235 protein-coding genes and 4 tRNA genes (1 of these 239 running past the window's edge) are annotated in these 221,836 nt (G+C 71.2%); 176 read left to right on the forward strand and 63 right to left on the reverse strand.

Going from position 1 to position 221,836, the window contains the following annotated elements; genetic code table 11:
* The 3 genes in view from FJ658_RS09415 to FJ658_RS09425 are tightly spaced (at most 1 nt apart) and all read left to right on the forward strand, a layout consistent with a single transcriptional unit that may run on beyond the window.
* Positions 1-1,286 carry the 3' portion of an MmgE/PrpD family protein gene (locus FJ658_RS09415; RefSeq protein WP_141145131.1) on the forward strand. It extends 235 nt beyond the left edge of the window, so only the last 1,286 of its 1,521 coding nucleotides appear in the window; the start codon falls outside the window, past its left edge; it ends in the stop codon at positions 1,284-1,286.
* Complete coding sequence (prpB, locus tag FJ658_RS09420; protein ID WP_141145132.1) at positions 1,286-2,206, forward strand: methylisocitrate lyase; 921 nt, start codon at positions 1,286-1,288, stop codon at positions 2,204-2,206. Before FJ658_RS09415 ends, prpB begins: the two co-directional genes overlap by 1 nt.
* Position 2,207: 1 nt before the next feature.
* Positions 2,208-3,323 carry a bifunctional 2-methylcitrate synthase/citrate synthase gene (locus FJ658_RS09425; protein ID WP_141145133.1) on the forward strand — a complete coding sequence of 372 codons (1,116 nt, stop codon included), beginning with the start codon at positions 2,208-2,210 and terminating at the stop codon, positions 3,321-3,323.
* Between the two features lie 102 nt (positions 3,324-3,425).
* On the opposite strand, the gene FJ658_RS09430 is transcribed toward FJ658_RS09425, so the two are convergent.
* Positions 3,426-3,704, reverse strand: coding sequence for an HPr family phosphocarrier protein (locus tag FJ658_RS09430; RefSeq protein ID WP_141145134.1), 279 nt, complete (start codon positions 3,702-3,704; stop codon positions 3,426-3,428).
* Positions 3,701-5,767, reverse strand: a complete 2,067-nt coding sequence (gene tkt, locus FJ658_RS09435; RefSeq protein ID WP_141145135.1) for a transketolase — start codon at positions 5,765-5,767, stop codon at positions 3,701-3,703. Before tkt ends, FJ658_RS09430 begins: the two co-directional genes overlap by 4 nt.
* 191 nt (positions 5,768-5,958) lie before the next feature.
* Here tkt and FJ658_RS09440 point away from each other — a divergent pair, with 191 nt between their 5' ends.
* From FJ658_RS09440 to FJ658_RS09465, 6 genes are all read left to right on the forward strand, one after another.
* Positions 5,959-6,687 carry a GntR family transcriptional regulator gene (locus FJ658_RS09440; protein WP_141145136.1) on the forward strand — a complete coding sequence of 243 codons (729 nt, stop codon included), beginning with the start codon at positions 5,959-5,961 and terminating at the stop codon, positions 6,685-6,687.
* 76 nt (positions 6,688-6,763) lie between these two features.
* Positions 6,764-7,216 (forward strand): PTS sugar transporter subunit IIA, encoded by a 453-nt coding sequence (locus FJ658_RS09445; RefSeq protein ID WP_141145137.1) that lies wholly within the window; start codon positions 6,764-6,766, stop codon positions 7,214-7,216.
* The gene (locus tag FJ658_RS09450; protein ID WP_141145138.1) at positions 7,216-7,512 is read left to right on the forward strand and encodes a PTS sugar transporter subunit IIB; all 297 of its coding nucleotides are present in this window, start codon (positions 7,216-7,218) and stop codon (positions 7,510-7,512) included. The genes FJ658_RS09445 and FJ658_RS09450 overlap by 1 nt, the downstream gene beginning before the upstream one ends.
* Positions 7,509-8,957 (forward strand): PTS ascorbate transporter subunit IIC, encoded by a 1,449-nt coding sequence (locus tag FJ658_RS09455; RefSeq protein ID WP_141145139.1) that lies wholly within the window; start codon positions 7,509-7,511, stop codon positions 8,955-8,957. The genes FJ658_RS09450 and FJ658_RS09455 overlap by 4 nt, the downstream gene beginning before the upstream one ends.
* A 190-nt stretch (positions 8,958-9,147) precedes the next feature.
* The gene (locus FJ658_RS09460) at positions 9,148-9,801 is read left to right on the forward strand and encodes an HAD-IA family hydrolase (RefSeq protein WP_141145140.1); all 654 of its coding nucleotides are present in this window, start codon (positions 9,148-9,150) and stop codon (positions 9,799-9,801) included.
* A 641-nt stretch (positions 9,802-10,442) separates the two neighbouring features.
* The gene (locus FJ658_RS09465; RefSeq protein WP_141145141.1) at positions 10,443-10,973 is read left to right on the forward strand and encodes an FBP domain-containing protein; all 531 of its coding nucleotides are present in this window, start codon (positions 10,443-10,445) and stop codon (positions 10,971-10,973) included.
* A 12-nt stretch (positions 10,974-10,985) separates the two neighbouring features.
* Here FJ658_RS09465 and FJ658_RS09470 read toward each other — a convergent pair whose 3' ends face one another.
* Complete coding sequence (locus FJ658_RS09470) at positions 10,986-12,245, reverse strand: MFS transporter (RefSeq protein ID WP_141145142.1); 1,260 nt, start codon at positions 12,243-12,245, stop codon at positions 10,986-10,988.
* Between the two features lie 159 nt (positions 12,246-12,404).
* On the opposite strand from FJ658_RS09470, the gene FJ658_RS09475 reads away from it, so the two are divergent.
* Entirely contained in the window at positions 12,405-12,806 is a 402-nt protein-coding gene (locus FJ658_RS09475; RefSeq protein ID WP_141145143.1) for a helix-turn-helix transcriptional regulator, read from the forward strand.
* A 1-nt stretch (position 12,807) separates the two neighbouring features.
* On the forward strand, positions 12,808-13,341 hold the full coding sequence (locus FJ658_RS09480) for an SRPBCC domain-containing protein (protein WP_181408401.1): 534 nt from the start codon (positions 12,808-12,810) through the stop codon (positions 13,339-13,341).
* A 10-nt stretch (positions 13,342-13,351) separates the two neighbouring features.
* On the opposite strand, the gene FJ658_RS09485 is transcribed toward FJ658_RS09480, so the two are convergent.
* From FJ658_RS09485 to FJ658_RS09495, 3 genes are all read right to left on the reverse strand, one after another.
* A complete protein-coding gene (locus FJ658_RS09485; RefSeq protein WP_255447655.1) occupies positions 13,352-13,795 on the reverse strand; it encodes a DUF3817 domain-containing protein in 444 nt (147 codons plus the stop codon).
* 387 nt (positions 13,796-14,182) lie between these two features.
* Positions 14,183-15,277 (reverse strand): PLP-dependent aspartate aminotransferase family protein, encoded by a 1,095-nt coding sequence (locus FJ658_RS09490; protein ID WP_141145145.1) that lies wholly within the window; start codon positions 15,275-15,277, stop codon positions 14,183-14,185.
* Positions 15,278-15,355: 78 nt separating this feature from the next.
* Positions 15,356-15,964, reverse strand: a complete 609-nt coding sequence (locus FJ658_RS09495) for a hypothetical protein (protein WP_141145146.1) — start codon at positions 15,962-15,964, stop codon at positions 15,356-15,358.
* Between the two features lie 259 nt (positions 15,965-16,223).
* Between FJ658_RS09495 and FJ658_RS09500 the strand changes: the two genes are divergently transcribed.
* The 9 genes from FJ658_RS09500 (at position 16,224) to FJ658_RS09540 (ending at position 27,618) form a co-directional block, all read left to right on the forward strand.
* Complete coding sequence (locus tag FJ658_RS09500; protein ID WP_141145147.1) at positions 16,224-17,534, forward strand: MFS transporter; 1,311 nt, start codon at positions 16,224-16,226, stop codon at positions 17,532-17,534.
* 350 nt (positions 17,535-17,884) lie between these two features.
* Positions 17,885-18,946, forward strand: coding sequence for a sugar ABC transporter substrate-binding protein (locus FJ658_RS09505; RefSeq protein ID WP_181408402.1), 1,062 nt, complete (start codon positions 17,885-17,887; stop codon positions 18,944-18,946).
* Positions 18,947-18,982: 36 nt separating this feature from the next.
* Positions 18,983-20,485, forward strand: coding sequence for a sugar ABC transporter ATP-binding protein (locus tag FJ658_RS09510; protein WP_141145149.1), 1,503 nt, complete (start codon positions 18,983-18,985; stop codon positions 20,483-20,485).
* Positions 20,482-21,510, forward strand: a complete 1,029-nt coding sequence (locus FJ658_RS09515; RefSeq protein WP_219995752.1) for an ABC transporter permease — start codon at positions 20,482-20,484, stop codon at positions 21,508-21,510. The genes FJ658_RS09510 and FJ658_RS09515 overlap by 4 nt, the downstream gene beginning before the upstream one ends.
* A 99-nt stretch (positions 21,511-21,609) precedes the next feature.
* A complete protein-coding gene (locus tag FJ658_RS09520) occupies positions 21,610-22,176 on the forward strand; it encodes an SIS domain-containing protein (protein ID WP_141145150.1) in 567 nt (188 codons plus the stop codon).
* A 190-nt stretch (positions 22,177-22,366) separates the two neighbouring features.
* Positions 22,367-23,206 carry a class II fructose-bisphosphate aldolase gene (locus FJ658_RS09525; RefSeq protein ID WP_141145151.1) on the forward strand — a complete coding sequence of 280 codons (840 nt, stop codon included), beginning with the start codon at positions 22,367-22,369 and terminating at the stop codon, positions 23,204-23,206.
* A gap of 29 nt (positions 23,207-23,235) precedes the next feature.
* A complete protein-coding gene (locus tag FJ658_RS09530) occupies positions 23,236-24,693 on the forward strand; it encodes an L-fuculokinase (protein ID WP_181408403.1) in 1,458 nt (485 codons plus the stop codon).
* A 49-nt stretch (positions 24,694-24,742) separates the two neighbouring features.
* Positions 24,743-26,224, forward strand: a complete 1,482-nt coding sequence (locus FJ658_RS09535; protein ID WP_141145153.1) for an FGGY family carbohydrate kinase — start codon at positions 24,743-24,745, stop codon at positions 26,222-26,224.
* 44 nt (positions 26,225-26,268) lie between these two features.
* Complete coding sequence (locus tag FJ658_RS09540; RefSeq protein ID WP_141145154.1) at positions 26,269-27,618, forward strand: FGGY family carbohydrate kinase; 1,350 nt, start codon at positions 26,269-26,271, stop codon at positions 27,616-27,618.
* 69 nt (positions 27,619-27,687) lie between these two features.
* Here the strand turns inward: FJ658_RS09540 and FJ658_RS09545 are convergent, their stop codons facing one another.
* Positions 27,688-28,434, reverse strand: coding sequence for a GntR family transcriptional regulator (locus FJ658_RS09545; protein WP_141145155.1), 747 nt, complete (start codon positions 28,432-28,434; stop codon positions 27,688-27,690).
* 147 nt (positions 28,435-28,581) lie between these two features.
* On the opposite strand from FJ658_RS09545, the gene FJ658_RS09550 reads away from it, so the two are divergent.
* Positions 28,582-29,172 (forward strand): DUF6328 family protein, encoded by a 591-nt coding sequence (locus FJ658_RS09550; RefSeq protein WP_370454785.1) that lies wholly within the window; start codon positions 28,582-28,584, stop codon positions 29,170-29,172.
* Here the strand turns inward: FJ658_RS09550 and FJ658_RS09555 are convergent.
* Genes FJ658_RS09555 through FJ658_RS09565 form a run of 3 tightly spaced genes read right to left on the reverse strand, consistent with a single transcriptional unit; the run spans position 29,096 to position 31,684 of the window.
* A complete protein-coding gene (locus tag FJ658_RS09555) occupies positions 29,096-29,800 on the reverse strand; it encodes a Pr6Pr family membrane protein (RefSeq protein ID WP_141145156.1) in 705 nt (234 codons plus the stop codon). The genes FJ658_RS09550 and FJ658_RS09555 overlap by 77 nt on opposite strands.
* Positions 29,790-30,602 carry a hypothetical protein gene (locus FJ658_RS09560; protein ID WP_141145157.1) on the reverse strand — a complete coding sequence of 271 codons (813 nt, stop codon included), beginning with the start codon at positions 30,600-30,602 and terminating at the stop codon, positions 29,790-29,792. Before FJ658_RS09560 ends, FJ658_RS09555 begins: the two co-directional genes overlap by 11 nt.
* The gene (locus FJ658_RS09565) at positions 30,599-31,684 is read right to left on the reverse strand and encodes a hypothetical protein (RefSeq protein ID WP_141145158.1); all 1,086 of its coding nucleotides are present in this window, start codon (positions 31,682-31,684) and stop codon (positions 30,599-30,601) included. Before FJ658_RS09565 ends, FJ658_RS09560 begins: the two co-directional genes overlap by 4 nt.
* 213 nt (positions 31,685-31,897) lie before the next feature.
* Here FJ658_RS09565 and FJ658_RS09570 point away from each other — a divergent pair, with 213 nt between their 5' ends.
* The 5 genes from FJ658_RS09570 (at position 31,898) to FJ658_RS09590 (ending at position 35,213) form a co-directional block, all read left to right on the forward strand.
* Positions 31,898-32,260 carry a PadR family transcriptional regulator gene (locus FJ658_RS09570; protein ID WP_141145159.1) on the forward strand — a complete coding sequence of 121 codons (363 nt, stop codon included), beginning with the start codon at positions 31,898-31,900 and terminating at the stop codon, positions 32,258-32,260.
* A gap of 2 nt (positions 32,261-32,262) precedes the next feature.
* Entirely contained in the window at positions 32,263-32,664 is a 402-nt protein-coding gene (locus tag FJ658_RS09575) for a DUF1048 domain-containing protein (RefSeq protein WP_219995753.1), read from the forward strand.
* A 5-nt stretch (positions 32,665-32,669) separates the two neighbouring features.
* On the forward strand, positions 32,670-33,506 hold the full coding sequence (locus FJ658_RS09580; protein ID WP_305004252.1) for an ABC transporter ATP-binding protein: 837 nt from the start codon (positions 32,670-32,672) through the stop codon (positions 33,504-33,506).
* Positions 33,503-34,282, forward strand: a complete 780-nt coding sequence (locus FJ658_RS09585; protein WP_141145162.1) for an ABC transporter permease — start codon at positions 33,503-33,505, stop codon at positions 34,280-34,282. The genes FJ658_RS09580 and FJ658_RS09585 overlap by 4 nt, the downstream gene beginning before the upstream one ends.
* A gap of 190 nt (positions 34,283-34,472) precedes the next feature.
* A complete protein-coding gene (locus FJ658_RS09590) occupies positions 34,473-35,213 on the forward strand; it encodes an SDR family oxidoreductase (protein WP_141145163.1) in 741 nt (246 codons plus the stop codon).
* A gap of 7 nt (positions 35,214-35,220) precedes the next feature.
* Here FJ658_RS09590 and FJ658_RS09595 read toward each other — a convergent pair whose 3' ends face one another.
* The 3 genes from FJ658_RS09595 to FJ658_RS09605 form a co-directional block, all read right to left on the reverse strand.
* Positions 35,221-35,745: a PaaI family thioesterase gene (locus FJ658_RS09595; RefSeq protein ID WP_255447656.1), complete on the reverse strand. Its 525-nt coding sequence runs from the start codon at positions 35,743-35,745 to the stop codon at positions 35,221-35,223.
* 27 nt (positions 35,746-35,772) lie between these two features.
* Positions 35,773-36,219 carry a hypothetical protein gene (locus FJ658_RS09600; protein ID WP_141145164.1) on the reverse strand — a complete coding sequence of 149 codons (447 nt, stop codon included), beginning with the start codon at positions 36,217-36,219 and terminating at the stop codon, positions 35,773-35,775.
* Positions 36,220-36,314: 95 nt separating this feature from the next.
* On the reverse strand, positions 36,315-37,241 hold the full coding sequence (locus tag FJ658_RS09605; protein WP_219995754.1) for a LysR family transcriptional regulator: 927 nt from the start codon (positions 37,239-37,241) through the stop codon (positions 36,315-36,317).
* A 76-nt stretch (positions 37,242-37,317) separates the two neighbouring features.
* Between FJ658_RS09605 and FJ658_RS16140 the strand changes: the two genes are divergently transcribed.
* The 5 genes from FJ658_RS16140 to FJ658_RS09630 all read left to right on the forward strand — a co-directional run bounded on the left by FJ658_RS16140 (position 37,318) and on the right by FJ658_RS09630 (position 42,490).
* Positions 37,318-37,911: a uracil-DNA glycosylase family protein gene (locus FJ658_RS16140; protein ID WP_219995755.1), complete on the forward strand. Its 594-nt coding sequence runs from the start codon at positions 37,318-37,320 to the stop codon at positions 37,909-37,911.
* Positions 37,912-37,973: 62 nt separating this feature from the next.
* Positions 37,974-39,140, forward strand: coding sequence for a TDT family transporter (locus FJ658_RS09615; RefSeq protein WP_141145166.1), 1,167 nt, complete (start codon positions 37,974-37,976; stop codon positions 39,138-39,140).
* Between the two features lie 71 nt (positions 39,141-39,211).
* Positions 39,212-41,284, forward strand: a complete 2,073-nt coding sequence (locus tag FJ658_RS09620; protein WP_141145167.1) for a heavy metal translocating P-type ATPase — start codon at positions 39,212-39,214, stop codon at positions 41,282-41,284.
* A 97-nt stretch (positions 41,285-41,381) separates the two neighbouring features.
* Positions 41,382-41,816, forward strand: a complete 435-nt coding sequence (locus tag FJ658_RS09625) for a DUF6153 family protein (protein ID WP_141145168.1) — start codon at positions 41,382-41,384, stop codon at positions 41,814-41,816.
* Positions 41,817-41,893: 77 nt separating this feature from the next.
* On the forward strand, positions 41,894-42,490 hold the full coding sequence (locus tag FJ658_RS09630; protein ID WP_370454786.1) for a DUF305 domain-containing protein: 597 nt from the start codon (positions 41,894-41,896) through the stop codon (positions 42,488-42,490).
* 81 nt (positions 42,491-42,571) lie between these two features.
* Here the strand turns inward: FJ658_RS09630 and map are convergent, their stop codons facing one another.
* Positions 42,572-43,342 (reverse strand): type I methionyl aminopeptidase, encoded by a 771-nt coding sequence (gene map, locus FJ658_RS09635; protein WP_141145169.1) that lies wholly within the window; start codon positions 43,340-43,342, stop codon positions 42,572-42,574.
* A 45-nt stretch (positions 43,343-43,387) separates the two neighbouring features.
* Here map and FJ658_RS09640 point away from each other — a divergent pair, with 45 nt between their 5' ends.
* On the forward strand, positions 43,388-43,648 hold the full coding sequence (locus tag FJ658_RS09640) for a helix-turn-helix domain-containing protein (RefSeq protein ID WP_141145170.1): 261 nt from the start codon (positions 43,388-43,390) through the stop codon (positions 43,646-43,648).
* 21 nt (positions 43,649-43,669) lie between these two features.
* Here the strand turns inward: FJ658_RS09640 and FJ658_RS09645 are convergent, their stop codons facing one another.
* Positions 43,670-44,713 (reverse strand): hemolysin family protein, encoded by a 1,044-nt coding sequence (locus FJ658_RS09645; RefSeq protein ID WP_141145171.1) that lies wholly within the window; start codon positions 44,711-44,713, stop codon positions 43,670-43,672.
* Positions 44,710-46,083, reverse strand: coding sequence for a hemolysin family protein (locus tag FJ658_RS09650; protein ID WP_141145172.1), 1,374 nt, complete (start codon positions 46,081-46,083; stop codon positions 44,710-44,712). Before FJ658_RS09650 ends, FJ658_RS09645 begins: the two co-directional genes overlap by 4 nt.
* Before the next feature lie 580 nt (positions 46,084-46,663).
* Here FJ658_RS09650 and FJ658_RS09655 point away from each other — a divergent pair.
* Both FJ658_RS09655 and FJ658_RS09660 read left to right on the forward strand, forming a co-directional pair.
* Positions 46,664-47,110, forward strand: coding sequence for a hypothetical protein (locus FJ658_RS09655; RefSeq protein WP_141145173.1), 447 nt, complete (start codon positions 46,664-46,666; stop codon positions 47,108-47,110).
* A 235-nt stretch (positions 47,111-47,345) separates the two neighbouring features.
* Positions 47,346-47,624, forward strand: a complete 279-nt coding sequence (locus tag FJ658_RS09660) for a hypothetical protein (protein ID WP_141145174.1) — start codon at positions 47,346-47,348, stop codon at positions 47,622-47,624.
* A gap of 30 nt (positions 47,625-47,654) precedes the next feature.
* Here FJ658_RS09660 and FJ658_RS09665 read toward each other — a convergent pair whose 3' ends face one another.
* Positions 47,655-47,927, reverse strand: coding sequence for a hypothetical protein (locus tag FJ658_RS09665; RefSeq protein WP_141145175.1), 273 nt, complete (start codon positions 47,925-47,927; stop codon positions 47,655-47,657).
* Between the two features lie 116 nt (positions 47,928-48,043).
* On the opposite strand from FJ658_RS09665, the gene FJ658_RS09670 reads away from it, so the two are divergent.
* Both FJ658_RS09670 and FJ658_RS09675 read left to right on the forward strand, forming a co-directional pair.
* A complete protein-coding gene (locus FJ658_RS09670; protein WP_141145176.1) occupies positions 48,044-48,379 on the forward strand; it encodes a helix-turn-helix transcriptional regulator in 336 nt (111 codons plus the stop codon).
* Positions 48,376-49,053, forward strand: coding sequence for a cation transporter (locus FJ658_RS09675; protein ID WP_141145177.1), 678 nt, complete (start codon positions 48,376-48,378; stop codon positions 49,051-49,053). The genes FJ658_RS09670 and FJ658_RS09675 overlap by 4 nt, the downstream gene beginning before the upstream one ends.
* Position 49,054: 1 nt before the next feature.
* Here FJ658_RS09675 and FJ658_RS09680 read toward each other — a convergent pair whose 3' ends face one another.
* The gene (locus FJ658_RS09680; protein WP_141145178.1) at positions 49,055-49,411 is read right to left on the reverse strand and encodes a helix-turn-helix transcriptional regulator; all 357 of its coding nucleotides are present in this window, start codon (positions 49,409-49,411) and stop codon (positions 49,055-49,057) included.
* A gap of 96 nt (positions 49,412-49,507) precedes the next feature.
* On the opposite strand from FJ658_RS09680, the gene FJ658_RS09685 reads away from it, so the two are divergent.
* From FJ658_RS09685 to FJ658_RS09695, 3 genes are read left to right on the forward strand one after another with little or no spacing between them, the layout of a single operon-like run.
* Positions 49,508-49,927, forward strand: a complete 420-nt coding sequence (locus tag FJ658_RS09685) for an arsenate reductase ArsC (RefSeq protein WP_141145179.1) — start codon at positions 49,508-49,510, stop codon at positions 49,925-49,927.
* Positions 49,924-51,237 (forward strand): NAD(P)-binding domain-containing protein, encoded by a 1,314-nt coding sequence (locus FJ658_RS09690; RefSeq protein ID WP_141145180.1) that lies wholly within the window; start codon positions 49,924-49,926, stop codon positions 51,235-51,237. The genes FJ658_RS09685 and FJ658_RS09690 overlap by 4 nt, the downstream gene beginning before the upstream one ends.
* Positions 51,238-51,251: 14 nt before the next feature.
* Positions 51,252-51,734 carry a GNAT family N-acetyltransferase gene (locus FJ658_RS09695; protein WP_255447657.1) on the forward strand — a complete coding sequence of 161 codons (483 nt, stop codon included), beginning with the start codon at positions 51,252-51,254 and terminating at the stop codon, positions 51,732-51,734.
* A gap of 68 nt (positions 51,735-51,802) precedes the next feature.
* Here the strand turns inward: FJ658_RS09695 and FJ658_RS09700 are convergent.
* From FJ658_RS09700 to FJ658_RS09710, 3 genes are all read right to left on the reverse strand, one after another.
* A tRNA-Phe gene (locus FJ658_RS09700) sits at positions 51,803-51,875 on the reverse strand.
* A gap of 59 nt (positions 51,876-51,934) precedes the next feature.
* Positions 51,935-52,008, reverse strand: a tRNA-Asp gene (locus FJ658_RS09705).
* A 71-nt stretch (positions 52,009-52,079) separates the two neighbouring features.
* A tRNA-Glu gene (locus FJ658_RS09710) sits at positions 52,080-52,152 on the reverse strand.
* A gap of 394 nt (positions 52,153-52,546) precedes the next feature.
* Here FJ658_RS09710 and FJ658_RS09715 point away from each other — a divergent pair.
* Both FJ658_RS09715 and FJ658_RS09720 read left to right on the forward strand, forming a co-directional pair.
* A complete protein-coding gene (locus tag FJ658_RS09715) occupies positions 52,547-53,776 on the forward strand; it encodes a M23 family metallopeptidase (protein WP_141145182.1) in 1,230 nt (409 codons plus the stop codon).
* Positions 53,777-53,807: 31 nt separating this feature from the next.
* The gene (locus FJ658_RS09720; RefSeq protein WP_141145183.1) at positions 53,808-55,055 is read left to right on the forward strand and encodes an NlpC/P60 family protein; all 1,248 of its coding nucleotides are present in this window, start codon (positions 53,808-53,810) and stop codon (positions 55,053-55,055) included.
* Positions 55,056-55,154: 99 nt separating this feature from the next.
* Here the strand turns inward: FJ658_RS09720 and ppa are convergent, their stop codons facing one another.
* Positions 55,155-55,646, reverse strand: a complete 492-nt coding sequence (ppa, locus tag FJ658_RS09725) for an inorganic diphosphatase (protein WP_141145184.1) — start codon at positions 55,644-55,646, stop codon at positions 55,155-55,157.
* Between the two features lie 97 nt (positions 55,647-55,743).
* On the opposite strand from ppa, the gene tilS reads away from it, so the two are divergent.
* The 11 genes from tilS to FJ658_RS09780 all read left to right on the forward strand — a co-directional run bounded on the left by tilS (position 55,744) and on the right by FJ658_RS09780 (position 65,779).
* Positions 55,744-56,793 (forward strand): tRNA lysidine(34) synthetase TilS, encoded by a 1,050-nt coding sequence (gene tilS, locus FJ658_RS09730; RefSeq protein WP_141145185.1) that lies wholly within the window; start codon positions 55,744-55,746, stop codon positions 56,791-56,793.
* A gap of 41 nt (positions 56,794-56,834) precedes the next feature.
* A complete protein-coding gene (hpt, locus tag FJ658_RS09735) occupies positions 56,835-57,386 on the forward strand; it encodes a hypoxanthine phosphoribosyltransferase (RefSeq protein ID WP_141145186.1) in 552 nt (183 codons plus the stop codon).
* A gap of 122 nt (positions 57,387-57,508) precedes the next feature.
* A complete protein-coding gene (gene ftsH, locus FJ658_RS09740; protein WP_141145187.1) occupies positions 57,509-59,527 on the forward strand; it encodes an ATP-dependent zinc metalloprotease FtsH in 2,019 nt (672 codons plus the stop codon).
* 5 nt (positions 59,528-59,532) lie between these two features.
* Positions 59,533-60,180: a GTP cyclohydrolase I FolE gene (folE, locus tag FJ658_RS09745; protein ID WP_141145188.1), complete on the forward strand. Its 648-nt coding sequence runs from the start codon at positions 59,533-59,535 to the stop codon at positions 60,178-60,180.
* Positions 60,177-60,998: a dihydropteroate synthase gene (gene folP, locus FJ658_RS09750; RefSeq protein ID WP_141145189.1), complete on the forward strand. Its 822-nt coding sequence runs from the start codon at positions 60,177-60,179 to the stop codon at positions 60,996-60,998. Before folE ends, folP begins: the two co-directional genes overlap by 4 nt.
* Positions 60,995-61,474 (forward strand): dihydroneopterin aldolase, encoded by a 480-nt coding sequence (gene folB, locus FJ658_RS09755; protein WP_141145190.1) that lies wholly within the window; start codon positions 60,995-60,997, stop codon positions 61,472-61,474. Before folP ends, folB begins: the two co-directional genes overlap by 4 nt.
* Positions 61,471-61,974 carry a 2-amino-4-hydroxy-6-hydroxymethyldihydropteridine diphosphokinase gene (folK, locus tag FJ658_RS09760; RefSeq protein WP_141145191.1) on the forward strand — a complete coding sequence of 168 codons (504 nt, stop codon included), beginning with the start codon at positions 61,471-61,473 and terminating at the stop codon, positions 61,972-61,974. The genes folB and folK overlap by 4 nt, the downstream gene beginning before the upstream one ends.
* Positions 61,975-61,976: 2 nt before the next feature.
* Positions 61,977-62,453, forward strand: a complete 477-nt coding sequence (locus FJ658_RS09765; protein WP_141145192.1) for a DUF3180 family protein — start codon at positions 61,977-61,979, stop codon at positions 62,451-62,453.
* A gap of 49 nt (positions 62,454-62,502) precedes the next feature.
* Entirely contained in the window at positions 62,503-63,087 is a 585-nt protein-coding gene (locus FJ658_RS09770) for a PH domain-containing protein (protein WP_370454787.1), read from the forward strand.
* A complete protein-coding gene (locus FJ658_RS09775; protein ID WP_141145193.1) occupies positions 63,084-65,051 on the forward strand; it encodes a PH domain-containing protein in 1,968 nt (655 codons plus the stop codon). The genes FJ658_RS09770 and FJ658_RS09775 overlap by 4 nt, the downstream gene beginning before the upstream one ends.
* Complete coding sequence (locus tag FJ658_RS09780; RefSeq protein WP_255447658.1) at positions 65,048-65,779, forward strand: Rossmann-like and DUF2520 domain-containing protein; 732 nt, start codon at positions 65,048-65,050, stop codon at positions 65,777-65,779. The genes FJ658_RS09775 and FJ658_RS09780 overlap by 4 nt, the downstream gene beginning before the upstream one ends.
* Before the next feature lie 335 nt (positions 65,780-66,114).
* Here FJ658_RS09780 and FJ658_RS09785 read toward each other — a convergent pair whose 3' ends face one another.
* From FJ658_RS09785 to FJ658_RS09805, 5 genes are all read right to left on the reverse strand, one after another.
* Positions 66,115-69,339: a DEAD/DEAH box helicase gene (locus FJ658_RS09785; RefSeq protein WP_141145194.1), complete on the reverse strand. Its 3,225-nt coding sequence runs from the start codon at positions 69,337-69,339 to the stop codon at positions 66,115-66,117.
* A 193-nt stretch (positions 69,340-69,532) separates the two neighbouring features.
* The gene (locus tag FJ658_RS09790; protein WP_141145195.1) at positions 69,533-69,874 is read right to left on the reverse strand and encodes a hypothetical protein; all 342 of its coding nucleotides are present in this window, start codon (positions 69,872-69,874) and stop codon (positions 69,533-69,535) included.
* Positions 69,875-70,176: 302 nt separating this feature from the next.
* Positions 70,177-70,686, reverse strand: coding sequence for a hypothetical protein (locus FJ658_RS09795; RefSeq protein WP_141145196.1), 510 nt, complete (start codon positions 70,684-70,686; stop codon positions 70,177-70,179).
* A 67-nt stretch (positions 70,687-70,753) separates the two neighbouring features.
* Positions 70,754-71,740 carry a hypothetical protein gene (locus FJ658_RS09800; RefSeq protein ID WP_141145197.1) on the reverse strand — a complete coding sequence of 329 codons (987 nt, stop codon included), beginning with the start codon at positions 71,738-71,740 and terminating at the stop codon, positions 70,754-70,756.
* A 1-nt stretch (position 71,741) separates the two neighbouring features.
* On the reverse strand, positions 71,742-72,797 hold the full coding sequence (locus FJ658_RS09805) for a hypothetical protein (protein ID WP_181408423.1): 1,056 nt from the start codon (positions 72,795-72,797) through the stop codon (positions 71,742-71,744).
* A gap of 103 nt (positions 72,798-72,900) precedes the next feature.
* Here FJ658_RS09805 and panC point away from each other — a divergent pair, with 103 nt between their 5' ends.
* From panC to FJ658_RS16145, 11 genes are all read left to right on the forward strand, one after another.
* The gene (panC, locus tag FJ658_RS09810) at positions 72,901-73,806 is read left to right on the forward strand and encodes a pantoate--beta-alanine ligase (RefSeq protein ID WP_370454788.1); all 906 of its coding nucleotides are present in this window, start codon (positions 72,901-72,903) and stop codon (positions 73,804-73,806) included.
* On the forward strand, positions 73,803-75,383 hold the full coding sequence (gene lysS, locus FJ658_RS09815; protein ID WP_141145200.1) for a lysine--tRNA ligase: 1,581 nt from the start codon (positions 73,803-73,805) through the stop codon (positions 75,381-75,383). Before panC ends, lysS begins: the two co-directional genes overlap by 4 nt.
* 49 nt (positions 75,384-75,432) lie before the next feature.
* Entirely contained in the window at positions 75,433-76,005 is a 573-nt protein-coding gene (locus FJ658_RS09820) for a hypothetical protein (RefSeq protein WP_141145201.1), read from the forward strand.
* Between the two features lie 68 nt (positions 76,006-76,073).
* Positions 76,074-76,388: a hypothetical protein gene (locus FJ658_RS09825; protein WP_141145202.1), complete on the forward strand. Its 315-nt coding sequence runs from the start codon at positions 76,074-76,076 to the stop codon at positions 76,386-76,388.
* Positions 76,388-77,650 carry a hypothetical protein gene (locus tag FJ658_RS09830; protein WP_141145203.1) on the forward strand — a complete coding sequence of 421 codons (1,263 nt, stop codon included), beginning with the start codon at positions 76,388-76,390 and terminating at the stop codon, positions 77,648-77,650. Before FJ658_RS09825 ends, FJ658_RS09830 begins: the two co-directional genes overlap by 1 nt.
* The gene (locus FJ658_RS09835) at positions 77,647-78,273 is read left to right on the forward strand and encodes a hypothetical protein (protein ID WP_141145204.1); all 627 of its coding nucleotides are present in this window, start codon (positions 77,647-77,649) and stop codon (positions 78,271-78,273) included. The genes FJ658_RS09830 and FJ658_RS09835 overlap by 4 nt, the downstream gene beginning before the upstream one ends.
* Positions 78,273-78,890, forward strand: a complete 618-nt coding sequence (locus tag FJ658_RS09840; RefSeq protein ID WP_141145205.1) for a hypothetical protein — start codon at positions 78,273-78,275, stop codon at positions 78,888-78,890. The genes FJ658_RS09835 and FJ658_RS09840 overlap by 1 nt, the downstream gene beginning before the upstream one ends.
* Positions 78,891-78,967: 77 nt before the next feature.
* Positions 78,968-80,065 carry a hypothetical protein gene (locus tag FJ658_RS09845; RefSeq protein ID WP_141145206.1) on the forward strand — a complete coding sequence of 366 codons (1,098 nt, stop codon included), beginning with the start codon at positions 78,968-78,970 and terminating at the stop codon, positions 80,063-80,065.
* Positions 80,062-81,321 carry a hypothetical protein gene (locus FJ658_RS09850; RefSeq protein WP_141145207.1) on the forward strand — a complete coding sequence of 420 codons (1,260 nt, stop codon included), beginning with the start codon at positions 80,062-80,064 and terminating at the stop codon, positions 81,319-81,321. Before FJ658_RS09845 ends, FJ658_RS09850 begins: the two co-directional genes overlap by 4 nt.
* A 9-nt stretch (positions 81,322-81,330) precedes the next feature.
* The gene (locus FJ658_RS16845; protein ID WP_255447659.1) at positions 81,331-81,465 is read left to right on the forward strand and encodes a hypothetical protein; all 135 of its coding nucleotides are present in this window, start codon (positions 81,331-81,333) and stop codon (positions 81,463-81,465) included.
* 310 nt (positions 81,466-81,775) lie between these two features.
* Entirely contained in the window at positions 81,776-81,946 is a 171-nt protein-coding gene (locus tag FJ658_RS16145; RefSeq protein WP_181408407.1) for a hypothetical protein, read from the forward strand.
* Positions 81,947-82,014: 68 nt separating this feature from the next.
* On the opposite strand, the gene FJ658_RS09855 is transcribed toward FJ658_RS16145, so the two are convergent.
* Together FJ658_RS09855 and FJ658_RS09860 are read right to left on the reverse strand one after the other, a co-directional pair.
* On the reverse strand, positions 82,015-82,245 hold the full coding sequence (locus FJ658_RS09855; RefSeq protein WP_141145208.1) for a helix-turn-helix transcriptional regulator: 231 nt from the start codon (positions 82,243-82,245) through the stop codon (positions 82,015-82,017).
* Entirely contained in the window at positions 82,245-82,445 is a 201-nt protein-coding gene (locus tag FJ658_RS09860; protein WP_141145209.1) for a hypothetical protein, read from the reverse strand. The genes FJ658_RS09855 and FJ658_RS09860 overlap by 1 nt, the downstream gene beginning before the upstream one ends.
* A 191-nt stretch (positions 82,446-82,636) precedes the next feature.
* Here FJ658_RS09860 and FJ658_RS09865 point away from each other — a divergent pair, with 191 nt between their 5' ends.
* The 3 genes from FJ658_RS09865 to FJ658_RS09875 all read left to right on the forward strand — a co-directional run bounded on the left by FJ658_RS09865 (position 82,637) and on the right by FJ658_RS09875 (position 86,649).
* Positions 82,637-85,165, forward strand: coding sequence for an ATP-dependent Clp protease ATP-binding subunit (locus FJ658_RS09865; protein ID WP_255447660.1), 2,529 nt, complete (start codon positions 82,637-82,639; stop codon positions 85,163-85,165).
* 248 nt (positions 85,166-85,413) lie between these two features.
* Entirely contained in the window at positions 85,414-85,923 is a 510-nt protein-coding gene (locus tag FJ658_RS09870; protein WP_141145210.1) for an amino-acid N-acetyltransferase, read from the forward strand.
* A gap of 99 nt (positions 85,924-86,022) precedes the next feature.
* A complete protein-coding gene (locus FJ658_RS09875; RefSeq protein WP_141145211.1) occupies positions 86,023-86,649 on the forward strand; it encodes a hypothetical protein in 627 nt (208 codons plus the stop codon).
* A 77-nt stretch (positions 86,650-86,726) separates the two neighbouring features.
* On the opposite strand, the gene radA is transcribed toward FJ658_RS09875, so the two are convergent.
* From radA to FJ658_RS09890, 3 genes are all read right to left on the reverse strand, one after another.
* Positions 86,727-88,079, reverse strand: coding sequence for a DNA repair protein RadA (gene radA / locus FJ658_RS09880; protein WP_141145212.1), 1,353 nt, complete (start codon positions 88,077-88,079; stop codon positions 86,727-86,729).
* 259 nt (positions 88,080-88,338) lie between these two features.
* Positions 88,339-88,938: a hypothetical protein gene (locus FJ658_RS09885; protein ID WP_181408408.1), complete on the reverse strand. Its 600-nt coding sequence runs from the start codon at positions 88,936-88,938 to the stop codon at positions 88,339-88,341.
* A 247-nt stretch (positions 88,939-89,185) separates the two neighbouring features.
* Positions 89,186-90,943, reverse strand: coding sequence for an HAD family acid phosphatase (locus FJ658_RS09890; protein WP_255447661.1), 1,758 nt, complete (start codon positions 90,941-90,943; stop codon positions 89,186-89,188).
* 119 nt (positions 90,944-91,062) lie between these two features.
* Between FJ658_RS09890 and FJ658_RS09895 the strand changes: the two genes are divergently transcribed.
* The 3 genes from FJ658_RS09895 (at position 91,063) to FJ658_RS09910 (ending at position 96,691) form a co-directional block, all read left to right on the forward strand.
* A complete protein-coding gene (locus FJ658_RS09895; protein WP_141145214.1) occupies positions 91,063-91,650 on the forward strand; it encodes a hypothetical protein in 588 nt (195 codons plus the stop codon).
* Positions 91,651-91,721: 71 nt separating this feature from the next.
* A tRNA-Ser gene (locus tag FJ658_RS09900) sits at positions 91,722-91,811 on the forward strand.
* 569 nt (positions 91,812-92,380) lie between these two features.
* The gene (locus FJ658_RS09910; protein ID WP_141145216.1) at positions 92,381-96,691 is read left to right on the forward strand and encodes an ATP-binding protein; all 4,311 of its coding nucleotides are present in this window, start codon (positions 92,381-92,383) and stop codon (positions 96,689-96,691) included.
* 263 nt (positions 96,692-96,954) lie between these two features.
* Here FJ658_RS09910 and FJ658_RS09915 read toward each other — a convergent pair whose 3' ends face one another.
* Complete coding sequence (locus FJ658_RS09915; protein WP_141145217.1) at positions 96,955-97,476, reverse strand: adenine phosphoribosyltransferase; 522 nt, start codon at positions 97,474-97,476, stop codon at positions 96,955-96,957.
* A 58-nt stretch (positions 97,477-97,534) separates the two neighbouring features.
* A complete protein-coding gene (locus FJ658_RS16850; RefSeq protein WP_255447662.1) occupies positions 97,535-97,876 on the reverse strand; it encodes a DUF2510 domain-containing protein in 342 nt (113 codons plus the stop codon).
* A 96-nt stretch (positions 97,877-97,972) separates the two neighbouring features.
* Between FJ658_RS16850 and FJ658_RS09925 the strand changes: the two genes are divergently transcribed.
* The 7 genes from FJ658_RS09925 (at position 97,973) to FJ658_RS09950 (ending at position 102,539) form a co-directional block, all read left to right on the forward strand.
* Positions 97,973-98,269, forward strand: a complete 297-nt coding sequence (locus FJ658_RS09925) for a DUF2277 domain-containing protein (RefSeq protein WP_141145218.1) — start codon at positions 97,973-97,975, stop codon at positions 98,267-98,269.
* Between the two features lie 155 nt (positions 98,270-98,424).
* Positions 98,425-98,817, forward strand: a complete 393-nt coding sequence (locus tag FJ658_RS09930) for a hypothetical protein (RefSeq protein ID WP_141145219.1) — start codon at positions 98,425-98,427, stop codon at positions 98,815-98,817.
* A 108-nt stretch (positions 98,818-98,925) separates the two neighbouring features.
* Entirely contained in the window at positions 98,926-99,384 is a 459-nt protein-coding gene (locus FJ658_RS09935; protein ID WP_141145220.1) for a VOC family protein, read from the forward strand.
* A 61-nt stretch (positions 99,385-99,445) separates the two neighbouring features.
* Positions 99,446-100,096, forward strand: coding sequence for a helix-turn-helix domain-containing protein (locus FJ658_RS09940; protein WP_141145221.1), 651 nt, complete (start codon positions 99,446-99,448; stop codon positions 100,094-100,096).
* Between the two features lie 162 nt (positions 100,097-100,258).
* Positions 100,259-101,473: a DUF2254 domain-containing protein gene (locus FJ658_RS09945; protein WP_181408409.1), complete on the forward strand. Its 1,215-nt coding sequence runs from the start codon at positions 100,259-100,261 to the stop codon at positions 101,471-101,473.
* A 186-nt stretch (positions 101,474-101,659) separates the two neighbouring features.
* Entirely contained in the window at positions 101,660-101,836 is a 177-nt protein-coding gene (locus tag FJ658_RS16150) for a hypothetical protein (RefSeq protein WP_181408410.1), read from the forward strand.
* Positions 101,837-101,906: 70 nt separating this feature from the next.
* Positions 101,907-102,539 (forward strand): dihydrofolate reductase family protein, encoded by a 633-nt coding sequence (locus tag FJ658_RS09950; protein ID WP_141145223.1) that lies wholly within the window; start codon positions 101,907-101,909, stop codon positions 102,537-102,539.
* A gap of 18 nt (positions 102,540-102,557) precedes the next feature.
* Here FJ658_RS09950 and FJ658_RS09955 read toward each other — a convergent pair whose 3' ends face one another.
* Positions 102,558-102,878, reverse strand: a complete 321-nt coding sequence (locus tag FJ658_RS09955; RefSeq protein ID WP_141145224.1) for a biopolymer transporter Tol — start codon at positions 102,876-102,878, stop codon at positions 102,558-102,560.
* Between the two features lie 179 nt (positions 102,879-103,057).
* On the opposite strand from FJ658_RS09955, the gene FJ658_RS09960 reads away from it, so the two are divergent.
* From FJ658_RS09960 to FJ658_RS09970, 3 genes are all read left to right on the forward strand, one after another.
* Positions 103,058-103,645 (forward strand): dihydrofolate reductase family protein, encoded by a 588-nt coding sequence (locus FJ658_RS09960; protein WP_141145225.1) that lies wholly within the window; start codon positions 103,058-103,060, stop codon positions 103,643-103,645.
* 229 nt (positions 103,646-103,874) lie between these two features.
* Positions 103,875-104,042, forward strand: coding sequence for a hypothetical protein (locus FJ658_RS16155; RefSeq protein WP_181408411.1), 168 nt, complete (start codon positions 103,875-103,877; stop codon positions 104,040-104,042).
* Between the two features lie 157 nt (positions 104,043-104,199).
* A complete protein-coding gene (locus tag FJ658_RS09970) occupies positions 104,200-104,868 on the forward strand; it encodes an HAD-IA family hydrolase (protein WP_370454789.1) in 669 nt (222 codons plus the stop codon).
* A 72-nt stretch (positions 104,869-104,940) separates the two neighbouring features.
* Here FJ658_RS09970 and FJ658_RS09975 read toward each other — a convergent pair whose 3' ends face one another.
* On the reverse strand, positions 104,941-105,264 hold the full coding sequence (locus tag FJ658_RS09975) for a hypothetical protein (protein ID WP_141145226.1): 324 nt from the start codon (positions 105,262-105,264) through the stop codon (positions 104,941-104,943).
* A gap of 169 nt (positions 105,265-105,433) precedes the next feature.
* Between FJ658_RS09975 and FJ658_RS09980 the strand changes: the two genes are divergently transcribed.
* Entirely contained in the window at positions 105,434-105,832 is a 399-nt protein-coding gene (locus tag FJ658_RS09980; RefSeq protein ID WP_141145227.1) for a DUF1801 domain-containing protein, read from the forward strand.
* A gap of 295 nt (positions 105,833-106,127) precedes the next feature.
* The gene (locus tag FJ658_RS09985) at positions 106,128-107,063 is read left to right on the forward strand and encodes an isoprenylcysteine carboxylmethyltransferase family protein (RefSeq protein WP_141145228.1); all 936 of its coding nucleotides are present in this window, start codon (positions 106,128-106,130) and stop codon (positions 107,061-107,063) included.
* Positions 107,064-107,073: 10 nt separating this feature from the next.
* Here the strand turns inward: FJ658_RS09985 and FJ658_RS09990 are convergent, their stop codons facing one another.
* Positions 107,074-108,273, reverse strand: a complete 1,200-nt coding sequence (locus FJ658_RS09990; RefSeq protein WP_141145229.1) for a RimK family alpha-L-glutamate ligase — start codon at positions 108,271-108,273, stop codon at positions 107,074-107,076.
* 121 nt (positions 108,274-108,394) lie between these two features.
* Here FJ658_RS09990 and FJ658_RS09995 point away from each other — a divergent pair, with 121 nt between their 5' ends.
* The 5 genes from FJ658_RS09995 to FJ658_RS10015 all read left to right on the forward strand — a co-directional run bounded on the left by FJ658_RS09995 (position 108,395) and on the right by FJ658_RS10015 (position 110,928).
* Positions 108,395-108,880, forward strand: a complete 486-nt coding sequence (locus tag FJ658_RS09995) for a RimK/LysX family protein (RefSeq protein ID WP_255447663.1) — start codon at positions 108,395-108,397, stop codon at positions 108,878-108,880.
* Positions 108,880-109,725, forward strand: coding sequence for a TIGR03620 family F420-dependent LLM class oxidoreductase (locus tag FJ658_RS10000; RefSeq protein ID WP_141145231.1), 846 nt, complete (start codon positions 108,880-108,882; stop codon positions 109,723-109,725). Before FJ658_RS09995 ends, FJ658_RS10000 begins: the two co-directional genes overlap by 1 nt.
* Positions 109,726-109,787: 62 nt before the next feature.
* Positions 109,788-110,186, forward strand: coding sequence for a VOC family protein (locus FJ658_RS10005; RefSeq protein ID WP_141145232.1), 399 nt, complete (start codon positions 109,788-109,790; stop codon positions 110,184-110,186).
* Positions 110,183-110,611, forward strand: coding sequence for a multidrug efflux SMR transporter (locus FJ658_RS10010; protein ID WP_255447664.1), 429 nt, complete (start codon positions 110,183-110,185; stop codon positions 110,609-110,611). Before FJ658_RS10005 ends, FJ658_RS10010 begins: the two co-directional genes overlap by 4 nt.
* On the forward strand, positions 110,608-110,928 hold the full coding sequence (locus FJ658_RS10015; RefSeq protein ID WP_141145233.1) for a multidrug efflux SMR transporter: 321 nt from the start codon (positions 110,608-110,610) through the stop codon (positions 110,926-110,928). Before FJ658_RS10010 ends, FJ658_RS10015 begins: the two co-directional genes overlap by 4 nt.
* A gap of 52 nt (positions 110,929-110,980) precedes the next feature.
* Here the strand turns inward: FJ658_RS10015 and FJ658_RS10020 are convergent, their stop codons facing one another.
* The 4 genes from FJ658_RS10020 to FJ658_RS10035 are packed head-to-tail and all read right to left on the reverse strand — an operon-like array spanning position 110,981 to position 113,073.
* On the reverse strand, positions 110,981-111,541 hold the full coding sequence (locus FJ658_RS10020) for a 2'-5' RNA ligase family protein (RefSeq protein ID WP_141145234.1): 561 nt from the start codon (positions 111,539-111,541) through the stop codon (positions 110,981-110,983).
* 19 nt (positions 111,542-111,560) lie between these two features.
* Positions 111,561-111,881, reverse strand: coding sequence for a hypothetical protein (locus FJ658_RS10025; RefSeq protein WP_141145235.1), 321 nt, complete (start codon positions 111,879-111,881; stop codon positions 111,561-111,563).
* The gene (locus FJ658_RS10030) at positions 111,878-112,525 is read right to left on the reverse strand and encodes an Asp23/Gls24 family envelope stress response protein (protein ID WP_141145236.1); all 648 of its coding nucleotides are present in this window, start codon (positions 112,523-112,525) and stop codon (positions 111,878-111,880) included. The genes FJ658_RS10025 and FJ658_RS10030 overlap by 4 nt, the downstream gene beginning before the upstream one ends.
* Positions 112,522-113,073: an RNA polymerase sigma factor gene (locus tag FJ658_RS10035; RefSeq protein ID WP_141145237.1), complete on the reverse strand. Its 552-nt coding sequence runs from the start codon at positions 113,071-113,073 to the stop codon at positions 112,522-112,524. The genes FJ658_RS10030 and FJ658_RS10035 overlap by 4 nt, the downstream gene beginning before the upstream one ends.
* Positions 113,074-113,255: 182 nt before the next feature.
* Between FJ658_RS10035 and FJ658_RS10040 the strand changes: the two genes are divergently transcribed.
* From FJ658_RS10040 to FJ658_RS10065, 6 genes are all read left to right on the forward strand, one after another.
* Positions 113,256-113,678, forward strand: coding sequence for an Asp23/Gls24 family envelope stress response protein (locus FJ658_RS10040; protein ID WP_141145238.1), 423 nt, complete (start codon positions 113,256-113,258; stop codon positions 113,676-113,678).
* Complete coding sequence (locus FJ658_RS10045) at positions 113,675-113,863, forward strand: hypothetical protein (RefSeq protein WP_141145239.1); 189 nt, start codon at positions 113,675-113,677, stop codon at positions 113,861-113,863. Before FJ658_RS10040 ends, FJ658_RS10045 begins: the two co-directional genes overlap by 4 nt.
* 131 nt (positions 113,864-113,994) lie before the next feature.
* Positions 113,995-114,330 carry a hypothetical protein gene (locus FJ658_RS10050; RefSeq protein WP_141145240.1) on the forward strand — a complete coding sequence of 112 codons (336 nt, stop codon included), beginning with the start codon at positions 113,995-113,997 and terminating at the stop codon, positions 114,328-114,330.
* The gene (locus FJ658_RS10055; RefSeq protein WP_141145241.1) at positions 114,327-114,935 is read left to right on the forward strand and encodes a hypothetical protein; all 609 of its coding nucleotides are present in this window, start codon (positions 114,327-114,329) and stop codon (positions 114,933-114,935) included. Before FJ658_RS10050 ends, FJ658_RS10055 begins: the two co-directional genes overlap by 4 nt.
* Positions 114,932-115,522 carry a hypothetical protein gene (locus FJ658_RS10060; RefSeq protein ID WP_141145242.1) on the forward strand — a complete coding sequence of 197 codons (591 nt, stop codon included), beginning with the start codon at positions 114,932-114,934 and terminating at the stop codon, positions 115,520-115,522. The genes FJ658_RS10055 and FJ658_RS10060 overlap by 4 nt, the downstream gene beginning before the upstream one ends.
* A 244-nt stretch (positions 115,523-115,766) precedes the next feature.
* Positions 115,767-116,618: a family 16 glycosylhydrolase gene (locus FJ658_RS10065; protein WP_141145243.1), complete on the forward strand. Its 852-nt coding sequence runs from the start codon at positions 115,767-115,769 to the stop codon at positions 116,616-116,618.
* 27 nt (positions 116,619-116,645) lie between these two features.
* Here the strand turns inward: FJ658_RS10065 and FJ658_RS10070 are convergent, their stop codons facing one another.
* Positions 116,646-118,397: an amidase gene (locus FJ658_RS10070; protein WP_141145244.1), complete on the reverse strand. Its 1,752-nt coding sequence runs from the start codon at positions 118,395-118,397 to the stop codon at positions 116,646-116,648.
* Positions 118,394-119,485, reverse strand: coding sequence for an agmatine/peptidylarginine deiminase (locus tag FJ658_RS10075; RefSeq protein WP_141145245.1), 1,092 nt, complete (start codon positions 119,483-119,485; stop codon positions 118,394-118,396). Before FJ658_RS10075 ends, FJ658_RS10070 begins: the two co-directional genes overlap by 4 nt.
* Before the next feature lie 100 nt (positions 119,486-119,585).
* Between FJ658_RS10075 and FJ658_RS10080 the strand changes: the two genes are divergently transcribed.
* Positions 119,586-120,233 (forward strand): TetR/AcrR family transcriptional regulator, encoded by a 648-nt coding sequence (locus FJ658_RS10080; protein WP_141145246.1) that lies wholly within the window; start codon positions 119,586-119,588, stop codon positions 120,231-120,233.
* Positions 120,230-121,624, forward strand: coding sequence for an aminotransferase class V-fold PLP-dependent enzyme (locus FJ658_RS10085; protein WP_141145247.1), 1,395 nt, complete (start codon positions 120,230-120,232; stop codon positions 121,622-121,624). The genes FJ658_RS10080 and FJ658_RS10085 overlap by 4 nt, the downstream gene beginning before the upstream one ends.
* An 18-nt stretch (positions 121,625-121,642) precedes the next feature.
* Here FJ658_RS10085 and FJ658_RS10090 read toward each other — a convergent pair whose 3' ends face one another.
* Positions 121,643-123,316, reverse strand: coding sequence for an MFS transporter (locus FJ658_RS10090; RefSeq protein ID WP_219995756.1), 1,674 nt, complete (start codon positions 123,314-123,316; stop codon positions 121,643-121,645).
* Positions 123,313-123,927, reverse strand: coding sequence for an isochorismatase family cysteine hydrolase (locus FJ658_RS10095; RefSeq protein ID WP_141145248.1), 615 nt, complete (start codon positions 123,925-123,927; stop codon positions 123,313-123,315). Before FJ658_RS10095 ends, FJ658_RS10090 begins: the two co-directional genes overlap by 4 nt.
* A 54-nt stretch (positions 123,928-123,981) precedes the next feature.
* Between FJ658_RS10095 and FJ658_RS10100 the strand changes: the two genes are divergently transcribed.
* From FJ658_RS10100 to FJ658_RS16160, 4 genes are all read left to right on the forward strand, one after another.
* On the forward strand, positions 123,982-124,527 hold the full coding sequence (locus FJ658_RS10100) for a MarR family winged helix-turn-helix transcriptional regulator (RefSeq protein ID WP_141145249.1): 546 nt from the start codon (positions 123,982-123,984) through the stop codon (positions 124,525-124,527).
* A gap of 90 nt (positions 124,528-124,617) precedes the next feature.
* Positions 124,618-124,740, forward strand: a complete 123-nt coding sequence (locus tag FJ658_RS16855; RefSeq protein WP_255447666.1) for a hypothetical protein — start codon at positions 124,618-124,620, stop codon at positions 124,738-124,740.
* Positions 124,741-124,786: 46 nt separating this feature from the next.
* Entirely contained in the window at positions 124,787-125,515 is a 729-nt protein-coding gene (locus FJ658_RS10105; protein WP_141145250.1) for a GntR family transcriptional regulator, read from the forward strand.
* An 82-nt stretch (positions 125,516-125,597) separates the two neighbouring features.
* A complete protein-coding gene (locus FJ658_RS16160) occupies positions 125,598-126,362 on the forward strand; it encodes a hypothetical protein (protein WP_181408412.1) in 765 nt (254 codons plus the stop codon).
* Positions 126,363-126,421: 59 nt separating this feature from the next.
* Here the strand turns inward: FJ658_RS16160 and FJ658_RS10115 are convergent, their stop codons facing one another.
* Entirely contained in the window at positions 126,422-126,718 is a 297-nt protein-coding gene (locus FJ658_RS10115; RefSeq protein ID WP_141145251.1) for a DUF1905 domain-containing protein, read from the reverse strand.
* Positions 126,719-126,948: 230 nt separating this feature from the next.
* Between FJ658_RS10115 and FJ658_RS10120 the strand changes: the two genes are divergently transcribed.
* Positions 126,949-127,482 carry a sigma factor-like helix-turn-helix DNA-binding protein gene (locus FJ658_RS10120; protein WP_141145252.1) on the forward strand — a complete coding sequence of 178 codons (534 nt, stop codon included), beginning with the start codon at positions 126,949-126,951 and terminating at the stop codon, positions 127,480-127,482.
* Positions 127,479-128,453, forward strand: a complete 975-nt coding sequence (locus FJ658_RS16165; protein WP_181408413.1) for a hypothetical protein — start codon at positions 127,479-127,481, stop codon at positions 128,451-128,453. Before FJ658_RS10120 ends, FJ658_RS16165 begins: the two co-directional genes overlap by 4 nt.
* Before the next feature lie 33 nt (positions 128,454-128,486).
* Here FJ658_RS16165 and FJ658_RS10130 read toward each other — a convergent pair whose 3' ends face one another.
* The 3 genes from FJ658_RS10130 to FJ658_RS10140 form a co-directional block, all read right to left on the reverse strand.
* Positions 128,487-129,266, reverse strand: coding sequence for a DNA-formamidopyrimidine glycosylase family protein (locus FJ658_RS10130; protein WP_141145253.1), 780 nt, complete (start codon positions 129,264-129,266; stop codon positions 128,487-128,489).
* Between the two features lie 9 nt (positions 129,267-129,275).
* A complete protein-coding gene (locus tag FJ658_RS10135; RefSeq protein WP_141145254.1) occupies positions 129,276-134,321 on the reverse strand; it encodes a DEAD/DEAH box helicase in 5,046 nt (1,681 codons plus the stop codon).
* A 97-nt stretch (positions 134,322-134,418) separates the two neighbouring features.
* Positions 134,419-134,964 carry an alpha/beta hydrolase gene (locus FJ658_RS10140; protein WP_370454790.1) on the reverse strand — a complete coding sequence of 182 codons (546 nt, stop codon included), beginning with the start codon at positions 134,962-134,964 and terminating at the stop codon, positions 134,419-134,421.
* Positions 134,965-135,305: 341 nt separating this feature from the next.
* On the opposite strand from FJ658_RS10140, the gene FJ658_RS10145 reads away from it, so the two are divergent.
* The 3 genes from FJ658_RS10145 (at position 135,306) to FJ658_RS10155 (ending at position 138,832) form a co-directional block, all read left to right on the forward strand.
* Entirely contained in the window at positions 135,306-135,935 is a 630-nt protein-coding gene (locus tag FJ658_RS10145; RefSeq protein WP_141145256.1) for an NUDIX hydrolase family protein, read from the forward strand.
* Between the two features lie 83 nt (positions 135,936-136,018).
* Positions 136,019-138,100 carry an aldo/keto reductase gene (locus tag FJ658_RS10150; protein WP_141145257.1) on the forward strand — a complete coding sequence of 694 codons (2,082 nt, stop codon included), beginning with the start codon at positions 136,019-136,021 and terminating at the stop codon, positions 138,098-138,100.
* 201 nt (positions 138,101-138,301) lie between these two features.
* Complete coding sequence (locus FJ658_RS10155) at positions 138,302-138,832, forward strand: septum formation family protein (RefSeq protein WP_181408414.1); 531 nt, start codon at positions 138,302-138,304, stop codon at positions 138,830-138,832.
* A 290-nt stretch (positions 138,833-139,122) separates the two neighbouring features.
* Here the strand turns inward: FJ658_RS10155 and FJ658_RS10160 are convergent, their stop codons facing one another.
* Both FJ658_RS10160 and FJ658_RS10165 read right to left on the reverse strand, forming a co-directional pair.
* Entirely contained in the window at positions 139,123-140,772 is a 1,650-nt protein-coding gene (locus FJ658_RS10160) for a DEAD/DEAH box helicase (protein ID WP_141145259.1), read from the reverse strand.
* A gap of 246 nt (positions 140,773-141,018) precedes the next feature.
* On the reverse strand, positions 141,019-141,495 hold the full coding sequence (locus FJ658_RS10165) for a hypothetical protein (RefSeq protein ID WP_141145260.1): 477 nt from the start codon (positions 141,493-141,495) through the stop codon (positions 141,019-141,021).
* 58 nt (positions 141,496-141,553) lie between these two features.
* Here FJ658_RS10165 and FJ658_RS10170 point away from each other — a divergent pair, with 58 nt between their 5' ends.
* From FJ658_RS10170 to FJ658_RS10180, 3 genes are all read left to right on the forward strand, one after another.
* A complete protein-coding gene (locus FJ658_RS10170) occupies positions 141,554-142,024 on the forward strand; it encodes an EVE domain-containing protein (RefSeq protein WP_255447667.1) in 471 nt (156 codons plus the stop codon).
* Positions 142,025-142,278: 254 nt separating this feature from the next.
* The gene (locus FJ658_RS10175) at positions 142,279-142,740 is read left to right on the forward strand and encodes a 2-phosphosulfolactate phosphatase (protein WP_141145261.1); all 462 of its coding nucleotides are present in this window, start codon (positions 142,279-142,281) and stop codon (positions 142,738-142,740) included.
* 149 nt (positions 142,741-142,889) lie between these two features.
* The gene (locus tag FJ658_RS10180; RefSeq protein ID WP_141145262.1) at positions 142,890-143,192 is read left to right on the forward strand and encodes a DUF427 domain-containing protein; all 303 of its coding nucleotides are present in this window, start codon (positions 142,890-142,892) and stop codon (positions 143,190-143,192) included.
* Positions 143,193-143,211: 19 nt separating this feature from the next.
* Here the strand turns inward: FJ658_RS10180 and FJ658_RS10185 are convergent, their stop codons facing one another.
* The 3 genes from FJ658_RS10185 to FJ658_RS10195 are packed head-to-tail and all read right to left on the reverse strand — an operon-like array spanning position 143,212 to position 145,759.
* A complete protein-coding gene (locus tag FJ658_RS10185) occupies positions 143,212-143,718 on the reverse strand; it encodes a SprT-like domain-containing protein (protein WP_141145263.1) in 507 nt (168 codons plus the stop codon).
* Complete coding sequence (locus tag FJ658_RS10190) at positions 143,718-144,863, reverse strand: sorbosone dehydrogenase family protein (protein ID WP_141145264.1); 1,146 nt, start codon at positions 144,861-144,863, stop codon at positions 143,718-143,720. The genes FJ658_RS10185 and FJ658_RS10190 overlap by 1 nt, the downstream gene beginning before the upstream one ends.
* A gap of 32 nt (positions 144,864-144,895) precedes the next feature.
* Positions 144,896-145,759, reverse strand: coding sequence for a spermidine synthase (locus FJ658_RS10195; RefSeq protein WP_181408415.1), 864 nt, complete (start codon positions 145,757-145,759; stop codon positions 144,896-144,898).
* 103 nt (positions 145,760-145,862) lie between these two features.
* On the opposite strand from FJ658_RS10195, the gene FJ658_RS10200 reads away from it, so the two are divergent.
* The 27 genes from FJ658_RS10200 to FJ658_RS10335 all read left to right on the forward strand — a co-directional run bounded on the left by FJ658_RS10200 (position 145,863) and on the right by FJ658_RS10335 (position 182,624).
* Positions 145,863-147,479: a glucoamylase family protein gene (locus tag FJ658_RS10200; RefSeq protein ID WP_141145265.1), complete on the forward strand. Its 1,617-nt coding sequence runs from the start codon at positions 145,863-145,865 to the stop codon at positions 147,477-147,479.
* Between the two features lie 164 nt (positions 147,480-147,643).
* On the forward strand, positions 147,644-148,168 hold the full coding sequence (locus tag FJ658_RS10205; protein WP_141145266.1) for a hypothetical protein: 525 nt from the start codon (positions 147,644-147,646) through the stop codon (positions 148,166-148,168).
* A gap of 115 nt (positions 148,169-148,283) precedes the next feature.
* A complete protein-coding gene (locus FJ658_RS10210; protein WP_141145267.1) occupies positions 148,284-149,537 on the forward strand; it encodes a sensor histidine kinase in 1,254 nt (417 codons plus the stop codon).
* On the forward strand, positions 149,534-150,298 hold the full coding sequence (locus tag FJ658_RS10215) for a response regulator transcription factor (protein WP_141145268.1): 765 nt from the start codon (positions 149,534-149,536) through the stop codon (positions 150,296-150,298). Before FJ658_RS10210 ends, FJ658_RS10215 begins: the two co-directional genes overlap by 4 nt.
* A gap of 341 nt (positions 150,299-150,639) precedes the next feature.
* Complete coding sequence (rpoB, locus tag FJ658_RS10220) at positions 150,640-154,134, forward strand: DNA-directed RNA polymerase subunit beta (RefSeq protein ID WP_141145269.1); 3,495 nt, start codon at positions 150,640-150,642, stop codon at positions 154,132-154,134.
* A gap of 47 nt (positions 154,135-154,181) precedes the next feature.
* Positions 154,182-158,066: a DNA-directed RNA polymerase subunit beta' gene (locus FJ658_RS10225; protein WP_141145270.1), complete on the forward strand. Its 3,885-nt coding sequence runs from the start codon at positions 154,182-154,184 to the stop codon at positions 158,064-158,066.
* A 318-nt stretch (positions 158,067-158,384) separates the two neighbouring features.
* Positions 158,385-158,786, forward strand: coding sequence for a prepilin-type N-terminal cleavage/methylation domain-containing protein (locus FJ658_RS10230; RefSeq protein ID WP_255447668.1), 402 nt, complete (start codon positions 158,385-158,387; stop codon positions 158,784-158,786).
* 98 nt (positions 158,787-158,884) lie between these two features.
* Positions 158,885-160,009 (forward strand): hypothetical protein, encoded by a 1,125-nt coding sequence (locus FJ658_RS10235; RefSeq protein ID WP_141145272.1) that lies wholly within the window; start codon positions 158,885-158,887, stop codon positions 160,007-160,009.
* Entirely contained in the window at positions 159,984-160,424 is a 441-nt protein-coding gene (locus FJ658_RS10240; protein WP_141145273.1) for a hypothetical protein, read from the forward strand. The genes FJ658_RS10235 and FJ658_RS10240 overlap by 26 nt, the downstream gene beginning before the upstream one ends.
* 153 nt (positions 160,425-160,577) lie before the next feature.
* A complete protein-coding gene (locus tag FJ658_RS10245) occupies positions 160,578-162,242 on the forward strand; it encodes a GspE/PulE family protein (RefSeq protein ID WP_141145274.1) in 1,665 nt (554 codons plus the stop codon).
* Positions 162,243-162,265: 23 nt separating this feature from the next.
* A complete protein-coding gene (locus FJ658_RS16950) occupies positions 162,266-164,479 on the forward strand; it encodes a type IV pilus twitching motility protein PilT (protein ID WP_305004253.1) in 2,214 nt (737 codons plus the stop codon).
* Positions 164,480-164,601: 122 nt separating this feature from the next.
* Complete coding sequence (locus FJ658_RS10255; protein WP_370454792.1) at positions 164,602-165,723, forward strand: type II secretion system F family protein; 1,122 nt, start codon at positions 164,602-164,604, stop codon at positions 165,721-165,723.
* Positions 165,724-165,906: 183 nt separating this feature from the next.
* Entirely contained in the window at positions 165,907-166,371 is a 465-nt protein-coding gene (locus FJ658_RS16955) for a type IV pilin protein (protein ID WP_305004254.1), read from the forward strand.
* A 111-nt stretch (positions 166,372-166,482) separates the two neighbouring features.
* The gene (locus FJ658_RS10265; protein WP_141145276.1) at positions 166,483-167,856 is read left to right on the forward strand and encodes a carboxypeptidase-like regulatory domain-containing protein; all 1,374 of its coding nucleotides are present in this window, start codon (positions 166,483-166,485) and stop codon (positions 167,854-167,856) included.
* Positions 167,853-168,551 (forward strand): type II secretion system protein J, encoded by a 699-nt coding sequence (locus FJ658_RS10270; RefSeq protein ID WP_141145277.1) that lies wholly within the window; start codon positions 167,853-167,855, stop codon positions 168,549-168,551. The genes FJ658_RS10265 and FJ658_RS10270 overlap by 4 nt, the downstream gene beginning before the upstream one ends.
* A 2-nt stretch (positions 168,552-168,553) precedes the next feature.
* The gene (locus tag FJ658_RS10275; RefSeq protein WP_141145278.1) at positions 168,554-170,491 is read left to right on the forward strand and encodes a hypothetical protein; all 1,938 of its coding nucleotides are present in this window, start codon (positions 168,554-168,556) and stop codon (positions 170,489-170,491) included.
* The gene (locus FJ658_RS10280) at positions 170,488-171,312 is read left to right on the forward strand and encodes an A24 family peptidase (protein ID WP_141145279.1); all 825 of its coding nucleotides are present in this window, start codon (positions 170,488-170,490) and stop codon (positions 171,310-171,312) included. The genes FJ658_RS10275 and FJ658_RS10280 overlap by 4 nt, the downstream gene beginning before the upstream one ends.
* 25 nt (positions 171,313-171,337) lie before the next feature.
* Positions 171,338-172,387 carry a type IV pilus assembly protein PilM gene (gene pilM / locus FJ658_RS10285; protein ID WP_141145280.1) on the forward strand — a complete coding sequence of 350 codons (1,050 nt, stop codon included), beginning with the start codon at positions 171,338-171,340 and terminating at the stop codon, positions 172,385-172,387.
* Positions 172,384-173,163, forward strand: a complete 780-nt coding sequence (locus FJ658_RS10290; RefSeq protein ID WP_141145281.1) for a hypothetical protein — start codon at positions 172,384-172,386, stop codon at positions 173,161-173,163. Before pilM ends, FJ658_RS10290 begins: the two co-directional genes overlap by 4 nt.
* Positions 173,160-173,900, forward strand: coding sequence for a hypothetical protein (locus FJ658_RS10295; protein WP_141145282.1), 741 nt, complete (start codon positions 173,160-173,162; stop codon positions 173,898-173,900). Before FJ658_RS10290 ends, FJ658_RS10295 begins: the two co-directional genes overlap by 4 nt.
* 381 nt (positions 173,901-174,281) lie before the next feature.
* On the forward strand, positions 174,282-174,656 hold the full coding sequence (rpsL, locus tag FJ658_RS10305; protein ID WP_141145283.1) for a 30S ribosomal protein S12: 375 nt from the start codon (positions 174,282-174,284) through the stop codon (positions 174,654-174,656).
* Positions 174,656-175,126: a 30S ribosomal protein S7 gene (rpsG, locus tag FJ658_RS10310; protein ID WP_141145284.1), complete on the forward strand. Its 471-nt coding sequence runs from the start codon at positions 174,656-174,658 to the stop codon at positions 175,124-175,126. The genes rpsL and rpsG overlap by 1 nt, the downstream gene beginning before the upstream one ends.
* Positions 175,127-175,200: 74 nt before the next feature.
* On the forward strand, positions 175,201-177,315 hold the full coding sequence (gene fusA / locus FJ658_RS10315; protein ID WP_141145285.1) for an elongation factor G: 2,115 nt from the start codon (positions 175,201-175,203) through the stop codon (positions 177,313-177,315).
* 118 nt (positions 177,316-177,433) lie between these two features.
* Entirely contained in the window at positions 177,434-178,627 is a 1,194-nt protein-coding gene (gene tuf, locus FJ658_RS10320) for an elongation factor Tu (RefSeq protein WP_141145286.1), read from the forward strand.
* 292 nt (positions 178,628-178,919) lie between these two features.
* A complete protein-coding gene (locus FJ658_RS10325) occupies positions 178,920-180,242 on the forward strand; it encodes an ABC transporter substrate-binding protein (RefSeq protein WP_141145287.1) in 1,323 nt (440 codons plus the stop codon).
* A gap of 217 nt (positions 180,243-180,459) precedes the next feature.
* Positions 180,460-181,659, forward strand: coding sequence for a carbohydrate ABC transporter permease (locus tag FJ658_RS10330; protein ID WP_255447681.1), 1,200 nt, complete (start codon positions 180,460-180,462; stop codon positions 181,657-181,659).
* Complete coding sequence (locus tag FJ658_RS10335) at positions 181,659-182,624, forward strand: carbohydrate ABC transporter permease (RefSeq protein WP_141145289.1); 966 nt, start codon at positions 181,659-181,661, stop codon at positions 182,622-182,624. The genes FJ658_RS10330 and FJ658_RS10335 overlap by 1 nt, the downstream gene beginning before the upstream one ends.
* A gap of 77 nt (positions 182,625-182,701) precedes the next feature.
* On the opposite strand, the gene FJ658_RS10340 is transcribed toward FJ658_RS10335, so the two are convergent.
* Both FJ658_RS10340 and FJ658_RS10345 read right to left on the reverse strand, forming a co-directional pair.
* Complete coding sequence (locus FJ658_RS10340; protein WP_141145290.1) at positions 182,702-183,985, reverse strand: MalY/PatB family protein; 1,284 nt, start codon at positions 183,983-183,985, stop codon at positions 182,702-182,704.
* A 4-nt stretch (positions 183,986-183,989) separates the two neighbouring features.
* A complete protein-coding gene (locus FJ658_RS10345) occupies positions 183,990-184,724 on the reverse strand; it encodes a nucleoside/nucleotide kinase family protein (RefSeq protein WP_141145291.1) in 735 nt (244 codons plus the stop codon).
* A 69-nt stretch (positions 184,725-184,793) separates the two neighbouring features.
* On the opposite strand from FJ658_RS10345, the gene FJ658_RS10350 reads away from it, so the two are divergent.
* From FJ658_RS10350 to FJ658_RS10465, 24 genes are all read left to right on the forward strand, one after another.
* Positions 184,794-185,771 carry a DNA topoisomerase IB gene (locus FJ658_RS10350; protein ID WP_141145292.1) on the forward strand — a complete coding sequence of 326 codons (978 nt, stop codon included), beginning with the start codon at positions 184,794-184,796 and terminating at the stop codon, positions 185,769-185,771.
* A 71-nt stretch (positions 185,772-185,842) separates the two neighbouring features.
* The gene (locus FJ658_RS10355) at positions 185,843-186,529 is read left to right on the forward strand and encodes a YoaK family protein (protein ID WP_141145293.1); all 687 of its coding nucleotides are present in this window, start codon (positions 185,843-185,845) and stop codon (positions 186,527-186,529) included.
* 433 nt (positions 186,530-186,962) lie between these two features.
* Positions 186,963-187,271, forward strand: coding sequence for a 30S ribosomal protein S10 (gene rpsJ, locus FJ658_RS10360; RefSeq protein ID WP_141145294.1), 309 nt, complete (start codon positions 186,963-186,965; stop codon positions 187,269-187,271).
* A 25-nt stretch (positions 187,272-187,296) separates the two neighbouring features.
* Positions 187,297-187,947: a 50S ribosomal protein L3 gene (gene rplC, locus FJ658_RS10365; protein ID WP_141145295.1), complete on the forward strand. Its 651-nt coding sequence runs from the start codon at positions 187,297-187,299 to the stop codon at positions 187,945-187,947.
* A 2-nt stretch (positions 187,948-187,949) separates the two neighbouring features.
* Positions 187,950-188,603, forward strand: a complete 654-nt coding sequence (gene rplD / locus FJ658_RS10370) for a 50S ribosomal protein L4 (RefSeq protein ID WP_141145296.1) — start codon at positions 187,950-187,952, stop codon at positions 188,601-188,603.
* The gene (gene rplW, locus FJ658_RS10375) at positions 188,600-188,899 is read left to right on the forward strand and encodes a 50S ribosomal protein L23 (protein WP_141145297.1); all 300 of its coding nucleotides are present in this window, start codon (positions 188,600-188,602) and stop codon (positions 188,897-188,899) included. The genes rplD and rplW overlap by 4 nt, the downstream gene beginning before the upstream one ends.
* A 19-nt stretch (positions 188,900-188,918) precedes the next feature.
* Positions 188,919-189,755, forward strand: coding sequence for a 50S ribosomal protein L2 (gene rplB / locus FJ658_RS10380; protein WP_141145298.1), 837 nt, complete (start codon positions 188,919-188,921; stop codon positions 189,753-189,755).
* A gap of 18 nt (positions 189,756-189,773) precedes the next feature.
* Positions 189,774-190,055: a 30S ribosomal protein S19 gene (rpsS, locus tag FJ658_RS10385; protein ID WP_141145299.1), complete on the forward strand. Its 282-nt coding sequence runs from the start codon at positions 189,774-189,776 to the stop codon at positions 190,053-190,055.
* Between the two features lie 23 nt (positions 190,056-190,078).
* Entirely contained in the window at positions 190,079-190,483 is a 405-nt protein-coding gene (rplV, locus tag FJ658_RS10390) for a 50S ribosomal protein L22 (RefSeq protein WP_141145300.1), read from the forward strand.
* Positions 190,483-191,238 (forward strand): 30S ribosomal protein S3, encoded by a 756-nt coding sequence (rpsC, locus tag FJ658_RS10395; RefSeq protein ID WP_141145301.1) that lies wholly within the window; start codon positions 190,483-190,485, stop codon positions 191,236-191,238. Before rplV ends, rpsC begins: the two co-directional genes overlap by 1 nt.
* Before the next feature lie 3 nt (positions 191,239-191,241).
* Positions 191,242-191,661 (forward strand): 50S ribosomal protein L16, encoded by a 420-nt coding sequence (rplP, locus tag FJ658_RS10400; protein ID WP_141145302.1) that lies wholly within the window; start codon positions 191,242-191,244, stop codon positions 191,659-191,661.
* The gene (gene rpmC / locus FJ658_RS10405) at positions 191,661-191,984 is read left to right on the forward strand and encodes a 50S ribosomal protein L29 (RefSeq protein WP_141145303.1); all 324 of its coding nucleotides are present in this window, start codon (positions 191,661-191,663) and stop codon (positions 191,982-191,984) included. The genes rplP and rpmC overlap by 1 nt, the downstream gene beginning before the upstream one ends.
* On the forward strand, positions 191,984-192,301 hold the full coding sequence (gene rpsQ / locus FJ658_RS10410; protein ID WP_141145304.1) for a 30S ribosomal protein S17: 318 nt from the start codon (positions 191,984-191,986) through the stop codon (positions 192,299-192,301). The genes rpmC and rpsQ overlap by 1 nt, the downstream gene beginning before the upstream one ends.
* 3 nt (positions 192,302-192,304) lie before the next feature.
* Complete coding sequence (rplN, locus tag FJ658_RS10415; RefSeq protein ID WP_141145305.1) at positions 192,305-192,673, forward strand: 50S ribosomal protein L14; 369 nt, start codon at positions 192,305-192,307, stop codon at positions 192,671-192,673.
* A gap of 3 nt (positions 192,674-192,676) precedes the next feature.
* Complete coding sequence (rplX, locus tag FJ658_RS10420) at positions 192,677-193,036, forward strand: 50S ribosomal protein L24 (protein ID WP_141145306.1); 360 nt, start codon at positions 192,677-192,679, stop codon at positions 193,034-193,036.
* Positions 193,036-193,614 (forward strand): 50S ribosomal protein L5, encoded by a 579-nt coding sequence (gene rplE / locus FJ658_RS10425; protein WP_141145307.1) that lies wholly within the window; start codon positions 193,036-193,038, stop codon positions 193,612-193,614. The genes rplX and rplE overlap by 1 nt, the downstream gene beginning before the upstream one ends.
* A gap of 115 nt (positions 193,615-193,729) precedes the next feature.
* Positions 193,730-194,128, forward strand: coding sequence for a 30S ribosomal protein S8 (gene rpsH, locus FJ658_RS10430; RefSeq protein ID WP_141145308.1), 399 nt, complete (start codon positions 193,730-193,732; stop codon positions 194,126-194,128).
* Positions 194,129-194,134: 6 nt separating this feature from the next.
* A complete protein-coding gene (gene rplF / locus FJ658_RS10435; protein ID WP_141145309.1) occupies positions 194,135-194,671 on the forward strand; it encodes a 50S ribosomal protein L6 in 537 nt (178 codons plus the stop codon).
* A 2-nt stretch (positions 194,672-194,673) separates the two neighbouring features.
* Entirely contained in the window at positions 194,674-195,033 is a 360-nt protein-coding gene (rplR, locus tag FJ658_RS10440) for a 50S ribosomal protein L18 (RefSeq protein ID WP_141145310.1), read from the forward strand.
* Positions 195,030-195,761 carry a 30S ribosomal protein S5 gene (gene rpsE, locus FJ658_RS10445; RefSeq protein WP_141145311.1) on the forward strand — a complete coding sequence of 244 codons (732 nt, stop codon included), beginning with the start codon at positions 195,030-195,032 and terminating at the stop codon, positions 195,759-195,761. The genes rplR and rpsE overlap by 4 nt, the downstream gene beginning before the upstream one ends.
* Positions 195,761-195,946, forward strand: a complete 186-nt coding sequence (gene rpmD, locus FJ658_RS10450; protein ID WP_141145312.1) for a 50S ribosomal protein L30 — start codon at positions 195,761-195,763, stop codon at positions 195,944-195,946. The genes rpsE and rpmD overlap by 1 nt, the downstream gene beginning before the upstream one ends.
* Positions 195,946-196,674, forward strand: coding sequence for a 50S ribosomal protein L15 (gene rplO, locus FJ658_RS10455; protein WP_141145313.1), 729 nt, complete (start codon positions 195,946-195,948; stop codon positions 196,672-196,674). Before rpmD ends, rplO begins: the two co-directional genes overlap by 1 nt.
* Before the next feature lie 90 nt (positions 196,675-196,764).
* A complete protein-coding gene (gene secY, locus FJ658_RS10460; RefSeq protein WP_141145314.1) occupies positions 196,765-198,099 on the forward strand; it encodes a preprotein translocase subunit SecY in 1,335 nt (444 codons plus the stop codon).
* Positions 198,096-198,686 (forward strand): adenylate kinase, encoded by a 591-nt coding sequence (locus FJ658_RS10465; RefSeq protein ID WP_141145315.1) that lies wholly within the window; start codon positions 198,096-198,098, stop codon positions 198,684-198,686. Before secY ends, FJ658_RS10465 begins: the two co-directional genes overlap by 4 nt.
* Positions 198,687-198,718: 32 nt before the next feature.
* Here the strand turns inward: FJ658_RS10465 and FJ658_RS10470 are convergent, their stop codons facing one another.
* Positions 198,719-199,600 (reverse strand): PHB depolymerase family esterase, encoded by an 882-nt coding sequence (locus FJ658_RS10470; RefSeq protein WP_181408416.1) that lies wholly within the window; start codon positions 199,598-199,600, stop codon positions 198,719-198,721.
* 195 nt (positions 199,601-199,795) lie between these two features.
* Here FJ658_RS10470 and infA point away from each other — a divergent pair, with 195 nt between their 5' ends.
* The 7 genes from infA (at position 199,796) to ligD (ending at position 204,177) form a co-directional block, all read left to right on the forward strand.
* Positions 199,796-200,017, forward strand: a complete 222-nt coding sequence (gene infA, locus FJ658_RS10475) for a translation initiation factor IF-1 (RefSeq protein ID WP_100365313.1) — start codon at positions 199,796-199,798, stop codon at positions 200,015-200,017.
* A gap of 66 nt (positions 200,018-200,083) precedes the next feature.
* Positions 200,084-200,200 carry a 50S ribosomal protein L36 gene (gene rpmJ, locus FJ658_RS10480; protein WP_055821300.1) on the forward strand — a complete coding sequence of 39 codons (117 nt, stop codon included), beginning with the start codon at positions 200,084-200,086 and terminating at the stop codon, positions 200,198-200,200.
* Between the two features lie 216 nt (positions 200,201-200,416).
* Positions 200,417-200,797 (forward strand): 30S ribosomal protein S13, encoded by a 381-nt coding sequence (gene rpsM, locus FJ658_RS10485; protein ID WP_141145317.1) that lies wholly within the window; start codon positions 200,417-200,419, stop codon positions 200,795-200,797.
* A complete protein-coding gene (rpsK, locus tag FJ658_RS10490) occupies positions 200,797-201,195 on the forward strand; it encodes a 30S ribosomal protein S11 (protein WP_141145318.1) in 399 nt (132 codons plus the stop codon). Before rpsM ends, rpsK begins: the two co-directional genes overlap by 1 nt.
* 204 nt (positions 201,196-201,399) lie before the next feature.
* Positions 201,400-202,395: a DNA-directed RNA polymerase subunit alpha gene (locus FJ658_RS10495; RefSeq protein WP_141145319.1), complete on the forward strand. Its 996-nt coding sequence runs from the start codon at positions 201,400-201,402 to the stop codon at positions 202,393-202,395.
* A gap of 41 nt (positions 202,396-202,436) precedes the next feature.
* Positions 202,437-203,009 (forward strand): 50S ribosomal protein L17, encoded by a 573-nt coding sequence (rplQ, locus tag FJ658_RS10500; protein ID WP_141145320.1) that lies wholly within the window; start codon positions 202,437-202,439, stop codon positions 203,007-203,009.
* A gap of 142 nt (positions 203,010-203,151) precedes the next feature.
* On the forward strand, positions 203,152-204,177 hold the full coding sequence (ligD, locus tag FJ658_RS10505; protein WP_141145321.1) for a non-homologous end-joining DNA ligase: 1,026 nt from the start codon (positions 203,152-203,154) through the stop codon (positions 204,175-204,177).
* 105 nt (positions 204,178-204,282) lie between these two features.
* Here the strand turns inward: ligD and FJ658_RS10510 are convergent, their stop codons facing one another.
* The 4 genes from FJ658_RS10510 to FJ658_RS10520 all read right to left on the reverse strand — a co-directional run bounded on the left by FJ658_RS10510 (position 204,283) and on the right by FJ658_RS10520 (position 209,308).
* Positions 204,283-205,329: an ATP-dependent DNA ligase gene (locus FJ658_RS10510; RefSeq protein WP_141145322.1), complete on the reverse strand. Its 1,047-nt coding sequence runs from the start codon at positions 205,327-205,329 to the stop codon at positions 204,283-204,285.
* Between the two features lie 56 nt (positions 205,330-205,385).
* The gene (locus FJ658_RS10515) at positions 205,386-206,996 is read right to left on the reverse strand and encodes a cation acetate symporter (protein ID WP_255447669.1); all 1,611 of its coding nucleotides are present in this window, start codon (positions 206,994-206,996) and stop codon (positions 205,386-205,388) included.
* Positions 206,993-207,325, reverse strand: coding sequence for a DUF485 domain-containing protein (locus FJ658_RS16865; protein ID WP_255447670.1), 333 nt, complete (start codon positions 207,323-207,325; stop codon positions 206,993-206,995). The genes FJ658_RS10515 and FJ658_RS16865 overlap by 4 nt, the downstream gene beginning before the upstream one ends.
* A gap of 129 nt (positions 207,326-207,454) precedes the next feature.
* Entirely contained in the window at positions 207,455-209,308 is a 1,854-nt protein-coding gene (locus FJ658_RS10520) for an acyltransferase family protein (protein ID WP_141145324.1), read from the reverse strand.
* Between the two features lie 26 nt (positions 209,309-209,334).
* Between FJ658_RS10520 and FJ658_RS10525 the strand changes: the two genes are divergently transcribed.
* From FJ658_RS10525 to glmM, 4 genes are all read left to right on the forward strand, one after another.
* Complete coding sequence (locus FJ658_RS10525; protein WP_255447671.1) at positions 209,335-210,294, forward strand: tRNA pseudouridine(38-40) synthase TruA; 960 nt, start codon at positions 209,335-209,337, stop codon at positions 210,292-210,294.
* 136 nt (positions 210,295-210,430) lie between these two features.
* Positions 210,431-210,877: a 50S ribosomal protein L13 gene (rplM, locus tag FJ658_RS10530; protein ID WP_141145325.1), complete on the forward strand. Its 447-nt coding sequence runs from the start codon at positions 210,431-210,433 to the stop codon at positions 210,875-210,877.
* Positions 210,878-210,906: 29 nt separating this feature from the next.
* The gene (rpsI, locus tag FJ658_RS10535; RefSeq protein WP_141145326.1) at positions 210,907-211,398 is read left to right on the forward strand and encodes a 30S ribosomal protein S9; all 492 of its coding nucleotides are present in this window, start codon (positions 210,907-210,909) and stop codon (positions 211,396-211,398) included.
* Positions 211,399-211,421: 23 nt separating this feature from the next.
* Entirely contained in the window at positions 211,422-212,786 is a 1,365-nt protein-coding gene (gene glmM / locus FJ658_RS10540; RefSeq protein WP_141145327.1) for a phosphoglucosamine mutase, read from the forward strand.
* 73 nt (positions 212,787-212,859) lie between these two features.
* Here the strand turns inward: glmM and coaA are convergent, their stop codons facing one another.
* On the reverse strand, positions 212,860-213,825 hold the full coding sequence (gene coaA, locus FJ658_RS10545; RefSeq protein ID WP_141145328.1) for a type I pantothenate kinase: 966 nt from the start codon (positions 213,823-213,825) through the stop codon (positions 212,860-212,862).
* Positions 213,826-213,871: 46 nt separating this feature from the next.
* On the opposite strand from coaA, the gene glmS reads away from it, so the two are divergent.
* From glmS to tsaE, 4 genes are all read left to right on the forward strand, one after another.
* A complete protein-coding gene (gene glmS / locus FJ658_RS10550) occupies positions 213,872-215,722 on the forward strand; it encodes a glutamine--fructose-6-phosphate transaminase (isomerizing) (RefSeq protein ID WP_141145329.1) in 1,851 nt (616 codons plus the stop codon).
* 96 nt (positions 215,723-215,818) lie between these two features.
* Positions 215,819-216,181 carry a holo-ACP synthase gene (locus FJ658_RS10555; protein WP_141145330.1) on the forward strand — a complete coding sequence of 121 codons (363 nt, stop codon included), beginning with the start codon at positions 215,819-215,821 and terminating at the stop codon, positions 216,179-216,181.
* Positions 216,178-217,401 carry an alanine racemase gene (gene alr / locus FJ658_RS16650; protein WP_219995757.1) on the forward strand — a complete coding sequence of 408 codons (1,224 nt, stop codon included), beginning with the start codon at positions 216,178-216,180 and terminating at the stop codon, positions 217,399-217,401. Before FJ658_RS10555 ends, alr begins: the two co-directional genes overlap by 4 nt.
* A complete protein-coding gene (gene tsaE / locus FJ658_RS16655) occupies positions 217,398-217,928 on the forward strand; it encodes a tRNA (adenosine(37)-N6)-threonylcarbamoyltransferase complex ATPase subunit type 1 TsaE (RefSeq protein ID WP_370454793.1) in 531 nt (176 codons plus the stop codon). Before alr ends, tsaE begins: the two co-directional genes overlap by 4 nt.
* 43 nt (positions 217,929-217,971) lie before the next feature.
* On the opposite strand, the gene FJ658_RS10565 is transcribed toward tsaE, so the two are convergent.
* On the reverse strand, positions 217,972-218,766 hold the full coding sequence (locus FJ658_RS10565) for a DUF899 family protein (protein ID WP_141145331.1): 795 nt from the start codon (positions 218,764-218,766) through the stop codon (positions 217,972-217,974).
* An 86-nt stretch (positions 218,767-218,852) separates the two neighbouring features.
* Between FJ658_RS10565 and tsaB the strand changes: the two genes are divergently transcribed.
* The 4 genes from tsaB to FJ658_RS10585 all read left to right on the forward strand — a co-directional run bounded on the left by tsaB (position 218,853) and on the right by FJ658_RS10585 (position 221,684).
* On the forward strand, positions 218,853-219,524 hold the full coding sequence (gene tsaB, locus FJ658_RS10570; protein ID WP_141145332.1) for a tRNA (adenosine(37)-N6)-threonylcarbamoyltransferase complex dimerization subunit type 1 TsaB: 672 nt from the start codon (positions 218,853-218,855) through the stop codon (positions 219,522-219,524).
* Positions 219,521-220,174, forward strand: a complete 654-nt coding sequence (gene rimI, locus FJ658_RS10575; RefSeq protein ID WP_255447672.1) for a ribosomal protein S18-alanine N-acetyltransferase — start codon at positions 219,521-219,523, stop codon at positions 220,172-220,174. Before tsaB ends, rimI begins: the two co-directional genes overlap by 4 nt.
* A complete protein-coding gene (gene tsaD, locus FJ658_RS10580) occupies positions 220,171-221,274 on the forward strand; it encodes a tRNA (adenosine(37)-N6)-threonylcarbamoyltransferase complex transferase subunit TsaD (RefSeq protein ID WP_141145333.1) in 1,104 nt (367 codons plus the stop codon). The genes rimI and tsaD overlap by 4 nt, the downstream gene beginning before the upstream one ends.
* Positions 221,275-221,399: 125 nt before the next feature.
* Positions 221,400-221,684: a DUF4190 domain-containing protein gene (locus FJ658_RS10585; protein ID WP_141145334.1), complete on the forward strand. Its 285-nt coding sequence runs from the start codon at positions 221,400-221,402 to the stop codon at positions 221,682-221,684.
* Positions 221,685-221,836 lie beyond the last annotated feature (152 nt).

Here is a 221,836-nt window from a genome sequence, read left to right on the forward strand (position 1 = left end):
CGACGGTGTTCGGCCGCGAGCAGGAAGCCCGCTTCAGCCCCGAGTGGGCCGCCTTCGCGAACGGCGTGGCCGTGCGCGAGCTCGACTTCCACGACACCTTCCTGGCGGCCGACTACTCGCATCCGGGCGACAACATCCCGCCGATCCTGGCCGTCGCCCAGCACACCGGCGCGGACGGCGCGGCGCTCGTGCGCGGCATCGCGACGGGATACGAGATCCAGGTCGATCTGGTGAAGGCGATCTCGCTGCACAAGCACAAGATCGACCACGTCGCGCACCTCGGCCCGAGCGCCGCCGCGGGCATCGGCACGCTGCTCGGCCTCGACCCGGCCGTGATCTACCAGGCGGTCGGCCAGGCGCTGCACACGACGACCGCCACGCGTCAGTCGCGCAAGGGCGAGATCTCGACCTGGAAGGCCTACGCCCCGGCCTTCGCCGGCAAGATGGCGATCGAGGCCGTCGACCGGGCGATCCGCGGGCAGTCGAGCCCGAGCCCGATCTGGGAGGGCGAAGACGGCGTGATCGCGTGGCTGCTCGACGGTCCGGATGCGCGCTACGAGGTTCCGCTGCCCGGTGCCGGCGAGGCCAAGCGCGGCATCCTCGACACCTACACGAAGGAGCACTCGGCCGAATACCAGGCGCAGGCCTGGATCGACCTGGCTCGCAAGCTGGGGTCCGAGCATCCCGAGCTGCGCGACCCCGCGAACGTCGAGCGCATCGTGATCGCGACCAGCCATCACACGCACTACGTGATCGGCTCGGGCGCGAACGACCCGCAGAAGTACGACCCGACCGCGAGCCGCGAGACGCTCGACCACTCGGTGCCGTACATCTTCGCGGTGGCCCTGCAAGACGGCACATGGCACCACGCCGACTCCTACGCTCCCGAGCGCGCGGCCCGCCCCGACACAGTCGCACTGTGGCACAGGATCACCACGACCGAGGATGCGGAGTGGACCCGCCGCTACCACTCGATCGACCCGGACGAGAAGGCCTTCGGCGGTCGCGTCGAGATCGAGCTGACCGACGGTCGCCGCATCGTCGACGAGATCGCGGTGGCGGATGCGCATCCGCTCGGAGCCCGGCCCTTCGCCCGGGCCGACTATGTGCAGAAGTTCCGCGAGCTGGCCGAGCCGGTGCTCGCGGGCACCGAGATCGAGCGCTTCCTCGAGCTGGCCCAGCGCCTGCCCGAGCTGAGCGCCGCCGAGCTCGGCGGCCTGACCGTGTCCGTGACCGAGGGCGCGCCGATCGGCGACCTGCCCGTCTCCCCGAAGGGACTGCTCTGATGCTGCAGTCGACCCTGCCCCCGCACGAGAAGCGCGCCGCCTTCCGCAGGGCGCTCGCGAGCGGGCGCCTGCTACGCCTGCCGGGGGCCTTCAACCCGCTGAGCGCGCAGCTCATCCAGGAGAAGGGCTTCGAGGGCGTCTACGTCTCGGGCGCCGTGCTCAGCGCCGATCTCGGCCTGCCCGACATCGGGCTGACGACGCTGACCGAGGTGTCGCAGCGCGCCGGTCAGATCGCGCGCGTGACCGATCTGCCCACCCTGGTGGATGCCGACACCGGCTTCGGCGAGCCGATGAACGTCGCGCGCACCGTGCAGCTGATGGAGGATGCGGGCGTCGCCGGCATCCACATCGAAGACCAGGTGAATCCGAAGCGCTGCGGCCACCTCGACGGCAAGGAGGTCGTCGACACCTCGACCGCGCTGAAGCGCATCGCCGCCGCGGTCGCCGGACGGCGCGACGAGAACTTCCTGATCATGGCGCGCACCGACATCCGCGGTGTCGCCGGGGGAGAGCAGGGGCTGCGCGATGCGGTCGACCGGGCGAAGCAGCTGGTGGATGCGGGGGCCGACGCGATCTTCCCCGAGGCGATGGCGACGCTCGAGGAGTTCGCCGCCATCCGCGCCGCCGTCGACGTGCCCGTGCTGGCGAACATGACCGAGTTCGGCAAGAGCGAGCTGTTCACGACCGAGCAGCTCGCGGGCGTCGGCGTGAACCTCGTGATCTTCCCGGTGTCGCTGCTGCGCCTCGCGATGGGCGCCGCCGAGCGCGGGCTCGACGCGCTCGCCGCCGAGGGATCGCTGCAGAGCCAGGTGCCCGCGATGCAGACCCGCGCGCGGCTCTACGAGCTCGTGGACTACTCCGGCTACTCGTCGTTCGACGAGGGCATCTTCACCTTCGATCTCTCGAACAACAGGAGCTGAGATGACCGACATCAAGAAGGGGCTCGCGGGCGTCGTCGTCGACACCACCGCGATCTCGAAGGTCAACCCCGACACCAACTCGCTGCTCTACCGCGGCTATCCCGTGCAGGAGCTCGCCGCGGCGCTCTCGTACGAGGAGGTCGCGTGGCTGCTCTGGCACGGCGAGCTGCCGAGCGACGCCGAGCTCGCGGCGTTCGTCGACCGTGAGCGCGCCGGGCGCGCCCTGGCCGACAACGTGAAGGCGGCGATCGATCTGACGCCGCTGAGCGCGCATCCCATGGATGTCGTGCGCACCGCGGTCAGCGTGATCGGCGCGAACGACGCCGAGGCCCACGACTCCAGTCCGGAGGCGAACCTGGCCAAGGCCGAGCGGCTGTTCGCGGCGATCCCGGCGGTCGTCGCCTACGACCAGCGCCGCCGTCGCGGCGAGGACATCGTGCCGCCGCGCGACGACCTCGACTACTCGCGCAACTTCCTCTGGATGACCTTCGGCGAGGAGCCGAGCGACACGGCCGCCGACGTCTTCCGCATCTCGATGGTGCTCTACGCCGAGCACTCCTTCAACGCCTCGACGTTCACGGCCCGCGTCGTCACGTCGACGCTCGCCGACCTGCACTCGGCCGTGGTCGCGGCGATCGGCGCGCTCAAGGGGCCGCTGCACGGCGGAGCGAACGAGGCCGTCATGGACGTCTTCGACGAGATCGGCGACGCCGACGGCGCCGGGGCGTGGCTCGAGAGCGCGCTCGCCGAGAAGCGCAAGATCATGGGCTTCGGCCACCGCGTCTACAAGAACGGCGACTCGCGGGTGCCGACCATGCAGGCGGCCTTCGAGCGCCTCGTGGCCGAGCAGGGCGGGTCGGCGGATGCGCTGCTCGCGCTCTACCACCGCCTGGCCGACGCGATGGATGCCGCGAAGAGCATCAAACCGAACCTCGACTACCCGAGCGGCCCGGCCTACCACCTGCTCGGCTTCGACACGACGACGTTCACGCCGCTGTTCGTGGCGGCGCGCGTCGTCGGCTGGACCGCGCACGTGATGGAGCAGCTCGAAGCCAACGCCCTCATCCGCCCGCTGTCGGAGTACGTCGGACCCGACGAGCGGCACCTCGAGGACTGAGCCGAGCGGCACCTCGAGGACTGAACCGCGCCGTCACGCACGAAGGGCCGCCGATCGCGATGATCGGCGGCCCTTCGTGATCAGAGCGAGTGGATGCGCCCCTCAGGCCGCGTCGAGGTCGCTCGCGAGCAGGTCGACCAGCTCGGCGAGCACCTCGTCCTCGCGTTCGCCCGTGACGGTCAGCTCGACCTCGGCGCCGTGGCCGGCTCCGAGCGTGAGCAGCGCGATGAGGCTGGCGGCGTTGACGGCCGGCTTCTCGCCCGCGGTCAGCCGCAGCGTCACGGTGTGACCCGACTTGGCCGCGGCCTGCGCGAACAGCGAGGCGGGGCGGGCGTGGAGTCCCGAGGCGGAGGCGACGGCGACGGTCGCGGCGGCGGTCACGCGCGGGCTCCGATCGCCTCGCGCACGGTGGCGACGACGTTCTCGACCGTCATGCCGCGCGCGGCCAGGGCGTCGGCGGCGGGCGCCGAGAGGCCGAAGCCGTCGATGCTCACGATGCGGCCGTGCGGTCCGGCCACGTCGTGCCAGCCGAACGAGGTCGCGGCCTCGACGACGACGCGCACATCCATCCCGGCCGGCAGCACCGACGCGCGGTAGGCGGCGTCCTGCTCGGCGAACCATTCCCGCGACGGCATGGAGACGACGCGCAGCTGGGTTCCCTCGGCGGCGAGCTGCTCGGCGGCGGCGAGCGCGAGGCTCACCTCCGAGCCGGTCGCGACGATCACGGCGGCGGGAGCGGCGGCGTCGCGCACGACGTAGGCGCCGCGGCGCACGCCCTCGGCGACGACCTCGGCCGGGGTCGCGGCGACCTCGATCGGCTGGCGGGCCAGCACGAGTCCGGCCGGGCCGCGGCGCTGCAGGATCGCGAGCCAGGCGGCGGCGGTCTCGGCGGCATCCGCGGGGCGCACGACGCTGAAGCCGGGCATCGCGCGCAGGGCGGCGAGGTGCTCGATCGGCTGGTGGGTGGGGCCGTCGGAGCCGAGGGCGACCGAGTCGTGGCTCCACAGGTAGGTGACCGGCAGGCCCATGAGGCTGGCCAGGCGGATCGACGGGCGCTGGTAGTCGCTGAACACCAGGAAGGTGCCGGCGAAGAAGCGGTTGCCCGACACGAGCGAGATGCCGTTCATCGCGGCGGCCATGGCGTGCTCGCGCACGCCCCAGTGCACGTTGCGGCCGGCCGGGGTGGCGGGCAGGAAGGATCCGCCGCCGTGGATGGCGGTGCGGTTCGGCTCGGCCAGGTCGGCCGACCCGCCCCACAGCTCGGGCATGAGCGCGGCGAGCGCCTGGATGACCTTGCCCGAGGCGTCGCGCGTGGCGAGCGCGTCGCCGGGGGCGAAGGTCGGCAGCGCGGCCTCGAGTCCCTCGGGCAGCAGGCCCGACTGGGCGCGGTGCAGCTGCGCGGCGGCCTCGGGATGCGCGGCCGTCCACCCCTCGAACGACTCCTGCCAAGCGGAGCTCAGCTCGGCCCCGCGGGTGAGCGCCCGGCGCGACTCGGCGAGCACCTCGTCGGCGACCTCGAACGGTCCGGTGGTGACGCCGAGCACGTCACGGAGTGCGGCGGCCTCGGTGGCGCCGAGCGGGGCGCCGTGCGAGGCGGCCATGCCGACGGCGTTGGGGGCGGGCCAGGCGATCTGCGACTTCAGCACCACGAGGCGGGGCTTGCCGGCGCGGGGTGCGGAGAGCGCCGCATCCAGGGCCTCGATGTCGACGTCGCCGTCGGCCGCGAGCTCGACGCGCGCGACGTCCCAGCCGTGAGCGGTGAAGCGTCCGGCGACGTCCTCCGAGCTCGACAGCGTGGTCGCGCCCTCGATCTGGATGTCGTTGTCGTCGTAGATGACGACGAGGTTGTCGAGGCGGTGGTGCCCGGCGATAGCGGCGGCCTCGGCCGAGATCCCCTCCTGGATGTCGCCGTCGGAGGCGAGCACCCAGACGGTGCGGTCGAAGGGCGAGGCGCCCGCGGCGGCGTCGGCGTCGTAGACGGCGCGCTCGTGCTTCATGGCCATCGCCATGCCGACGGCCGTCGCGAAGCCCTGGCCGAGCGGACCGGTCGTGGTCTCGACGCCGGGGGTGTGGCCGTACTCCGGGTGGCCGGGCGTGAGCGAGTCGAGCGCGCGGAACGAGCGCAGGTCGTCGAGCTCGAGGCCGTAGCCGGTGAGGAAGAGCTGGGTGTAGAGCAGGATGCTGGCGTGCCCGCACGAGAGCACGAAGCGGTCGCGGCCGGCCCAGTCGGGCTGCGCGGGGTCGTGGCGCAGGTGCTTGCGGAACAGCAGCTCGGCGACCGGCGCGAGTGCGATCGCGGTGCCGGGGTGGCCCGAGCCGGCGGCCTCGACGGCGTCGAGCGCGAGCAGGCGGGCGGTGGTGACGGTGTCGACGGCGGGTGCGGTCGCGGTGCCGGCGGCGTCGCTCGGGGCGACTCCGGGGGCGGCGGGGGCGGCGGTGCTCATGCGTTCTCTCCTGGTGTCGCGTCCGCGCCGGGTCTCGGCGGCGGTGTTGTCGGCAGGGGCGACGATAGTGTAATAATCATGTCGTCATAACGAATCAGGATGATCTGCTCCGGGATGACCGCCAACGTCACCGCGCGGCCTCGGCCCCGCGGCACCCATCGCGAAACGCATCACTCAACGGGGAGGCGCCGATGCCCACCGCCACCGGCACGAGCAAGTACGTCGCCGTGCGCGAGCACCTGCTCACGCGCATCCGCGACCTCGAGGTCGGCACCCGCCTGCCCGCCGAGCCGGTGCTCTGCGACGAGTACGGCGTCAGCCGCATCACCCTGCGCCACGCGGTCGACGGCCTCATCGCCGACGGCGTGCTCGTGCGCGAGCAGGGCCGCGGCACCTTCGTCTCGGCGCCGCGCTACGCCTCGCGCTACCCCGAGCGCTTCGCCGACCAGGTCAGCGGATTCCACACCCAGCAGAGTCGCGAGGGGCACCGGGTGCACACCCGCGTCGTCGGCTTCGAGGATGCGCCGGCCGGCTCGTTCAGCAGCGACCGGCTCGACGTGAGCAGCGCCGACCGCGTCGCCCGCCTCACCCGTCTGCGCTACGTCAACGACGCCCTGCACCACCTCGCGATCACCGACCTGCCGCTCGACCGCTTCCCCGGCATCCTCGAGGTCGACTTCACCGACGGCTCGCTTTTCGACTGGCTGCGCGGGCAGGGCGTCAAGCTCGCCCGCAACGAGGTCGTCGTGTCGATCGACACCGCCGACACGGCGCTCGCCGAGCACCTCGGCGTCGATGTCGGCGAGAAGGTGCTGCGCGTCGACTCCACCGTGTTCGACGCCGACGACCGCGCCGTCAGCTACGGCACCTCGCACTTCACCCCGCAGAACAGCGAGATCGCGTTCGGCCTGCACGGCTGAGCCGAACCCGCCGCCACGCCCCGACCGCATCCCGCCACCCCGACCCGCACCGATCCGACCGAGAGAACCGCACCGCATGCTGAGCGACAACCTCACCCCCGAGCGCATCCAGTTCGCCGAGAACGTGGATGGCTGGCGCACCGCCGTCGAGCAGGTCGCCGCCCCGCTGCTGGCCGACGGCTCGATCGAACCGGGCTACGTCACCGCCATGACCGACTCGATCGCGAACGGCGGCACCTACATCGACCTCGGCTTCGGCATCGCGCTCGCGCACGCCCGCCCCGAGGCCGGCGTGAACCGCACCGGCCTGTCGTACCTGCGCGTCACCCCCGCGGTGCTGCTCAACGACGAGGCCGCGCATCCCATCGACCTCTTCCTGTGCCTCGCCGCGACCGACCCGAGCGGGCACCTGGAGACCATGCAGGAGCTCGCCGGCCTGCTCACCGACGCCGAGCAGCGCGACGCGCTGCTCGCGGCCACCACGCCCGCCGAGGTCTCGGCGGTCATCCACCAGAACGGACACGAATGATGAAGTTCCTCGCGGTCTGCAGCACGGGGCTGGGTTCCAGCTTCATGGTGCACATGAACATCGAGAAGGTGCTCAAGGAGCTCGGGATCACCGGGGTCGACGTCGACCACGCCGACCTCGGATCCGTCGCCAAGGGCGACGCCGATGCGGTCTTCGTCGGAGCCGACCTCGCCGAGGCCGCCGCCGGGCTCGGGGATGTCGTGGTGCTCGACAGCATCATCGACATCAATGAGCTGAAGACCAAGGTCAAGGCCACCGCCGAGCGCAAGGGCCTCATCGCGGGAGGTGCCGAGTGAACCCGGTCGTCGACGGCATCCTCTCCGTCTTCCTCGACATCTTCCGTCAGCCGGCGATCATCGTCGCGCTGATCTCGCTCATCGGCCTCGCCGTGCAGCGCAAGACCTTCAGCGACGTGCTCAAGGGCACCGTGCGCACCCTCGTCGGCTTCCTCGTGCTCGCCGCGGGCGCCGGCGTCGTGGTCGGCTCGCTCGGCTTCTTCGGCGACATGTTCCAGCACGCCTTCGACGTGCAGGGCGTCGTGCCGAACAACGAGGCGATCGTCGGCCAGGTGCTGCTCGAGTACGGCTCGGCCGCCGCGCTGATCTTCTTCTTCGGCATGATCGTCAACATCGCCCTGGCGGCGCTGACGCGCTTCAAGTTCATCTACCTGTCGGGTCACGTGGCGTTCTACATCGCGGCGATGATCGCCGTGATCCTCGGCGTCGCCGGCTTCGACACCTGGGCCGTCGTGCTCTGGGGCTCGCTCGCGCAGGGCGTCTACATGACCCTGTCGCCGGCGCTCATCCAGCCCTTCATGCGCAAGGTCACCGGCAACGACGACGTGGCCCTCGGCCACACCGGCGGCGTCGGCATCGCGCTGAGCGGCCTGGTCGCCACGGTCACCCGCGGCAAGGGCACCTCGAAGTCGACCGAGGAGATCAAGTTCCCGAACGGCCTCGGCTTCCTGCGCGACACGACCGTGATCGTCGCCCTCTCGATGGCCGTGATCTACGTGATCGTCGGACTCTTCGCGGGCGCCGCCTACATCGAGGGCGAGCTCAGCGACGGGCAGAACTTCATCGTCTTCCTGCTCATGCAGGCGGCGACGTTCTCGGCTGGAGTGTTCATCATCCTCGCCGGCGTGCGGGTCGTGCTCGCCGAGATCATCCCGGCGTTCAAGGGCATCTCCGACCGCCTGGTCAAGAACGCCAAGCCCGCCCTGGATGTGCCGATCGTCTTCCCGTTCGCCCCGAACGCGGTGCTCATCGGATTCCTGTCGAGCTTCGTCGGCGGCATCGTCGGCCTGGTCGCGATGGTGTTCATGGGCGGCGCGATCATCGTGCCGGGCGTCGTGGCGCACTTCATGACCGGTGCCGCCTCGGGCGTCATCGGCAACGCCGCCGGCGGACGTCGCGGTGCGATCCTCGGCGCCTTCGCCAACGGCATCGCGATCACCTTCCTGCCGCTGCTGCTCCTGCCGGTGCTGGGCGAGATCGGATTCGCCAACTCGACCTTCTCCGACGCCGACTACGGCATCGTCGGCCTGTTCCTCGGCTGGCTGTCGGTCGGCGGCGGGCAGATCGCCGTCATCGCGGGCATCCTCGTGTCGATCGTCGCGATGTTCGTCGCGACGGTGGCGCTGCGCGGTCGCGACCGCCGCCGCGCCGCGGGCGAGGGCGCGTCGGACGCCGAGTCGGCTGGCGCGTCGGCCGACGCTGCTGAGGCTTCGGCGAGCAAGTGAATCGGCTCTCGGCGCGCTGACACCGGCGGGCTGAGACCATAGGGATGCGGGGCGGCTTCGGTCGCCCCGCATCGTCATGAACGGCGCCGCCCTGCGCCTCGGGCATCGAGCGCGGGCGGCGCGAGCGCGCTGCCGACCGCGGCGCCGAGCGCCCCGCCACCGCGAGCGGGGCGAGCTGAGGAGAGAACCCATGGTGCGCATCCCCGTCGAGGGTCTGCTGTTCGACTGCGACGGCGTGCTCGTCGACTCGATCGAGTCGGCCGGGCGCGCCTGGGGTGTCTGGTCGGAGCGCTGGGCGCCCGAGTTCGACTTCCACCGCGACATCGTGCACGGCGTGCGCGCCGTCGAGACCGTGCGCACCCTCGTCGCCGCCGACGACGTCGAGCGCGCCAACGCCGAGCTCGAGCGCCTCGAGATCGAGCACGTCGAGGGCACCGCCGCGATCCCGGGCGCCGTCGAGCTGACGGATGCGCTGCCCCAGGGAGCCTGGACGGTCGTCACCTCGGGCGCGCGCGAGCTCGCCGCCCGCCGCCTCGCCTCGGCCGGCATCGCCCGCCCCGACGGCATCGTCGCCGCCGAGGACGTGTCGAACGGCAAGCCCGACCCCGAGCCCTACCGCCGCGGCGCCGAGCTGATCGGCATCGATCCCGCCGCCTGCGTCGTCTTCGAAGACGCGCCGGCCGGCATCGCCGCGGCCCGCGCCGCCGGCGTCGGCACGATCGTCGGCGTCGGAGCGGGCGCCGCCGCGGGATCGCCCGACGTGCTCGTCGCCGACCTGCGCGACGTGAGCTGGGACGGCGCGGCGCTCGTCGTCACCCCGGCCGAGCCCGCGCCCGTGGCCTGAGCCGCTGCGGCGGCCGTGCCGCCCGCGGCCCCGCGTTCCGCGCCCGCGCCCCGCGCGCCGTACGCCGTTTCGGATGGAGCGGATCGCCGAGCCCGATGGCGGCTCGGCGGTGCGGTGCATCCGAAACCGCGCACGTCGCGGGGCGGCACCGCGCCAGGTCGTCGCGCCCGGCGCTCGGCGCCCGAGCCTCGGCGTCGCGCGCCGTACGCCGTTTCGGATGAGTGGGGTCGCCGAGCCTGATAGCGGCTCGGAGGGCTCGTGCTTCCGAAACCGCGTACGCGAACGACGCGACGCGACGCGACGCGGCGCGGAGCGGTTGGGCGCTCGGCGCCGCGCGTGCGGTTCGCGTGGAACGGGCGTACCGTGGCCTCTCGTGAACACCGGGATCGCGACGCCCCACGGGCGTGAGGAGGTCGCCGGCGCCGTCTGCGCCGGCACCAGGTAGCCGCGGTCACCCGACCCCGCGCATCCACTGCTCTCCGACACCCGGCCTCGCTGTGCCGGGGTCCCGCTCGAGCCATCGCCCTCGCGTTTGCCGTGAACGCGATCGAGCCGACGCGGGTCGATCAATGGATGCGCGTCCTCACCGACCGTCGCCCGCTCCGCGACCGCGCGCGGGCATCCCGAAAGGCTTCACACCCATGCACTCCTTCGACGAGAAGGCTCTCCGTGCCGCGTTCGTCAACGCGTCGCGCAAGGATCTCAGCGACATGACCCCGCCCGACCTCGGCGTGGTCGACTTCGACCGGCTCGACTACCTGGGCTGGCGCGACCGCAAGCTCGCCCGCCGGGCGTATCTCGTGGTGCCCGTTCCTGAGCTCGATCCGAGCGGCGCACCCGTGCCCGACGGCGCCGAGCGCCTGGTCGGCATCGTGCTGCGCCAGGCCGAGGCCGCGCCGCGCGCGCGGGCCCAGTGCTCCTGGTGCCAGGACGTGCGCCTGCCCAACGACGTCGTGTTCTTCAGCGCCAAGCGCGCCGGTGCGGCCGGCCGCAAGGGCGACACGGTCGGCACCCTGATGTGCTCGGAGTTCGAGTGCTCGGCGAACGTGCGCACTCCGCCGCCGCCGGCCTATCTCGGCTTCGACGTGGATGCGGCGGTGCGAGAGCGCACCGGCCGCCTCCGCGAGCTGGCGGCGAACTTCGGCCGCACGCTGCTCGGCGACGAGGGCTGACGTTCGCCCGGCTCAGGTGGCGCTGCTCCTCAGGCGCAGCGCCACCGCGGTCGCGCACGCCGCGATCACGACGGCCGTGCCGATCAGCACCGCCGGGAACGAGAACAGCGGCGCGAGCACGGCCAGGATCGCGGGCAGGAAGAAGCCGGCGTAGGTCATCGAGTAGTAGACGGCGGTGAGTCCGGCGAGGTCGTGCGGGGTCGCCATGTCCTGCACGGCGCCAAGCCCGAACACCATGCAGGGGCCGTAGCCCGCGCCGAACAGGGGCGCCGCGATGAGCACGGCCGCGATCGCCGTGCCGCCCGAGCCGACGGCTGCCGCGATGAGCAGCAGTGCGCCGCCCGCGATGAACGCGAGTCCGACCACGCCGCTGCGACCGCGGGTGAGTCGCGCGATCGGCGCCGACAGCAGCTGCACGACCGTGCCCGTGCCGAGCGTCACGACGGTCGCGAGCGTCGCGAAGCCGACCCGGAGCGCCCCGGTCTGCTCGGCGACGAGACTCGGCCCGACCGCGAAGGCGAGCGCCGGCGCCGCGAACACCCAGGGGGCGAGCGGCAGCACGACGCGCACGAATCGACGACGGGCGTGGCGCGGGATGCGCAGGTCGCCGAGCAGGGATCGCACGGCCGGGTCGGGCATCCGCGTCTCGGGCGCGCGCAGCAGCACGACGCCGGCGAGCATCGTCGCCGCGATCTGCACCAGGTAGGGCAGCAGGGTCGGCAGGGGAGCGAACTGCGCCAGTACTCCCGCGATGCCGGCGCCGCCGCCGAAGCCGGCCGTGAGCGAGAGCGCCGATCGACGGGCGCCCGACGACGAGCGGCCGGAGGTGACCGACAGCTCCTTGATCCAGCTGCTGCCGACGACCATCCCGACCGCGACGCTGACGCCGCTGACCAGGCGGCCGACGCTCATCCCGATCACGCTGAAGCTGGCGGTCGCCAGGATCACGCTGCCGATCACGCCGATCAGCAGGCCGACGAGCATGACCGGCTTGCGGCCGAAGCGGTCGCTCCAGGCGCCCGCGAGCGCGAATCCAGGCACGAGTCCGATCACGTACGACGCGAGGAACAGGTCGACCTCGACGGTCGAATAGCCGAACACCTGCTCATAGAGCTGCATGAGCGGCACGAAGTGGTTGCCGCCCCAGGCCAGGGCGACGACGATCGGGGCGACCCGCAGCCAGCCGTGCGGTGCGGTGATGCCGGATGCGGGGGAGCCGTTCGATCCGCCGGTTCCGCCGGTTCCGCTCGACGGATCCGGCGTGCTGCTCACCGCTCGACCCTAGCGGCGCGGCGGTTGCGCTCGCGTTGCAGGCGGCGGTCCGCCCGGGCGCGGGTGGACCGGTCGCCGAAGGCCGATCTCGCGCAGAGCTTGACGCGCGCATCCCCGAGGCCGATAGTTAACGCAGTCGTTAAGTGAAACGAGGATGCCATGCCCGCCGACCAGCTCAGCCTCACCTTCGCGGCGCTCGCCGACCCCACGCGACGCGCGATCCTGGGCCGGCTGATCGACGGCGAGGCGACCGTGACCGAGCTCGCCGCCCCGCACGCCATGAGCCTGCCCGCCATCTCGCGCCACCTGAAGGTGCTCGAGCACGCGGGGCTGATCGCGCGGGGGCGCGAGGCGCGCTGGCGTCCGTGTCGGCTCGAGACCGCGGCGCTCGCCGATGCCGACGCGTGGATCGAGCCCTATCGCCGCTTCTTCGGCGCCGCCGTCGGACGACTGGATGCGCAGCTGCGGGCCGAGAACGCGACGGCCGCACATCCCAGGCCCGAGGGCGATACCGCCGCCGTCGAAGAGAACCACCGCCGACTCGACGACGAGGGGAACTGACATGACCGACCACGACAGCAGCAGCGGCACCGCCCGCGGCTTCACCCTCGTCTGGCGGCTGCCGGCATCGCGCGAGCGCGTCTTCCGCGCCTGGACCGATCCCGCCCACCTCGGATGGTTCTTCAACGACGAGCAGCCCGTGCCCTCGGAGCCGATCGAGGTCGATCTGCGCGTCGGCGGAGCGTGGCGGCAGATGATGGTGATCGACGCCGACACCCGCTACGTGACCGGCGGCGTCTACCGCGAGATCGTGCCCGAGGAGCGCCTGGTGTTCGTCTTCGGCGCGGTCGGCGGCTGGCCCGAGCTCGCCGGGCCGGGTATCGACGACGCCCCGCTCACCACGCTGACCTTCGCGGACGCGCGGGTCGACGGCGCCCCCGGCGACGCGTCGCTCGGCACTCTGCTCACGCTCGAGGTCGAGCTGCCCGTGCACGTCGACGAAGAGGTCGCCCGGCGGCTGCTCGGCGGGATGCGGCCCGGATGGATCCAGACCGTCGGCCGCCTCACGGGCGAGATCGGCGGCGCGCCCGCCTAGGCGTCAGGCGTCAGGCCGCGGTCGTCTTCGGCGCGGCCGCGGTCGGCGTGGCGCGGTGCAGCAGGCCGCGGCGGCGCATCCACAGCTCGAGCGGAACGGTCACGAGCGGCGGCACCGCGGCGGCGAGCGCGAGCAGGATGACCCACCAGCGCCAGCGGAACGCGATCGCACACACGATCGCCAGCGCTCCGTAGAGCAGGAACGCGCCGCCGTGCGCCGTGCCGAACACGGTCACGACGTGGTCGGTCGTCTCGGTCACGTACTTGAGGAACATGCCGACCAGCAGCCCGGCCCAGGTCACGGCCTCGAGCGTCGCCACCACGATGAAGACGCGGCCGAGCGGGCTGACCCGCGAGGGCGGCGTCGCCGAGACCAGGCGACGCAGCGGACCCGGCGACGCGGGCGTGGATGCGCGAGCCGATGCGTCGGTCGCGGCGGAAGGGGTGGAGGTCACCGGCGCGGTCCTTTCGTGGAGGGCGTCAGGCGGCGCATCCACGGTATCGACACCGCCTGGGAGCTCCCGGCTCCGCCTCCCGGTCACCACTCGCCGAGATGTCGGGATGTCGAGACGTCGAACTGCCGAGTTGCCCACTTCTGCCGGGTTCTGACGCCGCAACCCGACCGAAGTGGGCAACTCACCCGAATCGGCAGGCGCCGAGATGGTGAGTTGCCCACTTCTGCGGTACTTCGAGCACGACAAGCCGCGGAAGTGGGCAAGTCACATGGATGCGCCGGGCCGATGCCCTCGAGTTGCCCACTTCTGCGGGGTTCGGACGCCGTGACGCGATCGGACTGGGCAACTCGCCTCAGGCGACGGGGGCGGCGTCGAGGCGGCCGGCCCTCAGGCCTCCGCGGCGGCGTCGAGCGCCTGCAGCAGGTCGGCCGCGAGGTCGTCGATGTGCTCGATGCCGACCGAGATGCGCACGAGCCCCTCGGGGATCGTCGCGACCTCGCCGGCCCAACGGCGGCGGCGCTCGAGCGTGGTCTCGACCCCGCCGAGGCTGGTCGCGAAGCGCGCGAGCTGCGCCGCGGCGACGAAGCGCTCCGCGGTCGCGGCGTCGGGGAACACCGGGGCGACGATCGCGCCGAAGCCGGGGTAGCGCAGCTCGGCGAGGGCCGGGTGGCCGCTCATCCGTGCGACGAGCTCGGCCGCGTTCTGGGATGCGCGCTCGACGCGCAGGGCCAGCGTGCGCAGGCCGCGGAGCACGAGGTAGACCTCCATCGGCCCGGGCGTGGCGCCGAGGATGGTGCGGCGGTTCACGAGGCGGGCGTGCAGCTCGGCGTCGCGCACGATCAGGGTGCCGAGCACGGCGTCGCTGTGGCCCGAGAGGAACTTGGTGGCCGAGTGCAGCACGACGTCGGCGCCGACCTCGAGCGGACGCTGCAGGATCGGCGTCGCGAAGGTGTTGTCGACCACCGTGAGAACGCCCTGCGCGTGCGCGGCGGCGATCAGCGTCGGCAGGTCGGCGACCTCGAGGGCGGGGTTGGTGGGCGACTCGATCCACAGCAGGGACGCGCCGTCGAGCTCGGCGAGTACCGCATCCGTGTCGCTGATGTCGACGTAGACCCGGGTGAGCTGGCCGCGCTCCTGCGCCTCGTCGAGCTGGGTGAGCGAGCCGAGGTAGGCGTGGTTCGGCGCGACGACCTTGGCGCCGACGGGCAGCGTCGCGATGAGCGCGTTGGCCGCGGCGAGGCCCGAGGCGTAGACGAGCGCGTCGCCGCCCTCGAGTGCGCCGATGGCGTCTTCGAGCGCCGTCCAGGTGGGGTTGCCGAAGCGGCCGTACTCGAGCTCGCCGCCGCCGATGAAGGTCGAGGCGAACACGACGGGCGTGTTGAGCGGCGCGTCGGGCGTCGGCGCGGGGCGTCCGGCGACGACGGCGGTCGTGGCGGGCTGTAGCGGCGTGCCGGCGTGCGCGGCGGAGTCTGCGGTGCTCATCGGGTCAACCCTGGCAGATGCGGGGGAGTGTGACGTGCACGGCGGCCGGTCCGCCTGCGAGGGCGTGGCCGGATGCGCTCAGTACGCCGGACGCACCCAGTGCAGCGACGTGAGGTCGAGACGACGACGCACGGCCTCGAGCAGCGACTGCACGGGCACGAGGTCGAGGTCGGGCATCCACGAGCGGTCGGTGGATGCGGCACTCGCGGCACCGGGCACGCCCGATGCGCCCGCCGTGGCAGATGCGTCGCCCTCGCCGGCCGCGGTGCGGTCGCTCGAGATGGTGGCGCCGAGGCGCTGGAGCGCCTCCATGATCGGTGCGATCACGTCGCGCCCGTCGTCGTCGGGCTGCCAGCGGTAGCGCTCGATGAGGCCGCGCACGTGCGCGCTGGTGCTGCTGAGGGCCGACGAGAGCTCGACCATGCCGATCGCGAGGAAGCGGGCGCGGGCGCCGGAGGCGTCGATCTCGAAGCGGTGCCCGGGGGCGCCGGCGACGGTCACGGCGGGGGCCGCGGTGACGGTGTCGGGCGCGGCGGCCGCGTCGGCGTCGCGGTTCTCGAAGCGGGCGCCGAGCGCGACCATGTAGTCGACGACGTCGCGCACGATGCGCTGGGCGGTCGTCAGATCGTCGGCGTCGGTGCGGTCGGCGTCGAGACGCGCGACGATCGCGAAGGTGGAGGAGCTCACGTCACCTGCTTCGGGCGGGGATGTTCTGGCCTGATGTGCCGACGCGGTGTCGGCGGGACCTCGTCGAGGTCGCCCCGGTCGGCCGCTGCTCGGTCGGGTCGCCGGCCGGTCATGTCGGGGGATGCGCGGCCGGCGGATCGCGCGCGGCGCACTATCCCGCAGAATACGCCCATCGGAGCTGTGCGCACGCATCCATGTACTCTGTACGTACAGAACGTACAACGGCGTGCGAACATCGTGATCATCAAAGGAGAGACACATGTCCGAGCGTTCGGGCTCCGCGGGAGCACGGCTCCTCGACCGGGTGGGCATCCCCGCCCCGCTGTTCTTCGGCTTCGTCGGAGTGCTGCTGTTCATGATCGGCGACGGCGTCGAGTCGAACTACCTCTCGACGTTCCTCGCCGAGCAGCCGGGCCTCTCCGAGAACGCGGCTGCTATCACGATCAGCCTCTACGGCATCTTCGTCGCGATCGGATCGTGGTTCGCCGGAACCCTGTCGAGCATCCTGGGCCCGCGTCGCGTGATGCTGATCGGCGGCATCGCGTGGATCGTGCTCGAGGTCGTGTTCCTCGTGGTCGGCATCGGCGCGAACGTCACCTGGCTGGCGATCACGAGCTACGCGCTGCGCGGCATCGGCTACCCCTTCTTCGCCTACGCCTTCCTGGTCTGGCTGAACACGGCGACGCCGGCGCACCAGCGCGGCTCGAGCGTCGGATGGTTCTGGTTCGTCTTCGGCGCCGGCCTGCCGACGATCGGCTCGCTCGTCGCGAGCTGGACGATCCCGCACATCGGCGAGATGGGCACGTTCTGGCTCGCGGCGGTCATCGTCGCGGTCGGTCTGCTCGTCGCCTTCTTCGGCGTGCGCGACCTGCGTCACGCCGGCCCGACCCAGCCCGACTCGGCCGGGGCGATGAGCGAGCTCGCGAAGGGCCTGACGATCATCTGGCGTCAGCCGCGCGTGACCGCCGGCGCCTTCGTGCGCCTGGTCAACACGACGCCGAACTTCGCGCTGTTCGTGGTCGCGCCCTTCTTCTTCGTGCAGCAGGTGGGCTTCACGCAGGAGAACTACCTGCTGATCGTCACGATCGTCTACACGGCGAACATCTTCGCCAACCTGTTCTTCGGCATCGTGGGCGACCACTTCGGCTGGAAGCGCACCGTCACCTGGTTCGGCTGCGTCATGTGCGCCGTCGGCGTGCTGGCGCTCTACTACGTGCCTCTGCTGATCGGCCCGAACTTCTGGGTCACGGTGCTCTGCTGGGCCGTGTTCGGCATCGGCCTCGCCGGCTTCGTGCCGCTGACCGCGCTCGTGCCGTCGATGGTCAGGGTCGAGGACCGCGGCAGCGCGCTCGCCGTGTACACCCTCGCCGCGGGACTCTCCGCGTTCCTCGGGCCGGCCCTGGTGGCGCTGCTCGGCGGCGTCGCGCACATCACGACGCTCATCTGGGTCTTCGCGGGCCTCTACGTCGTCGGCGCGATCGTGACCCTGGTGCTCAAGACCGACCAGGATCCGGGCCAGGCGAAGCGCCTCGGCCGCACCGCGCCGGTCGAGGAGACCGCCGCGGCGTGATTCCCGGGCCCGGGCGGCGCATCCGCTGCCCGGGCCCCTCAGATCCGGCGTCGTCCGGTGATCGTGTGGCGCGATCATCGGGCGGCGCCGTCGTCGTTCTCGGGCGCTGGTGCGCGTGACGTCGCCGGCGAATCGGGGCACGCGGCGATGTGGATGCGGGCTCCCGGCCGCGAACACGAGCAGGGCTCCGGGCACGGTTCGATCACGAACGGGGGTAGACGCGGAAGATGATCTTGCGCGGCGCGAGGGATCATGTACCTTCTGTACGGACAAGACGTACAGCCCGCGCGATGATGCCGGATCAACGGAGATCGCGTACACGTCCTGCTACTTCAGAGAGGAAGTCTGCAATGCGCACCACTGCACTGGCTGGAGTCGCCGCCCTCGGCGCCGCCACCCTGCTGCTCGCCGGCTGCTCGACCGGCGGCGCCGCTGCCGGAGACGGCAAGCCCGCCGACACCCAGCTCAGCTACTCGCAGCCCCACACCGACCCGTTCCAGAACGCCGAGAACGTCGGTTCGATGCAGCGGTTCAAGGAGCTCGGCTACGCGACCATCCCGGCCACCAACGCCGACCGCGACCCCGCCCAGCAGATCACCGACATCCAGACCCTCATCAACAAGGGCGCCAAGGGTCTCGTGATCTCGGTCGGCGACGCCGACGCGATCGTGCCGGCCATCGAGTACGCGAACGACCAGAGCGTGCCGATCGTCGCGATCGACGAGGCGCCCGCCTCGGGCAACATCGCCATGATCGTGCGTGCCGACAACGTGCACATGGGCGAGCTCGCCTGCAAGGAGATGGGCGAGCGCGTCGAGGCCGGCACCGCCGTCATCACCCTCGACGGCGACCCGGTCACCTCGAACGGCCGCGACCGCACCAACGGCTTCAACGACTGCATGAAGAAGAACTATCCCGACGTGAAGCTCGTCAACGTCGCCACCGAGTGGGACCCGGCCAAGGCCGCCACCGGCATCGAGACCGCGCTGAACCAGTACGACAACGTCTCGGGCATCTACAACCAGAGCGACGCGACCTTCTTCCCGACCATCCTCGACACCCTCGACTCGCTCGGCCGCCTCAAGGCCGTCGGCGAGGAGGGCCACCTCGTGCAGGTCTCGGTCGACGCCAGCCCGATGGCGATGACCGCCATCCGCGACGGCTACCTGGATGCCGCGGTCGCGCAGCCGATGACCGACTACATCGACTACGGCGCCGACTACCTGATCAAGGCCATCAAGGGCGAGAAGTTCACGGTGGGCAAGACCGACCACGGCAGCGTGATCGAGAAGCGCAACGGCAACCTCGTCGACCTGCTCCCGACCCCGGTCGTGAACAAGGACAACGTCGAGGACCCGGAGCTCTGGGGCAACAAGAAGTTCGCCCTCGAGGCCTTCGGCGCCTCGAAGTAGTCCCCGCTTCCGCACCACCATCGAGACGGAGACGTCATGACAACCGCAACCGCCACCGTGCCCGCGATCGCGATCGATCGCGTCAGCAAGACCTACGGGGCGACGAAGGCGCTGCAGGACGTCTCCGTCTCGATCCTCCCCGGACAGGTTCACGGACTCATCGGCCGCAACGGCGCCGGCAAGTCCACCCTGCTCCGCATGATCACCGGGCTCGAGACGCCCGACACGGGCTCGCTGAGCTTCTTCGGCGAGGAGGCGCCGGCCGCCGCCGACGCCAAGGGCTGGCAGCAGCGCGTCGCCTGCGTCTACCAGCGCCCGTCGGTGTTCACGAACCTCACGATCGCCGAGAACCTCTTCGCCGGTCGCCTTCCGGGCTCGGGCCCGAAGATCTCGTGGCGCACCATGCAGAGCGAGGCCGAGCGCATCCTGTCGGAGTGGCGGATCGACCTCGACCCGCGCTCCCTGCTCTCGGACGCGCCGATCGAAGAGCGTCAGATGCTGACGATCGCGAAGGCGCTCGACGCCGGCACGCGCATCGTGCTGCTCGACGAGCCGACCGTGCAGCTCGAGGGCTCGGCGATCCGCCGGCTCTTCGACAAGGTGCAGGAGCTGCAGGAGGCCGGGGTCACCTTCGTCTTCGTCTCGCACTTCCTGCGCGAAGTCACGGCGATCTGCGACTCGGCCAGCGTGCTGCGGGACGGCAAGCTGCTCTGGTCGCGCACCGGAGACGACGTGCGATCCGACGACCTCGTGGATGCGCTGCTCGCCGGCCAGGAGCAGCGCCGTCACCGCGTCGAGACCGCCGCCGCCTCCGGGGTCACGCCGGCGCTCGAGCTGCGCGGGGCGACCGAGAAGACCGGCGCGTTCACCGACGTGAACCTGCGCGTCGCCCCGGGCGAGCTCGTCGCGATCGGCGGCGTCGGCGGCTCGGGCAAGTACTCGGTCGGCGAGGCGATCGCCGGTCTGCGCCGGCTCGGCTCGGGCGCGGTCGTCGTGAACGGCGACGAGGTCGCGAGCGGCAAGGTCAAGGCCAGCCAGAAGGCGGGCATCGGCTTCGTGCCCGCCGACCGCCACAAGGACGGCTACGTGCCGCAGCTCAGCGTGGCCGAGAACATGACGATGGGCGTGATGGACCGCCTCGCGCCGGCCGGGTTCTTCTCGCCGCGCAAGCAGACCGAGATGTCGGTCAAGCTCATCGACGACGTCGCCCTCGTGCCGCCGAACCCGAAGCTCGCCGTGCAGGGTCTGAGCGGCGGCAACCAGCAGAAGGTCGTGCTGGCGCGCGCTCTCGCCCGCGACCCGCGGGTGCTCGTGCTGATCTCGCCGACGGCCGGCGTCGACATCGCCGCCAAGGACGCGATCTACGCGCTCATCCTGCGCGCCCTCGCCGACGGCGTCGCCGTCGTGCTGATCTCCGACGACGTCGAGGAGCTGCTGGTCAGCTCGCGCGTCCTCATCATGCGCGAGGGCCGTGTCGCGGCCGAGCTCGCCGACCCCACCGAAGAAGACATCGTTCGAGCCATCGAAGGCCTGGAGTGAACACCGTGAACAGCGCCCGCACCACCGTCATCACCGCACCGACGATCAGGAACCCGTTCCTCGGATCGGTCGTGCGCAACGTCCGCGAGCTGAGCGTGCTGCCCGGCCTCGTGATCGTCGCCGTGATCGGCGCGATCGTGAGCCCCGCGTTCCTCACCGCGCCGAACCTGACGCTCATCCTGCGTCAGTCGGCCGAGCTCGGCATCGTCGTGATCGGCCTCACCTTCATCCTGCTGACCGGCAAGCTCGACATCTCGCTCGAGTCGACCGTCGGCCTCGCGCCGATGGTCGCGGCCTGGCTGCTCATCCCGGCCGCCATGGGCGGGCTCGGCACGATGATCAACCCCTTCGTCGCGATCCTGCTCACGCTCGTGATCGGCGCCGCGATCGGCCTCTTCAACGGGCTGCTGGTCGTGAAGGTCAAACTCGATCCCTTCATCGTGAGCCTGGCGATGCTGATCCTGCTGCGCGGCATCACGCTCGGCGTCAGCCAGGGCAAGACCCTCGCCGGCCTGCCCGACGCGTTCCGCTACATCGGCTCGGCCCGCTGGTTCGGCGTCCCCGCCGCCATCTGGGTCACCGGCATCCTGTTCGTGATCGCCGCGCTGGTGCTGCGCTACACCGCCTGGGGCCGCGCGCTCTATGCGATCGGCGGCAACGCCGACGCGGCGCGCGCCGCCGGCATCCGGGTGGATGCGGTGCTCATCACCACCTTCGTCGTCGCCAGCACGCTCGCCTCCTTCGCCGGCCTGATGCTCGCGGGTCGTCTCGCCTCGGTGACGAGCGGCATGGGCCAGAACCTGATCTTCAGCGCCCTCGCGGCGGCCGTGATCGGCGGCGTGCAGCTCACGGGCGGCCAGGGCCGCATCGTCGGCGCCCTGCTCGGCGTGCTGCTGCTGGGCACCCTGACGAACGTGCTGACGCTGGCCGGCGTGCCGACGTTCTGGATCAACGCGGTCTACGGCGGCGTGATCCTGCTGGCGCTCTTCGTCGGCCGCTTCGGCGCTCGCCCGTCGACGACCTGACGGCCGGCGGCCGGCGCGAGCCGGCCGCCGCTCCGCACCGCCTCATCACTCAGCTCGACCAGATCCAGCTCCACCAGATCCCAGATAGGGGAGGACAGCATGTCCGACTTCCGTGAGACCAGCGCCGCCGTCGTCGCCGAGCTCGGCGAGGTGTTCCGTCGCGTTCCGCTCGACCAGATCGACGCCGCGCTCGACGCGCTCGAGAGGCACCAGCGCATCTTCGTGCTCGGCATCGGCCGCGAGGGGCTCGGCTCGAAGGCCTTCGCGATGCGCCTGACCCACTTCGGCAAGACCGTGCACTGGGGCTGGGATGACACCACGCCGGCGGTGACCGCCGACGACCTGTTCATCATGCCGACGGGCCCGTCGAACATCCCGCACCTGCACTACATCGCCGAGCAGGTGAAGAAGACGGGCGCGACGCTGCTGGTCGCGACGGCGGTGCCTGACGGCCCGACCGCGAAGCTCGCCGACATCGTGCTGACGATCCCCGCGCACACCTACGGCGCCGACGACCCGACGGGTCTCGTGCCGACGATCCAGCCGATGGGCAGCCTGTTCGAGCAGTCGCTCTGGATCTTCTGGGACGTGCTCTACTTCCAGCTCGTGCAGCGCACGGGCGCGAAGTTCGAGGACCTCGTCGCGCGGCACCGCAACTTCGAATGAGCCGGATGCGCGGGTGGTCGTGACGGCGCCCGCGCATCCCACTGCATCCATCGCGGCCATTGCTGTCGACCATCTTGTACGTACAGACGGTACGATAAGTACCAGGATCGACGGATGCGGCCTCAGCCGCCCCGATCGCCCCCTCCCGCCGCTGCCGAGCAGCGGCCCCCGAACCGGAAGGACCCCCTCCATGCCTCTCGTCAGCGGACACGACGTCATCAGCGAGTGCGTCTCGCGCGGCCTCGTCGCGGGTGCGTTCAACACCACCAACATCGAGACGACCATGGGCATCGTCGACGCGATCGAGAAGGTCGGCGTGCCGACGTTCATCCAGGTCGCGCCGACCAACGTCGCGCTGTCGGGCTACGAGTACATCTACGACATGGTCGCCCGCCGCCTGGCGACGACGAAGGTGCCCGTCGCCCTGCACCTCGACCACGGCAAGTCGCTCGACGCCGTCGAGAAGGCGCTCGCCGCCGAATTCACGTCGATCATGATCGACGACTCCGAGGCGTCGTTCGACGACAACGTGGCCACCTCGAAGAAGGCCCGCGAGATGTGCGGCACCGCGATCTCGCTCGAGGCGGAGCTCGGCAGCATCGGCGGCAAGGAGGACGACGTCGCCCCCGAGCGCGCCAGCATGACCGACCCGAGCGAGGCGAAGGCCTTCGTGGATGCGGTGGGCAACGACATCCTGGCCGTCTCGGTCGGCAACGTGCACGGCTACGCCCCGAACGCGCACATCGACTTCGACCTGCTCGACGAGGTGCGCCACGCGAGCCCGGTGCCGCTGTGCATCCACGGCGGCTCGGGCCTGCCGGCCGAGGAGTTCGGCCGCCTGCACGAGTTCGGCGTCGTCAAGGTGAACATCGCGAGCGACCTGCGCAACGCGATGATCCGCAGCTTCGGCGAGGCCTACAACGCCAACAACAACGAGAACTCGCTGATCCGGGTCTCGAAGGGCGCGGTCGTGGCGATCTCGGATGTCGTCGAGCGCCGCATCCGCCAGTTCAACCCCTCCGTGGCGTAAGCACCCGGAACGAGAAGGACAGGATCGCCGTGCTCACCACGATCACGGTCGACGTCGGCACCACCAGCGTGAAGCTCGGGCTCTTCGATCCCGAGGGGGTGGCGACGGTCTCGACCTCGCATCCCACCCCGACCGTGCGCGACGCCGACGGCGAGGTCTACGACCTCGACCTGATGGCCGAGCTGATCGGCGGGTTCATCCGCGGCCTCGACGCCGACCGGCGTGCCGCGGTGAAGCGCATCGCGATCACCGGCGTGGGGGAGTCGGGCGGCCTCGTGCTGCCCGACATCTCCCTCGCCTCGCCGATGATCCTGTGGCACGACCAGCGCGGGCTGCCGCTGCTGGCCGGCCTCGACGCGGCCGACCGCAGTCGCGTCTACCGTGCGACGGGGCTGCCGGTCAGCGGCAACTACGGGCTGTCGAAGATCGCCTGGGCGCTGCGGGCCGCCGGCGACGCCGGGCGCGGCGCGCAGTGGCTCAACATCTCCGAGTACATCGCCGCGCGGTTCACCGGCGTGCGCTGGTCGGAGTACTCGCTCGCCAGCCGCACGCTGGCTCTCGACCTGACGACCGCGGGCTGGTCGCAGGATGTGGCGGGCCTGCTCGGCGTGCACGCCGAAGTGCTGCCCGAGCTGCGTCGCGCCGGCGACGGCGTGCCGATGCGCGCCGAGTGCGCGCGCGGCTTCGGCCTGGGCGACGACGTGCTCGTGCACGTCGCCGGCCACGACCACATGGTCGGCGCGGTCGGCGCCGAGCTCGCCCCGGGGGAGCTGCTCAACTCGACCGGCACGACCGAGGGGCTGCTGTTCCTGCACGACGCCCCGAGCCTCGACGGCGACGCCGAGCGCGCGAAGCTCGCCAACGGCATCCACGTCACCGGGCCCGCCGTCGACGACGCCTTCACGCTGTTCGCCTCGATCCCGACCGGCGGCTCGGCGTTCGCGACCCTGCAGTCGATGCTGGGCGTGGATGCGCCGACCCTCGCCGCGCTCTGCGACGAGCTGCACGCCGACTGGGTCGCGGGCCGCGTCGACCTCGACCGCGTGCCGATCGTGCTGCCGCAGTTCCGCGGCAGCCCCAGCCCGGCCAAGAACCCGCGGGCGCGCGGCGCGATCGCCAGGCTCGCGACCGACACGACCCGCAGCGAGCTGGTGTTCGGCGCCTTCGTCGGCATGGCGTGGCAGTTCGCCGACGTGCTCGAGCTGTTCCGCATCCAGCCCGACCGGGTGAAGGTGATCGGCCCGGCCAGCCGCAACGCGCTCTGGCTGCAGCTCAAGGCCGACCTGCTCGGCGTCCCGCTGAGCGTGTCGGGCCACCCCGAGGTCGTGTCGCGCGGGGCGCAGCAGATCGCCTCGGGCGGGTCGGGCGCCTGGACCGACTGCGACCCGGTCGACGTGCTGCCCGATCCGGAGCGCCACGCGGCCCTCGCCGCCTGGGCCGAGACCCAGCGCCCGATCTGGACCCACCTGAAGGCACTTCCCGCATGAGCGTGCAGCCAGCCGCGCGCCTCGGCGTCACACGAACGGAGGTCGGGCGATGACGCTCGTCGCAGGAGTCGACTCGTCGACCCAGAACTGCAAGGTCACGGTGCGCGACCTCGCCACCGGCCGCACCGTGCGTGAGGGCAAAGCCTCGCACCCCTCGGGCACGATCATCGACCCGAACCGGTGGTGGGATGCGCTGCTCACCGCCGTGCGCCGCGCCGGCGGCCTCGACGACGTCGCCGCGATCTCGGTCAGCGGCCAGCAGCACACGCCGATCCTGCTCGACGCGGATGGGGCGATCGTCGCCGATTCGCCGCAGTGGAACGACACCGGCTCGCACCCGCACATGATGGCGCTCAACGCCGAGCTCGGTCGCGACGAGTGGATCCGCCGCACGGGCCTGCCGCTCACCCTGTCGGATACGGCGCCGAAGCTGCGCTACATGCGCGACCTGCACCCCGAGGCCGTGAGCCGCACCGAGGCCGTCGCGATCGTGCACGACTGGCTCACCTGGCGCCTGCGCGGCTTCGGCCCGGGCTCGGGCGTGGCCGGGCTGCACGAGCTCGTGACCGACCGCTCCGAGGCGAGCGGAACCGGCTACTGGTCCCCCGAGACCGACGAGTACACGATGGACCTCTGCGAGCACGCCCTCGGCCGCACGGCGATCCTGCCGCGCGTGCTCGGCCCGCTCGACCGCGCCGGCGTGACCGCCGAGGGCATCCCCGGCATCCCCGCGGGCATCCCGATCGGGGTCGGGGGCGGCGACAACGCGGCGGCCGCGCTCGCGCTCGGGCTGCAGCCCGGGGATGCGGTGCTCTCGCTCGGCACCTCGGGTGTGGTCTACGCCCGCTCGAAGAGCCCGGTGCACGACTACGCGGGCTACGTGTGCAGCTACGCCGACGCGACCGGCGACCACCTGCCGCTCGTGGCGACGCTCAATGCGGCGCGCAACTTCGAGCTCGCCACGGGACTTCTCGGCTGCACCTTCGACGAGCTGTCGAGCCTGGCGCTCGAGGCCGAGCCGGGTGCCGGCGGGCTGACCCTGCTGCCGTACTTCGAGGGCGAGCGCACCCCCGACCTGCCGCACGCGCGCGGGTCGCTGCACGGCGCATCCCTCACCAACTTCACCCGGCCGAACATGGCCCGCGCGATCATCGAGGGCACGCTCGCGAGCCAGGTGGCGATGCTGGATGCGCTGCACGCCTGCGACGTGCCGACCGGCAAGCTGCTGCTGATCGGCGGCGCGGCCGAGAGCCCGGCGGTGCAGCAGGTGCTGACCGAGCTGGTCGACATCCCGGTCGTGGTGCCGGCGCCCGACGAGTACGTGACGATGGGCGCCGCGATGCAGGCCGCGTCGACGCTCGACGGCGCGTTCCCCGAGTGGGGCGTCGAGATGGTCGAGCTGGCGGATGCGCCGCTCGAGCCGGGCGTGCTGCACCAGTACGCGGCGGCGAAGGCGTCGATGGGCTACATCGACGTGCTCGCGGCGGGCGCCGGGGCCGGAGCCGCGGCGCCGCTCACCCCGGCGGGCTGAGCACCGCGGGGATGCCCTCCTGCTCCGCGCGGTAATCTCGCCCTGTGGTGAGCACGACGCGCGGCGCGGTCAGCCTGGGCGTCGACATCGGCACCACCAACGCGAAGGTCGTGGCGATCGACGCCGACGGCGTGGTCGTGTCGCGCGTGATCCGTCCGACGCCGCGCGACCCCGGAACGCTGCTCATCGACGCGGTCGCGCTGATGGATGCGGTCGAGTCGATGGTGCTGGCCGCCTGCGGCGAGGCCTACGCCGTGCACGCGATCGCCTGCGCCGGCGTCGGGGAGGACGGGGTGCTGCTCGACGCCGAGCTGCGCCCTCTGACTCGCGCCCTGGCTTGGTTCGACCCGCGGCGGCAGCGGCTGTTCCGCGAGCTGCCCGAGTCGCTGCGCGGCGACCCCGGCTTCGACGTCGCGAGCGATCCGGTCAGCACGCTCGTCGGCTGGCACTGGGCGCGCACGCAGCCGTCCGCTTCCGACGCCCGCGCGTGGTCGGCGCTCGCCGACCTGCCCGCCGTCACCTGGACCCGTCGGCCCGTGATGAGCGACACCCTCGCCTCGCGCACCTCGGCGTGGCGCGCATCCGACCGCCGCTGGGATGCCGACCGCGTCACGGTCGCGCTCGGCGACCTCGCGCTGCTGCCGTCGATCGTGCACGCCGGCGAGGTCGTCGGTGCACTCGATTCGCCGCGGCTGGCCGCCGCGGGCGTTCTGGCTCCGGATGCGGTGGTCGTCGCCGGCGGCCACGACCACCCGATCGCGGGCTGGGGCGTCGACTGCCTCTCGCCGGGCGTCATCCTCGACTCGATGGGCACGGCCGAGGTCGTCGTGACCCGCGCGGCGGCGTCGGTCGAGCGCGGTGCCGACGACGACCTGGCGCCCGGCGTCGGCGCCGAGGGGCTCACGCTCATGCGCGTCGAGGAGCTGGCGCGCAACGTGCAGTGGGCCTCGCAGGATCCGGCGGTCGCGGCGCGCATCCGCACCCTGCTCGAGGGCAGCGCCGAGATCGCGCCCGTGCTCGGCGCCGACTACTTCCGTCCCGGCGGTCGCGGCGGCGGCCAGCCCAGCTACGCGCTCGACGTGCCCGCCGATCCGCACGCGCGCGCCTCGGCCGTGCTGGTGGCGCTCGCCGCCGCGGGCCGGGATGCGGTGGCGGGCGTGCGCGCCGCGATCGGCCCGTCCGCGGCCGGCGCCGAGGTGCGGCTCGCGGGCGGCTGGACGCACTCGCCCGGCTGGCTCGAGATCAAGGCCGCCGTGAGCGGCTACCGCGCAGCGCCCATCCTCGAGCCGCAGGTCACGGCGGTCGGCGCCGCGATGCTCGCCGCCGAGGCGCGCGGCTGGACGCCCGACCCGGCGACCGCGCTCGGCGGCTTCACCTCGATGATGCTCGGCTGAGCATCCGGAGCTGTCCGGGGTCTCGGGGCGGCGATTGCAAAGAATTGCAATCAAGTGGGAAAACCCAATTCAGCTCGCGCTGACGCTCACCTCGAGCGGGATGATGTCGGTCAGCACCCAGGTCTCGTAGTAGTCGAAGCGGACGCCGCTCTGGTCCCACGAGAGCGACCGCACGCGCAGGACCGGCTGGTCGGCGTCGATGCCGAGGCTCGACGCCACGAGCTCTGTCGGGCGCATCGCGCGGATGACGCGCTTCGCGCCGTGCGTGAAGTGGCCGGCGCGGCGCAGGGTCTCGTTGACCGAGCCGGTGCCGCCGACCACGTCGGCGTCGTCGGCGATCGTCTGGCCGACCGCGCGCGGGAACCAGTTCGTGCTGAACATCGCGACGCGGCCGTCCATCGAGCGAACGCGCTGCAGGGCGAAGACCTCGGTGCCCTCGCCGGTCTCGAGCGCCTCGCTCACGTGCTGGGCGGGCACAAGGAAGCGCGCATCCACGACCTTCGTCGCGATGCCGGTGCGTCCGTGCCGCACCTGCGACTCGAGGAAGCCCTCCTGCACGGTCCAGCCGGTGGGCTGCTCGGGCGACGAGGCGAAGACGCCGCGGCGGGCGACGCGGCGCGCGTAGCCCTCGCTCTCGAGCTTCGACATGGTCTGCCGCACGGTCGCGCGTGAGAGGCCGAACTCGCGGCACAGCTCCATCTCGCTGGGCAGCCGCACGTCGGGCGGGAACTCGCCGGCGACGATGCGCTCGCGCAGGATGCCGAAGAGCTGCTCGTAGTAGGCGACGGGGGAGTCCCGTTCGATCGTCGCGGCCATCGTCGGTCGACCCCCTTCGTGCTTTCGCACGAGCGTACAGCCGGGCCGTCTGGTTGTGTCGGTACGGGGTGTACGGACACGCGGAATCGCCTGCGAGTCGGGTGACACCGGCCCGGATCGAGTGGATGCGCTGGCTACGGTGCGAACGTGCCCCCAGCTGCGAGCGACCCGAGCCCCGACGCCCCTGCCGCCGACCCCCGAGCCGCCGAGCCCGGCGCCGCCGAGCCTCACCCCGCCGGCGACGACTTCACGGATGCGGTGCGCGACGGCCGGCCCGAGACCGAGAACCAGCGCCTCGACCGCAACTGGTCGGAGCTGTTGCAGGAGCTGCGCGTCACCCAGACCGGCACGCAGATCCTCACCGGCTTCCTGCTGACGCTCGCCTTCCAGGCGCGCTTCACCGAGCTCGACGACTACCAGCGCGCCCTCTACCTCGGGCTGGTCGGCCTCGCCGTGCTCGCGACGGTGCTCGCGCTCGCGCCGGTGAGCTTGCACCGGCTGCTGTTCCGCCGGCAGGTGAAGGGGCGCATCGTGCACACGACCGATCGCGTGCTGCAGGTGACGCTCGTGGCGGTCGGGCTCGTGCTGGCCGGAACGGTGTCGTTCATCGTCGATGTCGTCGTAGGCCGCACGCCGGGTCTCGTGGCGGGCGGCGTCGCGCTCATCGTCGTGGTGCTGCTGTGGGCGGCGCTTCCGCGGTTCGCGCGCCGCGGAGCGCCGGCGCGCGACGATCGATGACGAGGAACACGACCGCCAGCACGGCCGCGTAGGCGACCACCGCGAGCGCGCCGAGCACGGCGCCGCCGAGCCCGACCTGGTTCACGTCGAGGAAGGGATACGGATACCAGCCCGTGATCGCGCCGCGCGTGAAGGTGACGGCGAGCCAGACGGCCGGCCAGATGAAAGCGAGCAGCGCGAGGCGCGCATCCCACTGCCGCCGCGGGCCGAACACGAGCCACGCGAGCGCGAACAGCACCGGGCTCACGTTGTGGAACAGCGCCGTGGCGACCACGGCCTCGCCGCGCAGCTGCAGGCCGGGCGCGAGGATGAGTCCGAACACCGAGCCGGTGACGACGATGCTCAGCAGCGCATCCAGGTGGATGAGGCGCCACAGCCACGAGGCGCCGCGCCCGGTCGCCTTCGCGATCGCCACGACCAGCACGAGCACGTTGCTGAGGATCGTGAAGAAGCTGAAGAGCCGCGCGAAGCGCACCGCCAGCGGGATGCTCGACCCGGCCTCGCCCGAGTTCGCATCCGCTCCGCCGGTGAAGAGCAGGTAGAACTGCAGCCCGAACGCGACCAGCAGCACGAGCGCGATGACGGCGTAGGTCGCGCGTTCGGCGAGGCGGATGCGATCAGTCGTCATCGCTCAATGCCTCGAATAGGTCCACCGCGAGCAGATGGGTCGACGCCGCCACTTGGGCTGGGTCTCCGAGCTCAGCTTCGGCCGCGCCAGCCATGGTGTTCCCGGCGCTGGAGACGTCCGCGGCGAAGTACGCGCCTAGATGCTGCAAGGCCACCGTTACAACCTCGGAACAGGTTTCGTCAGCCCGCAGCGCCTCGATCGAACGGGCCAGGACGTCGGTTTCGATCGCGATCAAGATCCGATAGATGTCATGGGCGTCTTTGTTGTCGAGTGCGCGTCGCTGGTCGACCCTCTCGCCAAGCTTGTGCAGCTTTGCGATCAAGAGCGCAGCGGGGCCCGCCACGAGCGTGCTGAAGCTGCGCTGGTCCTCCGGCTCGAAACTGCTGATCCTCCGGAGCTCTCGATCGACGAGGGCGGCCTCGAGTCCTGCGCTCTTGCGCATCGAATGAGGATCGTGGGGTGGCGCGTCGACCGAGCGACGTCCCTTGCCTGCCACGAGCGCCGGAACCATGAGATCTACCTGCACGCCGTCGCGTGAGATCCAGACACCGGGATTCGTCGTTCCTCGTGTGAACCCGGCTGCCGTCATGGCGGCCTCGATCAGAGGATCGTCTTGCAGCGCTCGCGGATCGATAGCCAGATCGGCGTCGGTCGTGAACTCCGCGATCGCCACCTCGGCGGAGCCGGTATGGAGATAGATCGCCTGAGCCCCGACCAGGATGATCGACTCGGCTTGATCGCCCAGGGCTTCCAGGGCGTCGAGCAGCGCGCGACGTGCTGCGATGACCAACTCGTCGGTCATAGCCGCCAGCTCTCTTCGTTGTCGTCCATCCAGGCGATCAGCGCCTCGCCCTCACTCGGATTGCGGCCGGGACCGTTGAGCAGATCGGCCGCGACCTGGGCGGGGGCAGCGACGATGAACCCCGGCGCCGCCAGTGAGGTCCCGACGAGCGCGATCCCATCGGGCACGCTCGGCTCGATCAGGAGAACGTTCGCGGTCCCTTCCGGGGCAGGACGGAGTCCCCAAGCCTCGCTCGTTTCATCCGGCGCCTCGCTGTATGCGAGCGCCGCCCGTGTCGGCGCGAATGGAGCCCACTGCGCAGCCGCGACCGAGCCCGTGAACGCGTAGCGGCTGCTCAGCTCCGCGCTGGCGGCGCGGTCGAGCACGGCCTGAATTCCCCGCGGGTGGATCCAGCGGGTGACGCGATTGACGGCGAAGGTGTCGTAGTCAGCGCTCCACGCCCGAAGGAGGGAGGTCCATTTCGTGACGCGGAAGGTCTTCGACTCGTCGCGCTCGGTCACGAGGCCCTGGGACTCGAGGTACTCGACTGCGCGGTAGGTGGCGCCCACCGAAGCCCCCGATGCCGTCACGAGGTCCTTGATCCGCCAGCTACGGGAGCTGTCGAGCAGCGCGCGCACGATCCGTGCCGCTGGCTCGCCCTTCAAGGTGTTTCGCGGACGTCCGGCGCCCCGCGTGGGATCCGAATCCGCGCCGCGATCGGAGAGGAACAACCCCGGTGTCGCGAGTTCCATGCGGACGTTGCCGGTGAGGTCGAGATAGGAGATCCGGCGATCCTCCAGCTCCGCGCGAAGTGGTGCGCTGAGGTAGCGCGCGACAAGAAGGCCTGCCGTGGGCAGTGGTTCCGACTCGACCGCCCTCTGCAGGGCCCTCGTGATCTGGTCCAGCGATCGACGCTCCACAGTGCCGCGTGTCTCGATCGCGATCCATCCTCGGGATCCGTCGGGGGCGGTGACGACCAATGTCAGATCCGCGGCGCTCCGGCTGGATGTCCAGGTGCGGATCTCCCAGCCCCGGGGCAGTCGTTCCTCGAGCGCTCGAATGACCTGCCGCGGCGTCGGTTCTGCCGCGGTCGTCCGTTTCATGGGCGAGTTCCTTCCCGATTCGGGTAATTATCCCCCTCCGTCGCCAGCGGAATAAACCTATTACCCGAATTCGGTTTCCGAAACCCCCTCGTCGGGATCGGGGGTTGCGCATCCACTATTCGGCGTTACTATCTAGTGGTACTCATCAATGCTGAATACCAGCGACACCGAGTAGCGGAGCCGCGAGGCTGCGCGAACACAGGAGGACGGCTGATGCCGAAGCAGATCACCGAGATGCTCAAGGGGACCCTCGAGGGCATCGTGCTCGCGATCCTCGCCGGGCGCGCCGCCTACGGCTACGAGATCACGGCCTGGCTGCGTGAGCAGGGCTTCACCGAGATCGCCGAGGGCACCGTCTATGCGCTGCTGCTGCGCATCGAGCAGCGCGGCCTCGTCGACGTCGAGAAGGTGCCCAGTGAGAAGGGTCCGCCGCGCAAGGTCTACACGCTCAACGCGGCCGGCCACGAGCAGCTCGACGACTTCTGGAGGAACTGGAGCTTCCTCGCCGAACGACTCGATCAGCTCCGCACGGGCGACGCGCCCACCGCATCCACCACTGCGAACGAAGGGGAATGACCATGGCGAAGAACATCATCGAGCTCGTCGTCGGCGACCTGGCCGATAAGCGCAAGTACCGCGAGTACAAGGCCCGCGCGAAGGCGCTGCCGGCCGGCTATCGCGAGGCTGAAGCCGCCGTCGAGCGCTACGTCATGTACCTCGGGCCGACCGACGACGGCGCCAGCCTCATCGCGATGCTCGGCGACCTCGCCGACCTGTTCGAGCAGGCCGTCGCCGACGGCACGAGCGTGCGCGACCTCGTCGGCGCCGACCCGGTCGAGTTCGCCGAGACGTTCATGGCGAACTACTCCGGCGGCAGCTGGATCACGAAGGAACGCGCACGCCTCGCCGCATCGATCGACGAGGCCGTGGGCGACGCGGGCGGCGGCACTGCGGGCACGGGATCCGGGAGCGCATCGTGAACGCCGTGCTCGACCGTCCGCCCGCGCCCGTCCCGACGGCGGAGCCGGCGATCGCCGTCGCCGGGCTGCAGAAGGCGTTCGCGAAGACCGAGGTGCTGCGCGGCGTCGACCTCACGGTGCAGCCGGGCGAGATCTTCGCCCTGCTCGGCGCGAACGGGGCCGGCAAGACGACGCTCATCCGCATCCTCAGCACCCTGATGCGAGCGGATGCGGGCTCCGCGTCGGTCGCCGGGCACGACGTCGCCTCCCAGCCGGGCGCGGTGCGCGAGTCTATCAGCCTGACCGGGCAGTTCGCCGCCGTCGACGAGAAGCTGACCGGGCGCGAGAACCTGGCTCTGGTCGCGCGGCTGCGGCACCGGCCGACGCCGAACGCGATCGCCGACGAGATGCTGAGCCGCTTCGACCTGGTGGACGCGGGGTCGCGGGCCGCCGCGACCTACTCGGGCGGCATGCGCCGCCGGCTCGACATCGCGATGAGCCTGATCGGATCGCCGGCCGTGATCTTCCTCGACGAGCCGACCACGGGTCTCGACCCCGAGGCGCGTCAGGAGGTCTGGGCGACCGTCAAGCATCTCGCCCGCGGCGGCACGACCGTGCTGCTGACCACGCAGTATCTGGAGGAGGCCGAGCAGCTAGCCGACCGCATCGCGATCCTGCACCGCGGCCGCATCCTCGTCACCGGCACGCTCGCCGAGCTGACCGCGCTGCTGCCGGCCGCGACCGTCGAATACGTCGAGAAGAGGCCCAGCCTCGAGGAGGTGTTCTTCGCACTGACCGGCGAGGAGGGCGCGGGCGAGACGGACGCAGGCCCCGCATCCACCGACAAGGAGACCGGACGATGACCACCGCATCCCACGCCCTCGGCGACACCGCCACGCTGACCCGGCGCTCGCTCACGCACGTGCTGCGCAGCCCCGACACGATCATCACGACGGCGCTCATGCCGATCGCGTTCCTGCTGCTGTTCGTGTTCGTCTTCGGCGGCGCGATCGACACCGGATCGGGGCCGGGCGAGGGCAGCTACGTCAGCTACCTGCTGCCGGGCATCCTGCTCATCACCGTCGCCTCGGGCATCTCGTACACGGCCTACCGGCTGTTCCTCGACATGCAGGCGGGCATCGTCGAGCGCTTCCGCTCGATGCCGATCGCGCGCTCGTCCGTGCTCTGGGCGCACGTGCTCACCTCGATCGTGGCGAACCTCGTGTCGCTCGCGCTCGTCGTCGGGGTCGCCCTGCTCCTGGGTTTCCGCAGCTCGGCGGGCGTGCTCGACTGGCTGGCCGTGGCCGGCATCCTGGTGCTGTTCACGCTCGCGCTGACCTGGCTCGCGGTCATCCCGGGCCTGACGGCGAAGTCGGTGGATGGCGCGAGCGCGTTCTCCTATCCGCTCATCTTCCTGCCGTTCATCAGCTCGGCCTTCGTGCCGACCGACTCGATGCCGGGTCCGGTCGCGTGGTTCGCCGAGCACCAGCCGGTGACGGCGATCGTCGACTCGATCCGGGCGCTGTTCGCCGGGCAGCCGATCGGCGGCGACATCCTCGTCGCGCTCGCCTGGTGCGTCGGCATCCTGCTCGTCGCCTACGTCGCGGCGAACGTCGTCTACCGGCGGCGGGTCGCCTGAGGTCGCGTGCACGGAAACCGGTCACCGGCGGCGCCGAGCTGCATGACAGCTCGAGCGTGCTCGTGACCGGTTTCCGTGCACGCGGCGATCGGGCGCCGAGGGTGTCCCTCGGGGTACCAGGGTCGCGAGGGGTCTGGGCCGGCGGCCCCGACGGGCGTCGAATGGATGCGTCAACAGAAGGAGCGCATCCATGCAACTCGCCAATCGCACCGTCTTCATCGCCGGAGGCACCTCCGGCATCGGCCTGGGCCTCGCCCGCCGGCTGGCCGACCTCGGCAGCACGGTCGTCGTCGGCGGCCGCAGCCCCGAGCGCGTGACCGATCTCGAGGCCGTGCGCATCGACGTGACCGATCCCGCCTCGGTCGCCGAGGCCCGGGATGCGGTGCTCGCCGCGCATCCGGAGCTCGACCTGCTCGTCACGATGTCGGGCGTGATGCTCATGGAGGACCTGCGCGACCCAGCCCACTTCGCCGCCGCGGAGCAGACGATCGACGTCAACCTGCTCGGCACGATCCGGGTGATCGACGCGTTCACGCCGCACCTGCTGGCGCGCGGATCCGGCGACATCGTGACGGTGTCGTCGGGCATCGCCTTCCTGCCGTTCCCGCTCATGGCGAGCTATGCGGCGTCGAAGGCGGGCGTGCACGCCTACAGCGAGGCGCTGCGCGCGCAGCTCGCGGGCGCCGGCGTCGGCGTCACCGAGCTCGTGCCGCCGGCCGTCGCGACCGCCGGGCAGGAGAACGTGAACCCGGCCGCGCTGCCGCTCGACGGCTTCCTCGACGAGGTGCTCGGCCTGCTCGGTCAGCAGCCGACGCCGAACGAGATCGTGGTCGAGAAGGCGCTCGAGCACCGCTGGGCCGAGCGCGACGGCACCTACGCCGAGCTCGTGGCGCGGCGTTCGCAGTCGCTCGCCTCGCTGCCCGGGCGCTGAGCCCGGATCAGCCGGCGGCGGCCGTCGTCGCGGCCGCGCTCGCGTCGAGCGACAGCACGAGCAGCGTGCTCGTCGCCGACGCGACCGCGCGGCCCTCGGCGTCGAGCACCTCGGCCTCGGTGAAGATCACCCGTCGACCCGGCTTCTTGACGGTGCCGATCGCGCGCAGCATCCCGTCGCCGGCGCGCACCGGGCGCAGATAGCTGACCTGGATGTCGATGGACGTGTAGCCCGAGCCAACCGGCAGGATCGACTGGCCCGCGCATCCCGTCGCCGAGTCGAGCAGGGTGCACAGCACGCCGCCGTGCACCGAGCCGAGCGGGTTGTAGAGCGACTCGTCGGGCTCGCAGCGGAACTCGACGCGCCCCGCCTCGACCGAGCCGAGCGTCATGAGCATCGCGCCCATGATCGGCGGCGGCGGCAGTTGCCCGTCGCGCATCGCCTCGAGGTACTCGAGGCCGCTGAGGGTGGGCATGGCCGCGACGCCGGGTCGCGGGTCCTGCCAGGTCACGGTGCGCTGTCGCTCGGTCACCCGCTCATTCTGCGCCGAGCCGCCCGGTCAGTCGTTGCCGATCGTGAAGCGCAGGCGCATCGCCGGGTCGACGATCGACGACGACTCGGTCAGCGCGCTGGTGTGGCTGATCTCGACCGGGTCGAGGTCGCGCACCCAGTCGAGCGGGAACAGCGCGATGATGCGGCGATCGCGCACCCGCGTGCGGGCGCGGCCCGACCGGCGGATGACCTGGTGCTCGAAGTCGACCATGAACGCGCGCGCCGCATCCAGCGTGACCTCGAGACCGAGCTGGATCGGTCCGGCGGCGTTGCGCGGCAGCCACACCGTGAGCAGGGCGGGCGTCGTCGAGGTGTCGAGCGGGCGGGCGAGGTTCCACGTCACGACGAGGGCGTTCTCGCCGACCGCGGCCGTCGCGTCGGTGATCGGCGGCGGCTCGTGCGTCTCGGGGGTGTCGAGCTCGTGCTCGGTCAGCGCGCGGATCCTGCGGGCCATAGCGCCTCCTCGGGTGAGCGGTGCGCAAGCGCACCGTGCGGGTGCGCCCACTGTGCGGCCCCGAGCGCGTCATCGCGCCGAATCGCAGGCAGATGTCAGGTGCGCGGGTCGTGCCGCTCGTCGGTCGCGCGGGCGACTCCGAGCAGCTTCTGCGCGGCCGTGCCCAGCGGCTCGGTCGCCCAGATCGCCGTCAGCGGGCGGCTCAGATCGAGGCCGTCGACGGCGACGCGCTCGAGCCGACCCGCATCGAGGTCGTCGCCGACGAGCCGGGCGCTGACCACCGCGGGCGCGACTCCGGCGATCGCGCTCGCCCGCACCACCCCGCTCGTCGCCAGGACGGCGGCCGGCTCGACGGGACTGAGCCCCGACGCTCCGAGTTGCGACTCGAGGGTGCTTCTCGTGCCGGAGCCGACCTCGCGCACCAGCAGGGGGGTGTGTGCGAGCATGATCGCGTCGACCGATCGGCCGGCCCAGGGGTGGTCGGGTGCGACCACGAGCACCAGCTCGTCTGCGCCGATCTGCCGGGTGAGCAGGTCGCCGGGCAGATCCGGCGTCTCGATGAAGCCGATCGCGGCGCGACCAGAGCGCACGAGGTCGGCGGTCTCGCGCGAGTTGCCGGCGACGATGCGCACGTCGACGTCGGGGGAGTCGGCGCGCAGAGCCTGGATCCAGCCCGGCAGCAGAGCCTCGGCGATCGTCTGCGAGGCGGCGACGACGAGCGGGCGCAGCGCGCCGCCGAGCGCCGGGAGCTCCGCTTCCAGCCTCTGGGATGCGCTCAGCACGGGTGCGGCCAGCTCGCGCAGTCGCGATCCGGCGTCGGTGAGAGCCGAGCCTGCGGCCGTGCGCTCGACGAGCCGGATACCGAGTCGCTGCTCGACCGCCCGGATGCGAGCGGACACGGCCTGCTGGGTGATGCCGAGCTCGATCGCCGCGCGCGAGATCGATCCGGTGTCGCCCACGCGCGCCAGCACCTCGAGGGTGTCGAGGTCGAGCACCCGGTCGGTGAGTCGGCGGGAGGCCACGATCCCCGATTCTGGCACGGCTTGTACCGCTGTGAGGGGCGAGGCATCGGCGGCCGATGTCGTGGATGCTGTGCAGGTGAGCGCTGAAGAGGAGGCCGTCGCCGGCCACGATGCCGGCGTCGCCGGCGCGCTCGACGAGCTGACCCGGCGCTGGCGTCGGCGATGGCCGACCCGGCTCATCCCGGGCTTCGATCCGGGATCGGCTCGCGAGGCGGCGCGCATCCTGGTGCTCACGCAGTCGCCGGCGCGCTCGACCGCCGTGGGCGGCGCCGCGGCGGTGTGCGGCGAGGGCAACGACAACGCGACGGCTCGCGCCATCGTCGATGCGCGACGAGACGCGGGACTGCGGCGCGATCAGTATCTGCGCTGGAACGCCATCCCCTGGCCCACCGAGGGGACCCCGCGAGCGGGGGAAGCCGCGGAGGCTCGGGAGGCGCTCGAGGAGCTCGTCGCCGCACTCCCGCAGCTGCGGGCCATCGTCGCCGTCGGCGCGGTCGCGCGCCGTGCGGTGAGCCAGCTCGCCGCAGGTCGCGGTGACATCCCGATCTTCTTCGCGCCGCATCCGTCGCCCGCGAGTCCGGTCCCGCGCGACGTGAAGCACCGGGAGGCGGTCCTCGCCTTCGCTGCGGCATCCGCCGCCGCGCTCGGTGATGACAAGGGCACAAGCTGAGGTTGTGAGCCTGCAGATCGACCGCTGTTCCGCTGCGCGGTCGCACCGGGAAGCATCGGAGCATGACCTCGACCCTGCTCGACCCGCCGACGCCGACCCCCGCGCCCGAGGGACCGCGCGGCGGTCGGCGGCTGTTCCGCGAGCTCGAGCATCCGGGGCAGATCGTCGCGAACCTGACCCCCAACTGGTTCGCCTCGATCATGGGCACCGGGATCGTGGCGAACGCCGCAGCCTCCCTGCCGCTGCAGTTCCCCGGGCTTCGCACCGCGGCCACCGTCGTCTGGGCGGTCGCGTCGCTGCTGCTGGTGGCTTTGACCGTCGCGACGGTGCTGCACTGGATGCGCTACCGCCACGTCGCCCGCGGACACCACCTGAACCCGGTGATCTCGCACTTCTACGGAGCTCCGCCGATGGCCTTCCTCACCGTCGGCGCCGGGGCGCTGCTGCTGGGTCGTGACTGGATCGGGCTCCCCGCCGCCCTCGGCATCGACTGGGTGCTGTGGACGCTCGGCACTCTCATGGGCCTCGCGACCGCGATCGCGGTTCCGTATCTCGCGTTCACCCGTCATGAGGCGAAGCCCGAGTCGGCGTTCGGCGGGTGGCTCATGCCCATCGTGCCGCCGATGGTGTCGGCGTCGACCGGGGCGCTGCTGCTGCCGTATACGCCGGCCGGTCAGCTGCGGGAGACCCTGATGTGGGCCTGCTACGGCTTCTTCGGGCTCAGTCTGATGTGCTCGGTCGTCGTGATCGCGCTGATCTGGAACCGGCTGGCCCAGCACAAGGTGGGCGCCGCGGCGATGGTGCCGACGCTGTGGATCGTGCTCGGTCCGGTCGGCCAGTCGATCACCGCCGTCAACCTGCTCGGCGGCAACGCCGCTCTCGTCGTCGACGGGGGCACGGCGCGGGCCCTGCAGGCTTTCGGGCTGATCTTCGGCATCCCGATGCTCGGCTTCGCTCTGCTCTGGACCGCGATCGCCCTGCTGCTGACCGTGCGCACCGCGCGCGAGCACCTGCCGTTCTCGCTGACCTGGTGGTCGTTCACGTTCCCGATCGGCACCTGCGTGACGGGCCTCAGCGGCCTCGCGCTGCACTCGGGTCTCGTCGTGCTGCAGATCCTCGCGGTCGTCTACTACGTCGGGCTGGTCGCCGCGTGGGCGGTCGTCGCCGTGCGCACCTTCCACGGCTCGGTCATCCGCGGCGCCCTGCTGGCGCCGCCGAAGCCGGCCTGATCCCGGTCCGGCGCGCGTCATCCTGCGAGTGATACCCTAGATACCCCAGGGGGGTATATGGAGGAGTTCGCATGACCGATCGGCAGACCGAACGCCACGATGCGGAGAGCACCGGGCACGCGCACCACGAGGACCACGGCGGTCACGGCGGCCACGCGGGTCACGGCGACCACGTCGCCCGCTTCCGGCGACTGTTCTGGATCATGCTCGTGCTCGCCGTGCCGGTCGTCGGCGCCTCCGGGATGTTCGCCATGCTGCTCGGCTACTCCGTGCCCTCTGCGGGATGGACGACCTGGATCTCGCCGCTGCTCGGCACCGTGATGTACCTGGTCGGCGGCTGGCCCTTCCTCTCGGGCGCAGTGGCCGAACTGAGGTCCCTCAAGCCGGGCATGATGCTGCTGATCGCACTGGCGATCACGGTCGCCTTCGGCGCTTCGTGGGGTGCTCACCTGGGCGTGCTCGACCACCAGCTCGATTTCTGGTGGGAGCTGGCGCTGCTGATCGTGATCATGCTGCTCGGGCACTGGCTGGAGATGCGGTCGCTGGCGCAGACGAGCTCGGCGCTCGACTCGCTCGCCGCGCTGCTGCCCGATGAGGCGGAAGTCGTCGACGGTGCCGAGACACGGCGCGTCGCGCCGTCGGATCTCGCGGTCGGAGACCTCGTGGTCGTGCGACCCGGCGGGCGCATCCCGGCCGACGGCCGCATCGTCGACGGCGAGGCGAGCGTCGATGAGTCGATGATCACGGGCGAGTCCCGGGCGGTGCGGCGCTCGACCGGCGACGTCGTCGTCGCGGGCACGGTGGCGACCGACTCCGGGCTGCGGGTCGAGATCACGGCGACCGGTGACGACACCACCCTGGCGGGCATCCGCAAGCTCGTCGCCGACGCGCAGGCCTCGTCGACGCGGGCGCAGCGCATCGCCGATCGCGCATCCGCGCTGCTGTTCTGGTTCGCCCTGGTCTCGGGGCTGATCACCATCGTCGTCTGGTCGCTCGTGGGCGGCGTCGACGAGGGGATCGTGCGGGCGATCACCGTGCTCGTGATCGCGTGCCCGCACGCGCTCGGCCTGGCGATCCCGCTGGTCGTCTCGATCGCGACCGAGCGCGCCGCGCGCGCGGGCGTTCTGATCAAGGACCGGCTGGCGCTGGAGAGCATGCGCAACGTGGATGCGGTGGTCTTCGACAAGACGGGCACTCTGACGCGGGGCGAGCCCGCCGTGCTCGAGATCGCCGCGGTCGACGGCGACCGGGATGCGCTGCTCGCTCTCGCGGCGGCGGCCGAGGCGGACAGCGAGCATCCTCTCGCCCGGGCGATCGTCGCCGCGGCACGACAGCAGGGGCTCGACGTGCCTGCCGGCTCGGACTTCCGCTCCGAGCCGGCGGTGGGGGTGACTTCCCGAGTCGACTCGCGTCGCGTGCAGGTCGGCGGGCCGGGCCTGCTCTCGGCCGAGGGTGCGGAGCGCCTGGGCGAGACCCGGTCGTGGAGCGACGGCGGCGCCATCGTGCTCCACGTGCTCGTCGACGGCGTCGTGGCGGGTGCCCTGCGTCTGGCCGACGAGGTGCGGCCGGAGTCGGCCGAGGCCGTCGCCTCGCTGCAGGCGCAGGGCGTGCAGGTGGTGATGATCACCGGCGACGCCGAGGAGGTCGCCGCCTCGATCGCACGGGAGCTCGGCATCGAGCGCTGGTTCGCCGGGGTGCGCCCCGAAGACAAGGCGGCACGGGTTCAGGAGCTGCACGGCGAAGGGCGCTCGGTCGCGATGGTGGGCGACGGCGTCAATGACGCGCCCGCCCTGGCGCAGGCCGATGTCGGCATCGCGATCGGCGCCGGAACGGATGTGGCGATCGCGTCGGCCGGAGTGATCCTGGCGAGCGACGACCCTCGATCGGTGCTGGCGGTGCGGGAGCTCTCGCGCCGCACCTTCGCGAAGATGAAGCAGAACCTGTGGTGGGCGGCCGGCTACAACCTGCTCTCCGTGCCGCTGGCGGCCGGGGTGCTCGCCCCGATCGGCTTCGTGCTGCCGATGTCGGTGGGGGCGCTGCTCATGTCGCTGTCGACGATCGTGGTGGCGCTCAACGCCCAGCTGCTGCGTCGCATCGACCTCCGACCCGAGGTGCTGGCGCGCGACGGTCGCCCAGCTTCGTGACGTAGCGTCGTCGAGAAGTACCCTTGGGGGGTATCGACGAGCGGGGAGGGCGGGTCTGATCGTGATGACTGAGCGCAGTGCGGTCACCGCGTCGGTGATGCGCGTCGCCGTGCTCGTCGCACTCGTGATCGCCGGCATCCTCGGGATGCATGTGCTCGCCGCGGAGGGTTCGCACGCCGTTGCGATGCCCACCGCGGTCTCCGACTCCGACTCCGAGTCCGCATCGTCGACGGCGCAAGCGTCGATGTCGCACGCGGCCACGGTGAACGCGCGTGGCGCGTCGAGCGGCCTCGCCGCCGACGCGTCCGGTGGCGCCTGCGCCGGTGACGGGTGCGGCGATCCGATGGGCGATCACCTGGCGATGGCGATGGTCTGCGTGCTCGCGCTGCTGCTGTCGATCGTCATCGTGGCTGCGCCGACGCGCGGGGCGGCGTCGCATCTGCCGGCGGTCGCGCACGGCGGGCTCGGAGGCTCCGGCGACGACCGTCGTCCCCGCCCTGATCTCGTCTCTCTGGGCATCAGTCGAACGTGAGCCGCAGGGCGATCCTGCCCTGACAGCGGCGCATCGCGCCCCTCACATTCTTCGACGACCCAGAAAGACGAATCACCATGATCAGAATCCGTACCACCGCCCTGCTCGCCGCCGGCGCGCTCTCCACCGCCCTCGTGCTCGCGGGGTGCAGTCAGTCCGGCTCGATGTCGGGAATGGATCACGGCAGCGAGCCGAGCTCGTCGGCCAGCGCATCCGCCTACAACGACGCCGACGTCATGTTCGCCCAGATGATGCTCGCGCATCACGAGCAGGCGATCGAGATGTCGGACATGCTGCTGGCGAAGGACGGCATCGACGAGCGCGTGGTCGCGATGGCGCAGAAGATCAAGAAGGCGCAGGCCCCCGAGATTTCGACCATGAAGAGCTGGCTGACCGCGTGGGGTCAGTCGGTCGACAGCGACATGGCCGGGATGGGCCACGGCGACGGCATGATGTCGGAGCAGGACATGGCCGACCTCGAGGCCGCGTCGGGCTCGGTGGCCGCCAAGCTCTTCCTCGACCAGATGGTCCAGCATCACGAGGGCGCCGTCACGATGGCGAAGTCCGAGGTCTCCGATGGCGAGAACTCGGATGCGGTCGCGCTGGCAAAGTCCATCGTGACCTCGCAGACCGACGAGATCGCGACCATGAAGGCGCTTTCAGCCGAGTTCTGAGCCGGTCGGTGCGGGCGTGCCTCAGGGGCGCGCCCGCATCTCTCGCCGGCACCCGCGGTCGGCCGGGCCGTGCCCGCGGGCTCAAGCCGGCAGCGTCAGGATCTCGGCCCCGTCGTCGGTGATCAGCACCGTGTGCTCGCTGTGGGCGGTGCGGCATCCGGTCGCGCTGCGCAGCGTCCAGCCGTCGGCGTCGGTGACGAGCTCGTCGGTGTCGGTCATGACCCACGGCTCGAGCGCGAGCAGCAGGCCGGGTCGCAGCTTGTAGCCGCGGCCGGGGCGGCCGTCGTTGGCGACGTGCGGGTCCTGGTGCATGGTCGTGCCGATGCCGTGGCCGCCGAACTCGAGGTTGATCGGGTAGCCGGCCTCGCTCAGCACCGTGCCGATCGCGTGCGACAGGTCGCCGATGCGGGCGCCGGGCCCGGCCACGGCGATCGCGGCGGCGAGCGCGCGCTCGGTCGTCTCGATCAGGCGCACGCTCTCGGCCGGGCGGCTCTCGCCGACGACGAAGCTGATCGCCGCGTCGGCGGCGACGCCGTCGAGCACGACGGCCAGGTCGAGGGTGAGCAGGTCGCCGTCGGCGAGGATGCGGTCGTGCGGCAGGCCGTGCAGCACGGCGTCGTTCACGGCGGTGCAGATCCAGTGCCCGAAGGGCCCGCGGCCGAAGGAGGGCGCGTAGTCGACGTAGCAGGACTCCGCGCCCGCCTCGAGGATCATCTGCTTCGCCCAGTCGTCGATCTCGAGTAGGTTCACACCGGGCCGGGCGCGGCCGCGCAGGGTGTTCAGGATGGTGCCCACGAGTCGTCCGGTGGCGCGAGCGCGGGGCAGCTGGCTGGGGGCGAGGATCTCGATCACCGGATGATAATACCGGTCAAAGTATCCCGGTATTAGTATCGGACCATGGTCCGCCTTCCGCTCACCCCCGAGCAGCTCGAGCGCGGTCAGCGGCTCGGCGCGCTGCTGCGCCGGGCCCGGGGCGACCGCTCGATGCTCGGCGTCGCGCTCGACGCCGGCGTCTCGCACGAGACCCTGCGCAAGATCGAGTCGGGCCGCATCGCGACGCCGTCGTTCCCGACCATCGCGGCGCTCGCCGAGGTGCTCGGACTCTCGCTCGACGAGGTCTGGGCCGAGGTGACGCGCCGCGACAGCCTGGTCTCCTGACCCGACTCCCGCGGCGTCCGCTCACACCGCCGCGTGCGCGCTGTCGTCGATCTCGCCGACCAGCTCCTCCAGGATGTCCTCGAGGAACACCGTGCCGTGGATGCGCCCCTCCGCGTCGGCCGTGCGGGCGACATGCACCCCGTCGCGGCGCAGGCGGGCGAGTGCGTCCTCCAGCTCGGCGTCGCGGCCGATCGTGACCAGGCGCCGCATCCGCTTCGCCGGAACCGGCTCCGCGTCGGCGTCGCCGGTCAGATCGAGCACGTCCTTGAGGTGCAGGTAGGCGACCGGCTCGCCCGCGTCGTCGGCGATCACGAAGCGCGACCAGCCGGTCTCGGCGACCGCGCGCCGCACGTCGGCGGGCGTGCTCGCGCGGGTGAGGGTGCGCATCCGCTCGGTCGGCACCTCGATGTCGCTCACCCGCTTGTCGGTGAACTCGAATGCGGCCGCGAGCGCGCCGGTGCGGTCGTCGAGCACGCCCTCGCGGGTCGACACCGCCACGATGCCGGCGACCTCCTCGAGCGTGAACGCGCTCGTCGCCTCGTCCTTGGGCTGCACCCGGAACACCCGCAGGATGCCGTTGGCCACGCCGTTCAGCGCCCAGATCACCGGGTACAGGATGCGCGACACGAGCACGAGCGGCGGCGCCAGGATCAGCGCGGCGCGGTCGGGCACCGAGAACGCGAGGTTCTTCGGGATCATCTCGCCGAACACGACGTGCAGGAACGTCACCGACACGAGCGCGATCACGAAGGCGATCACGCCGATCGCCTCGGCCGACAGCGCGGTGAAGCCGAGCGGGATCTCGAGCAGGTGGTGGATGGCCGGCTCGGAGACGTTGAGTATTACGAGCGAGCACACCGTGATGCCGAGCTGGCTGGTCGCCAGCATGAGCGTCGCGTGCTCCATCGCCCACAGGGTCGTCGTGGCGGCGCGGCCGCCGGCGGCCGCGCGCGGCTCGATCTGCGAGCGCTTCGCCGAGATGACCGCGAACTCCGCGCCGACGAAGAAGCCGTTCAGCACGAGCAGAACGACGAGCCACAGGATGCCGGGCAGGTACTCGCTCATGAGCTCGCCTCCGTCGTGGTGCGGGCCCGGCCGGCATCGGACGCGGCGGCATCGGCGGTCGCGGCGGTCGCGTCGCCCGAAGCCGCCGGCGTCCAGCGCAGGCGCGCCAGGCGCACCCCGTCCATCCGCTCGACCCGGATCACGCCGTGCTCGAGCGCGACCTCGTCGCCGACCTCGGGCACCCGCTCGAGCCGGTCGAGCACGAGCCCGCCGACCGTGTCGTAGTCGTCGCCGGCCGGCACGATCGCGGCGGTGAGACGACGCAGCTCGTCCGGTCGCAGGCCGGGGTCGAACATCCACGTCGCCCCGTCGGCGACGACGGACTGGTGGATGCGGTCGTGCTCGTCGCGCAGTTCGCCCACGATCTCCTCGATCAGGTCCTCGAGCGTGACGAGCCCGGCGGTGCCGCCGTGCTCGTCGAGCACGATCGCCTGCTGCTGGCCCGAGCGTCGCAGCGTCTGCAGAACTCCGTCGACCGCTGCCGTGCCCGGCACGAACAGTGCCGGCACGGCCAGGTCGGCCGCCGTGACGCCGACGCGCTCGGCCGGCTCGAGACGGAACGCCTGCTTCACGTGCACGGTGCCGACGATGTCGTCGCGGTCGACGCCCGTGACCGGGAACCGCGAGTGCCCCGAGCGCAGCGAGGCCGCCACGATCTCGTCGGCGCTCGCCGTCGCGGCGACCGACACCATGCGCACGCGCGGGGTCGTGACGTCGTCGATGTCGCGCTGCGAGAAGCGCAGGGTGCGGTCGAGCAGCGTCGCGTGCTCGGGGTCGAGCGTGCCCTCGAGGGCCGAGCGGCGCACGAGGAAGCCGAGCTCCTCGGCGCTGCGCGCGCCCGAGAGCTCCTCCTTCGGCTCGATGCCCATGCGGCGGATGAGCGCGTTCGCGGTGCCGTTGCACAGCGCGATCACGGGGCGGAACGCGGTCGTGAACACGACCTGCAGCGGAACCACGAGCTTCGCCGTCTGGCGCGGCAGGGCCAGCGCGAAGTTCTTCGGCACGAGCTCGCCGAGGATCATCGAGAACAGGGTCGCGAGCACGATCGCCACGATCGCGCCCACGGCCGGGACCACCGCATCCGGGATGCCGACGGCCGTCAGCGGTCCGGCGAGCAATCGGCTGATGGCGGGCTCGAAGGTGTAGCCGGCCAGCAGGGTCGTGAGCGTGATGCCGAGCTGTGCTCCCGAGAGGTGGGTCGAGGTGATGCGCAGAGCGCCGATCACGGGTGCGAGGCGCTTCTCACCGCGGTCGCGCCGCCCCTCGAGCTCGTGCCGGTCGAGATTGACCAGGGCGAACTCGCTGGCGACGAAGACGCCGGTTCCGACGGTGAGGAGCGTGCCGACGATCAGGCCGAGCCACTCGGGCACGAGTCACCCCCGACAGAGCGGAGGAGCCCGGTGGGGCAGGTGGGCGAGGGTCTATGGCAGTCGTCCATGCGACGACCGTAAGACGGCTTTCTTCGAGAACGCTCGATCGTCGATCTCATCACTGCACACCGAGATGTGAGCGGGCACATGTGGCAGGTCTAGCGTCAGCCGCCTAGCGAAGTGAGGCTCGTCATGAGCGACTCGGCCCGGTTCAGTCCCCAGCACGACGGAAGGCATCGCGCCGAGCGTGGCGAGATCACGCGGCGGGGCCGGGCGCCCGTGCCGCGGCCGGCGCCCCGGCGACTCGCCGCGGCTGATGCGGAGCCCATCGCGCCGCAACCCGACGTCGAGGAGCGCCCCGAACACTGACTCGACGGGAGCCGCGCCGCGGTCCCGGACAACAGCTCACGCCTGCGCAGGCGGCTCCCCGGCCGCCGCCGGTCGTGCGATCGACGGGATGGCGTCCTGTCGGTCGGATGCCGTCGCCGTCAGCCGCCGGCGACGGCATCCTCTTTCCCTCCCCCGCCCGCAGCGACGACCGCCGCGGTGAGCAGAACGGCCCGCGAGGACTCTCATGACCATGACCATCACGACCACCAGTCCCGACACGATCGAGCGCACCGCCCTGGGCCTGCGATCCGTCCTCGTCGGGGCGCTCCCCGTCTCGCTCCTCACGGTCGACGCACCCGAGCGCTACACGGTCGAAGCCGTGTTCTCGCGACGCCCCGAGAGAGAGGAGATCGACGGCATCCTGGCGGCATCGACGCGGCGCCACCTCGGCGACGAGGGGTATCCGACGATCGAGCTGAGCGTCTCCGACCGGCGCCTCGAGATCTCGAACACGAATCTCGAAGAGCTGCGCGACGGACTCGGCACGGTGCTCGCTCAGCGTCTCGCGGCGATCAGCGCCGAGGTCGTCGCCGCCCGGCTCGTCGCTGCAGCGCGCGCGCAGGAGTCGTCGCGGGTGGAGCACCGTCGGGCGGCGGCCGTTATCGCGCTGGCGGAATCGATCTCATTCGTCCGCTGATCGTCGCACCCCGCTCGAGCGGCTCCCGTTGCCGGCCCGTCGCCGATTCCGTGAGGCGCGTGTGGCGGGCCGGCCCATCGATCAGGGAGAGAGATGGGGTGGTGCGACGGTGACCAAACCGTCTCGCGCAGGTTAGCGCGCGCGGGGTAGACCAGTCATTCTCCCCGAACTGGGGGTGGACGCGGCGCGAATTCGATTCATCGACGCGAACGCGAGTGATCTACACTCCATCGCCATGACGATGAAGTGGCTCGGGCGTCCGCGCGAGAAGCTGCTGCGCCGTCTCGTCTTCTCGGCGCGCGAGCGCTGCGACTGCGGCGCGGGCCTCGCCTACGACCGCCGCGCCGGGCATCCCGTCTGGGACTGCAGCGCGATCCTGCTCGGCGACGCGCTCATGGTGGCGGGGGAGCGCGGCGTCGCCGACCACCGCATCCCGTGCTCGTTCTTCGAGGTGCTGTCGGAGCGCAGCCCGGCCGCCGACGGCGCGTCGACGCGGCCTCCCGGGCTGCGCTGAGTCGCTCGCGCGGCTCCGATTCCAGCTCGCTCAGTGCACCGCGGCCGTGACCGCGACCATGAGCCCGGCGATCACGGTGACCACGAGCCCGAGCACGGCTCCGACGATCGCGACGACGACGCGGCGCGTGCGCCCGGTCTCGAAGCGGCGGATGCCGGCGATGCCGAGCCCCAGCGCCGCCACGCCGGCGACGAGTGCGACGACGTCGCCGATCACCGGGATGACGAGGAACGCGAGCGCCAGTACGGCGACGACGGTCGACCAGACGCTCACGGCGTCGTGCGGGGTCGGCTCGTCGGGCATGCTCTCTCGTCGCTCGGGTGGTCGCTCGCTGGTCGCTCGGCACTTCACGCTAGCGGCCGGTCGGCAGTACGCGACGGTCACTTGATTAATACATCGAACGCTGTACTGTCGGGTGCGTGACCGGAACCGTGACGCTCACCCACACCGCGGCCCTGGCGCGTCTGGGCTACGCGCTCTCCGACGAGACGCGCACGCGGGTGCTGCTGGCGCTGCGCGAGGCGCCGGCGTTCCCCTCCGACCTCGCCGACGCGCTCGAGGTCTCGCGCCAGTCGATGTCGAATCATCTCGCGTGCCTCCGCGGCTGCGGGCTGGTCGAGGGCATCCGCGACGGGCGCAACACCTGGTATCGGCTCGCCGACCCGCACCTCGCGCCCGCGCTCGACGACCTGCTGCGCCTGATGCTGGTCGTCGACCCGGGCTGCTGCGCGGGCGAGGAGTGCAGCTGCGCATGACGCCGATCGAGACCCGCACCGCGCTCGACCCTCGGCGGCGCGCGGTGCTGCAGCGTCGCATCCGCTGGATCGTCGCCGCGACCATCGCGTACAACGTGATCGAGGCGATCGTCTCCCTGAGCGCCGGGGCCGCCGCCTCATCGAGTGCGCTCATCGGCTTCGGGCTCGACTCGATCGTCGAGGTGCTCTCGGCGGCTGCTGTCGCCTGGCAGTTCGCCTCACCCGAGCCGCAGCGACGCGAGCGGGTCGCGCTGCGCGTGATCGCGATCTCGTTCTTCGGGCTGGCGCTGTTCGTCGCCGTGGATGCGGTGCGCGCGCTGCTCGGGTTCGCCGAGCCGCAGTATTCGATCGTCGGCATCGCGCTCGCCGCCGTGAGCGTGGCGATCATGCCCGCGTTCTCATGGTTCGAGCGGCGCACGGGGCGGGAGCTCGGCTCGGCCTCGGCGATCGCCGATTCCAAGCAGACGCTGGTCTGCGCCTGGCTGTCAGCGGCGGTGCTGGTGGGTCTTGGCCTCAACCTGCTGCTCGGATGGGCGTGGGCCGATTCGGTCGCTGCCCTCGCGATCGCCGTGTTCGCCGTCAAGGAGGGCGTGGAGGCGTGGCGCGGAGATGCCTGCAAACAGCCCATCTCGGCGCTCACCGATCCCGCCAGTGAGACCTGCGACTGCTGCTGAATCAGACTGTGCGCAGCAGATCGGCGATCTTGTCGAGCGATCCCGGCACGAGCGCGTAGTAGGCCCACGTGCCGCGCTTCGAGCGGGTGAGGAAGCCGGCCTCCATCAGCACTTTGAGGTGATGCGAGACGGTGGGCTGAGACAGACCGAGCGGCTCCTGAAGGTCGCAGACGCACGCTTCCTGGCCGACGTGCGACGCGACGATCGAGACGATCCGCACGCGGGCGGGGTCGGCGAGCGCCTTGAGCGCGCGGGCGACGGTCTCGGCATCGGAGGGGGCGATCGCCTGCTTCGTGAGCGGCGCGCAACAGGCGGCGGCCGAGACGTCGGTGATCGGGAGCAGCTCGGCGACAGGCATGAGGCCATCATGCGCTCATCCATCGACAAATGTCTATATTGACGAACGTCGATGTTCGGGGTCACACTGGCGTTGACCGATCGTCTGGAGGATCCGATGCCCGACAAGCCCACCGTGCTGTTCGTGTGCGTGCACAACGCCGGCCGCTCGCAGATGGCCGCCGGGTGGCTGCGCGAGCTGGCCGGCGACCGCGTCGAGGTGCTGTCGGCCGGCAGTGAACCCGCCGATCAGCTGAACCCGATCGCGGTCGCCGCGATGTCCGAGGTCGGCATCGACATCGCCGACGCCGAGCCCAAGATCCTGACCGTGGATGCCGTCCGCGAGTCCGACGTCGTCATCACGATGGGCTGCGGCGACACCTGCCCGATCTTCCCCGGCAAGCGCTACGAGGACTGGGAGCTCACCGACCCGGCCGGCAAGTCCCTCGACGACGTCCGCCCCATCCGCGACGAGATCCGCGGTCGCATCGAGGCCCTCATCGCCGAGATCGTCCCCGCCCAGGGGGCGACAGCATGACCACCACCGACAGCGCGCCTATCGCGGCGGTCGCGGGCCACCGCGAGACCAGCCTTCCCGTCGTCATCATCGGAGCAGGTCCCGTCGGCCTCGCCGCCGCCGCTCAGCTGCTCGAGCGCGGCATCGAGCCGCTCGTCCTCGAGCAAGGCGACCATGCCGGTGCCGCGATCAGTGAGTGGGGCCACATCCGGCTCTTCTCGCCGTGGCGGCACGTCACGGACGCAGCCTCGGTGCGGCTGCTCGAGGCGCAGGGCTGGACGCCGCAGCATCCCGACGCGCTGCCGACCGGTCACGAGCTCGTGAAGCACTACCTCGCGCCGCTCGCTGCGACCCCGCAGCTGGAGTCGCGCATCCGCTACGGCGTCACCGTCGAGAACGTCTCGCGCGACGGCATGGACCGCACCCGGACCGCCGGCCGCGAGTCGACGCCGTTCCTCGTCCGCATCGACTCCACTGGCGACGAGGACGAGATCCGTGCCCGAGCCGTCATCGACGCCTCCGGCACCTTCTCGACCCCGAACCCGGTGACCACATCCGGACTCGCCGCGCGACACGGCGCCGAGGTCGCCGACCGGCTGACCCACGGCCTGCCCGACGTGCTCGGTCGCGACCGCGCGCAGTTCGCCGGACGCCGCGTCGCTGTCGTCGGCGCCGGGCACTCGGCCGCCAACACGCTCATCGCGCTGCGCCGCCTGGCCGAGCAGGAGCCCGGCACGAGCATCACCTGGGCGATCCGCTCGGCGAACCCGCACCGCGTCTTCGGATCCGACGACGACCAGCTGCCGGGCCGCGCATCACTCGGCGCCGCCACGCGCGAGCTCATCGACGACGGCGCGGTCTCCCTGATCGATCAATTCTTGATCGACGACGTCGAGCCGCGCGACGACGCCGTGGCGCTGGTCGGCAGACGAGACGGAACATCGACGGTCGTCGAAGCCGACGTCGTCGTCGTCGCGACCGGGTTCCGACCCCACCTCGACGGACTCCGCGAGATCCGGCTCCGCCTCGATGACGTCGTCGAGGCGCCGGAGAAGCTGGCGCCGCTCATCGACCCCAACGAGCACTCCTGCGGCTCGGTGCCGCCGCACGGCGTCGACGAGCTCAGCCACCCCGAGAAGGGCTTCTGGCTGGCCGGGATGAAGTCCTACGGCCGTGCGCCGACCTTCCTGCTGCTCACCGGCTACGAGCAGGTGCGCTCGATCGCCGATGAGCTCGCCGGCCGCCACGACGAAGCCCGCCGAATCGAGCTCGTGCTGCCCGAGACCGGCGTGTGCTCGACCGACCTCGCCACCGCCGCCTCCTGTTGCTGATGCGCATTCGCGCCATGGCCGAGGACGACTGGCCCGCCGTCGAGGAGATCTACCGCGCCGGCATCGCCACCGGCAACGCGACCTTCGAGTCCCAGCCGCCCACGTGGGAGCGGTTCGATGCCTCTCGTCGGAGAGAGCTCAGGCTCGTCGCTGCCGACGAGGGCGGCGACGTCGTCGGCTGGGCTGCGGTGTCCGGGGTCTCCGCCAGGCCGGTGTATTCCGGCCTGGTCGAGCACTCCGTCTACGTGCACCCCGGCCACACGGGGCGGGGCATCGGCCGGGCACTCGTCGACGAACTCATCGCGCAGGCGCCGGATGCCGGGGTCTGGACGATCCAGTCGAGCATCTTCCGGGAGAACACCGCGAGCCTCGGGCTCCACGCCAACGCCGGATTCCGAACCGTCGGGACGCGGGAGCGCATCGCGCTCATGACCTACGGGCCGTACGAAGGGCAGTGGCGAGACACGATCCTCATCGAATGGCGCGCTCCGGAATAACGTCGTCGCGACTCTCCGACGCCCCGGGCGGCAACGAAAAAGCCCCCGACTCGCGGGGGCTTTCGCTGTGGCTCCGACCGGCGTCGATCCGGTGACCTTCCGATTTTCAGTCGGACGCTCTACCAACTGAGCTACAGAGCCGAGGGCTCGAGGTGAGCCCGGATGGAGAAGAACCCCTCCAGGAGAGGGGTTCGCTTCCGCGACCCTGACGGGACTTGAACCCGCGACCTCCGCCGTGACAGGGCGGCACGCTAACCAACTGCGCTACAGGGCCTTGCTTGTTGAGTTGTTGCGGTTGCCAACTGTACTGCCTTCTCAGGCTCCGACCGAATCGGCCGGATTCAGTGACCCCAACGGGATTCGAACCCGTGCTGCCGCCGTGAAAGGGCGGTGTCCTAGGCCACTAAACGATGGGGCCGTGCAGTGCGGACGCGATCTGCCGAAGCAGGCGGCGTACCGAACGGCAACCGAGGAGTAAGCATAGGTGGCGCTCGGGCAAAACGCGAATCGAGCGCGAGTCGCCGAATCCGGCGCTCGCGAAGGGCGTCGAGCGCCGGGATGCCGCACCCCAGTTCGGGGGTGGACCGCGCATCCGGGAGCTCGTGCCGATTCCGCGGCGCTCGCGCGGATGTCCCCGGCAACCGCGGCATCCCGGCGTAGTTTCAACCCGACATTGAGGCTTGGCCCCCGACGGGCGTGCCCATCCGTCGTGGAATCCGTGCTGGTCTGATGCCGACACGTGTTGTTACTGTGATTGATGTTGTCAATGTGAATAGCGCGAAGAGGGCGCGATGGCAGCGATTCGGGGACACATGCACGACACGACCGGCCGGGGGAAGGCCGTGACCTGGAGGGGACGCGCACTGCGCGCCCTCGCGGTCGCGACCGCACTGGCGGTTCTGCCCGTCGCGGGGGTCGTCGGCTCGCCGGCTCAGCCGGCGTACGCCGCCGAGTACCCCAGCTGGCAGGACGTGCAGAACGCCGTCGCCAACGTGAACAACGCGCAGGCGCTCGCGAACCAGGTGCAGGCGCAGATCAACGCGCTGAGCGCCGAGGTCACCCGCACTCAGCAGGTCGCCCAGCAGGCCGGCGAGGCCTACGCGAAGGCGCAGGAGGAGTACGACAACCAGGTCGTCGAGACCCAGAAGCTGCAGGGCCAGGCCGACGCCGCCAAGGCCGAGGCCGACAAGGCCAAGGGCGTCGCCGACCGGCTCATCGCCGAGCTCGCGAAGCCCGGCGGCGGCAACCTCACCACGAACCTCATCGCCCGCCCCGGCAAGGCATCCGACCTGCTGAAGAAGTGGGGCACGATGTCGAAGCTGACGGAGAGCTCGAAGAGCATCTTCGATCGCGCCTCCCAGCTGCAGGGCACCGCCCAGTCGCTCACCGACCAGGCGAACACGGCCCAGAAGGAGCTCGACCGCCGCAAGGTCGTCGCTCAGGATGCGTTCACGGCCGCGCAGACGGCCGCCGCGGCCGCTGAGACCGCGCTCGACGCCGAGACCGAGCACAAGGCCCAGCTCGAGGCCCAGCTCGTCGTGCTCAAGGAGCGCCGCGCCGCCACCCAGGCCGACTACCAGAAGGGTCTCGCCGCCCAGTGGGGAGCGGGCGCCGCCGGCGAGGTCTCGCCCTCGGGCTGGGCTCGCCCGGCCGCCGGCCCGATCACCTCGAGCTACGGCCAGCGCTACCACCCGATCTACCACTACTGGCGTCTGCACACCGGAACCGACATCGGCGCCGGCTGCGGAGCCCCGATCTACGCCACGCACGGCGGAACCGTCACCTACTCCGGCTGGAACGGCGACCTGGGCAACTTCATCCAGATCGACCACGGCGACGGCACCTCGAGCGGCTACGGCCACATCGTCAACGGCGGGCTGCTCGTGCGCATCGGCCAGCAGGTCGGTCCCGGTCAGCAGATCGCCAAGGTCGGCACCACCGGCGGCTCGACGGGCTGCCACCTGCACTTCATGATCCGCATCAACGGCAACCTCACCGACCCGGTGCCCTTCATGCGCACGAAGGGGATCTCGCTCGGATGATCCGCACGGGGAAAGGCGGCGAACGGAGCCGATGAATGAACGCAGACGCCCTCGGGGGGCGGCGGCTGCGCTGGTTCTGGCTGCGCTGATCGTCGGACTCCAGGCACCGGTCGCGGCCTCCGCCGATCCCAGCTATCCCAGCTGGGATGACGTGCAGCGCGCCAAGGGCAATGAGGCCGCGAAGGCCGCCGAGATCTCGAAGATCGAGAAGCTCATCCAGAGCCTCGAGACCAAGGATGCCGACCTCGGCAAGCAGGCCTCGGTCGCCGCTGAGAACGTGCTCATCGCGCAGGCGGCGCTCGACGCCGCCCAGCGCAAGGAGGACACCCTCGCCGCGCAGGCGAAGACCGCCGGCGCGACCGCCGACGCCTCGGAGCTGCGCGCGAAGCGCCTGCTCGCCCAGCTCGCCCGTCAGGGCGGCGGCGACGTGACGCTCTCTCTGCTGCAGGGCGACGCGAAGGACACCGAGAAGACGCTCTACAAGCTCGGCATCATGAGCCGGCTCTCCGGCTCGTCGAGCGCCGTGTTCGCGCAGGCCGACTACGACCGCAAGAACGCGGATGCGCTCACCGCCGACGCCGCCAGCGCCAAGAAGGCGCGCGACGCGAAGAAGAAGGCCGCCGCATCCGCCCTCGCCGCCGCGCAGAAGGCGCAGACCGACGTCGAGTCGCGGCTGAAGGTGCAGGACGAGTCGTCGAAGACGCTCTACGCCCAGCTCGCCTCGCTGAAGGACACGACCGCCGAGGTCGAGAAGGCCTACCAGGACGGCCTGGCCTGGGAACGCGCGCAGGAGGCGGCGAAGACCCCGCCGGCCCCGCCCGCATCCGGCAACACCGGCTCGCCGTCGAACCCGCCGGTCACCCCCGACACCCCGCCCGCGCCGCCGGTCACCGGAGTCGTCGACACCGCGATCGCCTACGCCAAGGCGCAGCTCGGCGAGCCCTATGTCATCAACGGCGCCGGCCCCAGCGGCTGGGACTGCTCGGGGCTGACGATGATGTCGTACTCGGCCGCGGGCGTCTCGATCGGCGGCCACGGCTCGAACCTGCAGTACAACTACCTCGCCGCGCGCGGACGCCTCGTGACGCTCGCGAACATGCAGCCGGGCGACTTGCTGTTCTACTCCGACGGCGGCGCCGTGGGCGGCTCGAAGTACCACGTGACGATGTACATCGGCGGCGGCCAGATGATCGAGGCCGCCTACCCGGGCACGAACGTGCGCATCAAGGCCGTGCGCTACGGCGACCTCGTGCCCTACGCCGGCCGCCCCACGGGCTGACCCGCACGGGGCACGACGAAGGGCCTCGGGATGCGCATCCCGAGGCCCTTCGTGTTCGCCGGCGCGACCGGCGCGGGCTCAGTCGCTCAGCAGCTCAGCTCAGTGCGAGCCGGGCACGTAGGCCGCGACGCCGGCCTCGATGATCTTCTCGGCCTCGGCGGCATCGCCCCAGCCCTCGGTCTTGACCCACTTGCCGGGCTCGAGGTCCTTGTAGTGCTCGAAGAAGTGCTCGATCTCCTTGCGGGTGTACTCCGGGATGTCGTTCACGTCCTGGATGTGCGCCCAGCGCGGGTCCTTCGCCGGAACGGCGATGACCTTCGCGTCGCTGCCGCCGTCGTCGGTCATGTTGAACACGCCGACCGGGCGCACCTTGACGCCCACACCCGGGAACAGCGGGTAGTCGAGCAGCACGAGCACGTCGACGGGGTCGCCGTCGAGGCCGAGCGTGTTCTCGAAGAAGCCGTAGTCGGTGGGGTAGACGAAGCCCGTGAAGAGCACGCGGTCGAGGAAGACGCGACCGGTCTCGTGGTCGACCTCGTACTTGTTGCGGCTGCCCTTGGGGATCTCGATGACGGCGTCGTATGCGGCCATGTCGGGGGTTCTCCTCGTTGATCGGAGTCGGTCGGATGCGGGCCCCACCAGCGCGGCACCGGATGCGGCGGCGCGGGAGACGCCCTAACGTTATCCGGTGCCCGATCGACCCCGGCTGACTCCCGCCATCGCCGACACCCGACGGGCGGTGCGGGATGCGCTCGCCGAGCTCCCCGCCGACGCTCTCGTGCTGGTCGCCCTGAGCGGCGGACCCGACTCGCTCGCCCTCGCGGCGGCGACCGCGTTCGAGGCGCCGCGGGCGGGGTTGCGTGCCGGCGCCGTGGTCGTCGATCACGGGCTGCAGCCCGGATCGTCCGCGGTCGCCGAGGACGCCGCGGCCGCGGCGCGCGAGCTCGGACTCGACCCTGTGCTCGTGCAGTCCGTGTCGGTCGCAGGTCGCGGCGACGCCGACCACGACGGGCCCGAGGCGGCGGCCCGGGATGCGCGGTATGCCGCTCTGGCGGAGGCCGCCGCATCCACGGGTGCCGCGGCCGTGCTGCTCGGGCACACGCTCGACGACCAGGCCGAGACCGTGCTGCTCGGGCTCGCCCGGGGATCCGGGGCGACGAGCATCCGGGGCATGGCCGCCGTGAGCGGACCGGCCGGGCTCCACCGGCGCCCGCTGCTCGGCCTGCCGCGCGCGATCACGGTCGCCGCGTGCGCCGACGCCGGCCTCGAGCCCTGGATCGATCCGCACAACGCCGACCCCGCCTACGCCCGCGTGCGCGTGCGGCAGAGCGTGCTGCCCGTGCTTGAGGCCGAGCTCGGCCCGGGCGTCGCCGAGGCGCTCGCCCGCACCGCCGCGCAGGCCGCCGAAGACGCCGACGCCCTGGATGCGATGGCTCGCGAGGTCGCCGAAGACGTCGTCGAGCTCGAGGAGGCCGGCGTCTCGCTCAGCGTCAGCGCGCTCGCGGCGAACCCGGCCGCGCTGCGGCAGCGGCTGATCCGACTCGTCGCGGACTCGGAGTTCCACGTCGCGCTGAGCCGCGCCCAGACGCTCGAGATCGGCCGTCTCGTGACCGACTGGCACGGGCAGGGGCCGCTCGACCTGCCCGGGTTCCAGGCCTCGCGGGCCGGCGGCCGCATCCACCTCATCTCGACCCGCGCGGGCGAGCTCACCGGTCAGAAGCCCCCGCACGACCACTGAAGCCCCGCGCTCGCGCCTCCCGACGCCGTTAGGCTCGGTGCATGGAGACCTCCGACGTCGCGAACGACCTCGCCGAGATCCTCGTCACCGAGGAGCAGATCCACGCCAAGCTCGCCGAGCTGAGCCGGCAGATCGAGGCCGACTACGAGGGTCGCGAGATCCTGCTCGTCGGCGTGCTGCGCGGCGCGGTCATGGTCATGGCCGACCTCGCGCGCGAGCTGAGGGCGCACATCGAGATGGACTGGATGGCCGTGTCGTCCTACGGCTCGGGCACCAAGTCGAGCGGGGTGGTGCGCATCCTGAAAGACCTCGACAGCGACCTGACCGGCCGCCACGTGCTCATCGTCGAGGACATCATCGACTCGGGCCTCACGCTCTCCTGGCTGCTCGAGAACCTGCGCAGCCGCGGCGCCGCGAGCGTCGAGATCTGCGCTCTGCTGCGCAAGCCCGATGCCGCGAAGGTCGAGGTGGATGTGCGCTATATCGGCTTCGACATCCCCAACGACTTCGTCGTCGGCTACGGCCTCGACTACGCCGAGAAGTACCGCAACCTGCGCGCCGTGGCGGTGCTCGCGCCGCACGTCTACAGCTGACCCGCGCGCGCCCAGCAGAAGGCGGGTGCGCCTCCGGCGAACACGCAGGGGTCGCAAAGACGCGGAGCGTTACTCTGACTTCCACGTATTCCTAGGAAGGATGCGGGCACAGCCCGCACAGCATGGACTTCAAGCGCATCTTCCGCGGGCCGCTGATCTACATCGTGCTCGGCCTCGTGGTGCTGCTGATCGGCTTCAATCTGCTGAGCAGCACCGGCTACCGCGACATCCCCACGCAGGACGGCATGAGCCTGCTCGCGGGGAACAACGTCAAAGAGGTGAAGATCACCGACGGCGAGCAGCGCGTCGACCTCACGCTCAAGAAGGCGTACGAGAAGGACGGCACCGACTACGGAACGCAGCTGCGCTTCAACTACGTCGAGGCCCGCGCCACCGATGTGAAGGATGCCGTCGACGACTCCGGCGCCACCTACAGCGACGAGGTGCCGCAGACCAACTGGTTCATGAGCATGCTCAGCATCCTGCTGCCGTTCCTCATCATCGGCGTCATCTTCTGGTTCCTGCTCTCGAGCATGCAGGGCGGCGGCAACCGCGTCATGCAGTTCGGCAAGTCCAAGGCCAAGCTCGTGAGCAAGGAGAGCCCGAAGGTCACCTTCGACGACGTCGCCGGCAGCGACGAGGCCGTCGAGGAGCTGCACGAGATCAAGGACTTCCTCAAGGACCCGGCCAAGTTCCAGGCCGTCGGGGCGCGCATCCCCAAGGGCGTGCTGCTCTACGGGCCTCCCGGAACCGGCAAGACCCTGCTCGCCCGCGCCGTCGCCGGCGAGGCCGGGGTGCCGTTCTACTCGATCTCGGGTTCGGACTTCGTCGAGATGTTCGTCGGGGTCGGCGCGAGCCGGGTGCGCGACCTCTTCGAGCAGGCCAAGCAGAACTCGCCCGCGATCATCTTCGTCGACGAGATCGACGCCGTCGGCCGCCACCGCGGCGCCGGCCTGGGCGGCGGTCACGACGAGCGCGAGCAGACCCTCAACCAGCTGCTCGTCGAGATGGACGGCTTCGACGTGAAGACGAACGTCATCCTCATCGCGGCGACGAACCGTCCCGACATCCTCGACCCGGCGCTGCTGCGCCCGGGCCGCTTCGACCGCCAGATCGGCGTCGACGCCCCCGACCTCAAGGGCCGCGAGAAGATCCTGTCGGTGCACGCCAAGGGCAAGCCGATGGCGAAGGGCGTCGACCTCGAGGTGCTCGCCCGAAAGACGCCCGGCTTCACCGGCGCCGACCTGGCGAACGTGCTCAACGAGGCCGCGCTGCTCACGGCGCGCTCGTCGGCGCAGCTCATCGACAACCGCGCCCTGGATGAGGCGGTCGACCGCGTCATGGCCGGCCCGCAACGTCGCACCCGCGTGATGAACGACAAGGAGAAGCTCATCACCGCGTACCACGAGGGCGGCCACGCTCTCGCGGCGGCGGCGATGCGCCACACCGACCCGGTCACGAAGGTCACGATCCTGCCGCGCGGCCGCGCCCTCGGCTACACGATGGTGCTGCCCCTCGAAGACAAGTACTCGGTCACTCGCAACGAGCTGCTCGACCAGCTGACCTACGCCATGGGCGGTCGCGTCGCCGAGGAGATCGTGTTCCACGACCCGACGACGGGCGCCTCGAACGACATCGAGAAGGCCACCGGCATCGCCCGCAAGATGGTGACCGAATACGGGATGTCCTCGGACATCGGCGCGGTCAAGCTCGGTCAGTCGCAGGGCGAGGTCTTCCTCGGCCGCGACATGGGCCACCAGCGCGACTACTCCGAGGACATCGCCGAAAAGGTCGACGCCGAGGTGCGCACGATCATCGAGGCGGCGCACGACGAGGCCTGGCAGGTGCTCAACGACAACCGCGACATCCTCGACAACCTCGCCCGCGAGCTGCTCGAGAAGGAGACGCTCGACCACGAGCAGCTGGCGGCGATCTTCGCCGACGTGCGCAAGCTGCCCGAGCGCCCGCAGTGGCTCTCGTCGTCGAAGCGCCCGCTGAGCGATCTGCCCCCGATCGAGATGCCCGCCAAGGCCCCGATCGACCAGGGCGCCGTCGACGGCGGCGTGGACAGCGAGGCCGGCGCGACCAAGCCGAAGCGCGCGCCGCGCCCCACCGGCAACCCCGGCCTGTCGCCGGCCTGAGCGACATGGCGATCGACACCGGGCGCATCGAGGCGGCCGTGTCGGAGCTGATCCGCGCGATCGGCGACGACCCGGACCGCCCCGAGCTGGCATCCACGCCCGCCCGGGTGGCGACCGCCTACACGGAGTTCTTCGCCGGCATCGGCGTCGACCCGCTCGAGGTGCTCGGCGACCCGACCGAGATCGACCTCGGCGCGGGCGAGACGGGCGAGATCGTCGCGCTGCGCGACATCGAGTTCCGCTCGGTGTGCGAGCACCACCTGCTGCCGTTCACCGGCGTCGCGCACGTCGCCTACCTGCCCGACCAGCACGTCGTCGGCCTCGGCCGCATCCCGCGCGTCGTCGAGGTGCTGAGCTCGCGGCCGCAGCTGCAGGAGCGGCTGACCGAGCAGATCGCCTCGGCGCTCGACGCGGGCCTCTCGCCGCGCGGCGTGCTCGTCGTGATGGATGCGCGGCACGCCTGCGTCGGAGCCCGCGGGGTGCGCCAGTCGGGCAGCTCGACCGTCACGGTCGCGAGCCGCGGCGAGCTGCGCGATCCGGTCGCGCGCGCCGAGGTGATGGGGATGTTCGCGCTGAGCCGCGGGGTGGATGGCGTCGGTGCCGCGCCGGCCGCGCCCGCTGCGCCCGCCGCGGGTGCCGGGAGCGACTCGTGAGCGTGACCGTTCCGCAGATCCTCGGCATCCTCAACGTCACGCCCGACTCGTTCAGCGACGGCGGCTCCTATGCCGAGACCGCCGCGGCCGTCGAGCACGGCGCGCTGCTGTTCGAGCAGGGCGCCACGATCATCGACGTCGGCGGCGAGTCCACGCGGCCGGGCGCCGACCGGGTCGATCCCGAAGAGGAGCGGCGGCGCATCCTGCCGGTCATCCGCGAGCTGAGCGACCGGCGCATCCCGGTCAGCGTCGACACGGTCAACGCGCGCACCGCCGCCGAGTCGATCACCGCCGGAGCCGTCATCGTCAACGACGTCTCGGGTGGCCTCGCCGACCCGGCCATGGCCGAGGTCGTCGGCGACGCGGGCGTGCACTTCGTCGCCATGCACTGGCGCGGCGGCACCGACGTGGATGCGCGCTACGGCCACGTCGTCGCCGAGGTGCGCGATGAGCTCAAGCGCCGCGTGGCCGAGTTGGCCGTGGCGGGCGTCGACCCCTCGCGCGTGATCCTCGACCCCGGTCTCGGCTTCGCCAAGAACGCGGAGCACAACTGGCAGCTGCTGCGCGGGCTGGGCGACCTCGCCTCGCTCGGCCACGGCATCCTCGTCGGGGCGTCGCGCAAGCGCTTCCTCGGCGGCGTCGTTACCGAGGGCGCGACCGTGCTCGACCGCGACCTGCCGACCGCCGTCGTCAGCGCGCTGTCGGCGCAGGCCGGCGCCTGGGCCGTGCGCGTGCACGACGTGCCGTCGACCCGCGTCGCCCTCGACACCTGGGCCGCGTGGCAGAACGGCGGCGTGGATGCGGAGAACCGGTCGTGAGCGGAGACCCCGGCGCGGCACCGGCGCACGCTCGCCCGGCGGACGCCCCGCTCGACAGCATCCGCGTGACCGGACTGCGTGCCTTCGCTCACCACGGCGTCTTCGAGCACGAGCGCGTCGACGGGCAGGAGTTCGTGATCGACGTCGAGGTGCGACTGCCGCTCGGACCGGCCGCCGGCGGCGACGACCTCGAGCGCACTGTGCACTACGGCGAGCTGAGCGAGGCCGTCGTCGAGGCCGTGCGCCGCGATCCGGTCGACCTGATCGAGACCGTCGCCGAGCGCATCGCCGGCGTCGCCCTCGGCTTCCCGGCCGTGCACGAGACCGTGGTGACCGTGCACAAGCCGAGCGCGCCCATCCCGGTGCCCTTCGACGACGTCGCCGTCACCATCACGCGGCGCCGCGCGCCGGCCGCCCCCGCCGCCGGAGCCGCCGCCCCGACCATCCCTGCCACGACCCCCGGAGGAAGCGAATGACCGAGGTGCCCCGCACCGCTGTGATCGCGCTCGGCGCGAATCTGGGCGAGCGCGAGCAGACGATCCGGCAGGCCGTCGCGCAGATCGAGTCGACCGAGCAGATCGACGTGCTCGCCGTCTCACCGCTCTACGAGACGACCGCGATCACCCTCGACGGGCCCGACCCCGACAAGCCCGGCTACCTCAACGGCGTCGCGCTCGTCACGACGACGCTCGACCCGGAGACCCTGCTCGACGTGCTCGAGGGCATCGAGCGCGCGCACGGGCGCGAGCGCACCGAGCGCTGGGGCGATCGCACCCTCGACCTCGACATCGTCGACTTCGGCGGGCTCACGCGCGACTCCGACCGGCTGACGCTGCCGCATCCCCGCGCCGCCGAGCGCGACTTCGTGCTGCGGCCCTGGCTCGACATCGATCCGGATGCGCAGCTGCCCGGCGAGGGCCGGGTCGCCGAGCTGCTCGCCCGCCTCGACCGCTCCGGCTCCGACCGGGACCGCTGAGGATGGGACGCACCACCGTCGGCGCCCTGATCGCGCTCGGCGTGATCGGCGGAGTCGCCGTCTTCCTGCTGCAGACCGCCGTGGTCGCGGTGGGCGGCGCGCGTTACGAGCCGGCGCTGAGCCTGCCGATCGCGCTGGTCGTGATCGGCGTGATCGTGATCGCGATGGCCGTGCCGATCTTCCGCACCACGCGCGGTCACAGCGAGCGGCGCGTCGAGCCGCTCCTCGCGGCCCGGGTCGCGCTGCTGGCCAAGTCGAGTTCGCTCGCCGGCGCGCTGCTCGTCGGGGGCGGCCTGGGACTTGTGGGATATCTGCTCACGCGCTCGGTCGCCGGGGTAGGGTCGATGGCCATGGCGCTCGCCGCCCTGGGCGGTGCGATCGTGCTGCTCGTCGCGGGACTCGTCGCCGAGTTCCTCTGCACCGTTCCCCCGAACGACGACGACGAGCACGGCTCGCCCTCCGGCGGGGCGCGCGCCTAGAGCCACCCTGCGGGGAGTGCCACGAGCGCCGACCGCCCGAGAGGATGCCGTGAGCGACAGCCCCCAGAACCCCACCCCCGCTGCGTCGTCGGATGCGGCCGGTCCCGCTGCCGCGGATGTCGCCGCTCCGGTCGTCGCCGACGACCCGCGCCGGATCGAGCCGGTGCCGGGGGAGTGGCGGCGGGTCTCGCCGAAGTACCTGCGCTACGACCTGATCTCGATGGCGATCTTCTCGGTCGTGTTCATCTTCGCCATGGCGCTGCCGTGGCTGCTCAGCGGCATGGACATCTGGTTCCTGCTCCTGCTGCCGATCGGCACGTTCGTCGTCATGGCGCTGGTGCTGATCTTCACGCCGCGCCGCGTGCGCGCGATCGGCTACCAGCTGCGGGAGGACGACCTCGTGCTGCGCCGTGGCATCCTCTTCCAGCGCTTCGTGGCTGTGCCCTACGGCCGCATGCAGCTCGTCGACGTGACCCGCGGGCCGATCGAGCGCTCACTCGGCCTCAGCCAGCTCAAGCTCGTCACGGCCGCCGCCGCGAGCAACGTGCAGATCCCCGGGCTGACCGAGGCCGACGCGGATGCGCTGCGCGACCACCTCGTCGAGCTCGCGGAGACGCGGCGGGCGGGGCTGTGACCGACCCGCGCGAGGGCGCGTCGGGGGAGTCGGTCGAGCCCGTCGACGCTGCCGCGCCTGCCGAGCCGATCGCATCCGCAGAGGCGGCTGTGCCGGCCGAGCCGGTGCCCGACGGCGAGCTCGCCGACGACGAGTGGCACCGTCTGCATCCGGCGACCCCGCTGCTGCGCGGCGGCATCGCGCTCATCGCGATCATCGGCTTCCTCATCGCTCAGTTCCGCGAGCGCGCGATCGACTTCGTGATCGCCAACACAAGCGGTCGCGGCGGCGGTCGCGGCCCCGAGGACCCGCTCGACTGGCTGCTGAGCTCCGGCCTGCTGCCCGCGGTGCTGGGCGGCGCCGTGCTCGTGATCGCGCTGGTCGTGGTGCTGTTCTGGCTGTCGTGGCGCATGCACACCTACCGCGTCACGCCCGAGCTGGTGGAGGTGCGCAGCGGCGTGCTGTTCCGCACCCACCGCAAGGCGCGACTCGACCGCATCCAGGGCATCAACATCTCGCGACCCGTGATCGCGCGTATCTTCGGCGCCGCGAAGTTCGAGGTGCAGGTCGCCGGCGACGACGCCAACGTCAAGCTCGACTACCTGCGCAGCGCCGACGCCGACCGGCTGCGCCTCGAGGTGCTGCAGCTCGCGTCGGGTGCGCAGGCGGTCAAGCGGGCGAAGGCGGCCGGTGGCGCCCGGGGTGAGGGTGGCCCGGCCGGCGCGGCGGCGGGTGGGGGCGGCGCTGCCGCCGCGACGGGCGTGAGTGGCGCATCCACGGCCTCGGCGAAGCTGAGCGGCTTCGTCGACGACCGCGTGCAGGAGTTCCTCGCGCCCGAGCTCGACCCGAACGCCGCGCCGCCGGAATCGGTCGTCGAGATGCACGCCGGTCGCCTGGTCGGCTCCACCGTCGTGAACGACAGCACGATCTGGCTGCTCGTGCTCATCGCCGGCAGCGTCGTCGCGGTCGTGCTGAGCGGCGAGCCATGGATCCTGTTCACGACGATCCCGCTCATCCTCGCCTTCGGGTCGTTCCAGATCCGCAAGGTGACCAAGTTCCTGCGCTACACGATCGCGTCGACCGAGCACGGCATCCGCGTCGGCTACGGCGTGCTCTCGACCTCGAACGAGACCATCCCGCCGGGCCGCATCCACTCGATCTCGGTCAACCAGCCGCTGCTGTGGCGTCCGTTCGGCTGGTGGCACATCCGCATCAACCGGGCGTCGCGCTCGGGCTACGGCGGCAACGGGGATGCGCAGCAGCAGCAGAACGCTGTCGTGCTGCCGGTCGGCAGCCAGGACGACGCGCTGCGGGTGCTCGAGCTGCTGCTGCCGGGGCACGACCCGGCCGAGCTGCGTCCGGTCGTCGAGAGCGGCTTCGCGCGCGACCGCGGCTCGTCGGAGTACACCGTCTCGCCGCGGCGGGCGGCCGTGCTGCGCTGGTTCTCGTGGCGTCGCAACGGCTTCGCGATGCTGGGGGATGCGGTGCTGCTGCGCCGCGGTGCGATCTGGCGCGAGCTCGTGATCGTGCCCTTCGCGCGCATGCAGAGCGTGTCGCTGTCGCAGGGCCCGCTCAACCGCTCGCTGAGCCTGTCGGTCGTCAACGTGCACACCGTGCAGGGGCCGATCTCGGCGCGGCTCGGCGCCCTCGACGTGCGGGATGCGGAGGGACTGTTCCGGCAGCTCGCCGTGTCGGGCGTGGCCGCCGCGGCCGGAGATCTGACGCACCGGTGGGGTGCGAGCCGGGTACAGGAGTCGGCGGCGCCGGCGCCGTCGCCGGAGCTCCCGGGCGAGTCAGCGACGTTCGTTTCTCAGGAGAACTCGCGCGATCTGCCGGACGGACAGCGGGAAGCGCCCTCCGATCCTGAGATAGCGCACTCTGATCCCGAATCGCGGCGCGACGACCCGCCCGCGGACCCGCCCGCGGCCCCGCGGACGCCTCCCGCGGCGGACCCGACGGCACTCGGGCCGGGGGACCGCGCGTGAGCGGCATCGGAACCCCGCCCGATCGGCGCTCGGGACGGCTCGGCGTCGGCATCGTGGGCGCCGGACGCGTCGGACCCGTGCTCGGTGCCGCCCTCGGCGGAGCCGGCCACGCGATCGTCGGAATCAGCGCGGTCTCCGAGGCGAGTCGCGAGCGAGCGGATGCGCTGCTGCCGGGCGTGCCGGTGCTGACGGTGCCCGAGGTGGTCGAGCGCAGCGAGCTCGTGATCCTGGCCGTGCCCGAGGACCAGCTGCCCGAGCTCGTGGCGGGCCTCGCCGCGACCGGAAGCTGGCAGCCCGGCCAGCTCGTGCTGCACACCGCGCCCGGTCACGGCACGGCGGTGCTGGCGCCGGCGATGGCAGCGGGTGCGATCCCGCTGGCCGTGCATCCCGCGATGGCGTTCACCGGAACCAGCCTCGACCTCGCGCGACTGCAGGAGAGCTGGGCCGCCGTGACCGCGCCTGCCCCGGTGCTGCCGATCGCGCAGGCGCTCGCGGTCGAGATGGGCGCCGAGCCCGTCGTCGTGCCCGAGCAGCATCGGCCCGCCTACGCCGAGGCGGTCGCCACCGCATCCTCGTTCTCGACCGCGATCGTGCAGCAGTCGATCGCCCTGCTCGCCGGCATCGGCGTCGACGAGCCCGGGCGCCTGCTCGGCCCGCTCGTGCGCTCCGCCGTCGACAACGCCCTGCGCGGGGCCGCGCCGGCGCCGGTCGAGCCGCCGCGCGACTGAGTCGCTCGCGCGCGAGGGCGCGCCGCCCGCCCGACCACGGCCAGCCCTCTCGTCCGCCAACTGGCCGCATCGTGCGCCTCATGGGGTGACGCAACTCAGGAGATTCGTCGCCAGATGGGGCGTCTGCCTCGCCCGGGCACGTTTCTCCTGAGTTGGGTCGACGACGAGCGTGGTCGGGATTCGCAACTCAGCACGGATCGGCCCTCTTGACCGGCGCCGGGCCGGCCGCGCGGATGATGCTGAATTGCGTATCGAGGAACTGCGGGAGGCGCGTGAGGTGCGCCCGGGCAGCCGGCAGCGGGGTAGCGGGCAACGGGCGGCGCGTGCGCGCGGGGTCAGCCGAGCAGGCCGCGGATGTCGTCGGCGGTGAGCGGGGCGGCGAACAGCTCGCCCTCGTCGACGACCTGGTCGAACAGGATGCGCTTGCCCTCGCCGAGCGCCAGCACCTTCTCCTCGATCGTGTCGCGGGCGACCATCCGGTAGACGTTGACGGGCTTGTCCTGCCCGATGCGGTGCGCGCGGTCGACGGCCTGGTCCTCGGCGGCGGGATTCCACCACGGGTCGAGCAGGAACACGTAGTCGGCCTCGGTGAGCGTCAGCCCGAACCCACCGGCGCGCAGGCTGATGAGGAACACCGGCGCGTCGCCCTCGCGGAACCGCCGCACCACCTCGTCGCGCTTCAGCGTCGAGCCGTCGAGGTACTCGGCGGCGATGCCGACCGCGTCGAGCCGTTCGCGCACGAGCGAGAGGTACGACGTGAACTGGCTGAACACCAGGGCGCGATGCCCCTCGGAGCGGAGCTCGTCGAGCTGCTCGAGCAGCGCATCCAGCTTCGCCGAGGTGGATGCTGACCCGCCGCCACCCGCCGGCGCCGCGTCCTCCGGTGCGTCGCCCAGCGGCCTGCTGCTCGAAGTCTCCTCGCGCAGCGTCTCATCGATCAGCCGCGGATCGAGCGCGAGCAGCCGCAACAGCGTCAGCGAGCGGAACACGATGAAGCGGTTGCGATCGAGGTCGTCGACGAGCCCGAGCAGCTTCTGTCGCTCCCGCTGCAGATAGCGGTCGTAGAGCGCGCGATGCTCGGGGCCGAGCTCGATCGACAGCACCTGCTCCTGCTTCGGCGGCAGCTCGGCGGCGACGGCCTCCTTGGTGCGCCGCAGCATGAGGGGGCGGATGCGCCGCCGCAGCTCGGCGATGCGCTCGTCTTTCGCGACCTTGATGTAGCGCTGATCGAAGCGGATGCGCGACGGGAACAGCCCCGGCGCGACGATGCGGAACAGCGCCCACACGTCGAGCAGGGTGTTCTCGAGCGGGGTGCCCGTGATCGCGTACTTCACCGGCACGTCGAGGTCGGCGACGGTCTGGTGGATCTGCGACGCGGGGTTCTTCACGAACTGCGCTTCGTCGAGCCAGAGCGCCGCCCACGGGCGGTTCGTCAGCCGCGGGCGTCGGCGACGGTCGGGGGCGCCGGGATGCACGGCCGACCCCGCATCGAGTCGCAGGATCGCGTAGGAGGTGACCACCACATCCACGTCGTCGGGGATCGGCGCGCGGGCGCTGTCGACGACCGCGACGCGGAGGCTGGGGGCGAAGCGCTCGAGCTCGGCGGCCCAGCTGCCGACGACCGACGACGGCGCGACGACGAGGTGGGGAGGTGCGGCGTCGCTCCCGGCTGCCGCTGCCCCGGCCGCGGCCTTCGCGTGCAGCATCAGAGCGATCGCCTGCACGGTCTTGCCGAGCCCCATGTCGTCGGCGAGCACGCCGCCGAGTCCGTGGTTCCAGAGGTGCGCGAGCCAGCGGAAGCCGTCGAGCTGGTACGGACGCAGCTCGGCCTGCAGCCCCTCCGGAGCATCCAGAGCCGGTGGTGTCGTGCGCAGCGCCGCAGCGGTCGCGCGCCAGTCGAGGGCGGCGGGCAGCTGGTCGGCGAGGTCCTCGAAGGGCTCGAGCAGGCTCGCGCGATAGCGGCTGATGCGCGGTCCGGTCTCCCACTCGTCCAGGTCGACGGCCTCGGCGATGAGGTCGCGCAGCGGATCGAAGACGGGCTGGTCGAGGTCGAGGTAGGAGTTGTCGACGAGCTTGATCTTGGTGCGCCCCTTGCTGAGCGCGGCGAAGAGCTTGGCGAGCGGGATCTGCGCCGTGCCGACCGTGACGACGAAGCCGAGGTCGAGCCAGTCGCGGTGCTCGCTCGGCACGGCCGTCAGCTTCAGCTCGGGCTGCTCGGTGCGCTTGCGGTAGGCGGGCCGACGGCCGGCCTCGACCACGCGGATGCCGTCGGCCTGCAGCCGCGGGATGCTCTCGACCGTGAAGGCGGCGGCATCGACCCCGCGCAGCGCGGCCGGCACGTCGACCGGGGCGCTCGCCGCATCCAGGGGCTCGCGCAGATCGCCGAACCAGCGCTCCCAGCGGGTGGCGAGGCGGTCGCGCGGTCCGTGCTCGACGATCAGCACGGGCTCATCGCGCAGCTCGGGCAGCGCGATGCTCAGGCCGATGACGGGCACGCGGCGCACGAGTCGCGGGAAGTATGCGCGCCAGAACTCGTCGGCGTCGGCGCGCGGGATGCGCACGGTTCCGCCGCGCAGGGCGTCGGCGGCGCCGGCGGGGGTCGCGTGGCGCGGGCCGACGGTGTTGGCGGGGGAGCTCGGCGCAGCGTCGGAGTCGCCCGCGCGGGTGTCGCGGTCGTCGCCGGCGTCGCGGTCGGATCCGCCCGCGACGCGCCCGTGATCCGCGCCCGCCCGCGCCACCGCGAACGGCGCCAGCAGCACGCTCGCCGACACCGGCCCGGCCCCCTTCTTCGCCGCGGTGGGCCCGGCATCCCAGACATAGAGCCCCTGGTCGCCGAGCAGGCCGGTCGCCGCGACTTCCTCGCCGCCGATGCGCGCGACGGGATGCACGATCAGCCCGACCTGTGCCGCCGACCCCGTGGCGTCGGCGGTCGCGGCGGGCCGCGAATCCCGGTCGGGCATGATCTCGACGTGCACCTCGGCCGGCGCGGCCAGCTCGACGTTCTCGGCCCGCGGCGAGCTCGCGAAGCGGATGCCGAGCTCGCGCGCCTCGGTCAGCATCGGCCAGAGCACGGGCCCGGCGAGGTCGTCGAGGTAGAGCCAGTCGGGTTCGTGCGCGCGGTAGCCGTCGGATCCGGCGCGGTGCAGCGCCGCGAACTGCCCGAACCAGCGCACCTGCGCCGGGTCGAGCCGCAGGCGCTCGACCGTGAAGCCGAGCGAGCCCCAGCCGACCGTGCCGGTCGTCCAGTTGCCCGTGGCGCTGCGCAGCGCCGGACGCACGGCGAGCCGGTGCTCGCGTCCGGGCTCGAGCGCCGCGGCCGGCTCGGCCTTCGGGGCGGTCCACTGGCTGCCCGTACGGGTGATCGCGCGCAGCTGGAACAGCAGTGCCAGCTCGGCGTTCGGCGGCGGCGGGATGCTCGGCATCACGCCGCGCGCATCCCCCGCGCGTGCGCCCGCGCGCCCTGCGCCACTGCCCAGCGCCCCGCCAGTGCTTCCCGCGCCCACGCCGCCGGGTCGCCCGAGCCGCACGCGCCACTCGGCGGCGGGCTCGGTGTCGTTCACGCCTTCATGCTGGCACGCCCCGCCGACGTCGCCCACGTTCCCGCCGATACCGTCCCGCATGTGCCGACGTCGCCCGCGATCGTGTGCACGGAAGCAGGTGAGTGAGCACGTCGAGCCGCACTGCGGCTCGACGGCCCTCCTCACCTGCTTCCGTGCACGGGTCTCTCGCGCGTCGACGGCAACACGAGAGCGATCAGGCTTCGGCCGGTTCGACCGGATGAGCCCGCGCGTAGCTGCGCGCTCGGCCGTAGCGCACAGCGAGGAAGACGATGGTGAGCACGGTCAGCACGCCGAGCGCGCCGCCGAAGATGCCGAACACGAGCGCGTCGGCCCGTCGGACGACGGCCTGCACCCCGAGATTCAGCGCGATCCCGCTGAAGGCGAGCGACTGCCCGATCCCGGTAATCAGATCGATTCGGCCGAGCGCTCCGGCCCATATCGACGCGGCGCGGGCCCCTGCCTCGCCGAGGGGCTCGCGGCTCTCGTCGAACACCGCCCGCATGATCCGCCCGCGCAGACGCTCGTCGACGTCCATCGCCGCAGTCAACCGTCGCTGGAGTCGGATTCCGACGACACCCGCGACCGTGCCGACGATCACCCAGACGAGCGCTAGGCACCCCGCGACGCCGAACCCCAGGTTCTCCAGCACGAGAACGCCCAGCACCGATCCGCCGATGAGCGCTGCGATCACCCCGACGGCGGCGACGCGGATCAGGATGCGCGTCCCACGCCGGATCGCGAGGTCGACGTCGTCGCGAGCACGGACGACCGGGGCGTCGGAACCCTCGTCCTCGCCCGGGTGTTCGGCCTCGCCGGGGTCGGTCGGATGGCCCGCCGTCATGACCCGAACCCGGTGACCGCACGTCGCTGCGCTCGTCGCCGTCGTACGGTGGCCGAGGAGACCCCGACGATCACGAGAACGAGGAGCAGCACCGCTGCACCGCCGGCGACCACACTGATCCCGCCGTCGCCGCGGATCGCCTCGCCTGCGAAGACCGCGGACAGCCCCGCGCACAGCAGAACGGCCTGCGCGGCGCGCAACTGGTCGAGCTCGATGACCGCCGGAGCCCAGACCGATGCGGTCGCGGCATCCTGGTGGCCGAGTGGATGCGCGTCGCGGTCGAGAATGCCATCCGCGACCCGTTCGAAGCGGCGCAGGTCGTCACCGACCTCGCGCAGCAAGGGGCGTGTGATCTGTCCCTGCGCCCAGCGGAGGATGGGACTCAGGACCAGCAGCCAGGCGCCGAGGCCCCAGAGCCAGCCGAACAGATCCGAGCCGACGAGCTGGCTCGCCACGGATCCGCCGATCGTCCCGATCGGGAGCGCCACGGCGACGCCGATGCTCACGCGCCGCCGGGCGGCGACGATCGACTCCCGCGCCGCATCGACAGGCGGGATCGAGTCGCGACCCGACTCATCCACCGGCCGACTCCTCCAGCAGGTGCCGGCGGCTCTCGGCGTAGCGCTCGACCCGGCGCAGGCGACGCAGGGTCAGCAGGACCGCCACCACCGCGATCAGGAGCGTCACGACGAACACGAGGAACAAGATCCCGTTCTCCGCGGGATCACGCAGAAAGAACTGCGCCTGGCTGGCGACCAGTCCGAGCCACAACAGCACTGTCCCGAGGATCCGGAGCCGCTCGAGGGTGGGCGAGACGCTGGCCCAGCGGGCGGCGAGCACCCGCTCGTCGTCGTCGAGCTCGCTGTCGTCGCCCGAGGTGATCGCCTTGCCGACCCTGCGCGCGACCACCGTGTCGCGATCGAACCAGCCGCGCAGCACGGCGCCCTCGTTCCAGCCGCGGAACATGATGAGCACCGCCCCGGCGAGCAGCGGGAACGCGGCCAGTGTGAGCGACAGCAGTCCCCGGTCGTCCGCCTCGCGCAGCAGATCGAAGGGCATAGCGATTGCGATCACGAGCCCCAACCCGATTCCGATCAGTATCCCCGTGCGCCGCAGCGTCGTGCGCACGAAGTCGTCGAGCGGCTCGAATGTCGGCATTGCAGTCGCGCTGCCGCGACTCGTGGATGCGCGACCGATGCGCCGCCCGATCGGCTCCGCTGCGACCGCGCCCCCGATCCCGACCACGCAGATCACCGCGATCGCCCACGGGGCCGTGCCGACCAGCACTCCGCCGACGATGACCGCCGCGACACCGACACCCGCGGTCGCGCCGGTGACGATCCTCCAGCGGCGAAGCCCGACCGGATCCTTCGCGACATCCCAGGTCGCGGCGATCGTGCCGCGCACGAGCGGGGCCAGGAGCACGGCGGCGATCCCGATGCCGAGGACCGCCGCGGCGACCTGATTCTGCGTCGACGAGGTCAGCGCCACCAGGAACAGTGCGCCCGTGACGACGGCGGCGATCGCCAGGAGCAGGCCCAGGTAGATCCCGATGCGCATCTCAATCCCCGCTCTCGTTCGACGGCACGGAGTCGGCGAACCCCACGGCGGCCTGCTCCGCGACACGCGCTGCGCGCTGCCGGTTGCGGATCAGGATCGGGAGGCTGCCGCCGAAGAACACCAGCAGGATCGCGGCGCAGACGATCCCGATCGGGGTCGGAGCGTTCAGCGCGGTGACTCCGATCGTCGCCACCCACACGAACATCAGCACCTGGACGAGCAGCTGGGGCCGGACCCAGTCCCCGTAGGCCCGAGCCCAGCGGGTCGCCGCCGCCAGATCTGCGTCGGTGAGGCCCGCCGTGCGCTGACGCAGCACTGCGCGGCTGATGCGCTTCTGGCCTTCGCGGCTGATGTCCGGGCCGAGCGCGGCACCCAGCCCGGGCAGCAGCTTCGCCGACGCCACCATCCCGGGGATCATGACCGGCAGCAGGGTGACGAAGAGCACGACGGCCGTCGAGGTGAGCGGGGTCAGGCCGCCGAAGACAGCGAGCAGGGTCGTGCTGACCAGAGCGACCGGCAGCGCGATCGCGGCGATCCGGAGCGTATGCCGGCGCATCGTCGCGACGACGCTCGATGCGTACTCGGGCCACGTGGGTGCCGCGGGCCGGGCGCGGGAGGCTGGTGCATCAGGTCGCGGCGATCGTGCGATCCAGCCGGCCCACCCTGCGAACGCCCGAACTCCGGCGAGCAGCGCGGCCGCGACAGCGGCGACGACGATCGGCGTCCAGAGCGCCGAACTCACGATCACGGCCGCCACGATCACGAGCGCGACCCCGGCGGCGCTCGTTCCCACTGCAATCCACCACGCTCGACGCGCGCTGGCCAGCAGAGTGGGAACGGCAGAGAGATAACGCAGCTGCACCACCCACGCCGCGGGGCTGAGGAGGATCATCGTCCGGCCGAATCCGATCAGGAGATCGGTGACCGCGGTGACGGAATCGCTCGCGTCGTCGCGTCCGGTCGCGACGATCAGCACCGTCGACAGCGTCGTCGCCGCGAGCCCGACGATCGCGAGCACGACCGTTCCCGCGATGATCCGTCGACGTGTCGCGCGCACACGAGCTCCTCTCCGGGCCGGAGCACGCCCTCGTCATCCCGGGCACGCTACGCGCGGAGCTGACGGGATCTCGGCTCCTCTCAGGCGACTACCATCGTTCCCCGTGCCCGCCGCATCCGACCGCCCCGAGGTGATCACGTCGATCGCCGCCCTCCGCGAGCGCTTCCCGGCGGGAACGGTCGCGCTCGTGCCGACCATGGGCGCGCTGCACGAGGGGCATCTGGCGCTCGTCGACCGGGCCGCCGCGCTCGTCCGCGCTGGCGCCACCCCCGGCAGCACGACCCCGACCCCCGCCCCCTCGGCCGTCGTCGTCTCGATCTTCGTGAACCCGCTGCAGTTCGGCCCGAACGAAGACCTCGCCCGCTACCCGCGCGACCTCGACGCCGACCTCGACCTGCTCGCCGGGCACGGCGTCACGGCCGTGTTCCACCCCGACGTCGACGAGATGTACCCGGGCGGACCGTCGCAGACCCGCGTGACCGCGGGCGACGTCGGCGCGCTCTGGGAGGGACGCAGCCGTCCCGGCCACTTCGACGGCATGCTCACGGTCGTGGCGAAGCTGCTCGGCATCGCGCGCCCGGCGGTCGCGCTGTTCGGGCAGAAGGATGCGCAGCAGCTCTTCCTCGTGCAGCGCATGGTGCGCGAGCTCGACATCGCGACCCGCATCGAGGGCGTGACGACGGTGCGGGCCGGCGACGGCCTCGCGCTCTCGAGCCGCAACCGCTACCTCGACCCGAACGAGCGCATCGCCGCCCGTGCGCTCAGCGCCGCGCTCGAGGCCGCCGGATCGGCGGGCGACCGCGGCATCGACGCTGTGATCGCGGCCGCCCAGTCGGTGCTCATGGGCGAGGAGCTGGTCGAGCTCGACTACCTTGGGATCGTCGACCCGGCCACGTTCCGCCCGGTCGCCGACGACTTCCGGGGCCCCGCCCGCGTGCTCATCGCCGCGAAGGTGGGCCCGGCCCGACTGATCGACAACGCCGACATCTACCTGAACCGAGCAGCATGACCGCCGACCGCGACGCCCAGCCCACCGCATCCACGCCCGCCGGCGCGCCGGCCGCGACCAAGCCGGCCGACACGAAGCCCGCCGACGCCACCAGCGCGCCCGAGACCAGCGCCGAGGAGATCGCCGAGCAGAAGGCCGTGCGTCTCGCCAAGCGCAAGCGCCTGATCGCCGAGGGCGACGAGGCCTACCCGGTCAGCCTGCCGATCACGACCACGATCCCCGAGCTGCGAGCCCGCTTCGGCGACCTCGAACCGGATGCCAGCACGGGCGAGCAGGTCGGCGTCGCCGGCCGCGTCGTGCACCTGCGCAACACCGGCAAGCTGTGCTTCGCCGCGCTGCAGTCCGGCGACGGCAGCCGCATCCAGGCCATGATCTCGCTGGCCGAGGTCGGCGAGGAGTCGCTGCAGCGATGGAAGGAGCTCGTCGACCTGGGCGACCATCTGTTCGTCGCCGGCGAGGTCATCTCGAGCCGTCGCGGCGAGCTGAGCATCATGGCGACGGGTTGGCGCATCGCGTCGAAGGCGATCCTGCCGCTGCCGAACCTGCACTCCGAGCTGAGCGAGGAGACGCGGGTGCGCCAGCGCTACCTCGACCTGATCAGCCGCGAGCAGGCGCGCCAGGTCGTGCAGACCCGCGCGCAGGTCATGAAGAGCCTGCGCCGCACCTTCGACGACCGCGGCTACACCGAGGTCGAGACGCCGATGCTGCAGACGATCCACGGCGGCGCGAGCGCCCGCCCGTTCTCGACGCACTCGAACGCCTTCGACACCGAGCTCTTCCTGCGCATCGCGCCCGAGCTCTACCTCAAGCGCGCGGCGGTCGGCGGCATCGACCACGTGTTCGAGATCAACCGCAACTTCCGCAACGAGGGCGCCGACTCGACCCACAGCCCTGAGTTCGCGATGCTCGAGGCCTACCAGGCCTACGGCGACTACGAGTCGATCGCCGAGCTGACGCAGACGCTGATCCAGGATGCGGCCCGCGCCGTGTTCGGATCGACGACCGTGATCCTGCACGACGGCAGCGAGTTCGACCTCGGCGGCGACTGGCGCCGCATCCGCATGTACGAGTCGCTGAGCGAGAACGCCGGCGTCGAGATCACGCCGCAGACGAGCGTCGCCGAGCTGGCGAAGCTGGCCGAGAAACTGGATGTCGAGGTCAAGACCCCGACGCACGGCAAGTACGTCGAGGAGCTGTGGGAGCACTTCGCCGGCGACGACCTGGTGCAGCCGACGTTCGTCATGGACTTCCCGGTCGACACGAGCCCGCTCGTGCGCGAGCACCGCACCACGCCCGGCGTGGTCGAGAAGTGGGACCTCTACACGCGCGGCTTCGAGCTCGCCACCGGCTACTCCGAGCTCGTCGACCCTGTCATCCAGCGCGAGCGCTTCGTCGAGCAGGCCAAGCAGGCGGCGCGCGGCGACGACGAGGCCATGCGCCTCGACGAGGAGTTCCTGCGGGCGATGGAGCACGGCATGCCCCCGATGGGCGGCATGGGCATGGGCATCGACCGCCTGCTGATGGCGCTCACCGGCCTCGGCATCCGCGAGACGATCCTGTTCCCGCTTGTCAAGTAGTCACCCCTCCCCATCGCGGCGGGTCTGAGGTGTGCTCGATACTGAGCGCATGAGCGATCCCGCCGGTTTCCCGCCTCTCGTCGTCGGAACCGATCGGGCGGCGGTGCTGCGGCTCTTCCGTCCGATCCTCGCGTTCATCGTGGTCGTCTGCGTCGTCGTCACCCTCGCCGCCGTGACGATCGCGGCCCTGCTAGGTTCGCTCTCCGGCTTCGGGCTCGGTCTGGCCGGGGCGGCGTCGCTGCTGATCGTCGGCGGCTACCTGTTCTTCCTCGCCCTGCACACCGCGACCACGATGACCGCGCGCGCGGCGGCCGGCACGGTGCTCACCCTCGACGCGACCGGGATGCGGTGGGTGACCCCGCAAGGTTCGCTCGATCTGCCGTGGGATGCCGTCGATGCGGTGACGCTGCGCGGATCCGCTCGCCGCCGGGTCGCCGTCTACCGGCTCAATGCCGCCGTCAGCCCCACGTCGCCGGGGGTGCGCACCGACATCCGGGCCGACATCCTCGCTCGCGCGACGAAGAGCGGGATGCGGCTCGGATCGGTCGGCCTCGACCAGCCGCTCGACACGATCCTCGCCGCCACGTCAGCGTTCACCGCGGGGCGGCTCGTCGCGCGCTGAGCGATCGTGCGCACGACGTCGTGCGCACTGCTCTCGAAGGATTATCGTGTTCACGGCAAGGGGGATCGATGGCTGACCTGATCGTCGACTACGAGCTGCTGCGCTCCATGAGCGCCCAGCTCGCCACGGTGCGCGCCGAGTTCGAGAACGCGAACGCGCACTCCGATGCGGTCGCCGTCGCCGTGGGGCACGGGAAGCTCGGCGACAAGGTCGAGAACTTCGCGCACAACTGGGATCAGCGCCGCAAGGATCTCGTCGAGCAGATCGAGCAGGTCGAGAAGGATCTGCAGAAGATCGAGGAGAAGTTCAGCGACGCCGACACCGAATTCGCGACGGCGCTCGCCGACGCGGCCGCCGACGGCAGCATGGCGAAGGACGGCTGATGGCGCGCCCGACCTACTGGGCCCCGCTCGGGATCTACGACGATCCGACTCCCGGTGATCCGGGCGTCGTCGAGACGGCCGCCGACGACTACGCCGCGGTGGCGACCGCCATCCACGACGCGAAGGCGAACATCGACGCCGTGTTCAACACCTCCGAGATGCGCAGCGACGCCGTGGATGCGCTGCGCGAGACCGGCCTCGAGGTCGCTCGGCGCATCGGCAAGGCCCATGCGCGGTATCAGGGCGTGTCCACGGCGCTGAGCGGCTACGTCGAGCCGCTGCGCACCGCCCAGCGCGATGCCGACGCCCTGCTGGATCAGGCCACGAACGCGCAGAACGACCAGGCGCACGCTCGCGACAAGGTCGATCACTGGCAGAGCGAATGGCTCAAGGCGAGCGCGGCCGGCGACGACCAGGCGGCGATCGACGAGGCGAAGCGCTGGCACGACTTCTGGCAGCGGGCGCTCGACAGCTCGGTCGCATCGCAGAGCGACGCCGCGAAGAGCCTGGCGGCGATCATGCAGGCGCGCGACGCGGCCGCCGAGACCGCGATCGCGCTCATCGAGCAGGTCGAGAACTCGGGCGGCCTCAACGACGACTTCTGGGACGACCTGGATCAGTTCTTCGACGAGAACCCGTGGATCGACGACGCGCTCGCGATCGCCGGCGCGATCGCCGGGGTGCTGGCGATCATCGCCCTCTTCGTGCCCGGCCTGAATCTCATCGTCGGGATCATCGGCGCGATCGTCGCCGTCGCGACCGTGCTCAATGCGGTCGGCCAGGCCGCGGTCGGTCGCAAGTCGTGGGGCGAGGCGATCTTCGAGATCGTGATGGCCGTCGTGCCGTTCGGCGCCGGCAAGGTGCTCGGCCACTTCTCCGAGGCGGCCGTCGGCGCGGTGAAGTCGACGGCGGTCGTCTCGGTGATGAAGAGCGCGGCCGGCAGCGGCGTCTCGGGGGTCACCCGGGTCGTCGCCGCCGAGAAGGTCGGACAGGTGCTCGAGACGAGCCTGCTCGGCCGGTTCCCGGGCGGCCCCATCGTCGAGATCAACGCGCTGGCCAAGATGGCGATGACGTCGGGCGAGACGTCGCCGGCGATCTTCGCGGCGCAGCAGAATGCCTACCGCTGGATCGCGACCGAGCTGGGCGCCGAGGCGGTCGCCCGCTGGACCGAGACCGGGCACGCGATCGCCGAGAACGCCGCCGAGGGCTCGGGAGAGCCCGAGGAGCGCACCGACTTCGGCGCCCGGAACATGAACTGGTGAGCGCCGACGCCGCGCTCGCGAGCCGGGCCGCGATCGGGATGCACCTGCTGCTGCCGCCCGGATGGGAGCAGCTGATCGTGGCCGCCGATGGCACGAGCCCCGATCTCGAGCGCCTGCTGACCCGCGCCGTCGCGGCGCAGTCCGGCGAGCAGCGTGCGGGCGTCGCCGCGCTGCTGGAGACGCTGCGCTCTCAGCTCGTCGGATCGCTCGCGGCGCAGGGCCAGAGCGTGCTGCTCGTTCCGACCCGCCCGATCGAGGGCATCCCGGTTCCCGCGTCGATCACGGCGCGACCGCTGACGCCGCCCGACGACGGGCGCACCGCCGAGGACGTGCTCGTCGCGTTCGCCGCGCGGCATCGCTCGACCGCGGTCGAGCTCGACGGCGCCCTCGGCCTGCGACGCGAGCAGTCGACCGCCGCGCGGACGGCCGACGATGGATCGATCGTGCCGGCATCCCGGCGCATCTCGTACCTGCTCCACCTCCCGGGCGGCACCCGGTGGGCGCTTCTCGACGCGGTCATCCTGCGTCCGGATGTCGAGGGCGCCGACGACGCACTCGTGGCGGTCGACATGCTCTGCGACGCGATCATGTCGACCGTGTCGTTCGATCGGTCGGCGAGCTGATGGCCTTCCTGATCGAGCATCCGGCCGACTGGATCGGGGTCCCCGAACGCTGGCCCTTCCCGCGGCCCGACGGCGGCGAGATCGCCGACGCCGCGCAGTGGGCCGAGGAGCTGGTCGAGGAGCTCGACATCGAGAACGACCTGCGCCGGGCTGAGCGGGTCGTCGTGCGCGAACTGGCGCGCGCCGCTGCGGAGCTGGCCGAGCGACGCGGCAGTCGCACCTTCATCGCCTTCCACGGTTTCGATGCGGGTTTCGTCGCCGCCGCCGAGGTGCATTCCGGCCCGGAGATCGCCGCCGCCGAGCTCGCCGAACTCGTGGTCGCGGGGTCACCCGCGAGCGTCGGCCGCGACGACGTCGCGCCGTTCACGACGAGCAGCGGCGTGGTCGGGATGCGCGCCTACCGCTACCTCCCGCTCGCCGCGGCGACGGCCGACACCGCCACCTCGTCGGCCGATCTCGCCGGGGCGCCCGCGGACGCCGTCATCGGCCGCGCCGACTACGTGCTGCGCGCCGGCGACACGGCTCTGTGGCTGACCGCCGCCGAGGTCGACTTGGTGTGGTTCGAGCGGGTCAAGCCGCGTCTCGAGGCGCTCGCCGCCTCGGTGACCTGGCGGTGACGACGGCGAAGCGCGCCCCGGTGCGCCGTGCCCGCGTGGATCGCGGGGGCACGGATCCCCTGCGGCAGAATGACGGGATGCCCACCCCGACCCGGCGCAGCCCGGCTGCGCAGCCGAGTCGGCCGGCTCGGATCGGCGCGGCGGTCACGGTCGTCGTGGGTGTGGCCGCGATCCTGCTCGGACCGGCCTGGGGGATCGCCATGCTGGTCACCCGCACGGCGACGCCCCCGTCATGGCCGTGGTTCGCGCTGATCGTCGTCGCCGAGGCCGCTCTGCTCGTCCTGGGCTGGACGCCGCGTCATCGCGTCGCGGGAGCGTGGCAGTCCGGCGGCTACCTGGTCGGCGCGGGCCCTCTTCCGGTGTCGGTGCTCGCCTGGGGATGGGCGGCGACCTCGCTCGCCGCATCCCGGGTCGTGCCATTCGGCGCGGCGACCGCGCCGTACGTCGTGGTCGCGGTCGCCTCGATCGCGGTGGCGGTCTCGGCCGCGGTGGCGATCGGCCGTCGCGCTGCAGCGTCCGGCGGCGCGTCGGACGGCGCGGCCGATGTCGCGCCCGCCGCGGCGCGCCGACGATCGCTGCAGCCGCTGCCGCGTCTCGCGTTCGAGCGGTTCCGCCCCGAGTCGCGGGGATTCGCGCTGCGCCCGTCGGCCGACTGGATCGAGATCCCCCGGCTGGACCGGGAGCAGAGCTGGATCGATCACGTGCTCGGCGAGCTGGACCAGTCGCATCCGCTCGCCGACGCCGAACGCGCTCACGTCGGATCGTCGCTCGCCGCGGCGCTGGAGCTCGCCGACCGCGACCCGCAGGTGCACGTGCTGCTCGGATTCGAGAGCTGGGACCGCCCGGTCGTGGTCACGTGGCGGGTGATCGACGAATCGTTGCTCGACGGGGTTCCGCTCGCGACATGGCTCACCGCCGCAGATCGGGTGCCGGCTCCGGCCGCGGCGCGCGCCATCACGACCCGCAGTGGCCTCGCGGGCGTCGCCGCCTACCGACGCGTCGACTACGCGACTCCGGCGGAGGGGCTCGACGACGGGCCGGCGCGCTCCGACTTCGCGTTCGCGCGCCAGGGCGAGGTCGCCGTGATCTCGCACGAGGCCCGCTCGGTCGCCGATCAGCGCCGCGTGCTCCACGACGTGAAGCTGCTGGCCCGATCGCTCGTGTTCCGCGCATGATCTCCTCCGCCCAGCTCGCGCGCGACCGCGCCGTCGGCCGCGTCGCCGCCGTCGCGATCGTCGTCGTCGCCGGTGTCGCGGTTCTCGTCGGCCCGGTCGGCACCACCGTCGGGGGCGCGATCGGGTTCGGACCGATGCCGTGGTTCGCGTTCCTGCTCGTTCCGGCGGCGCTGCTCGTGCTGACCTTCGTCACCTGGACGCCCGGGCGGCGCAACGTCGGCACCCCGGCGCAGGGGCGGGTGCTGCTCGGCATCACGCCCGGCGGGATCGCGGCCTTCGCCGGCGTCTGGGGCGTGACCTGCTTCGTCACCTCCGGCCAGGTGCCCTTCGGCTCCTCGGGCGGGCCCTATGCGCTGGTCGCCCTGCTGAGCTTCGGCGTCGCCGTGCTCGCCTCCACCCGCACCAAGAAGCCCACGCCCAAGCCGCCGACGCCGAAGCGGCAGCGCGCGCTCATCCGGCTGCCGCGCTTCGCCTTCGACCGCTTCGCTCCCTCAGGGCCGGGCTTCGTGCTGGATGCGCCGCTCGAGTGGATCGAGGTGCCGCGCCTGCCGCAGCCCGAGCCGTGGATCGCGCACGTCGTCGCCGAGATCGAGCGGGCCCCGGCGACGACCGCCCCGTCGGCGTCGGCGTCGGGCTCGGCGTCGCGGCCAGGGGCGTCGTCGACCGCGGCTGCGCGCGCGACCCCGTTCGGCGACCCCGAGCGCGCCGCCGTGACCGCCGCGCTGCACCAGGCGATCGCCTTCGGCGCCGCGAACGACGTCGACTGCTACGTCGCCTTCGCCCGCTGGGACGACCCGTTCATCGCCTACAGCCGCGTCGTGCCGCGCGAGCAGCTGCGCGGCCTCGAGCCCGGCCCGTGGATGGTGTCGGCCGACGAGCGGCCGGCGCCGCGCATCCACTCGTTCACGACGCGCAGCGGGGTGCAGGGCGTCGCGGCCTACCGCCGGGTCGGGCCGCTTCCCACGGCCGAGGCAGGCGAGACGGGCGGGCCGGCGCACCGCGCCCCCGACCTGCAGGCCGACGGTCCGGCGCGCGCCGACTTCGCCTTCGCGGTCGACGACGAGGTCTTCGTGCTCAGCCTCGCCGAAGCCAGCGAGCAGCGGATGCGCCGGGTGCTGCCCGAGCTGCGGGAGCTGGCGCGTCGCATCGACCACCGCGACCCCGACCCGCGCGATCCGGAGCGCGCGTCGGCGAAGCGGGCCGCACGCCGGCGTCGTGCCGCCCGTGCGGCGGAGAGCGACCGCTCCGCCGGTTAGGGTTGCGGTGTGAGCGACCCGAAGGGCGACGGACCCCAGAAGCCCAGCATGACCCGCATCCTCGTCTGGGTGGGTGTCGCGGCCGTCGCGGTCTGGCTCATCATCTCGGGCATCTCGGGCATGATCGCCCGCGGCGACTTCTGAGGTCGGCCGTGGATCGCAAGACCTCGCGCTTCATCGCGATCGCCGGACTCGTGCTGATCGTCGCCGTCATCGCCGTCGCCTGGGCGTTCGGCGTCGGCCGGTGAGCCGCGAGCACCGCGAGCGCCCCGACCTGCGGCGCTCGCCGGGCGGGGACGCGAGCCCGAGCACGGCGTCGTCGGTCGGCGGCGACCTCGTGCGGCGACGAGCCGAGCGTGCAGCGCAGGTGCCCGTCATCCGGCCCGAGGCCGCGACGGCCGCGACGCCGCTCGCTCGCAGATCGGGTGCATCCACGCCGGGATATCCTGTGCGCATGAGCCCCTGGAACACCGCGCTGCTGTCGATCCTGCCGACGCTCGTGGTCGGCGGCATCTTCTGGTTCACGATCCGCGCGATCATCCGCGCCGACCGCACCGAGCGCAAGGTCTACAACCGCATCGAGGCCGAGGAGCGCGCGCGCCTGGGCCTGCCGCCCGTCGAGTAGTCGCCCGGCCGCGCTCGCAGCCTCGTCGCCCAGCGGTCCAGCTCGCCGTCAGGTCGCCGGACTCGCGCTCAGCGCACGACGAGCAGCTCGCCCACCTCGCAGTCGAGCGCGTCGCAGATCGCGGTCAGCGTCGAGAAGCGGATCGCCCGCGCGCGGTCGTTCTTCAGCACGCTGAGGTTCACGAGCGACACCCCGACGAGCTCGCTCAGGCGCGTGAGCGTCATGCCGCGCTCGACCAGCAGCTCGTCGAGTCGGCAGTGGATGCGTCCCGCCTCGTCGTCCGGGTCGGCCGGCGCCATCAGACCAGGCCGTCGCTGTCGCGCTCCGCGCGCTCGGCTCGGGCGCGCTGCTCGGCGGCCTCGCGCTCGAGGCGAAGTCGCTCGGGGTCGGACGGGCGGGCGAGGCGGGCGACCAAGAGCACGACCCCGACCACGGCGGCGGCGAGCACGACGAGCACGGCCAGGATGAGGAGCAGGTGCGCTCCGCTGAATGATTCCATCGTCGGATCTCCTTATCGACTGTCGTTAACTTAACGAGTATCGATAAGTCACGCAACCGTGGACGCCCGCTCGCGTGACCCCGCGCGACCCCGTTCACGCCCACGGCGAACAGGGGCAGGAACCGCCCCGGCCCCTGGTTACTCTCTTTCGTATCGGCGCCGCCTCCGTGTGCGGCGCCGGAGGAGTGGACATGTTCGAGAGATTCACCGACCGGGCCCGACGGGTCGTGGTGCTCGCCCAGGAAGAGGCGAAGCTTCTCAACCACAACTACATCGGCACCGAGCACATCCTGCTGGGCCTCATCCACGAGGGCGAGGGCGTCGCCGCCAAGGCGCTGGAGTCGCTCGGCATCTCCCTGGATGCCGTGCGCGAGCAGGTGCAGGACATCATCGGCCAGGGTCAGCAGCAGCCGACCGGCCACATCCCCTTCACCCCGCGCGCCAAGAAGGTGCTCGAGCTGAGCCTGCGCGAGGCGCTGCAGCTCGGCCACAGCTACATCGGCACCGAGCACATCCTGCTCGGCCTCATCCGCGAGGGCGAGGGCGTCGCCGCCCAGGTGCTGGTCAAGCTCGGCGCCGACCTCAACCGCGTGCGCCAGCAGGTCATCCAGCTGCTCAGCGGCTACCAGGGCAAGGAGCAGGTCGCCGTCGGCGGCAACGACCAGGCCCCCGACAAGGGATCGCAGATCCTCGACCAGTTCGGGCGCAACTACACGCAGCTCGCCCGCGACGGCAAGCTCGACCCGGTCATCGGGCGCGAGAAGGAGATGGAGCGGGTCATGCAGATCCTCTCCCGCCGCTCGAAGAACAACCCCGTGCTGATCGGCGAGCCCGGCGTCGGCAAGACCGCCGTCGTCGAGGGCCTCGCCCAGGCGATCGTGCGCGGCGACGTGCCCGAGACGCTGAAGGACAAGCAGCTCTACACGCTCGACCTCGGCTCGCTCATCGCCGGCTCCCGCTACCGCGGTGACTTCGAGGAGCGCCTCAAGAAGGTCACCAAGGAGATCCGCACCCGCGGCGACATCATCACCTTCATCGACGAGATCCACACGCTCGTCGGCGCGGGTGCCGCCGAGGGCGCGATCGACGCCGCCAGCATCCTGAAGCCGATGCTGGCCCGCGGCGAGCTGCAGACGATCGGCGCGACCACGCTCGACGAGTACCGCAAGCACTTCGAGAAGGATGCGGCCCTCGAGCGCCGCTTCCAGCCGGTGCACGTGCACGAGCCCTCGCTGCCGCACACGATCAACATCCTCAAGGGACTCCGCGACAAGTACGAGGCCTTCCACAAGGTGTCGATCACGGATGGCGCGCTCGTCGCGGCGGCGAACCTCGCCGACCGCTACGTGAGCGACCGCTTCCTGCCCGACAAGGCCATCGACCTGATCGACGAGGCCGGCGCCCGCCTGCGCCTGTCGATCCTGTCGGCGCCGCCGGAGCTGCGCGAGTTCGACGACAAGATCGCCGAGGTTCGCGTCGGCAAGGAGTCGGCGATCGAGGACCAGGACTTCGAGAAGGCCGCGAGCCTGCGTGACGAGGAGAAGAAGCTGCTCGGCGAGCGGCTGCGCCTCGAGAAGCAGTGGCGCTCGGGTGACGTGGCCGCCAGCGGCACCGTCGACGAGGGCGTCATCGCCGAGGTGCTGGCGAACGCCACCGGCATCCCGGTGTTCAAGCTCACCGAGGAGGAGAGCTCGCGCCTCATCTTCATGGAGAAGGCCCTGCACGAGCGGGTCATCGGCCAGGAGGAGGCCATCTCGGTCCTCGCCAAGACGATCCGCCGCACCCGCGCCGGCCTCAAGGACCCGAAGCGCCCCTCGGGCTCGTTCATCTTCGCCGGCCCCACGGGCGTCGGGAAGACCGAGCTCGCCAAGGCGCTCGCCGAGTTCCTGTTCGACGACGAGGGCGCGCTGATCTCGCTCGACATGTCGGAGTACGGCGAGAAGCACACCGTCTCGCGCCTGTTCGGAGCCCCTCCCGGCTTCGTCGGCTTCGAGGAGGGCGGTCAGCTCACCGAGAAGGTGCGCCGCAAGCCGTTCTCGGTCGTGCTCTTCGACGAGATCGAGAAGGCGCACCCCGACATCTTCAACTCGCTCCTCCAGATCCTGGAGGAGGGACGTCTGACGGATGGCCAGGGTCGCGTCGTCGACTTCAAGAACACCGTGATCATCATGACCACGAACCTCGGCACGAAGGACATCACCGGCGGCCCCGTCGGCTTCACGCTCGAGGGCAACGTCGAGAACAGCTACCGGGCCATGCGCGCCAAGGTGGTCGAGGAGCTGAAGAAGCACTTCAAGCCGGAGTTCCTGAACCGCGTCGACGAGACGATCGTGTTCCCGCAGCTCTCGCAGGACGAGCTGAAGCAGATCGTCACGCTGTTCCTCAAGCGCCTCTCGGAGCGTCTGCTCGACCGCGACATGACGATCGAGGTCTCGGATGCCGCGCAGGTGCGCCTGATCGAGATCGGCTGGGAGCCCACGCTGGGCGCCCGACCGCTGCGCCGCGCGGTGCAGCACGAGATCGAGGACCGGCTCTCGGAGGAGATCCTGCACAACCGGCTCGTCGCCGGCGACCACGTGCAGGTCGACCTGAAGGACGGCGAGTTCGTCTTCTCGACGGGCCGTCAGCCGGGTCGTGAGCTGACCGAGGCGGCGGCTCCGGCCGGCGCCGGCGCGGGCGCGGCTCCGTCGGGCTCGGTCGAGGGCTCGGCGTCGGCGTAGTCGACGGATGCGGGGCGCTCGCGCCGCGCATCCACTGATCCGCTCCGGAACGGGGCGGGGACCTTCGGGTTCCCGCCCCGTTCTCGTGTGCGGGCGCGATCTCGAGGGTGGCCGGAGATGCTCGCGCGCGGCGGCGTGTTTCGGGCATTCGTGGCCACCCTCGACCTCGGGGTGGCCAGAAACGTGCGCGTGGGGCGGCGCGTCGCGGGCATTCGTGGCCACCCTCGAGGCGGTCCTAGGCTTGAGCGGTGCCCTCCGAGTTCTCCGTGCGCCGCGCGCGCACGACCGACGTGCCCCGCATCCTCGAGCTGATCGAGCCGCTGGTGCAGTCGCGCATCCTGCTCGGCAAGGAGCGCGTGGTGCTCTACGAGGCGGTGCAGGAGTTCCGGGTCGCCGAGGCGGCCGACGGCGAGCTGCTGGGATGCGGCGCCCTGCACGTCATGTGGGAGGACCTGGGCGAGGTGCGCACCCTCGCCGCCGCCGACTCGTGGCGGGGCGCCGGCATCGGCCACGCCATCCTCGACCGGCTCGAGCAGGACGCCCTGGAGCTCGGGCTGACGCGCCTGTTCTGCCTCACCTTCGAGACCGAGTTCTTCGGCCGACACGGATTCACGCCGATCGGCGAGGGCGTCGTGCCGCCCGACGTCTACGCCGAGCTGGTGCGCTCGACCGACGACGGCGTCGCCGAGTTCCTCGACCTCGCCCGTGTCAAGCAGAACACCCTCGGCAACACCCGGATGCTCAAGACGCTGGTCTGAGCCTGCGAGGCGCGTCGCCGCCGACCGCCGCCGCTGGGCCGTTGCCGAACTCGCGCGCGCCCTCCCGGGTCGCGCCGCGAGCGGGCCTACCCTGTGGCCATGTCGACGCCCGAGAGTCCGCGATCGCAGCCGCCGTCGGTCTACCGCCGTCGCCGTCTCGTGGTCTTCGGCGGGCTCGCCGTCGTCATCATCGTCATCCTGCTGATCGTGTGGCCGCGCGGCGACGCGCGCGACGTCTCCGACGTGTCGCCCTCGCCGTCGCCGAGCACGAGCAAGGGCCTGCAGGACCTCGACCCGAGCGGCGCACCCGCCGACGGCGACGTCGCCGCCTGCGCCCCGTCGACGGTCAAGATCGAGGCCGTGCTGGATGCGTCGAGCTACGGCGGCGAGCAGCAGCCGCAGCTGTCGATGTCGATCACGAACTCCAGCGCCACGGCGTGCAGCGTCGACGTCGGCACCGCGGTGCAGGAGTACATCATCACCTCGGGCGAGGACCGCATCTGGGACTCGAAGGACTGCCAGAGCGACGCCACGAACGACGTGCGCACGATCAAGGCCGGCGAGACGCTCTCGACGACGCCGCTCGCCTGGGACCGGACGCGCTCCGACCCGGCGACCTGCGACCAGACCTCGCGCACCCCGGCGATCGCCGGCGGCGCGACCTACCGCCTGCAGGTGAAGCTGGGCGACCTCGAGTCGGAGACGAAGATCTTCCTGCTCAACTGAGCACCCGCGCCGGAAACCTGCGCCTGAGCGCCGCGTCTCGGCTCCAGGTCGACCAGTGCGACCGGTCGAGCCGAGGCTCAGAACTCCGGGATGTCGGGGCGCGCCTCGGCGACGGCGTTGCGGAAGGCGCGGCCCAGCGCATCTCGCAGCGGCCCGGCCGAGGAGTCGAGCAGGGTCGTGTATCCGAGTCGACGCCCCTCCTGCACGCGCTGCTTCGCCGAGCTGACCGGGCGGATCTCGCCCGCGAGCGAGATCTCGCCCACCGCCGCGAGCTCGTGCGGCAGCGCCTTGTCGCGGTAGGCGCTGGCGATCGCGAGCGCGATCGCCAGGTCGGCGCCGGGCTCGGTGAGGCGGATGCCGCCCACCGTCGAGACGTAGACGTCGGCCGTCGACAGCTTGAGCCCGCAGCGGCGCTCGAGCACCGCGAGCAGCATCGCCACCCGCGAGGCGTCGACCCCGTTGACGACCCGTCTCGGCTGCGGCGCCTGCGAGCCGACGATGAGCGCCTGCACCTCGACCGGGATCGCGCGGCGGCCCTCGACCGCGATCGTGACGCAGGTTCCGCTGACCGGCGTCGCCGCCCGCGACAGGAAGAGGCCCGAGGGGTCGGGCACCTCGGCGATGCCGTCGCCGGTCATCTCGAAGCAGCCGACCTCGTCGGTCGGGCCGAAGCGGTTCTTGAGTGCGCGCACGAAGCGCAGCGCGGTCTGGCGGTCGCCCTCGAAGCTGCACACGACATCCACCAGGTGCTCGAGCAGCCGCGGCCCGGCGATCGAGCCGTCTTTCGTGACGTGGCCGACGAGCAGCACGGGCAGGTCGCGCTCCTTCGCCACACGGATGAGCGTGCCCGCCACCTCGCGCACCTGCGCCGGCTGGCCGGCGGCGCCGTCGCTCAGGGCCGACGACACCGTCTGCACCGAGTCGACGATGAGCAGCTGGGGGCGCACCGCATCCACCTGGCCCAGGATGGTCGCCAGGTCGGTCTCGCTCGCCAGATAGAGCTCGTCGTGCAGCGCGTTCGTGCGCTCGGCGCGCAGCCGCACCTGCGACGCCGACTCCTCGGCGCTGACGTAGAGCACGCGCTGCCCGGCGCGCGCCGCGCGCGACGCGACCTCGAGCAGCAGCGTCGACTTGCCGACGCCGGGCTCGCCGCTCAGCAGGATCGCGGCGCCGGGCACCACGCCCCCGCCGAGCACGCGGTCGAACTCGGCGATGCCGCTGGGGGAGCGCACGACCTCGCTCGTGCCGAGCTGGGTGATGGGGCGGGCGGCGCGCGCCTCGCTGACGCGGGCCGGCGCGACCGCTGCGCGGGGCGCATCCCGCTCGATCACGGTGCCCCAGGCCTGGCACTCGGGGCAGCGGCCCATCCACTTCGCGCCCGCCCAGCCGCACTCGGAGCAGACATACGCGGAGGGTGCGGGGCGGGCCATGCGATCAGGCTAGGCGAGGCCGCCGACGTCGGCTGCGGGGCATCCACGGCTCCGGCGTCGGCGGCCTCGAATGACGGAGCGCCGGCACTGTCTCGGTGTGCCGGCGCTCCGGGTTTCCGCGGTCGAAGGACCCTTCGCGACGCGGGCCATATGGGGGAGATGCCCTGTGTCGCGCGCGATCCGTGACCGCGGAAGCTCTGTTCAGTTCTGGGGTGCGCGGGGTGGTCTCCGACCCTCGCGCGAGTCAGGTGGATGCGCGTCAGGTGTTCGACCCGCTGGAGCTGCCGCTCGAACCCGAGTCGTCGCTCGAGTCGAAGCCGCTGCTGTCGTCGCCCGAGCCGCTGCTCGAGTCGTCCTGGCCGGGAGCGCCGGGCATCTGGCCGGATCCCGGGCCGAAGCCCTGACCCGAGCCGGGGCCGCCCTGCTGCCCGCCGGTCCCGCTCTGGCCGCCGGGCCCGCCGAAGCCGTTCTGGCTGTCGTAGCCGGTCGTCGAGCCGGGACCGAACTGGCCCGTGTTCACCGCATCCACGCCTCGCGGGATGCCGTAGCCGATCGCGCCGCCGACGAAGGCGCCGACGACGAGGGCGATTGCGGAGGCGGCGGCCGGGACCCGATACTTCTTCGCCCTCTGCGAGAGCGTCAGTGTCGGCCCGGCCACCGCCTGCGGGAGGGGCGACGTCGTGTCGGTCGCCGCGGCCCCGGCCGCTGGCTGCTCGCCGGCGATCTGGGGCGCGGTCTCCGACTCGGCTCCGGTCGGCGGCTGCACTCCGCTCTCCGGGGCGGTGTCGCCCACCCGGACCTCGGGCTGCACGGCGGCGTCCTGCGCCGGATCACCACTCCGGCGGTCCTGCTCGTCCATGCTGTCCTCCGAGATCCAAGCCCGTCGTTCGGGCATGTCTCGAAGGTAGGAACCGAGTCTCGGTGAAACCTATGCGCCCGGTGCGCCACCACCCCGAGGCTCGTGAGCGGATGCTCGACGCGGAGATGCGCATCCACCGGCCAGGGGGATGCGTGCGCCACCCGGAATACGTGACTTGCCCACTTCCGCGGTACCTCGTCGACGACAAGCCGCGGAAGTGGGCAACTCACGATCCCGTGTCAGCGGATCACGGCAGGTAGTACGTCGGGTTAGGCAGCTTGACCGCGCTCAGCGACGAGCCGCCGAGCAGGTCGCTGTACTGGTCGCCGAAGTTCGCGACGATCGTGTGCTTGCCGCCGTCCTTCGCCTGCACGTGCGCGCGGGTCTGCGACTTGTACTCGACGGTCGTGCACTTCGCCGCGGCGCAGTGGATGTACGACGGCTGCTGCGACGCCCCGACCCCGGTCCACTTCGTGTAGTAGTTCTCGGCGGTGAATCCGGAGTAGCCGACCTTCGCCAGGTTGGCGATGGTCGCATCCTTCTGGTCGTCGTTGCGCCCGGTGAGGCCGACGATCGTGCAGCCGGCCTTCTTCGCGACCGAGACGAGCGACTGCATGCTCGGCGTGGCGGGGAAGCGCTGGTCCTGCACCCAGACGTCCTGCTCGGCCGGGTCGAAGACGAACTTCATGTCGGCGACCTCCATGTCGTACGTCCACAAAGTGGTGTCGTCGGCATCCAGCACGATGGCCGGGTTCTTGTGCAGCTTCGCGCCCAGGTAGCAGGCGGCCGCGACGCGGGGGATCTGCTTCGACACGATCGAGCGCAGCTCGCGGATGTAGGGCGAGTCGGTCTTGTTCGCGATGCCCGTGCCGGGGTCGCCGTAGTAGGTGTAGATCGTCGACTTGACGCTGTCGATGTTCGGGATGCCCTCGCCGCCCTGCGTCGCCCCGCTCGAGCCGTCGGGCGCCATCGTGAACTGCGTGCGCGGCGCCAGGTTCGGCTCGCTCACGCCCGGCAGGTTCGTCGACGGGAGGTAATAGGTCGGGTTCGGCAGCTTGACGGCGCGCTCGGCGAAGCCGCCCTGCAGGTCGCTGAACTGGTCGCCCAGGTTGACCGTGATCGTGTAGCCGAGGTCCTGCTCGATGTGCTTGCGCGTGCCGGCCTTGTACTCCACGGTCGTGCACTTCGCCGCGGCGCAGCTGATGTAGTCGGGCTGCTGGGAGGCGCCCACGCCGGTCCACTTCGTGAAGAAGTTCTGGGTGCTGAAGCCCTCGTAGCCGAGCTTGTCGAGGTTGCCGACCGTGGCATCCTTCTGGTCGTCGTTGCGGCCGGTGAGGCCGAAGATCGTGAAGCCGAGGTCGTGTGCGGCCTTGACGTAGGCGAGCATGCCGGGCGTGGCCGGGAAGCGCTGATCCTGAACCCACACGTCCTGCTCGGCCGGGTCGAAGACGAACTTCATGTCCGCGACCTCCATGTCGTAGGTCCAGAGCGTGGTGTCGTCGGCATCGAGCACGATCGCCGGCTTCTGGCCCGCGGCGATCGCGGCATCGTAGGCGGGCTTCAGCTTCGCGGTCTCGGCGGCGGTCAGCGCATCCATCTCGCGGATGTAGGGCGAGTCGGTCTTGTTCGCGATGCCGGTGCCGGGGTCGCCGTAGTAGGTCGCGATCGTCTTCTTGACGCTGTCGATGTTCGGGATGCCCTCGCCGCCCTGCGTCGCGCCGCTCGAGCCGTCGGGCGCCATCGTGAAGGTGGTGCGCGGGGTGAGCTTGCTGTCGTCGACGCCCCAGCCGGAGCCGGGCCAGGTGGGGGAGCCGCCCTGCCAGCCGCCGTGGCCGCTGCTGCCGCCCGAGCCGCCTCCGCCGTAGCCGCCCCCGTGGTCGCTGCCGTGCGCCTGCGCGGTCGTCGCGCCGGCGAGGGCGACGCCGAGCCCGAGTGCGAGCGCGATGGCGCTGCGGGCGGCGGTGGATGCGGTGGTGCGGCTGGTGCGAGAACGCAGGAACGACACGGAACTCTCCCTGGGTGTGCAGTCGGGTGGTCGCGTGGCCCCCGAACGGGGGCCGCGACCGAACCTAGACCCGTGCTGCGCCGGAGTCGAGCGGCGGGTGCGACAGCTAGCTTCGAAAGGTGGATGACGACCAGGACGGGCGCGAGTTCGCGCGAGGTCGGCGCCTCGAGGAGGAGGCGGGTCGCGATCGGGCGGCGATGTTCACTCTGCTGGCGATCCTGGCCATCTTGGTGTTCCTCTTCCTGCTGGCATCCGCGTATGTGCGCTATCGGGAGGAACGGGAGAGCGGCGGCGTCGACCCATCGCTCCAGGGCGGGTCGTCGGTCGACGACGCGACCCTGACCCGCATGTTCGCGCTCAACGACGCGATCGACGAGGGGCTGCGCGCCGACCGCGGATATCCGTTCGCGGATGCGGTGGCCGGCCTCCCCGACGCGGGCACGGCTCTCGCCGACCTCGACGTCGACGGCCTCGCCTACGGACCCGCGCAGGTCTCGCCGGACGGCGTCTCGACGCGCTTCGCGACCGTGCTCGCGGTTGGTGGGAAGCATCCTGCTCACGTCTGCTTCGTTCTGCGGCTTGATCGCAAGCCGACTACGGAGGCTCTCGCCGACTGGACGTACGAGAGCCAGGGCTGCTCGCCGTCGCAGACGCGCGCGGTCGGTGACGGGTCTCGGGAGATCGACTTCCACGAGCTCGACGGCTGACGGATGCGCGGCCGGCGTCTCTCGTCGCCCGCGGTCACGAGCACCCTCGCGTCTGGGCTAGACTCGTCGGCGGTACCGTGTCCGAGCGGCCGAAGGAGCATGTCTCGAAAACATGTGATGGTGCAAGCCATCCGTGGGTTCAAATCCCACCGGTACCGCCACCGAAGGCCCCCTAGATCACCGGAATTCCGGGGATCTCAGGGGGTCTTCGCTCTCTAGTAGCCGTCTTATGGCCACACTTTGGACACAGACCGCGCGGCACGCGCAGCGTCGAGGGCCGTAGCGACGGCGTCGAGATGGTCGTCAAACAGATCTGCGTAGATGCGCTCGACGCTGGCACCTGTGCGATTCGAGATTGCCTGCCTCCCACGACTCACCCTGGGCTCGGAGACCGAGAAACGTTCCGTCTTCGATCGCGATTCGCTCAAGTGCAGCGGCTGTGAGGGCACCTGCCCTTGCAATTGCGGCATCGGAGGGCTCGACGTGGGCCGCGGCCTCATCGTTGTCCGGCACGGAGCTTTTATGCATGCGCGGAGTTGCTTGACTCCGATGGGGCCATGATGACGGAGGATCGGACTAGTGCGGCGCCAGACACCGAGCTTCGTCGGATTTCGGCTGCCCGAACTTGAGTCGAACGGCGCGAGAGGGGTGCAGGCGGTTGGCGCCAAGAGCGGGCGGAGAAGCCGACAAGCTCGGAAATCTCTTTGAGGCCAGATGGACAGTCCGTCAGATGTTCTCCGTGCTCTCGGGAGTCGCTGAGTGGATCGAGATCGAGCCGCTAGTCAACGGTGAGGGCGTCGAGTTTCTTGTTGGGGCGGCCGGCGAAGTCGAGGCTCACCAGGTCAAACTTCAGAACGGAATCCAGACGTCATGGACTCTGTCGGCGCTTGAGGCTGAAAGCATTTGGTCCTCGGCTGCCTCGCACGTTGCTGCGCATCGCAAGTTTGTTTTCGTCTCGTCGACTCCCGCGCCGCTCGCTCAGGAGCTAGCCCAACGCGCTCGTCGAAGCGACGACGTGGATCGGTTCGTGCTTGGGCAGCTCACAAGCCAGAAGTTGGTTGAGGGCTTCACTGCCGTGTCCACGGCCCTCGGTTCTTCCACCGTCGCCTGGGAAACCTTGCGCGGGTGTGAGTTTCGGACGATCGATCCAGCACAGCTTGTGACGGACAATTTGACTCTCTCGCGGGTGTTGATCTCCGGTGAAGGCCGGCTGACCAGTGCCGCTCTTCAAGACATCGCTCTTCACGAGTTGGGCGTGCCGCTCGATCGTGGCCGGCTGATTCGCCGTCTGAACAAGTCAGGGCTCAGCGCCGCGGGCGGTCGAACACCGAGTCTCGATGCAGAATCTCATGCGACTTCTTGGTCGCAGGCCGTCGTTGCACAGATGTTCGAGCCTGGTATCGAGCGGACAGAGGCCAATGAGATATTGGCGGCCGTATCCCACTCGAAGATCACATTCTTGGTCGGGGATGCTGGAAGCGGAAAGAGCGTCGTGGCTCAACAAGTCACACGTCGACTCCAAGCGGCCGACGTCGCAGTCCTTCCCCTGCGACTCGATCGAATCGAAGACTGGTCGACGACCTCCTCTGTCGGCGCGGCGCTCGGGCTCACTGAGTCTCCGGTGGCAACGCTCGGAGCAGCGGCCGCGGGGCGCGAGTGCCTGCTGGTCATCGAGCAGGCCGATGCGGTCAGTCTCGTGTCTGGACGTGCACCGGAAGGCTTTGACCGGCTACTCGACCTGCTAGTCGAAGCAGGAGCCTTCCCGCAGATGAGGGTGGTCATTGTCTGCAGGAGCTTCGACCTGGAGAACGACAGCCGACTACGACAGCTAGACAAAGGCGATGCGACTCCCACCGTCGTAATGCGGCAGCTCGAGGAAGAGCAGGTCGCATCTGTCCTCCGCGCGTGCGAGGTCGACCCGGATGCATTGTCGGCGACCCAACGCGAGATCCTGCGCGCACCGATCAACCTGACTATGTATCTGAACGCAAGAATGTCTGGGTTGGGATGGAACTCCGACCATGAGTTGCTCGAGGCGTTCTGGGACGCGAAGCGGCGCGAAGTCGAGGCGCGTCGACGCGGCACGAGGTTCGTCGATGTCGTCGATCTTTTGGCGTCCAAGATCGCAGCCTCCCGACGCCTAGCAGTGCATGCGCACATCTTTGACGAGGGCGCCCTCGCGGCTGATGCAGACGTCTTGGTCTCGGAGCGGGTCTTGGTGCGTGACGGTCCATTGGTCGGGTTTTTCCACGAGTCCTTCTTTGACTATTCGTTTGCTCGACGTTGGGTTCGCCAAGGACGCCCGCTGGAGGAGCTTCTGCGCGCGGACCAGGGACTGTTCGTCCGGGGACAACTGCGACAAGTGCTTACCCATCTTCGTTTCGTAGACCGCGCCGCCTATAACCAAGAAATGCGACTAGTCCTCTTCTCTGGATGGGTGCGATTTCATCTGAAGCAGGCAGCCATATCTGTGCTGATCGACGATCGTCAACCCGGAGACGACGAACTCGGTCTCCTTCTTCTTGCGCTCGCGGACGATGATCTTCAAGTGCGGTGCTCGCCGGCGTGGGGTATGTACAGGTGGGCTGAGCTGCTGGACCGGCGGGGTTTGCTCGACCGGTGGCTCTCGGCTCGTGACCCGAACGGCCAGCGCGCGCTCGTCGCTCATGCGTTTGAGAATCCGGCCCGAGCCGTGCAGCTCATCCGGGCGATGAAGCCCGATGAGCGACTTCACGCGATCCGGAGTGTCTTACACGCCGAACCATTCCTCAAAGAGACCAGGGCGCGTCGACTGGTTCTGACTGCCGCAGAACAGGGAGTCCTCTTTGAGGACACCGCGCAGGCATGGTGGCTGCTGGTTCATCAGGTCGCGGACACCGAGATCGGCCTCGCGGTGCTTCGCGGGTACCTCCTTGGGGCGCTTTCGGACGAGCGAACAGACAGCCTGGGACGCGTGGCAGCGTTGGCCGCTCATGATGACGGCCTGGATGACTTCGCACAGTGGCTGGCGGAACAACGACCTCGAGAGTTCGCCACTCTGACCCTCCCCTTCATCGACGCCCTGGGCCGCGTGGCTGACGACTACGGGTTTTCCCAGTCCCCGGATCCATCGTTCGTCAGTGGGTTTGTGAATGCGCACAGTCGGGACAGTCGAGGCGAGGCCATCTGGGAGTCGACGCTGAGCGCACTGGTGCGGTTGGGACAGCAAGACCCCGCGGAAGTGCTGTCGCTACTGGAACCGTTCGTCGGCACTAGGAACACGGACCTCCTGACTCTGATTGCAAAGGTGTACACGTCGGCCCCGCAACACTTTCACAGCGAGTCGAGCGAGCTCTTGCGAGGAAATGCCCTCGTTCTGACGCTCGGGTACTACGACAGTCCGGTATGGATTTCGCGCGACCTGTTGGCCGCTTCAATTCGTTTTTTCAGCGATAGTGATCTATCGGAGATTGAAGATCTTGTCCGCGATTTGAACCTCCCGGGGCAACGGCGGCCGAACGGTCGATTCGCGTATGACCTGCTTTCCGCCATTCCAGAAGGCCGCCTGTCTCAGACCGGGGCGCGAAGACTCGCCGAATACCAGAGAAAGTTCGGGGCGACGCCTAGGCCTCCGCGCGGAATCTTTAGCTACTCGGTCGAGTCTCCAATCGATGCGGATCGCGCGGACCGCATGAATGACCGTCACTGGCTGAACGCCATGCGTCGCTATAAGGAAGAGGAGCGAGTGGCCCTCGAGCGAGGTGGGCTGCACGAACTAGGGCAGGTTCTACGGGCGCAGACGGTGAAGGATCCCGCCCGCTTCGCGCGACTCGCATTGAGAATTGATGACTCGATCAATCCGGCCTATCTGGCCGATATTCTCCTCGGGCTTGGCGAATCGACAACCATTGACGACCCCAATGAGGTGTTCCGGGCAGTTCGATGGTCAGCGGAACGCAGGGCGCCCGCAGTCGACCGATGGCTTGGGTTTGCGCTGCAGAAGGTCCGAGAAGATGTCCCTGACGATCTCGTCTCGACCCTTGCTGATCGAGCCGTTACGTCGAGCGATCCTGCACCGGGCGACGATGGGATTCGAATCCGCAGCTCGACCGAGGACGGCGCGACGATATCAGATGTTGTGACCTCGGGTTTGAACACGGCGCGCGGTTCGTTGTGCGAGGCGTTGGCAGGGCTTATCTACGCAAACTTGGGATCTCGTCGCGCAGAGCTTTGCCTCGGCGCGATGGCCGAGTTGGCGCGGGATCCTGCTCTACCAGTTCGGGTAATGGCGTCGGAATTGGTCCGTGCGGTGATGCGCACTCACCCGGACGACGCGGCCAAAACTGCAAACGAGATGCTCGACCACCACCCGGAGATGCTCGCCTTTGGCCCAGTCCAGTCCTTGTGCCTCGCCTGGGGATACGTTGATGCGGATCGCGTCATGGAGGTGTGCCTTCGCGCAACCGAGTCGCCGAATCCGAAGACGCGTATCGGCGCGGCGATCGTAGTGGCGTTCGGTGCGCTCGAATGGAACCGCGAAGACGCGCTCCGGTGGTTACTCCTAAACGCAGACGAAGAAACGAGCGAAGCCGTGGCAAGGGTCTGCGCTGCGCGGGTCGTCGTCGCCGACAATCCGCAACTCGCGTCCGAATCGCTCGGTCAGCTATTTCACCATTCCTCCGCTGAAGTGCGGAATGCAGCGGCGTCATTCGTGCGCAGCGTGGACGCAGATTCCTTCCTTCGAGCGTCGGGGTTGATCCGGGATCTGCTCGACTCGCCGGCTGCAAGCTCCGACCTCCATGGGACTATTCGGCTACTGTCCCAGGCTCGCGAACGCGTGGATGATCTCGTTGTTGCACTGACTGTGGCGGTAACCAACCAGGTCGAGGAGGGTCCCTCCCTTCGGGGTTTCGAAGCGGCTGAGCTTGCCGCTGTCATTCTCCGAGGACTCGCTCAACGTGGGTCAGGGGACGACTCGTCGGCCTTGCTGGATGCTCTCGACGAGCTATTGAAGCACCCCTCGTATGGACTCGATGAGGCGCTTGCGCGGTCTGAGAGATAGATCCTCTCCCGCCGGAACTCTCATCGATGGACACACAAGCTGGCCTTGCTCCGCCAGGAACAGATTGGACACAAATCGCCGGGAACGCGCCTCAACGCACGTCATTTCGTGTGACCGTGCGATAGCGAAATCGATGCGAACTTCGCCGAGCAGCGCAACTCGCGTGCGTGGGATTCGGGTTCAAATCCCACCGGTACCGCCAGTCGAAAGGCCCCGATCCTCACGAGGATCGGGGCCTTTCGCATCGTCACGGCCGTGCTGCGCTACACGGTCAGCACGACATGCACAGGCGCGCCGAGCCGAGCTCGTCCGTCGAGGTCGCCGAGCTCGAGCGCGACCGCGGTGCCGGCGACGACCCATCCCGCCGACTGGATGAGACGGTGCGCGGCAGCGAGGGTGCCACCCGTGGCGAGCACGTCGTCGACGAGGAGCACCCGGGTTCCGGGCGGAAGGAGTCCGGCGGACACCTCGATCGTGTCGGTGCCGTACTCGAGCCCGTAGTGCTCGCTGAGCACCGGCGCGGGGAGCTTGCCCGCCTTCCGCACGAGCAGGGTGCCGCGTCCGGTGCGTGCCGCGATCGCCGCCGCCAGCGGGAAGCCGCGCGCTTCCACGCCCGCGACGATGTCGTAGCCGCCGCCGAACGGCGCCGCCAGTTCGTCGGCCAGCGCAGCGAGCGCCGGGCCGTCGGCGAGCACCGGCGTCAGGTCGCGGAACACGATCCCCGGCTCGGGGAAGTCGGGGGTCTCGCGCATCAGGGTGCGAAGCAGGTCAGCGGCGGAGCTCATCCCCGCAGGCTAGGCGAGCATCCCGATGCTCACGAACGGCGCTAGGGCACGCGTCGTCTCAAGTCAGCTTCTCGAACACCATCGTCGCCTGGATGCGGTCGCCGCCGGCGAGCCCCTTGCTGCCCGACGAGGCGGTGCTGATGGTGTGCAGTCGGTAGCCGAGCGAGGCCTGCGCGTTGATGGCCTTCTCGAGCTCGGTGAGGTTGCCCGAGCCGGTGCCCCACAGCTTCTCCTTGAGCACGACGTAGTTCATGCCGTTCGCGGCGGGGCGCGCCTGGCCGCCGGCCACGGCATCCGCCCGGATGTGGTCGATCAGCGCCGACGGGCTGTCGATCGGGGCGGCGGGCTGGCGCTGATCGGTCCACTGCGCGACGCCTCCGCGCCGCCGCGCTGGCGACACGCTAGTCACCGTCGAGCATCCCTCGGCAGTCGCCCGTTCGGGGGCGTGGATGCGCAGGCTTGGATGTCGTCGGAGCCGCGGCGTATCGTCCCGGGCATGTGCCGCAACATCCGCGTGCTCCACAACTTCGAGCCGCCGACGACCGATGACGAGGTGCGCGAGGCCGCGTTGCAGTTCGTGCGCAAGGTCAGCGGATCGACGCATCCCTCCCGCGCGAACACCGAGGCGTTCGAGCGTGCGATCGACGAGATCGCGCACGCCACGCGCCACCTGCTCGACGCCCTGGTGACGAACGCGCCGCCGAAGAACCGCGAGGCCGAGGCGGTCAAGGGGCGCGCCCGTCACGAGGCGCGCATGGAGCGCGAGGTGCGCATCCGCACCGCCGCCGGCTGACCGGCTGCTCGCCCGTCGCGCGACGACGCCCACCTGGGCGCGCACTGGGTGACCCGTGGATGCGCGGCCCCGCGTCGCTAGCGTCGGCTCAGGCCGCGCGAGCCCCGTCGACCCGGCGGGCGCCGCATCGCGTCGCGGTCGGATCGGAGCTCCTCATGTCGCGTCCCGGCACCGTCACCGCCGCCCTCATCCTGTGGGTGCTCGCCGCGATCCTCGGCATCATCGGCGCGATCATCGGGTTCGTCGCCCTCGGAGCGGCCGGCGCCGCGGCGGCGGCCAGCGGCACCTCGGGTGCCCTGCTGCTCGGCGGCGCGATCGTGGCGCTGATCATCGCGGTCGTGCAGATCGCCGTGCTCGTGAAGTTCGCCCAGGGGCGCAACTGGGCGCGCATCCTGCTGACCATCATCGGCATCCTCGCGATCATCGGCGCCGTCAACAGCGGCTCGAACGGGCAGGGCACCTCGTGGTTCACGATCGCGTTCTATGTGCTGGCGATCGTGCTGTCGTTCGTCGGGGGAGCGAACGGCTACTTCCGCCGCCGCGCCTGAGCTCCGCTCCGCCTGAGATTCCCTCTTGACGCACCCACTTGTTTTTTGCAAGTGTGTGTACACCGTCCACATGCCGTCCGGCAGCGGACCCATACGAGGAGTTCAGAGATGACCACGATGTTCGTCAACCTGCCGGTGACCGACCTGGAGCGCGCGAAGGCGTTCTATGAGGCGCTCGGCTTCAGCATCAACCCGCTCTTCACCGACCACAACGCCGCCTGCGTCGTCGTCGAAGAAGACCACAGCTACTTCATGATCCTCGTGCGCGAGTACTTCCAGACCTTCACCGATCTGCCGCTCGGCGACCCGGCGACCAACCCGTCGGTGGCCGTCGCGCTGTTCCAGAACAGCCGCGAGGCCGTGGATGCGGTGGTCGCCGCCGGGCTCGCCGCGGGCGGCAGCGAGGCGCGCGAGGCCTCGGACTACGGCTTCATGTACCAGCGCCAGCTCACCGATCCCGACGGCAACATCCTCGAGTTCGGGTGGATGGACCCGGTCGCCGCCGCGCAGGGACCCGAGGCCGCGATGAGCGACAGCGCGCCGGCCGACGCGGCGCCGCAGGCCTGAGCCGACCGGCGACGGCGGCAGCGGTACCGGCACCGGACAACAGCAGGGAAGGCAGACGGGCATGGCCGCGCGCGAGTACGGGCAGTACTGCGGCGTCACGCGAGCTCTCGAGCTCGTGGGCGAGCGCTGGGCGCTGCTCATCGTGCGCGACCTGCTCGTCGGGCCGCGCCGCTACGGCGAGCTCGCGGCGGGCCTGCCGCGCATCCCGAGCAACATCCTCGCCGCGCGGCTGAAGGAGCTGCAGGAGGCCGGCATCATCCGCCGTGGACCGCGCTCGCGCATCGTCGTCTACGAGCTCACCGACTACGGTCGCGAGCTCGAGCCGGTCGTGCTCGCGCTCGGCACCTGGGGCTTCAAGGCGATGGGCGACCCGCGCGACGAGCAGATCGTCACCCCCGACTCGATGACGATGGCTTTGCGAACGGCCTTCCGGGCCGACGTCGCGGCGCGCCTGCCGGCCACGGACTACGGCGCGCGCTTCGGGGGGGCGGAGCTGCGCATCCATGTCGCCGGGGGATTGCTCGAGGTGACGCGGGATGCGGCGCTCGCCGCGTCGGTCGACCTCTCCTTCGCGGCGGGGCCCGGCATCCGGCGCCTCATCTCGGGCGAGCTCGCCCCCGACCGCGCGATCGACACCGGCGTGATCGAGGTGCTCGGCGGGCGGCGCGAGCTGCTCGACCGCTTCGCGAGCACGTTCCATCTGGCGGCCTGACGGCTCTGTCGGGGCGGGCGGCCTGACGCGCAGCGCGCCGCTCGGCGGGATGCGGGGCGCATCGGGCAGCCGGATGCGTCGGGAGCCCGGCGCGGCCGACAGAATGTTGTCGTACGCGCCGCTCTGAGAACCGCCCTCCGCTTCCTCACCCGACGGGTGTGGGTGCGCGCGCTGATCTTCACGGTCGCGGGAGTCGTGCTGGCCCTCGCCGCCGGACTGCTCGGGCCGCTCATCCACGTCGACGCCGGATTCGACCTCGGCCAGGACTCGGCCGGCTCGATCCTGCAGATCATCGCCACGGCGATGCTGACCGTCACCACCTTCTCGCTGACGACGATGGTCACCGCTTACTCGTCGGCGACGTCGATCGCGACGCCGCGCGCCACCCAGCTGCTCGTGCAGGACCCGACCTCGCAGAACTCGCTCGCCACCTTCCTCGGCGCCTTCGCGTTCTCGCTGGTCGGCATCATCGCGCTGTCGACCGGCTACTACTCGGCGTCGGGTCGCACCATCCTGTTCGGCGGCACGCTGGTCGTCATCGCGATCATCGTCGGAACCCTGGTGCGCTGGATCGGCCACCTCTCCGACTTCGGCCGCATGTCCGACGTGATCGACCGCGTCGAGACCGCCACCCTCGCCGGGCTGCAGCGCTGGGCGAAGGAGCCCGCTCTCGGCGCGCGGATCGCCGCGGCCCCGGCGCGCGGCGCGACCGCCGTGTTCGCCGAGTCGACCGGCTATGTCACCGTCGTCGACCTCGAGACGCTGTCGGACATCGCCGAGGATGCCGGCCTCGACATCCACATCGCCGCCCTCCCCGGCGCGATCGCGGGGCCGTCGTCGCCGGTCGCGTTCGTCGCCCGCGGCACCGATCGCGCTCCGCGCCGCGACGCCGACGGCGACGGGCTCGACGACGATCTGGCGACGCGCATCCGCCACGCGTTCACGATCGAGCGGCACCGCAGCTACGACCAGGACCCGCGCCTCGGAGTCATCGCTCTGGCCGAGATCGCGAGCCGGGCGCTCTCGCCATCGACGAACGACCCCGGCACCGCGATCGAGGTCATCGCCGCGCTGCACCGGGTGTTCGCGCAGGCCCTCGCGGTCGAGCCCGACACCGAGGTGCGGTTCCCGCGCGTGTCGATGCCCGCGCCGGGCGTCGACGAGCTGCTGGTGGATGCCTTCCGCCCGATCGCGCGCGACGGCGCCGGCATGGTCGAGGTGCAGATGCGGCTGCAGAAGACGCTCCGGATGCTGGGCGAGAGCGCACCCGAGCACCGCGCCGAGCTGCGCGATGCCCAGCGCACAGCCCGGCGCTACTCCGACCGCGCCCTCGACGCGGTCGAGCGGCGGCTGGTCGCCGAGGCGGCGCGGGGCTGAGGTCGTGCGGCTGGCGAACTCAGCCGAGTGCGCCCTGCCGACGGCGTCGCGCTGGCTGCCCCGGCATCGTGAGCGGATCATCCTCGCGGCTGATCCGCTGCGCCTGGCATCCGCCTAGGTTCGAGAGCATGAGGGCCGCTCGCCGAGTGCTGCTGTCGGGCGTCGTCGTCGCGGCGATCGGCGGCCGTGTCGCTGGTCTACCTGTTCCAGCCCTGGCGCACGTGCCCCTACGACGACAGCCCCGCGGCGTGCGCGATGCTGCCGATGGATGCGACGGTGCTGGCCGTCGCGATCGCCGTCACGTTCCTCGGGCTCGCGACCGTGCTCGTCGGCGTCGGCCTCGGAGCGCGTCGGGCCCGCTGAGAGCACTGTCGGCCGCGCATCCACCGTCGTACTCTGAGCGCATCTCACCAGACACGAGGATGTGATCGGCATGGGCAGGATCGTGGTGCAGGAGTTCCTCACGCTCGACGGCGTGATGCAGGCGCCGGGCGGCAGCGACGAGGACCTCGAGGGCGGCTTCGCCCACGGCGGCTGGTCGATGGACTGGGATGCCGAGCACGGCGACGACGAGGGCGGCGCCCTGATCGGCGAGTGGGAGTCGCGCACCGAGGCGCTGCTGCTCGGCCGCGTGACCTACCAGATCTGGGAGGGCGCCTGGGGTGTGTGGCCCGAGGACGCACCCGGCTTCGAGGGCGAGCTGACCCGCCGCTACAACCGGGTCACGAAGCACGTCGCGTCGTCGACCCTCACGGATGCCGACCTCAGCTGGAAGAACAGCGAGCTGCTCGGGCCCGACCTCGCGACTGCGGTCGCCGAGCTGAAGGCGCGGCCGCCGCAGCAGCCCGACGGCGAGATCCGCGTGTGGGGCAGCTCGGGTCTCATCCGCTCGCTCGCCGAGCACGATCTCGTCGACGAGTACCGGCTGATGATCTACCCGATCGTGCTCGGCGCCGGCAAGAAGCTGTTCCCCGAGGGCTTTCCGCCGACGACGCTCGAGCGCCTCGAGGTGCGGCCCTTCGCGTCGGGCGTGACGCTGCACGTGCTGCGGCGCGAGCGCGGCTGAGGGCCGCGCTCCGCCGCCTCAGCGGTGCAGCAGGTCGAGCGCGTGCCGCGCCTGCTCGCGCCGCTCGGCCACCGGGCGATCCCACCAGTACGGGCCGCGCTCGCCGAGACCGAGCTTCGCGAGCTGCACGCGTCGGCGCGCCTGCTCGAGAGCGGCATCGTCGTCGGCCGCCTTCGCCGACTTCACGGCCGCGCGCCCGCGCCCGAGTTGCGAGCGCAGGCTCGCGACGGTCTCGGCATCGAGCATCGGGTCGGTGCGCCGCCAACGCCGCCCGTCGACGATCAGCCAGCGCTCGGCAGGATCGAGGTCTCGATCGCGGGCGCTCTGGTGCGGGGTCATGCGGGCATCATCCGCCCGGTTCGGCGCCGCGTCGAGGCATTGACAGGAGGCGCGCGGCGGCGTTGTCTGGAAAGACTGCGCGCGGCGGCCGACCGGCACGGTGGACGACCAGCGCCGGCGGGCACGGCCGACCTGCGCCGCGCATCCCGCGCATCCGGCGACCCGAAGGCGAGGACCCGATGACCGCATCCCTCAGCGTGACCGAGAGCGTCAGTCTCGACGGCGTCATGCAGGGGCTCGGGCGGCTCGATGAGGACACGCGCGGCGGCTTCGACCGCGGCGGATGGGGCGACGGCTACCAGGACGACGTCTCGTTCCGCTTCATGAGCGAGGGCATGAGCCAGGGCGGCGTGATGCTCTTCGGGCACCGCACCTACCGCGACGTGCTCGGGCACTGGACCGCCGTCGACGAGCCGAACCCGTTCACCGACCACCTGGTCGCGGCATCCAAGTACGTCGTCTCGCGGTCGCCCGCGACGACGCTCGCGTTCCCGAGCTCGACCCTGCTGGCGGGGGATGCGGTCGAGACGGTCGGCCGGCTGAAGCAGGAGGTCGACGGCGCGATCTCGATCATCGGCAGCGGCGAGCTCGTGCGCGCGCTGCACGCCGCCGGGCTCGTCGACGAGTACACGCTGCAGATCCACCCGATCGTGCTCGGCGCCGGCACGCGGCTGTTCGGCGAGGGCGACCGCAGCGATCTGCGGCTCGAGCGCTCGGTCGCGACGACGACCGGCGTGATCATCGCGCAGTACTCGGTTCGGCGCTGAGCGCAGGCCTCCGTCGAAGGCCCCGCCGACTTTCTCGGGGCGTGGGGCGCGCATCCACCGACCGTCTCAAGGAGTTGCTGTCACAGATGTGGCTGGTGAGCAACACGAGCCACTCCTGTGACAGCAACTCCTTGAGACGGTTCGGGTTCGCGCGCACTCCCGCTGCGCGCGTCATGAACGCGGCAGCCGCGTTCACCACCTCGGCAACGACAACGCCACCACGGGGTCGATGGACATGAACGCGCACGGCATCGCCGTCTACGGCACGAACGCGAGCGCCGCGATCACGAACCTGACGATCAGCGGCAACGAGGTCGACGACCTCAAGCTCGGCGCCAGCGAGGCCGTCGTCGTGAACGCAGCAGATCCTCGAGACCATCCGCGGCTATCCGGCTGACATGGGCACTTCGATCCTCACCGACCGCGAGGCGGGACGTGCTCTGGAGTGGGACATCCGCAACGGCGTCGTGCGGCGGCTCGGGCCCGCTGCTCGCGGCGACGAGCGACGGACTCGGTTGAGCCGCTTGCCCGACTCGGCCCGGTAGCGTCGGAGCGTGCCGATCGAGATCACCGCCGCCGGATTCCTCTTCGACATGGACGGCACGCTCGTCGACTCGCACGCCGTGGTCGAGCAGGAGTGGGCCCACTTCGCCGCCGCCTACGACCTCGACGCCGCGGAGATCCTCGCGGTGTCGCACGGCGTGCAGGCGATTGACACCGTGCGGCGCTTCCTGCCCGAGCGCAGCGACGACGAGCAGCGCGCGATCGCGGCCGAGCTGGTGCGGCGCGAGACCGCCGATACGGCGGGCATCGTCGAGATCCCCGGCGCGGCGGCCGTGATGGATGCGCTGCTCGCGCTCCACGCCCCGGTCGCCCTCGTCACGAGCGCACCGCGCGACCTCGCGCTCGTGCGCCTCGCCGCCGCGGGCGTCGCCGTGCCGCCGGTCGTGGTGACGGCGGAGGACGTGCAGCGCGGCAAGCCGCATCCCGACGCCTATCTCGCGGCGGCCGCCGCTCTCGGTGTGGACGCCGGCGACTGCGCCGCGTTCGAGGATGCCGAGGCCGGCCTGCTCAGCGCCGTCGCCTCGGGCGCGCGCACGGTGGTGGTCGGCGCGCATGCCTCCGCGACGACCGAGCCGCTCGTTCGCCTCGCCGACTACACCGGGGTGACGGTCGACCGCGCGACCGACGGCGTGTCGCGCTGGCTGCTCTCGCGCCCCTGAGCGACGGTCCGAGACGCGGACCCGCGGACCCGCGGAACCGCGACGCGGACCCGCGACGCCGCAGCTCGGCGGTCATTGCCCGTTGATCCCGCCCGCCCGCGCGTGCCCGGCCAGGAAGACCTGGTGGGCCGCCGCGCACGCCGCCCGCAGCGATCGGTAGTAGCCCACGAGCCGCCGGTCGGCGCTGCGCTCGGCCCAGGTGACGGCGCGGTAGCCGACCTCGTCGCCGATGCGCAGCATCCGGATGATCGCGTAGTCGCGCACCTGCGACCGCATGACCCAGGTGCCCGGCTCGACCTCGTCGGCCGAGAGCACGGGATGCCAGTCGGCGGAGTAGCCGCGGCGGGCGCGGGCCGCCGCATCCACACCGTCTTGCGGGTCGCTGTTGACGGGCACCGGGCTCCTCGTGGTCGGGTCGACGAGCGCCCGGCCGCGCTGATGCGGCGATGCTACGCCCGGCCGGCGACAGCGGCGAGGGCTGATCGGTGCGCGGTGATGCCGTGGCGCCGCGGTGCGGTGCCGGTGCGCGTTGACGCGCGCGCATCCGGCTCGGGATGATCGGCCCATGCCTGCGAAGCACGCCAGCGTCGACGACTTCCTCGCCGCGCTCGACGATGACCGGCGTGCCCGAGCCGAGTGGATGCGCGCCCTGCTGCTCGAGGTCGAACCGCGCCTCACCGAGTCGATCAAGTGGAACGCGCCGAGCTACGCCCGAGGCGACGCCGACCGCGTGACCATGAACGTGCAGAATCGCGAGGGCGTCGTGCAGGTCGTGCTGCACCTCGGCGCCGATCGGCCCGAGACCCGCGGCGCCGCCCCGGTGCTCGACGATCCGACCGGACTCGTGCGCTGGCTGAGCGACATCCGCGGGGTGCTCGTCGTGCCCGACCCGGGCGGCGCCGAGGCCGACGCGCGCCGCGTCGAGCTGGCCGCGTTGCTCTCGCGCTGGGTCAGCATCCCCTGATCTGAGCCCGCGTCGTGATACCGCCGGAGTCGGTTCGCGCGATGCCGAACCATCTCACGGAGTTGCTGTGACTGCTGGGGCGGATGTTGCTCACCAGCCTCGTGAGTCACAGCGACTCCTTGAGATGGTTCGGGTCGAGAGCGCGCACGACGCGCCGGGAGCACCGGGCGGAGGGGTTTCTGCCGACACGCCGTGCCGCGGGCCGCGCCGTGCCTCACGCCGCCCCGCGCGGCGTGTCGGCGAAAAGCCCCCCCCCCCCCGCAGATCCGGCTCGCGCCGCTGGTACCGTGCGGGCATGGGCTGGGGGCGCGCGTACTTCGCCGTGCAGGCCGTCGCCGGGGCCGCGTGGTGGGTGGCCGTGTTCACGATCCCGCTCGTGCGCGAGCTCACCCTCGGCTCCCTGGATGCGCGCCTCGTCGCCGCGGCCGACATCCCGCTGTTCGTGGTCGCGTCGGCGCTCGCCGCGACGCTGCCGATCCGTGCGGCGCGCCCCGCCGCGATCGTCGCGACCGCCTGGACGGCGCTCGTCGCGATCGCCATGGCGCTCTTCGCGACCGTCACGACCGAAGCCGGCTGGGGCGTGCTGATCATGGCCGCGGCGACGGGATGCTCGGCGCTCGCGCTGGCCCTGCTGCTGTGGGGGCGCATCCCGACGCGATGGATCGTCGCCGGGCCGTTCGCGTTCCGCCCGGCGCGCGCCACCGCGACGACGCGAATGCTCGGCGCGCTGATCTCGGCGCAGATCGCCGTGTTCTGGGGCCTGTTCCTCGTGGTCGGCCCGCTCGTCATCCGGGCGCTGGAGCGGCGCTGGCGGCTCGCGCTCGAGCTGTCGGCGAGCGCGGCGCTCGCGATCACGGTGGTCGGCGCGATCGTGTTCGTGCTCGCGGCCGCGCTCGGGCTGTGGTCGTCGGCGAGCATGGCGATCGTCGGGCGCGGCACCCCGCTGCCCTCGGCGATGGCGAACCACCTCGTCGTCGCCGGGCCGTATCGCCTCGTGCGCAATCCAATGGCCGTCGCCGGCATCGTGCAGGGCGCGGCCGTCGGACTCGTGCTCGGCTCGTGGCTCGTCGTCGCCTATGCCGTCGTCGGCTCGGTGATCTGGAACTACGCCGTGCGCCCGCACGAGGAGGCCGATCTCGAGCGGCGCTTCGGCGACGAGTTCCGCGCCTACCGGGATCGGGTGCGGTGCTGGGTGCCGCGCATCCCGGCACGCACCGTGTCGACGACCTGAGCGCGCCCGCTCAGCCCTCGGTCGCCGCGGGCAGCGGCTCGGCGGGCAGCTTGCGCACCTTGGCGCGGCGACGACGGCGCTCGGGCACCATCGAGCGCATCTCCTCGAGCTTGCCGAAGCAGAGCAGCCGGTCGCCGGCCTCGAGCGCGACGCGGTTGCGGGGGTTCGGCACGACCTGGGTTCCGCGGTGCAGGGTCAGCACGGTGATGTCGCGCTCCGACAGGCTCGACTCGCCGATCGTCTTGCCGACGAAGTCGCCGTTGTTGCGCACCAGCAGCTCGGCGACGCCGTAGCCGGTCGAGACGCTGAGGCGCTGGCGCACGTCGATCTCGGGGAAGGCGACCTGGTTGCCGATGTAGTCGACGATCGCGCCGGCCACATCCAGCTGGGTCGCGGTCTCGATGCCCTGCAGACCCGGCGAGGAGTTGACCTCCATCACGAGCGGCCCGTCGGCGCCCTCGAGCATGTCGACGCCGGCGACCTTGAGGCCCATGATCTGCGCCGAGCGCACAGCCGTCTGCTCGTACTCGGGCGAGAGCTCGACCCGCTCGACCGAGCCGCCGCGGTGCACGTTCGAGCGGAACTCGTCGCCCTCGGCCCGGCGCCGCATCGCCGCGACGACGCGGTCGCCGACGACGAGCGCGCGGATGTCGCGGCCCTTGCTCTCGCTCACGAAGCGCTGGATGAGCACGTTCTGGTTGGTCGAGTGCAGCGTCTCGATGATCGCCTCGGCGACCTTCACCTCGGGGGCGAGGATGACGCCGATGCCCTGGGTGCCCTCGAGCAGCTTGATCACGACCGGGGCGCCGCCGACCCGCTCGATCGCGGGGCGCACGTCGGCGCGGTTGCGCACGAAGGTGGTGGCGGGCATCCCGATGCTGTGGCGCGACAGGATCTGGGTGGCCCGCAGCTTGTCGCGCGCGTTCGAGATGCCGTTGGCGGTGTTGGGCGTGTAGACGTCCATCTGCTCGAACTGGCGCACGACGGCGGTGCCGAAGTAGGTGATCGACGAGCCGATGCGCGGCAGCACGGCGTCGTAGTCGCTGAGGCGGCGTCCGCGGAACTGCAGGTCGGGCTCGTCGCCGGAGAGGTCGATCGCGAAGCGCAGGGTGTTGAGCACCTTGACCTCGTGGCCGCGCTGCTCGGCGGCGGCGCGCAGACGCTGGGTCGAGTAGGCGCGGGGTGCGCGCGACAGGATGGCGAGCTTCATCGGTCGATCCCGTTCGAGGTCGGGCGCGCGGTCGGCGCGGAGGCGGCGGTGTGTCGGGGGATCACCCGGCCGACGGCGAGGGCGTCGGCGACGGGCGGGGCGGCGCTGGCAGGATGGGGCTGTGCACGCATCCCCTCATTCAAACACCCTCGCCGGGTGGCGCGAGTGGGTTCAGCTGCCGGATGTCGGCGTTCCCTGGATCAAGGCGAAGCTCGACACCGGCGCCCGCACCTCGGCCATCCACGCCTACGACATCGAGCCCTTCGAGCGCGACGGCGCCGAGTGGGTGCGGTTCACGATCCGTCCCTGGCAGCGCACGACCGACGGCCAGGTCGCGGTCGAGTGCCCGGTCGCCGACCATCGCGCCGTGCGCAGCTCGTCGGGTCACGTGCAGCACCGCTACGTCGTCGAGATGACGCTCGTGCTGGTCGGCCGAACGGTCACGATCGAGGTGACGCTGAGCAATCGCGACCGGATGGGCTTCCGCATGCTGATCGGGCGCGAGGCGCTGCGGCAGGGCTTCCTGGTCGACTCCGACGCCTCGTTCATCGGCGGCAAGGCTCCGCGCGGCGCCCGCCGGCAGAACCGCGGCCTCGAGGAGAAGTGATGACGACCTGGGCCGAGCGCATGGGACCGGTCGGCGTCTGGCGCAGCGTCGGCGACGTGGATGCGGCGCTCGCCGCCGACATCGAGCGGCTCGGCTTCGGCGCGCTCTGGCTGGGCGGCTCGCCCGGCTCCGACCTGCGCGCGGCCGAGGAACTGCTCGACGCCACGTCGACGCTCGTCGTGGCGACGGGCATCGTGAACATCTGGAAGTCGGACGCCGCCGAGCTGGCGGACTCCTGGCACCGCATCGCGGCGCGGCATCCCGGCCGTCTGCTGCTCGGCATCGGCTCGGGGCACCGCGAGGCGACGCCCGAGCGGGTGCGTCCGCTCCACGCGATGGCCGCCTATCTCGACGTGCTCGACGAGCGCGGGGTTCCGGTGGATGCGCGCGTGCTGTCGGCGCTCGGACCCAGGATGCTGGCGCTCGCCGCGGAGCGCAGCGCGGGCACGCATCCCTATCTGACGATCCCGGTGCAGTCGGCCGAGGCGCGCGCCGCGCTCGGCCCCGACCCGCTGATCGCACCGGAGCAGACGCTCGTGCTCGACCCCGATCCGGTGTCGGCGCGGGCGACCGCGCGGGTGTTCCTCGAGCGCTACCTCGCGATGTCGAACTACGCGGGCAACATGGTGCGCGGCGGCTTCGAGGAGTCGGACGTCGCGGGCGCGGGCAGCGACGCCCTGGTCGACGCGATCGTCGTGCACGGCGACGTGGCGACGCTCGCCGAGGCGGTCTACGCGCAGCTCGACGGCGGCGCCGACCACGTGTGCGTGCAGATCCTGCCGGCCGCGCAGAGCCCGGTGCCGGCGCTGACGGCGCTCGCAGCGGAGCTCGGCCTGACCGACTGACGCCGCATCGGGCGTCGCCGTCTGATCACCGCGATGACACCGGGGCGCGCCAGGATGTGCGCATGAGGATCGAGCTGACCAGCATCTTCGTCGACGACCAGCGCGCGGCCGCCGACTTCTACACGCGCATCCTGGGCTTCGAGAAGCACCACGACCTGCCCCTCGGCGACGACTTCTGGCTGACCGTGCGGTCGGCCGAGAGCCCCGACGGCCCCGAGCTGCTGCTCGAGCCCTCCGCCCACCCGGCCGTGAAGCCGTACCGGGATGCGCTCAAGGCCGACGGCATCCCGCTCGCCCAGTTCGCGGTCGACGACCTCGCCGCCGAGCACGAGCGGCTCACCGGTCTCGGCGTCGTGTTCACCCAGCCGCCGATGGATATCGGGATGGCCTGGATCGCCGTGCTCGACGACACCTGCGGCAACCTGATCCAGCTCATCCAGGCGAAGACCGACCCGGCGTGAGCGGCGTTTCGCCGCGCGTCCCATCTCGTGCGCTGCCCTGGCTGCTGCTCGCCGCGGCGGTCGTGTGCGAGGTGTCGGCGACGCTCGCGCTGAGCGCGGCGCAGAGGCATCCCGGCTGGTTCGCGCTCGTCGCGGCCGGCTACGTCGGCGCGTTCACGCTGCTGCCGCAGGTGCTGCGGCGGGGCGTTCCGCTCGGCGTCGCCTACGGGCTCTGGGGCGCCTCGGGCGTCGCGCTGACCGCGGCGCTGAGCGCCGCGCTGTTCGGCGATCCGCTGACTCCGACGATGCTCATCGGCATCGTGCTGATCATCGCGGGCGTGCTCGTCGTCGAACTCGGGTCGCAGCGGGCCGAGCGCGCGCGGGCGGCGCGGGAGCGGGCGGCCGGAACCGCGGAGGCCGCGGGGGTCGCGGAGGTCGCCGAGTGAGCTTCCTGCTGCTCGCCGGCGCGATCCTGTTCGAGGTCAGCGGGACGCTCGCGCTGCGCATGGCCGCGCACCACGGCCGCCGCTGGATCCCGCCCGTCGTCGTGGCCTACCTGCTCGCCTTCGCCCTGCTCTCGCTCACCCTGCAGTCGGGCATGACCGTCGGCGTCGCCTACGGCATCTGGACCGCCGTCGGGGTCGCGCTGACGGCGATCGCCGGCCGCATCCTGTTCAAGGAGCCCTTCACCTGGCTCATGGGACTCGGCGTCGCGCTGATCATCGGCGGCGTGCTGCTCGTGGAGCTCGGCGCCGAGCACTGAGCGCGTCGGCGGATGCGCGGCGCACCGTCCGCGATGCCACTCCGGGTCGGGCTCAGCCGAACGGTGTGACGACGCGGGCGACGCCGTCCCAGTGCCGCAGCGCGTCTGCTGTGCCGCGCAGTTCCGGCGCCGGGTCGATCGCGTCGAGCACCGCCAGCGCCTCGCCCAGACGGGCCAGCGGGATGCGCCGCGCGAGCGTCACATGGGGCGTCCAGTCGCCCGGGCGCGAGTGCGGCGCATCGGCGCCCGCCCCGTCAGCGTCAGCGACGGCGCCGGGGCCGACGCCCGCGTGCAGCTCCGCGTGCAGCGCCAGCAGCTCGGCGCTCGGCACCACGAGTCGCGCGAGCACGCGCCGCTCGCCGGCGCCGAACAGCACGGGCGCCCCGAGTTCGAGCGCCAGGGGCAGACGCGCGGCGGCGATCGAGCTGACCCCCTCGACCGCCGCACCCGCCGACGGCAGCGCATCGCGCACCAGCAGCGTCACGTGCGGCCGGTTGCTGGCACCGGTGTGCTGCGCCTGACTCGGCAGCCCGGCCTCGGCGAGCGCGGCCCACTCGGAGCGCACGGCGGCGTCGAGCCGCGCATCCAGGGTCAGCTCGAGGCTCTGCACCACGGGATCGGTCCGCTCCCGCTCAGACGGCGTCGGCCGCGCCGGCCGCGAGCCGGGCGATGCGGATACGCACCCGCGCGTCCGGGCCGGCGACGGCCCGCACGGCCTCGGTCACGGCGGCGAGCACCTCGCGGGCCGACGCGACCGCATCGACGCCGATGCTCAACTCGACCACGTCGCCGCGCACGGCCGCGTTCGGCAGCGGGGTCTCGCGGTCGGCGACCTGGGCGAGCGCCCGCTGCGCCGCCGAGTCGGCGGGGAACAGGCGCATCACGCCGGGCACGGCGGCCACCGCGTCGTCGATGCGGGCGGCGGTCGCGGCGAGCTGGGCCGGATCGCTCATGCGCGCTCCTCCTCGGCGGCGGGGTCGGCCGCGATGTCGGGAAGGTGGATGTCGTCGATCGTGACGTCGATCGCGCCCGGCTCGAGCGGTGTCGACCGCAGCAGCGCGGCGCTCGCCGCTGCGCGCACGGCGTCGGCCGCCGCCGCGAGCGGGGTGCCGTGCGCGACGCTGATCCTCACGTCGACGTCGGCGCGGTCGAGGGCGGGCGTGGCCTCGGTCGTGCCCGAGCCGTCGTCGCCGGCCCCCGGCGCGGCGGTCACGCGCAGCCCGACCCGTCCGACAAGAACGCCCGGCACCGCATCCCCGGCCTCGCGCAGCAGCTGACGCACGGCGCCCTCGGTCACGACGAAGCGCGCCGTGTCGTCGCTCTCGGGGAAGGGGATGTCGCGGCCGGCGCGCACCTCGCGGGTGATCGACTCCAGCAGCGCGCGGATCCAGTTCTCGTCGGGCGGCGGCATCCGCTCGGCGTCATCGGCGACGAGCTCGCGGGTGAGCGTGCCGAGCCGCTCGATCGAGTCGAGCACCGCGAGGCACTCGGGGTCGGCGTCGATCGCCGCGATCGCCGGCGTGCGCCCGCGGTCGGCGTAGGCCGACAGCGCCTCCAGGTCGTAGCCGGAGTCGCCGATGCCGTTCGTCTCGGTCATGATCGCCTCCACTCCATCATGCGCTCGAGCAGGTGCGCCCGGGCTCGCGCGAGTCGCCCGCGCACGGTCGACACGGGCACGTCGAGCCGCGCGGCGATCTCGTCGTAGCTCGCGCCCGACACCTCGCGCAGCGTCCAGGTGATGCGCACCTCATCGGGCAGCTCGTCGAGCGCGGCGGTCAGCTCGCGCATCTGCTGCGACAGCTCGGCCCGCTCCTCGGGGCCGCTCGCGGTCGCGGCCGGCTCGTGGTCGTCGATGTCGTCCGCGACGCGGCGGGCCCGGATGCGGTCGGTCGCCTTGCGCGCGACGATCGTCGCCAGCCAGCCGCGCACCTGACGGGGGTCGCGCAGCTCGGGCAGCTTGTCCCAGGCGGTGATGAGCGCATCCTGCACCGCGTCGTCGGCGTCGGCTCCCGAGCGGGTCAGCCGCAGCGCGAAGGCCCGCAGGTAGCTCGCGTGCCGGCGCACGAGAACCGCGAAGGCGAGCTCGTCGCCGTCCGCGGCGCGCTGAGCGAGCAGCGCATCAGCGGCGGAGTCGAGGCCGCTCACCGCTCGACTCCCTGCACGGCATCAGATTCTGGCATCCGTCACGCCGTCGGCGTCGCGCTCAGGAATCTGCCAGCAAAGCCCGCGTGACGAATGCGGCTCCCGCCGCGTCTCATCCGTGACGACGCCGACACGGACCCCCGAGCCGGCGCATCCGATGAACCACCCGATGAAGGAGACCCCTCATGGCCCAGGCCGGAACCCCCATCCCCGCTCCCACCGCCCCGCAGGGCAAGAACACGATCGTCGACCCGGTCGTCGCCAAGATCGCCGGCATCGCCGCCCGCGAGGTGCCCGGCGTTCACGCGCTCGGCGGCGGCGCCGCCCGCATCATCGGCAACGTGCGCGATGCGCTCGGCAGCACCGACCTGACGCAGGGCGTCAAGGTCGAGGTGGGCGAGACCGAGGTCGCCGCCGACGTGACGATCGTCGTCGAGTACCCGCAGCCGCTGCAGACCGTCGCCGAGGGCGTGCGCGCGGCCGTCGCGGATGCCATCACCGGACTGATCGGCATGCAGGTCGCCGAGATCAACGTGATCGTGACCGACGTGCACGTGCCCGGCGAGGAGCCCGCCGAGACCGCCGAGTCGCCGGCGCGCGTCCAGTGAACGGCTGGGTCGTCGGCGGTGCGGCGGGGGTGATCGTCGCCTTTGCCGGACTCGCGTTCGGGTTCTGGGGCGTCGTGCTCGTGGTCGTGCTCGGTGCGGTCGGCGCCGTCGTCGGCGCGGCCGTGACCGGACGCCTCGACCTGCGCGCGGCCGTCGATGCGGCGCGCGGGCGCCGGGTCGGATGACGCCGGTGAGCGGCGGCTCCCCGGTTCCCGCCTCGACCACGTCGACGTCGGACCCTGCCGCACCCGATTCCGCAAGGCACGACTCGGCCGCAGTCGGGGTGGTGGGCTCGCGTTCGCCCATCCCCGGCCGCGTGACCGTGGCCGAACGCGCCCTGCGCGGTGTGCTCGCGGCGGTGGCGGCCGAGCAGCTCGGCAGCCGAGCCGGTGACGTGGATGCGCGCATCCACGACGATCGCGGCCGCCTCGCCGTGGCGGTGACCGGTCCCGCGCGCCCCGGCACGTCGGGCGAGACCCTGATCGAGGTCGGGCGCCGCACGCGCGAGGGACTCGCTGCCGAGGGCGCGCGTCTCGCCGGTGTGCAGCTCGGCGCGATCCGCGTGCGCATCAGCGGACTCGCGAGCGGCGCCGCGAGCACCACCCCGATTCCCGCCTCGAACACCATCCCGACCACCCGGAGGGTGCGATGACCCCGCAGCGCTTCCGCGACCTGCTGGCGCGCCGCGAGCTGAACCGCTCGCGCTCGGTCGCCGCGTCGCTCGGCTTGATCGTGCTCGCGCTGGTCGCAGCGTCGATCGGCACCGAGTGCGTGCTCGCCCTGGCCGGGCTACCGCCGCTGCTGCTCTCGCCGGCCGACGCCGTCGACGGCTGGATCGCGGCGGGCGTCACGAGCGGGCTCGCCGTCGACGGCGACGACTTCGCGACGCTCGCCCTCCTCGTCGCCGCCGGTGCGCTCGCCGTGCTGGGCCTGATCGCGCTCATCGCCGCCCTCGTGCCGGCACGTCGCCCGCGGCACCGGCTCCGGGATGCGCGCACCGTCCTCCTCGTCGACGACGACGTGCTGGCGAGCGCCGTGTCACGGCACGTCGCCCGCACGAGCGGTGTCGCCGCCGAGCAGGTGCGTACGGCCGTCGGCCGCCGGGTGCTCGCCACCCGCGTGCGGCCGACGAGCGGGCATCCCCTCGTCGCGGCCGAGCTCGAGGCCGACTCGGCGGACTACGTGCGCGGGCTCGATCTCGCGCCCGCGGCCCGCGCCCGCGTCGCGGTCGCCGCGAGCGGGGTGATCGCGCGATGACCCGCAGCAACCGCACGCTCAACCGCGTGCTGCTCGCGCTGGCGGGGCTCACGCTGCTCGCCCTCGCCGCCGTCGCGGCGTGGCCGGTCGCGGCGCGCCTCGTGCCGGGACTGCTGTCGCCGGCCGACCTCGGGCTCGGCGCGACGACGCTGCGCCGGGGCGCCGAGCAGCCGCTCGTGCTCGGCGCGGTCGCCGCGGTCGCGCTGCTGCTCGTCGTGCTGGCCTTGTCGTGGGCGGTCTCGCGCGGGCGCGGCGGCACGGCCGATGTCGCGCGCGGCGTCGGCGGCGACCCGATCGACGCCGGTGTCGAGATCGACATCCGCACGGTGCGCGAGCTGCTCGGCGCCCAGCTGGATGCGGTCCCCTCGGTGCTCGGCGTCGACGCGAACGCCTATCGCCTGCGCGGACGCACCGCGCTGCGCGTCACGGTGCGCACCCGGCGCCACGCCGACCTGCCGGCGCTCGCGGCGGCGGTGCGCGCATCCATCGCCGACCTGGATGCGGCGCTCGGCATCGAGCTGCCGGTCGTCGTGCGCCTGGTGACCGGCCTGCGCGCGCAGCTCGCGCGCGAGCAGCGCGCTGAGTAGTTGGCTCCGCCGCGGCTCCGTTTCCGCGAGAGCCGCGCGGGACGAACGTTCAGGCTTTTTGCAACAAGCTTCTGAACAGGGATTTCATCGATTCACCCCTGACTGCTCCATCCGCCATGCCCCCCGAAGTGGTTACAGTCGAGAGCACCGGACGATGGCGTCCGGCTCGGCGCCGCGACCCTCGACGGTCGCGGTCGTCGACTCCGATCGCGGCTCTGGGGAGAGCCGCAGACAAGGAATCGACATGATCCGCTCAGCACGACCGACCGCGATTCGGCGCAGTCGGCCAGCCCTGTTCGCCCTCGCGGGAGTCGCCGTGCTCGCCGTCGGGGCGACCTCCGGCATCGCGAACACCGCAGCCGCTCCGGCAGCGAAGGCCGACACCCTCGTCTGGTCTCAGGACTTCGACGGGGCCGCCGGCTCGGCGCCCGACAGCTCGGTGTGGAACCTCGAGACCGGCGGGGGCGGCTGGGGCAACAACGAGCTGCAGAACTACACCGACTCGCGCGCGAACTCGCAGCTCGACGGCAACGGCAACCTCGTCATCACGGCCCGCCAGGAGGGCGACGGCTCGTACACCTCGGCGCGCCTGACGACGGCCGGCAAGTACCAGCCGCAGTACGGCCGGGTCGAGGCGCGCATCCAGATCCCGCGCGGTCAGGGCATCTGGCCGGCCTTCTGGATGCTCGGCGGCGACATCGGCAGCAACCCGTGGCCGGGCTCGGGCGAGATCGACATCATGGAGAACGTCGGCTACGAGCCGCACCGCGTGCACGGCACCATCCACGGCCCCGGCTACTCGGGCGCCGCCGGACCGACCAGCACCTACCAGCACCCGCAGGGCTGGTCGTTCGCCGACGACTTCCACACCTTCGCGGTCGACTGGTCTCCGGGACGCATCGCGTGGTCGGTCGACGGCAACGTCTACTCCGAGCGCACGACCGCCGACACCAACGGCAACCCGTGGGTCTTCGACAAGCCGTTCTTCATCATCCTGAACGTCGCGGTGGGCGGCAACTGGCCCGGCAACCCCGACGGCTCGACGCAGTTCCCGCAGTCGATGAAGGTCGACTACGTGCGGGTGTACTCCAGCTGATCGGCGTCGTTCGCTGATCTGACCGAGTCAGAGGCGCGGGGTCCTGGTGGGTTCGTCCCGCCGGGACCCCGTCGTCGTCTCCCCGGTCGCACCGGCTGTCGCACCGGTCGCCTCGAAGGCGGCGGCGAGACGCAGCAGGCGCGTGTCGTCATAGGCGCGGCCGGCGAAGGTCAATCCCACCGGCATGCCGATGTCGGCCATCGTGCCCATCGGCACCGTGACGGTCGGGATGCCGAGGTGGCGGATCGCCAGGTTGCCGTTCGCGACCCAGACGCCGTTGCGCCAGCCGAGATCGGCCGACGCCGGGTCGACGTCCATGTCGGCCGGGCCGACGTCGCTCACCGCGGGGAACACGATCGCGTCGAGACGCTGCTCGTCGAGCCACGCCTCGAGGTCGTCGCGGCGGGTCTGCTCGAGGCCGCGCATCCCGGCTTCGAGCTCGGGGATGTCGAGGAACGACGTGACCTCGGGATGCGCGCGCACCCACTCGGGGTAGTCGGCGATGTCGTCGTCGAATCCCGTGTACCGGTCGGGCAGGGCGCCCTCGGGATGCGGGAAGACCCGGGCGCCGTCGACCCCGGCGAGCGAGTCGAGCGCCGGGTCGCCGTTGGCCTGCAGGAAGTCCTGCCACCCCCACGCCGAGAGGTCGACGATCTCGCGGCGCAGGTACTCGGGGCTCACGAGGCCGCGCGTCGCGATGGTCGGCGCACCGGGCCGATCGCCCTCGTAGTTCGACACGACCGGGAAGTCGGTGTCGACCACGGTCGCACCGGCCGCCTCGAGGTCGCGGCGGGCCGCCTGCCAGAGCGCGACGATCGACGGCCGGGTCTCGATGCGCTGCCCGGTAGGCCCGCCGATGCCCGGGTTCTCGGCCGTGCCGGCCAGCGGGTCGCTGCCCAGGTACATGCTCGGGATGCCGATGCGGGCGCCGGCGAGCGGGCCCGGGCCGGGCGACGCCACGCCGAGCGCGACGTACGACGGCGGGCGCACGGCGCTCGCCGCGGGGATCTCGATCCACGGCTGCGCGCGCCACAGGTCGCCGCGGGTCTCCGGGTCGTCGGCGACGATCACGTCGAGCACCTCGAGCAGGTCGGCCATGGTGCGGGTGTGCGGCACGACGACGTCCATGGTCGGCACGAGCGGCCAGTTGCCGCGCGTCGAGATGACGCCGCGCGAGGGCGTGTACGCGCAGAGGGCGTTGCTGGATGCGGGACCGCGTCCGCTCGACCAGGTCTCCTCGCCGAGCCCGAAGGCCGCGAAGCTCGCCGCGGTCGCCGTTCCCGAGCCGTTCGACGAGCCCGACCCGAACGGCGCCGTCAGCCAGTCGGCGCTGTACGGGCTCTCGGCCCGGCCGTAGACGCCGCGCTGCATGCCTCCGTTCGCCATCGGGGGCATGTTCGTCAGCCCCAGGCAGATCGCGCCGGCGCCGCGCAGGCGCTCGATCGTGAAGGCGTCGCGCTGGGCCACGAGATCGGCGAAGGCGGGGGAGCCGGCCGCGGCGGTGAGGCCGGCGACGAGGTAGCTGTCCTTCGCCGTGTACGGGATGCCGTCGAGCGGGCCGAGCGCGGCACCCGCGGCGCGCCGCGCATCCGAGGCCTCGGCCTCCGCGCGCGCGGCGGGGTTGCGCACGACGACGGCGTTGAGGGCGGTCGCGGTGTCGGCTCCGTCGTAGGCGTCGATGCGCGCGAGGTACGCCTCCACGAGCTCGACCGACGTGCTCGCCCCGCTCTCGAGCGCGGCGCGCAGCTCGGCGATCGACGCCTCGACGACGTCGATCATCGGGCGCTGCTCCCGGCGCCGGTGGCCTCGGAGCCCGTGGCCTCGGCGGCCGCGTTCGTCGCCGTCAGCGGCTGCTGCTGCGTGATGCAGTGGATGCCGCCGCCGCGCGCGAAGATCGGCCGCGCATCCACGGTCACGACCTCGCGGCCGGGGTAGGCGTCGGCGAGGATCGCGCGCGCGTCGGCGTCGGCCTTCGCCTCGCCGAAGCCGCAGGCGATGACGCCGCCGTTGACCACGTAGTGGTTCACGTAGCTCCAGTCGACGAGGCCGTCGGTGTCGTGCGTGGTGGCCGGCGCGGGCAGGTCGACGATCTCGAAGCGGCGACCCGCGGCATCCCGCTGCTCGCTCAGCAGCGCGCGCAGCACGCCGCTGACCCCGTGGTCGGGATGCGCCGCGTCGCGCTGCTCGTGCAGCAGCAGCCGACCGGGCGAGGGGATCGTCGCGACGATGTCGACGTGCCCGTTGGTGCCGAAGTGGTCGTAGTCGCGGGTGAGCCCGCGCGGCAGCCAGATCGGGGCGGTGGCGCCGATCGTGCGCGCCATCTCGGCCTCGACGCTCGCTCGGGTGGCGTGCGGGTTGCGGCGCGGGTCGAGCTGCACGGTCTCGGTCAGCAGCACCGTGCCCTCGCCGTCGACGTGGATGCCGCCGCCCTCGTTCACGAGGTCGGAGTCGACGAGCTCGGCACTCACGGACTCGGCGATGAACCGCGCGATGCGGTCGGCCTTCTCCCACTCGGCCCACTCGTTCGCACCCCAGCCGTTGAAGACCCAGTCGACCGCGCCGAGCACGCCGGGGCGCTCGGGGTCGAGCACGAAGGTCGGGCCGAAGTCGCGCATCCAGAACTCGTCGAGCGGCGCCTCGACGCGGGTGATCGTGCCGCCCAGCATCCGCTCGGCGCGGGCCGTCTCGGTGGGGTCGACGACCATGGTGAGCGGCTCGAACTCGGCGATCGCACGGCCGACGGCGGTCCAGGCGGCGTAGCACTCCTCGCGCTCGGTGGTCGTCTCGCCCAGGGTCTCGCCCTCGCGGGGGAACGCCATCCAGCTGCGCTCGTGCGGGTGGGTCTCGCTCGGCATGCGCCAGGTCATCGTCGGCTCCTTCGCGGCTGATCCCTCGCGGCTGCTCGAGCGGGGGCTCTCGGCTATTGATCGAATGATCAATATGCGGCAGAGTACGGACAGGACAACGATGACGTCAACACCCACCGCACCCCGCACCCGCAAGTCGCCCGCCGAGCGCCGCGACGAGATCGAGCGCGCCGCCCGAGAGCTCGCGCTCGAGCAGGGCCTCGCCGCGCTGACCCTGCGCGCGGTCGCGGCGCGGGCGGGCGTCGTGCCCGGACTCGTCGCCCACTACGTCACCGGCATGGACGACCTGGTCGCCGCGACCTTCTCCGCGATCGTCGCCGACGAGCTCGCCGAGGTGCACGCCCTCGTGCGCCGCGAGCCGGCGGTCGCCCGACGCATCGGCGCCCTCGTCGACACCGTGCTGCACGGCGGGCGCGACGACGTCACGCTGGTCTGGGTGCAGGGCTGGGCGCTCGGTCCGGCGAACGCGGCGCTCGCCGCCGCCGTGCGCGAGCAGATGGATGCCTGGCACACCATGATCGTCGAGCTCATCTCCGACGGCGTCGACGCCGGCGCCTTCGTCGTCGACGACGCGCACGCCGCCGCCTGGCACCTGCTCGCCATGATCGACGGACTCAACGCCCATTCCCTCGTGCGCTGGCACGACGCCCCCGACCGCCGCGACATGACCCTGCGCGTCGTCGCGGCGCTGCTCGGGGCGGAGACCGCGGCGATCGCATCCCCCATCACCACCGAGGAGACCGCATGACCGACCCCACGACCTCGCGCCCCGAGGCCCGGATGCACGCGGTGCTGCCCGAGACCGCCGATACCGTCGACGAGGTGCTCGACTACGCGCGGCGCCGGGCGCTCGCGACCGACATCCCGCTCGACCAGGCCCTGCGCCCGCGCGACCTCGAGCGGCTCGCGGGCCGCACCGTCACCCCCGGCGGCATCGGCGCGCGGCGCGCCACGGCGGTGTTCGAGAACATCCTCGCCCCCGCCTGTCTCACGACCGACCATCCGGGCTACCTCTCCTTCATCCCCTCCGCCCCGAGCAAGGCGGCGAGCGCCTTCGACGTGATCGTGTCGGCGTCGTCGGTCTACGGCGGCTCGTGGGTCGAGGGCTCGGGCGCCGTCTATGCCGAGAACGAGGTGCTGCACTGGCTGGCCGCCGAGTTCGGCCTGCCGCAGGGCGCCGGCGGCGTGTTCATGCAGGGCGGCACGATCGGCAACCTCTCGGCGCTCGTCACCGCGCGCGACGTCGCGCGACGCCGCTTCGCCGACGAGGGCCGCGAGCGTCCGTCGCGCTGGATCGTCGTGTGCAGCGCCGAGGCGCACTCCTCGATCGCCTCGGCCGCCGACGTGATGGACGTGCAGATCGTCGGCGTGCCCACCGGCGCCGACGGTCGCCTGCACGGCGACGCCGTCGCGGCCGCACTCGACGAGCACGGGGATGCCGTCTTCGCCGTCGTCGCGACCGGCGGCACCACCAACTTCGGCATCGTCGACGACATCGCCTCGATCGCCGCCGTCACCCACGAGCGCGGCGTCTGGCTGCACATCGACGGCGCCTACGGTCTCGCCGCCATGCTCGTCGAGCGGATGCGCCCGACCTTCGCCGGTGTCGAGCTCGCCGACTCGGTCATCGTCGACCCGCACAAGTGGTTGTTCGCGCCCTTCGACGCCTGCGCGCTGATCTACCGCGACCCGACCGTCGCGTTCCGCGCGCACACGCAGCACGCCGAGTACCTCGACACGCTCACCGAGGCCGCCGACTGGAACCCCTCGGACCTCGGCATCCAGCTCACCCGCCGCGCCCGCGGCCTGCCGCTCTGGTTCTCGCTCGCCACCCACGGAACCGAGCGCTACCGCGAGGCCATCGACTACGGCATCCACCTCGCCCGCCGCATCGCCGACGAGATCGCGGCGCGCCCCGGTTTCTCGCTCGTGCGCGACCCGCAGCTGTCGGTCGTCGTGTTCCGCCGCGACGGCTGGACGCTCGCCGACTACGACCGCTGGTCGCAGAAGCTGCTCGACGACCAGATCGGCTTCGTCGTGCCCAGCTCGCACGCGGGCGAGCCGGTCGTGCGCTTCGCGATCATCAACCCGATGACGACCTACGAGCTGCTGGTGGAGATCCTCGACTCGATGGAGTGAGGCGGGTCCGGCTGCGGGTCAGCTCGCGACCGGGGCGCCGGCGACTGCGGGGCGATGCCGCAGCGACCGGTCGACGAGCGAGAGCAGCAGGAACAGCGCGCTCGCCACGAGCGACACGATCGCGACCCGGTGCAGTCCGTCGGTGTCGGCGGCCTCGCCGAACAGCAGGGCTGTGGATGCGCCCGACAGGATCGCTCCGAGGTAGAAGAAGGTGCGCATCAGCCCCGCCGCCGATCCCATCTGCGCGGCCGGGGCGACCGCGATGAGCGCCTGCTGGTTCGTGACATTGCCGAGCCCCTGCGAGACGCCCATGACGACGGCGGCGCCGACCAGCATCCACAGGGGAGTGCGGTCGCCGACCAGCAGCAGGATGACGCAGGTCGCGAGCTGCGCGGCGGCGGCGATCGCGAGCTTCGGGCGCAGCCGCGCGATGCGACCGGTGAGCGCCGAGATGACGATCGCGATCGCGAAGGTCGGCAGCAGCACCAGTCCGGCGGTCGCGGGCGCGAGGCCGCGGGCGTGCTCGAGCCACTGGGTGAAGCCGTAGAGGAAGGTGTAGCTGACGAGCGCCATGAGCGTCGCCCGCACGTAGGTTCCGAGCAGCGCGCGGTTGCCGGCGATCATGCGCAGGTCGATGAAGGGCTCATGCGTGCGCAGCTCGCGCACGGTGAACCCGATCGCGGCCGTGACGGCGATGGCGAGCATCCACGTGAATCCGGCGGCGGGCTCCATGATCACGACGAGCAGCGGCACGAGCGCGAGCGTGAACAACGCGAGGCCGGGCAGGTCGAGGCGCACGCGGCGGCGGGGGGTCGCCGGGCTGACGATCGTCGCTGTGGCGGCCGTGGGCGGCGCGGCGGTCGTGGCGGCGGTGGACGGCGCGGCGGTCGTGGATGTGCGACGCGAGCTCGGCAGGAACAGCCCACCCAGCAACAGGCTCGCCAGCCCGAGCGGCACGTTGATCGCGAAGACCGCGCGCCAGCCGGCGCCGCCGATGAGCAGTCCGCCGAGCGTCGGGCCGATCACGGCGACCGTCTGGGTCGCGACCGCAAGGATCGTCAGCAGACTGCGGGTGCTCTTCGCGGTCGGGTCGGTGGTGCTGCCGCGCACGATCGACATCGAGGCGGGGTAGCCGGCGCAGGTGCCGAGCCCCAGCACGACACGCGCCGCGATGAGCCAGCCGAAGCCGGGAGCGAGCGCGCCGAGCACTCCGGCCGCCATCGTCAGGGCCGCGCCGACGAGGAAGACGGGCTTGGCGCCGAGCGCATCCACGAGGCGTCCGGCGAGCGGCTGGCCGATGCTCGTCGCCAGGTAGAGCCCCGAGACGAGCCAGGCGGCCTGGGATGCGGGCACCCCGAACGCGGCCGCGATCGGCACGAGCGCGACGGCCACGATCGAGGAGTTGATCGGGTTGAGGATCGTGCCGATGATGAGCGGCGCGTACAGTCGGCGGGCGACGCCTTCGGGCTCCGCGGCGGTCATCGCGGTCGGCGTTGCGGGTGCGGGTGCGGGACGCGGGGCGGCGGGCGTCGCAGGGTCGCCGACCGTGGTGTCGGATCGCAACTCAGCAGCATCCGCGACTCCCGACCCGGTCGGGTCGTCGGCCGTGATCGGTGCTGAATTGCGTTCGGAGGTCGCGGGCGTGGATGCGGTGGCGGGTGCCGCGGTCGCGTCGGTGCGGCGGGCGCTCATCGGGCGAGCTCGGGCAGCAGCGCGAGCACCTCGGCGGTCGTGCCGGTCTCCGCGAAGCGGGTCAGGGCGGTCGTGGCGCTGAAGTCGTGCTCGACGGGGGAGCGGTCGCTGCAGGCGTCGGTCGCGACGGTCACGTGGAAGCCGAGGTCGGAGGCGGCGCGGGCGGTCGACTCGACGCCGGCGCTCGTGGCGACGCCGGTCAGCACGATCTGCGTGACGCTGCGCTCACGCAGTCGCGCCTCGAGGCCGGTGCCGGCGAAGGCGCTGACGGCGCGCTTGGTGACGAGGATGTCGGCGTCGCTCGCCCCCAGCTCGGGCAGCAGCTCGGCGAAGTCGGCGGGGAACTCGCGCGGCCCGGCCCCGCCCATGGCGGCCCCGGCGCCGGTGCCGGCCGCGGCGGCCATCGCGGCGCTGCGGTCCGTGCGCACGCCCGGTCCGCCGGCGACGTTCACGAGCACGACCGGCAGCTCCCGCGCCCGGAAGGCGTCGGCCAGCGCGACCGTGTTGCCCACGACCTGCTCGACGGGATGCGCCATCGGCGGTCCGACGATGCCCTTCTGCAGGTCGATGGCGACGAGGGCGGTGACGGGGTCGAGTGCGGTGGCGGGCATCCGGAGCAGATCCTTAGGTATACGAATCAAATTACTTCGTTATGCTAAGCATCCATGGAGCGCGAAGCAAGTCCGGCATCCCCGACCGGCCCCGACGGCGGCGCCGATGAGGCGTTCGCCGGTACGACCGCCGACCCTGCCGACCCCGCCGACCCCGCCGATCGCGCGGACCTCGCCGACCGCGCGGGCCGCGAGCTCGGCCAGGACCTGCGGCGCAGCATCGCCGCGATCTACCGCCGCTTCCGCAGCCTGCGCGCGCAGGGCGAGCTCGGCGAGAGCGCGACCGAGGTGCTCGCGGCGATCACGGCAGCCGGTCCGCTGACGCTGAGCGAGCTCGCCGACCGCGACCGGGTCGCGCTCTCGACCATCAGCCAGACCGTGAACCGGCTCGAGAAACTCGGCTACGTCGTGCGCGAGCCCGACCGGGTCGACCGTCGTCGGGTGCGGATCGTGCCGACGGATGCTGGGGCCGCGATCGCGGCGAGCGACCGCGAGAAGCGGCACGCCTGGTTCGACCGGCTCATCGCCGAGCTCGACCCCGCCGACCGCGCGGCGCTCGAGCGCTCGGCGCGCATCCTGCGCGAGCTCGCCGAGGTCTGAGCCCCTCCCTGCGCTGCGTCGCGCGGTGTGCGCCGTGCGCCTGGCGTCGTGCACGGAGCCGGGCCCGCGATCGGATCGATCGGTCGCCAATTGTCGGCAGGAGGCCCGCAGACGGCGATCTACGTCGGCGTTCCTGCCGCGCTGGAGTCGTTCCGGGTGGCCGAGAAGGTCATCACCGAGATGCGCGGCGACGCTCCCGGTGCGGATGCGTGAGGAGCGTTAGATTGACGCAACCCCCGGAACCCGAAGCGAGCCGTTCATGAGCACCCCCGCCAACTCGATCGCGATCTCCGGCCTGATCGCGCCGGTCGGCCGTGTCGCCGCGCCGCTGCGCGAGCAGGTCATCGGCCGTCTGCGCCAGGCGATCCGCGAGTTCGAGCTGCAGCCCGGGCAGCGCCTGGTCGAGCGCGAGCTGATCGAGTGGCTCGGCGTCTCGCGCACGACCGTGCGCGACGCCATCCGCGAGCTGGCGACCGAGGGCCTCGTCACCGTGGTGCCGCAGAAGGGCGCGGTCGTCGCGACGCCGTCGCTCGCCGAGGCGGAGGACCTCTACGAGGTGCGTGCCGGGCTCGAGTCGCTCATCGTGCGGCGCTTCGTCGAGCGGGCGAGCGACGAGCAGGTCGCACGCCTGACCGCGACGGTCGACGAGCTCGCCGAGGTGACGACCGACCAGACCACGATCCGCGAGCTGCTGATGGCGAAAGACGACTTCTATGTCGTGCTCGTCGAGGGCGCCGGCAGCGCCGCGCTGCAGCAGCTGCTCGAGAGCATCCAGGCGCGGGTGCAGGTGCTGCGCGCGACGTCGCTGTCGGAGAAGGGGCGGCCTATGGAGGTCGTGCGCGAGCTGCGCGGCATCGTGGATGCGATCGGCCGCCGCGACGCGGAGTCGGCGTCGGCGCTGTGCGCCGTGCACGTGCGCACCGCCGCGATCACGGCGCTGTCGCACCTGCGGGCCGAGCAGGCCGCGACGCTGTCGCCCGCATCCTGAGCGCGGCCGCCCTCGACTCGCGCCGAACCTGGGCGTCGGGGGTTCCCGGCCGCCAGGACCCTCTGTTACCCTCGACGGCTGCATGACCCGCGCATCCACTCGACTCACTTCAGGCCGCTCCCGGTCAGCTGAGTCGACCCCGCGGGCCGCCCACCGCGTCGGCGGAACGCCCGACGTGTCGCTGCGTCGCCGGGCCCTCGTCGAGACCCTGATGGGCGCCGCGCTCGTCGCGAGCCTCACCGTCACGCCGGCCGTCGGAGCGCACGCCTCGACCCGCAACGGCGAGCGGCACTTCGCGCCCGGCACGCCCGCGCAGATCCAGAGCGGTGACGTGCGCACGACCGCCGAGCTCGACGCCGCGCTGACCGTCGACGGCGACGTCACCCCGAGCGACGTGACCCGCGACACCGTCATGGCGACCGCCGGAATCGAGACGCTCAAGCAGAGCGGGACGAACGCCGACTGGGCCAAGATGGTGCTCCTCTTCGGCGGCTGGAAGCAGACCGACGCCAACGTGACCGTGATGCTGCGCTGGATGCGCCAGGAGAACGGCGTGGACGACTGGTGGAACCGCAACAACCCGCTCAACAACGGCTACGGCTCGGGCGGCGGATCCGGCCTCGGCAGCTACACGAGTCTGGTGGATGCGGCGCGCTACTGCGCCGAGAACATCCAGAGCGGGCGCTACCCCGGCATCGTCGCCGGCCTCGACGCCGGCACCTCGGCCGACGCGACCGCGCAGGCGATCTGGGCCTCGCCGTGGGCGTCGAGCCACTACGCCAACGGCTCCCACTGGAGCACCCGCGAGGTGACGATCGTCAAGGCGCCCGTCGACGCCTGGGGCTGAGCCCCGCATCCACTCGGGCTTGGCGGCCGGGCTCTGCTCGGGCGCTCGGGCCTCGTGAGTCAGGCGTCGAGCACGCTCAGGTGCACCGTGGTCAGGTCGCCGATCTCGAGAGAGTGCTTGCGGCGCACGGCGCCCTTGATCGGCAGCGAGTAGAGGTCGCCGTTCGGGAAGATCGACGTGCGCCAGCGCGTCGCGCCGATCATGACCTCGACGCGCACCGAGCCGAAGCCGCGAGGCGGCAGCACCTCCGACAGCTCGCGGATCTCGGCCGACGCCTCCTCGGGCACGCTCACGAAACCCCAGTCCTCGCGGCGCACCTCCCACCGCCACAGCTGCGCCTCGAACTCGAACTCCATGCCCCGAGTGTGGCACCCGCGACCGACGTCGGCGGGGGCCGCCGCCGACGCGCGCCCGGCTCGGGATGCGGCTCGGGATGCGGGGGTGAACGAGGCTGTTCTCCGGGCTGACCCGCGATCACGGGCGAGGAGGGGTGATTTTCCCTCGGGCCTCTTGCTCTACCCCCGAAGAGGGGGCACGATTCACACATCCCGGAGGCCACCCGAAAGCCGCCGGGGAGAGGGATCCCGTGCCCGCCTTCACCGAACTCGACTTCGATGACTTCCTCGCCGCCGACTACGGTCGCGCCGTGAGCGCCGTCGGCGTGGTCACGGGAGACCGCGGACTCGCCCGGCAGGCCGTGGAGGACGTGCTCATCGGGCTCGTCGCCCGGCCTCCGGCGCGAGTGATCGAGAACCGCATCGCCTGGGTCGTCGCCGTCGCGAGCGAGCGCGTCGACGAGCTGCGCCGCCGCGAGCGCGACGGCGACCTCGAGGGCGTCGAGAGCGACCCGGTCGCCGTGCATCGCGACCCGACGGCACCCGAGACCGGCAGCATCCCGCTCTCTCCCGACACCGACCCCGGCCACACGATCGAGGTCGCGATGCTGCGGCGGCTGCGCGATCTGCCGATGCGCACGCGCCAGGTGTGCGTGCTCAGCTACCTGCTCGGGCTGTCGATCGAGCGCATCGCCGAGGGTCTCGGCGTCGCCGACACCGTGATCTCGCGCGAGCTGCAGACCGCGCGCGCCGAGCTCTTCCCGCCCCGCGAGGAGGCCGCATGATCGTCAGCAGCGACGAGCGCCTGCGCCGGGCGCTGGCCTCGGCGGCGACCCCCACGGCCGTCGACCTGGATGCGCGGCGCGACGTGCTGCTCGACCGCATCGCGTCGGGCGACCAGGGCGTGACCGGCACGGGCGTGCCCGCATCCTGGCGTCGCCGCCGCTCGCGGCCGATCGTCGCGACGGGGGCGCTCGCCGCAGCTCTCGTGCTGGCCGGCGGCGTCGCCTTCGCGGCGACCGGCGGCGTGGGCGCTCGTCAGCAGACCTCGGCGCTCGACGCGGCGCCCGTGGCGCGTGGCGCGGGCGACTCGGCGATCCAGTCCGACGCCGAGGTGCAGATCGGCTCGACGCCGGCGACGCAGCCCGCGGTGCCGGGCGCGGTCGCTCCGGCTCCGGCTCCCGCGCCGCGCTCCGACTCGGGCACGCGATCCGACTCGGGGCGCATCGCCTCGCGCAAGGGCTCGAGCTCGGGTGGTTCCGCGAGCGGCGGAGCGTCGGGTCGCGGCTCATCGAGCGGAAGCCCCGCCGGCGGGTCGACGCCCACGCCCGGTGGCTCGTCGTCGAGCGGCGGCTCCGGATCGGGCTCGACCGGCGGCTCGGGTTCGACCGGCTCCGGTTCGACGGGGTCCGGATCGTCCGGCTCGGGCTCGACCGGGGGCGGGAGCTCAACCGGCGGGGGTTCGACCGGAGGAGGCTCGACGGGCGGCGGCACCTCGGCGGGCGGCGGGTCGACCGGTGGAGGCTCGACGGGCGGGGGCTCGACCGGCGGGGGCTCGACGGGCGGGGGCTCGACCGGCGGGGGAACCACGCCGACCGATCCGACTACGCCGACGGATCCGACGCCGACCGATCCGAACCCGCCGACGCAGCCCGAGCCGCCGGCCGACCCTCAGCCGCCGGCTCCGGTCATCCCCGTGATCCCGATCGTCGACGACCTGCTGCCGGGCGTGATCCCGAACCGGCCGATCCCCTGATCGCATCCGCGGCTCCGACGCCTCCACGGCCGCTCAGGTCTGGCAGTGCGGGCAGGAGTAGACGACGCGCTCGGTCAGCTCGTCGGCGCCCAGCTCGCCCTGGCGGATTCGCGTGCCGCAGCGCCGGCACGGGCGGCCGCGGCGCCCATAGACCCAGGTGCGGTTGCCCGGCCGGGCGTCGCCGGTCGTGATGCGCTCCATCCGATCGCGGTTGATCGTGATGAGCCGGTGCGCCAGGTCGATCAGGCCCGGGATGTCGTCGACCTCGCCCATCGGGCGATGCGGGTCGATGCCGCGCAGGAACAGCAGCTCGTTGGCGTAGACGTTGCCGAGGCCGGCGAGGTTGCGCTGGTCGAGCACCGCCACGAAGGCGGGGCGCTCGGCGTCGGCGCGCAGGTTCTGCTCGGCGACCACGGCATCCCAGTCGGGGCCGAGCAGATCGGGACCGAGGTAGCCGACGGTCGCCTCCTCCTCGTCGCGGCGGATCAGCTCGACGATGCCGAGCGCGAAGCCCACCGACTGCAGCGCGGACGTCGACAGGATGACGCGGGCCTGGTGCGCCGGGCGCTGCCACTTCTGCCCGGGCGAGTAGACCCGCCAGATGCCCTCCATCTTGAGGTGCGTGTGCAGGGTGAAGTCGCCGATGCGGTGCAGCAGGTGCTTGCCGCGGGCGACGACCTCGTGCACGGTCTCGCCGCTCAGGTCGGCGGTGGCGAAGCGGGGCACCCGGAGATCGGATGCGGTCAGAACCTGGCCGGCCAGCGCACGATTCTGCTCGCGGGCGGCGCGGAAGACGGTGTCGCCCTCGGGCATCCGGATCCCCTAGCCGCGCAGCCGCAGGCCCTGCGGCGTGGTCGCGAAGCCGGCGTCGGTCAGGGCGATGCCGAGCGGGGTGCCGACGGCGAAGTCGCCGTCGATCTTCTCGATGCGCAGGGTGCCGCCCGTCGCGCGGATCGTGTCGGCCAGCGAGTGGGCGGCGACGGTCAGCCGCGCGCGGGCGGCGTCGTCGAGGTCGTCGGCAGCGTCGTCGCGCGCGGCCGGGCTCGGCAGGCCGAAGGTGAGCACGGTCTTGCCGCCGCGCTCGACATAGATCGCGAGCCGCCCATCCACGAGCACGACCAGGGCGCCGGCCTTGCGTCCGGGGCGATGCCCGGTGCGGCCCTCGGGCCAGCCGAGCGCGGCGCCGTAGGCGTTCGCGGGATCGGTCGCCGCGAGCGTGACGGCGCTCGGCGGGGTCTCGTCGTCGGGATCGCGGCTGAAGCTGCGCAGCCGGTCGACCGTGGCCGGGGTCGCGAACTGGGCGGCGCCGAGCTGCTCGACGAAGTAGCCGCGGCGCACCCGGCCGGTCTCCTCGAGGCTCGACAGCACGCGGTACGCCGTCGAGAATCCGCCGCGCACGCCCTCCGCGACGACGGCGCCGCGGGTGACCACACCGTGACGCTCGAGCAGCTGCTCGGCGATCGCCGTGGCCCGCACCGTGCTGTCGGACTCCGCGGCGGGCAGCAGGCTCCAGCGGCCGCTCACGGTCGGCGGCGCGGTCGCGGCGATCGCCGCGGCCGCCGCACGGGCGGCGCCGTAGCGCGACCGGCCGCGATAGCCGCGGGCTCGCGGGGCGGAGCGTGCGCGGGTGGGACTCGACTTCGATCCCAGACGCGCCCGCAGCGGTGCGATCGTGTCGTTGCCGACGATCCCGGCCCAGACCAGATCCCAGAGCGCGGTCGCAAGGTCCTTGTCGTCGACCGGAGCCCCGTCGATCGGTCCGACCGCGGTCGCGAGCTGGCGGAAGAAGTAGGCGCCGCCCATCACCAGGATCTCCTGCAGCCGGTCGTGCAGCGGCGTGCGATCGAACTCGCCGGGCTCGGCGAGCGTCAGCGGCGCCGAATCGGCGAGGTGGAACGACACCCAGCCGTCGCCGCCCGAGAGCTCGCCGGCGCCCGACCAGATGACCTCGCCCGTCGTCGTCAGCTCGTCGAGCCACGCGGGCGTGTAGTCGCGTACCCGCGCCGGCAGCACGAGCGACTCCCACGACGACGCGGGCAGGGCGAGGCCGGCGAGCTGGTCGATCGTCTGCACGAGGCCGTCGACGCCGCGCAGCTGTCCGGTGCCTCGATTCGGGATGCGCGCGGCCGCGCTCGCGGCGGCGGCCGGGTCATCGCGGCCCGCCCCGTCGCGGTTCGCTGCCGCCCCGCGCTGACCGTCGCGCGACGCCCCGCCGCGCCGCCCGATGTGCTGCCACTCGGGCAGGAAGCGGGCCAGCGCATCCTGGGTCACCGGCTCGACCTCCTGTCGCAGCGCGGCGAGCGACCGGCTGCGCAGGCGCCGCAGCACCTCGGAGTCGACCCATTCCGTGCCGCTCGCCCCGGGGCGGAACTCGCCCTCGGCGACGCGGCGATCCGAGCCCAGGCGGCGCAGCGCATCCTGCACGACCGCGACGCCGAGGCCCAGTCGCGCGGCGGCCTCGGCGACCGTGAACGGACCGTGCGTGCGGGCGTAGCGGCTCACCAGATCGCCGACCGGATCGGGCACCGGGTCGAGGAACGCGCTCGGCACCCCGATCGGCAGCGGCACGCCGATCGCATCGCGCAGGCGCGCCGCGTCTTCGACGCCGGCCCAGCGCTCCTCGCCCGCGATGCCCGCGCGGATGACCCGGTTCGCGCGTGCGAAGGCGGTCATGGCCTGCTCGATGCCGTCGGCGTCCAGCCCAGCGGCACCGGCTGACGTGCCGGTGCCCGTTCCCCCGGCCTCGCCTGACTCCGTGCCGTCGCCGGGCGCCCGGGTGCGGGCGGCGAGCTCCGCGGTGGTCAGCGGACCCAGCAGCCGCAGCAGGTCGATGAGTCCCTCCGCGTCTTTCGCCTTGCGCTCATCGACGAGGCGCTGCAGCTCGGCCTCGGTCTGCGCGATGACCTTCTCGTCGAGCAGCTCGCGCAGCTCGGCCCGGCCGAGCAGCTCGGCGAGCAGGCCGGGATCGAGGCTCAGCGCGGCGGCGCGACGCTCGGCGAGCGGACTGTCGCCCTCGTACATGAACGCGGCGACGTAGCCGAAGAGCAGGGTGCGGGCGAAGGGCGAGGGGCTCTCGGTCTGCACCTCGACCAGGCGCACCTTGCGGGCCGCGATGTCGTGGGTGAGGGTCGCGAGCGAGGGCAGGTCGTAGGCGTCCTGCAGCACCTCGCGCACGGTCTCGAGGATGATCGGGAAGCTCGGGTACTTGCGCGCGACCTCGAGCAGCTGCGCGCTGCGCTGCCTCTGCTGCCAGAGCGGCGAGCGACGGCCGGGGTTGTAGCGCGGCAGCAGCAGGGCCCGGGCGGCGCATTCGCGGAAGCGCGCGGCGAACAGCGCCGATCCGCCGACCTCGTCGGTCACGAGCTGCTCGAGCTCGTCGTGCTCGAAGACGAAGAGCTCGGCACCCGGCGGGTCGGCGTCGGTGTCGGGCAGGCGCACGACGATGCCGTCGTCACCGGCCATCGCCGAGCCGTCGACGCCGAGCCGCTCGCGGATGCGCGCCGTCACCGCGAGGGCCCAGGGCGCGTGCACCGGCATGCCGTAGGGCGAGTGCAGCACGAGCCGCCAGTCGCCGAGCTCGTCGCGGAAGCGCTCGACCAGCAGCGTGCGGTCGGTCGGCACGGCGCCGGTCGACTCCTTCTGCTCGGCCACGAAGGAGCGCAGGTTGCCGAGCGCCCACTCGTCGAGTCCGGCCTCCGCGAGTCGCGTCGTGAGCGCGCCGCCGGTCTCAGCCGCGAGCTCGGCCGTGAAGGCGCCGATCGCCCGCCCCAGCTCGGCGGGACGGCCGAGGCCGTCGCCTTTCCAGAACGGCACACGACCCGGCTGACCGAAGGCGGGCGAGACGAGCACGCGGTCGGAGGTGATCTCCTCGATGCGCCAGCTGGTCGCGCCGAGCGCGAAGACGTCGCCGACGCGCGACTCGTAGACCATCTCCTCGTCGAGCTCGCCGACGCGGCGGGCGCCGTCGTCGGAGCCGACGATGAACACGCCGAAGAGCCCGCGGTCGGGGATCGTGCCGCCGCTCGTGACCGCGAGGCGCTGCGCGCCCGGCCGCCCCGTGATCGTGCCGGCCACGCGATCCCAGACGATGCGCGGGCGCAGCTCGGCGAACTCGTCGCTCGGGTACCGGCCGCTCAGCAGGTCGAGCGTCGCGTCGTAGGCGCTGCGCGGCAGCGTGGCGAAGGGGGCGCTGCGCCGCACCGTCTCGAACCAGTCGTCGACGCCGAGCTCGTCGAGCGCGACCGCCGCGACGGTCTGCTGAGCCAGGATGTCGAGCGGGTTCTGCGGAACCTGCAGCGCCTCGATCAGCCCGGTGCGCATCCGCTCGGCCGCGACCGTCGTGTGCAGCAGGTCGGCGCGGTGCTTCGGGAAGAGCACGCCCTTCGAGATCTCGCCGACCTGGTGCCCGGCGCGGCCGATGCGCTGCAGCCCGCTCGCGACGCTCGGCGGCGACTCGACCTGGATCACGAGATCGACCGCGCCCATGTCGATGCCCAGCTCGAGCGAGCTGGTCGCGACCACGCACCGCAGCCGGCCCGACTTGAGGTCGTCTTCGATGACCGCGCGCTGCTCCTTGCTGACCGAGCCGTGATGCGCCCGCGCGAGCACGGGGCCGTCGTCACCGTCGTCGCCGATCGATTGACCCGGGGCGAGCTGCGTGGATGAGCCGGTGATGCCCGAGCCCCCGACGGCCTCGGCCGGGAAGCGCCGGGTGGTCGAGGGCCGGCCGGGCGTCGCTGTCGCAGCGCCGGCCGAGGGCGTCGTCGAGGTGGATGCGCGCCCGGCCACACCCGCGAGCTCGACCTCGTCGTCCCTCGCGTCGGCGTCCCACGCCGCGGCGCCCGCCTGCTCTGCCAGCCGCTCCTCGTAGAGCTCGTTGAGCCGCGCGGTGAGCCGCTCGGCCAGACGACGGGAGTTCGCGAACACGATCGTGGAGCGGTGCCGCAGCACCTCGTCGATGATCGCCGCGTCGACGTGCGGCCAGATCGAGCCGGCGCTCTGCAGACCGGTCTCGTCGGCTTCGCCGAGCGCCGCATCCACCGGCTCGGTGGAGCGCACGCCGAGCTCGGTCATGTCCTCGACCGGAACCACGACGCTCAGGTCGAAGGTCTTCTCGATCGGCGGGGCGACGATCTCGACCGGCGCGGTGCCGCCGAGGAAGCGCGCGACCTCCTCGCGAGGGCGCACCGTGGCCGAGAGGCCGATGCGCTGCGCGGGCTTCTCGAGCAGCGCATCCAGTCGCTCGAGCGAGACGGCGAGATGCGCGCCGCGCTTCGTCGCCGCGACCGCGTGCACCTCGTCGATGATGACGGTGTCGACCCGGGTGAGCGTCTCGCGCGCCGAGCTCGTGAGCATGAGGAACAGCGACTCAGGCGTCGTGATCAGGATGTCGGGGGGCTCGCGCTGCAGCAGCCGCCGGTCGGCGCTCGTCGTGTCGCCCGACCGCACGCCCACCGTGATCGCGGGCGGCTCGGCGCCGAGGCGCTTGGCCGTCTGGGTGATGCCGACGAGCGGAGCGCGCAGGTTGCGCTCGACGTCGACGCCGAGGGCCTTGAGCGGCGAGATGTAGAGCACGCGCGTGCGGTGCCGGCGGTCGTCGGGCGACGGCGTCGTCGCGAGCCGGTCGAGCGACCAGAGGAACGCCGAGAGGGTCTTGCCCGAGCCGGTCGGCGCGACGACCAGGGCGTTCGACCCCGACGAGATCGCCGACCAGGCCCCGGCCTGCGCGGCGGTCGGGGCGCGGAAGGCGCCCTCGAACCAGGCGCGCGTCGCGGGGGAGAAGCGGTCGAGCACCGGGCCGCGGTCGCCGGCGGAATCGTCGCCGGCGCGCGCGTCGTCGCCGGGCGGCGTCGCGCGTTTCGGGGTCATGTGCTCATCCTGGCAAGCGCCGCCGACATGCGTGCAGTGCGCACGGCGGGTGCTCAGGGCCGGTCCGGGACCTCAAGATGCGCCGCGCATCCACGCCTCAGCCCAGGCGCGCCGCCAGGAACGCGGCGATGTCGGTGATCTCCTGCGGCGACACCCCGTGCCCGAGCCCCGGGTACACGCGCTCGGTCAGCGTGGTGTGCGTGGCGAACCACGGGATGCTCCAATCGACCGACGAGATCGGGATCATCGCATCGGCGCTGCCGCGACCCCAGAACACCGGCGGCGGCAGCTCGCGCAGCCGCGCATCCCCGTCGTGCTCCTCGCGCGGTACGTAGCCGCTGAGGGCGACGGCGTAGTCGAAGCGCCGCGGTGCGAGGCGCAGCAGCTGGGCGGCCGTCATCGCCCCCTGGCTGAAGCCGAGCAGCCCGACGCCGGCGCTCGTGTCGACCTCGTCGAGCCAGGCGAGCACCGCCTCGGCCGCGTCATCGGCGACATCGCCGCTGACGTCGCCCGGGGTGTAGCCGCCGCGCGGGAACCACGAGAACCCCGGTCCGTCGGCGATCGGAGCCCGCAGCGAGGCGATCGTCGCGCCGAGCGGCAGGTGCGGGGCGAGGCCGAACAGGTCGCCCTCGTGCGAGCCCATGCCGTGCAGCATCACCAGCAGCGGGCGGCCGGGGGCGCTCGGCCTCGGGGGTGCTCCAGAGCACGGCGTCGCGGTCGATCGTCAGCGGGGTCACGCTCCGACCCTAGGCGGCGCGTCCGACGGCGCGCAGTCCGGCGCGATCGCCAGCGCTCCACCCCGGAGACCCACCGCCCGTGACCGTCTCAAGGAGTTGCTGTGAATGGTGAGGCCGATGAGCAACGTGAGCCACAGGCGTGACAGCAACTCTCTGGGATGGTCACTGCATCCGGTGAACGGCGACCCGGGATGCGCGTTGCCGCGCCCTGCGCGGAACGGAGGCCGCGCATCCGTACGATCGGTGTATGGCGAACGTGGGAACCCCCGACCGACCCGGCACCCCCGACGACGGATCCGGCGACGGCATCGGTGCCGGCCGTGGCGACGGGCTCGGCGGCGGCGCGGGCGACCCGCAGCCGAACTCGGCGTGGCTGAGCGATGTCGAGCTCGCCGACATCCGCCGCCGTCTCCCGCTGCTCTACGTCGAGGCGGTGCCGGTGCGCGTCGATGGGATGGGCGTGGTCACGAGCGTCGGCGTGCTGCTGCGCGCGAACGACGCCGGCCAGATGACGCGCACGCTCGTCAGCGGACGCGTGATGTTCGGCGAGACCCTGCGCGACGCGCTGTTCCGTCACCTGGAGAAGGACCTCGGGCCGATGGCGTTCCCGCAGCTGCCGCCGAGCCCGGTGCCGTTCTCGGTCGCCGAGTACTTCCCGATCCCGGGCCTGTCGGCGTACGTGGACGAGCGGCAGCACGCCGTCTCGCTCGCCTACGTCGTGCCGGTCACCGGCACCTGCGAACCCCGCCAGGATGCGCTCGAGCTGACCTGGATGACGCCCGCCGAGGCCTCGTCGCCCGACATCCACGCCGAGATGGAGGGCGGCCGCGGCACCCTGCTGCGCGCGGCGCTCGCGTCGGTGGGCGTGCTCGGCTGAGCCGCCACGCATTACGCGCCGCGCGCCACGCGCGCCCGGCGCGCCCGTGCGGTGCGGGGTCCCGCATCCCTAGGCTGATCCGCATGACCGACACGCTGGGGTGGGGCATCATCGGCGCCGGCGGCATCGCCCGCGCCTTCGCGCGGCAGCTGCCGCAGAGCGCGACGGGCCGGCTGGTGGCCGTGGCGAGCCGGGAGCTCGCGCGGGCACGTGCCTTCGCCGAGGAGTTCGGCGGCGACGACGGTCCGGTGCCGCACGGCTCCTACGCTGATCTGCTCGCTGACCCGGCGGTGGATGCGGTCTATGTCGCGACGCCGCATCCGCAGCATGCCGAGTGGGCGATCCGGGCGGCCCGGGCCGGCAAGCACGTGCTGGTCGAGAAGCCGATGACCGTCGATCCGGCGCACACGATGGCGGTGCAGCAGGCGGCGCGCGAGAACGGCGTCGTGCTGCTCGAGGCCTTCATGCACCGCGCGCACCCGCAGTGGCGCACGCTCGAGACGATGCTGCGCGACGGCGAGCTGGGGCGCATCCTGTCGGTGTCGGCGCACTTCGCCTTCGCGGGCTCGGACGAGCCCTCGCGCATCACCCTGCCCGAGCTGGCCGGCGGCGGCGTGCTCGACGTCGGCTGCTACACGCTCTCGGCCTTCACCCTGGTGGCGGATGCGACGGGTCACGATCTCTCGGCGGCCGCGCTGGAGCGAGCGCGGATCGCCACCGCGGGGCGGGCCGACGAGAACGGCGTCGACCGCTGGGCGGCGATGACGATCGCGCTCGAGGGTGAGGATGTCGGCGACGGCGCGGGCAGCCCCGGCGGCGCCGCCGACGGCAGCAGCGCCGACAGCGCCCCCGCCCGTCTCCCGCTCACCGCCCAGCTCGAATGCGGGGTCGCGATCGCGCTCGAGCCGCAGGTGCGCGTGGTCGGCGAGGCCGGCATCCTGACCCTGACCGACCCGTGGACGCCCGACCCCGAGCGCCCCGCCCGCGCCCTGCTGCAGCGGCCCGGCGCCCCCGACCAGGAGCTGCTCTTCCCGCCCTTCTCGCAGTACGCGGGCGAGGCGGATGCGCTCGCCGAAGCCGTGGCGGCCGGCGCGACCGAGTCGCCGCTCGTGCCGTGGTCGCACAGCACCGCGATGGCGCTGCTCGAGCGGCGCTGGCGGCACGGCATCGGCGCGGTCTACGCGAGCGAGCGCGACGACGCCCCGACTCCGCCGGTCGCCGGCGAGACGCTGCGCCGCGCGGGCCGGGGCTCGATGCCGATGGGACGCGTCGAGGGAGTCCGCGTGCCGCTGTCACGTCTCGTCATGGGCGCCGACAACCAGAGCAGCCTGCGCCAGGCGGCCGTCATGTTCGACGACTACGTCGAGCGCGGCGGCACCGTCTTCGACACCGCCTGGCTCTACGGCGGCGGACGCCAGGAGCGCCTGCTGGGCGAGTGGATGCGGCAGCGCGGCGTGCGCGACGAGGTCGCCGTGATCGTGAAGGGCGCCCACACCCCGCACTGCGACCCCGAGTCGGTGACCCGTCAGCTGCACGAGAGCCTCGACCGGCTGAAGACCGACCGCGCCGACCTCTACTTCCTGCACCGCGACAACGAGAGCGTTCCCGTGGGCGAGTTCGTCGACGTGCTCGACGAGCACTGGCGCGCGGGGCGCATCGGCGCGTTCGGAGGATCGAACTGGTCGATCGAGCGCATGGATGCGGCGCGCGAGTACGCCGCCGCGAACGGCCGGCAGAGCTTCACCGTGCTGAGCAACCACTTCGGTCTGGCCGAGGCTCTCGACCTGCCGTGGGAGGGTTGCCGGCACGCGACGGACCCGGCCTCGAAGGAGTGGCTGGAGCGCACGCAGACGCCGCTGTTCCCCTGGTCGTCGCAAGCGCGCGGCTTCTTCGCGCGGGCGGATCCGGGCGATCGCACGGATGCCGAGCTGGTGCGCTGCTACTACAGCGACGCCAACTTCGAGCGGCTCGCCCGCGTGCGCGAGCTGGCGTCGCGGCACGGGGTCGCGCCGACCGCGATCGCGCTGGCCTACGTGCTCGCGCAGCCGTTCCCGACGTTCCCGCTGTTCGGCCCGCGCTCGCTCGAAGAGACCCGCAGCTCGCTCGCCGCGCTCTCGGTCGAGCTCGCGCCGCACGAGGTGCTCTGGCTCGACCTGCGGATCTGAGGCGCGGGCGGGGCGCGTCGGGTCTGCGGGCTGTGGTTCCGCGGCCGTGCCTCCGCGGGCGGGCGGTGCCTCGGGCGCGGCGCCGCCGCGTGCCGCGCACTGGGGCCAGAAGGATGCTTCCGCGCTTCTGAGGGATCGCATAGCTTGGCCCGACACCACCCGCGCTCGCCGCGGTCCCGCCCTGCACCGAACGGAGCCGCCGTGCGCCCCGCCCGCATCCTCGCCGCCGCCCTTCTCGCGGCCGCCGTCGCCGTGTCGCTCAGCGGATGCGACGTCGTCACGACCGCCCGCGACCTCGGGCGTCAGCTGGCCGGGGGAGGCGGAGGCTCGGCCGGCGCGCCCGGATCGGCCGGCGGCGCGGCGAGCGGTTACGACGACGCGATCGACGACCTGCAGCCGGGCGACTGCTTCGCCGACCCCGACGACGACTGGTACACCGACGTGGTCGAGTGCACCGAGCTGCACGACAACGAGGTGACCGCCCGCATCGACCTCGGGGATGCCGGATCGGACTTCCCGGGCGACATCCGCGTCGACAAGCTGTCGCGCGCCGCCTGCGAGAAGGCGCTCGTCGACTACGACGGGGCGCCCTTCGCCGAGTCGACGCTCGACTACTCCTACTACCCGCCCGACGAGACGCTCTGGCGCGGCGGCGACCGCTCGGTCATCTGCTACGGCTACTCGTGGAACTACGACCAGCTCGAGAAGAGCTTCCAGGGCGCGAAGATCTGACCGGGATGCGCGGCTCCCGCCTCCCCGTTCGCGAGGGAGCGTCCGGTCCGTCTCCTTCGCAATTCAGCATGAACGTGCGCGGGCGCCCTCCGTCGGTCACCCTGCGCGATCCGTGCTGAGTTGGGATCACACGACCGCGAGGCGCGTTCTCGCAATTCAGCATGAGGAGACGGAAATGCCCCGGGCCGGTCGGCTCGGGGCATTCCTGCTGAGTTGTGGATGCGCATCCACGGCGCGGGAATCGACGCTGCGTCAGACGCTGCGTCAGACGCTGCGTCGGGCGCGGCGGCTCAGCGGCCGGTGCGGCGTCCTCCGCCGTTCTGGCGCACGACCGAGCCGACCATGAGCTTCGGCGCACCGCCGGTCGAGCCCGCGGCGGCGCCGGCGCGACGGCCGGTGCGGCGCTTCGACACGCCGGCGCGGCCGGCCTCCTCGTGACGCGCGTGCTGGTGCTTCGACGGGGCGCTCTCGCCCGAGCGCACGCCCGAGGGGCGACCCGAGCGGTCGCGGCGCTCCTCGCCGACGGCCGCCTTCGCGCCCGTGCCGGCACCGGCTCCGCGGCCACGACCGCGGCCGCCGCCGTTGCCGCGGCCCTCGCCGGGCTGTTCGTCGCGGCCGTCACGTCCGTCACGACCGCCGCGGGGTGCGCCCCCGCGCTGGCCGTCGCGCTCGGCGCGGGCCGCGCGCTTGCGCTGTGCGTTCGCGCCGGTCGAGCGTCCGCCGCCGCCCTGCTGGGAGCGCGCCTGCTTCGGCACGGGCGTCACGTAGTCCGCCACGTCGCCGACCAGCGCATCCACCGCGGGCGAGGCGGCCGTCACCGTCTGCGGCTCGACCTGGATCGCGGCCTTGCGCAGCAGCTTCTTCAGGTCGTCCATCTGCGAGGGCATCGCGATCGTGACGACCGCACCCTCGGCGCCCGCGCGGGCGGTGCGGCCGCTGCGGTGCAGGTAGGCCTTGTGCTCCATGGGCGGGTCGACGTGCACGATCAGCTCGACGTTGTCGACGTGCACGCCGCGCGCGGCGACGTCGGTCGCGACGAGCACGCGCACGTCACCGCCGCCGAAGGCCGCGAGGTTGCGGTCGCGCTGCGGCTGGCTCAGGTTGCCGTGCAGGTCGACGGCCGGGATGCCGGCGGCGGTCAGCTTCTGCGCCAGCTTCTTGGCGGCGTGCTTCGTGCGCAGGAACAGGATGCGCTTGCCGGTGCCCGAGGCGAGCTTCTGCACGAGCTCGGTCTTGCCCTCGGCGCTCTCGACGCGGAAGACGGTGTGGCTCATCGCGGCGACGGGCGAGTGCGCCTCGTCGACCGAGTGCAGCACCTCGTTGGTGAGGAAGCGGCGCACGAGCTTGTCGACGCCGTTGTCGAGGGTGGCGCTGAACAGCATCCGCTGCCCTTCGCTGCCGGTGGCGTCGAGGATGCGGGTGACGCCGGGCAGGAAGCCCAGGTCGGCCATGTGGTCGGCCTCGTCGATGACGGTGACCTCGACGGCGTCGAGCTTCACGAAGCCCTGCTTCATGAGGTCCTCGAGGCGGCCAGGGCAGGCCACGACGATGTCGACGCCGGCGCGCAGCGCCTCGACCTGGCGCTTCTGGTTGATGCCGCCGAAGATCGTGGTCGTGTTGAGGCCGTAGGCGGCGGCGAGCGGCGCGAGGGTCGCGTCGATCTGGGTCGCGAGCTCGCGGGTCGGCGCCAGCACGAGGCCGAGCGGGCGTCCGGGGCGGCGGGCGCCGCCGGCGAGGCGGGTGCCGAGGCGGGCGACCATCGGGATCGAGAAGGCGAGGGTCTTGCCCGAGCCGGTGCGGCCGCGGCCGAGCACGTCGCGGCCGGCGAGCGTGTCGGGCAGGGTGTCGACCTGGATGGGGAAGGCGCTGGTCTTGCCCTGCGCGGTGAGGGCCTCGACGAGCGGGTAGGGCACGCCGAGCGTGCTGAAGTCCGTGGACATAGGTGTATCTGGTCTTTCGATGGGAACGGGCGCCGTCGGGCCGTCGAACCGGGGTTCGCGGGAGCCGGGCGCTGCGCCGTTCTGCGATGTCATCCGAGCGTGCGGGAGGCGGCCGATTCAGTCGGGCTGATCGGCACGAGGATCCCGGTCGGAGAGGGAAGCGTGCGACGACGCGAAAAGCCGCAGTCGGTGCGGCGAGTCGATCAAGGGTAACAGCTTGAAGCGCGCGAGAGCCAGAGGCCCCGCTCAGCGCTCCCGCACGATGCGCGCCGCGAGCCGGCGGATTCCGCGCCCGCGCCACTGCCAGAACACCCACAGCGCGGGCCACACGAGCAGCGTCGCCCAGCCCGCCGAGAAGCTCAGCTGGTCGCGGAACAGCGTGCCGCCGTCGCGCCCCGGAGCCACGGCCATCTGGTGCCGCCAGCGCTTCACGAGGGTGAGCGCACCCGCGGTCGGGCCGCCGGCATCCGTGAAGATGCGCGCCGCGCCGGCCTCGCGGAACGACACGTCGATCGTCTGCTCGCCCACGCGGCCGAGGCCGAACAGGGCGTGCACCTCGACGGGGTAGGCCTGCGCATCCCAGCGGTCGGGCAGGCTGGCCGCCTCGACCGGGTCGAAGCTCAGCCACGGCCGCGACACGGCCGTCAGGGCGCCGGGGGAGCGCACGAGGTCCCAGGCCTCGTCGGGCGTGCACGGCAGCTCGAACTTCAGACGCACCTTCACCCGCTCCATTCCACCGGATGTCGGCGGTGCGCGCCACACTGCCGTCACGGGTCGACGCGTGACCGTGCGATCGGGCGCGTTCGACGCCGGCCGCGACAGGAGAGGACTGGGCATGAAGTTCTGGATGGGCGTGGTGCAGCGCGAGCACGTGCACCGGGGCGTCGCGCTCGGCATCGCGCAGACGAATCACGGGGCGATGACCGGCGTGCGGCGCATGACCGGCGGCGACCGCATCGTCTACTACTCGCCGAAGACGGCCTACCCCGACGGCGACCCGCTGAAGCAGTTCACCGCGATCGGCACGATCGCCGACGGCGAGCCGTGGCAGACCGACGGCATGTGGCGTCGCCGCGTCGACTACATCGAGGGCGTGCGGCCGACGCCGATCGCCGAGCTGAGCGGCGAGCTCGAGCTCACCAGCTCGCCGAACTGGGGCTACGCGCTGCGGCGTGGGCTGCTCGAGCTGAGCGAGCACGACTTCGCGCTGATCGCGACGGCGATGGATGCGCGCGAGCTGATCCCCGCCTGACGCGCCGCGTCCCGCCGCTTCTCCTCCTTATCCGCTCGTCCTTATCCGCTCGCTAACCCGGCGTCGCGCGGCGTGAACCATCTCAAGGAGTTGCTGTCACTGATGTGACGGATGTTGCTCACCGCCCCCAGGAGTCACAGCAACTCCGTGAAACGGTTCAGCCCCGGCACGTGGCCGCTGCGCTCGACGTCTCGTGTGACGTGCTGTTGCGCGCGGGTCCGGAGCGCCCGTGCGCTCTGGCTAGCCTGGCGTGCATGAGCGCGACCGTTCCCTCGCACCCCTCCGCCCAGGCCTCGTACCAGGTGCGTTTCGACTGGGGCACGGCGGGCGCCGCGGCGCTCGCCGACGCCGACCTGCTCGTCTGGGTCGACCAGCTCGGTGCGCAGTCGGCCCCCGCGCATCCCGGTGTCGAGACGGCGCTCGTCGACGACGCCGAGCGCATCGGCGACCTCGTGCTGCGCCGCCAGGAGGAGCGCGGCGACCGGGTGTCGATCGCGGTCGTCGCCGCGGGCGAGCCCGGTGAGTCCGGCGCGCTGCGCTTCGCGGTCGAGGACCTCCTGGCCGCGGGCGCGATCATCGACCGCCTCGCCGATCTCGGCATCGACCACTGCTCGCCCGAGGCCGCCGCCGCGGGCGCCGCCTACGGCGGACTGCGCAACGCGACTCGCCACCTCATCAGCGCCTCGGTCACCTCGCGCCTCGCCCGGCTCGCCTGAGCCCGTCTCGCCTGAGCCCGTCTCTCCTGACCCGGCCGCCGATCCGCTGGGAGCGCCCGCCGCATCCCAGCGCCGCGTCGGTCGCCCGGCGTAGCGTTCCGATCGAGCGGATGCGCCTGCGCCCGCCGATCCCGAGGAACGGAGCGCCCATGCCCACCGCCACCATCGACGGCGTCATCGTCGCCCAGGCCGACGAGGCCGACGTGCTGCACATCGAGGGCAACGTCTACTTCCCGCCGGCGAGCGTGAACCGCGACCTGCTGAAGGACAGCCCGACGCCGTACACCTGCCCCTGGAAGGGCGAGTGCCAGTACTTCTTCGTCAAGAGCGGCGAGGAGTGGCTGCAGGATCGCGCCTGGACCTACCCGCACCCCTTCCCGACCGCCGAGCAGCGCGTCGGCAAGGACATCGCCGGCTACGTCGCCTTCTGGAAGGAGGTCCAGGTCAGCTGACCTGAGACCGACCTCGTGGTCAGGCCGTCGCCGCTCCCGAAACGGATGCGGCGGCGGCCTGCCGCGCATCCAGCTCCTCGCGCCGCACCCAGGTGATCGCGGCGCGCGGGTCGTAGCGGCGCGAGCACTTCGCGCACGAGAGCTCGCGCGTCGGCTTGCGGTAGCGGTAGTGCGTGTGCCCGCTGGGGCAGGTGCCGATCCACGGTGCCAGCTCCTCGGCGACGCCGCCGCCGTGCAGCCGCGAGCCGACGTAGCCCAGGGATGCCGCGGTCTCCTTCCAGCGCGGCCCGTGCCCCGCCTTCGGTCCGGCGAGCGCGTGGGCGACCTCGTGCAGCAGCACCTGGTGGATCTCGTCGTCGTCGAAGCGCGCAGCCAGATGCTTCGACACGCTGATGCGCCGGTGGGTGTAGTCGCAGAGCCCGGCACGGGTCTTGGCCGAGTCGAAGGCGAAGGTCCACGTCGCCGGGTCGAGGTGCAGGCTGATGAGGGCGTCCGCCCAGCGTCGCACCCGCTCGAGATCGGCCATCAGCCCTCCACCAGCGCGGTGAGCGGCACCTGGATGAGCTTGTCGTCGTTCTGCTTCGGGTCGCCGCGGCCGTCGGTGTTGTTCGTCAGGATCCAGAGGGTTCCGTCGGGGCCGGGCACGGCATCCCGGATGCGCCCGTACTGCCCCTCGAAGAACGCGGCGCCGGTGGCGCTGGTGGCCTGCGGCCAGCCGCGGCCGAGGTCGCCGGGCGTGATCGCCCAGAGCCGCTGGCCCTTGAGCGCGGCCAGGTAGAAGGTGCCGCCGACGTAGGCGAGGCCGCTCGGGCTCGCCTCGTCCGTCTTCCACTGCACGAGCGGGTCGACGTAGCCCTTCTTGTCGCCGGCGCCCTCGACGATCGGCCAGCCGTAGTTCTTGCCGGGCTGGATGCGGTTGAACTCGTCCCAGGTGTTCTGCCCGAACTCGGCGGCGTAGAGCTGGCCGGTGGCATCCCAGGCGAGCCCCTGCGGGTTGCGGTGACCGAGTGAGTAGACGAGCGAGCCGTCGAAGGGGTTGTCGTCGGGCGCGCCGCCGGTCGGGGTCATGCGCAGGATCTTGCCGTTGAGCGAGCCGCGGTCCTGCGCGCGCGCCGACTGGCCGGCGTCGCCGACGGTCGCGTAGAGCATCCCGTCGGGACCGAAGGCGATGCGGCCGCCGTTGTGGGTGCTCGACTTGGCGATGCCCTTGAGCACGACCTGCGGCGTGCCCAGGCCGAGCTCGTCGCCGAGCGGCATGCGCACGATGCGGTTGTCGTTGTTGGCGGTGAAGTAGGCGTAGAGCCAGCGCATGCTGCCGTCGTCGAGCTCGGCGAGACCGAGCAGTCCGCCTTCTCCGCCGGAGACGACGCCGGGCACGGTGCCGATCGTGCGCACCTTGCCGGCGTCGGTGATCTGCACGATGTCGCCGCTGTCGCGCTCGCTCACGAGCGTCTCGCCGGTGCTGAGCCGCACGATCGACCAGGGGGCGTCGAGGCCGTTCGCGATGACGGTCGGGTCGCCGCTCGGCGTCGTGTAGCCGACGGGGGCGGCGACGCTGCCGGTCGCGGTCGGCGAGGGGGTCGAGGGCGCCGGGGCGGCGGGGGCGCAGGCGCTCAGCGCGAGTCCGGCGAGGGCCGCGGTCGCGAGGGCGGTCACGGTGCGTCGGGTCATCCCTCGACGGTAGCGCGGTCGGCTGAACCCGCTCACGGCACCTGGAACACGCTGCGCGCGGGCGGCGGCGAGGGGATGGCGGTGGCGTCGGTCACGACCGGGGCGCCGGCGACCCAGTCGCGCAGCTCGCGGCCGTGCACCACCTTGGCCGGATGCGGTCCGCCGGCGAGCAGGCGCGGCACCCACTCGAGCGGCAGCTCGCTCGGCGAGGCGACGAGCACGACGTTGCCGAAGCGGCGGCCCTTGAGCATCTGGGTGTCGGCGAGTGCGGCGACGTCGGCGAACACCGAGCCGAGCGTGGCGGCTTGGCCGCGGGCGAAGGCGAGGCCGGCGCCGTCGGCGATGTTGGCGAGCAGCACGCCGCCCGGCGCGAGCAGCGCGGCGCACTCGCCGTAGAACTCGGCGCTCGTCACGTGCGCGGGGATGCGCGAGCCGCCGAACACGTCGACGACGAGCACGTCGACCGTGCCGTTCAGGGCGGCGGGCAGCTTGGCGAGGGTCTCGCGGGCGTCGCCGTAGCGCACGCGGATCGCGGCGTCCTTGGGCAGCGGCAGCTCGCGGCGCACGAGGTCGACGAGCGGGCGCTCGAGCTCGAGCACCTGCTGGCGCGAGCCGGGGCGGGTCGCGGCGACGTAGCGCGGCAGAGTGAGTGCGCCGGCGCCGAGGTGCACGGCGGTCAGCCGCCCGTCGGGCAGCTGGTCGATCACGTGGCCCATGCGGCGCACGTACTCGAAGAAGAGCTCGTCGGGCCGCTCGAGGTGCACGTGCGACTGCGGGGTGCCGTCGACGACGAGCTCGTAGGCCCCGTCGTTCCAGCGGTCGGGGCGCACCTCGGCCCAGAGTCCGCTGTCGAGCACGATGCCCGGCAGCGATCCGTCGTCGATCAGCTTCGCCACCCGCACAGCCTAGGTCTCGTGCCTCATCTCACCGAAAACCTTGCAATCGATAGGTTTTCGCGGTGAAATGGATGCACGAGATCCGAGAACAAGGGAGTTCCCGATGAGACGCTCGACCCGCACCCTCGCACCACTCGCCGCGATCGCCGCCCTCGGCATCGCGCTCGCCACCCCCGCCGCCGCGAACGCCGGCGGCTCGGGCGGTCCCGGCGGTCCCGGCCACGGCGGCGGACCGGGAGGCCCCGGCCACGGCGGCGGATCCGCCGCCGACGCCACCCTCAAGCAGTACGCCGCCGACACCTGGCGCTCGATGGACGCGATGACCGACGCGGCCACCGGCCTGCCCGCCGACAACATCACCGGCGATCTCGCCACGCCGAGCGGCGAGACCAGCCCCACCAACATCGGCGGCTACCTCTGGTCGACGATCGCGGCGCGCGACCTCGGCCTGATCGACAGGAAGGATGCGCGCACCCGCCTCGCGACGACGCTGACGACCCTCGACGGCCTCGAGCGCCACGACGCGAGCGGCATGTTCTACAACTGGTACTCGCCCACGACCGGCGCCAAGCTCACCACCTGGCCCGAAGACGGCTCGACCGTCTACCCCTTCCTCTCCACCGTCGACAACGGCTGGCTCGCCGCCGCCCTCCGCGTCGTCGGCAACGCCGAGCCCTCGCTGAAGAAGCAGGCCGGCGCCCTCTACGCCTCGATGGATTTCTCGTGGTTCCACGACAAGGCCGCCGCCGCATCCAAGCCCGGCATCGACCCGTCGCTCGGTCTCAACCGCGGCGGCTTCTGGGTCGACCCGCCCGGCGACGGCTGCACCGTGCCCGGTGACTACACCGGCAGCGGCGAGACCGTCTACTACACCTGCCACTGGTACGACACGACCGTGAGCGAGGCGCGCATCGCGACCTACGTCGGCATCGCCAACGGGCAGATCCCCGCGAACGACTATTACGGCACCTACCGCACGATGCCCGATCAGGGCTGCGACTTCGGCTGGCAGGAGCAGAAGCCGACCGGCGAGACCCGCACCTACAACGGGGTCAGCGTCTACGAGGGCACCTACTCCTACGACGGCATGCAGCTCGTGCCGGCCTGGGGCGGCAGCATGTTCGAGGCGCTCATGCCCGACCTGTTCGTGCCCGAGGCGCAGTGGGGCCCGACGTCGTGGGGCGTCAACCACCCCGCGACGGTGAAGGCGCAGATCCACCACGGTCTGGATGAGGCCGGCTACGGCTACTGGGGCTTCTCGCCCGCCTCCGACCCGGCCGGCGGCTACCGCGAATACGGCGTGGATGCGGTGGGCATGCAGAGCGACGGCTACACCTCCGACCAGGAGCGCACCGACGTCGACCTCGGCTACGAGGGCTGCCGCGAGGCGACCAACCCGACGCCGACCTTCGGGGACGGCGTCGTCACCCCGCACGCCGCGTTCCTCGCCTTGCCCTACGACCGGTCCGCGGTGCTGACGAACCTCGACGGCATCAAGAACACCCTCGGCGCCTACGGCCCCGGCGGGTTCTACGACGCCGTCGCGGTGAAGTCCGACACGGTCGCCCAGCGCTACCTGTCGCTCGACCAGTCGATGATCATGGCCGCGATCCTCAACGACCTCGGCCATGACCGGCTCAAGTCGTACTTCGCCGACCGCGCCTTCGAGAAGGCGGTGCGTCCGGTCGTGGCGGCCCAGGTGTTCGGCTCGAAGCTGTAGGAGGCATCTCCTCCGGCGGCGACAGCCGACCGGTGCCGGCGGACTCGTGGTGGTGCCCCGCCGGCATCCCTCACCCGACGCGGGTGGAGACCGTGCAGGATCTCCACCCGCGTCCCCACCCTGCGGGCGATCCGCCGCGGGCGCGGCCTCGCGACAGTGGACTCATGACCACGCAGAACGTCCTCTCGATCGTCCTCGGCCTCGCCCTCGTCGTGTTCATCGGCGTGCGGCAGTCGATGTGGCAGAACCTCACGCCGCGCTCCACCTGGCTGCTGCCGGCGATCCTCGCCGTCGTCGGCTTGGCGCTGCTCGTGAACCAGACGCCCGCCTCCGCGTTCACCGCCGCGGGTCTCGGCCTTCTCCTCGTCGAGGTCGCGCTGAGCGTCGGCATCGGCGTCGTCATGGGCTGGATCACGCGCTTCCGCCGTCTCGACGGCCACGTCGTCGACGGCCGCGGCCGGCGCATCGAGTGGCAGACCCGCACGGGCTGGCTCGGCGCCGTGCTCTGGGTCGCGCTCATCGCGCTGCGCATCGGCGTGGACGTCTGGGCCGGCAACGTCGGACTCGGCGCTCTCGTCGCCTCGACCGGAGCGATCCTGCTCGTCGTCGGCGCCAACCGCCTCACCCGCGCCGGCATCATGCAGCTGCGCCTGACCCGCCACCAGGAGCTCGAGGCGGCGGCCGCGTGACGCTGGGCCTCCGCGCTCGCCGCGGTGCCGCATCCCTCACCGGATGCGGCGCCGCCGCATGCGCAGCTGCACCTGATCGCTCCCGCCGGGGCCGCGACGCGGGCAGGATGGGCTCGTGACCGCCTTCACGACCGCCGCCGACGCGATCTCGCGCGCCGGTCAGCGCGGGGGCGGGCGCAGCTGGCTGTTCAGCGTCGTCTGGGGTGGCGTCTATGCGCTGGGTCTGGTGACGATGCTCTCGGGTGAGCAGCGGCATCCCTGGGTCTGGGCGCTGTGCGCCCTGGGCCTGATCGCGTGGATCGTGCGCTCGGCCCTTCCCGATCGGATGCCGCGCCGCCAGTTCGCCGCCGAGCTGACGATGATCGTGATCGGCGGGCTCGTCGCCTTCGAGGCGAACGTGCTCGGCGGCGTGCCGCTGGCGGTCGGCCTCATGCTCGTGATCGGACGCACGGAGCGGCCGCTCAAGGCCGCTGCGGTCGCGATCCCCGTCGGCATCGCCGCGCTCGGGATCGGCATGCTCGTGGCGGTGCCCGAGCGTCGCGACCTCTCCGGCGTCGTCGTCGGGGCGATCGCGATGCTCGTGATCGCCGTGCTCGTCGGCGTCAGCCGCCGCCAGGGCGCCGCCTCCGCGGCCCGGGCCCGCGAGCTCGACGAGCAGCGCCGCCGCGCCGAGCGCCTCGACGACCACGCCCGCGTGGCCCGCGAGCTGCACGACGTGCTCGCGCACGGACTCGGCGGGCTCGTGGTGCAGCTCGACGCCGTGGATGCGCTGCTCGAGTCGGGCCGCGTCGACGACGCCGCCACGCGGGTGCGTGCCGCCCGCGAGCTGGCCGTGGCCGGGCTCCACGACGCGCGCCGGGCGGTCGACGCCCTGCGCGGCGACGACGCCGAGGCGGCTCCGGTCGCCGGCGCCGAGCTGACGGCGGCGCTCGCCGAGCTCGTCGACGCCCATCGGGGGCTCGGCGGCGAGGTGGATGCGCGACTCGCGACGCCCGTCGCGCCCGTGCCGGCCGCGGTCGCCGCCGCGCTGCGCCGCATCCTGCAGGAGGCCCTGAGCAACGCGCGCAAGCACGCGGCGGGGGAGACGGTGACGGTCGTGCTCGAGACGATGGATGCCGGGGCGGGGTCGGGCGGCGCGGTCGGCGGCTCCGTCGGCGCTCGCCTGGTGCTGACGGTGACCAATCCGCTCGGCGCCGCCGGCGCCGCGGCGGCCACGGGAGGCGGCCGCGGGCTCGCCGGGATGGAGGAGCGCGTGCGCGAGATCGACGGGGCGACGCTGAGCGCGGGCGTCGAGCCGGGCCTCGGGCCGGACCTCGAGCCGGGCGGGGGCGCGGAGCGCTTCGTCGTGCGCGCGGAGGTCCCGGCGTGAGCGGTGCCGCCGCCGACACGATCCGCGTGCTCGTCGCCGACGACCAGGCGATCGTGCGCGACGGCATCGTGACCGTGCTCGGCCTCGAGCCCGACATCGAGATCGTCGGCGAGGCCGCCGACGGCGCGGAGGCGGCCGACCTGGTCGCGCAGCTCGCGCCCGACGTCGTGCTCATGGACCTGCGCATGCCGGTGCTCGACGGGGCGGCGGCGACCGCGCGCATCCACGCCGAACGGCCCGCGACGGCCGTTCTCGTGCTCACGACCTACGCCGACGACGCCTCGATCATGGGCGCCCTGCGCGCCGGCGCCCGCGGGTACCTCACGAAGGACGCCGGCCGCGCAGAGCTGGCCGCCGCCGTGCGGGCCGTGCACCGCGGCCAGACGACGCTCGCCGCCGAGGTCGGCGCGCGTCTGATCGGCGGGCTCGCCGCGTCGACCGGTGCCGATGCGGCATCCGTCTCGTCCGGCGACGCCGCGGAGTCCGCGTCCGCATCCGCATCCGCATCCGCATCCGCGACGTCCGGCGGTGCGGCGTCCGCCGCGGTCCCCGATCCAATCGCCGCGCTGCGCGCCCGCGAGCCCGAGCTCACGGCGCGGGAGGCCGAGGTCGCCGTCCAGCTGGCCGAGGGACTCGCGAACCCCGAGATCGCGGCGGCGCTCTACGTCTCCACGGCGACGGTCAAGACCCACGTGAACGCGATCTTCGCCAAGCTCGCCGTCACGACCCGAGCCCAGGCCGTAGCCCGCCTGCGCCCCTGACCCGCCGGGTGGCCGCGAACGCACGCGACACGCCGCGTGAGGCGGACATACGTGGCCACCCTCGAGCGATCACGGCGGCGATGGCGCGTCCTGAACCCCGAGAAACCGGGGATGTCAAGGGCCTTATACGCGCATCCACGAACCGAGTCAAGGAATAGGTAGACGTGGCGCGTCGTTCCGGGCTATAGTTGCACCTTGCGCTCCCACTCTCCCATGCCGTCATATTGCGGTCGGCTGGTGCGCCCCGAAGATAGCGGCGGGGCCGGACCGTTTTCGGCGAGCTTTCTCTCACACGAACCGACAGACAACTGAGATCGACGGATCTCACGGAGGTTGTTTCCTTGGCTGCTGCGCGCTCCGCATCCAGTAAGAATTCCCCCAAGAACGGCCGCGGAGCCTCGCGGCTCTCGTTCGCCAAGATCTCGGACACGCTGACCGTCCCCGATCTGCTGGCCCTTCAGACCGAGAGCTTCGACTGGCTCGTCGGCAACGACGCCTGGAAGGCGCGTGTCGCGAAGGCCCGCGAGGCCGGCGACGCGGGGGTGCCCGAGACCACGGGCCTCGACGAGATCTTCGAGGAGATCTCCCCGATCGAGGACCTCGGCGAGACCATGCAGCTCAGCTTCTCGCAGCCTGAGCTCGAGCCGGCGAAGTACTCCATCGAGGAGTGCAAGGAGAAGGGCAAGACCTACTCCGCGCCGCTCTACGTGAACGCCGAGTTCATGAACCATCTCACCGGCGAGATCAAGACCCAGACGGTCTTCATGGGCGACTTCCCGCTCATGACCGAGAAGGGCACCTTCGTCATCAACGGAACCGAGCGCGTCGTCGTGTCGCAGCTCGTCCGCTCGCCCGGTGTCAACTTCGAGCGCACCCCCGACAAGACGTCCGACAAGGACATCTACTCGGCCCGCGTCATCCCGAGCCGCGGTGCGTGGCTCGAGTTCGAGATCGACAAGCGCGACCAGGTGGGCGTGCGCATCGACCGCAAGCGCAAGCAGTCGGTCACCGTGTTCCTCAAGGCCCTCGGCCTGACCAGCGAGGACATCCTCGCCGCGTTCCCGGGCTACGAGTCGATCGCCTCGACCCTCGAGAAGGATGCCGTCCTCACCAAGGAGGAGGCCCTCAAGGACATCTACCGCAAGCTGCGCCCGGGCGAGCAGGTCGCCGCCGAGGCCGCGCGTGCGCTGCTCGACAACTACTACTTCAACCCGAAGCGCTACGACCTCGCCAAGGTGGGCCGCTACAAGATCAACCGCAAGCTCGGCCTCGAGGCCGACCTGCGCGACTCGGTCCTGTCGGTCGACGACATCCTGGCCACGATCAAGTACCTGGTCGCGCTGCACGCCGAGCAGACCACGATCGAGGGCACGCGCGACGGCAAGAAGGTCGACATCCGCCTCGACGTGGACGACATCGACCACTTCGGCAACCGCCGCATCCGCGCGGTCGGCGAGCTCATCCAGAACCAGGTCCGCACGGGTCTGTCGCGCATGGAACGCGTCGTGCGCGAGCGCATGACCACGCAGGACATCGAGGCGATCACGCCGCAGACCCTGATCAACGTGCGCCCCGTCGTCGCCGCGATCAAGGAGTTCTTCGGAACCTCGCAGCTGTCGCAGTTCATGGACCAGAACAACCCGCTCGCGGGTCTGACCCACAAGCGCCGCCTCTCGGCGCTGGGCCCCGGCGGTCTGTCGCGTGAGCGCGCCGGCGTCGAGGTGCGCGACGTGCACCCCTCGCACTACGGCCGCATGTGCCCGATCGAGACCCCGGAAGGCCCGAACATCGGCCTGATCGGATCGCTCGCCTCGTTCGCGCGCATCAACTCCTTCGGCTTCATCGAGACGCCGTACCGCAAGGTCGTCAAGGGCAAGGTCACCGACCAGATCGACTACCTCACCGCGAGCGAGGAGGACGAGTTCCTCGTCGCCCAGGCGAACGCCCCGCTGACGAAGGACAACCACTTCGCCGAGGACCGCGTGCTCGTGCGTCCCAAGGGCGGCGAGGTCGAGCTCGTCGAGCGCGACCGCGTCGACTACATGGACGTCTCGCCGCGCCAGATGGTGTCGGTGGCGACCTCGCTCATCCCGTTCCTCGAGCACGACGACGCGAACCGCGCCCTCATGGGTGCGAACATGCAGCGCCAGGCCGTGCCGCTGCTGCGCTCGGACTCGCCCGTGGTCGGAACCGGCATGGAGGGCTTCGCGGCCATCGACGCCGGTGACGTCATCACCGCCGACAAGGCCGGTGTCGTCGCCGAGGTCTCGGCCGACGAGGTCACCATCCAGCTCGACGAGGGCGGCACGCAGAGCTACTTCCTGCGCAAGTTCGACCGCTCGAACCAGGGCACGAGCTACAACAACCGCGTGATCGTCGACGCCGGCGACCGTGTCGAGGTCGGTCAGGTCATCGCCGACGGCCCCGCCACCGAGAACGGCGAGCTCGCGCTCGGCAAGAACCTGCTCGTCGCGTTCATGCCGTGGGAGGGCCACAACTTCGAGGACGCGATCATCCTCAGCCAGCGCCTGGTGTCGGAGGACGTGCTGTCGTCCATCCACATCGAGGAGTACGAGGTGGATGCGCGCGACACGAAGCTCGGCAAGGAGGAGATCACCCGCGACCTCCCCAACGTCAGCCCCGAGCTGCTCGCCGACCTCGACGAGCGCGGCATCATCCGCATCGGAGCCGAGGTGCGCCCCGGCGACATCCTCGTCGGCAAGGTCACGCCGAAGGGCGAGACCGAGCTGAGCGCCGAGGAGCGCCTGCTGCGCGCGATCTTCAACGAGAAGAGCCGCGAGGTGCGCGACACGTCGCTGAAGGTGCCCCACGGAGAAGAGGGCACGATCATCGGCGTCAAGGTGTTCGACGCACAGGACGGCGACGACGAGCTCGGCTCGGGCGTCAACCAGCGCGTGGTCGTCTACATCGCCCAGAAGCGCAAGATCACCGCGGGCGACAAGCTCGCCGGTCGTCACGGCAACAAGGGCGTCATCTCGAAGATCCTGCCGGTCGAGGACATGCCGTTCCTCGCCGACGGCACGCCGGTCGACGTCATCCTGAACCCGCTCGGAATCCCCGGTCGAATGAACTTCGGCCAGGTGCTCGAGCTGCACCTCGGATGGATCGCCAAGCAGGGCTGGAAGGTCGAGGGCACCCCGGAGTGGGCCGCCCGTCTGCCGGAGGCCGCGCGCGAGGCCGAGCCGAACACCAAGGTCGCGACCCCGGTGTTCGACGGCGCGCTCGAGCAGGAGATCGAGGGACTCCTCGACTCCACCCTGCCGACGCGCGACGGCGAGCGGCTCATCGGCGGCTCGGGCAAGACCCGACTGTTCGACGGTCGCTCGGGCGAGCCGTTCCCCGACCCGATCTCGGTCGGCTACATGTACATCCTCAAGCTGCACCACCTCGTGGACGACAAGATCCACGCCCGCAGCACCGGCCCCTACTCGATGATCACCCAGCAGCCGCTCGGTGGTAAGGCGCAGTTCGGCGGCCAGCGCTTCGGTGAGATGGAGGTGTGGGCGCTCGAGGCGTACGGCGCGGCCTACGCGCTGCAGGAGCTCCTGACGATCAAGTCCGACGACATCCTCGGCCGCGTGAAGGTCTACGAGGCGATCGTCAAGGGCGAGAACATCCAGGAGCCCGGCATCCCCGAGAGCTTCAAGGTCCTCATCAAGGAGATGCAGTCGCTCTGCCTGAACGTCGAGGTGCTCTCGGCCGACGGCAGCACGGTGAGCCTGCGCGACACGGACGACGAGGTCTTCCGTGCCGCCGAGGAGCTCGGCATCAACATCTCCAGCCGGTTCGAGTCGTCGTCGATCGACGACATCTGATCCGGGCCTCATCAGGATTCACAGAAGTCAGAAGAAGGAAGAAGTAAGTGCTCGAAGCCACTACTTTCGATGAGCTCCGGATCGGCCTCGCCACCAGCACGGACATCCGTGCCTGGTCGTACGGCGAGGTCAAGAAGCCGGAGACGATCAACTACCGCACCCTGAAGCCCGAGAAGGACGGTCTGTTCGGCGAGCAGATCTTCGGACCGAGCCGCGACTGGGAGTGCGCCTGCGGCAAGTACAAGCGCGTCCGGTTCAAGGGCATCGTCTGCGAGCGCTGCGGCGTCGAGGTGACGAAGTCGTCGGTGCGCCGTGAGCGCATGGGCCACATCGAGCTCGCCGCCCCGGTCACGCACATCTGGTATTTCAAGGGCGTGCCCAGCCGTCTCGGCTACCTGCTCGACATGGCGCCGAAGGACCTCGAGAAGGTCATCTACTTCGCCGCCTACATGGTGATCTCGGTCGACGAGGACGGCCGTCACAACGACGCGCCCGGTCTCGAGAACGAGATCCGCCTCGAGATCAAGCAGCTCGAGCAGGCGCGCGACTCGCGCGTCGCCGCCCGCCTCGCCACGCTGGAGGAGGAGCTCGCCGGTCTCGAGGCCGAGGGCGCCAAGGCCGACCAGAAGCGCAAGGTCAAGGACGCCGCCGAGAAGGAGATGGCTCAGACCCGCAAGGGCGTCGACGAGCAGATCGCCCAGCTCGAGAACGTGTGGGAGGCCTTCCGCACGCTCAAGGTCGGCGACCTCAAGCCCGAGGACTCGGTCTTCCACGAGCTGCAGGACCGCTTCGGCCTGTACTTCGAGGCCTACATGGGCGCCGAGGCGATCCAGAAGCGCCTCGAGAGCTTCGACCTGAACGCCGAGGCCGAGCTGCTCCGCGAGCAGATCGCCACCGGCAAGGGCCAGAAGAAGATCCGCGCGATCAAGCGCCTGCGCGTCGTGTCGTCGTTCCTGGCGACCGGCAACTCGCCGGCCGCGATGGTGCTCGACGTGGTCCCGGTCATCCCGCCGGAGCTGCGCCCGATGGTCCAGCTGGACGGCGGCCGCTTCGCGACCTCCGACCTCAACGACCTCTACCGTCGCGTGATCAACCGCAACAACCGCCTCCGTCGTCTGCTCGACCTCGGCGCGCCCGAGATCATCGTCAACAACGAGAAGCGCATGCTTCAGGAGGCCGTCGACGCGCTGTTCGACAACGGCCGCCGCGGCCGCCCCGTCACGGGAACCGGCAACCGCGCCCTGAAGTCCCTCAGCGACATGCTGAAGGGAAAGCAGGGTCGCTTCCGCCAAAACCTGCTCGGCAAGCGCGTCGACTACTCGGGCCGCTCGGTCATCATCGTCGGACCGCAGCTCAAGCTGCACCAGTGCGGTCTGCCCAAGCAGATGGCGCTCGAGCTGTTCAAGCCGTTCGTCATCAAGCGCCTCATCGACCTGTCGCACGCGCAGAATATCAAGAGCGCCAAGCGCATGGTCGAGCGCTCGCGTCCGCAGGTCTGGGACGTGCTCGAGGAGATCATCCGCGAGCGCCCGGTTCTGCTGAACCGCGCGCCCACGCTGCACCGCCTCGGCATCCAGGCCTTCGAGCCGCAGCTCGTCGAGGGCAAGGCCATCCAGCTGCACCCGCTCGTCTGCGCCGCGTTCAACGCGGACTTCGACGGCGACCAGATGGCCGTGCACCTGCCGCTGTCGGTCGAGGCCCAGGCCGAGGCCCGCATCCTGATGCTGGCGTCGAACAACATCCTGAAGCCCTCGGACGGCCGCCCGGTCACCCTGCCCTCGCAGGACATGATCATCGGCCTGCACCACCTCACCACCCTCAAGGAGGGGGCTGCGGGTGAGGGCCGTGCCTTCGCGTCGGTCGCCGAGGCGATCCTCGCCAAGGACCAGGGCTCGCTCGACCTCAACGCCCAGGTGCGCATCCGTCTCGAGAACGTCTACCTCGGCGAGGCCGAGGCGGCGGAGCGCGACGGCTTCGAGCAGGGTTCGACGACCCTCGTGCAGACCACCCTGGGCCGCGCCCTCTTCAACGAGGCGCTGCCGACGGACTACCCGTTCGTCGAGGCCGTGGCCGACAAGGGCAAGATCTCGGCGATCGTCAACGACCTCGCCGAGCGCTACCCCAAGGTGGAGGTCGCCGCGACCCTCGACCGCATCAAGGACGCCGGTTTCTACTGGGCCACGCGCTCGGGCGTCACCGTCGCCCTCTCGGACATCATCACGCCGGCCGACAAGCCGGAGATCGTGGCGAAGCACGAGAAGCAGGCCGCCAAGGTGCAGGGCGAGTACGACAAGGGACTCATCGACGACGCCTCGCGTCGTAAGGAGCTCGTCGACATCTGGACGGAGGCCACCAACGAGGTCGCCGCCTCGATGCAGAAGTCGTACACGGCCGGCAACAACATCTTCCGGATGGTGTCGTCGGGTGCCCGTGGTAACTGGCTGCAGGTGCGCAACATCTCGGGTATCCGCGGTCTGGTGGCGAACCCGAAGGGTGAGACCATCCCGCGTCCGATCATCTCCTCGTACCGCGAGGGTCTGTCGGTGGCCGAGTACTTCATCGCCACGCACGGCGCCCGCAAGGGTCTGGCGGACACGGCTCTCCGTACCGCCGACTCGGGCTACCTGACCCGTCGTCTCGTCGACGTGTCGCAGGACGTCATCATCCGTGAAGACGACTGCGGCACCACGCGCGGCCTCGAGATCCGCATCGCGTACACGGTCGACGGCAAGCTCGTGCGCGACGAGAACGTCGAGAACTCGGTGTTCGCGCGCTCGCTGGCCGAGGCCGCGGTCGACGCCAAGGGCAACGTGGTCGGCGAGGCCGGCGACGATGTGGGCGACGTGCTGATCGACAAGCTGATCGCCGCCGGCATCGAGAGCATCAAGGTGCGCTCGGTGCTGACCTGCGAGGCCGCCGTCGGCGTCTGCGCGACCTGCTACGGCCGCTCGCTCGCCACCGGCAAGCTCGTCGACATCGGCGAGGCGGTCGGCATCATCGCCGCCCAGTCGATCGGCGAGCCCGGAACCCAGCTGACGATGCGCACCTTCCACCAGGGTGGAACCGCGGGTGCGGATGACATCACGCAGGGTCTGCCGCGCGTCACCGAGCTGTTCGAGGCCCGCACTCCGAAGGGGGCGAGCCCGATCGCGGAGGCCGCCGGTCGCATCCAGATCGAGGACACCGACAAGCAGCGCCGCATCGTGCTCACGCCCGACAACGGCGACGAGGTGCACACCTACCCCGTGCTGAAGCGCGCGACCCTGCTCGTCGAGGACGGCCAGCGCGTCGAGCTCGGCCAGCAGTTCGTGGCCGGAAACCTCGACCCGAAGGAGGTGCTGCGCGTCAAGGGAGTCCGCGCCGTGCAGCAGCACCTGGTCGACGGCGTGCAGGGCGTGTACCGCTCGCAGGGCGTGCCGATCCACGACAAGCACATCGAGGTCATCGTGCGCCAGATGCTGCGCAAGGTCACCGTCGTCGAGCACGGCGACACCGACCTGCTGCCGGGTGAGCTGGTGGACCGCTCGCGGTACACCGAGATCAACCGCGGTGCCATCGTCGACGGCAAGAAGCCGGCGTCGGCCCGTCAGGAGGTCATGGGAATCACCAAGGCGTCGCTGGCGACCGAGTCGTGGCTGTCGGCCGCGTCCTTCCAGGAGACGACCCGCGTTCTGACGCAGGCCGCCATGGAGGGCAAGTCGGACCCGCTGGTCGGCCTCAAGGAGAACGTGATCATCGGAAAGCTGATCCCGGCCGGCACCGGACTCGGCAAGTACCGCAACGTCACGGTCGAGGCCACCGAGGAGGCGAAGGCGGAGCGCTACCCGAACCGCATCTTCACCGACGACGCGGTGTTCTCGGAGTCGGACCTGAGCTTCGTCGACTTCGACAGCTTCAGCTCCGACGACTACTCGCCGGGCACCTACAGCTGAGCTCAGAGCACCAGCTGATCGGCTCCGCGAGCTGATCGCACGACGGCCCTCGCACCTCCGGGTGCGGGGGCCGTCGTCGTGTCCGGGCGTCCTCGTTTGTTCCGGAGGATCGCGGCGCGGACCGGACGCATCCGGGCCCGCCCTGCGCCCCGGAGTGGGGCTGACGCGCGGGTGAGGATGCGACATAGCCTCACAGCACGGCGACGGGACGGGACTCCCGCCGCCGCAGCAGGGGCGCGCCGACTCACCACCGGCATCGCGCCCGGATCAGGGGGAACGATGGATGCGCTGACTCGTGCTCGGCGTCGGATCTCGAGCGTGCTCGGGCGCACGCGCGGCGACGCCGGCTTCACGCTGTTCGAGCTGCTCGTGGTCGTCGTGATCATCGGCGTGCTCGCCGCGATCGCGGTGCCGATCTACGTCTCGGTGCAGAACGGCGCGAAGGACAGCGGCGTGAAGACCGACCTCGCCGCCGCGAAGCAGGCCGCGCTCGCGTACTCGGTGACGACGAACGGCAGATACCCGGCCACACTCTCGACGAACGATCTCCGGTCGTTCGGCTACGGCGCCGCGAGCGTGACCTATCCCGCCGGCGGCGCCCCGCAGTGGCAGGCGACGCCGGCCGACAACGCCGCGACGTTCTGCATCTGGGCGCTCAGCCCGACGGGAGCCATGTTCTCGGTGACCGAGAAGGGCGGGGTCGCGAGCGGCGGCTGCTGAGCGCATCCGGGCACGCGCATCTGCTCGCGTCCGGCCCGCCTCCGCGGGGCGGGGGAGGCGCGTCGCTAGCATGGGGCATCCCCCGCGAAGGAGGCGTCATGAGCGACGCAGCGTCCCCCGAGAACGGCGCCCGCCGGCGCGACGACGAGTCGGCCGAATCGGCCGAGACCGTCGAGTCGACCGGCTCGATCTCGGTGACCGAGCCGGAGACGACCAGCCTCGGCGCCGTGGATGCCGAGCCCGCCGAAGCGGCGTCGAGCGACGAGCCGGTGGCCGAGTCGGATGCCCGCGCGACCCCGCAGTGGACGCAGGAGGTCACCCCGATCGAGCGCGAGAACCCGGACGTGCGTCAGGACACCGCCGAGGCGGCCCCCGTCGCCGCGGCGACCCCGACCCTGGTCGAGCCGGCGGAGCCGGTGCGCTCCGACGCCAGCGCGCCCCTCGCCTCGGCCGCGCACGCCGACCTCGCCGAGGCGGATGGCGCCCAGCGCGCGACCCCGACGGCCGCGACCTCGGCGACGGCTCCCGTATCCGCCGCGCCCGCCGGCGCATCCACGATCCCGGCGGAGTCGGCGCCGACCACCGGCGCGAACGTCTACCCGACCGGAGCGCAGCCGCTTCCGGCGGTCGACCACGAGGCCTTCTCGTCGTTCCTCGCGACCGACGACGTGACGCCGCCGAAGCCGCAGCACAATCGCCTGTTCGGGGCCGGCTTCGCTCTGCTCTCCTCGCTCGTGTTCGGCGCGCTCTACGGCGGCGTCGTGGCCGGACTGCTCGCCCTGCGGGTGCGCCCGGTCGACTGGATGCCGCGGTTCCTCGACTTCGTCACGGGCCAGGCGTTCGTGGTTCCGGTCGTCGCCTACGTGATCGTCGCGGTGATCTTCGCGCTGCTGCTCAACAGAGCGCACTGGTTCGCGCACGTCGTGCTGAGCCTCATCCTCGGCGCGCTGGTCTACGCGGGGTCGGTCGTCACCATCCTGCTGCTCGCCGGCGTGACGGGCATCGATTCGGCGGGGTCGCGCAACCTGCTCGTGCAGGCGCTGACGAATCCGTCGCTGATCGCCGCGGGCCTGGTCGCACGCGAGGTCGCCATGTGGTTCGGCTTCATCGCCGCCGCGCGCGGGCGCAAGGTCGTGGCGCGCAACCGCGAGGCGCGCGAGCGCTTCGACCGCGACCAGCAGGAGAAGAAGGCCCAGCGTGAGCGGGGCTACGTCGCCGTCTGATCCGGACGCTCGCCGTCCCGAGTACGTCGTCGCCCTGTTCGCGACCGTGCTCTGGGCGGCGGTCGACTTCGCGGCGGCCGGCATGCTCGCCGTGCTGCTCGACCGCGAGCCGATCCCGGCGGGCGTGAGCCTGTTCTACGCTCCGCTCGCGACGGCGGTCGCCGGAGTGGCGGTGTGGTTCGTGACGGCGCGCTCGACGGCGGCGCGGCGCCCCTGGCTGTCGGCGGCCGCCGCGGCGGCGGCGGTCTATCTGGTGCTCGTGCTCGGCGCCGGCTTCGCGGGGCTGCGGCTCGTGGTCGCGCAGGCCGTGAGCCCGTTCGTGCTGGTGGCCGTCGCGCTGGCCGCCGCGACTGTGATCGCGACCTGGTTCGGCATCCGCGCCTATCGGCGACCGCGGGGGAGCGGCACCCGCTGACCCATTACCCCCACAAGACGGGTATGGGCTGGCACGACACGCGCCCCTATCGTCGGAGTCGCAGGCAGGACCTCCCGAAGTCCCGCCTGGACAACCGGGGGCCGGCGGGGGGTCGGCCATTCCGGAAGGTGACGTCATTCTGAGGGGGGTGACATGACCTCCCTCGCTGAGATTCTCATCATCCGCGGCCTCATGCCGATCACCAGCATCGATGCGGTGTATCAGCCCGACTACGACGAGGCCGCTGTCGTCAATCGTCTTCTCGAAGAGGGCGTGCTGACGCCCGCCTCGCTCGCGTCGGCGCGCGCCGCCCAGATGGGTCTCGCCTTCGTCGAGCTGCTCGACTACCCGGTCGACTCGGCCGCCGTCGCGCTCGTGCCGGCCGCCGTCTGCCGCCGCTACGAGGTGCTGCCGCTGTCGGTGCAGGGCGACCAGCTGACGCTCGCGATGTCCGACCCGGGCAACGTGCTCGCCCTCGACGACGTGCGCGCTGCGGCGCGTCTGCGCGTGAAGGCGGTCGTCGCCGAGCGCGGCGATCTGCTCACCGCGATCGACAAGTTCCACCGCGCCGACGGTGAGCTGAGCGAGCTCTCCGGCCTCATCCAGGAGGAGAGCGACGCGTCGACCGACGTCGCCGTCGCGGATGCCTTCGAAGACGACGCGCCGATCGTGCGCTTCGTGAACCTGCTGATCAGCCAGGGCATCCAGGACCACGCGTCCGACATCCACATCGAGCCCGGTGAGATGGAGCTGACGGTGCGCTACCGCATCGACGGCGTGCTCCACATCATGCAGAAGGCGCCCAAGAACATCCAGAACGGCGTGATCTCGCGCCTCAAGATCATGAGCGACATCGACATCGCCGAGCGACGCAAGCCGCAGGACGGCCGCCTGTCGGTGCGTCACGGCGGTCGTCAGATCGACCTGCGCGTCGCGACCCTGCCCACCGTGTGGGGCGAGAAGGTCGTCATGCGAATCCTCGACAACTCGAACACGAGCGTGTCGATGGATCAGCTGCAGCTGACCCCGCGCAACGCGGAGATCTACCGCAACAGCTACACGAAGCCCTACGGCATGATCCTCGTCACGGGCCCCACCGGCTCGGGCAAGTCGACGACGCTGTACACGACGCTGAACGCGGTCGTGCGCCCCGAGATCAACGTGATCACGGTCGAGGACCCGGTCGAGTACCGCATGCCCGGCATCAACCAGGTGCAGGTCAACGTCAAGGCGGGCCTGACCTTCGCGAGCGCGCTGCGGTCGATCCTGCGATCCGACCCGGATGTCGTGCTGATCGGTGAGATCCGCGACCATGAGACCGCGCAGATCGCGATCGAGGCGTCGCTCACGGGTCACCTCGTGCTCTCGACGCTGCACACGAACGACGCGCCGAGCGCGATCACGCGACTGACCGAGATGGGCATCGAGCCCTTCCTGGTCGGCTCGGCACTCGACTCCGTGGTGGCGCAGCGTCTCGCGCGCCGTCTGTGCGACCGCTGCCGTCAGCCGTACGCACACGACCCGGAGGACCTGCACCGCCTGGGCTTCACCACCGATCCGACGCAGCCCGCGCCGGAGCTGTGGATGCCCGTCGGATGCTCGACCTGCAGCAACACCGGCTATCGGGGCCGTCTGGCGCTGCACGAGATCATGGCCGTCAGCGAGGACATCGAGCGCATGGCCGTCTCGCGCGCCTCGAGCGCCGAGATCAGCAAGGTCGCGATCAGCCAGGGGATGAGCACCCTGCGCATGGACGGTTGGCAGAAGGCCCAGGCGGGCCTGACGTCGATCGAGGAGATTCTCCGCGTCGTCGCCTGACGAAGCGGATCAGGGGGGGAAACATGGAAAAGCCTGTCTACGACATCCCGTTGTCAGAGGGGAACGGCGTGCCGTTCGCGACCCCGGCGGTCCCGCCGGCGGACAAGAACCTCTTCACGTCGCCGCCGCCGACCATGACCCCCGATGGAGACCCCGTCTCGGGCGCGGCAGAGGGCACCCCCTCCGCCGCGTTCGCCTCCCCCTCCGGGAGCGCCGCGCCGCCCGCGCCCGCGCCCGAGACGGCTTTCCCCCCGCCCATGCCGGCGGCGGGAGCGACGCCGGGCACCTTCCCGGCTCCGGCCGCGGGTGCGGCCTTCGACTTCGACGCGGCGCCGCCGCCCGGCGGGCGGGTCTTCGACCTGATCGACGCGCCGGCGCCGAACGTGCCGGCCACCGACGCGCCCGCGCCGGTCTTCGATCTCTCGGACGTCGCTGCCCCGGCGTCCGAGACCCCCTTCGACGCGCCCGCCCCCACCGCGGGCCCGGTGCTCGATCTCGACGCGCCCGACTTCGGGTTCGAGGCCTTCGCCGCGCCGGCGCCGTCGGGAGCCCACGCGGCGCCCGCCCCGGCCGCCGACGCCTTCGACCTGGATGCGGCCTTCGCCGCGTCGGCTGCGTCGCCGTCGACCTCGTCGAGCCCGGTCGTCGACCTGGATGCGCCGGCTCCGGCGCCCGCTCCGGCGGAGAGCGTGCTCGACCTCGGCGCGCCCGAGTCGCTCGCGCCGACCGCTCCGGCGGTCGACCTCGATGCGGTGCTCAGCGCCGCCGCGCCGACCGGCTCGGCGTTCGCGCCCGAGAAGCCGGCTGCGGCCGCTCCGGCCGCCGCTCCGGCGTTCGACGCGGTCGACCTGACCGCGGCCGACTTCTCGGCCGCCGACTTCGCCGCGCCCGCGGGCCCGTCGTTCGTCGACGAGCCGGCGACCGTGCAGTTCGACTTCCCGACGGCGCCGATCGCGGCATCCACCGCGCCCGCCGACGAGGGGCTCGCCGCCACGCAGCTGCTCGACACGCTCGCGCCGACCGACGACCTGGCCGACATCGCGCCGAGCGGCGCGGAGATCGACGAGATCGCCGCCCTCAACCCGGGTTCGGGTGCTCCGGATGCGCAGCTCATCGCCGCGCTGCAGCAGGTGCTGCTGACCGGCGCATCCGACCTGCACATCGCCTCGGGTGCGACGCCGATGCTGCGCGTCGACGGCGGGCTGAACCCGATCGCCGGCTACGAGGTGTGGGACCGCGCCGAGGTGCGCGAGCGCCTCTACTCGCTGCTGACCGACGACTTCACGAAGCGCTTCGAGGAGAACCTCGAGCTCGACTTCGCCTACACGCTGTCGGCCAACGCGCGCTTCCGCGTGAACTACTACCAGGACCGCGGCTCGATGGGTGCGGCGTTCCGCATCATCCCGACGCACATCAAGAACCTCAAGGAGCTCGGCATCGCCGGCGAGGTCGGGTCGTTCTCGACCCTGCCACGCGGGCTCGTGCTCGTCACGGGCCCCACCGGCTCGGGCAAGTCGACGACGCTCGCCGCGCTGATCGACCTGGTCAACGAGACCCGCCGCGACCACGTCGTGACGGTCGAGGACCCGATCGAGTTCATGCACAAGAACAAGAAATCGCTGATCAACCAGCGCGAGGTCGGCCGCGACACCCACAGCTTCGGCAACGCCCTGAAGCACGTGCTGCGCCAGGACCCCGACGTCATCCTGATCGGCGAGCTGCGCGACCTCGAGACCATCTCGATCGCCCTGACCGCCGCCGAGACCGGCCACCTCGTGTTCGCGACCCTGCACACGCAGAGCGCGCCGACCACGATCGACCGCGTCATCGACGTCTTCCCGCCGCACCAGCAGGACCAGGTGCGCACCCAGCTCGCGGCGACCCTGCAGGGCGTCGTCTGCCAGACCCTGGTGAAGAAGGCCAGCGGATCGGGCCGTGCGGTCGCAACCGAGGTCATGTTCACCACGCCCGCCATCTCGAACCTGGTGCGCGAGGGCAAGACCTACCAGATCACCTCGGCGCTGCAGTCGGGTGGATCGCAGGGCATGCACACGATGGACCAGGCGCTCGCCGAACTCGTCAACGAGGGCACCATCACCCGCGCCGCCGCCATGGAGAAGTCGCAGGACCCCGAGACGCTCGAGCGCCTCATCACCCGCGTCGACATGAACGCCGTGGGCAGCGAGGGCGGGTTCGTCGCCCTCGACTTCGACTACGACCAGAAGGGACGCCACTGATGGCCGCCACCGCAGTCGCGATCCGCAACTTCGACTACAAGAGCCGCAACTCGACAGGAAAGCTCGTCAGCGGCCGCCTCGAGGCGTCCAGCGAAGGTGCCGTCGTCGACAAGCTCCGCTCGATGGGTCTCGCGCCGGTCGAGATCAAGGAGTCGATGGGGGCGACGGGACTGTCGCGCGAGATCTCGCTGGGCAGCTTCTCCAAGGGCGTCGACCTCAAAGCGCTCGCCGTCTTCAGCCGCCAGATGGCGACGATGGTCTCGGCCGGCCTGTCACTGCTGAAGACTCTGAACATCCTCGCCGAGCAGACCGAGAACAAGAAGCTCAAGAGCGTGCTGGCGGTCGTCACCCGCGATGTCGAGTCGGGGGCGTCCCTGTCAGATGCGCTGGGCAAACACCCCGTTGAGTTCCCGCCGATCATGATCAACATGGTGCGCGCCGGTGAGACTGGCGGATTTCTCGAGGACGCACTCACCACGATCGCCGACAACTTCGAGAAGGAGTCGAAGCTCAAGGCCACGATCAAGTCGGCGATGACCTATCCGGTCATGGTGCTCGGCATCGCTGTGCTTGCGGTCATCGTCATGCTGCTCTTCATCGTGCCGATCTTCCAGAAGATGTTCTCGGCGGCGGGCAAGGACCTCCCGGCACCGACCATGGTGCTCGTCGTCCTCTCACAGAACATGTGGTGGATCCTCCCGATCGTCCTGATCATCTCGATCGGCGGCTCTCTCTGGTGGCGTACCAACAAGAACCGCGAAGCGGTGCGGCAGAAGGTCGATCCGATCAAGCTCAAGCTGCCCGTCTTCGGTCAGCTCAACGGCAAGATCGCGATCGCGCGCTTCACTCGCAACCTGTCGAACATGATTGGCGCGGGCGTCCCGATCCTCCAGGCGCTCGTGATCGTCGGAGAGACCTCGGGCAACTGGGTGATCGAGAACGCGTCGAAGAAAGTCGCCGACTCGGTGCGCCAGGGCAAGTCGATCGCCGGCCCGCTGGCCGATGAGTCCGTGTTCCCGTCGATGGTGGTCCAGATGGTTGCGGTCGGTGAGGATTCCGGCGCCCTGGAGACGATGCTGAGCAAAGTGGCCGACTTCTATGACATGGAGGTCGAGGCCACCACGAAGGCGCTCACGAGCCTGATCGAGCCGCTCCTGATCGCCTTCCTCGGCATCGTCATCGGCGGCATGATCGTGGCGCTCTACATGCCGATCTTCAACATGATCCAGGTCGTTCAGCAGTAGCCGGTCTCCGGGCGCCGAGACAAGCTCTCGGCCTGCCCCCGGACTGGGGACGCGGATGCGGAAGATTACCCCCATCCGCGGGATTCCGGCAGCAGGAACACGCCAATAACTTCATAGCTGTGGGTCAGCCCGTTTGGGGGGACGGCTCGCGAATCCAAATCACAAGAAGAAACGGATAAGACAATGACCCGCATTCAGGACATCCTGGCGGCCCGCATGGACCGCGTGAAGAACGGCGACAAGGGCTTCACGCTCATCGAGCTGCTCGTCGTCGTGATCATCATCGGCATCCTCGCCGCGATCGCGATCCCGGTCTACATCGGCGTTCAGAACAACGCGAAGGACTCGGCCGTCAAGTCGGACCTCGGCAACGCCAAGACCGCCGTCGTCGCCAAGTACACCCAGGACGGCAGCTACCCGACCGCCCTCACCGGCCTCGAGGGGCAGGGCTACACGCAGTCCGACGCCAGCAACTACAGCTCGACCTCGGGCAGCACCCCGGTGATCTCGCTCGTCGCCTCCAACGGTGGCTTCTGCATCAAGGCGACCAGCGCCTCGGGTACTCAGTTCGCTGTGTCCGACAAGCAGGCAATCGCTAAGGGCAGCTGCACCACGGCTGGCGTCTACGTCGCGCCGACCGCGCCGTAACTTCTGAGCCCTTTGGGGCGCTTGCCGGTGCCGGGAGCTCTTTCTCCCGGCACCGGTTCACGGCCGGTTGGCCACCAATTTCTTCCATGATCGAAGCCGCGGGGGGCGGAAATGGTCAGGATCTCAGACTTCCGTGCGCGGGCGCGCCGTGCCGTCGCTGACGACACGGGCCTCGGCATCGTCGAGGTCGTCGCTGCCATGGTGGTCTTCGCGATCATCGCGGTCGGGGTCGCCCAGGCGCTCGTGATCTCGTCGAAGATCGCCGGCGACGCGCAGAGTCGCACCGTCGCTCTGAACCTCAACACCGCTCAGCTCGACTACGTGCGCACGCAGTCGCCCTACTCGATCCAGTCGAGCTCGCAGACAGCTCCGTCGTCCTCCGTCACGATCGACGGGATCAAGTACACGACCTTCCAGACGGTCGCCTGGACCGACACCTCCGGCGCCGACCGCAGCTGCGGCGCCGTCGACAGCAGCTTCCAGCTCCTCCGCGTCCGCGTCGAGACCGTGTGGTCCTCGCAGCTGACCACCACGCCCAAGGCGACCTCCGACGCGCTCATCAGCGCCGACAACACGATCAAGGACCCCGGCAACGGCACGATCTTCATCAAGGTCACCAAGGCCGACGGCAGCGGCTACGCGAACCTGCAGCTCTCGGCGAAGAGCACCTCGGGCACCGCGCTGACGGTCCCCAAGACGAACACCGACGGCTGCGCCTTCATCACGGGTGTCGCCCCGGGCAGCTACACGGTCACCGCCGACATCACGGGGAATGTCGACCGGAAGCACCAGAAGACCTCGGTCTCCCAGGTGCTCAACGTCACCGCCGGCTCGGCGGTCCCGGTGTCCTTCGACTATGACGTCGACACCTCGGTCAACCTCTCGTACCCGACCGGTCAGAGCAACGTGAGCTACCCGAGCGACCTGATCACGACGTGGTTCACCTCTGCCGACATCCCGCCGTACTACACGGTCAGCGGGACTCCGTCGAAGGTCGACCTCTTCCCGGCGCCGAAGACCGGCTATTCCGCCGTCGCCGGTACGCTCGTGCCCGCGCAGGGCGTCGCGACCACCTGCCTGTCGCCCGATCCCGGCAACTGGGACGCCGGCAACGTCGGCGGCAAAGCGCTGCTCGACGGCGTTCGCCAGGACCCGGTGACGGCGCTCCCGAACACCTCGCCGAACTACACCGTGCCGATGGGCGTCGTGCAGGCCACCGGCCTGCCGAGCAACGGCACCTACACGGTCGTCGCGTCCAGTGCCGCCGCCGCCTCGGGCGACCCGGGATGCGCCGCGGGGCAGAAGTACACGTTCTCGATCAAGAACAACGGCTCGCCGAAGCTCGCGCTGCCGTACGGCACCTGGTCGGTCAGCTACGGCGGCCTGCTGGGTCTGACCTTCCCGCTGACGGCGCAGGCGCTCACGAACGCCTACTCGACGTCGCCGGGCTCGACGGCGACTCTCGACCCGAGGGCCGCAGCATGATCCGCCTCATTCGCCGTCGCCTCCAGCGCGGCCCTGGTCAGGACGCGGGCATCACGCTCGTCGAGATGATCGTGGCGATGTCGCTGACCGCCCTCGTGCTCTCGCTCGTCGGCACGATGCTCGTGCAGGTCGGCAAGGTCACCACGATCACGAACGACCGCAGCCGCAGCACGGCCGAGGCTCAGAACATCCTCGACGCGATGAGCACCGACATCCGCGCGGGCGTCAACATCCCGGGCAACTCGCCCGTGACCTGGGCTGTCCGGCCCGGATCCGAGGCCACGATCTCCGGTGAGAAGCTCCGCCTGATCACCTACAGCGACGTCGCTCGCCCCAACCCGATCGGCATGCCCCTTCAGGTCGCCTACTCGCTCGAGAGCGGCACGATCGTGCGCAACGTGTGGAACCTGCCGGCGTCGTCCTCGTCGTATCCGCTCGCCACCGCGCCGTCGAGCAAGCGCAACCTCGGCTCCAAGGTGACCGCGTTCACCCTGAGCTACATCCAGGGCACCTGCACGGCTCCGGCTGCGAGCCCCTGCACCGTCTCCGCGGTCACGACCACCAATGTCGGCCTGATCATCGGCGTGAACATCTCACTCACCGTTCAGGCTGCGAACTCGACCGTGCCGGTGTCGATGTCGACCACCGTCTACCTGCCCAACGCGGGCTCGACCCAGAAGTACGCGGGGAGCTGATCATGACCGCACGATCGTCCATCATGCGTCGCCTCGGGCGGCTCCGCTCGCAGCAGGAGGGCGGCTGGGCCCTGGTCTCGGTGCTCGGCATCGGGATGCTCATGCTCGCGCTCGTCGCGGTCTCGCTCAACGTGTCCTCGAGCTCGATGAAGAAGACCGACACCGAGAACAACTGGACCTCGGCCTACGCCGCGGCCGTGGCCGGCCTCAACGACTACAAGTCGCGACTGACCTCGGCGCCGAACTACGTGAAGTACGGCAACCCGAACGCCGAGTTCTCGAAGACGAGCAAGTCGTCGACCGGAGCCATGCTGCTGTCGATGCCGACGGGCGACATGGACAACGCCGCATTCGACGTCGACGCCTCCGGGCGCTGGGCTAGCGTCCCCGGGACGACGAACAGCGCCAAGTTCCGCTACGAGGTCAACACCAAGGACTACGCGAGCGGCGGCATCATCCACGTCCGCGCGACCGGCAAGGTCGGCAGCTCGGTGCGATCGGTGATCGCCGACCTGCGCAAGAAGGGCTTCTACGACTTCGTCTACTACACGAAGTACGAAGTGACCGATTCCCGCGTGACCGGGTCAGACACCCGTTGCTCCCGCTACCCGTGGGACACCCCGGCGCGCCCCACGAACATCAGCTGCGTCGTGCAGTTCGCGGCGAGCGACGACCTGCAGGGCGATGTCTTCTCCGAGGACCAGTTCGTCTCGTGCGGTGCTCGTTTCCGTGGCAACGTGACCTCCGCGGCCCCCGCAGGCTGGGACCCGGTCGTGAAGGCGAGCAGCTCCTGCTCCGACAGCACGTATGACAAGGCGACGAACAGCTCCACCGGCGGCACGAACCCGGCCAACGGCTCGTCGTTCCCGCTTCCCGACTCGTCTTCCGCGCTCGCCGTGGAGGGGACCTCGGACGGCTACACGGGCGACGCACCCGGCTGCACCTACACCGGTCCCACGCAGATCACCTTCAACGCCGACGGCACCATGACCGTGATCTCGCCCTGGACCCAGAAGACGCGGCCGTCGTCCGACGGTCTGACCGGAACGGCTCCGGCCGAGTGCGGCGCCGTCTCGACGACCACGAACACGGTCCAGAACAACACTCTGCAGAGCATCGGCGGCGCCACCGTCACCGTGCCGAAGGACAACGTGATCTGGGTGCAGGACGTGCCGACGAACAAGAAGGACGTCAATTACCCGAGCGTCTCCTCCGACCCGACTCAGCGCAAGTCGTTCACGGCGGCCGGAGCGACCTTCGCCTGCACGCGCGCCACCTCCTGGAACAACGGCACCTACCTCTACGGCTGGTCGCTGACCCGCGGCGGCACCACCGTGCAGTACCCCGCCGACGGCGAGAACTACGCGGCCTCGCCGGGTGGTGCGAACTCGTACACCTGCAACTCCGGCGACGTCTACATCTCGGGCACCCTCAAGGGCCACGTGACCGTCGGCGCGAGCCGCTACGCCTACATCACCGGCGACGTGAAGTACGCCGCCAACAGCTTCATCGACGGCAGCGACTACAACCTGCTCGGTGTCGTCGGGCAGTCGGCCATCATCGTGTGGAACCCCATGGGTGTGACGCGATGCGGCTGGAGCTACTGCATCAACCCGGTCTATGCGGCCCAGGATCGTGAGATCAACGCCGCGCTCCTGGCCGTCGACGGCACGATCATGGTGCAGAACTACGACGCCTTCGGTCCTCGCGGAGAGCTCAAGATCGTGGGCAGCCTCGCTCAGAAGTACCGCGGAACGGTCGCGACCGGCGGACAGTCGATCTCGACCGGCTACAGCAAGAACTACCAGTACGACCCGACGCTGAAGTACAACGCTCCGCCGAAGTACCTGGCGCCGGCGAGCCTCAGCTACGGCGTCTCCCAGATCGCGAGCGTGCCCGCGGCCTTCACCTCCGCGGGCGCGAAGGCGGCCGGGTCATGATCGCCGTGGTGGGTGTGCTGGGCGCGCTCGGGCTGGCGATCGGCTCGTTCCTGAACGTGGTCATCTACCGGGTGCCCAACGGACTCTCGGTCGTCCGGCCCGCCTCCGCGTGCCCCGGATGCGACACCCCGATCCAGGGACGCGACAACGTTCCGCTGCTGTCGTGGCTGCTGCTGGGTGGCCGCTGCCGCTCGTGCCGGATGCGCATCTCGGCGCGCTACCCCGCGATCGAGGCCGTCACGGGCCTCGCGTTCGTCGGCGTCGCACTGGTGTTCGCCCCGGCGATCGTGACCGCCGACTCGCCGGCGAAGGCCGTCGCGGCGGCGCTCGTGCTGGGCGCCCTGCTGTACTTCGCGGCCATCTCGGTCGCGCTGACGATGATCGACGTCGACGTGCACCGTCTGCCGAACGCGATCGTCTATCCGGCCTACCCGGTACTCGCCGTTGCCCTGGTCGCCGCCGCGATCGTCGGCGGCGAGCCCGGCGCCCTGCTTCCTGCGCTCATCGGCGCGGCGGGGAGCCTGCTGTTCTACTTCATCCTGGCGTTCGCCTATCCCGGGGGGATGGGGCTCGGCGACGTGAAGCTCGCCGGGGCGGTCGGGATGCTGCTCGGCTTCTTCGGCTGGCCGCAGCTGGCCGTCGGCGTCGCAGCGGCGTTCGTGCTGGGAGGGATCTTCGGGGTCGTGCTCATCGCGATCCGGCGGGGCGGTCGCAAGACCGGCATCCCGTTCGGACCGTGGATGCTGCTCGGCGCCTGGATCGGGATCTTCGCCGGAGAGCCATTGGCTCAGGCGTATCTGACGCTCGTCGGCATTCGCTGACGCGCACATATAAGAGGGGGAGAAAATGGCTTCGACGATCGTCGGGCTCGACATCGGGAACGGGGTGATCCGGGCCGCGGAACTCGCGGACCCCGGCAAGCCCAAGCCCACGCTGTTGCGCTATCACTCCGTCGCGGTTCCCGCGACGGCCATTCAGAAGGGAGAGGTGCTCGAGGTGGGCACCGTCTCCGCCGTGCTCAAGCAGCTGTGGGCGACCGCCGGCTTCAAGAGCAAGAAGGTCGTGCTCGGCATGGGCAACCAGCGCGTGATGGTGCGCGACGTCTCCGTGCCGCAGATGCCGCTCGCGCAGATCAAGGAGTCCCTGCCCTTCCAGGTGCAGGAGCTGCTGCCGGTGCCGGTCGCCGACGCGATCCTCGACTTCTACCCCGTGTCCGCGGGTCGTTCGGAGAACGCCGACGTCGTGAACGGCCTGCTCATCGCGGCCGTCAAGGAGCCGGTGCTGAAGAACGTCGAGGCCGTGCAGGCCGCGGGGCTCGACCCGGTCGAGGTCGACCTCATCCCGTTCGCGCTCACCCGCGCGCTCGTTCCGACCTCCGACTCGCGCGACACCGTCGCGATCGTGCACATCGGCGCCACCACGACGAGCGTGGTGATCGCCGCGAACGGCGTGCCGCAGTTCGTGCGCATCATCCAGAGCGGCGGCGAGGACATCACGCAGGCGCTCGTGCGCCGGCTCGGACTCGACGCCGCGCAGAGCGACAAGGTCAAGCGCGGCTTCGGCCTCAACTCCGAGAACGTCGCTCCCGACTGGAAGCCGGCCGTCGAGGCGATCGCCGGTGCGACCTCGGAGCTGCTCGACAGCATCCGCAACACGCTGAGCTTCTTCGTCAACACCCACCAGGGCGTGCGGCTCGACCGCGCCTACCTGTCGGGCGGCGGCGCGCAGCTCGCCGGACTGCCGGCCGCGGTCGCCGACGCGATCCGACTGCCGGTCGGCGTGCCCGACCCGCTGAGCCGATTCACCATCGCGAAGTCGGTCGACACCGACCGGCTCCGCGCCGATCTCGCCGGCGTGCCCGTCGCGGCCGGCCTCGCACTGGGGAGCAAGGCATGAGCATCCTCACCCGCCCCATCGGAAAGCCCAAGGTCAAGGCGGAGGCATCGGCTCCCGTCGACGCTTCGACCGAGACCGCGGTCGCGCCGGTCGCGAAGCCGGCGAAGGTCAAGACCGGTCCTGCGCCGGCCCTCGCCCTGTCGCCGCGCGCGAACCTGCTGCCGCCGGAGATCTACGACAACCGCCGCAAGCGCAGCATCCGTCGCAACCTGCGACTGCTCGTCTTCGTCGTCGTGATCGTCGTCGCTGCTGCGGTCGGTGGATCCTGGTACCTCGGATTCGCCGCGCAGAACGCGGTGCAGGACGCCCGCAATGAGGTCGACCAGCTCAACCTCGAGCTCGCGAAATTCAGTGAGATCAGCAAGACGCAGTCGCTGATCGCCACCGGCGACGCCGCACTGCAGGTCGGCGGATCGAGCGACATCGACTGGGCCGGCTACATCACCCAGCTGCAAGGAACTCTTCCGGCCGGCGTGACCATCACCAGCGTCACGGCCGACAGCCAGGGGATCGAGGAGGCCTACACGCAGTCCGACACGCCGCTCGAGGGCTCCCGCATCGGCACGCTCACCTTCAGTGCCGAGTCACAGACCGCTCCGAGCATCCCCGACTGGATCAACAGCCTTTCGGGCCTGCCCGGTTTCGTCGACGCGGCGCCGACCAGCTACTCGCGCGACGAGACCACCGGCGCCTACACCGTGGAGCTCGTAATGCACATCGACAAGAACGCCTACTCGTACAAGTACGCGCCGAAGCCGAAGGGCGACGACCAGTGAAGCTCGATAACCGCATCTGGTACCTGCTGACCGCGCTCGTCTGCATCGCCCTCGTGGCGGGCGGTGTGCTGCTCGGCGTGCAGCCGCAGCTCGGCGTGATCGCCACCGCGGCATCCGACAAGTCCACGATCGACTCGCAACTCACCGACCTGCGCACGAAGATCAGCGACCTCAAGGCCGCGTCGGCCGACAAGAGCGGCCTCGAGTCACAGGCGGCCGAGATCCGCAAGAAGTTGCCGGCGGGAGTCGACGGCGCCGCGTTCATTGCACAGCTAAACAGCATCAGCGCCGCCACCGGCGCCGCGGTTCAGTCGCTCGACGTCTCGCCGGCTGTCGCCTACGCGCCGCCTGCCGCCACGGCGCCCGCCGCCGACCCGGCGGCCGAGGGCGAGAGTGCTTCTCCGTCGGCATCGCCGTCGGAGACGGCGTCCGCTGCCGCTGAGGCCGCCGCGCCGGTCGCGACCGACGGCCCGCTGACGAACGGTGCGGTCACCGCGTCGAACTTCGTCGTCATCAAGCTGTCGATCTCGCTGACGGGCAATCGTGACCAGGTGCTCGAGTTCATCCGTCAGCTCCAGGACGGCGATCGTCTCATCCTGATCACCGGCGTGACGCTCACCCAGGAGGAGGGCGGCGGCACGAGCGCGACGCTCGACGGAAACATCTACGCCCTCAGTGACACCGCAGCCTCAGTCGTCGCGAGCGACGCAGCGGCGGCGACGCCGACGAACGGCTGACCTCACCGATCCATCCAGACCCCGGCGGCCGTCCCGCCGCCGGACCGACTGCAAGCAGCACTCCCTCCGCTGATCTTGCACGCGTGCGCCCCGCCGGGTACCCCGGCGGGGCGTTACGCGTTGACGGGGGAGCGGGCGGGCCGCCGCCTTGCACGGCACCCGTCATGCGGGGTAATCTTGACCGCGTGTGTGCGCTTCGTCGTGCACTCGGGAAGCCGGCTCACCGGGATCCTCGCCAGAGGAGCCCAACAGCCCACCCCCACGGCATATCCGCCGGTCTCCGATCCCACTGCTCGCAGCGGGCGGGTCGAGGCGGATGACGATGGCCGAAATCCAATCCATCACAACGCTGTCACCGTGCAGCGACAAGGAGAATCAGTAGTGCCCACCATTCAGCAGCTGGTGCGCAAGGGCCGCACGCCGAAGGTCGTCAAGACCAAGGCTCCCGCCCTGAAGGCGAACCCCCAGCAGCGCGGCGTCTGCACCCGCGTCTACACCACCACCCCGAAGAAGCCGAACTCCGCGCTCCGCAAGGTCGCCCGTGTGAAGCTCTCGAACGGCACCGAGGTCACCGCCTACATCCCCGGTGAGGGCCACAACCTGCAGGAGCACTCGATGGTGCTCGTGCGCGGTGGTCGTGTGAAGGACCTCCCCGGCGTCCGCTACAAGATCGTGCGCGGCGCGCTCGACACCCAGGCCGTGAAGAACCGTCAGCAGGCCCGCAGCCGCTACGGCGCGAAGAAGGACAAGAAGTAATGCCTCGCAAGGGACCCGCTCCGAAGCGCCCCGTCGTCGCCGATCCGGTGTACGGCGCGCCCGTCGTGAGCCAGCTCGTCAACAAGATCCTGGTCGATGGCAAGAAGGGCCTCGCCGAGCGCATCGTCTACGACGCGCTCTCGGGCGTCGCCTCGAAGTCCGGTCAGGATGCCGTCCAGGTGCTCAAGAAGGCGCTCGACAACGTGCGCCCCACCCTCGAGGTCAAGAGCCGCCGCGTCGGCGGTTCGACCTACCAGGTGCCCGTCGAGGTCAAGCCGCACCGCGCGAACACCCTCGCGCTGCGCTGGTTGACCAGCTACGCGAAGTCGCGTCGCGAGAAGACGATGACCGAGCGTCTCACCAACGAGATCCTCGACGCGTCGAACGGTCTCGGCGCCGCTGTCAAGCGTCGCGAGGACACCCACAAGATGGCCGAGTCGAACAAGGCCTTCGCGCACTACCGCTGGTAACAGCTCCGCGTCGAGCGGGGTCGTGACCCCACGGCCCCGCTCCCCGCATCCACTTTCTCCCGGAAGGAAACCCCGTGGCACAGGACGTGCTCACCGACCTCAACAAGGTCCGCAACTTCGGCATCATGGCGCACATCGATGCCGGCAAGACCACCACGACCGAGCGCATCCTGTTCTACACGGGCATCACCCACAAGATCGGCGAGGTGCACGACGGCGCCGCGACGATGGACTGGATGGCGCAGGAGCAGGAGCGCGGCATCACCATCACGTCCGCCGCGACGACCGCCTTCTGGAAGGGCACCCAGCTCAACATCATCGACACCCCCGGACACGTGGATTTCACCGTCGAGGTGGAGCGCAACCTCCGCGTGCTCGACGGCGCTGTCGCCGTGTTCGACGGCAAGGAGGGCGTCGAGCCCCAGTCGGAGACCGTCTGGCGTCAGGCCGACAAGTACGACGTGCCCCGCATCTGCTTCGTCAACAAGATGGACAAGCTGGGCGCCGACTTCTACTTCACCGTCGACACCATCGTGAAGCGCCTTGGCGCGAAGCCGCTGGTCATGCAGCTCCCGATCGGCTCGGAGTCCTCGTTCGAGGGCGTCGTCGACCTGGTCGAGATGAACGCCAAGACCTGGCGCGGCGACGCCAAGGGCGACGTCAAGATGGGCGCCGAGTACGCGGTCGAGGAGATCCCCGCCGACCTGGTCGAGAAGGCCAATGAGTACCGCCAGCTGCTGCTCGAGACCGTCGCCGAGACCGACGACGCGCTGCTCGAGAAGTTCTTCGGCGGCGAGGAGCTCACGATCCCCGAGATCAAGGGCGCGATCCGCAAGCTCGTGCTCGACTCGGCGATCTACCCCGTGTTCTGCGGCTCGGCCTTCAAGAACCGCGGCGTGCAGCCGATGCTCGACGCGGTGGTGGACTACCTGCCGTCGCCGCTCGACGTGCCGGCCGTCGAGGGTCACGACATCCGCGACGAGGAGAAGGTCATCGAGCGCAAGGCCGACTCGGCCGAGCCGTTCTCGGCGCTGGCCTTCAAGATCATGACGCACCCGTTCTTCGGTCGTCTGACCTACATCCGCGTCTACTCGGGCAAGCTCGACTCGGGCGCGCAGATCATCAACTCGACCAAGGGCAAGAAGGAGCGCATCGGGAAGATCTTCCAGATGCACGCCAACAAGGAGAACCCGGTCGACTCGGTCACCGCCGGTCACATCTACGCGGTCATCGGCCTGAAGGACACCACCACCGGTGACACCCTCAGCGACCCGAACGCGCAGGTCATCCTCGAGTCGATGACGTTCCCCGAGCCCGTCATCGAGGTCGCCATCGAGCCGAAGACCAAGGCCGACCAGGAGAAGCTGGGCACCGCGATCCAGAAGCTGGCCGAAGAGGACCCGACGTTCCGCACCGAGCAGAACCAGGAGACCGGCCAGACCATCATCAAGGGCATGGGCGAGCTCCACCTCGACATCCTCGTCGACCGCATGAAGCGCGAGTTCAACGTCGAGGCCAACGTCGGCAAGCCCCAGGTGGCCTACCGCGAGACGCTGCGTCGCACGGTCGAGAAGTACGACTACACCCACAAGAAGCAGACCGGTGGATCCGGTCAGTTCGCGAAGGTGCAGATCTCGCTCGAGCCGCTGGAGGTCACCCCGGAGACCTCGTACGAGTTCGTGAACGCCGTCACCGGTGGTCGCGTGCCGCGCGAGTACATCCCCTCGGTCGACCACGGCATCCAGGACGCCATGCAGGTCGGCGTTCTGGCCGGCTACCCGACCGTGGGCGTCAAGGCGACCCTCGTCGACGGCGCCTCGCACGACGTCGACTCCTCGGAGATGGCGTTCAAGATCGCCGGCTCGATGGCGTACAAGGAGGCCGCGCGCCGTGCGGACCCCGTGCTGCTCGAGCCGCTGATGGCCGTCGAGGTGCGCACGCCCGAGGAGTACATGGGCGACGTCATCGGCGACCTGAACTCGCGCCGCGGCCAGATCCAGTCGATGGAGGACGCCACCGGCGTCAAGGTCGTCAGCGCGAAGGTGCCGCTCTCGGAGATGTTCGGCTACGTCGGCGACCTGCGCTCGAAGACCTCGGGCCGCGCCGTCTACTCGATGACCTTCGACAGCTACTCCGAGGTGCCGAAGGCCGTCGCCGAGGAGATCGTGCAGAAGAGCAAGGGCGAATAAGCCCTCAGCGCCTCTGCGCCGTGGGCCCTCGCGGGCCTGCGTAGACTAACTACACACACCAACCTGGAGCGTCCGGAATCCATCCGGACGCGCTCAACCGAGTCCTAGGAGGACCCAAGTGGCTAAGGCCAAGTTCGAGCGGACCAAGCCGCACGTCAACATCGGAACGATCGGTCACGTCGACCACGGCAAGACCACGCTCACCGCTGCGATCTCGCAGACCCTGGCGGAGAAGTACCCGTCGGCCGTCAACGTGAAGCGCGACTTCGCCTCGATCGACTCCGCTCCCGAGGAGCGCCAGCGCGGCATCACGATCAACATCTCGCACGTCGAGTACGAGACCCCGAAGCGCCACTACGCGCACGTCGACGCCCCCGGTCACGCCGACTACATCAAGAACATGATCACCGGTGCCGCTCAGATGGACGGCGCGATCCTCGTGGTCGCGGCGACCGACGGCCCGATGGCTCAGACGCGTGAGCACGTGCTCCTCGCCAAGCAGGTTGGTGTGCCGTACCTGCTCGTCGCCCTGAACAAGTCGGACATGGTCGACGACGAGGAGATCCTGGAGCTCGTCGAGCTCGAGGTCCGCGAGCTGCTCAGCAGCCAGGACTTCGATGGCGACAACGCCCCCGTCGTGCGCGTCTCGGGCCTCAAGGCTCTCGAGGGCGACGAGAAGTGGGTCCAGTCGATCGTCGACCTGATGGACGCCGTCGACGAGAACATCCCCGACCCGGTGCGTGACAAGGACAAGCCGTTCCTCATGCCCATCGAGGACGTCTTCACCATCACCGGTCGTGGAACGGTCGTCACGGGTCGCGCCGAGCGCGGCACCCTCGCGATCAACTCCGAGGTCGAGATCGTCGGCATCCGCCCGACGCAGAAGACCACGGTCACGGGTATCGAGATGTTCCACAAGCAGCTCGACGAGGCCTGGGCCGGCGAGAACTGCGGTCTGCTCCTCCGCGGCACCAAGCGCGAGGACGTCGAGCGCGGTCAGGTCGTCGTGAAGCCGGGTTCGGTCACGCCGCACACCAACTTCGAGGGCACGGCGTACATCCTGTCCAAGGACGAGGGCGGCCGTCACAACCCGTTCTACGCGAACTACCGTCCGCAGTTCTACTTCCGCACCACCGACGTCACCGGCGTCATCACGCTGCCCGAGGGCACTGAGATGGTCATGCCCGGCGACACCACCGACATGACCGTTGAGCTGATCCAGCCCATCGCCATGGAGGAGGGCCTCGGCTTCGCCATCCGCGAGGGTGGCCGCACCGTAGGTGCCGGCAAGGTCACCAAGATCGTCAAGTAACTCCGATCTTCTTCTGAAGGGGTCGAGCCGCGAGGCTCGGCCCCTTCGTCGTTCCCGCGGGCGAAGGGGCCGTGGATGCGCGGCGCGCCCGCAGCGGATGCCCGACTCGTGTCGTGCATCCGCCTTCTGTCGTCCTCTGCGCACCCAAAACGTTTTGTTTCTTTATCGATTCGTGATGATCCCCCATTGCGCGCATCCCTCACCTCAACGAGAGTTGATGTCACGCGTTCCCCCGGCGCGACCCGACCCCTCGTCGGCGACCCGGTGGCCGCGCACTCGATGAGGAGGAAAGATGCGCAACTCGACTCGACGTCGGCGTCTGCTCGCGCCCCTGGCGTTCGCCGGGGTGGCCGCGCTCGCGCTGGCCGGATGTGCGGAGACCGGAAGCAGCGGAGGCGCATCCGGCGCCACCGTGCAGATCTCCGGTGGAATCACGGGCGGCGAGGCCGACGCCCTGAACAAGTCGTTCGATCAGTTCACGAAAGACACCGGCATCAAAGTCAAGTACACCGGTGACAAGAGCTTCGAGGGCAACATCGTCACCAAGGTGACCGGTGGCTCGGCCCCCGACATCGCGATCGTGCCCCAGCCCGGTCTGCTGAAGAGCCTGATCGACACCGGCGAGGTGCAGGAGGCCAGCGACACGGTCTCGAAGAACGTCGACAAGTACTGGGGCGAGGACTGGAAGAACTACGGCACCGCCGACGGCAAGTTCTATGCCGCGCCGATGCTCGCCAACCTCAAGGGCTACGTCTGGTACTCGCCCTCGCAGTTCGCCGACTGGGGCGTCGAGGTGCCGAAGACCTGGGATGAGCTGCTCACCCTGACGAAGACGATCCAGGAGAAGACGGGATCGGCACCCTGGTGCGCCGGCTTCGCCTCCGACGCGGCGTCCGGCTGGCCGGGCACCGACTGGATCGAGGACCTCGTGCTGCGCCAGTCCGGACCCGACGTCTACGACGACTGGGTGGCCGGCAAGGTGAAGTTCACCGACCCGGAGATCAAGAAGGCCTTCGACGCGGTGGGCGAGATCCTGCTCAACCCCGACTACGTCAACGCCGGCTACGGCGACGTGAAGAGCATCAACTCGACCGCCTTCGGCGACGTCGCGGCGAAGGTCGCCGACGGCAGCTGCCCGATGACCCACCAGGCGTCGTTCCTCTCGTCGAACTTCCTCGAGACGAAGACGAAGTCGGGTGAGACCCCGAAGATCGCACCCGACGGCGACGTCTACGCCTTCGTGCTCCCCGGCGAGGAGGAGGGCCAGCTCTCGGTCGAGGCCGGCGGCGAGTTCGTCACCGCGTTCAGCGACGACGAGAACGTGCAGAAGGTCGTCGAGTTCATGTCGACGCCGGAGTTCGCCAACGCCCGCGTGAAGCTGGGTGGCGTGGTCTCGGCCAACAAGGGCGCCGACCCGTCGCTCGCCTCCAGCGAGTTCCTGACCGAGACGATGAAGACGCTGCAGAGCGACGACACGACGGTTCGCTTCGACGCCTCGGATCTGATGCCGGCGACCGTCGGCTCGGGCTCGTTCTGGAAGGGCATGGTCAGCTGGATCGACGGCACGCCCACCGACGACGTGCTCGCGGCCATCCAGGCGGGCTACGACAACTAGCCCCGCGACACCCGGCCGGGGAGGATGCCGCATCCTCCCCGGCCGTTCACCCTTCTCAGACCCCGGCGAACCACCTCCACCCGCGCGATGAGGCGCAGGAAGGCAGACCCCCATGGCCGTCGTCAGTCCCGGCGTCTCGAGACGCCGCATCCCCCGCAGCGTGACGGGGGTGATCGTCGCGGTCGCGGCGATCGCGATCGTCGCCCTCTTCGCGGTGATGATCACCCGGCAGCCGGTCGACGGCGCCGTGCCGACCTCGCTCGGCTTCTCGCTCAACAGCTTCTTCGTCTGGATCGGCGGACTGCACCCGCTGCTGCAGATCCCGATCATCGCGATCGTGTTCGCCGCGGTCGTCGGCGTCATCCTCGTGCTGATCGAGTTCGCGCCCCGCCCGGGCCCGGGCTACTTCTGGCTGCGGGTGGCGGCGTGCTTCGTCATCCCGTTCCTCGCCTTCATGCTGCTGCGGCCCTACCAGAACGCGACGATCTACGTGGTCGGCATCGCGCTGCTCGCCGGCGCTCTGCTGTTCTTCGCCGACTACCGGGCGCGCGCGGGATCGGGCTACGTCTTCCAGCTCGTGATCTTCCTGGCGCCGGCGGCGCTGCTCCTGCTGCTCGGCCTCGTCTACCCGGCGCTGTCGACGATCTGGCAGTCGTTCTTCGACAAGACCGGCGACACCTTCGTCGGGCTCGAGAACTACGCCTGGACGTTCACGAACCCCGACGGGTTCTGGTCGGTCATCAACACGCTGATCTGGGCCCTGGTCGCGCCGCTGTTCTCGACCGTGATCGGGCTCGTCTACGCGGTCTTCATCGACCGGGCGCGCGGCGAGAAGTTCCTCAAGGTGCTCGTCTTCATGCCCGTCGCGATCTCGTTCGTCGGCGCCGGCATCATCTGGAAGTTCGTCTACGACTTCCGGCAGGGCGACCAGGTCGGCCTGCTCAACGCGATCGTCACGGGACTCGGCGGCGAGCCGGTGTCATGGCTCGCGGCGCAGCCGCTCATCAACACCTTCTGCCTGCTGATCGTGTTCATCTGGACGCAGACCGGCTTCGCGATGGTGCTGCTCTCGGCCGCGATCAAGGCGGTGCCGGGCGAGCAGATCGAGGCCGCGCGCCTCGATGGGGCGAACGCGTGGGAGGTCTTCCGCAACGTCACGGTGCCGGGCATCCGCTCGTCGATCGTGGTCGTGCTGACGACCATCACGATCGCGTCGCTCAAGGTCTACGACATCGTCGCCGTGATGACCGGCGGCCGGAACAACAGCACCGTGCTCGGCTTCGAGATGGTGAACCAGCAGCAGCGCTTCCAGAGCTACGGGCACTCCTCGGCGCTGGCCGTGGTGCTGTTCCTGTTCGTGCTGCCGCTGATCATCTACAACGTGCGGCAGATGCGCAAGCAGAAGGAGATCCGCTGATGACCGCCATCGACGAGCCCGGCATCCGCGCCGCGACCGCGCTGACGGCGCGCGAGGTGAAGCGCCAGGAGAAGGATGCGCGCAACAAGCTGACCTCGCGGGGCGCGACCCTGGCGGCGATCGTGATCGCCGTCGTCTGGACGATCCCGACCTTCGGCCTGTTCGTCACGTCGTTCCGCCCCGGCGCCGACTCGGCGACCACCGGCTGGTGGACGGTGTTCACGAACCCGTCGTTCACGCTGCAGAACTACGCGGATGCGATGACCTCGGGTGGCACGGCGCTCACGCTGGGCCAGTCGTTCATCAACTCGCTGGCCATCGCGATCCCGGCCACGATCATCCCGATCGCGGTCGCGTCGCTCGCCGCCTACGCCTTCGCCTGGATCCCCTTCAAGGGACGCAGCATCGTGTTCGTCGGCGTGTTCGCGCTGCAGATCGTGCCGATCCAGATGGCGCTGGTGCCGCTGCTCAGCCTGTTCTCGCGCGGTCTGACGATCAACGGCGTCGAGCTGTTCCCGGGCTTCACTCTCCGAGACGTCGACCACAGCTTCGCGACGGTCTGGATCGCCCACGCGATCTTCGCGATGCCGCTGGCGATCTTCATCCTGCACAACTTCATCAGCGAGATCCCGGGCGAGATCATCGAGGCCGCCCGCGTCGACGGCGCCGGGCACGGGCAGATCTTCTTCCGCCTGATCCTGCCGCTGGCGATGCCGGCGATCGCCTCCTTCGCGATCTTCCAGTTCCTCTGGGTCTGGAACGACCTGCTCGTGGCGACGATCTTCGCGCCGTCGTCATCGCTGCCGTTGACGCAGACGCTGAACTCGCTCTCCGGCTCGTGGGGCGCCCAGTGGTACCTGCAGTCGGCGGGCGCGTTCATCTCGATCATCGTGCCGCTGGTCGTGTTCTTCTCGCTGCAGCGGTTCTTCGTGCGCGGCCTGCTGGCCGGCGCGACGAAGGGCTGACGCGGGCGCCGACGCCACGGCGCTCGACCGCGCTCCCTCGCCCGTCTCTCCCGCATCGCCCGGCTCCGGCCGGGCGGTCAGCGGGGGAGGCGGGCGATCCGCGTCAGCGCCTCGACGATCAGCGCGGGATCGCAGGCGATGTTCATGCGCACGAAGCCGGCGCCCTCGCGGCGGTCGCGGCTGAACTCGACGCCCGGGCTGAGCGCCACCTTCGCCTCGGTCAGGATGCGCGGCGCCGGCTCGTCGCCGAACCCGGCTCCGCGCAGGTCGATCCAGGCGACGTACGACGCGTCGGGCGAGTGCAGCACCGCGCCCGGCAGGATGCGCGGCAGCGCCTCGGTGAGCACCGCACGGCTATCCGCGATCGCGGCGACCGTGCCGTCGAGCCAGTCGTCGCCCTCGGCGTAGGCCGCTCGCGTCGCGGCGGCGCCCAGGATGCTCGTGCGCCACAGCACCTCCTCGGGCAGACCCGCGAGCACGGCGCGGCCGCGCGTCGACTGTGCGACGATGAGCGCGCACTTCACCCCGGCGAGGTTGAACGCCTTCGACGCCGATGGCGTCGCGATGCCGATCTCGCGCGCCGCATCCGACACCGACAGGAACGGCGTGAAGTCGACGCAGGCCCGGGTCAGCGGGCCGTGGATCTCGTCGCTGACCACGACGGCGTCGTGGGCGAGCGCGAGCTCGGCCAGGCGCTCGAGCTCGTCCCGCGGATGCACGAGGCCGAGCGGGTTGTGCGGGTTGCAGAGCAGGATCGCGCGGGCGCCGGCGGCCAGGGCGCGCTCGATGCCGGCGAGATCCATCGACCAGTCCGCGGCCGGGATCGTGCTGGATGCCGGGCCCGAGTCCGCCTCGTCGGCATCGGCCGCGATCGCGCCGTCGTCCGTCGCCGTGGCGCCGTCGCCCCCGGCGTCCGGGCCGAGCAGCGGGACCTCGACGACCGTGCCACCGGCCTCCTCGACGAAGCCCCAGAACGGCGGGTACACGGGCGGCATCACGATGACGCCGTCGCCGGGCGCGAGCACGCGGCGCAGCGTCTCGACGACCGCGACGCTGACGTCGGTCGTGGTGGTCACGCCGGCCGGGTCGACCGACCAGCCCCAGCGGCGGGCGGCGAACCCGGCGAAGGCGTGGGCGACCGGTGCGGCGTCGGCGTGGTAGCCGGTGTCGGATGCCGCGATCCGCTCGCCGAGCGCGCGCTGCACGACGGGCGCGAGCGGGTAGTCCATCTCGGCGACGAACATCGGCAGCACGTCGTCGGGATGCGCGACCCACTTCTCGCTCGTGCGGCGCCGCAGGACGGCGAGCGGCTCGGCGCGCACCAGAGGGCGAGAGCCAGGGGCGGCGGATCCGTCGGTCATCGGCTCAGTCCATCGGGTCGAGCACGCGCCCGTCCAGTCCCGAGACGCGCAGCACGGCGCGCGAGGAGCTGCGCTCGATGCGCTCGGCGTTGACGCCGTCGACGTCGTGCGCCCAGGCCGTCGCCGCCTCGACGCTGCGGCCGTGGCGGGTGTGGCGGTCGACGAGCCGCTCGACGCGCGCGTCGTCGGGGGCCGCGCAGAACCAGGCCTCGTCGAGCAGGTCGCGCACGCGCTCCCAGGGGTCGGCGTCGTCGAGCAGGTAGTTGCCCTCGACGATCACGATGCGGTGCTGAGGCTCGATCGCGATCTCGCCGGCGACCCCCTCATCCACGTCGCGGCTGAAGCCGGGGGCGTAGACCGTGTGGTCCGACTCGCGGCGCACCCGGTGCAGCAGGCCGACGAAGCCCCAGCCGTCGAAGGTGTCGATGGCGCCCTTGCGGTCGTGGATGCCGAGCCGGTCGAGCGTCGAGTTCGCCAGGTGGAATCCGTCGAGCGGCAGGTAGCCGGCGATCGCTCCCGGGTCGGCGGCCGAGCCGTCGGCGACGCCCGCACGCTGGTTGAGCAGCGCGACGAGCGCCTTCGCGAGCGTCGTCTTGCCGGCGCCGGGGCTGCCGGCGATGCCGATCACGACGCGTCCGCCGTCGCCGCCGCTCGCGCGGGTGGCGCTCAGCGCGAGCGCCCGGTCGGCGAGGGCGCCGAGGCCCGGGATACGCGGCGCGGCGACGTCGGATGGAGGCACGCCTCCATCCTGCTGGATGCGACCTGCGTGCGGGCATCCTCGCCGCCCGCGCCGCCCTAGCGTGACGGCATGCGTCTCCGTCGCAGCGACTCCGCGGGCCCCGGCTATCACCGCGTGCGCTCCGGACGCGGCTTCGGCTATCGCGACGCCGACGGCGCGACCGTGCGCGACGCGGAGCTCAAACGGCGGTTCGACGCCCTCGCGATCCCGCCGGCGTGGACCGAGGTGTGGATCGCGCCGTTCCCGAACGGCCACATCCAGGCGACCGGCGTCGACGGCGCGGGGCGGCGGCAGTACATCTACCACCCGACCTGGCGCGAGCAGAAGGACCGCATCAAGCACGACCGCGCGCTCGCCCTGGCCGAGACGCTGCCGGCCGCGCGTCGGCAGGTGACGATCGACCTGCGGCGCGACACCCCGGCCGGCGTCGACCGCGCGCAGGCGCTCGCGGCCGCGTTCCGGATGCTCGACTCCGGCAGCCTGCGGGTCGGTTCGGAGCAGTACGCCGCCGAGCACGGGTCGTTCGGGCTCTCGACGCTGCTCGGCGCCCACGCGACCGTGCGCGGCGGCGACACGGTCGAGCTGCGCTTCCCCGCGAAGAGCGGGCAGGAGTGGGAGTCCGACATCCGCGACCCCGACCTCGCCGCGATCGTCGCGCGGCTCAAGCGGCGCGGCGGCCGGGCGCGGCTGCTCGCCTGGCACGACGGGCGCGGGTGGCATCCGCTCGGCGCCGCCGAGATCAACGAGGATGTGCGCGCCCGCACCGGGGGAGACTTCACCGCCAAGGACTTCCGCACCCTGCACGGCACCGCGGCGGCCGCGGTGAGCCTGGCGCAGCACGGGCCCGAGCGCACGCCGACGGCGCGCAAGCGCGCGGTGGCGCAGGCGATGCGCGACGCGTCGGCGGTGCTGAGCAACACCCCGGCCATCGCGCGGGCCAGCTACGTCGATCCGCGCATCGTCGACCTCTACGACGACGGCGTCACGATCGACCCGCGGCGCACCGACGCGGTGGAGTCGGAGCTGCGGGCGCTGCTCTTCTCCTGAGTCGGAGCGGGGCGACGACGGGGAACCCGGAGCGCACGTCGCGCCCGCTGCGCCATCGCTAGGGTGGTGCGGTGCCGACGCCCATCCACCCGCGCGTCTCGGTGCTCGGGCTGCTGCTGCTCACCGCATCCACCGGCATCGTGGATGCGGCCAGCTACCTCGCGCTCGATCGCGTCTTCACCGGCAACATGACCGGCAACGTCCTCTTCCTCGGCTTCGCGGCGATGGGCGTGGGCGGCATCCCGTTCCTCAACAACCTGCTCGCCCTGCTCGGATTCGTCGCGGGATCGATCGTCGGCGGCCGGCTGGTCGGGCGCGGGCATCCCGAGCGCAGCCTGCCGCGCAGCAGCGCGATCGCCCTCGGGCTCGTCGCCCTCGTGTTCCTCGTGCTGTCGATCGTCTGGCTCGCGCTCGGCGATCTGGCCGGGCCGCTGCAGCTGATCGTCACCGTGCTGCTGGCCGTCGCGATGGGCGTGCAGGTGTCGGCGGTGAAGCCGATCGGCAACAGCGACGTCACCACGATCGTCGTGACCAACACGATCGCGAACCTGGCCCGCGACAGCCGGCTCGGCGGCGGACCGGGGGAGCGGTGGATCCCGCGGCTGCTGGCGGTGGTCGCGATGGGCTTCGGCGCCGCACTCGGCGCCGCCGCGGTGAGCCTCGTCGGCGGCGGGCTCGCCCTGCTGCTGTCGGCCGTGGTCGTGGGGGCGTCGCTGGCCGTACTGCTCGTCGCCGACCGCTCCCGCTCGCGCGTTTGAGGCGGCTCGAGAGCGTCGCCGAGCGGCGCGCGGCGCGCATCCCGAGCCGGGCTCGACTCGCCCGAGAACACGGGCCTCGAGACGACACGCCGAACGCGACACGCCCGGGTTGCACGGCGGCCGGACCCTGTGGCAGACTCCTCTAGTTCAACATTCCGTGCGCATGCGCGCGGATCACTGCCAGTGCAGTGCACAACCCCCGATTCCAGGCCTCGCGCCGGATCGCGTGAAGGTTGGGCCGCGGGCAGCAGAGCGAAGCTTCAATCGAATCCGACTCTCTCGGTGAACACGGGAGAGACGTGTGCCGCGCGCGGTCCGCCGCGCGAGGTGCGCAGGACGCGGATTGACAGAAGAACAGTGGTGCGCCAGCAGAAGTGCAGCGCAAGGCGAACGGGCCCGACCCGTGCGCCGAGCAGATAGAAGAGAGTTGAGTATGGCCGGACAGAAGATCCGCATCCGACTGAAGTCGTACGACCACGCCGGTCTCGACGCGTCGGCCCGCAAGATCGTCGACACCGTCACCCGCGCCGGAGCGACCGTCGTCGGTCCGGTGCCGCTTCCGACGGAGAAGAACGTGGTGGTCGTGATCCGCAGCCCCCACAAGTACAAGGACTCCCGCGAGCACTTCGAGAAGCGCACCCACAAGCGCCTGATCGACATCGTCGACCCGACGCCGAAGGCCGTCGACTCGCTCATGCGTCTCGACCTGCCGGCGGACGTCAACATCGAGATCAAGCTCTAGCCGAGCTCCCACCAGAAGGATTCCCATGTCTGCTCTCAAGACGACCAAGGGTCTGCTGGGCACCAAGCTCGGCATGACCCAGGTCTGGGACGAGAACAACAAGCTCGTTCCCGTGACCGTGGTCCAGATCACCCCCAACGTCGTGACCCAGATCCGCTCGCAGGAGGTCGACGGCTACACCGCCGTGCAGATCGCCTACGGCCAGATCGACCCGCGCAAGGTCAACCAGCCCAAGGGCGGCCACTTCGAGAAGGCCGGCGTGACGCCGCGCCGCCACCTCACCGAGGTGCGCACCCCCGACGCCGCCGAGTACACCCTCGGCCAGGAGCTCGCGGTCGACATCTTCGAGGCCGGCCAGTACGTCGACGTCGTCGGCACCAGCAAGGGCAAGGGCTTCGCGGGCGTCATGAAGCGCCACAACTTCAAGGGCGTCTCCGCTTCGCACGGTGCGCACCGCAACCACCGCAAGCCCGGCTCGATCGGCGCCTCCTCGACCCCCAGCCGTGTCTTCAAGGGCATGCGCATGGCCGGTCGCATGGGCGGCGAGCGCGTCACGGTGCAGAACCTCAAGGTGCACGCCGTCGACGCCGACAAGGGTCTGATCCTGGTCAAGGGCGCCGTTCCCGGTGCCCGTGGCCGCCTCGTCTTCGTCCGCACCGCCGTGAAGGAGAAGTGATCATGGCTGACGCAACTCTCGACGTCGTCGACGCGAAGGGCAAGAAGGTCGGCACCGTCGACCTCCCCGCCGCGATCTTCGACGTGCAGACCAACGTGCCCCTCATCCACCAGGTGGTGACCGCGCAGCTCGCCGCCGCGCGTCAGGGCACGCACAAGACCAAGAACCGCGGAGAGGTCTCCGGCGCCGGTCGCAAGCCGTTCAAGCAGAAGGGAACCGGTCGCAGCCGTCAGGGCTCGATCCGCGCCCCCGAGCACACCGGCGGTGGCGTCGTGCACGGCCCGGTGCCGCGCGACTACAGCCAGCGCACCCCCAAGAAGATGATCGCCGCTGCCCTGCTCGGCGTGCTCTCGGACCGCGTGCGCGGCGAGCGCCTCCACGTCTTCACGGGCTTCGGCGCCGAGGCGCCCTCGACCAAGACGGCCACGAACGTGCTCGAGGTCCTCGGTGCGGTCAAGAACGTGCTCGTCGTGCTCGAGCGCGACGACGAGATCGGCCTCAAGAGCGTGCGCAACGTCCCGTCGGTGCACGTGCTCTACGCCGACCAGCTCAACGCCTACGACGTGGTCGTCAGCGACGACGTCATCTTCACCCAGGCCGCGTTCGAGGCCTTCGTGGCCTCCAAGACCGCGGTCAAGCAGGAGGTGTCCGCATGAGCGGCTACAACAAGGACCCGCGCGACATCATCATCGCCCCGGTCGTGAGCGAGAAGAGCTACGGCCTGATCGACGACGGCAAGTACACCTTCGTGGTGGACCCCTGTGCGAACAAGACCGAGATCAAGCTCGCGATCGAGAAGATCTTCAGCGTCAAGGTCGCCTCGGTGAACACGCTCAACCGCACCGGCAAGACCCGCCGCACGCGTTTCGGCCTCGGCAAGCGCAAGGACACCAAGCGCGCCATCGTCACGCTCAAGTCCGGTTCGATCGACATCTTCACGGCTGTCGGATAAGGACCAGGGAGAACACCTCATGGCTATTCGCAAGTACAAGCCGACGACCCCGGGTCGTCGTGGCTCCTCGGTCGCCGACTTCGCCGAGATCACCCGGTCGACGCCGGAGAAGTCGCTGCTGAAGCCGCTGCCGAAGTCCGGTGGCCGCAACAACACCGGCCGCATCACCACCCGCCACATCGGCGGTGGCCACAAGCGCCAGTACCGCGTCATCGACTTCCGTCGCAACGACAAGGACGGCGTCAACGCCAAGGTCGCGCACATCGAGTACGACCCGAACCGCACCGCGCGCATCGCGCTGCTGCACTTCGTGGACGGCACCAAGCGCTACATCCTGGCCCCGAACAAGCTCAACCAGGGCGACATCATCGAGAGCGGCGCCGGCGCGGACATCAAGCCCGGCAACAACCTCCCGCTGAAGAACATCCCCGTGGGTACCGTCATCCACGCCATCGAGCTCCGCCCCGGCGGCGGCGCGAAGATGGCCCGCTCGGCCGGCGCCTCGGTGCGTCTGGTCGCGAAGGACGGCCCCTACGCCCAGCTGCGTCTGCCCTCGGGCGAGATCCGCAACGTCGACCTGCGCTGCCGCGCGACGATCGGCGAGGTCGGCAACGCCGAGCAGTCGAACATCAACTGGGGCAAGGCCGGCCGTCTGCGCTGGAAGGGCGTGCGCCCGACTGTCCGCGGTGTCGCGATGAACCCGATCGACCACCCGCACGGTGGTGGTGAGGGCAAGACCTCCGGTGGACGCCACCCGGTCAGCCCGTGGGGCCAGAAGGAAGGCCGCACGCGTCGCCCGAACAAGGAGAGCGACAAGCTCATCGTCCGCCGTCGCACCGTCGGCAAGAAGCGCTAGAGAGTCAGGTAGAAGAAGATGCCGCGCAGTCTCAAGAAGGGCCCCTTCGTCGACGACCACCTGCTTCGCAAGGTGCAGACGGCGAACGAGGCCAACAGCAAGAACGTGATCAAGACCTGGTCGCGCCGCTCGATGATCATCCCGGCGATGCTGGGTCACACCATCGCGGTGCACGACGGACGCAAGCACATCCCCGTGTTCGTGACCGAGACCATGGTCGGCCACAAGCTCGGCGAGTTCGCGCCGACCCGCACCTTCCGCGGTCACGAGAAGGACGACAAGAAGGGCCGTCGCCGCTAAGGCGACACGAGGAGGAGAGAGAAATGGTGGAGTCCATCGCCCGCGTGCGACACATCCGCGTCACGCCTCAGAAGGCCCGTCGCGTCATCGCCCTGATCAAGGGCAAGCAGGCCCAGGAGGCCCTGGCCATCCTGAAGTTCGCGCCCCAGGGTGCGAGCGAGCCGATCTACAAGCTCGTCGCGTCCGCGGTTGCGAACGCCCGCGTCAAGGCGGATGCGAGCAACCAGTACCTCGACGAGCAGGACCTCTACGTGTCCGGTGCCTGGGTCGACGAGGGCGCCACCCGCAAGCGGTTCCAGCCGCGTGCCCAGGGTCGTGCCTTCAAGATCCTCAAGCGCACCAGCCACATCACGGTCGTGCTCTCGACCCCGGACGAGCTGACGGACGCGACCCCGGTCGCCGCCGGCAGCAAGAAGGCGAGCAAGTAATGGGCCAGAAGGTCAACCCGTACGGCTTCCGTCTCGGCATCACCACCGACCACACCTCGCGCTGGTTCGCCGACTCGACCAAGCCGGGTCAGCGCTACGCCGACTACGTGGCCGAGGACGTGCGCATCCGTCGCCTGCTCACCACGCAGCTCGACCGCGCCGGCGTCGCGAAGATCGAGATCGAGCGCACCCGCGACCGCGTGCGTGTGGACATCCACACCGCCCGTCCCGGCATCGTGATCGGCCGCCGCGGCGCCGAGGCCGAGCGCATCCGCGCCGACCTGGAGAAGCTCACCAAGAAGCAGATCCAGCTCAACATCCTCGAGGTCAAGAACCCCGAGGCCGAGGCCCAGCTCGTCGCGCAGGGCATCGCCGAGCAGCTCTCCGCCCGTGTCGCGTTCCGTCGCGCCATGCGCAAGGGCCTGCAGGGCGCGCAGCGCGCCGGTGCCAAGGGCATCCGCATCCAGGTCTCCGGCCGTCTCGGCGGCGCGGAGATGTCCCGCTCGGAGTTCTACCGCGAGGGCCGCGTGCCCCTGCACACGCTGCGCGCGAACATCGACTACGGCTTCTACGAGGCCAAGACGACGTTCGGCCGCATCGGCGTGAAGGTCTGGATCTACAAGGGCGACATCACCAACAAGGAACTCGCTCGCGAGCAGGCGTCTCAGAAGTCGTCGCGCCCCGAGCGTCGTGACGGCGGACGCCGTGGACCTCGCAACAACGAGGCCCCCGTCACCGCAGGAGCCGAGGCGTAAACCATGCTGATTCCCCGTAAGGTCAAGCACCGCAAGCAGCACCACCCCGGCCGTTCCGGCCAGGCCACCAGCGGCACCAAGGTCAGCTTCGGCGAGTTCGGCATCCAGGCGCTCACGCCCGCGTATGTCACCAACCGTCAGATCGAGGCCGCGCGTATCGCGATGACCCGCCACATCAAGCGCGGCGGCAAGGTGTGGATCAACATCTACCCCGACCGCCCGCTGACCAAGAAGCCCGCCGAGACCCGCATGGGTTCGGGTAAGGGCTCGCCGGAGTGGTGGGTCGCGAACGTCAAGCCGGGCCGCGTCCTCTTCGAGGTCGCCGGCGTCAACGAGGAGCTCGCCCGCGGCGCGCTTCTCCGTGCAATCCACAAGCTGCCCCTCAAGGCACGCATCATCAAGCGCGAGGAGGGCGACGCGTAATGGCCGTCGGATCCAAGGAGCTCGCTCCCGTCGAGCTCGACACCTTCGAGGACGAGCGACTCGTCGAGGAGCTCAAGAAGGCCAAGGAGGAGCTGTTCAACCTGCGCTTCCAGTCGGCCACCGGACAGCTCGAGAGCCACGGCCGTCTTCGTGCCGTGAAGCGCGACATCGCGCGCATCTACACCGTCATCCGCGAGCGCGAGCTGGGCATCCGTGCCACGCCCGCCGCCGTCGAGGTGCCGGCCACCAAGAAGAAGTCCACCAAGAAGGCTGCCGCCGACGAGGCGCCCGCCGCTGACGACGCCGAGGAGGCGAGCAAGTAATGGCGAAGGTCGAGAAGGCCCCCGAGGGCCACGAGCACGCCGCTCACGACGTCCGCGACGAGAACGCGCGCGGCTACCGCAAGGTGCGCCGCGGCTACGTGACCAGCGACAAGATGGAGAAGACCATCGTCGTCGAGGTCGAGGACCGCGTGAAGCACCCGCTGTACGGCAAGGTCATCCGCCGCACCTCCAAGGTGAAGGCGCACGACGAGCAGAACACCGCCGGCATCGGCGACCTGGTGATCATCGCCGAGACCCGACCGCTGTCGGCCTCGAAGCGCTGGCGCCTGGTCGAGATCGCGGAGAAGGCGAAGTAACCCATGATCCAGCAGGAATCCCGTCTCAAGGTCGCCGACAACACCGGCGCCAAGGAGCTGCTCACGATCCGCGTGCTCGGCGGCTCCGGCCGTCGCTACGCCGGCCTCGGTGACGTCATCGTCGCCACGGTCAAGGACGCGATCCCCGGCGGCAACGTCAAGAAGGGCGACGTCGTCAAGGCGGTCATCGTCCGCACCCGCAAGGAGACCCGTCGTCCCGACGGCTCCTACATCAAGTTCGACGAGAACGCCGCCGTGATCCTGAAGGGCGACGGGGACCCCCGTGGCACCCGCATCTTCGGACCGGTCGGCCGTGAGCTTCGCGACAAGAAGTTCATGAAGATCATCTCGCTGGCCCCGGAGGTCATCTGAATCATGGCGAAGATCAAGAAGGGCGACCTCGTCCAGGTCATCAGCGGCGCCACGCAGGCTCGCGGCGGTGACCGCGGCAAGCAGGGCAAGGTGATCGAGGTCCTCGTCGAGCGCAACCGCGTCGTCGTCGAGGGCGTCAACTACGTCACCAAGCACGTCAAGGTCGGACAGACCCAGCGCGGCACCAAGACCGGTGGCATCGAGACGCACGAGGCCCCCATCCACATCTCGAACGTCGCCCTCGTCGACCCGAAGACCAAGAAGCCGACCCGCGTCGGCCACAAGGTCGAGACGGTCGAGAAGGACGGCGTGAAGAAGCAGGTTCGCGTTCGCTACGCGAAGAAGTCCGGAGAGAACCTCTGATGAGCACGACTGCTGCGGCTGGCAAAATCCAGCCCCGACTGAAGTCGAAGTACCGTACCGAGATCGTCAAGCAGCTCACCGAGCAGTTCGGCTACACCAACCCGCACCAGGTCCCTGGGCTGGTCAAGGTCGTCGTCAACACCGGTGTGGGCGAGGCCGCGCGTGACTCGAAGGTCATCGACGGCGCCATCGCCGACCTGACCGCGATCACCGGTCAGAAGCCGCAGGTCACCAAGGCCCGCAAGTCGATCGCGCAGTTCAAGCTGCGCGAGGGCATGCCGATCGGCGCGCACGTCACCCTCCGCGGCGACCGCGCGTGGGAGTTCCTCGACCGCCTGACCTCGCTCGCCCTGCCCCGCATCCGCGACTTCCGCGGTCTCAGCGACACGCAGTTCGACGGCAACGGCAACTACACCTTCGGTGTGGCCGAGCAGAGCATCTTCCACGAGATCAACCAGGACCGCATCGACCGCGTGCGCGGCTTCGACATCACGGTCGTGACCACGGCGAAGAACGACGACGAGGGCCGCGCGCTGCTTCGCGCGTTCGGCTTCCCGTTCAAGAAGGCCGACGCCTGATCCGTATAGGATCATCAGTCGACCTTCCGATCGGCCCCGGCCGGTCGGAATCCCTAGAGAAGGTCGGCAGCGGTGTACCGCTCGCCGAAACCGACTAACAGAAAGCAGTTGAACCATGACGATGACCGATCCGGTCGCTGACATGCTGACCCGTCTGCGCAACGCCAACTCGGCCTACCACGACAGCGTCTCGCTGCCGTCGTCGAAGCTGAAGGCGCGCATCGCGGACATCCTCAAGCGCGAGGGCTACATCGCCGACTGGAAGGTGGAGGCCGCCCGCGTGGGCGAGACGCTGACCATCGACCTCAAGTACGGCCCCAACCGCGAGCGCTCGATCGCCGGCATCAAGCGCGTGTCGAAGCCCGGTCTGCGCGTGTACGCACGCTCGACCGAGATCCCTCACGTGCTCGGCGGCCTCGGCGTCGCGATCCTGTCCACCTCCTCCGGTCTGCTCACGGACCGTCAGGCGACTTCGAAGGGCGTGGGTGGGGAAGTCCTCGCCTACGTGTGGTGATCTGACATGTCGCGAATCGGACGTCTCCCCATCGACGTGCCCGCCGGCGTCACCGTGACGGTCGACGGCCAGGCCGTCGCCGTCAAGGGCCCGAAGGGCGAGCTCTCGCTCACCGTCGCCAACCCCATCGAGGTCAAGCTCGAGGACAACCAGGTCGTCGTGTCGCGCCCCAACGACGAGCGCGAGTCGCGCTCGCTGCACGGCCTGACCCGCACCCTGATCTCGAACCAGATCATCGGCGTGACCGAGGGCTACTCCAAGGGCCTCGAGGTCGTCGGCACGGGCTACCGCGTCACGGCCAAGGGCAGCTCGGTCGAGTTCGCCCTGGGCTACTCGCACTCCATCACGGTCGACCCGCCCGCCGGCATCTCGTTCGAGGTCGAGGGCAACAACAAGCTGACCGTCCGCGGCATCGACAAGCAGGCCGTGGGCGAGGTCGCCGCGAACATCCGCAAGCTGCGCAAGCCCGAGCCCTACAAGGGCAAGGGCGTCCGCTACGCGGGCGAGGTCGTTCGCCGCAAGGCCGGAAAGAGCGGTAAGTAATCATGGCTATCACTTCCAAGAGCGCTCAGCGCAACCGCCGTCACGCGCGTCTGCGCAAGCGCATCGCCGGTTCGGCGGAGCGTCCGCGCCTCGTCGTGACCCGTTCGGCGCGTCACGTCTTCGTCCAGGTGGTCGACGACACCGTCGGCAAGACCGTCGCGTCGGCTTCGACCCTCGAGGCGGACCTGCGCGTCTTCGACGGCGACAAGACCGCCAAGGCCCGCAAGGTCGGCGAGCTCGTCGCCGAGCGCGCCAAGAAGGTCGGCATCGACACCGTGGTCTTCGACCGCGGTGGAAACAAGTACGCCGGTCGTGTCGCAGCGATCGCCGAGGGAGCTCGAGAGGGCGGATTGAACCTGTGAGCGACGAGAACCAGAACCAGAAGGCCAACGAGACCGAGCAGACCAACGTCGCCACGGTCAACGAGGCTCCGGTGGAGACCGCTGCCGGCACCCAGGCGCCGACGAACGAGCGCGAGGGCCGCCGCGGCGGTGGTCGCGGTCGTGACAACAGCAGCCGCGACCGCAACTCGCGGGGCGGTCGCGACAGTGACAGCCAGTTCCTCGAGCGCGTCGTGACCATCAACCGCGTGTCGAAGGTCGTCAAGGGCGGTCGTCGCTTCAGCTTCACCGCGCTCGTCGTCGTCGGCGACGGCAACGGCATGGTGGGCGTCGGCTACGGCAAGGCCCGCGAGGTCCCGCTGGCGATCAGCAAGGGCGTCGAGGAGGCGAAGAAGAACTTCTTCCGCGTCCCCCGCACCGCCGCGACCATCCCGCACCCCGTGCAGGGTGAGGCCGCCGCGGGCGTCGTGCTGCTCCGTCCGGCCGCCGCCGGTACCGGCGTCATCGCCGGTGGTCCGGTGCGCGCCGTGCTCGAGTGCGCCGGCATCCACGACGTGCTGTCGAAGTCGCTCGGCTCGTCGAACACGATCAACATCGTCCACGCGACGGTGGAGGCGCTGAAGCAGCTCGAGGAGCCCCGCGCCGTCGCCGCCCGTCGTGGCCTGGAGTTCGACGCCGTCGCCCCGGAGCGCCTCGTGCGCGCCGAGGCCGACGCCCGGGCTGCTGCAACCGCGAAGGCAGGTGCCTGATGGCCGCGCGTCTCAAGGTGACCCAGATCAAGTCCGTGATCAGTGAGAAGCAGAACCAGCGCGACACGCTGCGCAGCCTCGGTCTCAAGCGCATCGGCGACACCGTCGTGCGCGAGGACACGCAGGCCAACCGCGGCTACGTGCGCACTGTCGCTCACCTGGTGAAGGTCGAGGAGATTGACTGATGGCTGACGAGAAGGCCACGAAGGACGAGGCCGTGAAGGCCCCGGCCAAGAAGGCTGCCGCCAAGCCGGCCGCCGAGAAGACCACGGCGGAGAAGGCGCCGGCCAAGAAGGCCGCCGCCAAGCCCGCCGCCGAGAAGGCCGCGGCGGCTGAGAAGCCCGCCGCCGCCAAGAAGCCGGCCGCCAAGGCCGCTGCCAAGGACGACACCGCCGCTGCCGCGGAGAAGTCGACCACGGCGGCGAAGCCCGCCGCCAAGAAGGCTCCGGCCAAGAAGGAGGAGGTCGCCCAGCGTCCTCAGGTGCTGAAGGCGCACCACCTCCGTCCGGCCGCCGGTGCCAAGAAGGACCGCACCCGCGTAGGTCGCGGTGAGGGCTCGAAGGGCAAGACCGCGGGTCGCGGAACCAAGGGAACCAAGGCGCGCTACCAGGTGCGTCCGGGTCTCGAGGGCGGCAACCTGAACTCGGTCATGCGCGCTCCGAAGCTCCGCGGCTTCAAGAACCCGTTCCGGGTGGAGTACCAGGTCGTCAACCTCGACAAGCTCTCGGAGCTGTACCCCAAGGGTGGCGACGTCACCATCAGCGACCTGGTCGCCAAGGGTGCCGTTCGCAAGAACGAGAAGGTCAAGGTTCTGGGCGACGGCGAGATTGCGGTTAAGCTGAACGTCGCGGTCGACAAGGTCTCGAGCTCTGCTGAGCAGAAGATCGTCGCCGCCGGCGGCTCGATCAAGTAGTCGACGCCGAGGCGGTCCGGCAGCCCACCAGCTGTCGGACCGCCTCAGCCGGTTTCCCCGGCACCCCACCCCTCCGGAAGGATCTCCCCAGTGTTCAGTGCCGTCGCGCGGATCTTCCGGACGCCTGACCTGCGACGCAAGATCGCGTTCACGATCGCCATCGTCGCTCTGTTCCGCATCGGCTCGTTCATCCCGGCCCCGTTCGTCGACTTCTCGAACGTGCAGGCCTGTGTGAACGGCAACGCCGGAGCCTCGGGTCTCTACACCCTCGTCAACCTCTTCAGCGGCGGAGCGCTGCTGAAGCTCTCGATCTTCGCGCTCGGCATCATGCCGTACATCACCGCGTCGATCATCGTGCAGCTGCTGCGCGTGGTCATCCCCCGCTTCGACACCCTCTACAAGGAGGGCCAGGCGGGCCAGGCCAAGCTGACGCAGTACACGCGCTACCTCACGATCGCCCTGGGCGTCCTCCAGTCGACGACCCTGATCACCGTCGCCCGCTCGGGCGCCCTGTTCTCGGGCACGGGCAACGCGACCGCGGAGTGCTCGGCCCTCATCACCTCCGACGGCGACACCTGGTACGGCATCCTGCTCATGGTCATCACCATGACCGCCGGCACCGGCCTCATCATGTGGATGGGCGAGCTCATCACCGAGCGCGGCATCGGCAACGGCATGTCGCTGCTGATCTTCACCTCGATCGCCGCCCAGTTCCCGAGCGCGCTCATCGCGATCTTCCAGAGCCGCGGCATCGAGACCCTCATCCTGGTCTTGCTGATCGGCATCCTGATCGTGGCGGCCGTCATCTTCGTCGAGCAGTCGCAGAGACGCATCCCGGTGCAGTACGCCAAGCGGATGGTCGGCCGACGCACCTACGGCGGCAACAACACGTACATCCCGATCAAGGTCAACATGGCCGGCGTCGTGCCCGTCATCTTCGCCTCGTCGCTGCTGTACCTGCCGGCGCTCATCGCCCAGTTCAACGCGCCGCCGTCGGGCCAGGCCGCCCAGCCGTGGGTTCAGTGGATCACCGACTACCTCACGCGCGGCGACCACCCGCTGTACATGGCGCTGTACTTCCTGCTCATCGTCGGCTTCACCTACTTCTACGTCGCGATCACCTTCAACCCCGAAGAGGTCGCCGACAACATGAAGAAGTACGGCGGCTTCATCCCCGGCATCCGCGCGGGCCGTCCGACGGCGGAGTACCTCGACTACGTGCTCACCCGCGTCACGCTGCCGGGCTCGATCTACCTCGGCCTGATCGCGCTCATCCCGCTGATCGCGCTCGTCGCGATCAACGCCAACCAGAACTTCCCGTTCGGCGGCACGAGCATCCTGATCATGGTCGGCGTCGGCCTCGAGACCGTGAAGCAGATCGACTCGCAGCTGCAGCAGCGCCACTACGAGGGGCTGCTGCGATGACCCGGCTGCTCATCGTGGGCCCGCCCGGGGTCGGCAAGGGCACGCAGGCCGAGCGCATCGTCGCCGCCTACGGCATCCCGACGATCTCGACCGGCGACATCTTCCGCGCCAACATCAAGAACGAGACCGAGCTGGGCCTGCGAGTCAAGGCGATCGTGGATGCGGGCGACTACGTGCCCGACGAGCTGACGAACGCGCTCGTGACCGACCGCCTCTCGGAGGCGGACGCGGGCGAGGGCTTCCTGCTCGACGGCTACCCCCGCACGACGCAGCAGGTCGAGTACCTCGACGAGCTGCTCTCGTCGCACGGTCACGAGCTCGACGCGGTCGTGCGCCTGGTCGCCGACCGCGATGAGATCGTGCGCCGTCTGCGCAAGCGCGCGGTCGAGCAGGGTCGTCTCGACGACTCCGAGGAGGCCATCGCCCACCGCCAGGAGGTCTACGCGCGCGAGACGGAGCCGCTCATCGCGGCCTACCGCGACCGCGGGCTCCTGGTCGAGGTCGACGGACTCGGCACGGTCGACGAGGTCACCCAGCGCATCTTCTCGGCTCTCGCCTCGCGCGGTCTCGAGACCGTCAGCGCCTGAGTCCGTCGCGCGCCGCTTTCCGGCGCTCGAGCTCAGCCGCGCAGAGCGGCGAGGTCGGCGGTCATCGCCCCCACGACCGTGAAGCCCCCGCCGACAGGATGCGCACTCGACGGGATCGTGTGGCCGCCGCCGATCACGCTGTACAGGGCGACGCGACCGAGCTCGTCGTCGACGGCCAGCCGTTCGACGGCCGGCGCACCCGCGTCGTCGCGGGCGACGACCTCGGCGACGGCCCGCGCCGCATCCAGGCCGTTCCTCGCGGCCCAGTAGAGCAACGTCTGCGGTGCCGACAGCCCCGGCCCGCGCGAGTTCAGGCCGAACACGGAGCTCTCGCCGCCCTCGTAGGGGACGGTGGCATCCCGCGTGCCGTGCACGAGCATCAGGGGCACCGCCGGGCCGGGCGGCGGGAGCGGGATGACATTGCCCGGCGCCGGCTGAGTCGCCCCGATCATGACGGCGCCGGCCAGCAGCTCGGGCGCCTCGTGCGCGAGGCGGTTCACCATCGCGCCGCCGTTGGAGAAGCCCGCGGCCACGACCCGCTCCGGGTCGATGCCGTCGGCGTGCACGCTCGCGGCGACGATCGCCCGCAGGAAGCCGACGTCGTCGACCTCCTCCCGTCGCGCCGCGAACGGCAGACGGACGCGGGCGTCGTTCCAGTGCCGCCGGAAGCCGGTCGGGTAGATCACCGCCGCGCCGGCGTCACGTGCCAGCGTGTCGAAGTCGCGCCCGGCCGCGCGCCGCACGGTCGCGCCGGTGCCGTTCGATCCGTGCAGCACGAGCAGCAGCGGGCCGCCGACAAGAGGGGATGGTGGCCGCGCCACGAGCAGGGGGCGCTCGCGCCCGCCGTGGTGCAGTGTGCGCCGCTCGAGCCGCACGACGCCGTCGTCGGGCGAGGTCGGCGGCTGCGCATCCACGCCTCCAGTCTGGACGAGACGGCGGCGCCGGGCACGAGCCGAACGGGGCGGGCGGGGGAGTGTACACCCGGCTTGGCGAAAAGCCCGGGCATGGCGTAAGCTCGACCCTTGGTGCTCTGCGCCCGCGTATTCGCGTGCAATCGCACTGACATCCCACCCGCATGACCTGCGGTCGAACGACGTAACGAAGAGGGTATGGCCAAGAAAGACGGAGTCATCGAGATCGAAGGATCCGTGCTCGAAGCGCTGCCCAACGCGATGTTCCGCGTTGAGCTCAGCAACGGACACAAGGTTCTCGCCCACATCTCGGGCAAGATGCGCCAGCACTACATCCGCATCCTCCCCGAGGACCGCGTGATCGTGGAGCTGAGCCCCTACGACCTGACCCGCGGCCGGATCGTCTACCGCTACAAGTAAGACCCGCTCGTCAGGTAACGGCCGCCCACATCTGGGCGCGCACGAAGACAGCGAGAGAAGAAGAACATGAAGGTCAACCCCAGCGTCAAGCCGATCTGCGACCACTGCAAGGTGATCCGCCGCAACGGCCGCGTCATGGTGATCTGCAAGAGCAACCCGCGCCACAAGCAGCGACAGGGATAAGCAGAAGGTCCTTTCGGACCTTCTGCCCCTGTCGCCGAAGCCCTCCGGGCTTCGGACACCCTGCCAGGCCACGGAAGACCTGCGACACCGATAACTCAATACATCCAGACAGCGCCACCAGATCCGCGCTCACCACGTGAGCACGGGGACACCTCGGGTTGGAGGCCCGGGCACCGGCAGCGCACCACACCTCCACGACACCCAGGAGCAAGCCACATGGCACGTCTCGCCGGCGTCGACATCCCGCGCGACAAGCGCGTGGAGGTCGCACTCACTTACATCTACGGAGTCGGACGCACCCGCGCCCTCGCGACTCTCAAGGAGACCGGGATCTCCGGTGACATCCGAGTCAAGGATCTGACCGACGACCAGCTCGTCGCTCTCCGCGACTACATCGAGGGCACGTTCAAGGTGGAGGGCGACCTGCGCCGCGAGGTGCAGGCCGACATCCGCCGCAAGGTCGAGATCGGCTCGTACGAGGGTCTGCGCCACCGTCGCGGCCTCCCGGTCCGCGGTCAGCGCACCAAGACCAACGCCCGCACCCGCAAGGGCCCGAAGCGCACCGTCGCCGGCAAGAAGAAGGCAGGCAAGAAGTAATGGCCACCCCGAAGACCTCCGCGCGCAAGCCGCGCCGCAAGGAGAAGAAGAACATCGCCGTGGGCCAGGCCCACATCAAGTCGACGTTCAACAACACCATCGTGTCGATCACCGACCCGTCGGGTGCGGTCGTCAGCTGGGCCTCCTCGGGTGGCGTCGGCTTCAAGGGCTCGCGCAAGTCGACCCCCTACGCCGCGCAGATGGCCGCCGAGTCGGCTGCCCGCCAGGCGCAGGAGCACGGCATGAAGAAGGTCGACGTCTTCGTCAAGGGCCCCGGCTCGGGTCGCGAGACCGCGATCCGCTCGCTCCAGGCCGCGGGCCTCGAGGTCGGCAGCATCAACGACGTGACGCCCCAGGCGCACAACGGATGCCGCCCGCCGAAGCGCCGCCGCGTGTGATCCCCGCGTTCCCCTGAGCAGCTGCCGCGCGCAGACCGGGGGAACGCGGTCCGGGTCGGCCCGTGAGCGGGTCGACCCGGACCGGATCACGATCTCCGTCGTGCTCCGGCCCCGAGACTTCACAACTCAACAAACGGCGGCCTAGCCAACCGCTGCACCTCCGTGAGCGTCATATGGCGGACGCTCTCGCTGAAAGGACACCACGTGCTCATTGCACAGCGACCCACCCTCTCTGAGGAGACGATCTCCGAGTTCCGCTCGCGGTTCGTGATCGAGCCCCTCGAGCCCGGCTTCGGCTACACCCTCGGCAACTCCCTGCGTCGCACCCTGCTCTCCTCGATCCCGGGCGCCGCGGTCACCAGCATCCGCATCGACGGCATCCAGCACGAGTTCGACACGGTCCCCGGTGTGAAGGAGGACGTCGTCGAGATCGTCCTCAACATCAAGGGCCTCGTCGTCTCGAGCGAGCACGACGAGCCGATCACCGCCTACCTGCGCAAGCAGGGCGCGGGCCAGGTCACGGCCGCCGACATCTCGGCTCCGGCGGGTGTGGAGATCCACAACCCCGAGCTGGTCATCGCGACGCTCAACGACAAGGCCAAGTTCGAGCTCGAGCTCACCATCGAGCGCGGCCGCGGCTACGTCTCGGCGACCCAGAACCGCAGCGAGTTCAGCGAGGCGGGCCAGATCCCGATCGACTCGATCTACTCGCCCGTGCTCAAGGTCACCTACCGCGTCGAGGCCACCCGCGCCGGCGAGCGCACCGACTTCGACCGCCTCGTGGTCGACGTCGAGTCGAAGCCGGCGATCACCCCGCGCGACGCGATCGCCTCGGCCGGCCGCACCCTGGTCGAGCTGTTCGGTCTCGCCCGCGAGCTCAACACGCAGGCCGAGGGCATCGAGATCGGGCCCGCCCCGGTCGACGCCGTCCTCAGCTCCGAGCTGTCGATGCCCATCGAGGACCTCGACCTCTCGGTGCGCAGCTACAACTGCCTCAAGCGCGAGGGCATCAACACGGTCAGCGAGCTCGTCGCCCTCTCGGAGACGCAGCTCATGAACATCCGCAACTTCGGTCAGAAGTCGGTCGACGAGGTCAAGGACAAGCTCGTCGAGCTCGGACTGTCGCTCAAGGACAGCGTCCCCGGTTTCGACGGCGCCCACTTCTACGGCGGCTACGACGACGACACCACCAACGTCTGACTCAGACGCTGATCGACTTCGCAACACTGGAGAAATAGACAATGCCTAAGCCCACCAAGGGACCCCGCCTCGGAGGCGGACCGGCGCACGAGCGCCTGATGCTCGCGAACCTCGCCGCCGCGCTGTTCACGCACGAGCGCATCCAGACGACCGAGACCAAGGCCAAGCGCCTGCGTCCGGTCGCCGAGCGCCTGATCACCTTCGCCAAGCGCGGAGACCTGCACGCGCGTCGCCGCGTGCTCGGCACGATCGGCGACAAGGGCGTCGTGCACAAGCTGTTCACCGAGATCGCGCCGCAGGTGGCCGACCGCGAGGGCGGCTACACGCGCATCGTCAAGACCGGCTTCCGCAAGGGCGACAACGCCCCCATGGCCGTGATCGAGCTCGTGCTCGAGCCCGTCTCGAAGAAGCCCGCCTCGTCGACCAAGTCGGCGAAGCGCGCCGAGACCAAGGTCGCTCCCGTCGAGGAGACGCCGGCCGAGGAGACCACGGTCGAGGAGACCGAGGTCGTCGAGGATGCGGACGCCGCCGAGACCGACGCCGAGGTGGCCGAGGTCGAGGGCGTCGAGGCCGAGGAGGCCGCTGAGGCTCCCGCCGAGGACGACACGAAGTAACACCGCTCACGCGCCCCGCGCGTCAGCAGCAAGAAGGCCCCGCCGGTTCGCCGGCGGGGCCTTCGTCGTCGCGGCCGGCTGTGCACGGCGGTCCGCGCGCGCCAGGGTTCCGTGCGCGCGCGCATGCGGTTAGCGTGACCGCATGGCGAGTGAGGCGACGACGCTCGAGGTCCCCGGTCCCGACGGCGTGCGCGAGATGCGCGTGTCGAGCCCGAGCCGCGTGATCTGGCCCGAGGCCGGCGTCACCAAGCTGGAGCTGGCCGAGTACCTGGTCGCCGTCGCGCCGGCGTTCCTCGCGCACAACGGGGATCGGCCGATCTCGCTGCAGCGCTTCGGCGGCGACGTCTCGGGGGAGTGGTTCTTCTCGAAGAACCCGCCCAAGGGCACGCCCGACTGGATCCGAACCGTCGACGTGACGTACCCGAGCGGGCGCACGCATCCGCAGCTCGTCGCCGACGAGGCCGCCGCGCTCGTGTGGATGGCGCAGATGAACACGGTCGTGTTCCACCCGTGGCCCTCGCGCGCCGGCGACACCGACCACCCCGACGAGCTGCGCATCGACCTCGACCCGCAGCCCGGCACCGACTTCCGCGACGTGATCTCGGTGGCCCACGGGATGCGCGAGGTGCTGTCCGAGGCCGGACTGACCGCCGCGGTGAAGACCTCGGGCAGTCGCGGGCTGCACCTGATCGCACCGATCGTCGCCGAGCACGACTTCATCGAGGTGCGCCACGCGGTGATCGCCGCGGCGCGCGAGCTCGAACGGCGACGTCCCGATGACGTGACGACGTCGTGGTGGAAGGAGGAGCGCGGCGAGCGCATCTTCCTCGACTACAACCAGGCGGCGCGCGACCGCACGACGGCCGGCGCGTACAGCCCGCGGGCGCTGCCCGGGGCGACCGTCTCGACGCCGCTGACCTGGGACGAGCTCGACGACGTCGACCCGACCGCGTTCACGATCCGCACGGTGCCCCAGCGCCTCGCCGACCTCGGCGATCCGTGGGCGGGGCTGCACGACTCGGCCGGATCGCTCGCGCCGCTGCTGGAGTGGTGGGAGCGGGACCTGGCTGCCGGTCTCGGCGACCTCGTCTATCCGCCCGACTACCCGAAGATGCCCGGCGAGCCGCCGCGGGTGGCCCCGAGTCGGGCGCGCAAGGAGCAGGACTAGGCGGCGCGGCGCGGTGCTGGGCGGTTTCGTCGACCGTTCTGGCTCGCCGGCCGCGCGGTCTCCCCGACCGCTCACTCTCCCTGGGCGCGCAGTCCCCCTGGCCGCTCAGTCGAGCAGCGCGCCCAGGTCGTAGGCGGCAGGCACCTCGAGTTGGGCGAAGGTGCACGACCGCGGCTCGCGGTCGGGCCGCCAGCGCTCGAACTGCGCCGTGTGTCGGAAGCGCGCGCCCTCCATCTGGTCGTAGCGCACCTCGAGCACGCGCTCGGGCCGCAGCACGACGAAGCCGGTGTCGCGCGAGCCGGTGAAGCGGGTGCGGTCGTCCTCGCCGCGCAGCGCCTCGCCGTGCGCATCCAGGGCGACCAGCGGCGCGAGCTCGTCGATCAGCTCGCGGCGGCGGGCGGTCGTGAACGCCGAGACCCCGCCAACGCGGTGCAGCTCGCCGTCGTCGCCGTAGAGGCCGAGCAGCAGCGAGCCCACGCCCTCGCCCGACTTGTGCATCCGGTAGCCCGTGAGCACGACGTCGGCGGTGCGGGCGTGCTTGATCTTGAGCAGCACGCGCTTGCCGGGCGCGTACGGCGCGGCGAGCGGCTTGGCGACGACGCCGTCGAGCCCGGCGCCCTCGAACTCGTCGAGCCATCGCCGTGCGTCGTCGGCGTCGCGGCCGAGCACCGAGAGGTGCAGCGGCGGGCGCGCGTCGACGAGCAGGCGCTCGAGCGCGGCTCGACGCTCGGCGAAGGGGTGCGCGTGCAGGTCGGGGTCGTCGGCGGTGCGCAGCAGGTCGAAGACGACGAGCGACGCCGGGGTCTCGGCGGCGAGCTTCGCGACCCGGCTCGCGGCGGGGTGGATGCGCTGCGACAGCGCCTCCCAGTCGAGCCGCTCGCCCGAGCCGGTGCCCGTGCCACCGCTCGCGCGCAGCACGATCTCGCCGTCGACGACGGTGCCCGGCGGCAGCTGGGCGGCCACCGCATCCAGCAGCTCGGGGAAGTAGCGGGTCAGCGGCTTCGATCCGCGGCTGCCGATCTCGACCGAGATGCCCGAGCTTCCGGCGCCGACGGCCACGATCGCCCGGAAGCCGTCCCACTTGGGCTCATAGGCGTAGCCCCCGGCGATCGCGTCGGCGTCGGGCACGGCGGCGACGGCCTTGGCCAGCATGGGGCCGCCGGCGAGCTCCCCGCGGAGGAGCTCGCCGGCGTCGACGATCCTGCCGCTCAGTGCTCGGTCGCCTTCTCGGCGCCGTGCCCGGTCATCGAGCGCACCTCCATCTCGGCGGCGACGCGTGTGTCCTCGCGCGAGGGCGAGCTGAGCGTGCCGATGATGCCGAGCAGGAACCCGATCGGGATCGACACGATGCCCGGGTTCGACAGCGGGAACCAGTGGAAGTCGACCCCCGGGATCATCGGCGTCGCCCCTCCCGAGACCGCCGGCGAGAAGATGATCAGGATGAGCGCCGAGGCGAGCCCGCCGACCATGCTCCAGACGGCGCCGCGGGTCGTGAAGCGCTTCCAGAACAGCGAGAACAGGATCGTCGGCAGGTTCGCGCTGGCCGCGACCGCGAAGGCGAGCGCGACGAGGAACGCCACGTTCTGGCCCTGCGCGGCGATGCCGCCGAGGATCGCCAGGATGCCGATGCCCACGACGGTCCAGCGGGCCACCTTGACCTCGCGGCCCGGCTCGGGCTTGCCCTTCTTGATGACGCTCGCGTAGATGTCGTGCGCGAGCGACGTGGCCGCGGTGATCGTGAGACCGGCGACGACCGCCAGGATCGTCGCGAACGCGACCGCCGAGATGATGCCGAGCAGCACCGGTCCGCCGAGCTGCAGGGCCAGCAGGGGAGCGGCCGAGTTGACGCCGCCGGGAGCCGCGAGGATCGCATCCGGTCCGACCAGCGCCGCGGCGCCGTAGCCGAGCACCAGGGTGAACAGGTAGAAGGCGCCGATGATCCAGATCGCCCAGACGACGCTGCGCCGCGCCTCCTTCGCCGTCGGCACCGTGTAGAAGCGCATGAGCACGTGCGGCAGGCCGGCGGTGCCGAGCACCAGGGCGAGGGCGAGCGAGACGAAGTCGAGCGGGTTCGCGCCGTACTGCAGCCCGGGCGCGAGCACGGCCGAGCCGTCGAGCCCCGCATCCGCCGCCTTCTGCGACGCGCCGAAGGTGTCGACGGCCTTCTGCAGCAGCGCCGAGAAGTCGAAGCCGTTGATCGCGAGCACCCAGATCGTCATGATCGCGGCGCCGCCGACGAGCAGGCAGGCCTTGACGATCTGCACCCAGGTCGTGCCCTTCATCCCGCCGATCAGCACGTAGAGGATCATCAGCACGCCCACCACCGCGATGACGATGCCGATCGCGACCGGGCCGTTGAGCCCGAGCAGCAGGGCGACGAGGCCGCCGGCGCCGGCCATCTGCGCCAGCAGGTAGAAGAAGCACACGACGAGCGTGGTGACGGCCGCCGCGGTACGCACCGGGCCCTGCTTGAGGCGGAACGACAGCACGTCGGCCATCGTGAACTTGCCGGTGTTGCGCATGAGCTCGGCCACCAGCAGCAGGGCGACCAGCCAGGCGACCAGGAAGCCGATCGAGTAGAGGAAGCCGTCGTAGCCGTTGACCGCGATGGCGCCGCAGATGCCGAGGAACGACGCGGCCGACAGGTAGTCGCCCGAGATCGCGATACCGTTCTGCGGGCCCGTGAACGAGCGCCCGGCGGCGTAGTAGTCGGCGGCCGAGCGGTTGTTGCGGCTCGCCCGGAAGACGATGATCAGGGTGACGAGGACGAACGCGAGGAAGATCGCGATGTTCAGCACCGGGTTGTTCTCGACGTTCACTTCTCCGCCTCCTCGAGCTCGTGGCGGATCGCGGTCGCCTCGGGGTCCATGCGCCGGTTCGCGAACCGCACGTAGGCCATCGTGATCACGAAGGTCGTGACGAACTGGGCCAGGCCCAGCAGCAGGCCCAGATTGACGTTGCCGATCACCGGCGTCGCCATGAGATCGTGCGCATACGCCGCGAGCAGCACGTAGACGAAGTACCAGAGCAGGAACGCCACGGCGAGCGGGAACACGAAGCCGCGGTGGCGACGGCGCAGCCGCTGGAACGGCTCGGAGGCGGCGACCGCCTCGTAGTCGGGGGATCGGTGGGGCGCAGGGTCGGACACGGGTGACCTCCTCGTCACACGCGACGCGCGACGGTGCGCGCCGCGACGATCGGAGGCGCATCCTCGCGTCCCCCGAGTGGGGGTCAGCCTAAGCGGATGCTGTGCGCGGTGTCGAGGGTCGCGCGCGGGTCAGACCGGCCGCGGCGCCGACTCGTAGTCGCGGTCGTCGCGCAGCGGCGGCAGCTGCGCGAGTCGCTGCAGCGCCTCCTGCAGCGTGGCGGTGAACAGGCGCGCTCCCGCGCCGCCGAAGTGCACCTGGTCGCGGTTCAGCTCGGCCAGGTGCGGCTGCACGGCGTCGTGCCAGTTCGACAGCTCGACGTTGCGGTACTGCTGCGCGTAGGCGGTGAGGATGGCGTTGTTCGGGTCGATCCACGACCGCGGCGCCTGGGCGGTGACGAGCACGAGCTCGCGCTGCGGGCCGAGGATGCGCCGCAGGTCGTCGAGGGTGTCGCGACTCAGCGAGCCGTTCGTGCCGAGGGCGACGACGACGATCGAGCGCAGCCGCCCCTGGTCTTTGATCGACTGCACGAGCGCCGGCCCGGCCGACATCTGCCGCGACACGCTGGCGTCGATGTCGATGCCCGGCAGCTGCGCCTGCAGCTCCTCGGCCGCCGCGAGGGTGACCGAGTCGCCGACGACGCTGATGCGGTCGCCCTGAGGCGCGGCCTGGGATGCCGACGGGCTGGGGGAGGGCTGGGCCGAGATCGCCGCCTGGCCGGCCTCGACCTGGCTCTGGGTGCTGCCGATGCCCGGGTCGCGCGACACCGCCCATCCGGTCGCCGCGATCGCCCCGAGCGCGAGCACCGAGACGAGCGTCGCCGCGATCGCCGAGCTGGCTCCCCAGCGCCACCAGCCGACCGCGAGGCGGGCGGTGCGCCGGAAGCCGTCGGTGCGCAGCGGCATCTCGAGCGCGCTGTAGGAGATGCCCGCGGCCGTGAGCGTGACGGCCAGCGCCGTCGCGGCCAGCAGCCACCCGCCCCAGCTGTCGCGCGGCCAGCTCGGGATGGCCGCATCCAGCAGCAGGAAGACCGGCCAGTGCCAGAGGTAGACGCCGTAGCTTCGGCGGCCGAGCCAGCGCAGCGGGGCGACGTCGAGCGCGCGCCCGAGCAGCGAGCCCGGGGCGACGGCGGCGGCGATCGCGGCCGTGCTGAGCGCGGCCGCGAGGAGGAGCCCGCCCTGCGTGACGAGCGGATCGTGCTCGGGCAGCGTCAGCGCGAGCGCGACGAGACCGGCGATCGCCGCGAGCCCGAGCGTGCCCAGCAGCGCGCGACGCGGACGCGACCAGGCCTCGCGGTCGCGCGCCCAGCCGTCGGCGGCGAAGGCCAGGAACGCCCCGAGCGCCAGGCCGAAGCTGTGCGTGTCGGTGCCGTAGTACGCGCGGGTCGCGTCGACGGGGTCGCCGAGCAGCCACATCGCAGCGGCGCTCGCCGCCGCGAGCACGAGCGCGGCCGCCATGCGCACCCGACGGGGGAGCAGCACGAGCAGCAGCACGAGCAGCGGCCAGACCAGATAGAACTGCTCCTCGACCGCGAGCGACCAGAGATTGCGGAACAGCTCCGGCGACGCCGCGTCGAAATAGCTCGAGCCCTGGGCGATGAAGATCCAGTTGGTCGAGAACGTGGCCGCGCCGATCAGCTGCGAGCCGAGCCGCACCAGGGTGTCGCCGCCGACGAAGGCCGCGGCCGCGCCGCAGACCAGCAGCACGAGCGCGAGCGCCGGCAGCAGGCGCCGGGCCCGACGCATCCAGAACGAACCCAGGCGGATGCGGCCGGTCGCGGCGCGCTCGCGCAGCAGCAGGGTCGTGATGAGGAAGCCGCTGATCACGAAGAAGACGTCGACGCCGAGGAAGCCGCCCGGCAGCACGCCGACCGGAGCCAGGTGGAACACGACGACGAGAGCGACCGCGATGGCCCGCAGGCCGTCGAGTCCGGTCAGCCGACCGGAGAGTGCTCGAACGGGAGCATCGTCGCGGATCGGAGCCATGGCGGCACCCACTTTAGACTCGGGGCGTGACCGAAGCCGAGGGCCCGCTGGACGCCGCCGACGGCATCCCGGCCGCCTCTCATCGCCTTCGCCTCGACCTGGCCTACGACGGCACGGCGTTCTCGGGCTGGAGTCGTCAGCCGGGGCTGCGGACCGTGCAGGGCGAGCTCGAAGCGGCGCTCGCGACGGTGTTCCGTCGCACTCCGGTGCCGCCGACGCTGACCGTGGCCGGCCGCACCGACGCCGGCGTGCACGCGCTCGGCCAGGTCGCGCACCTCGACCTCGACGACGCCCAGCTCGGGATGCTCGACGCCCCTCACCGCGGAGGCGACCGGTCGCGCGCCCCGATGGGCGCCGCGGCGCTCGCCCGGCGGCTGAACGGGATCGCCGGCCTCGACTCCGACGTGTGGATCGCCCGCGCGACGCGCGCCCCGGCCGGCTTCGACGCCCGGTTCTCGGCCGTGTGGCGCCGCTACGAGTACCGCGTCGCCGATGCGGTCGCGCTCAAGGACCCGCGCCGCCGCAGTGCGACGCTGTGGCATCCCGTCGAGCTCGACGTCGCCGCGATGGACGCCGCCGCGGCCGCGCTGACCGGTCTGCACGACTGGGCCGCCTACTGCAAGCCGCGCGAGGGCGCGACGACGATCCGCACGCTGCAGTCGTTCAGCTGGCACCGCGACGCCGACGGGGTGCTCGTGGCGCGGCTGCAGGCCGACGCCTTCTGCCACAGCATGGTGCGCGCGCTGGTCGGCGGCTCGATGGCCGTCGGAGCGGGGCGGCTGGCTCCCGAGCGGCTCGCCGGCATCCGCGACGAGGCGCGGCGCGGGTCGGAGTTCATCGTCGCGCCGGCCAAGGGCCTGACGCTGATGGAGGTCGGCTACCCGCCCGATTCCGAGCTCGCCGCGCGGGCCGAGCAGACCCGGGCGCGCCGCGACGCCGGCGAGGTGGATGCGCCGCATTTGACCGGGTCGCCCTCGAGCACGTAATCTGTACCGGTTGTCTGCTTCCGGCTCGTCCGGCGGGCGACGACACGAGCCCTCCACCGTCGGGTTCCGCGCCATCGGCGCGAGAACGCACACCGGAGCGGGATTCACGACCACCTCGAGAGAAAGCAGTCCTATCGTGACGCGCACTTTCAGCCCCAAGCCCGCTGACATCCAGCGGGAGTGGGTCGTCATCGACGCCGCCGACGTCGTGCTCGGCCGCCTGGCCAGCCACGCCGCAGCCCTGCTGCGCGGCAAGCACAAGGCGACGTTCGCCCCCCACATGGACATGGGCGACTTCGTCATCATCATCAACGCCGAGAAGGTCGCCCTGACCGGCGCCAAGCTCGAGAAGAAGCTGGCCTACCGCCACTCGGGCTACCCGGGCGGCCTCACCGCCACCGCGTACTCGGAGCTGCTCGAGAAGCACCCGACCCGCGCCGTCGAGAAGGCGATCCGCGGCATGCTGCCCAAGACCTCGCTCGGTCGCGCGCAGATCAAGAAGCTGAAGGTCTACGCCGGTGCCGAGCACCCGCACGCCGCTCAGCAGCCCAAGACCTACACCCTGACCCAGGTCGCGCAGTAAGCGTCCGCCGAAACCGAGGATCACCACTAATGGCGAAGATCGAAGACACCATCACCGGCGAGGCGCTGCAGAACTACTCGACCGAGACGCCCGCGGGCGCCGTCGAGACCAGCACCCCTCGCGCTCCCCTCACCGTCTCGGGTGCGGCCGTCGGCCGCCGCAAGGAGGCCATCGCGCAGGTGCGCCTGGTCCCGGGCACCGGCGCGTACCAGGTCAACGGACGCACGCTCGGGGAGTACTTCCCGAACAAGCTGCACCAGCAGCTGATCAACGACCCCTTCAAGGTGCTCGACCTGATCGGCGGCTACGACGTGACCGCGAAGATCACCGGCGGCGGCCCCTCGGGCCAGGCCGGCGCGCTGCGCCTCGCGATCGCGCGTGCGCTCAACGAGATCGACCGCGAGAACAACCGTCCCGCGCTCAAGAAGGCCGGCTTCCTGACCCGCGACGCGCGCGTCATCGAGCGCAAGAAGGCCGGTCTCAAGAAGGCCCGCAAGGCCTCGCAGTTCTCGAAGCGCTGATCCGCGCCTCCGAGCCGGCACCCATGCCTCGACTCTTCGGAACGGACGGGGTCCGCGGACTCGCCAATGGCGAGATCATCACCGCGGACCTCGCCCTCGGCCTCGCGCAGGCCGCCGCGGTGGTGCTCACGCAGGGCCGGCACGCGGACGAGAACCGCTCTCGCGGTCGTCGTCCGCGTGCCGTGCTCGCGCGTGACCCCCGCGTCTCGGGCGAGTTCATCGCCGCCGCCGTCGCGGCCGGCCTCGCCAGCTCCGGCATCGACGTGCTCGATGCCGGCGTGATCCCGACCCCCGCCGCCGCCTTCCTGGTCGGCGACATCGATGCCGACTTCGGCGTGATGGTGTCGGCGTCGCACAACCCCATGCCCGACAACGGCATCAAGTTCTTCTCCTTCGGCGGCACCAAGCTGCCGGACGTCGTCGAGGATCGCATCGAGGCGTCGCTCGGCAAGCCCCACCTGCTGCCCACGGGCGGCGGGGTCGGGCGCATCCGCCGCTTCTCCGACGCGGAGGACCGCTACATCGTGCACCTCGTGGGCACGCTCGGCCAGCGCCTCGACGGCGTGCACGTCGTGATCGACGCCGCGCACGGCGCCGCCGCCGGCATCTCGCCGGAGGCCTTCGCGCTCGCGGGCGCGACCGTGACCGTGATCGGCGCGGACCCCGACGGCCTCAACATCAACGACGGCGTCGGCTCGACCCACCTCGAGCAGCTGCAGGCGAAGGTGCTCGAGGTCGGCGCCGACCTCGGCATCGCGCACGACGGGGATGCGGACCGCTGCCTGGCCGTCGACCACACCGGCGCGGTCATCGACGGCGACCAGATCATGGCCATCCTGGCCGTGTCGCGCCAGGCCCGCGGCCTGCTGCGCGACGACACGCTCGTGGCGACCGTCATGTCGAACCTGGGTCTGCGCGTCGCGATGGCCGAGCACGGCATCCGCTTGATCGAGACCGCGGTCGGCGACCGCTACGTGCTCGAGGGCCTCGCCGAGCACGGCGCGAACCTGGGCGGCGAGCAGAGCGGTCACATCATCTTCACCGACCACGCCACGACCGGCGACGGCGTGCTGACTGGCCTGCACCTCGCGGCCGAGGTCGCCCGCACCGGGCGCACGCTCGCCGACCTGGCCGCGGTCATGACGGTCTACCCGCAGGTGCTCATCAACGTCTCCGGCGTCGACCGCACGCGGCTCGACTCCGACGAGACCGTCGCGGCGGCCGTCGCGGCCGCGAGCGAGCAGCTCGGCGACACCGGCCGCGTGCTGCTGCGACCCAGCGGCACGGAGCCGCTCGTGCGCGTCATGGTCGAGGCCTCGACCGAGGATGCGGCGCGCACCACCGCCGAGCACCTCGCCGAGGTCGTGCGCACGGCCCTCGCGGCCTGACCCGTCCGGTCGCGCCGCTCCCGCCGGGGCGCTCGCGCGTCGACGTCGCTCGCCGCCGCACGAGCGGGCGTCGTCAGATCTTGCGCAGCAGCACCGACGACACCGTGTGGTCCGCCTGCTTGCGCAGCACGAGCGACGCGCGAGCGCGGGTCGGCAGCACGTTCTGCACGAGGTTCGGCTCGTTGATCTCGCGCCAGATCGAGCGGGCCCGCGCCACCGCCTCGTCCTCGCTCAGCGCGGCGTAGCGGTGGAAGTAGGAGTCGGGGTCGGCGAACGCCCCGCGCTGCAGCCGCAGGAAGCGCTGCACGTACCACTCCTCGATGTCGGGGGTGCGCGCATCCACGTAGATCGTGAAGTCGAAGAGGTCGCTCACCGCGAGGCGCGACCCGGCGGTCGGCGGCTGCAGCACGTTGAGTCCCTCGACGATGAGCACGTCGGGGCGGTGGGTGACGTTCTCGACCCCGGGCAGGATGTCGTAGGTCAGGTGGGAGTAGACGGGCGCGGCGACCTCGGCCGCCCCGCTCTTCACCTGGCTGACGAAGCGCAGCAGCGCGCGCCGGTCGTAGCTCTCGGGGAAGCCCTTGCGGGTCATCAGCCCGCGCCGCTCGAGCTCGGCGTTGGGATGCAGGAAGCCGTCGGTCGTGACGAGCTCGACGCGCGGGGTGTCGTCCCAGCGGCCCAGCAGCTCGCGCAGCACGCGGGCGATCGTCGACTTGCCGACCGCGACCGAGCCGGCGACGCCGATCACGAAGGGCGTCGGCGCCGCGTCGTCGGCGACGCCGGCGCTGCCGGACGTGCGCAGGAACCCGCGGGTCGCGGCGTGCAGCGACTTGGCGCCGGCCGCATACAGGCTGAGCAGCCGGCTGAGGGGCACGTAGACCTCGGCGACCTCGGTCAGGTCGAGCGCGTCGCCCAGACCCCGGATGGCGGCCACCTCGGTCTCGCTCAGCGGCTGGGGCGTGTCGGAGGCCAGTGCGGCCCATTCGGCGCGCGGAATCTCGACGAAGGGGGTCGACCCGCCCGCACCGCTGTCAGACATCGCGTTCAGCGTAAGGGCACAGGGCGCTCCACCTAGAATCGAGCCCATGTGTGGCATCGTGGGTTACGTCGGTCCGGGTAGCAGTCTCGAGGTTCTGATCGGAGGCCTGCGGCGTCAGGAGTATCGCGGCTATGACTCCGCAGGCGTTGCGATTCTCGACGCTCACGGGGAGCTCGGTATGCGCAAGCGCTCGGGCAAGCTCGGCGTGCTCACCGACGACCTCGCCTCGACCGCGCTGCCCGACGGCCACACCGGCATCGGCCACACCCGCTGGGCCACGCACGGCGGCCCGACCGACGTGAACGCGCACCCGCACCTCGCCGACGAGGGGCGTCTGGCGCTCATCCACAACGGCATCATCGAGAACTTCGCCGAGCTGAAGGCCGAGCTGCTCGAGGCGGGCGAGAGCTTCCTCAGCGAGACCGACACCGAGGTCGCCGCGCTGCTGGTCGGCCGCGCCTACCGCGAGACGGGCGATCTGACGGCGGCGCTCGCGCGCGTCGTCGGCCGCCTCGAGGGCGCCTTCACGCTGCTGGCCGTGCACGCCGCCCAGCCCGGCGTCGTGGTCGGCGCCCGCCGCAACTCGCCGCTCGTGATCGGGCTGGGCGAGGGCGAGAACTTCCTCGGCAGCGATGTCGCCGCGTTCGTCGAGCACACCCGCCACGCGATGGAGATCGGGCAGGACCAGATCGTCACGATCCGCCCCGACAGCGTCACGGTCACCGACTTCGACGGCACTCCGGTCGAGACGCGCGAGTTCGAGATCGCCTGGGATGCGTCCGCCGCCGAGAAGGGCGGCTGGCCGAGCTTCATGAAGAAGGAGATCAGCGAGGAGCCGGAGGCGGTGGCGAACACCCTGCGCGGGCGCCTGGTCGACGGCCGCACGGTGATCCCCGAGCTCGAGCCGCTGGAGGACGTGCTGTCGGGCGTCGAGCGCGTCGTCGTGCTCGCCTGCGGCACCGCCTACTACGCCGGGATGCTGGGCAAGTACGCGATCGAGGCGTGGGCTCGGGTGCCGGTCGACGTCGAGCTCTCGCACGAGTTCCGCTACCGCGACCCGGTGCTCGGGCCGAACACGCTCGTCGTGTCGGTGAGCCAGTCGGGCGAGACCATGGACACGCTCATGGCGGTCAAGTACGCGAGCGCCGCCGGGGCGCGCACCCTGTCGATCTGCAACGTGCAGGGCGCGACGATCCCGCGCGAGTCGGACGCGGTGCTCTACACGCACGCCGGCCCGGAGGTCGCGGTCGCGTCGACCAAGGCCTTCGTCGCGCAGGCGACGGCGCTCTACCTGCTGGCGCTCAAGCTCGGCGAGGCGCGCGGCCAGCTCACCCCCGAGACGGCGACGCCGCTCATGGAGGAGCTGAGCGCGCTGCCGGACAAGCTGCAGAGCGTGATCGCCGACTCCTCCGACCGCATCGCCGAGCTGGCGAAGTGGTCGGCCGACACCCAGTCGGTGCTGTTCCTGGGCCGCAACGTGGGCTTCCCGATCGCGCTCGAGGGCGCGCTCAAGCTCAAGGAGCTGGCGTACATCCACGCCGAGGGCTTCGCCGCGGGCGAGCTCAAGCACGGACCCATCGCCCTGATCGAGCCGGGCCAGCTCGTCTTCGTCGTGGTGCCGAGCCCGCGTCACACGGGGTCGCTGCACCCGAAGGTCGTGTCGAACATCCAGGAGATCCGCGCGCGCGGCGCCCGCGTGATCGCGATCGCCGAGCTCGGCGACGCGGCCGTGGTGTCGTCGGCCGACGAGGTCATCCGCATCCCGCTGGCCGGCCCGATGTTCGAGCCGCTGCTCGCGGTGGCGCCGCTGCACGTCTTCGGCATGGAGCTCGCGGCGGCGAAGGGCCTCGACGTCGACCAGCCGCGCAACCTGGCCAAGTCGGTCACGGTCGAGTGAGCGCCGTCTGGCGCCGTCGCCTGGGCGCCAGGCGCGGCAGGCGCGGCAGACTGTCCGCATGATCTGTCGAGTGGATGCGCGCCCCGGGTGGCGGCGATGATCGCCGGCATCGGGGTCGATGTCGTCGATCTGGCGCGCTTCGAGCGGGCGGTCTCGCGCACGCCGAAGCTCGCCGAGCGCCTGTTCGCCGAGAGCGAACGCGACCGTCCGCTGCGCTCGCTGGCCGCCCGTTTCGCGGCCAAGGAGGCCGTGATGAAGGCGCTGGGGCGCTCGACCGGCATCCGCTGGCACGACATGGTCGTGAGCTCCGACGAGCACGGGTCGCCCGAGCTGACGCTCGGCGGCGCCGCGAAGGCGATCGCCGACGAGCTCGGCGTGACCCGGCTGCACCTCTCGCTGTCGCATGACGCGGGCGTCGCGATCGCGATGGTCGTGGCCGAGCGGGACGACGCGCGATGAGCGAGACGGCCGCGCCGTCGGGGGCGAACCCGTCCCGCCCGCCCCGCCCGCTGCGCGAGATCCGCGTCGATCTGGATGCGCTGCGCCACAACATCACGACCCTGCGAGCCCTCGTCGCCCCCGCGGCGACGATGGTCGTGGTCAAGGCCGACGCCTACGGGCACGGCGCCCTGCCGATCGCGCGCGCCGCGGTCGAGGCCGGGGCCGACTGGCTCGGCGTCGCCGACCTCGGCGAGGCGCTCGCGCTGCGGGCCGCCGGCGTCACCGCCCCGATGCTCGCCTGGCTGCACGGGCCCGACACCGACTTCCGGCCGGCCGCCGAGGCCGGCGTCGACGTCGGCGTCAGCTCGCTCGACCAGCTCGAGCGGGCGGCCGCCGCCGGGGCCGTCGTGCACCTGAAGTTCGACACCGGGCTCAGCCGCAACGGCATCCAGCACGACGACGCCCCAGCGGTCATCGCCCGCGTCGCCGAGCTGGCGGCCCAGGGTCTGCGCGTGCGCGGCGTCTTCAGTCATCTCTCCGGCACCTCCGAGGCCGACGACCTCGCGCAGCTCGCCCGCTTCGAGGGCGCGGTGGACGCGCTCCGCACCGCGGGCGTCGAGCCCGAGCTGCGGCACCTCGCCGCGAGCGCCGCCGCGATCGCGCTGCCCGCGACGCGGCTCGACCTGGTGCGTCTGGGCATCGCGAGCTACGGGCTGAGTCCCGATCCGCGTGTGCCGGTCGCGCCGCTCGGCCTGCGACCCATCATGGAGGTCGGTGCGGCGGTCGCGCACGTCAAGCGCGTGCCGGCGGGGGAGGGCGTGAGCTACGGCTTCACCCACCGCACGAGCGCGCCGACGACGCTCGCGCTCGTGCCCCTCGGCTACGCCGACGGCGTTCCGCGCTCGGCTTCGGGGGCAGCACAGGTGGCGATCGGCGGGGTGCGGCATCCCGTGGTCGGGCGCATCGCGATGGACCAGTTCGTGGTGGATGTCGGCGACGCCGAGGTCGCGGTCGGCGACCGGGTCGTGCTCTGGGGAGACCCGGCCGCCGGCGCGCCGAGCGCGGAGGAGTGGGCCGAGGCCGCGGGCACCATCGACTACGAGATCGTCACCCGCGTGGGGGGGCGCGCCGAGCGCACGGTGATCGGCGCGGCGACGAAGATCCCGACTTCGACCCCGACGGCGACGCCGGCCCCGGCTTCGAGCCCGACCGCCGTGGCGACGGGACCCGACGCGTGAGCCGCGTCGAGCTGGCGATCGCCGACACCGCCGCGATGGAGGCGCTCGGCGAGCGTCTCGCCGCGGTGCTGCGGGCCGGCGACCTCATCCAGCTCGACGGCGAGCTCGGCGCGGGCAAGACGACCCTGACCCGGGGCATCGGCCGCGGGCTCGGCGTGCGCGGCGCGGTGACGAGCCCGACCTTCGTGCTGGCGCGCACGCATCCCACAACCACGGGCGCGCCGCTCGTGCACGTCGACGCCTATCGACTGGCGAGCGCACTCGAGCTCGACGACCTCGACATCGACTGGGACGGCTCGATCACGGTCGTGGAGTGGGGCGCCGGCAAGCTCGACGGCGTCAGCGACTCGTGGCTGCGCGTCGCGATCGAGCGCCGCACCGGCGCGGCGGCGGATGCGGTGGTCGCGACCGGCATCGCGACCGGCGACAGCGCGCTCGGCGACGCGGCCGAGGAGCTCGAGGAGCCGCGGCGCGTCGTGATCGAGGGGCACGGGCCGCGCTGGGCGGAGCTCCCGACGCTGGGCTGAGCCGGACGCCCCTGAGAGCGAGCCGTCGACGCGGCCCTGCGCCTCAGTGCACGTGCTGGTGCGCGTCCGCGTCGCCGTAGCGGTCGCGGTGCCGGATCCAGCCCCGCGCATCCTGACGCCCCAGCGGCGTCACGTCGAGCAGCACGTCGTAGTTCTGCCCGAGCTCGGTGCCGCGAGCGCACGCCGAGTACTTGTGCAGGATGCGGTCGCCGTCGCGCAGGAAGGTCGACTGCACCGGCATGTCGAAGGCCGTGTCGCCGCCCTCGCCGAAGGGCCGCCAGTTGTACTCGGTCACCCCGCGCCCCGGGTCGATCACGGCCTGGAAGTCGTCGCTGAACCCGGTGCCGACCGTCGCGTAGATCGGCCGCTCCCAGCCGAGGCGGGCGCGCATCCGCTCGATCGAGGCGAAGGGCGCCTTCGCCACGAACTGCACCGCGGTGTCGGCGGCGGCGAAGTGCTCCATGCGACCGAGGCTGTCGTAGAACATCGAGCAGCTGGGGCAGGCCTCGTCGCTGTCGAGCCACATCATGTGGTGCACGAAGAGCTGGCTGCGGCCCTGGAAGAGCTCAGCCAGGCCGACCTCGCCCTCCGGCCCGACGAAGCGGTAGTCCTTCTCGACGAGCTCGAACGGCAGCTGCCGCAGCTCGCGCAGGGCCGCGTCGCGGGCCCGGGTCGCGGCCTTCTCGGCGTCGAGCAGCCGGATGCGCGCCGCGCGCCACTCGGCGTGGCTCACGACGACCGGCGGGCCGGGTGGGGCGTCGAAGGGGGAGATCGCGGCGCTCCCGGCCGCGGCGGCAGCGGGCGTGGTCTCGGTCGAATCGGCCGTGGTGTCGGTCATCGCATCCTCCGGACGGCGGTCACATCGATGTGGACGCCGTTCACATTAGGCGGTGCCGCTCGGCCGGTCAACGGTACGATCGTGGGGTGCTGCTGGCCATCGACACCTCGGCGGGCACGAGCGTCGCCGTCGTCGACGGCCCGGATCGCGTGCTCGCGCAACTCGACGAACCCGACACCCGCTCGCACGCCGAGCGCATCGGCACCCTGATCGCCGCGGCGCTCGCCGACGCCGGTGTCACCCCGCGCGAGATCGACGCGGTCGCCGCCGGGCTCGGCCCCGGTCCGTTCACCGGCCTGCGGGTGGGCATCGCCGCGGCGCGCGCCTTCGCGCTCGGCATCGGGCGTCCGGTCGTGGGCGTGCCGGCGCACGAGGCGGTCGCGCTCGACCGGCCCGGTCCGGTGCTCGTCGTCACCGACGCCCGCCGGCGCGAGCTCGCCTGGTCGGGCTTCGGCACCGCATCCGACTCGGCGCTCGCCTCCGGCGGCGGCGTGGATGCGCGTCTCCCGCGCCTCGTCCGCGGCCCCGAGCTCGTGCTCGCCGCCGATGCCGATGCGCTGTTCGCCGCGCTCGCCGCCGAGTCGGGCCCGCTCGCGGGCGCCGAGCGCATCGACGCCCCCGTCATCCCTGCCGGGCCGCTGGGACTCCTCGCCGAGCGGCACCGCACCGCCGGATCGGCGTCGAGCGTGCTCGAGCCCCTCTATCTGCGCGCGCCCGACGTGACGCTCTCGGCCGGCCCGAAGCGGGTCACCGCGTGAGCGGCGACAGCGTGGCGCCGCGCATCCGGCCCGCGACGCTCGACGACCTCGACGCGCTCATGGTGCTCGAGCACGAGATCTTCGCCGACGACCCGTGGTCGCGCGAGGCGATGCGGTCCGAACTGGTCTCGCCGCACACGCTGTACCTCGTGGCCGAGGTCGACGGTGCGCGCCCCGTCGCCTTCGACGCCGCGCCGCGCATCCCGTCGCCGGCCGTCGGCCCGATCGGATCCGAGGCGGTCGCGCCGCCGCCCGCGGCCGGCGACACCGCCGACGCCGCCCACATCGTCGGCTACGCGGGGCTGTCGGCCCCGTCGAGCGCCGACCAGGGCGATGTGCAGAACATCGCCGTCGTGCCCGAGCTGCGGGGCACCGGCCTCGGCCGCCAGCTGCTGCGGCTCCTGATCGCCGAGGCCGAGCGCCGCGGGCTCGCGGACCTGCTGCTCGAGGTGCGCGTCGACAACACGGCAGCGCAGAGGCTCTACCGCTCCGAGGGCTTCGCGCAGATCGCGATCCGCCCGCGCTACTACCGCGGGGCGATCGACGCGCTCATCATGAGCCGACCGCTCGCGAACGCGACCGCCGCGACCGCCGCGATCGCCACCGAGTCCGTCGCCGCGACTCCGACCGAGACCGAGGGGACCCCGTGACCGCCGAACCCCTCGTGCTCGGCATCGAGACCAGCTGCGACGAGACCGGCGTCGGCATCGTGCGCGGCCGCACCCTGCTCGCCAACGTGATCGCCTCGTCGATGGACGAGCACGCCCGCTACGGCGGCGTCGTGCCCGAGGTCGCGGCCCGCGCGCACCTCGACGCGATCGAGCCGACCCTGCACGCGGCGCTCGCCGAGGCCGGCGTGACCCTCGACGAGCTGGATGCGATCGCCGTCACGAGCGGGCCGGGTCTCGCGGGTGCGCTCATGGTCGGCATCGGCGCCGCCAAGGGGCTCGCGCTCGCGACCGGCAAGCCGCTCTACGGCGTCAACCACCTGGTCGGGCACGTCGGCGCCGACCTGCTGCGACCGCCGGCCGCGGCCGATGGGACCGCCCCCGGTGACCCCACCGCCGCATCCGCCGACCGCGGCGAGCTCGAGCTGCCCACGATCGCGCTGCTGGTGAGCGGAGGGCACACGAGCCTGCTGCTCGTGCGCGACCTGATCGATGACGTCGAGCTGCTCGGCGAGACGATCGACGACGCGGCGGGGGAGGCGTTCGACAAGGTCGCGCGGCTGCTCGGCCTTCCGTATCCGGGAGGTCCGCAGATCGACCGCGCCGCGGCCGACGGCGACCCGCGCGCGATCCGCTTCCCCCGCGGACTCACCGCCCCGAAGGACCGCGACCGGCACCGCTTCGACTTCTCCTTCTCGGGGCTCAAGACCGCCGTCGCCCGCACGGTCGAGGCCGCGCGCGACCGCGGCGACGACGTGCCGGTCGGGGATGTCGCCGCCTCCTTCCGCGAGGCCGTCGCCGACGTGCTCATCACCAAGGCCCTCGACGCCTGCGCCGAGCACGGCGTGCCGCGTCTGCTGCTCGGCGGCGGAGTCGTCGCGAACGCCCGCATCCGCGGGCTCGCCGAGGAGCGCTGCGCCGCGGCCGGCGTGACGCTGCGCATCCCGCCGCTCTCGCTCTGCACCGACAACGGCGCCATGATCGCCGGCGTCGGCGCCGCTCTCGTCGCCGCCGGGCGCGCGCCGTCGCCGCTCGACTTCGCGGCCGACTCGACCCTGCCGGTCACCTCGGTGCGGGCCTGACCGCTCGCGTCACCCGACGTTCGTGATCTCTTCTCGAAACACGCGGTCGCATTCGTTGACACGCATTCAGGGTTTTGACAGGCTTAGCGGCGCTGACGACTCATCTATCTAGGAGCCGAATACACATGACCGCCACCCCTCCTCCCGCCCAGCCGACCGGATACACCCCGGCGCCCGCCGCGAAGACCAACACCCTCGCGATCGTCGGACTGATCCTCGCGTTCGTGGTGAGCCTCGGAGGTCTGATCGTCAGCCTCATCGCGCTCAACCAGATCAAGCAGACCGGTGAGGGCGGCCGCGGCCTCGCGCTGGCCGGCGTCATCATCAGCGCGATCGGCCTCGTGATCGGCGTGCTGTACATCATCTTCGCCGTCATCCTCGTGGGCACCGCGGGTACCACGGGCTACTGATCCTCACGAAGATGCCCCGGCGATTCCGCCGGGGCATCTTCGTCTGCCACCGCCAGAGAATAGAGTCATCGCATGAGCGACATCCCTCCTCCGCCCGCCCCGGGCGGCAACCCCTACGGCCAGCCCGCCCAGCCGGCTCAGCCCTACGGCCA

Source organism: Schumannella sp. 10F1B-5-1 (assembly GCF_006517535.1).
Lineage (GTDB): Bacteria > Actinomycetota > Actinomycetes > Actinomycetales > Microbacteriaceae > Schumannella.

Bases quoted from the DNA above. Each gene is read 5' to 3' on its own strand.
- FJ658_RS10105 (WP_141145250.1), top strand. From the start codon at position 124,787: ATGAGCACCCCCGCCAACTCGATCGCGATCTCCGGCCTGATCGCGCCG.
- FJ658_RS10270 (WP_141145277.1), top strand. From the start codon at position 167,853: ATGATCCGCCTCATTCGCCGTCGCCTCCAGCGCGGCCCTGGTCAGGAC.
- FJ658_RS09935 (WP_141145220.1), top strand. From the start codon at position 98,926: ATGACCACGATGTTCGTCAACCTGCCGGTGACCGACCTGGAGCGCGCG.
- FJ658_RS10000 (WP_141145231.1), top strand. From the start codon at position 108,880: ATGACGACCTGGGCCGAGCGCATGGGACCGGTCGGCGTCTGGCGCAGC.
- FJ658_RS16955 (WP_305004254.1), top strand. From the start codon at position 165,907: ATGACCCGCATTCAGGACATCCTGGCGGCCCGCATGGACCGCGTGAAG.
- FJ658_RS10465 (WP_141145315.1), top strand. From the start codon at position 198,096: ATGACCCGGCTGCTCATCGTGGGCCCGCCCGGGGTCGGCAAGGGCACG.
- pilM (WP_141145280.1), top strand. From the start codon at position 171,338: ATGGCTTCGACGATCGTCGGGCTCGACATCGGGAACGGGGTGATCCGG.
- FJ658_RS09425 (WP_141145133.1), top strand. From the start codon at position 2,208: ATGACCGACATCAAGAAGGGGCTCGCGGGCGTCGTCGTCGACACCACC.
- FJ658_RS09615 (WP_141145166.1), top strand. From the start codon at position 37,974: ATGACCTCGACCCTGCTCGACCCGCCGACGCCGACCCCCGCGCCCGAG.
- FJ658_RS10025 (WP_141145235.1), bottom strand. From the start codon at position 111,881: ATGAGCGATCCGGCCCAGCTCGCCGCGACCGCCGCCCGCATCGACGAC.
- FJ658_RS09625 (WP_141145168.1), top strand. From the start codon at position 41,382: ATGCGCGTCGCCGTGCTCGTCGCACTCGTGATCGCCGGCATCCTCGGG.
- folE (WP_141145188.1), top strand. From the start codon at position 59,533: ATGGCGATCGACACCGGGCGCATCGAGGCGGCCGTGTCGGAGCTGATC.
- rplD (WP_141145296.1), top strand. From the start codon at position 187,950: ATGGCTGACGCAACTCTCGACGTCGTCGACGCGAAGGGCAAGAAGGTC.
- FJ658_RS10205 (WP_141145266.1), top strand. From the start codon at position 147,644: ATGACCACGCAGAACGTCCTCTCGATCGTCCTCGGCCTCGCCCTCGTC.
- FJ658_RS09800 (WP_141145197.1), bottom strand. From the start codon at position 71,740: ATGCGCATCGGGATCTACCTGGGCCTGCTCCTGGCGATCGCCGCCGTC.
- rpmJ (WP_055821300.1), top strand. From the start codon at position 200,084: ATGAAGGTCAACCCCAGCGTCAAGCCGATCTGCGACCACTGCAAGGTG.
- FJ658_RS09865 (WP_255447660.1), top strand. From the start codon at position 82,637: ATGTTCGAGAGATTCACCGACCGGGCCCGACGGGTCGTGGTGCTCGCC.
- FJ658_RS16950 (WP_305004253.1), top strand. From the start codon at position 162,266: ATGGAAAAGCCTGTCTACGACATCCCGTTGTCAGAGGGGAACGGCGTG.
- FJ658_RS09990 (WP_141145229.1), bottom strand. From the start codon at position 108,273: ATGAAGCTCGCCATCCTGTCGCGCGCACCCCGCGCCTACTCGACCCAG.
- FJ658_RS09960 (WP_141145225.1), top strand. From the start codon at position 103,058: ATGACCGCATCCCTCAGCGTGACCGAGAGCGTCAGTCTCGACGGCGTC.
- FJ658_RS10335 (WP_141145289.1), top strand. From the start codon at position 181,659: ATGACCGCCATCGACGAGCCCGGCATCCGCGCCGCGACCGCGCTGACG.
- rpsM (WP_141145317.1), top strand. From the start codon at position 200,417: ATGGCACGTCTCGCCGGCGTCGACATCCCGCGCGACAAGCGCGTGGAG.
- FJ658_RS09655 (WP_141145173.1), top strand. From the start codon at position 46,664: ATGACCATCACGACCACCAGTCCCGACACGATCGAGCGCACCGCCCTG.
- FJ658_RS09565 (WP_141145158.1), bottom strand. From the start codon at position 31,684: ATGAAACGGACGACCGCGGCAGAACCGACGCCGCGGCAGGTCATTCGA.
- rplC (WP_141145295.1), top strand. From the start codon at position 187,297: ATGTCTGCTCTCAAGACGACCAAGGGTCTGCTGGGCACCAAGCTCGGC.
- FJ658_RS09480 (WP_181408401.1), top strand. From the start codon at position 12,808: ATGACCGACCACGACAGCAGCAGCGGCACCGCCCGCGGCTTCACCCTC.
- FJ658_RS10280 (WP_141145279.1), top strand. From the start codon at position 170,488: ATGATCGCCGTGGTGGGTGTGCTGGGCGCGCTCGGGCTGGCGATCGGC.
- FJ658_RS16160 (WP_181408412.1), top strand. From the start codon at position 125,598: ATGACCCGCGCATCCACTCGACTCACTTCAGGCCGCTCCCGGTCAGCT.
- FJ658_RS10140 (WP_370454790.1), bottom strand. From the start codon at position 134,964: ATGGGCTCGCACGAGGGCGACCTGTTCGGCCTCGCCCCGCACCTGCCG.
- FJ658_RS10565 (WP_141145331.1), bottom strand. From the start codon at position 218,766: ATGACCGACACCACGGCCGATTCGACCGAGACCACGCCCGCTGCCGCC.
- FJ658_RS09830 (WP_141145203.1), top strand. From the start codon at position 76,388: ATGGCGCGCCCGACCTACTGGGCCCCGCTCGGGATCTACGACGATCCG.
- FJ658_RS09555 (WP_141145156.1), bottom strand. From the start codon at position 29,800: ATGACGACTGATCGCATCCGCCTCGCCGAACGCGCGACCTACGCCGTC.
- FJ658_RS09860 (WP_141145209.1), bottom strand. From the start codon at position 82,445: ATGGAATCATTCAGCGGAGCGCACCTGCTCCTCATCCTGGCCGTGCTC.
- FJ658_RS10190 (WP_141145264.1), bottom strand. From the start codon at position 144,863: ATGACCCGACGCACCGTGACCGCCCTCGCGACCGCGGCCCTCGCCGGA.
- FJ658_RS09590 (WP_141145163.1), top strand. From the start codon at position 34,473: ATGCAACTCGCCAATCGCACCGTCTTCATCGCCGGAGGCACCTCCGGC.
- FJ658_RS09510 (WP_141145149.1), top strand. From the start codon at position 18,983: ATGACAACCGCAACCGCCACCGTGCCCGCGATCGCGATCGATCGCGTC.
- FJ658_RS09940 (WP_141145221.1), top strand. From the start codon at position 99,446: ATGGCCGCGCGCGAGTACGGGCAGTACTGCGGCGTCACGCGAGCTCTC.
- rpsK (WP_141145318.1), top strand. From the start codon at position 200,797: ATGGCCACCCCGAAGACCTCCGCGCGCAAGCCGCGCCGCAAGGAGAAG.
- rpmC (WP_141145303.1), top strand. From the start codon at position 191,661: ATGGCCGTCGGATCCAAGGAGCTCGCTCCCGTCGAGCTCGACACCTTC.
- FJ658_RS10180 (WP_141145262.1), top strand. From the start codon at position 142,890: ATGCCCACCGCCACCATCGACGGCGTCATCGTCGCCCAGGCCGACGAG.
- FJ658_RS10340 (WP_141145290.1), bottom strand. From the start codon at position 183,985: ATGACCGACGGATCCGCCGCCCCTGGCTCTCGCCCTCTGGTGCGCGCC.
- FJ658_RS10265 (WP_141145276.1), top strand. From the start codon at position 166,483: ATGGTCAGGATCTCAGACTTCCGTGCGCGGGCGCGCCGTGCCGTCGCT.
- rplX (WP_141145306.1), top strand. From the start codon at position 192,677: ATGGCGAAGATCAAGAAGGGCGACCTCGTCCAGGTCATCAGCGGCGCC.
- FJ658_RS09950 (WP_141145223.1), top strand. From the start codon at position 101,907: ATGGGCAGGATCGTGGTGCAGGAGTTCCTCACGCTCGACGGCGTGATG.
- rpmD (WP_141145312.1), top strand. From the start codon at position 195,761: ATGGCCGCGCGTCTCAAGGTGACCCAGATCAAGTCCGTGATCAGTGAG.
- ppa (WP_141145184.1), bottom strand. From the start codon at position 55,646: ATGGCCGCATACGACGCCGTCATCGAGATCCCCAAGGGCAGCCGCAAC.
- alr (WP_219995757.1), top strand. From the start codon at position 216,178: ATGAGCGAGACGGCCGCGCCGTCGGGGGCGAACCCGTCCCGCCCGCCC.
- FJ658_RS10150 (WP_141145257.1), top strand. From the start codon at position 136,019: ATGACCGACACGCTGGGGTGGGGCATCATCGGCGCCGGCGGCATCGCC.
- FJ658_RS09855 (WP_141145208.1), bottom strand. From the start codon at position 82,245: ATGGCGCCGGCCGACCCGGACGACGAGGCGGGACGCATCCACTGCCGA.
- FJ658_RS10200 (WP_141145265.1), top strand. From the start codon at position 145,863: ATGAGACGCTCGACCCGCACCCTCGCACCACTCGCCGCGATCGCCGCC.
- FJ658_RS09765 (WP_141145192.1), top strand. From the start codon at position 61,977: ATGGGACGCACCACCGTCGGCGCCCTGATCGCGCTCGGCGTGATCGGC.
- FJ658_RS09445 (WP_141145137.1), top strand. From the start codon at position 6,764: ATGCTGAGCGACAACCTCACCCCCGAGCGCATCCAGTTCGCCGAGAAC.
- rpsS (WP_141145299.1), top strand. From the start codon at position 189,774: ATGCCGCGCAGTCTCAAGAAGGGCCCCTTCGTCGACGACCACCTGCTT.
- FJ658_RS10095 (WP_141145248.1), bottom strand. From the start codon at position 123,927: ATGCCCGCCACCGCACTCGACCCCGTCACCGCCCTCGTCGCCATCGAC.
- FJ658_RS09915 (WP_141145217.1), bottom strand. From the start codon at position 97,476: ATGAGCTCCGCCGCTGACCTGCTTCGCACCCTGATGCGCGAGACCCCC.
- FJ658_RS10085 (WP_141145247.1), top strand. From the start codon at position 120,230: ATGACCGACCCCACGACCTCGCGCCCCGAGGCCCGGATGCACGCGGTG.
- FJ658_RS16165 (WP_181408413.1), top strand. From the start codon at position 127,479: ATGATCGTCAGCAGCGACGAGCGCCTGCGCCGGGCGCTGGCCTCGGCG.
- radA (WP_141145212.1), bottom strand. From the start codon at position 88,079: ATGGCCCGCCCCGCACCCTCCGCGTATGTCTGCTCCGAGTGCGGCTGG.
- FJ658_RS09715 (WP_141145182.1), top strand. From the start codon at position 52,547: ATGCACGACACGACCGGCCGGGGGAAGGCCGTGACCTGGAGGGGACGC.
- FJ658_RS09820 (WP_141145201.1), top strand. From the start codon at position 75,433: ATGAGCGATCCCGCCGGTTTCCCGCCTCTCGTCGTCGGAACCGATCGG.
- FJ658_RS16145 (WP_181408407.1), top strand. From the start codon at position 81,776: ATGAGCCCCTGGAACACCGCGCTGCTGTCGATCCTGCCGACGCTCGTG.
- FJ658_RS09885 (WP_181408408.1), bottom strand. From the start codon at position 88,938: ATGGACGAGCAGGACCGCCGGAGTGGTGATCCGGCGCAGGACGCCGCC.
- FJ658_RS09955 (WP_141145224.1), bottom strand. From the start codon at position 102,878: ATGACCCCGCACCAGAGCGCCCGCGATCGAGACCTCGATCCTGCCGAG.
- rpsI (WP_141145326.1), top strand. From the start codon at position 210,907: ATGGCGAAGATCGAAGACACCATCACCGGCGAGGCGCTGCAGAACTAC.
- ligD (WP_141145321.1), top strand. From the start codon at position 203,152: ATGGCGAGTGAGGCGACGACGCTCGAGGTCCCCGGTCCCGACGGCGTG.
- FJ658_RS10115 (WP_141145251.1), bottom strand. From the start codon at position 126,718: ATGGAGTTCGAGTTCGAGGCGCAGCTGTGGCGGTGGGAGGTGCGCCGC.
- rpsC (WP_141145301.1), top strand. From the start codon at position 190,483: ATGGGCCAGAAGGTCAACCCGTACGGCTTCCGTCTCGGCATCACCACC.
- FJ658_RS09575 (WP_219995753.1), top strand. From the start codon at position 32,263: ATGGCGAAGAACATCATCGAGCTCGTCGTCGGCGACCTGGCCGATAAG.
- infA (WP_100365313.1), top strand. From the start codon at position 199,796: ATGGCCAAGAAAGACGGAGTCATCGAGATCGAAGGATCCGTGCTCGAA.
- coaA (WP_141145328.1), bottom strand. From the start codon at position 213,825: ATGTCTGACAGCGGTGCGGGCGGGTCGACCCCCTTCGTCGAGATTCCG.
- FJ658_RS10005 (WP_141145232.1), top strand. From the start codon at position 109,788: ATGAGGATCGAGCTGACCAGCATCTTCGTCGACGACCAGCGCGCGGCC.
- FJ658_RS10585 (WP_141145334.1), top strand. From the start codon at position 221,400: ATGACCGCCACCCCTCCTCCCGCCCAGCCGACCGGATACACCCCGGCG.
- FJ658_RS09695 (WP_255447657.1), top strand. From the start codon at position 51,252: ATGGCCGAGGACGACTGGCCCGCCGTCGAGGAGATCTACCGCGCCGGC.
- FJ658_RS09720 (WP_141145183.1), top strand. From the start codon at position 53,808: ATGAATGAACGCAGACGCCCTCGGGGGGCGGCGGCTGCGCTGGTTCTG.
- FJ658_RS09645 (WP_141145171.1), bottom strand. From the start codon at position 44,713: ATGAGCGAGTACCTGCCCGGCATCCTGTGGCTCGTCGTTCTGCTCGTG.
- FJ658_RS10275 (WP_141145278.1), top strand. From the start codon at position 168,554: ATGACCGCACGATCGTCCATCATGCGTCGCCTCGGGCGGCTCCGCTCG.
- FJ658_RS10065 (WP_141145243.1), top strand. From the start codon at position 115,767: ATGATCCGCTCAGCACGACCGACCGCGATTCGGCGCAGTCGGCCAGCC.
- rplF (WP_141145309.1), top strand. From the start codon at position 194,135: ATGTCGCGAATCGGACGTCTCCCCATCGACGTGCCCGCCGGCGTCACC.
- FJ658_RS10030 (WP_141145236.1), bottom strand. From the start codon at position 112,525: ATGACCGAGACGAACGGCATCGGCGACTCCGGCTACGACCTGGAGGCG.
- FJ658_RS10290 (WP_141145281.1), top strand. From the start codon at position 172,384: ATGAGCATCCTCACCCGCCCCATCGGAAAGCCCAAGGTCAAGGCGGAG.
- FJ658_RS10060 (WP_141145242.1), top strand. From the start codon at position 114,932: ATGACCCGCAGCAACCGCACGCTCAACCGCGTGCTGCTCGCGCTGGCG.
- FJ658_RS10145 (WP_141145256.1), top strand. From the start codon at position 135,306: ATGGCGAACGTGGGAACCCCCGACCGACCCGGCACCCCCGACGACGGA.
- FJ658_RS10070 (WP_141145244.1), bottom strand. From the start codon at position 118,397: ATGATCGACGTCGTCGAGGCGTCGATCGCCGAGCTGCGCGCCGCGCTC.
- FJ658_RS09505 (WP_181408402.1), top strand. From the start codon at position 17,885: ATGCGCACCACTGCACTGGCTGGAGTCGCCGCCCTCGGCGCCGCCACC.
- FJ658_RS09630 (WP_370454786.1), top strand. From the start codon at position 41,894: ATGATCAGAATCCGTACCACCGCCCTGCTCGCCGCCGGCGCGCTCTCC.
- FJ658_RS09520 (WP_141145150.1), top strand. From the start codon at position 21,610: ATGTCCGACTTCCGTGAGACCAGCGCCGCCGTCGTCGCCGAGCTCGGC.
- rplW (WP_141145297.1), top strand. From the start codon at position 188,600: ATGAGCGGCTACAACAAGGACCCGCGCGACATCATCATCGCCCCGGTC.
- FJ658_RS10510 (WP_141145322.1), bottom strand. From the start codon at position 205,329: ATGCTGGCCAAGGCCGTCGCCGCCGTGCCCGACGCCGACGCGATCGCC.
- FJ658_RS09980 (WP_141145227.1), top strand. From the start codon at position 105,434: ATGCCTGCGAAGCACGCCAGCGTCGACGACTTCCTCGCCGCGCTCGAC.
- lysS (WP_141145200.1), top strand. From the start codon at position 73,803: ATGACCGCCGACCGCGACGCCCAGCCCACCGCATCCACGCCCGCCGGC.
- FJ658_RS09640 (WP_141145170.1), top strand. From the start codon at position 43,388: ATGGTCCGCCTTCCGCTCACCCCCGAGCAGCTCGAGCGCGGTCAGCGG.
- glmS (WP_141145329.1), top strand. From the start codon at position 213,872: ATGTGTGGCATCGTGGGTTACGTCGGTCCGGGTAGCAGTCTCGAGGTT.
- rpsH (WP_141145308.1), top strand. From the start codon at position 193,730: ATGACGATGACCGATCCGGTCGCTGACATGCTGACCCGTCTGCGCAAC.
- FJ658_RS10135 (WP_141145254.1), bottom strand. From the start codon at position 134,321: ATGACCCCGAAACGCGCGACGCCGCCCGGCGACGACGCGCGCGCCGGC.
- FJ658_RS10350 (WP_141145292.1), top strand. From the start codon at position 184,794: ATGCGTCTCCGTCGCAGCGACTCCGCGGGCCCCGGCTATCACCGCGTG.
- FJ658_RS10520 (WP_141145324.1), bottom strand. From the start codon at position 209,308: ATGGCTCCGATCCGCGACGATGCTCCCGTTCGAGCACTCTCCGGTCGG.
- FJ658_RS10330 (WP_255447681.1), top strand. From the start codon at position 180,460: ATGATCACCCGGCAGCCGGTCGACGGCGCCGTGCCGACCTCGCTCGGC.
- FJ658_RS10090 (WP_219995756.1), bottom strand. From the start codon at position 123,316: ATGAGCGCCCGCCGCACCGACGCGACCGCGGCACCCGCCACCGCATCC.
- FJ658_RS10175 (WP_141145261.1), top strand. From the start codon at position 142,279: ATGAGCGCGACCGTTCCCTCGCACCCCTCCGCCCAGGCCTCGTACCAG.
- folK (WP_141145191.1), top strand. From the start codon at position 61,471: ATGACCGAGGTGCCCCGCACCGCTGTGATCGCGCTCGGCGCGAATCTG.
- rplV (WP_141145300.1), top strand. From the start codon at position 190,079: ATGGTGGAGTCCATCGCCCGCGTGCGACACATCCGCGTCACGCCTCAG.
- rplR (WP_141145310.1), top strand. From the start codon at position 194,674: ATGGCTATCACTTCCAAGAGCGCTCAGCGCAACCGCCGTCACGCGCGT.
- FJ658_RS16155 (WP_181408411.1), top strand. From the start codon at position 103,875: ATGGACATGAACGCGCACGGCATCGCCGTCTACGGCACGAACGCGAGC.
- FJ658_RS09460 (WP_141145140.1), top strand. From the start codon at position 9,148: ATGGTGCGCATCCCCGTCGAGGGTCTGCTGTTCGACTGCGACGGCGTG.
- FJ658_RS09500 (WP_141145147.1), top strand. From the start codon at position 16,224: ATGTCCGAGCGTTCGGGCTCCGCGGGAGCACGGCTCCTCGACCGGGTG.
- FJ658_RS09490 (WP_141145145.1), bottom strand. From the start codon at position 15,277: ATGAGCACCGCAGACTCCGCCGCGCACGCCGGCACGCCGCTACAGCCC.
- FJ658_RS09665 (WP_141145175.1), bottom strand. From the start codon at position 47,927: ATGCCCGACGAGCCGACCCCGCACGACGCCGTGAGCGTCTGGTCGACC.
- FJ658_RS10185 (WP_141145263.1), bottom strand. From the start codon at position 143,718: ATGGCCGATCTCGAGCGGGTGCGACGCTGGGCGGACGCCCTCATCAGC.
- FJ658_RS09465 (WP_141145141.1), top strand. From the start codon at position 10,443: ATGCACTCCTTCGACGAGAAGGCTCTCCGTGCCGCGTTCGTCAACGCG.
- FJ658_RS09620 (WP_141145167.1), top strand. From the start codon at position 39,212: ATGACCGATCGGCAGACCGAACGCCACGATGCGGAGAGCACCGGGCAC.
- prpB (WP_141145132.1), top strand. From the start codon at position 1,286: ATGCTGCAGTCGACCCTGCCCCCGCACGAGAAGCGCGCCGCCTTCCGC.
- FJ658_RS10100 (WP_141145249.1), top strand. From the start codon at position 123,982: ATGGAGCGCGAAGCAAGTCCGGCATCCCCGACCGGCCCCGACGGCGGC.
- FJ658_RS09925 (WP_141145218.1), top strand. From the start codon at position 97,973: ATGTGCCGCAACATCCGCGTGCTCCACAACTTCGAGCCGCCGACGACC.
- FJ658_RS10235 (WP_141145272.1), top strand. From the start codon at position 158,885: ATGAGCGACGCAGCGTCCCCCGAGAACGGCGCCCGCCGGCGCGACGAC.
- FJ658_RS10245 (WP_141145274.1), top strand. From the start codon at position 160,578: ATGACCTCCCTCGCTGAGATTCTCATCATCCGCGGCCTCATGCCGATC.
- FJ658_RS10040 (WP_141145238.1), top strand. From the start codon at position 113,256: ATGGCCCAGGCCGGAACCCCCATCCCCGCTCCCACCGCCCCGCAGGGC.
- rplQ (WP_141145320.1), top strand. From the start codon at position 202,437: ATGCCTAAGCCCACCAAGGGACCCCGCCTCGGAGGCGGACCGGCGCAC.
- FJ658_RS09545 (WP_141145155.1), bottom strand. From the start codon at position 28,434: ATGGCCGCGACGATCGAACGGGACTCCCCCGTCGCCTACTACGAGCAG.
- rplP (WP_141145302.1), top strand. From the start codon at position 191,242: ATGCTGATTCCCCGTAAGGTCAAGCACCGCAAGCAGCACCACCCCGGC.
- rplB (WP_141145298.1), top strand. From the start codon at position 188,919: ATGGCTATTCGCAAGTACAAGCCGACGACCCCGGGTCGTCGTGGCTCC.
- FJ658_RS10160 (WP_141145259.1), bottom strand. From the start codon at position 140,772: ATGTCCACGGACTTCAGCACGCTCGGCGTGCCCTACCCGCTCGTCGAG.
- FJ658_RS10555 (WP_141145330.1), top strand. From the start codon at position 215,819: ATGATCGCCGGCATCGGGGTCGATGTCGTCGATCTGGCGCGCTTCGAG.
- rpsJ (WP_141145294.1), top strand. From the start codon at position 186,963: ATGGCCGGACAGAAGATCCGCATCCGACTGAAGTCGTACGACCACGCC.
- FJ658_RS09845 (WP_141145206.1), top strand. From the start codon at position 78,968: ATGCCCACCCCGACCCGGCGCAGCCCGGCTGCGCAGCCGAGTCGGCCG.
- FJ658_RS09675 (WP_141145177.1), top strand. From the start codon at position 48,376: ATGACGCCGATCGAGACCCGCACCGCGCTCGACCCTCGGCGGCGCGCG.
- FJ658_RS09685 (WP_141145179.1), top strand. From the start codon at position 49,508: ATGCCCGACAAGCCCACCGTGCTGTTCGTGTGCGTGCACAACGCCGGC.
- rplE (WP_141145307.1), top strand. From the start codon at position 193,036: ATGAGCACGACTGCTGCGGCTGGCAAAATCCAGCCCCGACTGAAGTCG.
- FJ658_RS10255 (WP_370454792.1), top strand. From the start codon at position 164,602: ATGGGTCTCGCGCCGGTCGAGATCAAGGAGTCGATGGGGGCGACGGGA.
- FJ658_RS09690 (WP_141145180.1), top strand. From the start codon at position 49,924: ATGACCACCACCGACAGCGCGCCTATCGCGGCGGTCGCGGGCCACCGC.
- FJ658_RS10075 (WP_141145245.1), bottom strand. From the start codon at position 119,485: ATGACCTGGCGCATGCCGAGCGAGACCCACCCGCACGAGCGCAGCTGG.
- FJ658_RS09450 (WP_141145138.1), top strand. From the start codon at position 7,216: ATGAAGTTCCTCGCGGTCTGCAGCACGGGGCTGGGTTCCAGCTTCATG.
- FJ658_RS09910 (WP_141145216.1), top strand. From the start codon at position 92,381: ATGTTCTCCGTGCTCTCGGGAGTCGCTGAGTGGATCGAGATCGAGCCG.
- FJ658_RS09585 (WP_141145162.1), top strand. From the start codon at position 33,503: ATGACCACCGCATCCCACGCCCTCGGCGACACCGCCACGCTGACCCGG.
- FJ658_RS09525 (WP_141145151.1), top strand. From the start codon at position 22,367: ATGCCTCTCGTCAGCGGACACGACGTCATCAGCGAGTGCGTCTCGCGC.
- FJ658_RS09475 (WP_141145143.1), top strand. From the start codon at position 12,405: ATGCCCGCCGACCAGCTCAGCCTCACCTTCGCGGCGCTCGCCGACCCC.
- FJ658_RS09535 (WP_141145153.1), top strand. From the start codon at position 24,743: ATGACGCTCGTCGCAGGAGTCGACTCGTCGACCCAGAACTGCAAGGTC.
- FJ658_RS09560 (WP_141145157.1), bottom strand. From the start codon at position 30,602: ATGACCGACGAGTTGGTCATCGCAGCACGTCGCGCGCTGCTCGACGCC.
- FJ658_RS10080 (WP_141145246.1), top strand. From the start codon at position 119,586: ATGACGTCAACACCCACCGCACCCCGCACCCGCAAGTCGCCCGCCGAG.
- rpsQ (WP_141145304.1), top strand. From the start codon at position 191,984: ATGGCGAAGGTCGAGAAGGCCCCCGAGGGCCACGAGCACGCCGCTCAC.
- FJ658_RS09825 (WP_141145202.1), top strand. From the start codon at position 76,074: ATGGCTGACCTGATCGTCGACTACGAGCTGCTGCGCTCCATGAGCGCC.
- FJ658_RS09985 (WP_141145228.1), top strand. From the start codon at position 106,128: ATGGGCTGGGGGCGCGCGTACTTCGCCGTGCAGGCCGTCGCCGGGGCC.
- rplN (WP_141145305.1), top strand. From the start codon at position 192,305: ATGATCCAGCAGGAATCCCGTCTCAAGGTCGCCGACAACACCGGCGCC.
- hpt (WP_141145186.1), top strand. From the start codon at position 56,835: ATGGAGACCTCCGACGTCGCGAACGACCTCGCCGAGATCCTCGTCACC.
- FJ658_RS09570 (WP_141145159.1), top strand. From the start codon at position 31,898: ATGCCGAAGCAGATCACCGAGATGCTCAAGGGGACCCTCGAGGGCATC.
- FJ658_RS10325 (WP_141145287.1), top strand. From the start codon at position 178,920: ATGCGCAACTCGACTCGACGTCGGCGTCTGCTCGCGCCCCTGGCGTTC.
- FJ658_RS09600 (WP_141145164.1), bottom strand. From the start codon at position 36,219: ATGGCCCGCAGGATCCGCGCGCTGACCGAGCACGAGCTCGACACCCCC.
- rpsG (WP_141145284.1), top strand. From the start codon at position 174,656: ATGCCTCGCAAGGGACCCGCTCCGAAGCGCCCCGTCGTCGCCGATCCG.
- FJ658_RS09930 (WP_141145219.1), top strand. From the start codon at position 98,425: ATGTCGCGTCCCGGCACCGTCACCGCCGCCCTCATCCTGTGGGTGCTC.
- tkt (WP_141145135.1), bottom strand. From the start codon at position 5,767: ATGAGCACCGCCGCCCCCGCCGCCCCCGGAGTCGCCCCGAGCGACGCC.
- FJ658_RS09790 (WP_141145195.1), bottom strand. From the start codon at position 69,874: ATGGACGTCGACGAGCGTCTGCGCGGGCGGATCATGCGGGCGGTGTTC.
- FJ658_RS09660 (WP_141145174.1), top strand. From the start codon at position 47,346: ATGACGATGAAGTGGCTCGGGCGTCCGCGCGAGAAGCTGCTGCGCCGT.
- glmM (WP_141145327.1), top strand. From the start codon at position 211,422: ATGCCTCGACTCTTCGGAACGGACGGGGTCCGCGGACTCGCCAATGGC.
- rplO (WP_141145313.1), top strand. From the start codon at position 195,946: ATGGCTGACGAGAAGGCCACGAAGGACGAGGCCGTGAAGGCCCCGGCC.
- FJ658_RS09875 (WP_141145211.1), top strand. From the start codon at position 86,023: ATGTCGACGCCCGAGAGTCCGCGATCGCAGCCGCCGTCGGTCTACCGC.
- FJ658_RS09850 (WP_141145207.1), top strand. From the start codon at position 80,062: ATGATCTCCTCCGCCCAGCTCGCGCGCGACCGCGCCGTCGGCCGCGTC.
- FJ658_RS09840 (WP_141145205.1), top strand. From the start codon at position 78,273: ATGGCCTTCCTGATCGAGCATCCGGCCGACTGGATCGGGGTCCCCGAA.
- FJ658_RS09680 (WP_141145178.1), bottom strand. From the start codon at position 49,411: ATGCCTGTCGCCGAGCTGCTCCCGATCACCGACGTCTCGGCCGCCGCC.
- ftsH (WP_141145187.1), top strand. From the start codon at position 57,509: ATGGACTTCAAGCGCATCTTCCGCGGGCCGCTGATCTACATCGTGCTC.
- FJ658_RS10130 (WP_141145253.1), bottom strand. From the start codon at position 129,266: ATGCCCGAGGGCGACACCGTCTTCCGCGCCGCCCGCGAGCAGAATCGT.
- FJ658_RS09440 (WP_141145136.1), top strand. From the start codon at position 5,959: ATGCCCACCGCCACCGGCACGAGCAAGTACGTCGCCGTGCGCGAGCAC.
- FJ658_RS10055 (WP_141145241.1), top strand. From the start codon at position 114,327: ATGACCCCGCAGCGCTTCCGCGACCTGCTGGCGCGCCGCGAGCTGAAC.